Origin of the sequence: Pedobacter africanus, from assembly GCF_900176535.1 — a bacterium.
Classification (GTDB): domain Bacteria; phylum Bacteroidota; class Bacteroidia; order Sphingobacteriales; family Sphingobacteriaceae; genus Pedobacter; species Pedobacter africanus.
In genome coordinates this window covers 1-230,686 of sequence record NZ_FWXT01000005.1, presented here as the reverse complement: position 1 = coordinate 230,686, position 230,686 = coordinate 1, and the positions used below count along the sequence as shown (strand labels likewise).

The 230,686-nt window shown below is 42.4% G+C and carries 200 protein-coding genes and 5 tRNA genes (1 of these 205 cut by a window edge); 144 read left to right on the top strand and 61 right to left on the bottom strand.

The window, feature by feature from the left end:
- The 3 genes from B9A91_RS23030 to B9A91_RS23020 all read left to right on the top strand — a co-directional run.
- Positions 1 to 712: the 3' portion of a hypothetical protein gene (locus B9A91_RS23030; RefSeq protein ID WP_084241418.1), read on the top strand. It extends 362 nt beyond the left edge of the window; 712 of the gene's 1,074 nt are visible here — the last part of the coding sequence; its start codon lies beyond the left edge, outside the window; the stop codon is at positions 710 to 712.
- Positions 713 to 800: 88 nt separating this feature from the next.
- Positions 801 to 2,435 (top strand): fucose isomerase, encoded by a 1,635-nt coding sequence (locus tag B9A91_RS23025; RefSeq protein WP_084241417.1) that lies wholly within the window; start codon positions 801 to 803, stop codon positions 2,433 to 2,435.
- Positions 2,436 to 2,443: 8 nt separating this feature from the next.
- The gene (locus B9A91_RS23020; protein WP_084241416.1) at positions 2,444 to 3,724 is read left to right on the top strand and encodes a DUF3748 domain-containing protein; all 1,281 of its coding nucleotides are present in this window, start codon (positions 2,444 to 2,446) and stop codon (positions 3,722 to 3,724) included.
- Here B9A91_RS23020 and B9A91_RS23015 read toward each other — a convergent pair.
- The gene (locus tag B9A91_RS23015) at positions 3,710 to 4,183 is read right to left on the bottom strand and encodes a DUF6265 family protein (RefSeq protein ID WP_144009026.1); all 474 of its coding nucleotides are present in this window, start codon (positions 4,181 to 4,183) and stop codon (positions 3,710 to 3,712) included. The two genes, B9A91_RS23020 and B9A91_RS23015, sit on opposite strands and share 15 nt — an antisense overlap.
- A 60-nt stretch (positions 4,184 to 4,243) precedes the next feature.
- Entirely contained in the window at positions 4,244 to 5,065 is an 822-nt protein-coding gene (locus B9A91_RS23010; RefSeq protein WP_084241414.1) for a helix-turn-helix domain-containing protein, read from the bottom strand.
- A gap of 137 nt (positions 5,066 to 5,202) precedes the next feature.
- On the opposite strand from B9A91_RS23010, the gene B9A91_RS23005 reads away from it, so the two are divergent.
- Positions 5,203 to 7,614, top strand: coding sequence for a glycoside hydrolase family 3 N-terminal domain-containing protein (locus tag B9A91_RS23005; protein ID WP_084241413.1), 2,412 nt, complete (start codon positions 5,203 to 5,205; stop codon positions 7,612 to 7,614).
- Positions 7,615 to 7,707: 93 nt separating this feature from the next.
- Here B9A91_RS23005 and B9A91_RS23000 read toward each other — a convergent pair whose 3' ends face one another.
- Genes B9A91_RS23000 through B9A91_RS22990 form a run of 3 tightly spaced genes read right to left on the bottom strand, consistent with a single transcriptional unit; the run spans position 7,708 to position 10,263 of the window.
- A complete protein-coding gene (locus B9A91_RS23000; RefSeq protein WP_084241412.1) occupies positions 7,708 to 8,697 on the bottom strand; it encodes an MlaD family protein in 990 nt (329 codons plus the stop codon).
- A gap of 5 nt (positions 8,698 to 8,702) precedes the next feature.
- Positions 8,703 to 9,473, bottom strand: coding sequence for an ABC transporter ATP-binding protein (locus B9A91_RS22995; protein ID WP_084241411.1), 771 nt, complete (start codon positions 9,471 to 9,473; stop codon positions 8,703 to 8,705).
- A gap of 4 nt (positions 9,474 to 9,477) precedes the next feature.
- On the bottom strand, positions 9,478 to 10,263 hold the full coding sequence (locus tag B9A91_RS22990; protein ID WP_084241496.1) for an MlaE family ABC transporter permease: 786 nt from the start codon (positions 10,261 to 10,263) through the stop codon (positions 9,478 to 9,480).
- A gap of 166 nt (positions 10,264 to 10,429) precedes the next feature.
- Here B9A91_RS22990 and B9A91_RS22985 point away from each other — a divergent pair, with 166 nt between their 5' ends.
- The 3 genes from B9A91_RS22985 to B9A91_RS22975 all read left to right on the top strand — a co-directional run bounded on the left by B9A91_RS22985 (position 10,430) and on the right by B9A91_RS22975 (position 12,206).
- Complete coding sequence (locus B9A91_RS22985) at positions 10,430 to 11,098, top strand: class I SAM-dependent methyltransferase (protein WP_084241410.1); 669 nt, start codon at positions 10,430 to 10,432, stop codon at positions 11,096 to 11,098.
- Positions 11,099 to 11,198: 100 nt separating this feature from the next.
- Positions 11,199 to 11,564 carry a hypothetical protein gene (locus B9A91_RS22980; protein ID WP_084241409.1) on the top strand — a complete coding sequence of 122 codons (366 nt, stop codon included), beginning with the start codon at positions 11,199 to 11,201 and terminating at the stop codon, positions 11,562 to 11,564.
- Between the two features lie 114 nt (positions 11,565 to 11,678).
- Complete coding sequence (locus tag B9A91_RS22975; RefSeq protein WP_084241408.1) at positions 11,679 to 12,206, top strand: ferritin; 528 nt, start codon at positions 11,679 to 11,681, stop codon at positions 12,204 to 12,206.
- A gap of 311 nt (positions 12,207 to 12,517) precedes the next feature.
- Here B9A91_RS22975 and B9A91_RS22970 read toward each other — a convergent pair whose 3' ends face one another.
- Positions 12,518 to 16,591 (bottom strand): hybrid sensor histidine kinase/response regulator transcription factor, encoded by a 4,074-nt coding sequence (locus B9A91_RS22970; protein ID WP_144009025.1) that lies wholly within the window; start codon positions 16,589 to 16,591, stop codon positions 12,518 to 12,520.
- A gap of 177 nt (positions 16,592 to 16,768) precedes the next feature.
- Between B9A91_RS22970 and B9A91_RS22965 the strand changes: the two genes are divergently transcribed.
- The 6 genes from B9A91_RS22965 to B9A91_RS22940 all read left to right on the top strand — a co-directional run bounded on the left by B9A91_RS22965 (position 16,769) and on the right by B9A91_RS22940 (position 29,982).
- Positions 16,769 to 19,840, top strand: coding sequence for a SusC/RagA family TonB-linked outer membrane protein (locus B9A91_RS22965; protein ID WP_084241406.1), 3,072 nt, complete (start codon positions 16,769 to 16,771; stop codon positions 19,838 to 19,840).
- A gap of 4 nt (positions 19,841 to 19,844) precedes the next feature.
- Complete coding sequence (locus B9A91_RS22960; protein ID WP_084241405.1) at positions 19,845 to 21,506, top strand: RagB/SusD family nutrient uptake outer membrane protein; 1,662 nt, start codon at positions 19,845 to 19,847, stop codon at positions 21,504 to 21,506.
- Positions 21,507 to 21,546: 40 nt separating this feature from the next.
- Positions 21,547 to 24,630 (top strand): SusC/RagA family TonB-linked outer membrane protein, encoded by a 3,084-nt coding sequence (locus B9A91_RS22955; RefSeq protein ID WP_084241404.1) that lies wholly within the window; start codon positions 21,547 to 21,549, stop codon positions 24,628 to 24,630.
- A gap of 11 nt (positions 24,631 to 24,641) precedes the next feature.
- Positions 24,642 to 26,381 carry a RagB/SusD family nutrient uptake outer membrane protein gene (locus B9A91_RS22950; RefSeq protein WP_159451771.1) on the top strand — a complete coding sequence of 580 codons (1,740 nt, stop codon included), beginning with the start codon at positions 24,642 to 24,644 and terminating at the stop codon, positions 26,379 to 26,381.
- An 88-nt stretch (positions 26,382 to 26,469) separates the two neighbouring features.
- Entirely contained in the window at positions 26,470 to 27,915 is a 1,446-nt protein-coding gene (locus tag B9A91_RS22945) for a right-handed parallel beta-helix repeat-containing protein (protein WP_159451770.1), read from the top strand.
- Between the two features lie 33 nt (positions 27,916 to 27,948).
- A complete protein-coding gene (locus B9A91_RS22940) occupies positions 27,949 to 29,982 on the top strand; it encodes a glycoside hydrolase family 2 protein (protein WP_144009024.1) in 2,034 nt (677 codons plus the stop codon).
- A 6-nt stretch (positions 29,983 to 29,988) separates the two neighbouring features.
- Here the strand turns inward: B9A91_RS22940 and B9A91_RS22935 are convergent, their stop codons facing one another.
- Positions 29,989 to 30,570, bottom strand: a complete 582-nt coding sequence (locus B9A91_RS22935; protein ID WP_084241400.1) for a thymidine kinase — start codon at positions 30,568 to 30,570, stop codon at positions 29,989 to 29,991.
- A gap of 98 nt (positions 30,571 to 30,668) precedes the next feature.
- On the opposite strand from B9A91_RS22935, the gene B9A91_RS22930 reads away from it, so the two are divergent.
- A complete protein-coding gene (locus B9A91_RS22930) occupies positions 30,669 to 31,682 on the top strand; it encodes a hypothetical protein (RefSeq protein ID WP_084241399.1) in 1,014 nt (337 codons plus the stop codon).
- On the opposite strand, the gene rodA is transcribed toward B9A91_RS22930, so the two are convergent.
- From rodA to purH, 6 genes are all read right to left on the bottom strand, one after another.
- On the bottom strand, positions 31,679 to 32,944 hold the full coding sequence (gene rodA / locus B9A91_RS22925; RefSeq protein ID WP_084241398.1) for a rod shape-determining protein RodA: 1,266 nt from the start codon (positions 32,942 to 32,944) through the stop codon (positions 31,679 to 31,681). The two genes, B9A91_RS22930 and rodA, sit on opposite strands and share 4 nt — an antisense overlap.
- Positions 32,941 to 34,893 (bottom strand): penicillin-binding protein 2, encoded by a 1,953-nt coding sequence (mrdA, locus tag B9A91_RS22920; RefSeq protein WP_084241397.1) that lies wholly within the window; start codon positions 34,891 to 34,893, stop codon positions 32,941 to 32,943. Before mrdA ends, rodA begins: the two co-directional genes overlap by 4 nt.
- Complete coding sequence (locus B9A91_RS22915) at positions 34,893 to 35,408, bottom strand: rod shape-determining protein MreD (protein WP_084241396.1); 516 nt, start codon at positions 35,406 to 35,408, stop codon at positions 34,893 to 34,895. The genes mrdA and B9A91_RS22915 overlap by 1 nt, the downstream gene beginning before the upstream one ends.
- Entirely contained in the window at positions 35,401 to 36,237 is an 837-nt protein-coding gene (gene mreC / locus B9A91_RS22910) for a rod shape-determining protein MreC (protein WP_084241395.1), read from the bottom strand. Before mreC ends, B9A91_RS22915 begins: the two co-directional genes overlap by 8 nt.
- 45 nt (positions 36,238 to 36,282) lie before the next feature.
- Complete coding sequence (locus B9A91_RS22905) at positions 36,283 to 37,305, bottom strand: rod shape-determining protein (RefSeq protein WP_084241394.1); 1,023 nt, start codon at positions 37,303 to 37,305, stop codon at positions 36,283 to 36,285.
- An 85-nt stretch (positions 37,306 to 37,390) separates the two neighbouring features.
- Complete coding sequence (gene purH, locus B9A91_RS22900; RefSeq protein ID WP_084241393.1) at positions 37,391 to 38,917, bottom strand: bifunctional phosphoribosylaminoimidazolecarboxamide formyltransferase/IMP cyclohydrolase; 1,527 nt, start codon at positions 38,915 to 38,917, stop codon at positions 37,391 to 37,393.
- Between the two features lie 100 nt (positions 38,918 to 39,017).
- On the opposite strand from purH, the gene B9A91_RS22895 reads away from it, so the two are divergent.
- The 4 genes from B9A91_RS22895 to B9A91_RS22880 all read left to right on the top strand — a co-directional run bounded on the left by B9A91_RS22895 (position 39,018) and on the right by B9A91_RS22880 (position 45,107).
- Positions 39,018 to 39,902, top strand: coding sequence for a LytTR family DNA-binding domain-containing protein (locus tag B9A91_RS22895; protein ID WP_084241392.1), 885 nt, complete (start codon positions 39,018 to 39,020; stop codon positions 39,900 to 39,902).
- A 93-nt stretch (positions 39,903 to 39,995) separates the two neighbouring features.
- Positions 39,996 to 42,746, top strand: a complete 2,751-nt coding sequence (locus tag B9A91_RS22890) for a TonB-dependent receptor (protein ID WP_084241391.1) — start codon at positions 39,996 to 39,998, stop codon at positions 42,744 to 42,746.
- Between the two features lie 2 nt (positions 42,747 to 42,748).
- The gene (locus B9A91_RS22885) at positions 42,749 to 44,032 is read left to right on the top strand and encodes a parallel beta-helix domain-containing protein (protein ID WP_084241390.1); all 1,284 of its coding nucleotides are present in this window, start codon (positions 42,749 to 42,751) and stop codon (positions 44,030 to 44,032) included.
- A 10-nt stretch (positions 44,033 to 44,042) separates the two neighbouring features.
- Positions 44,043 to 45,107, top strand: a complete 1,065-nt coding sequence (locus tag B9A91_RS22880; RefSeq protein WP_159451769.1) for an SO2930 family diheme c-type cytochrome — start codon at positions 44,043 to 44,045, stop codon at positions 45,105 to 45,107.
- Between the two features lies 1 nt (position 45,108).
- Here the strand turns inward: B9A91_RS22880 and purN are convergent, their stop codons facing one another.
- Positions 45,109 to 45,687, bottom strand: coding sequence for a phosphoribosylglycinamide formyltransferase (gene purN / locus B9A91_RS22875; RefSeq protein ID WP_084241388.1), 579 nt, complete (start codon positions 45,685 to 45,687; stop codon positions 45,109 to 45,111).
- Positions 45,688 to 45,820: 133 nt separating this feature from the next.
- Between purN and B9A91_RS22870 the strand changes: the two genes are divergently transcribed.
- Together B9A91_RS22870 and B9A91_RS22865 are read left to right on the top strand one after the other, a co-directional pair.
- On the top strand, positions 45,821 to 46,534 hold the full coding sequence (locus tag B9A91_RS22870) for a superoxide dismutase (protein WP_084241387.1): 714 nt from the start codon (positions 45,821 to 45,823) through the stop codon (positions 46,532 to 46,534).
- A gap of 158 nt (positions 46,535 to 46,692) precedes the next feature.
- Positions 46,693 to 47,295: a GIN domain-containing protein gene (locus tag B9A91_RS22865; RefSeq protein WP_084241386.1), complete on the top strand. Its 603-nt coding sequence runs from the start codon at positions 46,693 to 46,695 to the stop codon at positions 47,293 to 47,295.
- A 72-nt stretch (positions 47,296 to 47,367) separates the two neighbouring features.
- Here the strand turns inward: B9A91_RS22865 and B9A91_RS22860 are convergent, their stop codons facing one another.
- Positions 47,368 to 47,718 (bottom strand): VOC family protein, encoded by a 351-nt coding sequence (locus B9A91_RS22860; RefSeq protein WP_084241385.1) that lies wholly within the window; start codon positions 47,716 to 47,718, stop codon positions 47,368 to 47,370.
- A gap of 135 nt (positions 47,719 to 47,853) precedes the next feature.
- On the opposite strand from B9A91_RS22860, the gene rpsT reads away from it, so the two are divergent.
- The 20 genes from rpsT (at position 47,854) to B9A91_RS22760 (ending at position 72,434) form a co-directional block, all read left to right on the top strand.
- Complete coding sequence (rpsT, locus tag B9A91_RS22855; protein WP_012780987.1) at positions 47,854 to 48,108, top strand: 30S ribosomal protein S20; 255 nt, start codon at positions 47,854 to 47,856, stop codon at positions 48,106 to 48,108.
- A 71-nt stretch (positions 48,109 to 48,179) separates the two neighbouring features.
- Positions 48,180 to 48,878, top strand: a complete 699-nt coding sequence (radC, locus tag B9A91_RS22850) for a RadC family protein (protein ID WP_084241384.1) — start codon at positions 48,180 to 48,182, stop codon at positions 48,876 to 48,878.
- Between the two features lie 29 nt (positions 48,879 to 48,907).
- Positions 48,908 to 49,744: an endonuclease/exonuclease/phosphatase family protein gene (locus B9A91_RS22845; RefSeq protein ID WP_235012661.1), complete on the top strand. Its 837-nt coding sequence runs from the start codon at positions 48,908 to 48,910 to the stop codon at positions 49,742 to 49,744.
- A 10-nt stretch (positions 49,745 to 49,754) separates the two neighbouring features.
- Positions 49,755 to 50,495: a prolipoprotein diacylglyceryl transferase gene (locus B9A91_RS22840; protein ID WP_084241382.1), complete on the top strand. Its 741-nt coding sequence runs from the start codon at positions 49,755 to 49,757 to the stop codon at positions 50,493 to 50,495.
- A complete protein-coding gene (locus tag B9A91_RS22835) occupies positions 50,492 to 51,883 on the top strand; it encodes a radical SAM protein (protein ID WP_084241381.1) in 1,392 nt (463 codons plus the stop codon). The genes B9A91_RS22840 and B9A91_RS22835 overlap by 4 nt, the downstream gene beginning before the upstream one ends.
- 28 nt (positions 51,884 to 51,911) lie before the next feature.
- Complete coding sequence (locus B9A91_RS22830; RefSeq protein WP_084241380.1) at positions 51,912 to 52,103, top strand: hypothetical protein; 192 nt, start codon at positions 51,912 to 51,914, stop codon at positions 52,101 to 52,103.
- A gap of 90 nt (positions 52,104 to 52,193) precedes the next feature.
- Positions 52,194 to 54,593, top strand: a complete 2,400-nt coding sequence (gene pheT / locus B9A91_RS22825; protein ID WP_084241379.1) for a phenylalanine--tRNA ligase subunit beta — start codon at positions 52,194 to 52,196, stop codon at positions 54,591 to 54,593.
- A 10-nt stretch (positions 54,594 to 54,603) separates the two neighbouring features.
- Complete coding sequence (locus B9A91_RS22820; RefSeq protein WP_084241378.1) at positions 54,604 to 54,894, top strand: hypothetical protein; 291 nt, start codon at positions 54,604 to 54,606, stop codon at positions 54,892 to 54,894.
- Positions 54,895 to 54,926: 32 nt separating this feature from the next.
- Complete coding sequence (locus B9A91_RS22815) at positions 54,927 to 55,217, top strand: cell division protein ZapA (RefSeq protein ID WP_084241377.1); 291 nt, start codon at positions 54,927 to 54,929, stop codon at positions 55,215 to 55,217.
- A 347-nt stretch (positions 55,218 to 55,564) separates the two neighbouring features.
- Positions 55,565 to 57,118 (top strand): ribonuclease Y, encoded by a 1,554-nt coding sequence (rny, locus tag B9A91_RS22810; RefSeq protein WP_084241376.1) that lies wholly within the window; start codon positions 55,565 to 55,567, stop codon positions 57,116 to 57,118.
- 78 nt (positions 57,119 to 57,196) lie between these two features.
- Positions 57,197 to 57,721, top strand: coding sequence for an Mpo1 family 2-hydroxy fatty acid dioxygenase (locus B9A91_RS22805; protein WP_084241375.1), 525 nt, complete (start codon positions 57,197 to 57,199; stop codon positions 57,719 to 57,721).
- A gap of 112 nt (positions 57,722 to 57,833) precedes the next feature.
- Positions 57,834 to 60,638 carry a TonB-dependent receptor gene (locus B9A91_RS22800; RefSeq protein ID WP_084241374.1) on the top strand — a complete coding sequence of 935 codons (2,805 nt, stop codon included), beginning with the start codon at positions 57,834 to 57,836 and terminating at the stop codon, positions 60,636 to 60,638.
- A 145-nt stretch (positions 60,639 to 60,783) separates the two neighbouring features.
- A complete protein-coding gene (locus B9A91_RS22795; protein WP_159451768.1) occupies positions 60,784 to 62,076 on the top strand; it encodes a T9SS C-terminal target domain-containing protein in 1,293 nt (430 codons plus the stop codon).
- Between the two features lie 376 nt (positions 62,077 to 62,452).
- Positions 62,453 to 64,036, top strand: a complete 1,584-nt coding sequence (locus tag B9A91_RS22790) for a tetratricopeptide repeat protein (RefSeq protein WP_084241372.1) — start codon at positions 62,453 to 62,455, stop codon at positions 64,034 to 64,036.
- A gap of 245 nt (positions 64,037 to 64,281) precedes the next feature.
- Complete coding sequence (locus B9A91_RS22785; RefSeq protein ID WP_084241371.1) at positions 64,282 to 67,050, top strand: TonB-dependent receptor; 2,769 nt, start codon at positions 64,282 to 64,284, stop codon at positions 67,048 to 67,050.
- A 29-nt stretch (positions 67,051 to 67,079) separates the two neighbouring features.
- The gene (locus tag B9A91_RS22780; protein ID WP_084241370.1) at positions 67,080 to 68,333 is read left to right on the top strand and encodes a hypothetical protein; all 1,254 of its coding nucleotides are present in this window, start codon (positions 67,080 to 67,082) and stop codon (positions 68,331 to 68,333) included.
- Positions 68,334 to 68,357: 24 nt separating this feature from the next.
- A complete protein-coding gene (locus B9A91_RS22775; RefSeq protein WP_084241369.1) occupies positions 68,358 to 69,422 on the top strand; it encodes a phytase in 1,065 nt (354 codons plus the stop codon).
- 98 nt (positions 69,423 to 69,520) lie between these two features.
- On the top strand, positions 69,521 to 70,513 hold the full coding sequence (locus B9A91_RS22770; RefSeq protein WP_084241368.1) for an SDR family NAD(P)-dependent oxidoreductase: 993 nt from the start codon (positions 69,521 to 69,523) through the stop codon (positions 70,511 to 70,513).
- The gene (locus B9A91_RS22765) at positions 70,501 to 71,319 is read left to right on the top strand and encodes a helix-turn-helix domain-containing protein (RefSeq protein WP_084241367.1); all 819 of its coding nucleotides are present in this window, start codon (positions 70,501 to 70,503) and stop codon (positions 71,317 to 71,319) included. The genes B9A91_RS22770 and B9A91_RS22765 overlap by 13 nt, the downstream gene beginning before the upstream one ends.
- Before the next feature lie 116 nt (positions 71,320 to 71,435).
- Complete coding sequence (locus B9A91_RS22760; protein ID WP_084241366.1) at positions 71,436 to 72,434, top strand: hypothetical protein; 999 nt, start codon at positions 71,436 to 71,438, stop codon at positions 72,432 to 72,434.
- Between the two features lie 35 nt (positions 72,435 to 72,469).
- On the opposite strand, the gene B9A91_RS22755 is transcribed toward B9A91_RS22760, so the two are convergent.
- Positions 72,470 to 72,934, bottom strand: a complete 465-nt coding sequence (locus B9A91_RS22755; RefSeq protein ID WP_084241365.1) for an NUDIX hydrolase — start codon at positions 72,932 to 72,934, stop codon at positions 72,470 to 72,472.
- A 115-nt stretch (positions 72,935 to 73,049) separates the two neighbouring features.
- Between B9A91_RS22755 and B9A91_RS22750 the strand changes: the two genes are divergently transcribed.
- Complete coding sequence (locus B9A91_RS22750; RefSeq protein ID WP_235012660.1) at positions 73,050 to 73,652, top strand: competence protein CoiA family protein; 603 nt, start codon at positions 73,050 to 73,052, stop codon at positions 73,650 to 73,652.
- A gap of 24 nt (positions 73,653 to 73,676) precedes the next feature.
- On the opposite strand, the gene B9A91_RS22745 is transcribed toward B9A91_RS22750, so the two are convergent.
- Positions 73,677 to 74,426: a DeoR/GlpR family DNA-binding transcription regulator gene (locus B9A91_RS22745; protein WP_084241363.1), complete on the bottom strand. Its 750-nt coding sequence runs from the start codon at positions 74,424 to 74,426 to the stop codon at positions 73,677 to 73,679.
- 340 nt (positions 74,427 to 74,766) lie between these two features.
- Between B9A91_RS22745 and B9A91_RS22740 the strand changes: the two genes are divergently transcribed.
- Genes B9A91_RS22740 through B9A91_RS22695 form a run of 10 tightly spaced genes read left to right on the top strand, consistent with a single transcriptional unit; the run spans position 74,767 to position 90,963 of the window.
- Positions 74,767 to 77,826, top strand: a complete 3,060-nt coding sequence (locus tag B9A91_RS22740) for a SusC/RagA family TonB-linked outer membrane protein (protein WP_235012659.1) — start codon at positions 74,767 to 74,769, stop codon at positions 77,824 to 77,826.
- A 7-nt stretch (positions 77,827 to 77,833) separates the two neighbouring features.
- Complete coding sequence (locus B9A91_RS22735; RefSeq protein ID WP_084241494.1) at positions 77,834 to 79,642, top strand: RagB/SusD family nutrient uptake outer membrane protein; 1,809 nt, start codon at positions 77,834 to 77,836, stop codon at positions 79,640 to 79,642.
- A gap of 33 nt (positions 79,643 to 79,675) precedes the next feature.
- On the top strand, positions 79,676 to 80,878 hold the full coding sequence (locus tag B9A91_RS22730; RefSeq protein ID WP_084241362.1) for a BT_3987 domain-containing protein: 1,203 nt from the start codon (positions 79,676 to 79,678) through the stop codon (positions 80,876 to 80,878).
- Positions 80,879 to 80,898: 20 nt separating this feature from the next.
- Positions 80,899 to 81,966, top strand: coding sequence for a family 43 glycosylhydrolase (locus tag B9A91_RS22725; protein WP_084241361.1), 1,068 nt, complete (start codon positions 80,899 to 80,901; stop codon positions 81,964 to 81,966).
- 45 nt (positions 81,967 to 82,011) lie between these two features.
- Positions 82,012 to 82,830: an N-acetylmuramic acid 6-phosphate etherase gene (locus B9A91_RS22720; protein ID WP_084241360.1), complete on the top strand. Its 819-nt coding sequence runs from the start codon at positions 82,012 to 82,014 to the stop codon at positions 82,828 to 82,830.
- 25 nt (positions 82,831 to 82,855) lie between these two features.
- On the top strand, positions 82,856 to 84,691 hold the full coding sequence (locus B9A91_RS22715; protein WP_235012658.1) for a beta-N-acetylhexosaminidase: 1,836 nt from the start codon (positions 82,856 to 82,858) through the stop codon (positions 84,689 to 84,691).
- Positions 84,692 to 84,706: 15 nt separating this feature from the next.
- Positions 84,707 to 86,359: a hypothetical protein gene (locus tag B9A91_RS22710; protein ID WP_084241358.1), complete on the top strand. Its 1,653-nt coding sequence runs from the start codon at positions 84,707 to 84,709 to the stop codon at positions 86,357 to 86,359.
- A gap of 4 nt (positions 86,360 to 86,363) precedes the next feature.
- Entirely contained in the window at positions 86,364 to 87,635 is a 1,272-nt protein-coding gene (locus B9A91_RS22705) for a sugar MFS transporter (protein ID WP_084241357.1), read from the top strand.
- 33 nt (positions 87,636 to 87,668) lie between these two features.
- Positions 87,669 to 89,909 (top strand): alpha-N-acetylglucosaminidase, encoded by a 2,241-nt coding sequence (locus B9A91_RS22700; protein ID WP_235012657.1) that lies wholly within the window; start codon positions 87,669 to 87,671, stop codon positions 89,907 to 89,909.
- 7 nt (positions 89,910 to 89,916) lie between these two features.
- Positions 89,917 to 90,963 (top strand): glycoside hydrolase family 43 protein, encoded by a 1,047-nt coding sequence (locus tag B9A91_RS22695; protein ID WP_084241356.1) that lies wholly within the window; start codon positions 89,917 to 89,919, stop codon positions 90,961 to 90,963.
- A 2-nt stretch (positions 90,964 to 90,965) separates the two neighbouring features.
- Here B9A91_RS22695 and B9A91_RS22690 read toward each other — a convergent pair whose 3' ends face one another.
- Positions 90,966 to 91,157, bottom strand: coding sequence for a cold-shock protein (locus B9A91_RS22690; RefSeq protein ID WP_084241355.1), 192 nt, complete (start codon positions 91,155 to 91,157; stop codon positions 90,966 to 90,968).
- A 168-nt stretch (positions 91,158 to 91,325) separates the two neighbouring features.
- Here B9A91_RS22690 and B9A91_RS22685 point away from each other — a divergent pair, with 168 nt between their 5' ends.
- From B9A91_RS22685 to B9A91_RS22660, 6 genes are all read left to right on the top strand, one after another.
- Positions 91,326 to 91,859, top strand: coding sequence for an RNA polymerase sigma factor (locus B9A91_RS22685; RefSeq protein ID WP_084241354.1), 534 nt, complete (start codon positions 91,326 to 91,328; stop codon positions 91,857 to 91,859).
- Positions 91,860 to 91,868: 9 nt separating this feature from the next.
- Positions 91,869 to 92,126, top strand: coding sequence for a hypothetical protein (locus tag B9A91_RS22680; protein WP_084241353.1), 258 nt, complete (start codon positions 91,869 to 91,871; stop codon positions 92,124 to 92,126).
- Entirely contained in the window at positions 92,119 to 92,358 is a 240-nt protein-coding gene (locus B9A91_RS22675; RefSeq protein ID WP_084241352.1) for a hypothetical protein, read from the top strand. The genes B9A91_RS22680 and B9A91_RS22675 overlap by 8 nt, the downstream gene beginning before the upstream one ends.
- An 86-nt stretch (positions 92,359 to 92,444) precedes the next feature.
- A complete protein-coding gene (locus B9A91_RS22670; RefSeq protein ID WP_084241351.1) occupies positions 92,445 to 92,675 on the top strand; it encodes a hypothetical protein in 231 nt (76 codons plus the stop codon).
- A gap of 153 nt (positions 92,676 to 92,828) precedes the next feature.
- Positions 92,829 to 93,245, top strand: coding sequence for a Crp/Fnr family transcriptional regulator (locus tag B9A91_RS22665; protein ID WP_084241350.1), 417 nt, complete (start codon positions 92,829 to 92,831; stop codon positions 93,243 to 93,245).
- Between the two features lie 155 nt (positions 93,246 to 93,400).
- The gene (locus B9A91_RS22660) at positions 93,401 to 94,075 is read left to right on the top strand and encodes a type 1 glutamine amidotransferase domain-containing protein (protein WP_235012656.1); all 675 of its coding nucleotides are present in this window, start codon (positions 93,401 to 93,403) and stop codon (positions 94,073 to 94,075) included.
- 26 nt (positions 94,076 to 94,101) lie between these two features.
- Here B9A91_RS22660 and B9A91_RS22655 read toward each other — a convergent pair whose 3' ends face one another.
- Positions 94,102 to 95,637 (bottom strand): hypothetical protein, encoded by a 1,536-nt coding sequence (locus tag B9A91_RS22655; RefSeq protein WP_084241348.1) that lies wholly within the window; start codon positions 95,635 to 95,637, stop codon positions 94,102 to 94,104.
- 344 nt (positions 95,638 to 95,981) lie between these two features.
- Here B9A91_RS22655 and B9A91_RS24180 point away from each other — a divergent pair, with 344 nt between their 5' ends.
- Positions 95,982 to 96,122, top strand: a complete 141-nt coding sequence (locus tag B9A91_RS24180) for a hypothetical protein (protein WP_159451767.1) — start codon at positions 95,982 to 95,984, stop codon at positions 96,120 to 96,122.
- Here the strand turns inward: B9A91_RS24180 and B9A91_RS22650 are convergent.
- A complete protein-coding gene (locus tag B9A91_RS22650; RefSeq protein ID WP_084241347.1) occupies positions 96,119 to 97,870 on the bottom strand; it encodes a lysophospholipid acyltransferase family protein in 1,752 nt (583 codons plus the stop codon). The genes B9A91_RS24180 and B9A91_RS22650 overlap by 4 nt on opposite strands.
- A 170-nt stretch (positions 97,871 to 98,040) precedes the next feature.
- Between B9A91_RS22650 and B9A91_RS22645 the strand changes: the two genes are divergently transcribed.
- The 3 genes from B9A91_RS22645 (at position 98,041) to B9A91_RS22635 (ending at position 100,804) form a co-directional block, all read left to right on the top strand.
- Positions 98,041 to 98,940 (top strand): ComEA family DNA-binding protein, encoded by a 900-nt coding sequence (locus B9A91_RS22645; protein ID WP_084241346.1) that lies wholly within the window; start codon positions 98,041 to 98,043, stop codon positions 98,938 to 98,940.
- A 2-nt stretch (positions 98,941 to 98,942) separates the two neighbouring features.
- On the top strand, positions 98,943 to 99,470 hold the full coding sequence (locus tag B9A91_RS22640) for an adenine phosphoribosyltransferase (RefSeq protein WP_084241345.1): 528 nt from the start codon (positions 98,943 to 98,945) through the stop codon (positions 99,468 to 99,470).
- Between the two features lie 161 nt (positions 99,471 to 99,631).
- Positions 99,632 to 100,804 (top strand): acyl-CoA dehydrogenase, encoded by a 1,173-nt coding sequence (locus tag B9A91_RS22635; RefSeq protein ID WP_084241344.1) that lies wholly within the window; start codon positions 99,632 to 99,634, stop codon positions 100,802 to 100,804.
- A 73-nt stretch (positions 100,805 to 100,877) separates the two neighbouring features.
- Here B9A91_RS22635 and B9A91_RS22630 read toward each other — a convergent pair whose 3' ends face one another.
- Complete coding sequence (locus B9A91_RS22630; protein ID WP_084241343.1) at positions 100,878 to 101,249, bottom strand: hypothetical protein; 372 nt, start codon at positions 101,247 to 101,249, stop codon at positions 100,878 to 100,880.
- A 152-nt stretch (positions 101,250 to 101,401) separates the two neighbouring features.
- Here B9A91_RS22630 and rpsU point away from each other — a divergent pair, with 152 nt between their 5' ends.
- From rpsU to B9A91_RS22540, 18 genes are all read left to right on the top strand, one after another.
- Entirely contained in the window at positions 101,402 to 101,596 is a 195-nt protein-coding gene (gene rpsU, locus B9A91_RS22625; protein WP_012781007.1) for a 30S ribosomal protein S21, read from the top strand.
- Between the two features lie 125 nt (positions 101,597 to 101,721).
- A complete protein-coding gene (locus B9A91_RS22620) occupies positions 101,722 to 102,606 on the top strand; it encodes a tyrosine-type recombinase/integrase (RefSeq protein ID WP_084241342.1) in 885 nt (294 codons plus the stop codon).
- 13 nt (positions 102,607 to 102,619) lie between these two features.
- A complete protein-coding gene (hpf, locus tag B9A91_RS22615) occupies positions 102,620 to 102,967 on the top strand; it encodes a ribosome hibernation-promoting factor, HPF/YfiA family (protein WP_084241341.1) in 348 nt (115 codons plus the stop codon).
- Positions 102,968 to 103,174: 207 nt separating this feature from the next.
- Positions 103,175 to 103,247 (top strand) — tRNA-Thr (locus tag B9A91_RS22610).
- Positions 103,248 to 103,285: 38 nt separating this feature from the next.
- Positions 103,286 to 103,368: transfer RNA gene (locus tag B9A91_RS22605), tRNA-Tyr, on the top strand.
- A 10-nt stretch (positions 103,369 to 103,378) separates the two neighbouring features.
- Positions 103,379 to 103,451 (top strand) — tRNA-Gly (locus tag B9A91_RS22600).
- A gap of 45 nt (positions 103,452 to 103,496) precedes the next feature.
- Positions 103,497 to 103,568 (top strand) — tRNA-Thr (locus tag B9A91_RS22595).
- 121 nt (positions 103,569 to 103,689) lie between these two features.
- A complete protein-coding gene (gene tuf, locus B9A91_RS22590) occupies positions 103,690 to 104,877 on the top strand; it encodes an elongation factor Tu (RefSeq protein ID WP_084241340.1) in 1,188 nt (395 codons plus the stop codon).
- Between the two features lie 110 nt (positions 104,878 to 104,987).
- Positions 104,988 to 105,058: transfer RNA gene (locus B9A91_RS22585), tRNA-Trp, on the top strand.
- Between the two features lie 13 nt (positions 105,059 to 105,071).
- Entirely contained in the window at positions 105,072 to 105,269 is a 198-nt protein-coding gene (gene secE / locus B9A91_RS22580) for a preprotein translocase subunit SecE (protein ID WP_008243140.1), read from the top strand.
- Positions 105,270 to 105,278: 9 nt separating this feature from the next.
- On the top strand, positions 105,279 to 105,821 hold the full coding sequence (nusG, locus tag B9A91_RS22575; RefSeq protein ID WP_012781012.1) for a transcription termination/antitermination protein NusG: 543 nt from the start codon (positions 105,279 to 105,281) through the stop codon (positions 105,819 to 105,821).
- 64 nt (positions 105,822 to 105,885) lie between these two features.
- Entirely contained in the window at positions 105,886 to 106,329 is a 444-nt protein-coding gene (rplK, locus tag B9A91_RS22570; RefSeq protein ID WP_008243137.1) for a 50S ribosomal protein L11, read from the top strand.
- A 23-nt stretch (positions 106,330 to 106,352) separates the two neighbouring features.
- On the top strand, positions 106,353 to 107,051 hold the full coding sequence (gene rplA, locus B9A91_RS22565) for a 50S ribosomal protein L1 (RefSeq protein ID WP_084241339.1): 699 nt from the start codon (positions 106,353 to 106,355) through the stop codon (positions 107,049 to 107,051).
- 2 nt (positions 107,052 to 107,053) lie between these two features.
- Positions 107,054 to 107,575: a 50S ribosomal protein L10 gene (rplJ, locus tag B9A91_RS22560; protein ID WP_084241338.1), complete on the top strand. Its 522-nt coding sequence runs from the start codon at positions 107,054 to 107,056 to the stop codon at positions 107,573 to 107,575.
- A 63-nt stretch (positions 107,576 to 107,638) separates the two neighbouring features.
- Positions 107,639 to 108,016, top strand: coding sequence for a 50S ribosomal protein L7/L12 (rplL, locus tag B9A91_RS22555; RefSeq protein ID WP_084241337.1), 378 nt, complete (start codon positions 107,639 to 107,641; stop codon positions 108,014 to 108,016).
- Positions 108,017 to 108,170: 154 nt separating this feature from the next.
- Positions 108,171 to 111,974, top strand: a complete 3,804-nt coding sequence (rpoB, locus tag B9A91_RS22550; RefSeq protein ID WP_084241336.1) for a DNA-directed RNA polymerase subunit beta — start codon at positions 108,171 to 108,173, stop codon at positions 111,972 to 111,974.
- Between the two features lie 41 nt (positions 111,975 to 112,015).
- A complete protein-coding gene (rpoC, locus tag B9A91_RS22545; protein ID WP_084241335.1) occupies positions 112,016 to 116,302 on the top strand; it encodes a DNA-directed RNA polymerase subunit beta' in 4,287 nt (1,428 codons plus the stop codon).
- 102 nt (positions 116,303 to 116,404) lie between these two features.
- Entirely contained in the window at positions 116,405 to 116,719 is a 315-nt protein-coding gene (locus B9A91_RS22540; protein WP_084241334.1) for a DUF3467 domain-containing protein, read from the top strand.
- Here the strand turns inward: B9A91_RS22540 and miaA are convergent.
- Genes miaA through B9A91_RS22500 form a run of 8 tightly spaced genes read right to left on the bottom strand, consistent with a single transcriptional unit; the run spans position 116,716 to position 123,746 of the window.
- Positions 116,716 to 117,624, bottom strand: coding sequence for a tRNA (adenosine(37)-N6)-dimethylallyltransferase MiaA (miaA, locus tag B9A91_RS22535; RefSeq protein WP_084241333.1), 909 nt, complete (start codon positions 117,622 to 117,624; stop codon positions 116,716 to 116,718). The two genes, B9A91_RS22540 and miaA, sit on opposite strands and share 4 nt — an antisense overlap.
- A gap of 9 nt (positions 117,625 to 117,633) precedes the next feature.
- A complete protein-coding gene (locus tag B9A91_RS22530; RefSeq protein ID WP_084241332.1) occupies positions 117,634 to 118,284 on the bottom strand; it encodes an IS1096 element passenger TnpR family protein in 651 nt (216 codons plus the stop codon).
- Positions 118,285 to 118,341: 57 nt separating this feature from the next.
- On the bottom strand, positions 118,342 to 119,748 hold the full coding sequence (locus B9A91_RS22525) for a CCA tRNA nucleotidyltransferase (RefSeq protein WP_084241331.1): 1,407 nt from the start codon (positions 119,746 to 119,748) through the stop codon (positions 118,342 to 118,344).
- 26 nt (positions 119,749 to 119,774) lie between these two features.
- Positions 119,775 to 120,341: an L-threonylcarbamoyladenylate synthase gene (locus tag B9A91_RS22520; RefSeq protein ID WP_084241330.1), complete on the bottom strand. Its 567-nt coding sequence runs from the start codon at positions 120,339 to 120,341 to the stop codon at positions 119,775 to 119,777.
- 12 nt (positions 120,342 to 120,353) lie between these two features.
- A complete protein-coding gene (locus B9A91_RS22515) occupies positions 120,354 to 121,175 on the bottom strand; it encodes a glycosyltransferase family 2 protein (RefSeq protein ID WP_200815719.1) in 822 nt (273 codons plus the stop codon).
- Entirely contained in the window at positions 121,172 to 121,978 is an 807-nt protein-coding gene (locus B9A91_RS22510) for a glycosyltransferase family 2 protein (protein WP_084241329.1), read from the bottom strand. The genes B9A91_RS22515 and B9A91_RS22510 overlap by 4 nt, the downstream gene beginning before the upstream one ends.
- A gap of 10 nt (positions 121,979 to 121,988) precedes the next feature.
- Positions 121,989 to 122,927, bottom strand: coding sequence for a glycosyltransferase family 2 protein (locus tag B9A91_RS22505; protein ID WP_084241328.1), 939 nt, complete (start codon positions 122,925 to 122,927; stop codon positions 121,989 to 121,991).
- Entirely contained in the window at positions 122,928 to 123,746 is an 819-nt protein-coding gene (locus B9A91_RS22500; protein ID WP_200815718.1) for a 2,3,4,5-tetrahydropyridine-2,6-dicarboxylate N-succinyltransferase, read from the bottom strand. It lies immediately after the preceding gene.
- Between the two features lie 74 nt (positions 123,747 to 123,820).
- Here B9A91_RS22500 and B9A91_RS22495 point away from each other — a divergent pair, with 74 nt between their 5' ends.
- Complete coding sequence (locus tag B9A91_RS22495; RefSeq protein WP_084241326.1) at positions 123,821 to 124,219, top strand: RNA-binding S4 domain-containing protein; 399 nt, start codon at positions 123,821 to 123,823, stop codon at positions 124,217 to 124,219.
- Here the strand turns inward: B9A91_RS22495 and B9A91_RS22490 are convergent.
- From B9A91_RS22490 to B9A91_RS22480, 3 genes are all read right to left on the bottom strand, one after another.
- Positions 124,216 to 124,953, bottom strand: a complete 738-nt coding sequence (locus B9A91_RS22490) for an EcsC family protein (protein WP_084241325.1) — start codon at positions 124,951 to 124,953, stop codon at positions 124,216 to 124,218. The genes B9A91_RS22495 and B9A91_RS22490 overlap by 4 nt on opposite strands.
- A gap of 9 nt (positions 124,954 to 124,962) precedes the next feature.
- Positions 124,963 to 125,445, bottom strand: coding sequence for a nucleoside deaminase (locus tag B9A91_RS22485; RefSeq protein WP_084241324.1), 483 nt, complete (start codon positions 125,443 to 125,445; stop codon positions 124,963 to 124,965).
- A 66-nt stretch (positions 125,446 to 125,511) separates the two neighbouring features.
- Entirely contained in the window at positions 125,512 to 126,108 is a 597-nt protein-coding gene (locus tag B9A91_RS22480) for an OmpH/Skp family outer membrane protein (RefSeq protein WP_084241323.1), read from the bottom strand.
- Positions 126,109 to 126,298: 190 nt separating this feature from the next.
- On the opposite strand from B9A91_RS22480, the gene gyrB reads away from it, so the two are divergent.
- A complete protein-coding gene (gene gyrB, locus B9A91_RS22475; protein WP_084241322.1) occupies positions 126,299 to 128,257 on the top strand; it encodes a DNA topoisomerase (ATP-hydrolyzing) subunit B in 1,959 nt (652 codons plus the stop codon).
- Positions 128,258 to 128,287: 30 nt separating this feature from the next.
- Here the strand turns inward: gyrB and B9A91_RS22470 are convergent, their stop codons facing one another.
- Complete coding sequence (locus B9A91_RS22470) at positions 128,288 to 128,713, bottom strand: retropepsin-like aspartic protease (RefSeq protein ID WP_084241321.1); 426 nt, start codon at positions 128,711 to 128,713, stop codon at positions 128,288 to 128,290.
- Between the two features lie 16 nt (positions 128,714 to 128,729).
- On the bottom strand, positions 128,730 to 129,662 hold the full coding sequence (mdh, locus tag B9A91_RS22465) for a malate dehydrogenase (protein ID WP_084241320.1): 933 nt from the start codon (positions 129,660 to 129,662) through the stop codon (positions 128,730 to 128,732).
- Positions 129,663 to 129,812: 150 nt separating this feature from the next.
- Between mdh and B9A91_RS22460 the strand changes: the two genes are divergently transcribed.
- The 4 genes from B9A91_RS22460 to B9A91_RS22445 all read left to right on the top strand — a co-directional run bounded on the left by B9A91_RS22460 (position 129,813) and on the right by B9A91_RS22445 (position 136,243).
- Positions 129,813 to 130,298 (top strand): lipocalin family protein, encoded by a 486-nt coding sequence (locus B9A91_RS22460; RefSeq protein WP_084241319.1) that lies wholly within the window; start codon positions 129,813 to 129,815, stop codon positions 130,296 to 130,298.
- A gap of 76 nt (positions 130,299 to 130,374) precedes the next feature.
- Positions 130,375 to 134,805, top strand: a complete 4,431-nt coding sequence (gene dnaE, locus B9A91_RS22455) for a DNA polymerase III subunit alpha (protein WP_084241318.1) — start codon at positions 130,375 to 130,377, stop codon at positions 134,803 to 134,805.
- Between the two features lie 134 nt (positions 134,806 to 134,939).
- A complete protein-coding gene (gene trxA / locus B9A91_RS22450; RefSeq protein WP_084241317.1) occupies positions 134,940 to 135,257 on the top strand; it encodes a thioredoxin in 318 nt (105 codons plus the stop codon).
- 32 nt (positions 135,258 to 135,289) lie between these two features.
- Entirely contained in the window at positions 135,290 to 136,243 is a 954-nt protein-coding gene (locus tag B9A91_RS22445; RefSeq protein WP_317043358.1) for a DUF58 domain-containing protein, read from the top strand.
- Here B9A91_RS22445 and B9A91_RS22440 read toward each other — a convergent pair.
- From B9A91_RS22440 to B9A91_RS22415, 6 genes are read right to left on the bottom strand one after another with little or no spacing between them, the layout of a single operon-like run.
- Complete coding sequence (locus B9A91_RS22440; protein WP_084241316.1) at positions 136,240 to 137,430, bottom strand: aspartate aminotransferase family protein; 1,191 nt, start codon at positions 137,428 to 137,430, stop codon at positions 136,240 to 136,242. The two genes, B9A91_RS22445 and B9A91_RS22440, sit on opposite strands and share 4 nt — an antisense overlap.
- Before the next feature lie 16 nt (positions 137,431 to 137,446).
- A complete protein-coding gene (locus B9A91_RS22435; protein ID WP_084241315.1) occupies positions 137,447 to 137,905 on the bottom strand; it encodes a hypothetical protein in 459 nt (152 codons plus the stop codon).
- 10 nt (positions 137,906 to 137,915) lie between these two features.
- A complete protein-coding gene (locus B9A91_RS22430; RefSeq protein ID WP_084241314.1) occupies positions 137,916 to 138,410 on the bottom strand; it encodes a hypothetical protein in 495 nt (164 codons plus the stop codon).
- A gap of 34 nt (positions 138,411 to 138,444) precedes the next feature.
- A complete protein-coding gene (locus tag B9A91_RS22425) occupies positions 138,445 to 139,005 on the bottom strand; it encodes an RNA polymerase sigma factor (protein ID WP_084241313.1) in 561 nt (186 codons plus the stop codon).
- A 17-nt stretch (positions 139,006 to 139,022) separates the two neighbouring features.
- A complete protein-coding gene (locus B9A91_RS22420) occupies positions 139,023 to 139,982 on the bottom strand; it encodes a transketolase family protein (protein WP_084241312.1) in 960 nt (319 codons plus the stop codon).
- A gap of 2 nt (positions 139,983 to 139,984) precedes the next feature.
- On the bottom strand, positions 139,985 to 140,851 hold the full coding sequence (locus B9A91_RS22415; RefSeq protein ID WP_262497631.1) for a transketolase: 867 nt from the start codon (positions 140,849 to 140,851) through the stop codon (positions 139,985 to 139,987).
- A 228-nt stretch (positions 140,852 to 141,079) separates the two neighbouring features.
- On the opposite strand from B9A91_RS22415, the gene B9A91_RS22410 reads away from it, so the two are divergent.
- The 3 genes from B9A91_RS22410 (at position 141,080) to B9A91_RS22400 (ending at position 145,091) form a co-directional block, all read left to right on the top strand.
- Positions 141,080 to 142,366 carry a sugar MFS transporter gene (locus B9A91_RS22410; RefSeq protein ID WP_084241310.1) on the top strand — a complete coding sequence of 429 codons (1,287 nt, stop codon included), beginning with the start codon at positions 141,080 to 141,082 and terminating at the stop codon, positions 142,364 to 142,366.
- Between the two features lie 347 nt (positions 142,367 to 142,713).
- A complete protein-coding gene (locus B9A91_RS22405) occupies positions 142,714 to 144,114 on the top strand; it encodes a response regulator (protein WP_159451766.1) in 1,401 nt (466 codons plus the stop codon).
- An 86-nt stretch (positions 144,115 to 144,200) separates the two neighbouring features.
- Positions 144,201 to 145,091: a DUF4886 domain-containing protein gene (locus B9A91_RS22400; RefSeq protein ID WP_235012655.1), complete on the top strand. Its 891-nt coding sequence runs from the start codon at positions 144,201 to 144,203 to the stop codon at positions 145,089 to 145,091.
- A gap of 212 nt (positions 145,092 to 145,303) precedes the next feature.
- On the opposite strand, the gene bcp is transcribed toward B9A91_RS22400, so the two are convergent.
- From bcp to B9A91_RS22380, 4 genes are all read right to left on the bottom strand, one after another.
- Positions 145,304 to 145,765: a thioredoxin-dependent thiol peroxidase gene (gene bcp / locus B9A91_RS22395; RefSeq protein WP_084241308.1), complete on the bottom strand. Its 462-nt coding sequence runs from the start codon at positions 145,763 to 145,765 to the stop codon at positions 145,304 to 145,306.
- 4 nt (positions 145,766 to 145,769) lie between these two features.
- The gene (locus B9A91_RS22390; RefSeq protein ID WP_084241307.1) at positions 145,770 to 147,494 is read right to left on the bottom strand and encodes a M23 family metallopeptidase; all 1,725 of its coding nucleotides are present in this window, start codon (positions 147,492 to 147,494) and stop codon (positions 145,770 to 145,772) included.
- Positions 147,495 to 147,500: 6 nt separating this feature from the next.
- Positions 147,501 to 148,112: a fumarylacetoacetate hydrolase family protein gene (locus B9A91_RS22385; RefSeq protein ID WP_084241306.1), complete on the bottom strand. Its 612-nt coding sequence runs from the start codon at positions 148,110 to 148,112 to the stop codon at positions 147,501 to 147,503.
- Between the two features lie 100 nt (positions 148,113 to 148,212).
- Positions 148,213 to 148,728: a T9SS type A sorting domain-containing protein gene (locus B9A91_RS22380; RefSeq protein ID WP_235012652.1), complete on the bottom strand. Its 516-nt coding sequence runs from the start codon at positions 148,726 to 148,728 to the stop codon at positions 148,213 to 148,215.
- A gap of 264 nt (positions 148,729 to 148,992) precedes the next feature.
- Between B9A91_RS22380 and B9A91_RS22375 the strand changes: the two genes are divergently transcribed.
- From B9A91_RS22375 to B9A91_RS22355, 5 genes are all read left to right on the top strand, one after another.
- Positions 148,993 to 150,951 carry a KUP/HAK/KT family potassium transporter gene (locus B9A91_RS22375; protein WP_084241304.1) on the top strand — a complete coding sequence of 653 codons (1,959 nt, stop codon included), beginning with the start codon at positions 148,993 to 148,995 and terminating at the stop codon, positions 150,949 to 150,951.
- A 68-nt stretch (positions 150,952 to 151,019) separates the two neighbouring features.
- A complete protein-coding gene (locus B9A91_RS22370; protein WP_084241303.1) occupies positions 151,020 to 151,397 on the top strand; it encodes a hypothetical protein in 378 nt (125 codons plus the stop codon).
- A gap of 50 nt (positions 151,398 to 151,447) precedes the next feature.
- On the top strand, positions 151,448 to 153,667 hold the full coding sequence (locus tag B9A91_RS22365) for a TonB-dependent receptor (RefSeq protein ID WP_084241302.1): 2,220 nt from the start codon (positions 151,448 to 151,450) through the stop codon (positions 153,665 to 153,667).
- A gap of 55 nt (positions 153,668 to 153,722) precedes the next feature.
- Positions 153,723 to 154,634, top strand: coding sequence for a DUF4625 domain-containing protein (locus B9A91_RS22360; protein ID WP_084241489.1), 912 nt, complete (start codon positions 153,723 to 153,725; stop codon positions 154,632 to 154,634).
- Between the two features lie 10 nt (positions 154,635 to 154,644).
- Complete coding sequence (locus tag B9A91_RS22355) at positions 154,645 to 155,118, top strand: DUF4625 domain-containing protein (protein WP_084241301.1); 474 nt, start codon at positions 154,645 to 154,647, stop codon at positions 155,116 to 155,118.
- Between the two features lie 19 nt (positions 155,119 to 155,137).
- On the opposite strand, the gene B9A91_RS22350 is transcribed toward B9A91_RS22355, so the two are convergent.
- The 5 genes from B9A91_RS22350 to yihA all read right to left on the bottom strand — a co-directional run bounded on the left by B9A91_RS22350 (position 155,138) and on the right by yihA (position 161,546).
- Entirely contained in the window at positions 155,138 to 156,067 is a 930-nt protein-coding gene (locus B9A91_RS22350) for a glycosyl transferase (protein ID WP_084241300.1), read from the bottom strand.
- Between the two features lie 241 nt (positions 156,068 to 156,308).
- Positions 156,309 to 158,258, bottom strand: a complete 1,950-nt coding sequence (locus B9A91_RS22345; RefSeq protein ID WP_084241299.1) for an amino acid permease — start codon at positions 158,256 to 158,258, stop codon at positions 156,309 to 156,311.
- Between the two features lie 56 nt (positions 158,259 to 158,314).
- Complete coding sequence (locus B9A91_RS22340; protein ID WP_084241298.1) at positions 158,315 to 160,030, bottom strand: M3 family oligoendopeptidase; 1,716 nt, start codon at positions 160,028 to 160,030, stop codon at positions 158,315 to 158,317.
- A gap of 5 nt (positions 160,031 to 160,035) precedes the next feature.
- Positions 160,036 to 160,902, bottom strand: coding sequence for a UbiA-like polyprenyltransferase (locus tag B9A91_RS22335; RefSeq protein ID WP_084241297.1), 867 nt, complete (start codon positions 160,900 to 160,902; stop codon positions 160,036 to 160,038).
- Positions 160,903 to 160,916: 14 nt separating this feature from the next.
- Positions 160,917 to 161,546: a ribosome biogenesis GTP-binding protein YihA/YsxC gene (gene yihA, locus B9A91_RS22330; protein ID WP_084241296.1), complete on the bottom strand. Its 630-nt coding sequence runs from the start codon at positions 161,544 to 161,546 to the stop codon at positions 160,917 to 160,919.
- A 52-nt stretch (positions 161,547 to 161,598) separates the two neighbouring features.
- On the opposite strand from yihA, the gene ubiE reads away from it, so the two are divergent.
- From ubiE to B9A91_RS22260, 14 genes are all read left to right on the top strand, one after another.
- A complete protein-coding gene (gene ubiE / locus B9A91_RS22325; RefSeq protein ID WP_084241295.1) occupies positions 161,599 to 162,330 on the top strand; it encodes a bifunctional demethylmenaquinone methyltransferase/2-methoxy-6-polyprenyl-1,4-benzoquinol methylase UbiE in 732 nt (243 codons plus the stop codon).
- 10 nt (positions 162,331 to 162,340) lie between these two features.
- Positions 162,341 to 163,069: a type IX secretion/gliding motility protein PorT/SprT gene (porT, locus tag B9A91_RS22320; RefSeq protein ID WP_200815717.1), complete on the top strand. Its 729-nt coding sequence runs from the start codon at positions 162,341 to 162,343 to the stop codon at positions 163,067 to 163,069.
- A 66-nt stretch (positions 163,070 to 163,135) separates the two neighbouring features.
- Positions 163,136 to 163,891: an SDR family NAD(P)-dependent oxidoreductase gene (locus tag B9A91_RS22315; protein ID WP_084241488.1), complete on the top strand. Its 756-nt coding sequence runs from the start codon at positions 163,136 to 163,138 to the stop codon at positions 163,889 to 163,891.
- 11 nt (positions 163,892 to 163,902) lie between these two features.
- Positions 163,903 to 164,349, top strand: a complete 447-nt coding sequence (locus tag B9A91_RS22310) for a GatB/YqeY domain-containing protein (RefSeq protein ID WP_084241293.1) — start codon at positions 163,903 to 163,905, stop codon at positions 164,347 to 164,349.
- Positions 164,350 to 164,457: 108 nt separating this feature from the next.
- Positions 164,458 to 165,222 (top strand): alpha/beta fold hydrolase, encoded by a 765-nt coding sequence (locus B9A91_RS22305; RefSeq protein ID WP_084241292.1) that lies wholly within the window; start codon positions 164,458 to 164,460, stop codon positions 165,220 to 165,222.
- Positions 165,222 to 165,884, top strand: coding sequence for a CBS domain-containing protein (locus B9A91_RS22300; protein ID WP_084241291.1), 663 nt, complete (start codon positions 165,222 to 165,224; stop codon positions 165,882 to 165,884). The genes B9A91_RS22305 and B9A91_RS22300 overlap by 1 nt, the downstream gene beginning before the upstream one ends.
- A 30-nt stretch (positions 165,885 to 165,914) precedes the next feature.
- The gene (locus B9A91_RS22295; protein WP_084241290.1) at positions 165,915 to 166,796 is read left to right on the top strand and encodes an NAD kinase; all 882 of its coding nucleotides are present in this window, start codon (positions 165,915 to 165,917) and stop codon (positions 166,794 to 166,796) included.
- Position 166,797: 1 nt separating this feature from the next.
- A complete protein-coding gene (gene porG / locus B9A91_RS22290) occupies positions 166,798 to 167,595 on the top strand; it encodes a type IX secretion system protein PorG (RefSeq protein WP_084241289.1) in 798 nt (265 codons plus the stop codon).
- A gap of 19 nt (positions 167,596 to 167,614) precedes the next feature.
- Entirely contained in the window at positions 167,615 to 168,355 is a 741-nt protein-coding gene (locus B9A91_RS22285) for an isoprenyl transferase (RefSeq protein WP_084241288.1), read from the top strand.
- A 62-nt stretch (positions 168,356 to 168,417) separates the two neighbouring features.
- Complete coding sequence (gene bamA / locus B9A91_RS22280; RefSeq protein ID WP_084241287.1) at positions 168,418 to 170,985, top strand: outer membrane protein assembly factor BamA; 2,568 nt, start codon at positions 168,418 to 168,420, stop codon at positions 170,983 to 170,985.
- Positions 170,986 to 171,096: 111 nt separating this feature from the next.
- Positions 171,097 to 171,627, top strand: coding sequence for an OmpH/Skp family outer membrane protein (locus B9A91_RS22275; RefSeq protein ID WP_084241286.1), 531 nt, complete (start codon positions 171,097 to 171,099; stop codon positions 171,625 to 171,627).
- Positions 171,628 to 171,669: 42 nt separating this feature from the next.
- Positions 171,670 to 172,227, top strand: a complete 558-nt coding sequence (locus tag B9A91_RS22270; protein WP_084241285.1) for an OmpH/Skp family outer membrane protein — start codon at positions 171,670 to 171,672, stop codon at positions 172,225 to 172,227.
- Positions 172,228 to 172,284: 57 nt separating this feature from the next.
- Positions 172,285 to 173,115, top strand: coding sequence for a glutamate racemase (murI, locus tag B9A91_RS22265; protein WP_084241284.1), 831 nt, complete (start codon positions 172,285 to 172,287; stop codon positions 173,113 to 173,115).
- Between the two features lie 147 nt (positions 173,116 to 173,262).
- On the top strand, positions 173,263 to 175,164 hold the full coding sequence (locus B9A91_RS22260; RefSeq protein ID WP_084241283.1) for an amidophosphoribosyltransferase: 1,902 nt from the start codon (positions 173,263 to 173,265) through the stop codon (positions 175,162 to 175,164).
- Positions 175,165 to 175,225: 61 nt separating this feature from the next.
- Here B9A91_RS22260 and B9A91_RS22255 read toward each other — a convergent pair whose 3' ends face one another.
- Entirely contained in the window at positions 175,226 to 176,956 is a 1,731-nt protein-coding gene (locus B9A91_RS22255; protein WP_084241282.1) for a trypsin-like peptidase domain-containing protein, read from the bottom strand.
- A gap of 101 nt (positions 176,957 to 177,057) precedes the next feature.
- A complete protein-coding gene (locus tag B9A91_RS22250; protein ID WP_084241281.1) occupies positions 177,058 to 177,684 on the bottom strand; it encodes a LysE family translocator in 627 nt (208 codons plus the stop codon).
- Positions 177,685 to 177,823: 139 nt separating this feature from the next.
- Between B9A91_RS22250 and B9A91_RS22245 the strand changes: the two genes are divergently transcribed.
- The 4 genes from B9A91_RS22245 to B9A91_RS22230 are packed head-to-tail and all read left to right on the top strand — an operon-like array spanning position 177,824 to position 182,157.
- Positions 177,824 to 178,279 (top strand): deoxycytidylate deaminase, encoded by a 456-nt coding sequence (locus B9A91_RS22245; protein WP_084241280.1) that lies wholly within the window; start codon positions 177,824 to 177,826, stop codon positions 178,277 to 178,279.
- A gap of 8 nt (positions 178,280 to 178,287) precedes the next feature.
- A complete protein-coding gene (gene guaA, locus B9A91_RS22240; protein ID WP_084241487.1) occupies positions 178,288 to 179,814 on the top strand; it encodes a glutamine-hydrolyzing GMP synthase in 1,527 nt (508 codons plus the stop codon).
- Positions 179,771 to 180,997: an ABC transporter substrate-binding protein gene (locus B9A91_RS22235; protein ID WP_084241279.1), complete on the top strand. Its 1,227-nt coding sequence runs from the start codon at positions 179,771 to 179,773 to the stop codon at positions 180,995 to 180,997. The genes guaA and B9A91_RS22235 overlap by 44 nt, the downstream gene beginning before the upstream one ends.
- Positions 180,994 to 182,157 carry an RsmB/NOP family class I SAM-dependent RNA methyltransferase gene (locus B9A91_RS22230; protein WP_084241278.1) on the top strand — a complete coding sequence of 388 codons (1,164 nt, stop codon included), beginning with the start codon at positions 180,994 to 180,996 and terminating at the stop codon, positions 182,155 to 182,157. Before B9A91_RS22235 ends, B9A91_RS22230 begins: the two co-directional genes overlap by 4 nt.
- Before the next feature lie 3 nt (positions 182,158 to 182,160).
- Here B9A91_RS22230 and B9A91_RS22225 read toward each other — a convergent pair whose 3' ends face one another.
- Positions 182,161 to 182,730: a MarC family protein gene (locus B9A91_RS22225; protein ID WP_084241277.1), complete on the bottom strand. Its 570-nt coding sequence runs from the start codon at positions 182,728 to 182,730 to the stop codon at positions 182,161 to 182,163.
- 160 nt (positions 182,731 to 182,890) lie between these two features.
- Here B9A91_RS22225 and B9A91_RS22220 point away from each other — a divergent pair, with 160 nt between their 5' ends.
- Positions 182,891 to 183,091: a hypothetical protein gene (locus B9A91_RS22220; RefSeq protein WP_159451765.1), complete on the top strand. Its 201-nt coding sequence runs from the start codon at positions 182,891 to 182,893 to the stop codon at positions 183,089 to 183,091.
- 66 nt (positions 183,092 to 183,157) lie between these two features.
- On the opposite strand, the gene B9A91_RS22215 is transcribed toward B9A91_RS22220, so the two are convergent.
- Both B9A91_RS22215 and B9A91_RS22210 read right to left on the bottom strand, forming a co-directional pair.
- Entirely contained in the window at positions 183,158 to 184,855 is a 1,698-nt protein-coding gene (locus B9A91_RS22215; protein WP_084241275.1) for an amino acid permease, read from the bottom strand.
- Between the two features lie 162 nt (positions 184,856 to 185,017).
- The gene (locus tag B9A91_RS22210) at positions 185,018 to 187,315 is read right to left on the bottom strand and encodes a sodium-translocating pyrophosphatase (protein WP_084241274.1); all 2,298 of its coding nucleotides are present in this window, start codon (positions 187,313 to 187,315) and stop codon (positions 185,018 to 185,020) included.
- A 341-nt stretch (positions 187,316 to 187,656) separates the two neighbouring features.
- Between B9A91_RS22210 and B9A91_RS22205 the strand changes: the two genes are divergently transcribed.
- From B9A91_RS22205 to B9A91_RS22170, 8 genes are all read left to right on the top strand, one after another.
- A complete protein-coding gene (locus B9A91_RS22205) occupies positions 187,657 to 189,132 on the top strand; it encodes an APC family permease (protein WP_084241273.1) in 1,476 nt (491 codons plus the stop codon).
- A gap of 88 nt (positions 189,133 to 189,220) precedes the next feature.
- On the top strand, positions 189,221 to 189,532 hold the full coding sequence (locus B9A91_RS22200; protein ID WP_084241272.1) for a hypothetical protein: 312 nt from the start codon (positions 189,221 to 189,223) through the stop codon (positions 189,530 to 189,532).
- Positions 189,533 to 189,605: 73 nt separating this feature from the next.
- Positions 189,606 to 190,142: an RNA polymerase sigma-70 factor gene (locus tag B9A91_RS22195; RefSeq protein ID WP_084241271.1), complete on the top strand. Its 537-nt coding sequence runs from the start codon at positions 189,606 to 189,608 to the stop codon at positions 190,140 to 190,142.
- A gap of 66 nt (positions 190,143 to 190,208) precedes the next feature.
- The gene (locus tag B9A91_RS22190; RefSeq protein ID WP_084241270.1) at positions 190,209 to 191,276 is read left to right on the top strand and encodes a FecR family protein; all 1,068 of its coding nucleotides are present in this window, start codon (positions 190,209 to 190,211) and stop codon (positions 191,274 to 191,276) included.
- A 19-nt stretch (positions 191,277 to 191,295) separates the two neighbouring features.
- Entirely contained in the window at positions 191,296 to 194,610 is a 3,315-nt protein-coding gene (locus B9A91_RS22185) for a SusC/RagA family TonB-linked outer membrane protein (protein WP_084241269.1), read from the top strand.
- Between the two features lie 23 nt (positions 194,611 to 194,633).
- The gene (locus B9A91_RS22180; RefSeq protein ID WP_084241268.1) at positions 194,634 to 196,151 is read left to right on the top strand and encodes a SusD/RagB family nutrient-binding outer membrane lipoprotein; all 1,518 of its coding nucleotides are present in this window, start codon (positions 194,634 to 194,636) and stop codon (positions 196,149 to 196,151) included.
- An 83-nt stretch (positions 196,152 to 196,234) separates the two neighbouring features.
- Positions 196,235 to 196,924, top strand: coding sequence for a ferritin-like domain-containing protein (locus B9A91_RS22175; protein WP_084241267.1), 690 nt, complete (start codon positions 196,235 to 196,237; stop codon positions 196,922 to 196,924).
- An 11-nt stretch (positions 196,925 to 196,935) separates the two neighbouring features.
- The gene (locus B9A91_RS22170) at positions 196,936 to 197,784 is read left to right on the top strand and encodes a ferritin-like domain-containing protein (protein WP_084241266.1); all 849 of its coding nucleotides are present in this window, start codon (positions 196,936 to 196,938) and stop codon (positions 197,782 to 197,784) included.
- Between the two features lie 70 nt (positions 197,785 to 197,854).
- Here B9A91_RS22170 and B9A91_RS22165 read toward each other — a convergent pair whose 3' ends face one another.
- Positions 197,855 to 198,685, bottom strand: coding sequence for an anti-sigma factor (locus B9A91_RS22165; protein WP_084241265.1), 831 nt, complete (start codon positions 198,683 to 198,685; stop codon positions 197,855 to 197,857).
- A gap of 1 nt (position 198,686) precedes the next feature.
- Positions 198,687 to 199,235, bottom strand: coding sequence for an RNA polymerase sigma factor (locus tag B9A91_RS22160; RefSeq protein ID WP_084241264.1), 549 nt, complete (start codon positions 199,233 to 199,235; stop codon positions 198,687 to 198,689).
- Between the two features lie 111 nt (positions 199,236 to 199,346).
- On the opposite strand from B9A91_RS22160, the gene B9A91_RS22155 reads away from it, so the two are divergent.
- The gene (locus tag B9A91_RS22155) at positions 199,347 to 199,895 is read left to right on the top strand and encodes a fasciclin domain-containing protein (protein ID WP_084241263.1); all 549 of its coding nucleotides are present in this window, start codon (positions 199,347 to 199,349) and stop codon (positions 199,893 to 199,895) included.
- 81 nt (positions 199,896 to 199,976) lie between these two features.
- On the opposite strand, the gene B9A91_RS22150 is transcribed toward B9A91_RS22155, so the two are convergent.
- Positions 199,977 to 200,387 (bottom strand): hypothetical protein, encoded by a 411-nt coding sequence (locus B9A91_RS22150; RefSeq protein WP_084241262.1) that lies wholly within the window; start codon positions 200,385 to 200,387, stop codon positions 199,977 to 199,979.
- A 142-nt stretch (positions 200,388 to 200,529) separates the two neighbouring features.
- Between B9A91_RS22150 and B9A91_RS22145 the strand changes: the two genes are divergently transcribed.
- The 9 genes from B9A91_RS22145 (at position 200,530) to B9A91_RS22105 (ending at position 215,006) form a co-directional block, all read left to right on the top strand.
- Entirely contained in the window at positions 200,530 to 202,191 is a 1,662-nt protein-coding gene (locus B9A91_RS22145; RefSeq protein WP_084241261.1) for a trypsin-like peptidase domain-containing protein, read from the top strand.
- A gap of 6 nt (positions 202,192 to 202,197) precedes the next feature.
- Complete coding sequence (locus B9A91_RS22140; protein WP_084241260.1) at positions 202,198 to 204,273, top strand: carboxy terminal-processing peptidase; 2,076 nt, start codon at positions 202,198 to 202,200, stop codon at positions 204,271 to 204,273.
- Positions 204,274 to 204,299: 26 nt separating this feature from the next.
- Complete coding sequence (locus B9A91_RS22135) at positions 204,300 to 204,848, top strand: sigma-70 family RNA polymerase sigma factor (RefSeq protein WP_084241259.1); 549 nt, start codon at positions 204,300 to 204,302, stop codon at positions 204,846 to 204,848.
- Between the two features lie 6 nt (positions 204,849 to 204,854).
- Positions 204,855 to 205,982: a FecR family protein gene (locus tag B9A91_RS22130; RefSeq protein WP_084241258.1), complete on the top strand. Its 1,128-nt coding sequence runs from the start codon at positions 204,855 to 204,857 to the stop codon at positions 205,980 to 205,982.
- Between the two features lie 97 nt (positions 205,983 to 206,079).
- On the top strand, positions 206,080 to 207,219 hold the full coding sequence (locus B9A91_RS22125) for a peroxiredoxin family protein (protein ID WP_084241257.1): 1,140 nt from the start codon (positions 206,080 to 206,082) through the stop codon (positions 207,217 to 207,219).
- Between the two features lie 30 nt (positions 207,220 to 207,249).
- Positions 207,250 to 210,813, top strand: coding sequence for a SusC/RagA family TonB-linked outer membrane protein (locus B9A91_RS22120; protein ID WP_084241256.1), 3,564 nt, complete (start codon positions 207,250 to 207,252; stop codon positions 210,811 to 210,813).
- A gap of 10 nt (positions 210,814 to 210,823) precedes the next feature.
- Positions 210,824 to 212,251 (top strand): RagB/SusD family nutrient uptake outer membrane protein, encoded by a 1,428-nt coding sequence (locus B9A91_RS22115; RefSeq protein ID WP_084241255.1) that lies wholly within the window; start codon positions 210,824 to 210,826, stop codon positions 212,249 to 212,251.
- Between the two features lie 9 nt (positions 212,252 to 212,260).
- Complete coding sequence (locus B9A91_RS22110) at positions 212,261 to 213,085, top strand: hypothetical protein (RefSeq protein ID WP_084241254.1); 825 nt, start codon at positions 212,261 to 212,263, stop codon at positions 213,083 to 213,085.
- A 4-nt stretch (positions 213,086 to 213,089) separates the two neighbouring features.
- A complete protein-coding gene (locus B9A91_RS22105) occupies positions 213,090 to 215,006 on the top strand; it encodes a TlpA disulfide reductase family protein (protein WP_084241253.1) in 1,917 nt (638 codons plus the stop codon).
- On the opposite strand, the gene B9A91_RS22100 is transcribed toward B9A91_RS22105, so the two are convergent.
- The gene (locus tag B9A91_RS22100) at positions 215,003 to 215,464 is read right to left on the bottom strand and encodes an LEA/WHy family protein (protein ID WP_144009023.1); all 462 of its coding nucleotides are present in this window, start codon (positions 215,462 to 215,464) and stop codon (positions 215,003 to 215,005) included. The two genes, B9A91_RS22105 and B9A91_RS22100, sit on opposite strands and share 4 nt — an antisense overlap.
- Before the next feature lie 125 nt (positions 215,465 to 215,589).
- On the opposite strand from B9A91_RS22100, the gene B9A91_RS22095 reads away from it, so the two are divergent.
- The 8 genes from B9A91_RS22095 (at position 215,590) to B9A91_RS22060 (ending at position 223,508) form a co-directional block, all read left to right on the top strand.
- Positions 215,590 to 216,744 carry a TlpA disulfide reductase family protein gene (locus B9A91_RS22095; RefSeq protein ID WP_159451764.1) on the top strand — a complete coding sequence of 385 codons (1,155 nt, stop codon included), beginning with the start codon at positions 215,590 to 215,592 and terminating at the stop codon, positions 216,742 to 216,744.
- Positions 216,744 to 217,511, top strand: a complete 768-nt coding sequence (locus B9A91_RS22090; RefSeq protein ID WP_084241250.1) for a sterol desaturase family protein — start codon at positions 216,744 to 216,746, stop codon at positions 217,509 to 217,511. Before B9A91_RS22095 ends, B9A91_RS22090 begins: the two co-directional genes overlap by 1 nt.
- Positions 217,512 to 217,912: 401 nt before the next feature.
- The gene (locus tag B9A91_RS22085) at positions 217,913 to 218,443 is read left to right on the top strand and encodes an OmpA family protein (RefSeq protein ID WP_084241249.1); all 531 of its coding nucleotides are present in this window, start codon (positions 217,913 to 217,915) and stop codon (positions 218,441 to 218,443) included.
- Between the two features lie 47 nt (positions 218,444 to 218,490).
- A complete protein-coding gene (locus B9A91_RS22080; RefSeq protein ID WP_084241248.1) occupies positions 218,491 to 219,036 on the top strand; it encodes a hypothetical protein in 546 nt (181 codons plus the stop codon).
- 37 nt (positions 219,037 to 219,073) lie between these two features.
- Complete coding sequence (locus B9A91_RS22075) at positions 219,074 to 220,030, top strand: tRNA modification radical SAM protein MnmL/YtqA (RefSeq protein ID WP_084241247.1); 957 nt, start codon at positions 219,074 to 219,076, stop codon at positions 220,028 to 220,030.
- 347 nt (positions 220,031 to 220,377) lie between these two features.
- Entirely contained in the window at positions 220,378 to 221,754 is a 1,377-nt protein-coding gene (locus B9A91_RS22070) for an ammonium transporter (RefSeq protein ID WP_084241246.1), read from the top strand.
- Positions 221,755 to 221,806: 52 nt separating this feature from the next.
- Positions 221,807 to 222,865 carry a porin gene (locus tag B9A91_RS22065; protein WP_084241245.1) on the top strand — a complete coding sequence of 353 codons (1,059 nt, stop codon included), beginning with the start codon at positions 221,807 to 221,809 and terminating at the stop codon, positions 222,863 to 222,865.
- Between the two features lie 61 nt (positions 222,866 to 222,926).
- A complete protein-coding gene (locus tag B9A91_RS22060) occupies positions 222,927 to 223,508 on the top strand; it encodes a DUF4468 domain-containing protein (protein ID WP_084241244.1) in 582 nt (193 codons plus the stop codon).
- Here the strand turns inward: B9A91_RS22060 and B9A91_RS22055 are convergent, their stop codons facing one another.
- Positions 223,509 to 223,982 (bottom strand): ribonuclease H-like YkuK family protein, encoded by a 474-nt coding sequence (locus B9A91_RS22055; protein WP_084241243.1) that lies wholly within the window; start codon positions 223,980 to 223,982, stop codon positions 223,509 to 223,511. It abuts the gene before it with no gap.
- Positions 223,983 to 224,204: 222 nt separating this feature from the next.
- Here B9A91_RS22055 and B9A91_RS22050 point away from each other — a divergent pair, with 222 nt between their 5' ends.
- Genes B9A91_RS22050 through B9A91_RS22040 form a run of 3 tightly spaced genes read left to right on the top strand, consistent with a single transcriptional unit; the run spans position 224,205 to position 226,010 of the window.
- A complete protein-coding gene (locus tag B9A91_RS22050) occupies positions 224,205 to 224,423 on the top strand; it encodes a hypothetical protein (protein ID WP_084241486.1) in 219 nt (72 codons plus the stop codon).
- 26 nt (positions 224,424 to 224,449) lie between these two features.
- Entirely contained in the window at positions 224,450 to 225,757 is a 1,308-nt protein-coding gene (locus B9A91_RS22045) for a DEAD/DEAH box helicase (RefSeq protein ID WP_084241242.1), read from the top strand.
- 1 nt (position 225,758) lies between these two features.
- Positions 225,759 to 226,010: a DUF1456 family protein gene (locus tag B9A91_RS22040; protein WP_084241241.1), complete on the top strand. Its 252-nt coding sequence runs from the start codon at positions 225,759 to 225,761 to the stop codon at positions 226,008 to 226,010.
- Here B9A91_RS22040 and B9A91_RS22035 read toward each other — a convergent pair.
- Positions 226,007 to 226,615, bottom strand: coding sequence for an alpha-ketoglutarate-dependent dioxygenase AlkB family protein (locus tag B9A91_RS22035; RefSeq protein ID WP_084241240.1), 609 nt, complete (start codon positions 226,613 to 226,615; stop codon positions 226,007 to 226,009). The two genes, B9A91_RS22040 and B9A91_RS22035, sit on opposite strands and share 4 nt — an antisense overlap.
- Before the next feature lie 3 nt (positions 226,616 to 226,618).
- Positions 226,619 to 227,332 (bottom strand): 2OG-Fe(II) oxygenase, encoded by a 714-nt coding sequence (locus B9A91_RS22030; RefSeq protein ID WP_200815716.1) that lies wholly within the window; start codon positions 227,330 to 227,332, stop codon positions 226,619 to 226,621.
- A gap of 507 nt (positions 227,333 to 227,839) precedes the next feature.
- On the opposite strand from B9A91_RS22030, the gene B9A91_RS22025 reads away from it, so the two are divergent.
- The 3 genes from B9A91_RS22025 to B9A91_RS24295 all read left to right on the top strand — a co-directional run.
- Positions 227,840 to 228,712, top strand: a complete 873-nt coding sequence (locus B9A91_RS22025; RefSeq protein WP_159451763.1) for a helix-turn-helix domain-containing protein — start codon at positions 227,840 to 227,842, stop codon at positions 228,710 to 228,712.
- A 127-nt stretch (positions 228,713 to 228,839) separates the two neighbouring features.
- Entirely contained in the window at positions 228,840 to 229,349 is a 510-nt protein-coding gene (locus B9A91_RS22020) for a T9SS type B sorting domain-containing protein (RefSeq protein WP_084241238.1), read from the top strand.
- A 16-nt stretch (positions 229,350 to 229,365) separates the two neighbouring features.
- A partial coding sequence (locus tag B9A91_RS24295) for a hypothetical protein (protein ID WP_200815715.1) occupies positions 229,366 to 230,686 on the top strand: 1,321 nt, incomplete at its 3' end.

The following is a 230,686-nucleotide window of genomic DNA, read 5'->3' as shown; positions in this document are numbered from 1 at the left end:
GCAACAATACGGTTTTATGCGCTTGTACTCGCGTACCGAAAGTACGAGTAGCATGATGAAAATGATAGACAGCACTGCTATATATACAGCCACAGTTTATCCGATTCTTTATTGGCATTTTGGCGAAAGCAGAAACTTTAACTGGTTTGTAGCAGATGATTTTATCCATTTTCCTTCGACAACATTGACTTCCCTATTTACCGGTCTGTACTTTATTGTTATTGTGGTTTACCTCCTGAAAGAGGTTTGGCTGTCTTTGAAATGCAGGCGAATAAATCTGCCGCGAAACCTGTTGATATTGGGGACCTTCCTTTCCTGGTACTTCGGAATTGTTTATTTTAACGGTGACATGGCCTTTACCACATTAAATGTGATCTCGCACGGCATTCCCTATATGGCGCTGATCTGGTTTTTTGAGAAGAAAAATTACGGTAAGGAAACGCGCCGGACCGGGCAGTTGCAGCGTATTACGTTTGGTAAATACGGTGTGCTGGTGTTTATGCTAACCATCCTTTTGCTGGCCTATCTGGAAGAAGGCCTATGGGATGGATTTATATGGAAAGAACATACCCATGTGTTTTCTTTGTTTTCTGCTTTGCCTCAGATTGAGGGAAACTTACTTACTTTGCTCATCCCTCTGCTGGCGCTGCCGCAGAGCACACATTATGTGCTTGACGGATTTATATGGCGAAACAAAGACAGGCATACATGATAATATATTATAAAAAGTAGGTAAAAACCTGTAAAGTTTTCAAGGCAATGCTTGTCATATTTGTCTGACCAGGTATAATTCTTCAGATATGACAACATTTAATGAAAAACAGGTTTATCTTGTAAGCAGCGGAGATTTGCGGCTATCGGCCAATCAGAACTGCTGGGCCGCCCAGGAGGAAATGGAACGGCTGTTAACACAGGCCATCGCACGCATGGGCTGGCAGGTAAAAAGGGCCCATGCCTATAATGAAGAGAAAAAACATGGTTTTATAGATTCCCAGCGCATGGGAATCGAAGTGTTTAAGAACATCAATCCTTATGCGCCATTGATTGTTGCTGAAAGCGTTTGGCAGTATACCCATCATGTGCTTGCCGGTTTAACTACCCATAAAGGACCCATTTTAACCGTTGCCAATTGGAGCGGACAATGGCCGGGGCTGGTTGGCATGCTTAATCTTAACGGCTCCCTTACCAAGGCTGGAGTCAATTACAGCAGTTTATGGAGTGAGGATTTTAGTGATGATTTTTTCATCAAGGGTTTAACAGAATGGTTTACCCGGGGTAAGGTTACTCACGATAGGAGCCATGTTAAAAATCTGGATGCGGTATCATTGCCGCCCGAAGATGAGCGCAGGGGAAGGGCATTTGGCCGTAAAATTCGTGGTAACAAAGCAATTATGGGGGTGTTTGACGAAGGCTGTATGGGGATGTTCAATGCCATTGTACCTGATGATCTGTTGCATAAAACCGGCATATTTAAGGAACGATTAAGCCAATCGGCCTTGTATGCCAGGATGAGATTGGTGACCGACAGGGAGGCAGAAGAGGTTCTGAACTGGCTGATACAAAAAGGCATGACTTTTAACTGGGGTACAGACGGGACAATCGAACTGACACCGGGGCAAACACTTGAACAATGTAAAATGTACATTGCTGCAATGCGTATTGCAGATGAATTTGGCTGTGATACTATCGGCATCCAATACCAGCAAGGCTTGAAGGACCTGACAGTAGCGAGTGACCTGGTGGAAGGACTGCTGAACAACCAGGACCGGCCACCGGTATACAATGAAGCCGGAAAGGAATTGTATGCCAATGAGGCTTTGCCACATTTCAACGAAGTGGATGAATGTGCAGGAATTGATGCGCTGTTAACCTATCACCTGTGGAAGGAACTTGGGATGCCGGGAGAAACCACGTTGCATGATATCCGCTGGGGTGCGCATTATAAAGGTGAAGGTATTGATGATTTTGTATGGTTGTTCCTGATCTCAGGAGCAGCACCTCCGGCCCATTTTATAGATGGGTATAGGGGGGCAGCCAGTGACCGGCAGCCTGCTATGTATTTCCGTTTGGGGGGAGGTAGCCTTAAAGGGATCAGTAAACCGGGAAGTTTGGTTTGGAGCCGCATTTATGTAATGGACAATGCTTTACATTGTGATCTGGGCGTGGGCGAGGCTGTATTCCTGCCAAAAGAGGAAACACAGAAGCGTTGGCAGGAGACTACCCCGCAATGGCCGATTATGCATGCTACACTTAAGGGTGTGAGCCGGGACCAGCTAATGGCGCAACACCAGGCCAATCATATACAGGTGGTGTATGCTCCAGACCAGGCCGCTGCACATAAGGCTTGCCGTATTAAGGCAGCAGCATTAGCGGAAATGGGAATTTCTGTGCATTTTTGCGGAGATGTGGACCATGAAGGAAGACAATTTGCATAAGATTATCAATGAAAGAAACCCAGCTTACCTTTTCCCCCAACGGTCATTTTCTAAACAACTTTCAATGCTTTTCATCAGATGGAAAATGGTTGGTTTATGATATCCGCAACGATGATGCCCATATCGGAAAGACTGGCAGTATTGAAATGGTAAACGCAGAAACCGCTGAAGTTAAAGTGCTTTACCGTACACAGAACCAGACCGGGTTTGGACCGGGCGTGGGCGCGGCGGCCTTTTCTCCGGTTGCAAACCGTGTCGTATTTATCCATGGTATAAGGAATGCCAGTGAAGCAAACCCTTATGGTTTTAGCCGCAGGACCGGTGTGGCAATTGATATCAATACCCCTGGCCAAGCTATTTTTATGGATGCCCGTAATGTAAATGCACCTTTTATTAGGGGGGCGCTAAGAGGTGGCACGCATGCACATTCCTGGAGTGGCGACGGACAATGGTTGAGTTTTACTTACAACGATGATGTTGTTGCAAAGCTTGGAGAATTAAGTCCGGAAATTCAGGATCTCAGGACTGTTGGTGTAATGTTCCCTCGTAAGGTACAAGTTAGTGCTGATGAAGATGGGGAACATAACAACGGTGAAATGTATTCGATCATTGTTACAGACGTAAAAGAAAAACCGGCCCCAGGAAGTGACGAAATTGATAAGGCTTTTGACGAATGCTGGGTGGGGAACCAGGGTTACTTGAAAACCAATGGCAATTGGCAGAAAAAGGCTGTTGCTTTTCAGGGAAATATCAAGACTAAAAAAGGAGAAACAAAGACTGAAGTTTTTATCGTTGATTTGCCTGACGAGCTGCCCGAAACCCTGCCCGAGGGGCAATGGCCAGGAATGACAGCATGCCGGTTGCCCGTGCCGGACGGCGTCACTCAAAAACGACTCACCTATACGGAAAAAGGCGTTATTGGTCCGCGCCATTGGCTGCGCTCCAGTCCAGATGGAGCGCAGATCGCTTTTCTTTCAAAAGATGCAGCAGGCTTTATCAACATTTTTACTGTTTCTCCCAATGGCGGCGAGGTAAGGCAACTTAGTTTTCATTCATTTGATATCCAAAGCGGCATTAATTTTAGTCCGGATGGAAGGTGGGTAGCATATATCGCTAAAAATGCAGTGAATATTACTGAAATTGAAACAGGAAGCTCAGAGCAGCTAACGGATTCATCATTGGAAGCTGAAAAACCTGTTGGAACTGTAAACTGGTCTCCAGACGGGAAGCTACTGGCTTATAACCGTTATGTAAACAATTACCTGCAGGTTTTTTTAGGGCGCCTCTGAGCGTACGAAATTATAATCCACGCTTTGTCCGTTCCCGGAGATAACAGCTTTTATATTTTTGCCATTGCGCTGGTAACTTATTTTTTTAGGAAAATCATGCTTCGGGTTCTCGCACGTAAAGCTGTTAGCGCTTAGTGCTGTCAGTTTAAAGTAAACAGGCTGTTTTTCGTCGCCAGCAATCACGGCGCAGTAAATGTCGTTGTCCTTTTCAACAAACGACATATCTTCTACAAAGATGGTTTCTTTTCCCTTCAGCGTTACCCCTTTGCCCGTCAGTTTTAAATCGGAAACTTTAGCCCAGGTCTCGTAGCCGGACTGCCCTGCCTTGGCGTTGGTTCTGATCCATTTTCCCACCAACCACTCCAGCTTTTTAAATTTCTCTTTGTTGCTTTCCTGGGCGTAGCTGGTGTGTACCAGTAAAAATAGTGCCGTAACCAGCAGTAGAGTTCTTGTTTTCATGTTGCTTTTTTCTGCCAAAGATAATTTTCCTGACGGCCTTGGTATTGTACAAAGCCGACCTTACTCTTTGTTGAGAAAAAAATTGGCCATATTTTTCTCTTCAAAAAAATAGGAAGAAGGATCTTCGCCGGTGAAGGCTTTGAAATTACGGATAAAATGAGATTGATCGTAATATCCGGACTGGTAAACGATTTCTGCCCAATTGCTTTTTTTTGATTTGATGAGCTGAAAAATATAATTAAACCGGATGATACGGGCGTAGTATTTTGGAGACAGTCCGATATACTTTTTAAACAGTCGTTCCAGCTGACGTTCTCCAACTCCTGCCGCGGCAGACATTTCGGCTACGGTCACCATCCCGTTCGAGCTAAAGATAAGGTTAAGCGGGCCTTTAAGCGGGTTCTCTGATGCAGCTTTATTGAGCGCAGTAAAATAATTGTCCAAAACCTGTTTAACCTGTTTTTCCTGTTTATTCCTGCCGATATCGCCGAATGCGAGTATGAGTTCTTTTAATTGCCTGAGCTCCGGATTGCTGAAGGAATCCAGATCGACAATTTTATCAAGGTACTGGTCCATGCTCAAACCGAATAGCTGTGTTAAAGCCGCAGGCTTCAACTTAATGGCAACAGAACCTGTGCGCCCGGTATTCTGAAGAAAGAAATAGGTTCTGAGTTGCCCTGCCAGTAAATTCGGCGATTGCAGCTTCCAATCGTGTCCGTTGGTTTTAGCACTGTAAACGTCCCTGTAATTAAAAATGAGCTCGGTAAACCCATCCGGAATGATCTTCTCGATGTTTGGTTCAGGATCATCATTATACATCATCCAGTAACATTCGATGAGCTGGTCTAAATCGGGTTGAGGGGCAATTCTGGTGAAATTCATTTTTAAATTTTGAAATTATAAGATAGACATTTGGGTTCGAATGTTAAAATTATTGAAGCAATGGCCAATTTAAGCGCATTTTTAAGCCCTTATAAAGCCTATTTTAGAGGTCCGGTTCTATATCCGGATTTTCGGGCATGACAATAAACAAATCACTTACATGGATAACGCTCCTGTTCCTGGCTTCTGCTGCTGGTGCACAAACTAAAAATATTTATCATAAGGGCTGGGTAGACTTTAATAAGAACGGCAAAAAAGATGTTTTTGAAGATCCTTCTAAAGCTATTGATATAAGGGTAAAGGATCTGCTGAGCCAGATGAACCTGGATGAGAAAACCTGTCAGACTGCTACCCTGTATGGTTATGGCCGGGTGTTAAAAGATGAAATGCCAACAGCGGAATGGAAAACGAAGATATGGAAAGATGGGATCGCAAATATAGACGAGGAGCTGAACAGCCTGCCTTACAATAAAAAAGCGGTAACCCAATACTCATACCCTTTCAGCAAACACGCCAACGCTATCAATACTGTACAAAAGTGGTTTGTTGAGGAAACGCGGCTCGGCATCCCTGTAGACTTCAGCAATGAAGGCATCCATGGGCTGTGCCATGATCGGGCGACGCCTTTTCCTGCTCCGGTTAACATTGGCAGTACCTGGAACAGAGACCTGGTTTACCGGGCTGGAAGTATAGTGGGGCGTGAAGCAAAAGCATTAGGCTATACCAATATTTACGCTCCCATACTTGATGTAGCACGCGATCAGCGCTGGGGTAGGGTGGTGGAGTGTTATGCAGAAGACCCTTACTTAATTGCCGAACTGGGTAAACAGATGACCCTGGGGATTCAGGACCAGGGGGTAGCTGCCACTTTAAAACACTATGCCGTTTATAGCGTGCCCAAAGGCGGGCGCGACGGGCAGGCGCGTACCGACCCGCATGTGGCGCCAAGGGAAATGCACGAAATGTTTCTTTATCCTTTCAAAAGGGTGATCAGGGAAGCAAAACCAATGGGGGTGATGAGCAGCTATAACGACTGGAACGGTGAGCCTGTAACCGGCAGCTATTATTTCCTGACAGAACTTTTGCGCAAACAGTTCGGGTTTGAGGGCTACGTGGTTTCAGACAGTGAGGCTGTAGAATTTCTATCTGGAAAGCACCATGTGGCGGAGAACTACAAGCAGGCTGTAAAACAGACCATAGAAGCCGGACTAAATGTGCGCACCCATTTTACGCAGCCGGAGAACTTTATACTCCCATTAAGGGAGTTGGTTAAGGAAGGTTCGGTATCCATGAAAACCCTTGACGAGCGAGTAGCTGATGTGCTGCGTGTCAAATTTCGATTGGGGTTGTTTGACGATCCTTATGTAAAAGACCCAGCCGCTTCCGATAAAAAGGTACATACCCCGGTTGATGAAGAATTGGCGGTACGACTGAACAGGGAATCGATGGTATTGCTGAAAAACGATAAAAATCTGTTGCCCTTAAATGTGAAAAACTACAGAAATATCCTGGTAACGGGGCCGCTGGCAACAGAAGTGAATTACACTACCAGCAGATACGGGCCATCCAATAACCCTATAATTTCGGTTCTTGAGGGGATTAAAACTTTTGTGGGTAAAGCAGCAAAAATAGATTATTCAAAAGGCTGTGAGGTGATCGACGCAAAATGGCCTGAAAGCGAGATCATTCCTACGGAACTGACCAGCGAGGAACAAAACCAGATCAACCAGGCGGTGGCAGTGGCAAAGACATCAGACGTTGTTATTGCAGTTGTGGGGGAAACGGATGAGCAGGTAGGAGAGAGCAAATCGCGGACGGGCCTGAATTTGCCAGGCAGACAGTTGCAGCTTTTGCAGGCTTTATATGCTACCGGAAAGCCGGTGGTACTGGTGCTGATCAATGGCAGGCCTTTAACCATCAACTGGGAAAACAGGTTTTTGCCGGCTATTCTGCAGGCCGGTTTCCCCGGGCCATCTTCCGGTAAAGTAGTAGCCGAAACCTTGTTTGGAGAGAACAATCCAGGCGGCAAATTAACGATGACCTATCCAAAATCCATCGGGCAGATTGAATTGAACTTTCCATTTAAACCTGGCTCACAGGCAGGTCAGGGTAAAAACGATGACCCGAATGGCAATGGTAAGACCAGGGTACTTGGTGCACTCTATCCCTTTGGATATGGGTTAAGCTATACTACTTTCGAATTGAGTAATCTTGATCTGAGTGCCACCGAAATCAACAATCAGGCAGATGTCCAGATTAGCGTTACAGTAAAAAACACCGGAACCCGCAAAGGCGACGAAGTGGTACAATTGTACCTGAAAGATATGGTCAGCAGTGTAACTACCTACGAGTCGGTATTAAGGGGCTTTGAAAGAGTAAGTCTGGCTCCAGGGGAAAGCAAAACCCTTAAGTTTACTTTGCACCCGGATGATCTGGCCATCCTCGATAAAAATATGAACTGGACCGTTGAACCAGGAAAGTTTCAGGTCATGATCGGGACATCCTCAGAAGACATTAAACTAAAAAAGGAATTTACCGTGCTTAAATAAGCATCACATTTTCAAACAAAAATTACCTTCTCAGAGGGAGCATCATGCGCTTTTGGCGCCTTAAAAATCAGCTCACGAAGAGAACGGTTATTTTTATTTCTGAGGAGCTGCCGCCGCTGCTTCCGCTTTGGCTTTTTTCTTGAAGAAACCGCGAAGCAGGAAATTGTGCTGCAGCGCTTCCATATTCTCATCCAGTTTCTGGCTGCTGGTTTCCAGGTTCTTCATGATGCCTTTTATTCTATCGGCAGTCTGTTGGTCATTGATCAGCAAGCCTACAGCATTATCTGTCTGGTTAAACTTGGCAGTTGCCTTGTTCAGGTTTTCGGTCATGGCAGATGCAGAAGCTGCTGTCTTTTGAAGTTCATTTACCGATTGCTGTAATTTTGCAAACACAGCAGTATCTGTCATCAGCTTATCTGCCAGTCCGCCTTTGGTATTTAAGGTTTTGGTAAAAGTATTCATTTCGGCTGCCATCCTGTTTGCTGATTCGGTTGTGGTTTTCAGGTTCTCAACAATGGCTTTAAAATTGTTGGCAATCTTTTCATCAGCCAGCAGTGCACCAGCCGTTCCTTTGCCTTCAACCAGGTTTTTTGCCAGCACTTTAAAGTCGGAAGTTACATCTACCAGATTTTTGTTATTTACCTGGAATGTTTTCATGATATCATCTGTAGAAAGCGTATTGGCAACTTGTAACTGGTCCCCATCTTCAACGAAAGGAAATTTAGGGCTACCACCGCTGATCACAACAATCTTGTTCCCGATTAATCCGTCTGAGCTGATACTTGCCGAAGCATTTTTATGAATGTATTTATGGGCGTCCTCTTCAATGTTCATAAATACCTGGACCTGTGAGATGCCGTAAAACTGGATCTTCTTGATCGTTCCGATTTTTACGCCTGAGAACCAAACATTGTTCCCGGCTTTGAGTCCTTGAATATCACTAAAAACAGCATTTACGGTGAAGCTTTTTACAAACGCTTTTCTCTGGCTTCCTAAAGTGAAAACCCCTAAAACGAATATGACCAGACCAAGCAGTATAAAAACTCCTACTGTTATCTGTTTACGGTTGTCTGTTACTTGCATATCTTTTACTGGATAAAATTATAATCGTAAAAAGGTTTAACCCTTTCGTCGCTTGTGTTAAAAACTTCTTCAAATGTTCCAATACGCTGGAACTGTCCGTCTAACAGCATGGCCACCCGGTTGCCAACTGCTTTTGCACAGGTAAGGTCGTGTGTAATAACAATAGAACTGGTATGGAAACGCTCCTGAACCTCGTTGATCAGGCTGTTTATTTCCAGACAGGTAATAGGGTCCAGTCCGGCCGTAGGTTCGTCGTAAAGCATAATTTCTGGTCGCAGGATCAAAGTACGGGCAATCCCGATCCTTTTTCTTTGTCCGCCAGACAATTCGGAGGGCATCTGGTTAATGGTTTGTAGCAGACCTACCGCATCCAGCATTTCTTCAACGGCCAGGTTCACTTCCGATTTGGTAAGTTTTCGCTGGTTCCTTACCAATGGAAATTCCAGGTTCTGCCTTACGGTCATACTGTCGTACAAAGCACTGTTCTGAAAGGAGAAGCCTACTTTTAAGCGTAGAGCAAGCAGTTCTTTATAAGAAATCTGGTCCACATAGCGGTCGAGTACTTTAACCATGCCCTCATCGGGGGTAAGCAAGCCAACAATGATCTTAATCAGTACGGACTTTCCGGTTCCCGATTTGCCAAGCACAACCAGGTTCTCTCCTTTGTACAGATCGAGGTCTACACCCTTTAACACATGATAGTTACCAAAAGATTTATTTAATCCTTTGATCTCTATGACCTTTTCGTTGTGATGAAATGTTGCTGTTTTTCCCATAAGATCAACCCCTGAATAAACCAAAAAACTGAACGGAAACAACCTCTTCAATAAAAATAAGGAACATGGCAATTACTACTGCAGAATTGGCGGCCTTACCTACGCCTTCAGTTCCTTTGGATGAGTTATAGCCCTGGTAACAGCCAACCATACCAATGGTAAAGCCAAAAAGTATGGCCTTGATGGTAGATGCAGTAATATCGAGGAAGGTAATCTGTTCTAAGGAGGACTGAAAGAAAGCCTTTGCGCTTGTACCTTCGCTGAGCGAAACGTTCAGCAAAGCACCCAGCATGCCTACCATTGCCGTATAAAAGGTGAGGATAGGGATGGTGATGGTGGCAGCAAGTACACGTGTGGATACCAGGAACTTAAAAGGGTTGGTGGCCGAAACTTCCATCGCATCTATTTGCTCGGTAACCCGCATGGAACCCAGTTCGGCCCCGATGCTGGAACCCACTTTACCTGCAGCAATCAGGCCCGTAAGCAAAGGGGCCAGTGTTCTGAGCAGCGCGATCCCAACCAGGGAAGGGAGCCATGAAGTTGCTCCGAATTCTGATAAAGAAGGCCGCGATTGCTTGGTAAATACAATTCCGGTAATGAAACCTGTTGTTGAAATCAATAAAGCGGAGCGGTAGCCTATTTCATAACATTGGCGAAACAGTTCTTTTGCCTCGTATGGAGGAAGAAAACCCTCTTTAAAAAAACGGGCTATGAATTTATAAACGTCATATAAGGTTAAAAACATCCGGGCCAATTTGCCCGGTCCTTTAGCTACTTCTTTATTCTCCATGCAATAAGCTCTTGCTTTAAGCCTTACCATCAAACGCTAAGCCAGAATTTTGTAAAGTTAATTTTTGCGGGAGAAAATGAATGTAATTTTATAATTGAGTTTGTTGTTTTTTATTTATTTAGAATGATTATAAAAAGTTTATAAGTTTGTATAAGAACGGAGTAATATGAAAGAACCATTAAGTGAAGAAGTGTTAATGCACATAGCCAGCCAGCTAAGCAAGCCTGAGGGGGCAGACGGACTTGTAACGGCCGAACGCATGGCACATACCAATAACAATATGACCCTTGCGGCAATTGGGGCACTGGCTTTAGCAGAACGGGATGTGGTGCTGGAAATTGGCCCGGGTAATGGCAGTCATGTAAGTCAGCTGATGAGCAAAGCTGCTGATTTGCGTTATTATGGAGCAGATATCTCTGCTACCATGGTTGCTGAGGCGGCTGCCATAAATAAAAAACTGCTGGATACAGGAAAAGTTAGTTTTGAGCTTACTGAAGCCGATAAGTTGAATTTTGGCACTGGTTTTTTTGACAAGATCTTTACTGTAAACACACTTTATTTCTGGGAAGAACCAATGTTGTATGCTGGGGAAGTACTTAGGGTACTAAAAGCTGGAGGTATATTTTGCCTTGCCATTGCTACGGAAGAATTCATGAAAGAGCTGCCTTTTACCAAATACCGGTTTAAACTGTATAATGCCGCTGCAGCTGAAAACCTTTTGCTGGGGGCGGGTTTCTCTATTCTTAACATCAGCGAGCAAAAAGATCTTACCAGCAGCCATACAGGAGAGGTGGTTAACAGGGACATTATTGTGATTACGGCTACAAAGCATTAACGCACAACAGTTAGGCTGGTTAAAAAAAATCAAAAAATCTTTCAGTTGATTTGGAATAAATCTAAATAATAATCACCTTTGTCTCCGTCAAGATTTATCAATGCAAAATTTAACCATTCAGTCATCAGTCGATTTTGTTGAGGTGTTTAGCACTAAAGCTGGTGCTATTTATCAGTCTGACGCAGAGAATTGCTGGTATGTAGACTTTGCCGGCAAGCTGGCCCGTTTTGATTACCGCAACATTCTGAAATTGAAAAAGGCGGTTTATCAAATTGATATTGAAGACCTGCTGCTAAACAATACCAAATCTCCTGATGTAGAGATCCTCTTTATCTGTGCTTGTGATCACTGCTACGTTTTGTCGCTGATGCAGATCATTGAACTAAAGGAGTTGCTGCAGGGTACATTTGTAATGCTTGAACTGAACCATATCATTCAGGACCGCTTGCACCGTATTGTCATCTAAATCTAAGCAGACGTAACTGGACTTAGATTCTTTCCATATTAACCTTATTTTCACTATTTTAAATCCTTAGCCCTATTTTTGTGTTAGAAAATAATACGATTAATATATAGGATTATGAAAGACATCATGCGTGTTAAGTGTTTAATCTCCTCAGATGTAGAAGCACTTATTAACCAGCAAATAAAAAAAGAAGCACATTCATCTGCCATTTACCTTTCTATGGCTTCATGGTGCAACCGTAATGGTTATGATTTTTCTGCAGATTACTTTTTTAAACAGGCAGAAGAAGAAAGAATGCACCAGTTGAAATTCTTTAAATATGTACTCGATATGGGCGGAAATGCAATTTCTCCTGAAATCACAAATGTTAAAGCTGAGTACAATTCTTTCCGCGAGGTTTTTGAAGAAGCCCTTGAGCAGGAGATCAGTGTAACCCAATCCATCAAAAATATAGCGGCCCGTTGCCACAAAGAGCAGGATTTTGTAACACTCGAATTCTTAAACTGGTTCTTTAAAGAGCAAAGAGAAGAGGAATATAAAGCCAGAAGGGCAGTTGAGCTGTTTGACGTGATTGGTGAAGAGGGAACTGGCAGGTGGCAAATAGACAAGCACGTAGGCCAAATCAGCTACAGCGAAGCGTAAACAATATTGTTCCCGGTTCTCCGGTGTTAAGGTTAAGGTACATACTCATGCAACAGGCAAAACAGTATGTACCTTTTTTTGTTTAACACTTATTAAACAGGCCATGTCAAAGAAAAAAGATAAAAAAAAGAAAAAGGACAAAAAGAAAAAGGAATGCTGTGAAAAGTATAAAGAGGGGAAAAGATGCAAAAACTGTCCTAATGGCTAAAGAAATAATCCTTGGGTTTTATACTGTAAATTCTTAAGCATCTCTGGTCTGACTCTGTGATAGCCCTGCATAAAATTCATTATAGTTCAAAATTTTAAAGAAATTATTCTGCGTCCATGTATTGGCTGGGTGTTTTACCAAATTGTTTTTTGAACTCCCTGCTGAAATACTTGCGGTCTGCAAAACCAACCATATAGCCAATTTCATATACGGTGTGTTGTTTTTGCAGCAATAGCTGGGCTGCCCTTTTTAAACGTATCGATTTTGCAAAGTCATTTACAGACATATTGGTGAGCGCCTTGAGCTTTTTGTAGAGGACAGACTGGCTCATACCAATCCCCTCGGCCAGTTGCTCTACGCCGAAATGCTCATTTTCCATGTTCTTTTCAATGATCAGGACGAGCTTTGAGAGGAATTGCTCTTCTACAGGGGCCAGGGCAATTTGCTGAGGTTCAAGGACCAGCTGCCTGCTGAATTTCTGACGCATTACCGCTCTTGCTGTAAGCAGGTTACGGACATTTAGCTGGAGTATTTTTTGGCTGAACGGTTTTGTCAGGTAAACATCTGCCCCGCCCGTAAGGCCGCTGATCTGATCTGTTTCGGCGCTTTTGGCCGTTAACAGGATAACAGGGATATGACTTGTTCTTTCGTCCGATTTCAGTTTGCTGCAAAACGTAAAACCATCCATCTGGGGCATCATTACGTCACTTACAATTAGGTCTGGCACTTCTTCTGTAGCCTTTGTCCAACCTTGTACACCATTTTTAGCGGTAATGATATGGTATTCCTGCTGCAGTGATTCCGTAATCAGTTGTCGTAAGGCAGCATTGTCTTCCACGATTAAAACGGTATAAGCTTTTGTTCTGGCTCTGTCGTCTATTGTTTTTGAAGTGTCGCTAAGTTCGGCTGGTGGTGTAATGCGGCTTTTATTGTTTTCTGTAGATGAATCTTCAGGTTGCAGGTAACCGGTGTTTTTAAAATGCCCATTGCCCAACTGTAGTGTGACTGTAAAATTGGTATAACCCGGCCCCTCGTGTTGGGCAGGTATGCTGTTTACCGCAATGCTGCCCTTGTGAAGTTCTGTTATATGCTTTGAAAGGGCCAGGCCAATTCCATAGCCCGTATTCTGGATGTTATGATCGTCTATCTGGAAAAAATTAGTAAATAGACGATCCAGGTATTCAGGGGCTATGCCTCTTCCTGTGTCTGTAATACTAATAACCACTTTATCAGATAAGGTATTAAAGGCAATGGCAATCCGGCCACAGGGTGGGGTAAATTTAAATGCATTGGAGATCAGGTTAAAAAAGACTTTTTCAAGCTGCTCCTTATCAAAATAAACCACCAGGCTTTCCTGATCATGCGTCAGCGTATAATCGATCTGTTTTTTTTCTGATAGCGCTTCAAAGGAACTATAGATGTTTTTAATGAAATCGACCAGGTCATGGGCAGCAATCCGGAGTTTCAGGTGCCTGGTTTCTGCTTTTCTGAAGTCCATAAGCTCGCTAACCAGTTTCAGAAGTCTGTCGGCATTGCTTTTTACGCTGCTCATTTCTTTATTTAGTTCTGCTGTTTGCCAGCTGCTGTCCAGCATCTTTTCTATCGGAGCCATAATCAGCGTCAGGTGTGTGCGGATTTCATGAGATACATTTGTGAAAAAATTGAGTTTGTTCTGATGAAGCTCTTCATCTTTGATCAGCAACTCCCTCAGGTAGAAGAACCTGGTAATAAAGAACACGATGGCAACCACTAAAATGCTATAGATACAAAATGCCCACCAGGTTTTCCAGAATGGTGGTAGAATTTCGATTTGTATACTTGCAGGCTTACTCCATAGCCCATCATTGTTAGCTCCTTTAACTAAAAGTGTATAATTTCCTGAAGGCAGGTTAGTATAAGATGCGGCCGGAATACTGGTTTCAATCCATTGCGTATTTACGCCCTGCAGTTTGTAAGCATATTTGTTCTTTTTCGATTTGATATAGTTCAGCAAAGCAAACTGTATCGTAAAAATATTCTGATCGTATTTAAGCTGTAGCTTGCTGGTGAAACCCAAATCCTGTTTCAGCAGTCCATCTGAAGTGCCGATTTTTACGGGTTTATTGAAAAGCAGCAGGTCGGTGAACACAACAGGCGCCCTGTAATTATTTTTATTGATCTGATCGGGGAAGAAGTGGGTCAGACCATTATAACCGCCAAAAAAGAATTCCCGGTCTTTACCTTTAAAAAAAGAATAATAATTGAATTCATCGCCCGCAAGACCATCACTAGTAATATAGGTTTGGAAGGTATGTGTTTGCGGATCAAATTTCGAAAGGCCATTTGAGGTGCTGATCCATAGCTGACGCTTGTCATCTTCAATGATGCCCAGCACGTTACTGCTGAGCAGCCCGTCTTTAACCCCATAGGTGCGTGAAAAACTGCATTTTTTCGGATCATACATCTTTAAACCGCCATAATAGAGCCCTATCCAGATATTTCCTCCCTGATCTTCAATAATACAGTTGATGAAGTTGGAATTATTGCTGACACTGTTATTCACTTTGAGTAAACGAAAGGACTGAAGCATTTTAAGGTCTCCTGAAAAAGCATAGAGGCCAGTAGTGGCGGCTATCCAGATGTTCTTTTTAGAATCTTCGAACAGGAACTTGATATTTTTATCTTCAAATATTTTCAGTTTACCTGAAAGGGGCTTAGGCTGTAGTTTGCTATTGGCCTTGTCAAATATTCTTAATCCTGTTTGGCTGCCCACCCAGAACCTTCCGTAGCTATCTTCAAGCAATGCAACAATTTCAGACCTGGTGGTATTGAGGTCGTCCTTATGGGTTAAGAACCTGGTAAATTTTCCGGTTGATTGATTCAACAAATTTAAGCCTCCTCCATGCGTACCCACCCATATATCTCCTGTTTTGTCCTTGTAAACTGCTTTTACAAGGTTGGATCCCAGACTTTCCGGATCATTTGGATTATAGGTATAAGCACCAAAGTGTTTATTGTTCCCGTTGTAGTAGTTTAATCCGCCTCCCTCCGTTCCAATCCATAGTTTGCCATTTCTGTCTTCCGTAATCGCACTTACCACATTATGGTTCAAACCAGGGTGTTGCTCATGATATTGCCAGGTTTTAAAGTTTGTAGGGGCAGCGTAAACTACATTTACCCCGCCATAATATGTCCCAATCCATACTGATCCATTGATGTCCTGGTAAATACTGTATATTGAATTTTGGTTCAGGCTCTTTGGGTTCGCTTTGCGGTGCTGGAAATTCCTGAATTTTCTGGTTTGCGGGTTTAATATGCTAAGTCCTTCCTGGGTGCCGATCCATAGTTCGCCGGAGCGTGTCATGATCATTTTCCGGATGGCATTGTGTGCAGGTCCGTCATTGTTTAACGGCTCATGTTTGAAGGCAGTAAAAGTTTGGGAGTTCCTGTCAAATAAATTTATTCCACCATTTTCGGTTGCAAACCACAGTTTTTTTTGCAGGTCCTCTACTGTTCCGGTAACGGAATTGTCGCTGATGCTGCCTGGGCGATTGTTGTTTACAAATATTTTGATGGCTTCGATGCTTTTTTTGATAGAAAGCAATACCAAGCCATTGTTGGTGCCTATCCAAAGACGATGATCATGATCTTCAAATACACTTAAAATGTCGCTTTTTGCAATATTCAAAGGTAGTCCCAGTTTTTCAGCACCTGAAAAATTATCGGAATTTCGGTCACTAAGAAAAAAGAGCCCCTTGTTGCTGGCAATCCATAGCCGTCCATGACTGTCTTCCTGAATATTTCTTATCAAAATGTAAGGCCTTTCGCCGGTTACCTTTGCCAGTGTAATGCGTTTAAACGTGTTTTTCCTGGGGTCAAATTTATTCAGACCATTGGCTGTGCCCACCCATAATATTCCCTTGGTGTCGTTATACAAAGCCGTTACATAGTCATCGCTAAGTGTGCTTGTATCTGTTGCACTGCTTTTATACAAACTAAACCTGATGCCGTCATATCGGTTTAATCCAAACCTGGAGCCATACCACATAAAGCCGCGGCTGTCCTGAGTAATGGAAAATATAGAATTTTGCGACAAGCCATCTTCGGCCATCAGATGGTTGAAAACAAGTTCTTGTCCTTTACAGTACAATTGTACCAGAATGACCAAGACTGTCAAAATGGTTCGTTTGATGATCACTGGTTAAATTCAGATGGTTAGTTTAGCAACTGAAGATACTGTTTTTTGATATTAAAACAAGATTTTCTCCCCAAATAGCGAGGATTTTCATCCTTCTGTTTTTTTTAATCCAGGCAACTTTACAAAAGCCAAATTAATTTTTGATGCCCAACATCAATAAACTTAACTAAACAAACTATGATGAAATTTTACTTAAAGGTATTGGAACCGCATGCGTACGGGAAGGTCTTGTTTAAGGGACTGCTGTTTGCAATGCTTTTTCCCGTTTCGTCCTTTGCTCAGAACAATAACGGAGGCAAAGGAACAACAGGTGCTGTACAAACATCGGGCGTGCTGAGTGGTATGCTAACAAATATCTACGGAGAACCTCTTTTTGGGGTGCAGATTAAGAGCAAATCTGATGGGGCAGTCGCTACGTCAGACAATAAAGGACAATATTCCTTATTGATTGATTCTGGAGAAGTAGCCGTTTTTTCTTTAAAAGGTTACCTGACCAGAGAGGTGAATGTTTCGGGCGGTAAGCTGGACCTGGTTTTAACAGAAGCAGAAAAACAGCAAAACAGCGTTTACCGTCTGTATGATACCCAAAATAGAGTCTCAAGTATTTTGTCCACAGAAAGTGTGTATACCAGGGATTTGCTCAGTTCACCAGTTACCGCCATTAATAACGCACTGACCGGGAGAATGTCTGGACTAAGTACCCTTCAGTCAACCGGTATACCAGGTCTGGATGCCTCAAACTACTTTTTAAGGGGACAGTCGCCAACGATCCTGATCAATGGCGTACCCAGAGACGTGAGTTCAATAGATCCGGAAGAGATCGAGTCTGTTACCGTCCTGAAAGACGCGCTTGCTACTGCAATGCTGGGCGTTCGTGGATCGGGCGGAGCGATACTGATCACAACAAGAAAAGGTGAGGTTGGTAAACAAAAGATTTCCTTTACTGCACAGCGAGGACTGCAAACACCAATGCGTATGCCTAAACCCTTAAATGCCTTTAATTATGCTACGCTCTATAACGAGGCTTTGGTTAACGATGGAAAAGCACCCGTTTACACTGCCGAAGATTTGGAAGCTTACCGTACCGGTTCCGACCCGATGGGGCATCCGGATGTAAACTGGTATAAAGAGATATTGCGGAATAATGCTCCTTTTACCCGGTACAACCTTCATACTTCGGGTGGAGGAAACAATGCGCGTTACTTTGTAGGTGTGGATTACCTGGATCAGAAGGGGCTTTTAAAGACATCTGACGAGAATACCTACAATACCAATTCAGATTTCAAAAGGTACATCGTACGTACCAATATTGATGTTGACCTGACCAGTAACCTGATGCTCAACCTGAACTTGTTTGGGAGGATTGAAAATGGTACTGCTCCGGGGGGAAGCGGGATTGCCACTTTCAATGGAAGATCGGTAAACCTGGGGATAAATACGATTTTTGCTTCACTGGCCACTACACCTAATGGTGCCTATCCTTTGTTTAATCCAGATGGCTCTTTAGGAGGAAATAAGGACTACCAAAGAAACATTTATGGACAAAGCGTGCGCTCAGGCTATACTTTGAGTTATTCCAGGGAAATGTCAGCAGACCTTTCTTTAAAAAGGGATTTGAAAGATGTGCTCAAGGGTTTGTGGGTAAAAGGTTTTGCCACCTTTAACACCAACCTGGCGGAGGTAACCCCCAGGGGAAAAACATTTGCAGTTTATCAGGGAAAAAATGATCCTTCTGGTATCACTTACCAGCGTTTTGGTACTGATGGAACAATTACAGCGGGTACCAGTACAAATACCTATCAGTACAAAAATTTCTATTCTGAGCTTTCTGCAGGTTACGACCAGTCTTTTGGCGGGCATCACATAAAAGCCTTAGCTACAGCCAACATTCAGTCTATCAGTATTTATAGTGATCTGCCACTAACTTACAAAACCCTTGGCGGAACATTTTCATACGATTACAAAACAAAGTACCTCGCAGAGGTTGTGATGAGCTATAGCGGACTGAACCGCTACCGTGATGGCAAACGTTATGGTTTCTTTCCTGCTGCTGGCTTAGGTTGGAATATGGCAAAGGAAGACTTTATCGCAAATCACGTAAAATGGCTCAATACTTTAAAACTGCGCAGCAGTTATGGCCGGACGGGAAATGCCAATGCGGGTTATTTTGTTTATAACCAGTATTTTGCTGATGGCGATGGTTATTATTTCGGAACCGGATCGGGTACCTTCGTTTTTTCTGTAGGAGAGCAGACCTTAGCTAATCCGAATGTAACCTGGGAAAAAGCGGATAAATTTAACCTAGGAGTTGATCTTGGATTGTTTCAGGACAAACTTACACTGACTGCAGAGTACTATAACAACAAGTTTTTTGATTTACTACAAACCAGGGGGAAAAATACCAGTATTATTGGAAATACCTTTCCCCTGGAAAACATTGGCATAATAAGGTATAAAGGGGTTGATCTGACTGCGGCCTATCGTGATCATGTTAAGAATTTCAATTATTTCATCTCCGGAAATGTAACATCCAACAACAATGTCATTGAGTATAGTGATGAGGTGCTGAGAGCATACGATTGGATGAAAAGAACCGGACAAAGGACAGACCAGACCTTTGGATATATTGCAGAGGGCTTTTATCAGAATGCAGCAGATATTGCAAACAGTCCTAAAACAGAAGGTTATAACCCTGTTCCGGGAGACATTAAATATAGCGATTTGAACAAAGATGGGATCATTAACCAGTTTGATGTAACCGGGTTGAAAAATAAAAGACCGATTATTTATTATGGACTGAATTTTGGTTTTGACTACAAAGGTTTTGATTTCAGTGCTTTGCTGCAAGGTGCACAAAACCGTAGTGTGTATGTAAGCGGTCCTACCCAATGGGAATTTCAGAGTGAAGGGAAAGGGCAGGCCTTTGAACAGCACCTGAACCGCTGGACCCCTGCAACTGCAGCAACAGCTACATATCCCCGTCTTTCAGTTGGAAGCAATCCGAATAACCAGGCCAGCTCTTCTTTCTGGCTGCGCTCGGGCAATTATATGCGGTTAAAAAATATGGAACTGGGCTATTCCTTGCCTTCGCGACTGGCTGCAAAAGTTAGACTGGCATCGATCCGTGTTTTTGTAAACGGAATGAACCTTTACACCTTCTCGGAGACAAAAGATTATGACCCCGAAACCTTTGGCGTTGCCTACCCGGCACAAAGAATCGTTAACGCTGGAATCAACATTAAACTTTAATCCTATGAAACATTTTATATACATCTTCTTGGGCGGACTATTGTGTTTAACCGCATGTAAGAAAAATAATATTGAAGAAGTCCCGCTGGAAAGATGGACCGAGGACCTGATCTTTGATACAACAGATTCATTGGGCAATTATGCCAAGAATTTTCTTAATGATATCTATACTTTACTTCCTACAGGTTACAACCGCATAGGCTCAAATTTTGCAGGATTGTCTACCAATGATATGTTGGATGCCGCTACCGATGATGCCATTTCCTCAAGGGCCTCGAGTAACATAGAGTCTTTTACAAACGGAAGGATCAGCTCTTTCAGTGTGGTAGACGACGCCTGGGACAAAAATTACAGGGGCATCAGAAAAGTAAATATTTTCCTGGCCAATGTTGGAAAGGTACCTTTTCTCAAAACTATGATTACCGAGAAAAACTACTGGATAGCCGAAAGCCGGTTTTTGCGGGCCATGTTTTATTTTGAACTTTTTAAACGCTACGGCGGTGTTCCTCTGCTTGGAGATCGGATACTGACGCTCAATGATGACCTGGCAATTAAAAGAAATACTGCAGAGGAATGCAGTCAGTATATACTTTCTGAACTCGAGGCGGTAAAAGATCAGCTCAGGCCTAATCCGCTTCAGGATGCCGATTTAGGCCGGGTTTCCAAGGCTGCCGCACTTGCACTAAAGTCGCGCCTATTATTGTATCTGGCGAGTCCATTATATAACAGCAACAATGACCCTTCGAAATGGCTTGCGGCGGCGAATGCAGCGAGAGACCTGATGACATTAACGAATACGATTGGATTGGAAAGCGCTTACCTGAATGTATTTACTGCACGCAAGAATAAAGAAGTTATTCTGGCTTTTCAACGTACACCAGATATTTCTGTTGAGCGGAACAATGCACCAATAGGGTATACGGATGCAGTAGCCAGCAACGGCCTGACCAGCCCCACTCAGGAACTGGTAGATGCTTTTGAAATGAAAAACGGAAAAGCAATTACTGATCCGACATCAGGCTATAGTGGGTCAAACCCATACTTTTCGCGTGATCCGCGTTTTTACCATACGATTTTCCACAATGGAATGACTTGGGTAAAACGGGCAGTAGAAACCTTTGAGGGGGGCTTGGATAAACCGGGCGGCATCGTTACACAAACCCGCACCGGTTACTATGCCAGGAAGTTTATGGCCGATTTTTCTAATGCCACAACTTATAGCAACCAGACGCACAACCCCATTATTTTTCGCTTTGCAGAGACCCTGTTAAATTTTGCAGAGGCACAGAATGAATATGCCGGACCAACGGCGGAGGTAAAAAAGGCAATTGAAGATATCAGACAACGGGCAGGGTTGGTCCCTTTTACATTGGCTGCAAATCTTACAAAGGATCAGATGAGAGAAGTGATCCGTCATGAAAGAAGGGTAGAGATGGCTTTTGAAGAGCAACGGTTCTGGGATATCAGAAGATGGAAGATTGCTGAGCAGGTGATGAATGGAAAGCTGCATGGAATAAAAATTATACGTACAGCCCCTGGGGTGTTTACCTATACCCCTATTGAAGCAGCAACAGTAACATTTGATGCAGGAAAAATGTACAGTTATCCGATTCCATACAGTGAGATCACTAAAAACACAAATTTAATCCAAAACCAGGGCTGGTAGACCATTTGGTTCTCTGGAAATAAACTAAACAAACAAGGTTATGCAAAGAATTATATATATCACACTTGCAATGGTTTTCTTCGGGCCGGGCATTTTGCTGGCACAGACCAAAGTGATAAAAGGATTGGTCAGGGAAAGCGGGGGACCGATGCCTGGTGCCACTATTACGGAAAAGGGACTTCCTAACAACGGAGCCCAGACCGGGGCAGATGGGAGGTTTCAGTTGACACTCAAGGGAGGCAGTCAAACCATTATCGTAAGGAGTATAGGTTTTATTTCCCAGGAAGTAAACGTTGCCGGAAAATCGGAAGTAAATGTTACCCTTGCCGTTGATGCCAAAGGACTTGAAGAAGTAATCGTTGTGGGTTTTGGTAAGCAAAAGAAGATTACCAATACCGGGGCAGTGAGTTCCATTAATGCGGCTGAAATCCGGCAAAACCCTACAGCCAGCGTTCAGAATACCCTGGCAGGTAGATTACCAGGCTTCTTTTCTCAGCAGAGAAGCGGCCAGCCGGGAAAAGACGGTGCAGATTTCTTTATTCGCGGGGTGAGTAGTTATACTTCAGGGCAACGGCCCTTGATCATTGTCGATGATATTGAATACAGCTATTCTGACGTTGCCCAGCTAGATCCAAATGAGATTGAAAGCATCTCTATTCTTAAAGATGCATCTACAACTGCGATTTATGGTGTCAAAGGCGCAAACGGAGTAATGGTGATTACCACCAGAAGAGGTGTAGCCGGAGCACCTGTGATCAATTTTAAATCTGAACTCGGATTGCAGCAGAAAACATTTACCCCTAAGTTCCTGGGTTCTTATGAAGCTGCTGTACTTACCAACGATGCCCTGGTGAACAGTGACCAGACCAAGCGTTTTACAGACAGGGACCTTGAACTTTTTAAAGATGGCAGTGATCCATATGGACATCCTGATGTAGACTGGTTTAAGACACTCATGAAGCCAACTTCGCTGATTTCAAGAAACAACCTGGATATTTCTGGCGGCACGGAAAGTGTTAAGTATTTCGTTTCATTAGGCTATTTGTGGCAGAATGGAGCACTGAGAGATTTCAGTAAAAAAAGCGAAGTAAACAATACCCATTACTACAAGCGCTACAATTTCAGGTCAAACCTGGATATTCAGGCCACCAAAACATTAAATTTCAGACTGGATATGACAGGCCGCTTTGGGGAAACCAATGAGCCGATCACAAATAGCCCTAACTCAAATGGATTGATCGGTGAGATCTATAGCTTTAATTTTTTGCCACCTTTTGCCTATGCGGTATACAATCCGGATGGTAGTTATGGAACCAATGCCAGCTTAAGTGGTGTAAACGTGGTAGGAAGGATAGCTACACAGGGCTATACCAGAAGTTTTGACAATGATCTGAACATCACTTTCGGGGGAACACAGAAATTGGAGATGCTTACCCAGGGCTTATCAGCAAAGGCATTGATCTCTTATGCTAGCTCACAGACCAATACCAGGGGATTGTCAAGGACCAGCACAAGCTTTCCAATGTATTACTACAACCAGGAAACAGGGTCCTATACGCCTAAAGATGCCACCATTTACCGGATACCAGCCTATAATCTGAGCCGTTCAGCAGGAGGTGTTTCCAGAACCACCAATATTCAGGCTTCCTTGAATTATGATCACAATTTTGATGACCACCGGGTATATGCATTGGGATTGTACAATAGGAACAGCTATATAGAAAATGACAATAGTAAGGCAGGATCAAGTTTGCCTACCAACTTCAGGGGTGTTACCCTAAGGGCCGGATATGATTATAAGCAAAAGTACTTGCTGGAATTTAATGCAGCCCGAAACGGTACAGATAAATTTGTTGGCAAAAAACGCAATGGCTGGTTCCCGGCAATATCTGCGGGATGGAACATTGCCGAAGAACCCTTTTTTAAAAAGAGCATTCCATTTATCAACCTGTTTAAAGTCCGTGGATCGTATGGTTTAGTTGGCTCCGATAATATTGGTGGTGCGCAATTTGTTTACGATCAGGTTTATACCAACAATGGTAGCTATTCTTTTGGACAGCAGCACAACAGCTATGCCGGGATACTGGAGGGAACCCTTGGCAATGATAATGTGACCTGGGAAAAGGAGAAGAAGGCAGATGTTGGTTTGGATATGAGTATGTTTGAGGGAAAATTTACGGTTACGGTAGATTATTTCAACAACAATAGGTTTGACATTCTGACCAGCCGGGCAAGTGTTCCCCTTATTGTTGGGATTGGTCTTCCTCCTGTTAACCTGGGTAAGGTGAATAACAGGGGCTGGGACGGTGAACTGAACTACAGGGACAACATCAACAACTTCCAGTATTTTGCCCGCGCGACCTTCTCCTACGCCAAAAATAAAATTGTTTTTAGAGATGAGGCAAACCCGAGATATCCCTGGCTGGCAAGAACCGGTCAGCCTGTAGGCCAGGGTTTTGGTTATGTATTTGACGGATATTACCAGGATGCAGATGATATAGCGAACAGTGCCAAACCTACCACAAGCATCAAGCCCGGCGACTTAAAATATAAGGACCTGAACGGAGATGGAATCATTGACGCATTGGATCAACGTCCGGTAGGAAGCCCGAATTTACCAAGTACTACGATGGGCCTAACCCTGGGTTTCAATTATAAAGGTTTTAGTTTCAGTGCTTTGTTGCAAGGGTCGTATGATTATTCCATGTATTTTGCTTCGGAAGCCATTGAGGGCCTAAGCTCTAATTTTCAGCCCATACACAAACAATCCTGGACGCCTGAACTGGGCAATAATGCAAAACTTCCTTTATTGGGAACCAATAGTACCATCAGCCGTGCCAACGTATCTTTATCAGACTTCTGGCTAATAGATGCCAAGTATCTCAGACTTAAAACCATGGAGGTAGGGTACCAGTTGCCGGTTCAGTGGACAAAGGCTATTGGTTTCAAAGGTATCAGGGTATATGCAAACGGTTATAACCTGCTAACCTGGACAAATGTAAATAAGTTCTATCAGGCAGATCCGGAGTCCGTAAATGCATCGGGTGGAATTATCAATACCGGGGCAATTACCGCATATCCTAATCAACGCATCTATAATTTCGGTGCTAACTTTTCATTATAATGAGCAAGACCATGAAAAAAAATATATACTTTATAGTGGCAGTGCTCCTGTTGGGAGTGGGAGCCTGTAAAAAAGGAAGTTTTCTTGACGCCAAACAACCTAGTGACCTGAATGAGGAATCTACTTTTACAGATAGCGTACGAACTATTGCATTCCTCACACGTTCTTACGTGGATGTCGGTTTTAACTTCGACGCCAACCGCTGGGAAGGTGGTGGGCATCCGGTATTAGCAGATGAAGCCATCCCTGTTCGTTTTACGGGGCCACAGAATGATGCGATATTAATGGCCAGCGGAGCACTTTCTGCCTCAAGCACCAATGTTGCCAAGCAGGTTCAGGTTTTAAATAACTGGAAAACGCCATGGGAAAACATAAGAAGGACCAACGTTTTTCTCCTGAATGTTGGACGTAGTCCTTTGAGTGAGCGGTTAAAGAAACAATTAAAGGCGGAAGCCCGCTTCCTCAGGGCCTGGTATTATTTTCAGCTGGTAAAAGTATATGGAGGGGTACCTTTGATAGGGGATGCAACCTATACCGCTACGGATAACATTGATCTGCCCCGCTCTAATTATGGTGACTGTGTAGATTATATTGTAAAGGAGTGCGAAGCGGCGGCAGCCGATCTCCCCTCGTTTAGTGAGCAGCCACAGCAGGACTATGGTCGCATTACCAAAGGAGCTTGTATGGGCCTGAAGTCGAGAATGTTATTGTATGCTGCCAGTCCACTGTTTAACGGAGGCGGGATTGCCAATGACGCAGCGCTTAAGAATATTGCCGGCTATGCTACAGCGGATCCGGAACGCTGGAGCAAGGCCGCGCAGGCAGCAAAAGATATCATCAGTTCAGGCAGCTACACTTTGATGGAGGATAATGTAACGCGGATGGGCTATGGGTTTTACAATGTTTTTCTGAAGCGGTACAATAATGAGTACCTCTTTGCTGCAATGAAGGCTCCAAACAGGGAGTATGAAAATAATTTACTGCCTACTTCCAGAACCGGAAGTGGTAAGTCGAGTGCGCCTACCCAGCAACTGGTGGATGCTTTTGGGATGGAAAATGGATTGCCGATAACTGATCCTGCTTCTGGATACAACGCCAATGATCCTTATGTTAAAAGGGACCCGCGCTTTGGGAACAGCATCATTTACAATGGCTCCAGGTTCTTTCTGGCCAGCAGCAACGCCATGGTTGCCGTAAATACTTTTGTAGGTTCGAGCCCAGACGGACCAGCAGCAACAGGGCCAATCAGTATTCCGGGGTACTATTGGAGAAAGATGATGATTGAAGATGGTTCAGGTAATACTGAGCGCTGCTACCCTTTAATCCGTTATGCTGAAATTCTGCTCAATTATGCGGAAGCATTAAATGAGTACCAGGGTCCCATAGCTGAAGTATACAATACCCTGATACAAGTCAGGAAGCGGGCAGGCATATTGCCGGGATTAAATAGCAATTACGGACTAAAGAGCGGCATTACCAAGGACGAGATGCGTTTGGTTATCCAGAATGAGCGTCGGGTAGAACTCGCACTGGAAGAGCATAGGGTATGGGATGTAAGGAGATGGAAAATTGCGGAAGTAACAGACAATGTAATGTTAAAAGGGATGAAAATCACAAAAACAGGAAATAATTTCAGCTATGAAGTGATTGATATCAAACCTCATGCATTCAGACCGGCATTTTACCTGTTCCCTATCCCTGAGTCTGAGATTGCAAAATCTCCTAAACTGCTACAAAACCCAGGTTGGTAATTACAATTCCCCCTCCGGATATATCGGAGGGGGATGCTAACTTAGCGCAAAATCAAATTAACCTGATTGTTTATATAAAGAAATGGTAATGACAAAAACTATACTGCTTAATTTTTTACTTCTGCTTTGCAGTTTAACAGTACCTGGAACATTAAGTGCAAAATATACTGGCGCAGTGAAATACTACATAGATCAGGAGAATGGAAATGACAACCAAGAAGGGACATCGGAAAAACGGCCATGGAAAACACTGCAAAAAGTGAATGCGCAGGTTTTTAAGCCTGGCGATCAGATCCTTTTTAAACGCGGAGGCAAATGGCAGGGGCAATTGGTGCCCAAAGGTTCGGGAACTAAAGAACAGCCCATTGTTTTTGGGGCTTATGGCAAGGGTGCTTTGCCAGTTATTGCTGCCGAGGGCAAGTTTATTGATGCAGTTTTGATAAAAAATATCAGCCATGTGACTATAGCGTTTTTGGATGTCTCCAATCTTGATACAGGGGTCAAAGAACAAAAAACAGGCCCTACAGGGATTCGTATTCTTTCTGAAGACATCGGTACGATTTCAAATATCCGTATTTCAAATTTGTTCGTGCATGACATTAATGGCGACAACAAAAAAGGCAGTAAAGAGGGCCACGGAATTTTTTGGGATTGCCAGGGGCCTAAAGCAAGTAATATAGAAAATCTGCTTATTGAAAATTGCAGGCTGGAACGTGTAGACCGGAATGGTATCCGCGGAAATGGGACATTCGGCTTCAGGAACAATTGGTTCCCGAACAGGAACCTGACGATCAGGGGCTGTACCCTTTCAGATATCGGTGGAGATGGAATTGTGATCAAGGCTTTTGATGGTGCTTTGGTAGAGCATAATAAACTGTTTTACATCCGAACAAGAGCAAAAGACAATGCAGTAGGGATATGGCCGCACAGCAGCGACAATACGGTAATTCAGTTTAATGAAGTAGCCTATACCCAAAATGACGATTGGTCTAACGATGGTCAGTCGTTTGATATTGACGGCAATTGTAACCATACCATTATTCAGAATAACTACAGTCATGATAACGAAGGTGGATTTATGCTGGTTATTTCTGATGCCATAAATGTAAAAAGCAAGATGACTAAGAATAGCATTATCAGAGATAACCTGAGTGTAAATGACGGCAATAACCGTAAAAGGCTTTTTAATTTCGCAATGGCTTCAGATAGCACGCTGGTTTCAGATAATGTGTTTTATAACAATTCAAAAGATTCTGTTAAGATAGAATTTGTTGATTTGGAATACACTGGCCAGAAAAACGTGCTGTTTGAGCGCAATGTTATCCATTATACCGGGGCCTCATCAGCGGTTTTTAGTAAAACAGCAAAACAGTATGGAAGGCTGAACTGGAAGGATAACACTTTTAATGGTAATATCTCGGGTAGGGAAAACCTGTTAAATGTCATTAATGGCGAGGCCTTGCTCAAAGACAAGGACAGCAAAAAATATCCCTGGTCGCTTTTAAAAAAATTAAAACTTAACAAGTATAAATAGTTGAAGAAACAGACGGAAATACAAAATCATATCATGCAGTATAAAAAAATCATTGCCTTTATTCTTTTAATATCTTGGGCAGTATCCGGATATGGCAGTAATGCCAGACAGATCCTTCCTTTAAATAAGAACTGGCAGTTTTATTTTGCATATAATTTTGAACAAAACATAGAAAAGCAAAAGGTTAACCTGCCCCACACCTGGAATGCCGAAGAAACCCTGAAGGGTATAGCCAATTACAATCGTACCTCGGCTATTTATGAAAACACTCTTACAGTAACCGATGCAATGAAAGGGAAGCGATTATTCCTGTATTTTGAAGGGGCAAACAGTGTGGCCACGATATTGCTGAACAATAAATTCGTAGACGAGCATAAAGGCGGATATACCGGTTTTTGTATTGAAATAACAAAATTTGTGGGTCTGGGAGCAAATGCGCTTACAGTCCAGGTTAGCAATGCCTACCGTTTAGATGTAATCCCCCTGCACGGCGATTTTAATGTCTACGGAGGGATTCACCGTCCGGTTTCTTTGATTGTTACAGACCAGGATTGCATCAGCCTTTTGGATCATGGTTCTTCAGGAGTATACATCAGTCAGCAACAAGTGTCCCCGCAATCCGCCAAAATTAATGTCCTGAGTAAAATGTCTGTTGGAAATCACTCTGGATTGTCATTAAAAACCACAATATATGACCGGGAGAAAAATGTGGTTGCATCATCAGTAGCGAACATTACTGATGCAAATAGCAAGGAGGCGAGGCAGGATATCAGCATTAGCAATCCACGTTTGTGGAACGGGAAAGCCGACCCATACCTTTATACGGTAGAAGTCAGCCTTTTAAAAAATGACCAGTTGATTGATCAGGTGTCGCAGCCCCTGGGACTGCGCTTTTTTCAGGTAGACCCTGATAAAGGTTTCTTTCTGAACGGGAAATACCTGGATCTGTATGGTGCGGGCCGCCATGAAGATCTGGCAGGAAAGGGCTCGGCTTTGAGCGATGCAGATCATGAGAATGACATGGAACTCATCAAAGAACTGGGTGCTACGGCCATGCGTTTAACGCACTACCCTCAAAACAAACATTTTTATGATATGTGTGACCGCAATGGAATTATCCTTTGGTCGGAGATTCCTTTTGTAGGGCCTGGTGGGTATACAGGTACAGGTTATCTAAAAAATAAAGAACTGGAAGCCAATATCAGGACAATGCTTATTGAGCTGATCAGGCAGAATTTCAACCATCCCTCCATTTGTTTCTGGGGGATGTTCAATGAACTAAAACTCAATTATGATGATCCACAGCCTTTTATCAAGGAGTTGAACACTTTGGCTAAACAGGAAGATCCGGGTAGGCTAACTACGCTTGCGTCAAATCTGGAGCCCGAAAAATTTAACGGACTGACGGATCTGATGGGCTGGAACAAATATTACGGCTGGTATGGTGGCAATTTTGATGAAGTGGGGAAATGGGCTGATGATGTACATCGGGTCCTGCCGTTTACCCCGATCTCAGTAAGTGAGTATGGGGCAGGAGCCAGCCCTTTTAAGCACACTGAGGTGCTGACCAAACCTGCCCCGACCGGGCGTTTTCATCCCGAAGAGTGGCAGACTGCTTTCCATGAAAAACACTGGGAAGCACTAAAGCGACGGACATTTGTATGGGGTAAATTTGTCTGGGTGCTAGCTGATTTTGGATCTTCTATCCGCACCGAAGGGGACCGCACTGCCATTAACGACAAGGGGCTGGTGACTTACGACAGAAAAGTCAAAAAGGACGCTTTCTATTTTTATAAAGCCAACTGGAACCCGGAACCTATGCTGTACATTGCAGAGCGGAGGAACAACATCCGGTATAGCAAAACAGCGGCCGTTAAAGTGTTTTGTAATGCGGGAACAGTTAGTTTATGGGTAAATGGCAAGATATATCCGAAGAAGGTACCGAACGATTTGAAAACCATTTTATGGCAAAATATTAAACTGCAGCCAGGTAAAAATACGATCCTGGTGAGGTCTGTAACCAGAGGGAAAGTATTGGAGGATAGTTGCGTCTGGAACCAGATATAACCAGGTTCAGGCCATATCGCCTAAATGAAAACAGTGCCTGCACCTGGGTTCATAGCTGTCTTTTTCGCCCAGCAGTACCCTGCTTTCGCTGGCGGCGGTTCGATAGGAATATACAGCCGGACTGCCGCAGCGTACACAAACTGCATTTACTTTGGTTACCAGTTCGGCAATGGCCATTAAGGCCGGGACCGGGCCAAAAGGCTTGCCCTGAAAGTCCATATCCAGTCCGGCAACAATAACCCTGATTCCCTTTTGTGCAAGTTTGTTACAAACTTCGGGCAGGTTGTCGTCAAAGAACTGAGCTTCATCAATACCTACTACCTGTGTATTGGCACCTAAAAGTAAAATTGCCGATGAACTTTCTACCGGGGTAGACTGGATGGAATTCAGGTCGTGCGAAACCACCGCAGTTTCGTCATATCTGGTGTCTGTTTTTGGTTTAAAGATCTCTACATTCAGTTTGGCGATCTGCGCACGTTTTAAACGCCTTAACAATTCCTCTGTTTTGCCGGAAAACATAGAGCCGCAAATTACTTCAATACTGCCGCAATACTCACCCCGCCTGTAATTTTGTTCGCTGAATAACATGTTGAATAGGATCTTAAAGCCTGCTAATATCAGAATTTTGTAGTACTTTTGAATGGCAAGTTACCAACATAAAACATCAAATCTCCCGTTATTAAGCTATGATGAACCAAGAGGATATTTTTAAGAAAGTAGGTCAGATACTAAATGAGCTTCAGGATCAGTACGATTTTTTGGCGCAAAACCCAGGTCAGCTCAATGAGCTGGAACTGGAACTTTTCCTGGCGAATGCAAACTTTTTATCAGATCACGTTCAGATTGTAAAGAAAATTAATAGCAACAGGCCACAGCGTGCAATAGCAGAACACATTGTAAAGGAGCCAGCCGAGCCAGAAATAACAGTAATTCATGAAGAACCAGCTGCCCGGATGGAAGAACCAGCTGCTGCAGAACCTGCTTTTCAGGATGAATTGTTTAAGCTGGAATCTGAACCTTCAAAACTGGAATTCCTGTTGAATGAAACTCCTGTAATAGACAAGTTTGAATTTGAAGAGCAACCGGTAGAGGCTATTTTTGACAGGCCTTTAAGCGCTGAAGAAGAAGAGATCATTGCCCAAAAACAAAAACTGAGGGATACTCAGCCGGAACCCATTGCAGGTGTGATTGTCGAAGAGCAGAAAACGGAGCCAGTTCTTGCAACAGCACCTGAGCAGGAAAGCATTCCTGAACCAGAGCCGCTGCCAGAACTTGTACCCGATATTGTTGAAGAGAAGACCGTCCAGACTTTTACTTCTGAACCGGTACCAGATAAAATAGAAGCAAAGGTAGTGCTGCCCGAACCAGAAGCCAGTGTAGTAAAGCCAACGTTAAACGACTTGCTGGCAGGTAAAAACAACCTGGCGGGAAGCCTGAACGAGGAGAGCAACAAGGCTGCGATTACAGATCTGAAACAGGCTATTAACCTTAACCAGAAATTGCTATTCATAAAGGATCTTTTTAATGGTTACAACCTTGCTTATGCAGAGGCGATTGAACTGCTTAACAAAATGCCGGATTTTAAAACCGCCGATACATTTTTACAGCACAATTATGCGGTAAAAAATAATTGGGCTGCCAAACAGGGTACTGTTGACCAATTTTATGAACTGCTGAACCAACGTTTTCCGGTTGGCTAAATAAACCCCATCCGGTTCGAGTCCAGCTTCAGGAAGATAAATAACAATACCGTAAAACTCCAGAGTGATGAGCCTCCATAGCTGATGAAGGGCAAAGGAATGCCTATAACCGGTATAATTCCGATGGTCATCCCTATGTTGATGAACACATGGAAAAAGATGATACAGGCTACGCAATAACCGTAAACCCTTGAAAAGGTAGAACGCTGCCGTTCAGCCAGGTTAATGATGCGCAACAGCATAAAAATGTATAAAGCGATTACGGTAAAACAGCCGACAAAGCCCCATTCTTCTCCAATGGTCGAAAAAATAAAGTCAGTACTCTGTTCCGGCACGTATCCGTATTTAGTTTGTGTTCCCTCCATAAAACCACGGCCGGTAAGCTGGCCTGAGCCTATGGCTATTTTGGATTGGTTCACATTATATCCCGCACCTTTAGGGTCGGTCTTTAAGCCAAGGCTCACTTCTATACGTGTGCGCTGCCGTGTGGTCAATACGTTTTCAAATATGGCTTTGGCAATGAACAGGTAACCTATTGCAGCTATGGTAATGACCCCTATGGTGATCATCCTTTGCTGTTTTTTCTTGTTGAAGTAAATAAACAAACCACCCATTGCCAGGATAGCAGAAATCAATATCCAGGGCGGTACAAAAAGGTTGAGGATAAACAAAAATGCCATTCCCCAGAAAATAACCAGTAAATACCCCGGTAAGCCTTCCCGGTAAAGGGGAAACATAAAAGATAGAAACACGAGCATAGAGCCTGCATCCGGCTGAAGCATAATCAGTGCCATTGGCAAGCCAACAATTATCACTGCCATCATTATGGGCTTCAAAGTATTGAGTTTCGGACTGTAAGAACTGATATACCTTGCCAGAAGCAAGGCTGTTCCAAATTTGGCCAGCTCGGAAGGCTGTAAACGAAAAGACCCGATCGGGATCCAAGCCTGGTTACCACCTACATTACGGCCAACTACCAGTACGGCCAGTAAAAGTAGCATCGTTACACCATAGATGATAGGTGAGAAGACACTGAAAAACTTGCCGTCGAGCAATAAAATGGAAAGGCCTAATATCAATCCGGTAATCACAAAGATCAGTTGCTTACCATAGTTACTGGCAAAATTAAAAGTAGTGGATTCCTCAGGGTTAAATACGGTGGCATAAATATTCACGAAACCAATCGTACACAATGCGATGTAAACCAGGATAGTGATCCAGTCTACATTGAAGAAAAACCTGTTGCTTTGCTGATTGCTCATTTGGTAGTAGGAATGGGTTTATTGATCGTTTTATCTTCAGGTTTGATTCCTGTGGAAGGTATTGGCGGAAGAACCTTTACCCCTGAATCGGTACCTTTTGGCTTAGGTTTTACCTTTGGTTTTGGCGGTTCAGGCAATACTACCTGTTTCTTCATCCATTCTACTTGTGCAAGTTTGTTTTTTGGCAATGCACCTTTTAAATATAACTCGGTGATGTAGCTGGCAATAGGTGCGGCATAGGTACTACCATAACCTGCATTCTCTACAATTACGGCAATAGCAATCTTAGGGTTGTCCCTAGGGGCAAAGCCGATAAAAACAGAGTGGTTTTTACCACGTGGATTTTGTACGGTTCCTGTTTTTCCGCACATCATTATCCCCTCAATTCTGGACTGTATGGCTGTTCCCCAGGGCGTATTTACAGCATCCTGCATTCCATCGATTACCGGCTCAAAATGCCGGGCCTCCACATCTACATAGTTCTTTTTGACATATTCTTTTTTGATGACCCTGTTTTTACCGATGGCCTTTACCAGGTGGGGTTTAATGTAATAACCCCTGTTGGCAATAATAGCCATAATATTGGCCATTTGCAAAGGTGTGGCATCCATTTCTCCCTGCCCTATGGCCAGGGAAATTACTGTCCCAAAATTCCAGTATTTGCTGTATTTTTTTGAATAATAAGCGGCATCATAAAGCCTTCCTGCTTTTTCTGAAGGCAGGTCTATCCCCAGTTTATCGCCCAAACCAAATTTTCTGACTTTCTTTTGCCATTCATCGTAAGCCACTTTCTGGTTGGCATACTTACGCTGGGTAATCAGTTGCTGGAAAACGTAACAGGCATAAGTGTTGCAGGATCTGGCCAGCCCTCTGCGCAAGGCAATATTTCCATCAACATGTTCACATTTTACGGTATGGCTCCCTACTTTGAAGTAACCCGGACAATTAAAAGTTGTATTCGGGTCAATTACCCCTTCCTGCAAGCCTAGCAAGGCATCCAAGGGCTTAAAAGAAGAACCTGGTGAGTAGTACCCCTGTATGGGCCGAATGTTAAATGCGCGGTTGGGGTTGCTGAGCAGGGCCATATAATTGTTGCCCTGACTACGGCCCACCATTAAGTTTGGATCATATCCCGGGCTGCTTACAAAGGCAAGTATTTCTCCGCTGGCGGGCTCTATGGCTACAATACTCCCTACTTTGTTCTGCATCAGCTGCTCACCGAGCTTTTGCAGTTTAAGATCTAAAGAAGAGATCAGACGGTCACCCGAAACAGCAGTGGTATCAAACCTACCCTCGGCATAACTGCCTTTAGGTACATTATGGACGTCGTACATCATATTCACCACACCTCTTTCGCCCCTTAGCAAAGTTTCATAAGATTTTTCCACACCAGATTTACCAATATAATCACCCGGACGGTAATATCCTTCCGAGTTTTGGATGTCTTTTGGGGATACCTCCTTGATATAGCCCAAAAAATGTGCAGCTACACTGTCTGGATAGTGACGGATGGTACGGCTTTGTACAAAAAAACCCGGAAAACGCGAAAGCTGTTCTGAAAGCGCAGCATAAGTTTGAATAGAGAGCTGCTTTTCAAAAATGCCTGGCTGGTACCTGGACTGGTTGGAAACCTTTTTGAAGTTCTTTTTAAAAGTAATGGTATCTATACCTATGAGCTGGCAAAGCGCTAAAGTGTCCATATTTTTGACCTGGTTTGGGATGACCATCAGGTCGTACACCGCTTCGTTCTGGGCCAGGGGCTTTTCATTGCGGTCAAAAATTACACCCCTTGCCGGAAAGGTATAGATTTTGCGTAACACATTACTCTCGGCCGAGATGAAATATTTGTCGCTGGCCACCTGTATATAAAACAGGGTGCCTATCAGTATCAGCGCAACTGCAATGAATAAACCCTGTATTACATATTTCCGACCAAACAGATTATCCATTAGCGCATTTTTCTATTATAGAATATAAATTCTATCAATACAACAGTAAATAAGGTGAATATGCCGCTAAAGAAGCACCTGAGCAGGGTATAAGAAAATTCCGTCAGCCGGAATGTTTCCAGAAAGAACAGTACCAGGTGATGGGAAAATGTACACAAAACGGCATATAGAATAAACCACTTAAAACCCATATTTCCTAGAGTAGGCTCCGGCTCGTCGAAACCATCGCGGTTCACCGTTACAGAAATGAACAGTATCCTTACAAACGCCAGCATAACACAGGCTGCGGTGTGTACACCCAGGGTGTCGTAAAAGGCATCGAGTGTTAAGCCTGTAATAAATGCAACCAGGTAGAGCAACAGGTTGGGCATGCCAAAAGGAAGCAGCAGCAGAAACAGGATGTATACAAATGGAGTTGCAATGTTGTAAAAACTCAGGTTCCTTAGCAAAAGGATCTGGATCAATACAAGCACAAACCACCTGATTATATTTATCAATATCAATCTGCTATTCATTGGGCAATTTTGCTTCTAATTCTTTCTGTTCAACGGCATATTTATCAAAAATTACGTACACATATTGTAAGGTACTGAAATCATTGAAAAGTTTAATTTCGAGCGACATAAAATTATCTCCTGTAGCCACTCCGGTATTGGTAACGGTTCCAACAGGAATTCCCGGAGGGAAAGACCCGAATCCTGAAGTTACAATGCTGTCTTTCAGGTTCACTTTAAAATGGTTCGGTACGTCTTTAACATAAGCCTTCCTGTAATCGGCATTGGCAACGCCCCATACCAGTGTACCGATGGCCTTGGTATTTTTAACCACCACACTGATTTTGGCGTCTTTGTGCAACAGGGATCGGATAGTGGCCAAATGTTCAGAAACATCCAGCACATGACCAACTACACCTTTTCCGGGCGATATTACCGACATTCCCGGGGCAATCCCATCTGCGCTTCCTTTGTTGATGGTAATTACATTGTTGCGCAGTGTAATGGAGTTTTTAATTACCCTTGCCGAGAGGTAGGTGTACTGGGGAGCGCCTGAAGTATCTGTAACAGTTGTTTTTTTTGCACTGTCTATACTTTTTAATGTCAGCAATTCGGTTTTTAGTTTCGCATTTTCCTGGGCCAGGCTGTCGTTCACATTCCCAAGATTAATGTACTTCTTTAAAACATTCAGGTTCTGATATACTTCTCCAACAACCTCATTGGTAGAATTGACCATGATACTGCGCTGGTAAGCGTTGTTCTTTACCGTAAGGATAACACCAATAGCGAAAAAAATAATAAAAAGAAAAAATGCGTTATATCTGTTTATGAAAATCCAAAGGTTACGCATTTCGATTTACAATTAGGGAATAAAGTTTGGGCTTTAACCCAAACCTTATTGCATTAAAAATTTATAGCCACCAATGTTCTTTAAGGCGATGCCTGTTCCACGTACTACAGCACGAAGCGGATCTTCGGCCACGTGAACCGGAAGTTTGGTTTTTGCTGCCACACGTTTATCCAGGCCACGAAGCAAAGCTCCGCCACCGGTCAAATAAATTCCGGTCTGGTAGATGTCTGCAGAAAGCTCTGGCGGAGTAATTTCCAGGGCCTTAAGTATGGCCTCTTCAATTTTAGAGATCGATTTATCCAGGCAGTGCGCAATTTCTGTGTAGGAAACTGTGATCTGCTTAGGAACGCCTGTCATGAGGTCCCTGCCCTGAACAGCGAAGTCTGATGGCGGGTCCTGAAGTTCAGGTAAAGCAGCACCTACCTCTATTTTAATTTTCTCAGCGGTACGGTCTCCAATCATGATATTGTGCTGACGACGGATGTAGTTTACAATGTCCGAATCAAAATTGTCACCGGCAACGCGGATAGATTGATCACACACGATACCTGATAAAGCTATTACAGCGATTTCGGTAGTACCACCACCTATATCAATGATCATATTACCCATTGGTTCTTCCACATCAATGCCGATACCTACTGCCGCAGCCATAGGCTCATGGATCAGGTACACTTCTTTGGCACCGGCAATCTCAGCTGAATCTCTTACGGCACGTTTTTCAACTTCGGTAATCCCTGAAGGGATACAGATCACCATTCTTAAGGATGGGAACATCCAGCCTTTACCCCCGTTCAGCATACGGATCATTCCTTTGATCATAGCTTCGGCGGCATTAAAGTCGGCAATTACACCATCTTTAAGCGGTCTTACAGTACGAATATTGTCATGGGTTTTACCTTCCATCTGCATGGCTTGCCTGCCAATTGCGATAATTTTATTTGTCTGCCTGTCAAAAGCAACGATTGAAGGTTCATCAACTACTACTTTGTCGTTATGTATAATCAAGGTGTTTGCTGTGCCTAAGTCGATAGCAACCTCTTGTGTAAACCAATTAAATAAACCCATTTATAGGTGATAGTTAAATATTAAAAATTCTGTGTACTATATAATGTAAAACTACAGCTTTTTATTGTATTCGCAGACAAATAAATTAGTGTTTAAAATGTCTTACCCCTGTGGTCACCATTGCAATTCCTTTTTCATTGGCCATGTTTATAGAATCTGCGTCTTTGATAGAACCGCCTGGCTGTAAAACAGCCGTAATCCCTGCTTCGGCTGCAATTTCCACGCAGTCCGGGAAAGGGAAGAACGCATCTGAAGCCATTACAGATCCTTTAAGGTCAAAACCAAAGGCATCTGCTTTAACGATGGCCTGTTTCAGGGCATCAACCCTGGAGGTCTGGCCTACGCCGCTCGACAGCAGTTGGTTGTTCTTCACAAATACAATGGTATTTGATTTGGTATGTTTTACAATTTTATTGGCAAAATGCAGGTCTTTCAGCTCCTGTGCTGTCGGCGCTTTTTCAGTTACCGGTGTCATTTCCTCAGGGCCTTCAATAACCAGGTCTTTGTCTTGCTCAATTACCCCATTCAACAAGGTTTTAAATTGCTTTTCGCTTAGCGCTACCTCATTGCGCTGTAAAATCACCCTGTTCTTTTTGGCACGGAAAAGCTCAACAGCTTCGGCCTGGTAAGCAGGGGCAATCAGTACTTCAAAAAACAGCTTGTTGATCTCGGCTGCTGTAGCCAGGTCTATCTCTCTGTTGGCAATCAGCACACCGCCAAAGGCCGAAACCGGATCGCAGGCCAATGCCACATTCCAGGCATCAAGAATACTTGGTTTAGAGGCCACACCACAGGCATTGGTATGTTTTAAAATGGCAAAAGTGGGCTCTTCAAACTCGTCTATTAATGCTACTGCGGCGTCTACATCGACCAGGTTGTTGTAAGAAAGCTCTTTGCCGTTAAGTTTGGTGAACATTTCATCCAGGTTGCCATAAAATACACCCTGTTGATGTGGGTTTTCGCCATACCTTAATGTCTGTGAATCGCTGATGCTGTGTTTAAATACATTCAGCGGCTCTTCGGTATTGAAATAATTGAAAATTGCAGTATCATAATGCGATGAGGTGTGGAATGCCTTTTTAGCAAAAGCTTTACGCTGTGCCAGTGTAGTTTCTCCATTCTGGGCCTCCAACTGCTGCTGCAAAGTTGAATAATCATCTTTAGAAGCAAGGATAACTACATCGTTGAAATTTTTGGCCGCAGCCCTGATCAGGGAAATGCCGCCTATGTCAATCTTTTCGATGATCTCCTGCTCGGTGCCACCAGCTTTAACGGTTTCCTCGAAAGGATACAGATCAACAATAACCAGGTCGATCTCCGGGATCTCGTATTGGGCAATTTGTTCCTGGTCGGATGCCAGAGCCCTGCGGTTTAAAATACCGCCAAAAACTTTAGGGTGCAAGGTTTTTACCCGTCCCCCTAAAATAGAAGGATAACCGGTAAGGTCTTCAACAGCTGTAACAGGTATATTCAGGTCTTTAATAAACTGCTCGGTACCTCCTGTAGAGAATAACTGCACACCTTGCTGGGCAAGTAAACGTACCAGGGGTTCCAAACCATCTTTATAATAAACTGAAATTAAGGCGTTTTTGATCTTTATAGATTGACTCATCGGAGAAAAAATTTGAGCCGCAAAATTAAGATTTTTATAGGATAAATTTTTAAGAGAATTTAAAAATTAGTAAATTGATTATTGAATCTAACTAACTCTTATGCCAGGAATTACAACTTTTAAGACCAGCCCGCTTTTTAAGATGATATTGGCGAGCCATTTTTCCTTACTCAACAGCCGCGCAAACAAGATCATATTTATTGGCCTGGTTACCCTGATCAGCCTGCTTTTTATGTATACTTTCGTGCCTTTTAACATCAACAAATGGTATGATGTAGGGAAGCTTGACCTTTTAAAGATTTTCAGCATCTTTTCCCTGGCCGGAACCCTTACACTACTGTTTACACAGTTTGGGTTGCGCAAATGGCTGCGCCTGCAGTACCTTACCTATGCACATTATTTCTTTTTCTTTATTGCTGAAATTATGATCCTGACTTTTGGGGTGCTGGCTTGCGATTGGACCTTAAACCACCACCCCGAACTTTCTTTACGCAATTACCTGGATACCTTTAACTATACCATCCTCATTGCTATCCCTCCGTATGCAATTGCCCTGCTTATTTTATTTGGGGCACAGCAATACAAGCTGGCGCATCACCTGTCCCTGTCGGTAACCGCGCATAAGCCGGTGTCAGATCAGCTGCTGATCAGCGATGAAAACGGGAAACTCATTTTAACCCTGCAGCCCAGTCATGTCCTGTTTTTCAAATCGGAAGACAATTATGTGGATGTCCATTACCTGCTGGGAGGGGAATTGAAAAGAGAACTGGTCCGGACTACACTCAAAAGGATTGAATCCTCCTGCAATTATGCCGGCCTGATCAGGGTACACCGGTCGTACACCATTAACATGACTACGGTTTCTTCGGCCAGAAAAACAAACCGGGGTTATGTTATTCAGTTTGATGCTTTGCCGGACCTGCGCATACCGGTGTCGGCTTCCCATCAAAAACATTTCGAGGCCCGCTCATTCACCCCATTATAGGCCTGGTTCGTCCCAAACACAGTTCAGTCATTGTATCGCAAGGGTTCTGTAATCTATATTGCATTAACCAATTACAAACCAAACTCTAGCGCAATGAAGGTAACCAAACTATTTTTATTGATCCTTTTTCTGATGATATCATCTGGACTGAACGCCCAGATGATCAGAGGAACAATCAGGAGCAGCGCCACACAGGAGGGGCTCTCTGCAGTATCGGTCAAAGTGAAAAATTCGGCCGAAGGAACATATTCGGACGACCGCGGAAGGTTTCAGCTTAGCATCAAAAAGAAATTTCCGATAGTACTGATCGTTTCTTCCATAGGCTTTGAAGCCAGGGAAATTGATGTGAACAGCAGTGCAGGCCCTATAGATATTATGCTTACACCCGGGGCCATACTCGGACAGGAGGTTGTGGTTTCCGCCAGCAGGGTGGTACAGAAAAAGCTGTCATCGCCGGTAACTATCGAGCAGATCAGCAGTAAGGATATCAGTAATTCGCCCCAGTTAAACTATATGGATATGATTCAGGGTCTCAAGGGCGTTGATGTAACAGTGTCGAGTATCGGCTTCACCAGTATTTCTACCCGGGGCTTTAACACCAGTGGTAATACCAATTTTACGCAAATTGTAGATGGAATGGACAACCAGGCACCGGGACTTAATTTTCCCCTGGGGTCCGCCATCAGTTTAACCCAGCTGGATGTAGACAATATAGAGGTGCTGTCGGGGGCTTCTTCGGCTTTATACGGATCCAGGGGTTTAAACGGAACCATGGTCATGACCGGAAAAGACCCTTTTAAATACCAGGGTTTAAGTGTGCTGGTAACGCAGGGTGTTAACCATGTGAAAAACGGGAATACCTACGATCCGGTTGGGGCCTCGCCATATTACGACTGGGCCATTCGTTACGCCACTAAGATCAATGAAAAAATGGCATTTAAAGTAAATGGGCAGTACACACAGGCCAACGACTGGGTGGCAACCGACAGCACCAACAAAAACGGACCGGGAACCCGGTTTACAGACCCCAACTATAACGGTGTGAATTTTTACGGGGGTGCTACCAATGCCGATATTAATCCTTTTCTGCAAGGCGCACTTGCCGGAGATCCTTCGCTTGCCCCGCTGATCGAACCTTTGCTGGCCAAACCCAATTATGTAAGCCGGACAGGATATCCGGAATATGGTTACCTGGACAATAAGGCAAAATTGCTGAAAGTAAATGCGGAATTCAGGTATAAGATCAATCCGAAACTGGAAGCTATTGTTTCGGGTACCTACGGTACGGGCAATATTGTATATACCAACGATACCAGGTACCAGCTTAAAAATTTTAAAGTGGGGCAGTACCGGGCCGAACTGAAAAGCAACAACTGGTTTGTAAGGGGCTACACCACTTCTGAAAACTCGGGAAGGACCATTATTGCAGGGCCGACGTCCCAGTACATCAATGAAGGCTGGAAAACCAGTTACGACGGTGCAACAGGCGGCTGGTACCCCGAGTATACGGGGGCGTTGCTGGAAGCTCTGGCCGGAGGTACAAGCATCGGCGATGCACATTTGGCGGCCAGGGCTTTTGCGGATAAAGGAAGGGCAGAACTGGGCAGTGCCCAATTTAATACACTCAAAGAAAAGGTTTCCAATACACCCATTTCTGAAGGAGGAACATTGTTTCTGGACCGGAGTAAATTGTACAATGCAGAGGCCCAGTATAATTTTGCGGAGCATATAAAGTTTATAAACATCATTGCCGGGGTAAACTGGCGACTATACAGCCTCAACAGTAAGAACACTTTGTTTCCCGATAAAGACAAGCCGATCAATGTAAAGGAATACAGTGCCTATTTGCAACTGGCCAAAAAGCTGGCGGCCGACAGGCTCAGCCTGAGCACTTCCTTCCGCTACGATAAAAACACCTTATTTTCTTCTCCTAAAGTAACCTCAAGGGCTTCGGCCGTATATGAACCGGTTAAAGAAAATTTTATCCGTTTCTCTTATCAGAATGCGTATAGTTTTCCATCCAATATCCAGGCCCTGCAAAACACACTTAATGGATACAACAGCTATTCTTCGGGCGGTTCTTCCTTGCTGCTGAACGATAACTATCAGTTTAACAAGTACCCGCCATACACTCTGGAAAGTGTTTCGGCCTACCAACAGTCCGGCGATGCGAACCAACTCAAAAGGTTTGAATACAATGATATCAAGCCGCAATCTGTAAATGCCTTTGAACTGGGCTATGCTGCGTTGATAGGAAAACGGGTGATGTTTGATGTTCTGGGGTATTTCTCTACCTGGAAAAACTTTATTGGTTATGCCAACGTAGCGAATACCCCCGGCACCAATGATGTCACTGCTTTTAAAGACCACAGTACTTATGTACAATATAATATTGCTTTTAATGGCGGGCAAACGGTGAACACCTACGGTTATGCGGCCAGCGTGAGCGTAGATATGTCCCATAACTTCCTGGCAAAGGTAAATTACTTTTCAGACCACATTAAAAACAAGAACAACAGCCAGATTAACAACTTCAATACGCCAAATTACCACATCAATATGGAATTCGGGAACAGCGGCTTTGGAAAAAAACAGGTCTGGTCGTTCGGTACAACCCTGCGCTATAAACCGGGGTACTTTTATGTGGTGTCCGGCGGACTGGCAGAGGGGCATGTGCCAAGCTCTGCAGTTATCGACGCGCAGGTTAGCTATAAGCTGATTAAAGCACGTTCAGGAATCAGACTGGGTGCTACAAATATTACCAATAAATACTATTCAACAGGTGTGGCAAACCCTAATATCGGGGCCGTTTACTACGTAACCTACGCCTATAATATTCTATAAATATGAAACCATTACATTTAGCTGTTGCCCTGTTCGGTGCAAGCGTACTACTGTTTTCCTGCGGCGGAAACCAAACGGCCCGGCAAGGGAAGTACAATACAGTTCTGACTTTTAAACCTGGTGATGAGCAAAAGATAGCAGAAGCTTTTCTCAGCATAAAGGACAGCACAGAGCTTGTTTTAAAACAGGGGACCTATCAGTTCGATAACCTGAGCATTGCACAGGTAAAGCAGGTCCTCATCAGGGGCGAGGGATACGACAAGACCATTCTTGATTTTAAGGCCCAGAGCCAGGGTGGTGAAGGGATCAGGGTAACGGATGTCAATGGCTTTACTATTGATGGGATGACCATACGTGACTCAAAGGGCGACTTGCTCAAAATCAACAAAAGCCGGAATATTACCATTACCAATCTGCATGCGGTATGGAGCAAGGCCGATTCGACCAGCGGGGGTTATGCCATTTACCCGGTAATGTGTAAAAATGTACTGATTGAAAACTGTTATACGGAAGGCTCTTCGGATGCAGGTATTTACGTAGGTCAAACAGATAGTGCCATCGTAAGGAAATGTCGGGCGGCCAAAAACGTTGCCGGCTGCGAAATTGAAAATACTTCACATGCAGAGGTGTATGACAACGAGTTTTACAACAATACCGCAGGTTTCCTGGTGTTCGACCTGCCTGACCTCTCTAAAAAAGGAGGCTACGTAAAGGCCTATAACAATTACATTCACGACAATAATTTCAGGAATTTTGCCAAAGCCGGCAGCTTTGGTACCTCATGGGGAGTGGGTAATGCGTCACCGGGAAGCGGGATCATTATCCTTGCGGCATCAGACATAGAACTTTATAACAACCGCATCATTAACAACAATTCCTCATCCATTACCATTGCATCGGGTTTTGCTGTAGACGACAAGGCTGCTGAGAAAATAAATGCCAATTATTCACCCATTTCGAAAAATATCAATATCCACAACAACAAGATCGAAATGGGTGCTGCTTTCCCTCAGGCAGCTTATGAGCACCGTATTGGGAAAATCTTGGTAGCTGTTGAACAGCAGCTGAATGCTGCTGATCCGTCAAGGAAAAATAAAAGGATCCCTCTGATCATGTACGATGGCATTTCCAGCAATGTGCTGACCAAAGGTAATGCTGCCAATCCCGATAACATCTGTATCAGGCAGGCCGGAGAAAATGTTTTTGTCAACGCCGATTTTCTCCACATCGGCAAACCTGAAAACTGGAAGCCCAACACCAATATGGTCCCTTTTACATGTAAATAAAATTTTTCTGATGCGCAATACTTTCATTTTAGGATTTATCTTTCTTTTCAGCGTTTCGCTGTCGTTAATTAGTGGCGGGGGCTGCAAAAATAAAAGCAATACTGCTGTTCAGCACAATGTCTTTGAATTTAAAGAGCAGCTATCCGACTATGGTTTCTTTAAGGGACCGCTTAAATTGCTTCAGCCTGTGGAGGGGCTTTTGCCTTATGACATCAGTACTCCGCTGTTTACAGACTATGCGCTTAAAGACCGCTTTATTGTATTGCCCAAAGGGGCAGTGATGCGCTATAAAGATGACGGACTGCCCGATTTCCCTGACTCGACCATCATCATCAAAAATTTCGCCTACACCAATGTAAAACATGAAAAGATCATGATTGAGACCCGGCTCCTGGTTAAAGATCCGGCAAGTAAAAGCTGGAGAGTGATGAATTACCTCTGGAAAAAGGAGCAGACAGATGCAATAAGGCACATTACAGGGGCCAAAATTCCCGTCACCCTCCTGGATAATGAAGGGAATAAGCTGTTCACCAATTATCAGGTACCCAATACCAATGATTGCAAGCGCTGCCATATCAAAGATGACCAGCTGATCCCCATAGGGCCAAAAATCAGGAACCTGAACATAACGCTTGCAGGGCACCAGCTGAACCAGCTTAGCTCCTGGGCTGCGAAAGGTGTATTAAAAGGCTTGCCAGATACCGGCTTGGCACAATTGCCGAACTGGGCGGATGCGAAACGCTTTAGCCTGGAACAGCGTGCAAGGGCTTATCTGGACGTAAATTGTGCGCATTGCCATACCCGCGGAGGGGATGCCTACAACACCGGGTTGTTCCTGGAATATGAACAAAACAATCCAAATCATCTGGGGATAAGAAAGGTGCCGGTTTCTGCCGGTGGGGGCGCTGGGGGCTTAGACTATGATATTATTCCGGGCGATGCAGCACATTCTATCCTGGCCTACCGGATGAACAGTACTGAGCCCGGAACGGCTATGCCTGAACTGGCCAGGACTCTGCCCCATAGAGAAGGTATTCAGCTGATCCGGGACTGGATTAACAGCATGCCCAGGTAAGTTATTTTTTAATTTTTTTTATGATGCTTTCCACAACACGCGGATAGTGCAGGTGTTCCAGTTGCTGACCTTTAAATTTGATCATCTCCAGGTTGTCCGACTTATCGATGCGGTACCTGGCCTGGTAAATGTATTCACCCTCATCGTAGTTTTCATTTACATAGTGAATCGTAATGCCGCCTTCAGGTTCTTTTGCTTCCATCACGGCCAGGTGTACATGGTCGCCATACATGCCTTTGCCACCAAATTTAGGCAAAATTGCGGGGTGGATATTGATAATACGGCCCGGATATTCGGCGATGAGTTTTTTAGGGATAAGCCATAAGAAGCCTGCCAGTACAATCAGGTCAATTTCCAGGTTCTTGAGCATGTCAATAATGCTGTCGCTATGGTAGAATTCCTTTTTGTCAAAAATGTGGGAGGGAATTTCAAAATTGTCTGCACGTTGTAGAACATATGCATCAGGGTTATTCGTCAATACCAAAGCAATCTCTACTTCGGTACTTCTTTTAAAATGCTCCATTAATTTCTGGGCGTTTGATCCTGATCCTGATGCAAATATGGCAATGCGTTTCTTCATATAGAGGTCAAAGATAAAATTTTTGTAAAAATATAGTCACACTCAGCAACAATTTAGGTATATCGTTAGTTATAATAGCGCAATGATTTAGTATTGCATCATTATTCTTTTAATCCCGTAAATACTCCTGATCATGGAAACAAACACCCGCAGAGATTTTATTAAAAATACATTAACCGCATCACTGGCTGTAGCTATGGCCTCGCCACTGGCTGCTGTTGCCGGCACAGAAAACGCAGATGCTGTGGCCTTAAAGTTTACTCAGCTGCCCTTAAAATTTCCTTACAATGCATTTGAGCCTAATATAGATGCGCTGACTATGGAAATTCATTATACCAAACACCATACCGCGTACATCAAGAATGTAAACGATGCTATCGCTGCCGAAAGTATAACTTATGCTACAGAAAAGGATTTTTTTAACAATGCTTCCAGGCTTTCGGCCAAGGCCCGTAACAATGGGGGCGGTGCATGGAACCATAACTTCTTTTTTGAAACCTTGAAGCCGGGAACTTCAGCCGGTCCTCAGGGCAAGCTAAAAGCTGCAATTGAGCGGACCTTTGGCTCTTTGGATAAGTTTAAAGAGCAATTTTCTGCTGCGGCTGCAGCGCGGTTCGGTTCGGGCTGGGCATGGCTGGTAAATGACAATGGTACCTTAAAGATCAGTTCTACCGCCAATCAGGACAATCCTTTATTTGACAATGCCGAAGTAAAAGGTACACCATTGCTTGGATTGGATGTATGGGAGCATGCCTACTACTTAAAATACCAGAATAAACGTGCAGATTATATTGCCAACTGGTGGAATGTGGTAGACTGGGACGTTGTTGGCAGAAGATTTAAGTAGGCGTTCGTCGAAAACGACCTGAATTGGTCGAGAAGTTTAGGGTGTTGGTCGTGGCTATGGCTGAGCTGGTATATTGCTGAAAAAAGGGCTGCAACGTTTTGAAATTGAAGGCGTCTTATCTACAAACAAATAAGACAACAATTTTAAAACATAAGATTATGAAAACCCTTACAAAAACATTATTTGCAACAGTACTGGCAGTAGTACTTTTAGCATCATCATCAGTTAAAGCCCTGGCAGTAAATACAATTCAGTTAGCGGTGCCAGCTACAGGATTCAATAAAATATGGGTTAGCGGAAACGTTAAGGTCTTCTTAACCCAGAGCGATAAAGAAGGCGTGTTTGTGGAGGAGGATTTTAATCCTGCTTTCACATCGGTGATGGGAAAAGGCAATACCTTATATATTAACTCCACAGAAATAGGTTGTGTGGTCATCCGGGTCTCTGTAAAAGATCTGCAAAGAATAGAAGCAGCCGGGAATGCCCAGGTGGTAACCAGCAACAAATTTGACGTGAAGTGCCTCCAGGTGATTTTGAGCCAGAGTGCTTCTGCAAAAGTAAATGCCATTGCGGGTAGTTTGTATACCAATGTACGTGAAGATGCCCGTTTGAAAATGAGCGGGGTAACCGATCAGCATACTGCTGTTGCGACGAATGCAAAAAATGTGCAACTGGATGGGCTTTTAAGTCTAAGCACCAAACGGCCACAGGCAGACATGGAGCTGGGACTGGTTGCAGCACAGCTTACAGCAATAAAATAAAACACAGAGGGATAAGCGACAGGGGAGCAAAAGCGGCAGGTAAAACCTGTCGCTTTTTATTTGTCCCGAAATCTAAATATGGCAGAGGATGTTCAGCAGCTTGCCAAATGGGTCCCGGGTATAAAATCTTTTTACACCCCATGGTTCAACTGCCGGGCCATATTCAATTAGAAATCCGGCCGCTTTTGTGCGGTTTAATGTTTCTTCAAAATCGTCCACTTCAATTGACAGGTCCGGGGTTGGTGTCCCGGAACCACCTTCTGAAGCAAAACTGATCTGGGTATTCATTTTTTGATTTTCAATTCCATAAGTGGCAATCCAGCCATGATCCATCAGGATTTCCAGGCCCAGTACAGTTTTGTAAAAGGCTTCGGCCCTGTTAATGTCCTCAGTATGAATATTTGCAACAATCCGTTTAACCATGAGCTAAAAGTAGGTTATAAAAAATAATTTGCATAATGCTTTTGTAATTTAAAAACATTAATTCTATATTTGCAGTCCGAAAATTAGAACAATAAAAGAGCGGTAGCGCTAAAATAAAAATATTAACAATAAGAAATGGCAAATCATAAGTCTTCACTAAAGAGAATCAGAGCAAACGCTGCTAAACGTTTACGTAACAGGTACCAGGCAAAAACAACGCGTACGTTTATCAAAAGATTGCGTGCTGCAGAAGATAAAAAAACTGGATTGGAATTACTTCCTAAAGTAGTTTCTATGCTGGATCGTTTGGCCAAAAAGAATGTTATACACAAAAACAAAGCGGCTAACAATAAATCTAAGCTGACTAAATTTGTGAATGGCTTAAAATAAACATAGCTTTACAATATTGTAAAAGGGATATGCATAGCATATCCCTTTTTTTGTTTCAATGAATTTATGCTATGAAGGTTTACCAGGAAAAATTGGGCATTAAGCTATGGGCTGAGGCCGACAGGCCCCGAGAAAAACTTTTGCTTAACGGAAGGAGGCACCTTACAGATGCTGAACTGATCGCTGTCCTGATAGGTTCGGGAAATAAGAACGAAACCGCTGTAGACTTGAGTAAGCGTATACTCGCTTCCTGTAAGAATGATCTGGATGCACTGGGTAAGTTATCAGTAAAAGACCTCTCCAGGTTCAGAGGGATAGGCGAAGCAAAGGCAATCAGTATTGTGGCAGCCCTCGAACTGGGCAGGCGCAGAAAGGAAACAGCTGGCGAAGAGGCCATGAAAATTACCACATCAATGGATGTCTATAAAATGCTGCTCCCTGTTTTTGCAGACCTGAATCACGAAGAGTTCTGGATCCTGATGCTAAACCAGGCCCATTATGTAATCGGCAAACAGCTGGTCAGCAAAGGGGGGATGGCAGGCACAGTAGCCGATCCAAAGATCATTTTTAAAACCGCATTGGAGCATAATGCTGCATATATTATCCTGGTCCATAACCACCCCTCTGGAAATCTGAAGCCAAGTGCTGAGGATTTGAGCATAACCAAAAAACTGGTTGCAGCTGGGGAAATGCTCGATTTATATGTGCTGGATCATCTTATTGTAACGAATAAGTTGTTTTTTAGTTTCGGAGATGAGGGCTTAATTTAACATTGAAGCTGTAAATTGGCCTTATGAAGATGATGATGAAACTATGTATGGGCCTGTTGTTGCTGATGACAGCTGTTAAGGCCCAAAGGAAGCCTGCGGATTACCTCAATGTAATGAGTTATAACATTCGCTACAACAATACTACGGATGGAGAAGATGCCTGGCCTAACAGAAAGGACAATGTAAAAGCGCTGGTGAAATTTCATGATGCAGATATTTTGTGTGTACAGGAAGCGCTGGCCTTACAGGCTGATCAGCTGCTGGAAAATACAAATTATGAAATGGTTGGTGTAGGCCGTACAGATGGGAAGCGTGAGGGCGAATTTTCTGCTATTTATTTTGATAAAACAAGATTTGTGAAAAAAGATGGCGGTACTTTCTGGTTGTCGGATACACCTGAAAAACCATCCAGGGGCTGGGATGCGGCCATTGTCAGAATTTGTACCTGGGTACGGCTGTACGACAAATGGAATAAAAAAGAGTTTATGGTTTTTAATACCCATTACGATCATGTGGGGGTGCAGGCCAGAATTGAATCGGCTAAGCTGATCAAAAAGAAGATCCAGGAAATTGCACCCAAATTGCCCGTGGTACTCACCGGCGATTTAAACGTTACGCCAGAAACAGGAGCTGTTGCTACCATCAAAACCTTTTTAAGTGATACCAAAGAAATCTCTATAGAACCTGCTTATGGCCCTGAAGGTACGTTCAACAGTTTTAAATGGAACGCTCCATTAAAGGACAAGATCGATTATATTTTTGTGAACAGAGGCTTTAAGGTGCAAAAGTTCGGCGTGCTGAGTGATAGTAAAAACAGGCGTTACCCCTCAGATCACCTTCCTATCATGGCCCGGTTGTTTTTTTAAAGCACTAGTTTTGAGTTTTCCCGTTCAATTTAAGCTCTTCGGAGAATTATACCACTGGCATTATATTTTTGAGTTGCTGGCCTTCTTTGTTGGTGTACGTTTATACTATTTCCTGAAAAGAGGGATTAAAGATCCGATTTCTGATGAAAACAGGATGTGGATTATGCTTGGGGCAATGCTGGGTGCTTTGGTCGGTTCCAGGGTAGTTGCCATACTGGAAACGCCAGGACAACTTGGACAGCTCAGTTTTTTTATGCTTTACCAGAGTAAAACCATTGCAGGGGGCTTACTTGGCGGCTTGTTTGGGGTAGAGCTTGTTAAAAAGGCAATTGGGGTAAAAATAGCATCGGGCGATATTTATGTAATCCCTATTATAGTTGCGTTGTTCATCGGACGGATCGGCTGTTTCCTGATGGGTATTGATGAACCCGTGTTTGGAAATGCGACTACGTTTTTTATGGGGATGGATCTGGGCGATGGCTTGAAAAGGCATCCGGTAGCCTTGTACGAGATGTTGTATATGGTATTGCTATGTGGTCTTTTTATCGGGCTTAGCAAAAAGGAAATGGTCAATGGTGATCGCTTTAAGCTGTTTATGGTGCTGTATTTTTTATACCGGTTTGCCGTGGAGTTCATCAAACCTTACCATCCCCTTTTTTTAAATTTAAGCAGTATACACTGGGCAGCATTGTTTATATTTCTGTATTATTATAAATTCATCATCCGCACAGCGAAACAATTATGCCCATGAAAACCAGAGATTACATTTACTACGATTATACCAAAAGCCTTTGCCCGGAATGTTTACAGCTTTGCGATGCCAAAATCGTATTTCAGGACGCAAAAGTATTTATGCTGAAAAACTGCAGGGTACATGGCGATAGTAAGGTCATGATAGCCGACGATATTGAATATTACAAGCAGATCAGGAATTACAATAAGCAATCGGAGATGCCCCTGAAGTTTAATACAAAGGTACACTATGGCTGCCCTTACGATTGTGGCCTGTGCACAGATCATGAGCAGCATTCCTGCCTAACCATCATAGAAGTGACAGATCGCTGCAACCTGAGTTGTCCTACCTGTTATGCCATGTCATCCCCAAATTATGGACGGCACCGTACATTGGAGGAAATCAATAAAATGATGGATGTGGTAGTTGCCAATGAAGGCGAGCCGGATGTGGTCCAGCTTTCGGGCGGTGAGCCTACCGTTCATCCGGATTTCTTTAAAATACTTGATCTGGCTAAAACCAAGCCCATCAAACACCTGATGGTAAATACCAACGGCATCAGGCTGGCAAAGGATATTGGCTTTGTAGAAAAGCTCGCTTCTTATATGCCCGATTTTGAAATTTACCTGCAGTTTGACAGTTTTAGCGCTGAGGTGCTGGAAAAACTGAGAGGAGAGGACCTGACAGAGGTAAGAAAGAAGGCTATTGACCACCTTAACCGGTTCAATGTTTCTACAACGCTGGTAGTTACCCTTCAGAAAGGTGTAAATGATCATGAAATTGGTGAAATACTGGATTATGCTTTAAAGCAGAAATGCGTAAGGGGCGTAACTTTTCAGCCTACCCAGGTGGCGGGGAGGAACGACAATTACAATGACCAGCAGGGGAGGATCACACTGACAGAAGTGAGGCGCAAAATCTATGAGCAGTATCCCCTGTTTAAACCGCAGGATCTGATCCCGGTGCCCTGTAACCCTGATGCACTTTGTATGGCCTATGCGTTAAAGCTAGACGAGGAAGTGTTGCCCATGACACACCTCATTAACCCGGAAGACCTGCTCAACAATTCAAAAAATACCATTGTTTTTGAACATGATGAAAAACTGAAAGAACATATGCTCAATTTGTTTAGTACAGGGGTTTCTGTAGATTGTGCCGAAGGGACATTCGGGGAACTGATGTGCTGTCTGCCGCGGGTACAGTCTGACAGTCTGAGTTACAACAATCTGTTCAGGATCATTATCATGAACTTTATGGATCCGCTGGATTTTGACGTAAGGGCCGTAAAAAAATCATGTGTGCATATTGTAAGCGATAAAATGAAACTCATCCCTTTCGAAACCATGAATATTTTTTACAGGGACCATAAAATAGAGGCAATAAGAGAAAAATTAAACCTCAATTAATTTACATTTGTAAACTAAAGCAATAGAGATGGCAGTTTTTTTACTTTACTGGGTCGCTGTAGGCATTCTGCTGCTGATTGGATTTATCCAGCTGATCGTTAAAGCGGTAAACGACCAGCCGCTAAAACCAGCATTAAGATTGCTGATCATCGGCGTAATACTGCTGGTAGTTGGTGCTGGCGCATGCGTGGCAATCCTAAGCAATCTGAGCATTCATTAACGATTTATCTTTTTAGTTTCAGGGTGCGCTTTTTGGGCTTTCCGCTTTCGGCATTAAATAATATCTTTGCGTTTTATTTGAATACGCGACATGAAGATATCATACAATTGGCTTAAACAATTCATTCAAACGGATAAAACACCACAGGAACTTTCGCTGATACTGACGAATATTGGCCTGGAAGTAGAAAGCCTGGAAACAGTACAGGCTGTTGCCGGTGGCCTGGAGGGCTTGGTTATAGGTCATGTATTGAGTTGTGTGCAGCACCCGAATGCAGACCGGTTGCGGGTAACCACTGTTGATGTGGGCGGACCGGAAATTTTACAGGTTGTTTGTGGTGCACCCAACGTGGCACAGGGCCAAAAAGTAGTGGTGGCTACTGTTGGTACTACCGTTTATCCGAATGAAGGCGAGCCGTTTAAGATCAATAAATCAAAGATAAGAGGCGAGGTGTCGGAAGGTATGATCTGTGCTGAAGATGAGATCGGCTTGGGCGTCTCTCATGACGGGATCATGGTTTTGCCTGAAAATGCATTGACAGGTACCATCGCAAAAACTTATTTCAAGCTGGAGGATGACTATCTTTTTGAAATTGGCCTTACCCCCAACCGGGCCGATGCGGCTTCACATTTAGGTGTGGCAAGAGATTTGGCAGCCTATTTCCGCTCGCCATTACAGATGCCTGATGTTTCCGGTTTTAAGGCAGACAATGAGACGCTGAAGATTGAAGTGCAGGTAGAAGATACTGTTGCGGCACCAAGGTACAGCAGTGTAACCATCAGTGGTGTTACGGTTAAGGCCTCGCCAGACTGGTTACAGGATAAGTTAAAAGTTATTGGCATCAGGCCAATAAACAATATTGTAGACATTACCAATTATGTACTGCACGATCTGGGCATTCCCTTGCACGCTTTTGATGCAGACCAGATCAAAGGGGCAAAGGTTATTGTTAAGAAATGTACTGAAGGAACACCTTTTGTAACACTTGATGGTGTTGAGCGTAAGCTTTCGGCCGAAGACCTGATGATCTGTAATACAGAAGAGCCGATGTGTATCGCCGGTGTTTTTGGTGGCAAGAGTTCTGGTATTACCGAAACCACAACAAATGTATTTTTGGAAAGTGCCTATTTTAACGCGGTTTCTGTACGTAAAACGTCGAAAAGACATGGGCTTAAAACAGATGCCTCGTTCAGGTTTGAGCGTGGCACAGATCCAGATATGACGGTTACTGCCTTAAAACGTGCGGCATTGCTGATCAGCGAACTGGCTGGTGGTAAAATTGCTTCCCAGGTTTCAGACATTTATCCGGAGTCGGTTAAGCCTTTTGATGTGGAAGTAAGTTATGCTAATATAAACAGGTTAATTGGTGCAGAAATCCCTTCGGCACAGATCAAAGCAATTGTTGTTGCCTTGGGGATAGCTGTAGACGCTGAAACTGCTGAGGGGCTAAAGCTTAAAGTACCTGCTTTTAAGGTAGATGTAACCCGTGAATGCGACATTACTGAAGAGGTGTTGAGGATTTATGGTTACAACAATATCGAGATCCCAAGTAAAATCAATGCTTCTTTATCTTATAGCACAAAGCCTGATAAAGAACAGACCCAACATGTAATTGCTGATATGCTTACTGCAAATGGCTTTTTAGAGATTTGGTGCAATTCTTTAACCAAGGGGGCTTATTCCAAAAATCCGGAAGAGGCGGTACAGATCCTGAACCCTTTGAGCTCGGACCTGAATGTAATGCGCCAGGAACTGCTGATGCCTGCCCTGGAAAGTGTTGCTTATAACCAGAACAGGAAAACGGCCGACATTAAGTTTTATGAGTTTGGCAAAACCTATCACCTGATTGCAGGTAAATATGTGGAACGCCCTCGCCTGCTGGTATTGCTTTCAGGAGCAAACCAGGCAGAGCAATGGAACCAGAAGCCTGCGCCGGTTAGCTTTTATCATTTAAAGGCAGCTGTTGACGCGGTTATCGGAAGGTTAGGCATTACAGGTTATCAAACTGAGGAAGTACAGGATGGAAATTTCGCTTATGGCCTGAAATACTTCAGGGGCGAGAAGGCTATCGTGACTTTTGGTGCTGCGACAGCGGCTGATAAGAAAAAAGCAGATGTAGATAAGGATGTGTATTATGCAGACTTTGACTGGGCATTGCTGCTGGATATGGTAAGGAAGAATAAAATTGTGAATAAAGATGTTCCGAAATATCCTGCTGTGAGAAGGGACCTGTCTATGCTGGTAGATACTGAAGTTACTTTTGATGCTTTAAAAGCGGTTGCTTTAAAGGCCGAGAAGAAGCTGATCAGGAACATACAGGTGTTTGACGTGTATGTAGGGGATAAGCTGCCGGCGGGTAAAAAATCATATGCACTGAATTTTACGATTCAGGATGAGGAGCAAACCTTAACCGATAAACAGATAGATGCAGTTATGCAAAAAATTATACATAACTTAGCACAAACAGTTAAAGCAGAAATTAGAAAATAAAATATTTTTCATGTCATCAGTTGCAGATCAATTAACCTCCGTATTGCAGAAAACAGCTCGCTTAATAGAGCTTTGTAGTGCATTGCAAGAAGAAAATGACCTGTTAAAGCTGGAAAATGAGTCGGTTAAGGTTGCGCTTGATACTTCAAAAAACAAGAACGCAGACCTTGAAGAGAAGTTGAGGGTTTTAAAGTTGGCGAAGAGTATTGAAGGCACAAGTGAAAAGACACTTGATATAAAGCAAAAAATTAACGAATTTGTGCGTGAAATAGATAAGTGTGTTGTATTGCTTAAAAAATAAGCGGTATCTGAAAAGTGAAACAAAGCTAAGAAATGGGAGAAATCTCGATAAAAATAACTATTTCCGATCGTATCTACCCTTTAAAGGTAAATACCGAGGAAGAAGAAATTGTAAGGCGGGCAGCCAAAATTATTAATGAACGCATAAAAGACTACCAGGAAAATTATGCGGTCAGAGATAAGCAGGATTTGCTTTCTATGGCGGTATTGCACTATGCAACGGCGGTACTGAGGGTAGAGAACAAGGTCCAGAATCAGGACACAGCTGTTGCCGAGAAGGTGGAAGAACTGGATAGTTTATTAAACGATTTTTTTTCAAAATAAGTACGTTCTTTACATAAGTTAAGATTAGCACAAAGACATAGCCGCAGCTAGGTTTTTGAGTTTCACTATTTTTAAAACTTAACACTTCAATATTTATAGGATTGAGAGAGTGTATTTCATCTGCATTCGTGCACCTGAAAATGACTTAAATCCTAATTATAATTAGTTGAGGTTTTTAAAACGAGGGGCTCAAGGATTTAGTTGCGGTTTTTTTTTGAAACTACAGATGACGTGGTTTCAGGATATAGATAAAAGGAATTATAAGTAATCAGATAAGATTAAAGTCCCGGAGGGATTGGTGCTTGCATGAGGATTGTATCTGATTAAACAACAAATAAAAATAGAGAATGGAAATACTAGGATATGTACTGGCCGGCCTTGTGGTTGGTGTTTTAATAGGGAGGTTCCTGCTCAGGAACCTGCTGAAAGCGCAGGAGACTGCTGCACAGACCAAGGTAAAAAAGATGCTCAAGGATGCCGAGAGCAAAGCCGAGATCATGAAGAAAGACAGGTTGCTGGAAGCAAAAGAGAAGTTTTTGCAACTGAAATCTGAGCACGAGCAGGAAGTAAACTCAAAGAACAACCAGATCAACCAGCGCGAGAACTCGCTGAAACAGAAAGAGCAGTCTTTGAACCAGAAACTGGAAAATGCGAGTCGTAAGGAGCAGGAGCTGGATAACCATAAAAAGAACCTGGAAAGGCAGACAGAAATTGCAGTAAAGAAACAGGAAGAAGTTGAGGTGCTGAAAAACCAGCACATTAAACAGCTGGAGACGATTGCCGGCCTAAGTGCTGATGAAGCCCGTGGGCAATTGGTGGAAAGTATGAAGCAGGAAGCCCGTACCCAGGCTATGATTCAGGTAAAGGATATTGTAGACGAAGCAAAACTTACAGCTACCAAAGAAGCTAAAAAAGTGGTTATCCAAACCATACAGCGTACTGCGGTCGAGGCGGCCATCGAAAATACTGTGTCTATTTTCCACATCGAAAGCGACGAGATCAAAGGACGTGTTATTGGACGTGAGGGACGTAACATCCGTGCACTTGAAGCCGCTACAGGTATTGAGATCATTGTTGATGATACACCGGAGGCAATTATCCTGTCAGGCTTTGACCCGGTAAGAAGGGAGATTGCCCGCTTGGCCCTGCATCGTTTGGTAACAGACGGCCGTATACACCCTGCCCGTATTGAAGAGGTTGTTGCCAAAACAAAAAAACAGATAGAGGACGAGATTGTAGAGATCGGGGAGCGTACGGTAATAGACCTTGGTATTCACGGTTTACACCCAGAACTGATCAGAATGGTTGGACGTATGCGCTACCGTTCTTCGTACGGACAAAACTTACTGCAGCACTCGCGCGAGGTAGCCAATTTCTGTGCTACTATGGCGGCAGAACTGGGCCTAAACGCCAAGATGGCCAAACGTGCCGGACTGTTGCACGATATAGGTAAAGTGCCTGACGACAATCCGGAATTACCACACGCTATCCTGGGTATGCAGCTAGCCGAAAAATATAAAGAACATCCAGAAATTTGCAATGCCATTGGCGCCCACCACGATGAGATAGAGATGACTTCTATGATATCGCCAATTATCCAGGCCTGTGATGCGATATCTGGTGCCCGTCCGGGTGCCCGTCGTGAGGTTGTTGAAAGTTATATCAAACGTTTAAAGGAATTGGAAGAGCTGGCGCTTTCTTACCCTGGTGTGGAAAAAACATTTGCCATCCAGGCAGGTAGGGAACTGCGCGTGGTAGTAGAGAGTGAGCGGGTAACCGATCAGCAGGCCGAATTGCTGGCTGCTGACATCTCTAACCGGATACAAACAGAAATGACTTATCCTGGGCAGATTAAGGTGACTGTGATCAGGGAGACGCGTTCTGTTTCATTTGCAAAATAATTAACCTATTATATTTTTGGAAAAGCGATGGGATTACCCGTCGCTTTTTTTTATTTTTACAATTAAACCAATAACGACATGAAGAAGGAGCAAAACAAAGGGGCTGCGGCAAATGCCAAAAGCGAGGTGGATATGCTTTTTGACAAATATGCCGAAAGCCACCAGAACCACACCAATGAGACCATCCACTGGATTTGTGTTCCTTTAATTGTTTTTAGCCTGCTGGGCCTGGTTTGGGCCATTCCCTTTCCGCATCTGGAATTCCTGGGCAGGTACAATGGTTATGTAAACTGGGCCTCGTTTCTGATTGCCTTTTCAGTTTATTATTACTACAGGCTTTCGCCTGTAATGTCGTACCTCATGTTGCTGCTGATCTTTGGAATGTCTATTCTTATTGTGCAGCTGGAAAAAATTGAAGCCGCTGGCGGCCCTGCGTTATGGCTGGTTTGCCTGGTTATTTTTGTACTGGCCTGGATAGGACAATTTATAGGCCATAAGATTGAAGGGAAGAAGCCTTCATTTTTAGAAGATGTTAAGTTCCTGTTAATCGGCCCAATTTGGTTATTGCATTTTATTTGCAAAAAAGTGGGCCTAAGATATTGATCTGAAAGCCATTTAATGATTTCTTAACATTTGGGTAAACGAATGGTAATTTGATGCTAACATATAGCTAACATTGTGGTAATAGCTTTGCTGGAAATTAATATACGGCAAATTGAAATCACAACTACACCTCAAAAAAGCACTATTTACGGTGCTGTTTTTAATTATCGGCGCATCAGCATTTGCGCAAACAGGAAAAATTTCAGGTAAAGTATCGGATAAGAAAACTGGCGAAACACTAATTGGTGTTACAGTTAAGATTAAGGGTACGGCTAAAGGAGCGTCAACTGATGTTGAGGGACGATACATTATCAGTGCATTGGCACAAGGTAAATATACTCTTGAGGCTTCGTACGTAGGTTATGCTACTAAAAACATTACAGATGTTGAAGTTAAGGGTGGAAATTCAACCGTTGTGGATCTGGTAATGGAAGAGGCGGGCTCCCAGAAACTGAACGAGGTAGTAATTACGGCAACAGTAAAACAGGAATCTGTGAATACATTATATAATCGCCAAAGAACAAGCCCTAGTATTTCCGATGGTATTTCTGCCGATCAGATCAGGCGTTCACCAGATAGAAATACATCGGAAGTTTTAAAGCGCGTGAGTGGTACAAGTATTCAGGACAACAAGTTTATTATTGTCCGTGGTTTGAGTGATAGATATAATGCAACATTATTGAATAATGCAATTCTTCCCAGTTCTGAGCCTGATAGAAAAGCATTTTCTTTTGATATCATACCATCAAATATGGTTGATAACATCATTATCAACAAAACAGCTTCACCAGATCTGCCAGGAGATTTTTCCGGAGGTGTGGTACAGGTTTTAACCAAAGATATACCTACAGAGAATTATATTTTTGTATCTGCCGGAACCGGATTTAATTCTCAATCTACTTTTAAAGACTTTCAATTGGGAAAGAAGGATGGAGTTGAAAACTTTGGTTTTGTAGGCAAAGATAGAAATATTCCAGGTGGAATCGTTTCTACAGCTAAATACCAGCAAATGTCAGACTATGAGAAGATTGCCTCCGGGAAACTTTTTCTTAATTCATTTGGTATCAACAACAGTAAGGCAGCGCCTGCACAGGCATATCAGATAAGTACGGGTTTACGAAAAACGTTAAAGAACGATGCCAACATTGGCGCAATTTTATCGCTTAACTATAGGAATAGCGAAAGTCTTACTAAGAGTGAAAGATTTGAATATAATCAGGATAAGACAGAATTTGACTTTAATGATGATGTTTACAAATTTAGCTCCTCTCTTGGTGGATTGGCAAACTTAGCCTATGTTAAAGGCAACAATAAGATTGCTTTTAAAAATATTTATAATATCTCTTTGGACAACTCATATACCCAACGTGAGGGAGCCTTGGTTATTGACAAAATCAAAAGAAAAGGATATTCTTATGATTTGGTTAGTAAATCTTTATTGAACAGTCAATTGGAGGGTGAGCACAAGTTCTCGTGGAAAGAATTTAAATTGAACTGGAACTTAGGTTATTCTTACTCAGATCGTTTGCAGCCTGATTTGAAATCTGTGAACTATGACCAGAAAGAAGGAGAAACAGAGTATCAGGCAGTAGTGCCAAACGGTACTGCATCCAGAACAGATGCAAGCAGGTTTTTTTCAGAGTTATTTGAAGACAGTTATAATGGTGGTTTAAATATAGCATTGCCATTTACTTTTTTAAAGGAAAAAAGCACATTCAAAGCTGGTGTCCTTAAACAGTATAAGGAAAGGGATTTTAGTGCCCGTAAATTCGGTTATATCCGGTCTTTCTCTACAGGAAGCTTCGATCAGAATCTGTTAAAACTACCGGTAAATGAAATCTTTAATCCAAATAACTTAAATAATAATGGCTTTGTACTGGATGAAGGTACTGAGGCGACAGACAAGTATGATGCGACTTCGGATTTGAATGCAGGCTATTTAATGTTAGATGCCAGGTTTGGTAAGAAATTAAGGGCTACATTTGGAGTTAGGGTTGAAGATTCTTACCAACGTATCAATACAGCAGATAACTCTGGAAACAAATTAAAAGTAGAGAACCAATTTACAGATATCCTGCCTTCATTAAATGCAACTTATAGCTTGTCGGATAAAATGAACCTGCGTTTATCGGTTTCAAACACTGTTACGCGTCCTGAATTAAGGGAGTTGTCGAATTTTGGTTTCTTCGATTATATATCTAAGCGTGTATTGATAGGAAATCCTGATTTGAAAAGAAGTCAGAATACCAATATTGACATTAAATATGAGATATTTCCGGGTGCTGGACAGATCATTTCAGTGTCAGGATATTATAAGTACTTTAAAAATCCAATTGAACAAATCGTATCGTCTGGAAGTGTGAAGAACGTAACTTTTCAAAATGCTAACTCAGCTACCACTTATGGTATGGAATTGGAAGTTAGAAAAACGCTTGGATTCATTAACGAGGGGAGCTTTTTACAGAACCTGACAGCGTATACTAACGCAGCTCTGATTTTTTCGACGGTTAATTTAAACAGTTTAATTTCTGAAATCACCAACCGTGCATTGCAGGGGCAATCTCCATATCTGATCAATGCTGGTTTATTGTATAACGATCCTAAGACTAATTTATCCTTCAACCTGTTGTACAATAGAATTGGTGAACGTATTTCAGAAGTTGGTTATCAGGGCTACAATGATATCTATGAAAAAGGAAGAAATATGGTTGATTTTCAGATCTCAAAAAGGGTCTTGAACACCAGGGGAGAACTTAGGTTAAACCTTTCAGACATCTTGAATGAGAAAATCTTATTCTACCAAAACAACGATAACAACAAGACTTATCAAAAAGGAGACAACATCATGAATACTGCGCGCGTAGGTTCCGGTGCAAGTCTGACGTTTACTTACAATTTTGGATTAGATAAAAAATAGAGACTTAACAGTTGCTTAATGTCAAGGTAACCAAATGGTAAAACCATCTTAATGTTGAGGCAATGTTAAGGTGATAATTTTGAGAAATAGAAATTATAGAAGAATGAAAACACAAAAACTATCAATCCTTTTTTTAGCATTTGCAATGGCTTTTGCTTCTTGCAGAAAAACCGATAAGGACGAGACTGAAGTTCCACCAAAGGCTCCTGAAGCAATAACAGGTGAAATAACTACGAACAGGACTTTAACTGCTGATAGGCAATGGATACTTGACGGTACTGTATTTGTAAAAAGTCCGGCTGTTTTAACCATCGAACCTGGCACTATAATCAGGGCTAAAGTTGGATCAAAAGCAGCATTAGTAATTGATAAAGGTGCAAAGATAATGGCGGATGGTACAGCTGCCAAGCCTATCGTTTTTACTTCAGGACGTGACGCCGGTGCCAGAAACCCTGGAGATTGGGGAGGTATCATTTTAGTGGGACGTGCTACTACAAACAGAACAACTCCGGTACAGGTTGAAGGTGGTGTTGCTATAACTTACGGTACTGATAAGATGGATGATGACAACTCAGGTGTACTTAGATATGTACGTATTGAATACGCTGGTATCGGTGTAAACGATAGTGAGATCAATGCTTTGACATTTTATGCTGTAGGCAATAAAACCGTTGTAGAGAACGTACAGACAGTTTATGCAAATGATGATGCTTTTGAATTTTTCGGAGGAACTGTTAACTGTAAAAATTTAATAGCTTACGCTACTGCTGATGATGATTTTGACTTTGACTTTGGTTACAATGGCAGCGTACAATTTGCTGTAGCTATCAGAGATCCTAAATTTGTGGATGCTGCTGATGACGGTAACGGTATTGAGTGTGATAACGATAAAGATGGCACCGATGCTACCCCTATCACACAGCCTAAAATCTCTAACATGACTATTATTGGCCCAAATAATGCAGCCAATACTGCAGCAAGACATGCATATGGAAACCGTTGGAGAAGAAATGCCAAATTTATTTTTAACAACTCAATTGTTCTGGGTTCACAAAAAGGAGGCATAAACATAGAGTCTGACAAATCCGCAACTTCTTACAAAAACGGAGATTCTCAGTTTAAGAATAATATAGTAGCTGCTTATACAGCCAACTTCCTGACCAATGCAGCAACATCTATATTAACTGCTGCTGATATGCAAACAAAAGCTTTGGCAGACGGAAACGTTGTTTTTACAGATGCAAATATAAGTGTTAAGTTGAATAATCCTTTTTCACTAACAGCCCCTAATTTCTTACCTGCTGCCGGATCTCCTGCATTAAGTGGTACCTGGGTAGCAACAACTGGTGCTACAGCAGTAACTTATCGTGGTGCATTTGGAACAACAGATTGGACAAGTGGCTGGGCTAACTGGAATGCTCAGAGTACTGCTTATTAATTGATAAAATAATTTTCCTTAAAGGCCTGTTGTATTTCAGCGGGCCTTTTGTTGTAATATTCCATGAACCTTTTATAAAACCTACTCGTAAACAGGTCATAGATAATTGGCTTAGACATTCGTGCCGGGGTAATTATGAATTTTTAGTAAAAAACTTTTATAGTAATCCATACTTAACAAACCCTTAATATCGCTGCCCTACTTTTGTGGCATAAATATTTGGTTAGTATTTATAAAGTTTAGGTTTAGTTGATAACAAAGAGCCCCGATGGATGTCGTGGCTTTTTGTTTTATAACAGCTTAAATAATTTTAACCTCTACTTAACATTGGGCTTATACCTTTAAGATTTTAATCCATAAGGGTAAAGAATCAGGAATGAGATTTTTATTTGCTGCAATATTATTTCTTATCAATTTGTTTTCAGTGGCTTATGCACTGCAAAAAGATCTGTCTGGCTCTTCCGAAAATGAACAGTTGATCAGGAACAATCCGAATGCCGCATTTGTAAAAATTAAACGCGATTTAAATAAGGCCCTGCAGGAAAATAACCAGAATGCCGCGGCATTGTGTTACCAATACTTGGGTAAGTTGTTTTATTACCAGGCAGCGTATTCACAAGCAGTAAAATACTACTACAAGGCCAATGAGATTTTTAAAAAGAGCGATGACCGTCCTAACCTGGCCAAAAACCTGAATATGGTGGGCGAAGCCTATTACTATGGCAAGCAATATGGAATTGCACTCAGTAAATTTCAGGAAGCGCTGCAAGTGTACACCTCACTACGCAACCACGGTGGCATGGCGGCTTGTTATGGTTTAATTGGGCAGACGCAGGAAAAAAATGGCAGGTATAGCTCAGCTATGAAATACCAGCGGCAGGCACTGGCCGAATACCGAAATAGTAAAGATCAAAGGGGTATTGCTAAGATTTATGAGAACATGGGCAGCATTTATGAAGATAAGCTGCCCATGGATTCCGCATTAAAATATTACCAGCTTGCATTTAAATTAAATGAACATAATGCTGATGACCAGGCGCAAATTGAGATCTTAAACAATATTGGTGATGTTTACCGGAAAACAGGCCGCTATGCGGAAGCACTTGATTATACCAAAAAGGCAAAGGCCATGTCCTTAAAAATGAACGACCAGTACCAGCTGAGTGCGGCCTATCGGGACCTTTCAAAAAACTTCAGCCTAATAAACAGGTATGACAGTGCGTATCAATACAGTGAGCTGGGCAGGAACATCTTTTTAAAGATCTTCACAGAAGACAATAACAAGCAGCTTACACTTTTGCAGACCTTGTTTGAATTACAGCAAAAGGATGATGCAATCCAAAGATTTGAAATCGACAAAAAAACGACACACCTAATCATTATAGCTACAGTATTAATCATTATCCTACTGATTTTACTTGCAGTCAGTATCATCAGCAGGCAACGGCTCAAGCTAAGGAACGAGCAGGAACTGAATGCGCAAAACCAATCGCTGTACGAGGTGCAGAAAAATGCGATAAAGGCCGAACTTGAGCTTAAAAGTAAAGAACTTACCAGCAATACGCTGCATGTGATACAAAGCAACCAGTTCCTGGACGAATTAAAGGCTGAAATACTGAATATGATCAAAGATGACAAGAGAGATCAGAAAAAGCGGCTCCAGCAGATTATTCAAAAGATCAACCAGAGCATCAATCATGACAGGCACTGGAAAGAATTTTCGGGGATGTTTGAACAGATCCATCAGGCTTTTTTCGACAAGCTAAAAAACTATGCCGTTGACCTTACTGCAAATGACCTCCGTTTGGTGGCCCTGATTAAAATGAACCTGAGCTCAAAGGATATGGCAATCATCTTTGGCATTTCACAGGACAGTCTGCGCGTAGCGCGCTACCGGTTAAGGAAAAAACTGGATATCCCGCAAGGAGAAAACCTCAGTTCTTTTATCCAGGCGCTATAACCAAAATGCCCTTTAATATTTTGTTAACATTACGCTAACCGAATGATAATGGCGGTTTTTGTTATTTGTAATTTATTAAAATACAGGTGTTTATGAAATGTATGTTCACGCTGTATCCGCTTTGTATACAGATGCTGTAACGCTGTATACATTTTGTACACGCTGGAAATTTAGATGTGCCTGTACCACTTTGCACTTTTGGGCCATAGTTTAAAAACAACAAACACAAACAAATTATTCAGAAAATGAAGTCAATTTTACAGGTTCTATTTTGCCTGCTGTTAAGCGTTGTTACTGCAAGTGCAACCAGCTTAAAGGGCTACGTTTATGACCAGAAAACCGGTGAAGCACTGGTTGGCGCATCGGTGTACCTGGAACATACATCCAAGGCGGTTTTAACTGGTCTGGACGGTTCTTTTGAAATCAAGCATCCTCCGGCCGGAAGTTTTACCTTAAAGGTTTCTTATGTGATGTACAAGACTTTATCAAAGCAGATCACGATACTTAAGGAAGACAACCCGATGGTTAAGATTTACCTTTCTGCAGCGAAAGACAACGACTTGAGTGAAGTGATCATATCGGGCAAAAATGATGGTGCTACAGAAAAGGCCGCCCGGCGTATCGAACAAAAATCGCTGCAGCTGGTCAATGTAGTTTCGGGCAAGGCAATGGAGGTCTCTCCCGATCTTACGGTAGCTAATGTTGTGCAGCGCATATCAGGAATATCTGTTGAGAGGAGCAGCAGCGGAGACGGTCAGTATGCCATTTTAAGGGGTATGGACAAAAGGTATAATTATACTTTGGTTAACGGGGTGAAAATTCCAAGCCCGGATAACAAGTACCGTTATGTACCTCTGGATATTTTTCCTTCTGAGCTGCTGGAACGACTGGAAGTGTACAAGACGCTAACCCCCAACCAGGAAGGCGATGCCATTGGCGGTGTGGTCAATATGGTTATGAAGGATGCACCCGAGGTGCTGCAGGTTAGTGCAAATCTGGCTGCCGGATACAGTCAGTTACTCATAGACAGGGATTTTATGAGTTTCAATGCCGAGGATATCCGCCATAAATCTCCGTATGAAATATACGGAAAGGACTATAAAGCAACTGTTACAGATTTCCCAAAAGGAATGGTTGATTATACAGCTAAACATCCAGCGCCAAATGTAGTAGGCGGGCTTTCTATCGGAAATCGATATTTCGATAATAAGCTTGGAGTGTTGCTTGCCGGAAGTTACCAGAACAATTACCGCGGGAGCAACAGTACATTTTACAACTCGGCGGTAGTGGCCACTGATAAAACCGGTGCCATCATGAATAAGGATGAGCGGCAATATTCTGAGCGGCAGACCCGTTATGGTGCCCATGCCAAATTAGATTATACATTTAATAAAAACCACAAATTAAGCCTGTACAATGCCTATGTTAACCTTGGTAGTTTCCAGCTCCGGGATTCCAGGTCGGTAGATTTTACCAGTGGATATGAGCCGGAAAAAGGAAATGCCAAGCTCAACTACGCTACACGTACCCGTTTTACCGGTCAGCAGATTTATAACAGCACCCTGCAGGGTAGCCATCAGCTTATCCCTGAAAAATTAAAAGTCCAGTGGTCGGCCGTTTATTCATCTGCCAAGAATGAGGCGCCCGACCAGAATAACATCAATATATTGGGTGTAAGGGAGAATTTTTCAGACCGCCGCACCTTTGCCCCTGCAATCGGGGACGCTTATACACGCCGCTGGGAACGCAACACCGAGGAAGATAAAGCCGGATATCTTGACCTAACCTACAGCACTGCTTTTGGGAATGCCAAGATAGATTTTAGTGCCGGCGGCTTGTACCGTGACAAGCAGCGAAACAGTTTCTATAACCAGTATATTTTTACTTCCAGCAATCCCGATGCTTTATATGGAAAGGATTTCAATAACTATACTGAGATCAGCTGGACCATCAAAAACCCTTCGGGAGCGGTAGACAATACGCTTACTTATGATGCCTCGGAAAAAATGAGTGCTGGATATGGAATGCTGACTTTAAATACCGAAAAACTGCAGCTGATTGGTGGCCTGCGCATAGAACATACCGATCAGGGTTACCGCATGCTTTTCCCGGCCGCAGAACTCCGACCGGTAGGATCGCAGGTATATACCGACTACCTTCCGGGTCTAAACCTGAAGTATAGGGTTACAGGGAAGCAGCAAATCCGTGCTTCCTACTTCCGTTCGTTAAACCGTCCAGGGTTTTATGAGCTCATCCCGGGAGGAGGGTTGATCCAGGATGATTATAAAGAAAAGGGAAACCCCGATTTGAAACGTGCAACTGCCGATAACTATGATCTGCGCTACGAGTTCTTCCCTAACGGAAATGACCAGTGGCTGGTGGGTGTCTTTTACAAAAATATAAAGAACCCTATCGAATATAGCTTTCAGCCAGACCCGGTGCGCCCTCAGGATACCTATTATTTACCGGGGAATTTTGGAAATGCCCGGAATTATGGCCTTGAAGTGGACTACATTAAGTTCATTCATAAGTTTGGGATCAAAGCCAACTATACTTATACGCATTCCAGGATTACGACACCAAAAAGCTCAAGGGTAAGAGATGATCAGGGCGATCTTAAGCCTGTTTTTGTGGATCAGAGCCGTCCCTTATACGGGCAGTCTGAACATATCGCCAATCTTTCCCTGCTTTACAAAGGTGGAAAAAACGGGTTTGATGCTCAGCTGGCAGCCGCTTACACCGGCCCCCGTATCAATACCGTTTCCCAGTTCCTGGACAACGACCTTTGGCAGCAGGGATTCATCCAGATGGACTTCTCTGCAGAGAAGCGGTTCAAAAACAACATCAGTATTTTTATAAAAGGAGGAAACCTGCTGAACACACCTTTAAAGTTATTTATTAAAGGTACAAATCCTAATAATGCAGGTATAGCTACAGAATTTGATGGTAAAACGCTGATCCGTAACGACCATTATGAACAAACCTATTTAATAGGCTTGCGCTATAAAATTTAACCATTAGACCATTCATCATTAAAAAAAATATGAAAGCAAAACAACTTATGATGTGCCTGGCCCTGTTTACGGGCGTATTTGCGGGCTGTGAGAAGGCCAACATTGATGTAGATCCGGACACAGGAAACGGATCGGCCATAGGGGAGGTTTCGGGAATATGGAAAAGAGGAAGCGTGCAGCGCATCACCGGCGACATCATTATCCCTGAAGGGCAGTCGCTCGTGATTGAAGAAGGTGTAACCGTAATTATGGATGCAGCAACAAAACCTGAGATTATTGTTAGGGGTAACCTGTACGCTGAAGGCAGCCAGGCATTTCCGATTAAATTTACCGTTGAGGAAGCCTTACGGACACCGGAAAATAAGTTCGGGCGTTTATGGGGCGGGATTTTGGCTGCCCCAAGCTGTGCCGAACTGTTGTTGAACTACACCATCGTTGAATATGCAGGCGCAACAACTTCAGATGCCTCTACTTCGGTAAAACAAAAGCTATACAAGGGAAAGGCCGGAGAAAACCTGCCCGCTCTTTGGTTTGCCAATGTAAACGGTAAACTGGTGGTAACAAACAGTATTTTTAGAAACCTTCAGGAAGACTGTACATATATTGAAGGCGGGAAGATCATTTTTGCCAATAACCGGTTTTATACTACGGGTGTAACGGGCGGTGAGGCCATTAACTTAAAGTCAGGCTGCCTTGCAGATGTAGCCTATAATCTGGTTTACAGCACCAACACCAATGCGCTAAAATTATCCAATAGTGGCGACAAAAGCCCGCAGACCTACGTAGTTGCCTATAACAATACGCTGATCAATACCGGATGGCGCAGACCTACTGCCAAAGGTGGCTCCATCTGGGTAGAAGCTACGGTTAGAGTGAGTATATTTAATAACCTGTTTGCGAATACCCGCTTTGGCATTAAAAGAGACACAAAAGCACCTGAAGACAGCAGGTCTCTTTTTGGTAACAACCTGTACTATGGCTATGACCAGGTTACCGTTAATCAGTTTCAGCCAAACAACGAAATTGTAGCAGGCAGCAATGACATTATTGGTACTGCTGCGGGAGCTAATGATCCGAAGTTTGTAAACTATCCGCTGGATAACAATGTCAACAGCCCCGATTTTAATACATCCTGGGATTTTCATTTGCTGGCCGGCTCTCCGGCATTAAATAAAGGCAGAACTGGCTTTACCCGCCACCACGCGGCTGGTATTACATTGAATGGAGTTTTGTACCAATCGCCGGAGCCCTCAACCTATATTGGTGCCTTTGGCGCAAACTAATTTTTATATCTTACTACTTTACTGATGAATAAATCCAATACCATATTTTTTTTGAGCCTGCTTACCCTGGTAAGTGCGGGCTGCACACCACAACCAAACAATACAACTGCGGTTAAGCCGCTCTATGTTACCGAGCCTGTACAGTTTGATACAGATGACCCGGCCATATGGGTTAATCCTGAAGATGCTTCCCGCTCGCTGATCATTGGTACAGATAAAGATGAGAATGGCGGCTTGTATGTGTTTGATTTGAAAGGAAAAATCGTAAAAGGCAAGACCATAACCGGCCTTAAAAGACCAAACAACGTAGATGTAGCTTATGGGTTAATGCTTGGAGGTCGAAAAACAGACATTGTTGTAACCACCGAAAGGATGACCCATAAGCTCCGCATTTATTCGTTGCCGGATATGAAAGCGATAGACAATGGCGGAATACCGGTATATGAGGGTGAAACACAGCCTATGTACAGGGACCTGATGGGCATAGCTATGTATACAGATTCTCAAGGCAGGATTTATGCAATCCCCGGGAGAAAAACCGGACCAACCGACGGCACTTATTTGTGGCAGTACCTGCTTGAAGATGATGGCACCGGAAAAATTAAAGCCAGCCTGAAAAGGAAATTTGGGAATTATAGCGGCAAAAAGGAAATAGAATCCATAGCGGTTGACAATGAGCTTGGGTATATTTATTATTCCGATGAGCAGTTTGGGGTGCGTAAGTATTATGCAGATCCATCAAAAGGGAACAAGGAGCTTGCGATATTTGCGAGAGAAGGCTTTAAAGAGGATAATGAGGGCATTAGCATCTATAAAACCACTCCTACTACCGGTTACATTCTGGTATCTGATCAGAGTGCCAACGAATTTAAAGTATACAGCAGGGAAGGTGTTAAAAACGCCGACGATCACCAGTTGATCTGCGCTATTAAGACATCAACCAATCAGAGTGATGGTTCTGACATTTATTCCAAACCGCTTAATGCAGATTTTAAACATGGCATTTTTGTAGCCATGAGCGATGATAAGACCTTTCAGCTGTACCGATGGGAGGATATGGCCGGTAGTTTATTAAAAGTGAACAGATAAGGGTGATTTCTGGCCTTTTAAACAAAGTGAATTCGGTCTTCTGAACAAAGCCAGGTAAAATTATGCGCCCTAATTTTGTATCAACAAAAAGAAATAAAATGATACAGAACAACAACCAGGGAGCATTGCAAAGTCCGCTAGGATCGGGGTTTAATGCCAAATCAACCACTGCTGAAGTAATTAATGGTATTCACCTTAATGGTAAAACAGCTATTGTAACCGGAGGTAATACCGGTATTGGATTGGAAACTGCCCGAACTTTAGCGGCAGCGGGCGCAACGGTTATCGTGCCTGCAAGGGATATGGAGAAGGCACGCAAAAACTTGCAGGGCACTGCAGATGTGGAGATCGCGGAAATGGACCTGATGTTACCGGCATCAATTGATGCATTTGCAGAAAGGTTTCTTGCTTCAGGAAGATCATTAGATCTGTTGATCAACAATGCGGGTATTATGTGGGTGCCGCTACGCAGAGACAGCCGTGGCATAGAATCACAATTGGCCACCAATTATTTAGCACAGTTCCAGCTTACCGCTAAATTGTGGCCCGCCCTTAAAAAAGCAAATGGTGCCAGGGTAGTTAATGTTTCTTCGCAGGGTCATCAATTTGCCCATTTCAATTTTGATGATCCTAATTTTCTGCGTAGGGAATACGACACATTACAAGGTTACGGGCAATCCAAAACAGCTGTTAACCTTTTTTCAATGGAGTTAGACAATCGTGGCCATTCCGCTCAGGTAAGAGCATATTCGGTACATCCTGGTTCTATTGGCGGTACAGAATTGGGAAGAGAGGCACCGCTGGAACTGTTTCAAAAAATGGGTTTCGTAGATGCCGCGGGTAATTTACTGCCTGAGATGGCTGCTTCATTAAAAACAATTCCGCAAGGTGCTGCCACGACAGTTTGGTGTGCAACCAGCCCTTTATTAAACAATATTGGCGGGGTGTATTGTGAAGATGCAGATATTGCTAAATTAGCACCTGAATCGGCTGCTTCGAATGGGGTAAAGCTATATTCCCTCGATGAAAGCGATGCAAAGCGGTTATGGGAACTAAGTGAAAAATTAACAGGCATACAATGGAATATTTAGCAAAGTATATAACTGAAGACATCAAGCTTTCCTGTTATGAGGATAAATTTTTCAAGTCTGATATTATGTTTGACCAACATATGCTGGTGTGGTTCCTTTCGGGCGAAACCAGAATTGTGCAGGCGGCTGCGACCTATGTTTTTGGTAAGGGTGATATTTTCCTGATCCCAAGAAATCAGCTGGCTACCATTATCAACTATCCTAAGGACGGCCAGCCGCATAAAACGGTGGTGATGCACCTGTCTACGGAAAGACTGAAGGATTTTTATGCCAATAAAACTATAGATTCCGGGCGGCTTAAGCCCCCGGGAATCTATAGTTTCAGTAATCATCCTTTGCTGGAAAGCTGCCTGGCCTCGCTCATTCCATATTTTGACATGAAAGATATTCCGGAAGATATTGCTGCCATTAAGATTACGGAAGCCATAAGCATCCTCAGGACATTGGACAGGGGTGTTGATCATGTACTTGGCAATTTTGAAGCGCCAGGAAAGATTAACCTTAGCGATTACATGGAAAAGAATTTTATGTTTAATCTGCCCATGGAGAAGTTTGGTTATCTTACCGGGAGAAGCCTTACTACTTTTAAACGGGATTTTAAGAAAGCCTTTGCCATGACACCACAGCGCTGGTTAACGCAAAAGCGACTGCAGCTGGCCCATTACCAGCTTACAGAAAAGAAAAAAAGACCTTTAGACGTATGCTACGAAGTAGGTTTTGAAAACCTATCCCATTTTTCGTTTGCATTTAAAAAACAATTTGGCTATGCGCCTACCGAGCTGTTAACGCGGCGGCTTGGAAATTAATAGGGGTATAAAAATTGTTATATTTAGATATCAATAAATCCAGTGATACTTTTTAGCACAAAAGTAAATCATTTAAAAACATTTCATTAGGAGATTTTGATTTCTTAATATTAAATATGGAATTTGAACTGATACAAAACCTGGATATTACTGTTAAGGACAATATACAATACCATCGCCTGATGCTTACGCAAAGTGGCACTGTGGCGACGTTTTATTCAGATGATGCAGATGAATGCTATTATCTGGACTGGTATACTGGTTCAGAAGTGGTGCAAACGAAAATCCAGGACTTTACTTACGATGTTTTTGATCCTCCTGCGCTGTTTCAGTGTCAGGGTTATGTTGGGATATTTGCTTCTGCCGGGAATGCATTATGTCTTTTTACGGAAAACAGGAAAAACGAACCTATTCGGATTTCAATTTCTAATGAACTTCCTGTTATTCAATACCCAGGCTTTGATAAGGAATTGACCAATTATGTTTACGCGGGTAGTACCGATTCAGATGTCATTCCATTTCTCTTAAAAGAGGGAGGCTTACTGCCGGTTTATTTTGCCCAGCTGAAGATTGATGTAGCAGAAGGTTCAGCAAAATGGATAAAACTGAATTACTGGGGCGATAGCCAGGAAATTACTGCTTACATGGCTGTATTAGAAAAGCCTGCCAAAAAGCCCTTCACCATTTTACATGCGCTGAATAAAAATGATTGGACCTACATTTTTGGGATCGGAGACAGAGATGGCGGCTATCTTAAATATGGAATGGATTATAGTGACCTTTGTCTTTTGGATGAAGGGGGGAAAGTAAAAGAAAAGATATTCTCTTTGGGCCCCTTGAATAAAGGAGGGAAGAAAGGCGGAAAGGAATGTTTATTTACCTCTTCCGGACACTATGCGATTCTTACTCCGGTTTTTAACGCTGACGATTGGAAAGGCCAACAGAGGATTTTAGATATTGGTCAGCAGCAGCTGCTGGATGTGCAGCTTCCTAAAACTTTAGCTGGCTATCAGATTGTTGATCATAACAACGATTGTTTTCTGCTTATTAATGGGATGAGGAATCAGATCATTACTGATATAAGCGGTATTATTATTGCCAAAAGTTTATCGTAGCGTATTTGCTGGCATGCCTGTTGGAATATGGGATGCTAAATGTTCTTTTTTACAAGGTTGTTGAACTGCACTAAAAGATCCTGCTGTCTTTCATTGATTAATTTTTTTGCTTTTTCAAAATGGTACCAGCCTGCATAATCTATTTCGGAAAAGTCTTGTTTTTTGCCCGATTTTGGAGGCCACTCCAGTTCAAAAGTATTGCTGCGGATTTTTTCGGGCGCTAAATCTCCCTCAACCGCCCAGCAATTTATCTGTTTGCCACCTTTTTGTACAACGGGCTGAAGAGGAATAAAATGGCCCGAAGGACGATAGCCTGTTTCTTCTTCAAATTCCCTGACGGCAGTGTCTAGCGGCTCTTCGTCAGCGTTTGGTTCGCCCTTGGGGATGGTCCAGCTGCCCTCATTTTTATTGACAAAAAAAGGCCCACCAGGATGAACCAGGAAAAACTGGGGCTCTCCAGCCTTCCAACGGTATAACAAGATGCCATAACTTTGTTTCATATGCCTATAAACAAAACGGCCTGCATTCGGTTTTGGAAAATCCTGAAAGATGTTTGATTGCTATTGTTATTAGCGTAAATTTGCAGCTGCAACTAATAACAATAGTATGGATGGTATGCGGGGATTTTTAGGTGAAACGCCCTGGCACAGGGATTGGAAAATGGCTTTCCCGCCAGATTACCGGGAGGTGTGCTTTCGTGACGGCAATTTACAGGAGCAGCATCGTGCAGATGTGTATACCCCTTGTGGAACAACTCTTGAATTCCAGAACTCACCTATCAGTTTGACAGAACTGGAAAGCAGGGAAAGCTATTACCCAAAACTGATATGGGTATTGAACGGAAAAAAATTCAAAGGTTTTCGGATTCTTAAGCATTTGCCCGACGTGGACGATCCAAGGCTTCAGAATTATGAGTTCTGTCATTCAGACCATCTTTCCATGATTAGAAAAGATGATTTGCTGAACACCCGCGGAAAAATCAAGCGCCTGAATTTTCATCATCCTGAATTAAGGGATATTCCTTTAACTGCTCATTATTATTCATTTTGCTGGAAAAACCCTCATAAGGTTTGGTACCAGGCTAGGCGCCCTCTAATCATAGATCTGGGAGGATACTTTTTATACCAGCTAAAGCAGCGCCCTCAGTTATCTGGTGCTTATGCCTATCTGCACATGATTTCGAGAAAAGATTTTTTAGCCCGGTTTATAGACAAATAATCGCCTGAACACCAGGTGGTTTGCTTATAATAATATTAAACTGTCATCTCGGTAATTCGACAGTAAGTGGTGTTCTGGTGATAACTCTGTAATGAGATAATTAATTTGATTGGGTTCGCAAATCCTGATCCTTTGCGCACTGTTAAGTTTCTCAGAAATGCTCAGTACTGCGGTTTTTTTAGAAGACCTGATGATCGCTTTTTTGACCTGAACAATATCCCAATCCATGTCTGTAAGGCCGTCTACCGAAGAAAAGGCATTTGCGCCCAGTAAGCATAAGTCTACTTTAATATCTACCAGCTGGTTAATCACGCTAGCGCCAACATGCAGGTTTGCGTTTTTGTTGAGCTTGCCGCCAATGGTAATGACTTCAAGATTGCTGTGGTCGGATAGGGTGATTGCTACCTGTGGGCTGATCGTAAAAAACGTGGCCTTAAGGTTTTCCGGAATCATTTTAGCCAGTTCCAATATGGTTGTCCCACCTTCGGTAAGCACAACCATGTCATTTTTTATGAGTTTTAGCGTTTTTTCTGCAATCTTCTTCTTCTCGGTTAACGCATATACTTCATTTTGGAGGTTAAAAGGCGCAACAAATGATTTACTGGCAGCCCCGCCATGAACCTTTAAGAGCTTTCCTGTTTCTGCAAGTTCTTTCAGGTCGCGCCTTACCGTGTCATCAGAAATATTTAACAAAGTACTTAAATCAGTAGATAAAACCTTGTTGTGCAGGTTTATCTCTTTCATGATCAGTTTATGTCTTTCTTCTTTTCGCATGTTTTTTGAGTCGTTAGGTAAAAATATAAAATCTGTTCAGAATCTAGAGAATGTTTGATTTTTTGCGGTTTTATATTTTGAATAGATGTTCTGGTAAATTGTTTTATTTTGCATGTTTGGTGCGTTTTTTATAGTTCGAATTTTTGCATTTTGTTTTCTTTCTTCAGCAATGATAATACTTATTATGCTGTTTTTCTGTTTAAAATAGATTGTTTTTTATTTTTTTTAAAAAAAAATTGGATGCTATCTTTTTGCGGTTATATTTGTATTGTAAAACGCAATAAAAACGCAAACTTATATTGTGTGTTTTAACTAACCACCTAACCAACCAAACAACTGTATGCATAAAATTCTAAAATGGATGTTTTTGCTGTTAATGATTACTGAGGCAAAAGCAGAGGGTTTCTCTCCTTACCAGGAAACAGATCCTAAATTAATTAATGGTAAAGTAATCGATGAAAATAAACTGGCATTAATTGGGGTATCGGTAAGAATTAAAGGGGGTACAGGTGGAGCGATAACCAACGCTGATGGTGAATTTTCTTTACCGGTAAAAAACCAGGTGGACTCTATACAGTTTTCTTTCATGGGGTATAAAACCCAAACAATCAGTGCAAGTGTAAAAGGATTTGTAACCATCCAGCTGCTGCCCGATGACAAAAAGGATTTGGATGAAGTAGCGATTGTGGGTTACGGTACACAAAAGAAGGTGTCTGTCACTGGTTCTTTATCAACCATCTCAGTTAAGGAAATGGAGCGGGTTTCTACCCCTTCGCTAACCAATGCAATAGCAGGAAAGTTGCCCGGCATCATTACCCGTCAGGCCAGTGGTGAACCTGGTGGCGATGCTGCCCAGGTATACATCAGGGGCTTGTCAACCTTTGGGAATAACGGGCCTTTGGTATTGATTGATGGTGTAGAGCGTAATATGAACCAGATTAATGCACAGGAGATTGAAAGTTTTACCATTCTTAAAGATGCATCTGCTACTGCTATTTACGGGGTACGCGGAGCAAATGGGGTAATCCTCATCAATACAAAAAGGGGAGAGGGGGGAAAACCAAGAATCACCTATAGGGCTGAAGTAGCCGGGCTTACCGCTTTGCGGCTTCCCGAATATATCAATGGTGGTCAATATGCATCGCTAATGAACGAGGCGCTGGTAAACGCAAACCAATCTCCAAGATGGAGTGATGAAGAACTGAGGAAATTCAGGGATGGATCGGACCCTTATCTTTATCCGGATGCGAACTGGACAGATGCGGTTTTAAAACGAAATACCTGGCAAACCATCAACAACCTGAGTGTCACAGGTGGCTCAGATATCATAAAATATTATACTAATGTAGGCTTTACCTTACAGGACGGCCTTTACCAGCAAGATCCGGAAAATAAGTTCAATACAAATGCGAACATAAAGCGCTATAATTTTAGGAGCAATGTTGATATTAACCTTTCCAAAAGCCTGACGCTGCAGTTGAGCCTTGGTGGGGTTATCCAGAATGGCAATTATCCTGGCTGGGGCATGGCAGATATATTTCAAGCTATGAAAGTCATTTCTCCTATTGCTTACCCGGTAAGGAATCCAGACGGAAGCCCCGGAGGTGCCTCTACCTATGTAGGCTGGAACCCATGGGGAAGGGCAACGCAATCCGGATATCTTACCAGCGACGGGAGTACCCTCCAGAGCACTTTTGGCGCTAAATGGGATTTATCTTCTTTTACTACAAAGGGATTATCTGTAAGGGGGTTATTTGCCTATGACCGTAATAACTCAACCAATAATGCCCGGGCTAAAGCTTTTGAAGTGAAGCGCTATTTGGGGCAGGACCCGATAACCGGAAAAGACCTGTACAGCGCGGCATTCAGAGAAGAGCAGCCACTGGGCTACGCTGTAGGTAACGCGAACACCAGGTCAATGTACACCGAAGTGCAGCTGAATTATGAGCGCAGTTTTGGACTGCATGATGTCACGTCCATGTTATTGTTTAATCAGAACGAAGCTGTTAACCTTACAGCAGGCAGTTCCATATTGAACATTCCACAAAGGCGTCAAGGCCTTGCGGGAAGGGCCACATATGGTTATAACAATCGTTACTTTGCTGAAGTTAATTTTGGCTACAATGGCTCTGAGAATTTTCCTGAAGGGAAACGCTATGGCTTTTTCCCGTCCTTTTCGGCAGGCTGGCTGGTATCCAATGAGAAATTCTGGAAGGTCCCATTTATCAGTATGCTGAAATTGAGGGCTTCACACGGGAAAGTAGGAAATGACCAGATTTCGGGCTCCAGGTTTCTGTTTTTAAGTACCATCAGAACGCAGGGCCAGTCTTATCTTTTCGGGCCGGGTCAGGAAGTGCTTTATGGAATGGAAGAGAATGCCATTGGCAACGAAAATGTAACCTGGGAAACTGCAGACAAGAACAATATTGGTTTAGACCTGGGTTTGTTCAATAATATTGTAAACCTGCAAATAGATGTATTTAATGAAAAACGTATAAATATACTGCTGCAGCGGAAAACTGTACCTGCTGTTGCGGGTTTCTTCCCATGGTCTATTCCTTTTGGAAACCTGGGTGTTGTTAAGAACAAAGGCGTTGATGGCTTGATTGAAGTGAAGCATACCACTTCGCAAGGTTTGTTCTATTCTTTCAGGGGCAATTTCACCTTTGCAAAGAATACCATTGTAGAAAACGACGAGCCCTTGAAACGGTTTCCCTATTTGTCTGAAAAAGGTTTACGCCTGGGACAATCTTTCGCCTTTATTGCTGATGGTTTTTTCCAGTCGCAGGAGGAAATAGAAACCAGTCCGAAACAAACATTTTCGCAGGTGCGCATAGGAGACACAAAATACAAAGATATTAACGGAGATGGGCTGATCGATTCCTTTGACCAGATTCCGGTAGGCTATTCGAGATTGCCGGAAATGACGTTTGGGTTTGGCAGTACGGTCTCGTTCAAAAATTTTGACCTGAGTGTATATTTCACCGGTGCAGCCAGAACAAGTGTGTTTTTGAACGGAACATCTATGTGGCCTTTTTATGATGGGCTTGGTGTAAATAATGTTATGGCAGAATATTACAACAACAGATGGACACCGGGTAATCCCAATGCGCTTTACCCGGCAATTGATGTCGGAAACAATCCCAATAATTTTATCAACTCAACGGTATGGATGAGAAATGGGAATTACCTGAGGTTAAGAAATGCTGAAATTGGATATACACTTGATAAAAGGTTCAGCAACAGGATGGGCATGAAAAGTATCAGGCTTTTTGTAAATGGGATGAACCTGGCTACCTGGGACCACATAAAGATAATGGATCCTGAATCCAACGATGGTACAGGCGCTTATCCTTTGCAACGCTCGATAAATGCGGGTTTACAGATTGATTTTAAATAGAAGCATCATGAAAAAGAATTACATATATATATTGTTGGTCGTATTGACTGTTCCGTCTTTATTTTTCTCTTCCTGTAAAAAGTATTTAGACAAAAGCCCGGAAGAGGATATCACTATTGAAGAGGCCTTTTTACAGCGCAAATATGCTGAGGCCTTCCTGGTAGACATTTATGCCGGTCTGCCGAATGAAATTTATTTCACGGATATGTCGGATATTAATCCCTTCATTGTGGCTTCCGATGAAATGAACATCCCCTGGCCAGAGAAGTTTCCGAAGCTGATGAATAAAGGAAGCTGGAATGCCTTTAATGTGGCTGGGCAAATTTACAAAAACATGTATGAAGGGATCAGGAAAGCTAATATATTCCTCAAATATATTGAGCTTACCCCCCTGTCGGCAGAATTTACACAGGTTACCAAAGACAGGTGGATTGGAGAAGCCAGGTTTTTAAGGGCCTTTTACCATTTTCAACTGATGCGTATTTATGGTCCGGTTCCGGTTATGGATTATGCTGCCGGTGTGAGTGATGATTTTACCAGGATCAAACGCAAACCATTAGACGAATGTGTGGCATTTGTAGTAGCTGAATGTGATAAAGCAATTGGATTCCTGCCGATGAATGTGGTGGAAACCCGCGACATTGGCCGGCCTACTGCAGCCGCTGCGCTTGCCTTAAAAGCCAGGGTGCTGTTGTATAACGCCAGCCCGCTTTGGAATGGCAATCCAGACTATATTTCTGTAGCAGACAAGCAGGGGGTAAAGTTGTTTTCCCAGGCTTATGAGGCCGGAAAATGGAACACTGCGGCAAATGCGGCTAAAGATTGTATTGACAAATGTGAGGCAGCCGGCTATAAACTATTTGAGAATTATCCTGCTGATCCGGTAAAAAACTATCAGCAATTGTTCCTGGAGAATAACAATACAGAGGTTTTGTTTGCACGCAATTCGGGCAGGGATAACTGGATGGAAAAATGTGCCTTTCCTGGCAGCCTTGGAGGATGGAACGGATGGAACCCGACACAAAATCAAATTGATGCTTACAATTTGGCCAATGGGGCGGTGCCCATTGCAGGGTATAACAGTGATGGCTCACCAATTATCAATCCGCAATCCGGGTATGTAGAAACCGGATATGCCGCCACTGGGCATCCTGGTGGGCGCTGGCTGGCAGATACCAGGAACATGTATGTGAACCGCGATCCGCGGTTTTATGCAACCATCAATTTTAACGGGGCCTACTTTATTGACAGAAGGGTACAGTTTTGGAAAACCGGCGCCGACGGGCAGGGAAATGCCGGAAGGGATTACAATACTACCGGCTACCTGCTGAAGAAATTCATTGATCCGGGTGTAAGCATTACCCAGGCCAGGTCTTCTCTGAAAACCTGGATATTTTTCAGGTTGGGAGAGTTTTACCTGAACTACGCAGAAGCATTAAATGAAGCAAGTGGCCCGGTAGCAGAAGTGTATAATGCGGTTAACAGGATCCGCAACCGGGCAGGTATGCCAGGTTTGCCTTCAAATCTTTCTCAGGAAGAGATGAGGACCAGGATACGTAATGAGCGCCGTGTAGAACTTGCCTTCGAGACACATCGGTATTTTGATACCCGTCGCTGGAAAATCGCTGCCCAAACAGATAATGGTCCTATTTACGGAATGAACATAACCGAAGGAACAGCTTTAAAGGATGATAATTTCTTTAGAAGAATGCTGGTAGAAACACGTCTGTTTCAGGCGCCAAAGCACTATCTGTTTCCCATTCCGCAGGATGAAATAGATAAGAATGCAAATATGGTTCAAAATCCTGGCTGGTAATCAAATGATTTATTGAAAAAATTCTATATTCCAATGAAAAAAATATTTCAATTATTGAGCATTGCAATCTTTATGATTGCTGCCGGGTGTAATAAAGAAGTGCTTGTTGATCTTGACGTGCCGGGTGCAGCAGATTACCAGAAACTCTATATGCCGCAGGCCAACCAATACCCTATAGAAAGAAGCCTGAGTATTTCAGATTCAGTATATACGTTCGTATACAGTGCATATTTAGGAGGGAGCCAGAATAACCAGCGTACCATTGAACTGAAATTTGCTGTAGACCCTGCGAACGTAGAAGCATATAACTTAAAGAACGGGACCAGTTATAAGCTTATGCCAGCCGGCAGTTATGAACTGCCCAGTGAGCAGGCAATGATTAAAAAAGGTGAAAAAAGTACCGGGGCTTTGAGCATGAAGATCAGGACCAAGGGGTTTTTATTGCCCTTTCAAACCTACCTGCTCCCATTAAGCATTCAGGAAGCAAGTGCAGCAGTCAATGCCGATCTAAAAACAAGTTATTTTTTGATCACCGGCTCTTACGCTCCGGGAGAGGTGCCCCGTGAAAAAGCCATCAGTCTTGGTGCTTCGGCAGTGGGCAATATCATGTTTGATTTTGATGGTAAGCTGATCAGGAAAACCAACGATGGCAACCTGTTATTGTATCCTTTAAATACAGATGGGACTTTTGGTACAGCAGGGCAAATTGGTCAGGGCTGGAATATATTTAACCTCATCTTTTATTATGGAGGTGACCGTTTGATTGGAAGGTGGGCTTCCGGGGCAGGAGATATTACCCAATATGCCGTAAGCAAAACCGGTGCATTTGGTGCCAGTAAGGGTATAGGCCAGGGCTGGGGAATATTCGCTAAAATTATTCCTTTTAAAGGATTGCTGCTTGGAGTTGACAATGCAGGTAACATGACCATGTACCCACTGGATGCGGCAGGTAATTTTGATTTTGGAAAAATAAAAGTTATTGGTTCGGGCTGGAATGTTTACACCAGGGTTTTTGCTTATAAAAATAGCCTGATTGCTATTGAGGCTAACGGGGATATGTACCAGTTCCCCTTAGCTGAAACAGGAGAATTTGGGCTGAAGAAAAAAATTGGCAGTGGCTGGGATATGTACGGTTCTGTTTTTGCAGCGGGCGATGATGTGCTTGGCCTTGATGGTAACGGAGATCTGTGGCGGTATAAATTTAATCCGGCCGGATTCTGGCCTTTAAAAAAATAATGTTTTAAAAACATTTTTATATGATAAACAACGCAATAGCCTATTCTATATTTATTTTATTACTGTTGGTTTCCTGCGGGAAATCAACGGTAATAAACAAGGAAGAAGAGCCGGAAAAGCCTAAACCAAGCCAGTTTAGCAACCCTGTTTTTGAGCCTATACTTGCTGATCCCAGCATTGTTAAAGCCGCAGACGGGTGGTTTTATGGTTATGGTACGGAAGACGATTGGGGCGATGGGAAGGGCAATAGGCTTGTGCCTGTGCTGAGATCGCTTGATCTTGTTAAATGGAGCGTGGTTGGAAATGCTTTTCCGTCCAAACCCTTGTGGAAAGACCAGAGCGGGATATGGGCCGTTGACGTGGTTATGGTAAACAATCTGTACCACATGTATTATTCTTATTCTCTTTGGGCTGATGCCAACCCAGGTATTGGTTTGGCGGTAGCCAATTCGGCTTCGGGCCCCTTTGTAGATAGGGGGAAACTTTTTTTGAGTGATGAAATTGGCGTGCCCAACACCATAGACCCTTTTTATTTCGCAGAAAATGACAAGAAGTACCTGTTCTTTGGCAGCTACAGCTCATTGACCACCCAGGGTACCTTCGCTGTGGAATTGACAGATAACGGATATGCTTTAAAGGACATCAATAATAAAGTGAAAATTGCTGCCGGCGATTTTGAAGCGGTAATGATCCACAAACGAAATAATTACTATTATTTTTTCGGGTCTAAGGGCAGCTGCTGCAATGGTGCCTCAAGTACTTACAACGTAAGGGTAGCCAGATCAGCATCATTGATGGGGCCATACCTGGACAAAGAGGGCAGGAGTATCACAGAAAGGGGAAACGGGACGCTGCTGATTGCGGGTAGTGACAAATATGCCGGGCCAGGGCATAATTCACGGATAATATCAGATAAAAACGGTGCTGACTGGCTGCTGTACCACGCCATTAGTAAATCCAATCCATTGGTGCCGGGTGGGGCCAGCCGGCGCATGCTGATGCTTGATAAAGTTAACTGGGTTGACGACTGGCCGGTTATAGCAAACGCCGTGCCGGGCAACGCCCTCACAGCAGCCCCGGCATTTTAAGTATTGCGGGCAAAAAATATCGCTGATAAATAAAAATAAACACATATGACACCAATTACAGAACAATCGTCCTTATACGACCAATTAGAAAATAAGTCGGTTGAAGAATTAACGAATTACATTAATCAGGAAGACCAGAAAGTGGCAAAGGCAATAAAGGAAGTTCTTCCGGATGTAAACAGGCTGATTACCGCAATAGTTGATAAATTGAATGCAGGTGGCCGGATGTTTTACCTGGGTGCAGGGAGCGGCGGCCGGTTATCTGTGCTGGATGTAATCGAACTCCCTACAACTTATGGCCTGCCTAAAGGCATTTACAATGCAGTTCTTGCAGGTGGGGTTAACCGCCTGGTCGATGCGCTTGAAGAAAAAGAAGACGATATAAACGAAGGCTGGGATGTCCTGGTGGCATCAGGAATCAATTCGGGCGATATTGTAGTTGGCATTTCAGCAAGTGGCACTACTCCCTTTGTACTGGAAGGTTTAAGAAAATGCAGGTCCCTGAATATTACTACTGGTTGTATTGTCAGCAATCCCTCAACACCTATAGCTGCACAGGCAGATTATCCGGTAGTGGTAATAACAGGGCCAGAGTTTATCACCGGCAGCACAAGAATGAAATGTGGCACTGCCCAGAAAATGTTGTTTGATATGATCTCGACCACAGTAATGATCAGAATTGGGCGAATTGAAGGGAATTCTATGGTAAATGTAAATCCCATTAATGATAAAATCTTAGATCGCGCCGTTAAAATTTTAATGCAAAAAACCGGAATTGCAAACTATAGCGAGGCAAAATCAATACTTCTTGACCATGGAACAGTTAAAAATGCAATGGTAGAACTAGAGAAAAAAATCAATTGATACTTTTAAATTAAATACAGCAATCTTGAAATATATACTGATTTGTTTTTTGTCTTTTGCCCTCAGGACCTATGCCCAGACCATATCTGCTGATGTGGGTATCATCCCTGCGCCGGCCAGTGCAACCCTGAAGAAAGGCAATTTTACAATTGATGCCAAAACCCAGATTATTTATGCAGATGGTAAATCAAAGAAAATTGCAATAGTTTTAAAGGATTATCTGCAGAAAAGTTATGGCCTGAAACTGCCTTTAAGCGGGGTTGTAAATAAGTCTGCCAGGGCCATCGTTTTTACGCATCAGGATAAACCAGGGAAAGAGGCCTACCGGCTGGCAGTTAGTCCTGTACAGGTTAACATATGGGGAGATGAAGCCGGTTTGTTTTACGGCCTGCAAACGTTAATGCAGCTCATCAAAGTGGATGGCTCAACATTAAAACTTCCGTGCGTGGAAATAGATGATAAGCCAAGATATGCCTACCGGGGCATTATGCAGGATGTTGGTTATCACATCTATCCGGTATCTTTTATCAAAAGCCAGATAGAAATGCTGGCGAAATATAAGATGAATGTTTATCACTGGCACCTTACAGAAGACCACGGATGGCGTATTGAAATCAAAAAATACCCTAAGCTTACCTCAGTCGGTGCATACCGGGTAAGTACGCAGATCAGCCATTATACCGATTCCTTAAATGGGCAGGACCACCTTCCTTACGGAGGATTTTATACCCAGGAAGAGATCAAAGAGATCGTAGCATTTGCTGCCGAAAGGCAGGTAACCGTAATTCCGGAAATTGAATTGCCCGGACATTCGCTGGCGGCACTTGCGGCCTATCCTGAACTGGCTTGCGGAGACCATCCCGGACCTTTTAAAGTAGCTGAAAGCTGGGGTATATTTGAAGATGTATATTGCGCAGGTAAAGAAAATACTTTTAAGTTTCTGGAAGATGTGCTTACGGAAGTGATGGCATTGTTTCCCTCGCCGTATATTCATATAGGCGGAGACGAGTGCCCTAAAAAACGCTGGTCGGCCTGCAAATATTGCCAGCAAAGGATAAAGCAGGAGCAGCTGAAAGATGAGTTTGAACTGCAAAGCTATTTTGTAAAGAGGATTGAAAAGTTTGTCAATTCCAAGGGCAGAAAGATCATTGGCTGGGATGAGATATTGGAAGGAGGGCTTGCCCCGAATGCCACGGTTATGGCCTGGCGCAACATAGAAGAAGGTGTAAAAGCTGCGCAGCAAGACCATGACGTGGTGATGTCTCCGATGTCGCATGTTTATTTTGATTTTATCCAGGGCAGAAGGGAGCATGAACCTCTGGCTATCGGCTGGGGCTACAATACCTTATCCAGGGTATATGCCTACAACCCTACGCCAAAGGTGCTGTCCGAAGCACAAAAAAAACACATTATCGGTGTTGAAGCGGCTATCTGGACAGAACATATGGATACCCATCGTAAGGTAGAATACATGCTCTACCCGCGGCTAATGGCACTTGCCGAGGTTGCCTGGACTTTTCCCGAAAAAAAAGACTCCGTTGGTTTTTTTGAGCATCGTTTGCCCAAACACCTGCTTCAACTGGACAAAACTGATAAAATATACCGGGTACCTGGCCCTATCGGCATTGCCGATACCATGCTTATAGGATCTGTATTTAAAATACAGTTGAAAGTGCCTGTAGAAGGGGCAAAGATCTATTATAATTTTGACGGGCAAGATGCCAGGGAAACAGATTATCTCTATGAAAGGCCAATTGATATTATCCTTAGGAAAGGAGAAAAACGGCAATTAAAAACCATTGTCATTACACCATCTGGAAAACGTAGTGCAAATACAAGTACCCTATTTATCCATCCATAACTCCATTAGGTTAGCATGAAAATTCAACATCGTTTCATTTTTATAGGGCTGGTTATTGTCGGCTTTTTTGGCCCGGCAGTTCAGGCGCAGCAAGCGTACTTTTCGGGTACGGCCAAAGCAAGTATAGAACCGGGCAGCTTTCCGTTTTCTGTGGCCCTGGCTGGGTATGGTTATCCGAGAGGCGGGCGGTTTAGTTTAGAGTGGGTAAAAAGAGAAGCTAAAGGAAGATTGAATTTTTCGGCGGGCAATAAGCAAAAATGGACAGGGCATGCGGCGGCTGCCCTGGCAAAGCTGGAAGGAGCAATTAGCCTGGCCAGCTATAAAGGCCGGTTGTTTGCGCTTACAGCAAATAATGAGCTAATGCGCTATGAACCGAAGAACAAAAATGGAAGCTGGATTAAATTTGCAGGATTTAACGGCCTGTCTTACCCTATTCATCTGAAAGCTATTGCCATTAGCGGTGGCAAGCTTTATGGTCTGGATACAAATAACATGGTTTTTGAGGGCCGGCACAAAACCGATGGTAACCTTTCTGTAAGCGCTGTGGCTATTGCCAAAGGAAAGCAAACCATCGTAATTGCCGGCGCAGATGTTTGCGGATTTAACCACAACTTCATTTCAGCCATAAAGCAGGAGATCTTTAGAAAGCACAGGATTGCACCATCAGCAATCATGATCAATGCTTCGCATACGCATTTTGCACCTTCAACGCAAGACTGGACAACCTGGGGGGCACATCAGCTGCCAGATTCTGTTTATTTAAACGGCGTGGTTAGGCCTGCAATTGTTAAGGTTATTGAATGCGCAATCAGAAACATGAAGCCTTCTGTTTTAGCTTTTGGAAGAGGAAAAACTGCAATCGGAAGCAACAGGAGCCTGGAAGGGGCAGCTGTCCCTTACGACAATGATGTGGATGTGCTCAGCATTGAGCGTATCAAAGATCATCATAAAACCATTGTTTTTTTAACAGGATGTCATCCGGTGTTTAAAAATGAAGGAATAGAAGGTTTCACTTTAAGTGCCAATTATCCTGGTATAACAAAGGCTCTTCTCGAAAAAGAAGCAGGTATATCCGATGCTTTGTTTCTTCAGGGCTGCGGCGGAGATATTAACCCGGTAAGTACTGACCATGTAAAAACAGGTAAAGCGCTTGCTGCTGATATCAAAGAAATCTTAAACCGTCCTATGGAGCAATTAACAGGCAGCCTTACCTTTTATCTTGATTCGCTGAATTTTCCTGTAAACAGATGGAGCAATGAACGTATCAGTGCGTTCAGAAAGGAAAACGATAATGGAAAGGGAGATGTAAATGCTGAAAAGGATGTACGCTGGGCAGACCTGATGCTTGATCTTGACAAAAGGAAGCAGATGCCTGTTACTATGCCGGTTTACCTGCAAACCATTAATATTGGTAACTGGAAACTGGTAGGGCTTTCCAGGGAGGCGGTAACAGACTACAGCATCGGCATCAAGAAAATCTGGCCGGAAAAGCTGGTCAGCGTGGCCGGCTATTGTAATGATGTTTCCAGTTACCTGCCTACTTCCAGACATATGCAGGCCGGTACTTACGAAGGACTGGGCTCTTTTTTCTGGTATGGGCAGCCTTCGGTATTTCCTGTTGATGTCTATGAAAAGATCATCGATAAAATAAAGACCCAAAATTATTGATGCCATGATGAATAAAAGCGTACTGAACCCTTTGGTGATTATAGGGACCTTGTTTTTTGTTTTTGGTTTTGTAACCTGGTTAAGTGCCGTACTGATCCCGTATCTGCAGCTTGCCTGTGAACTGAACAGTTTTCAGTCTTACCTGGTAGCATTTGCCTTTTATATTTCCTATTTCCTGATGGGGATCCCGTCTGGCTGGTTGCTGAAGCTAACGGGTTTCAAAAACGGCTTGTCAATAGGGCTGATCCTTGTAGCGGCTGGTTCTTTGTTATTTGTGCCTGCGGCTATAAACAGGTTTTACCCATTGTTTTTATTGGGTTTATTTGTGCAGGGGGCCGGGCTTACCGTACTCCAAACCGCATCAAACCCTTATGTTACCATACTGGGCCCGAAAGAAAGCGCCGCGCGGCGGATCAGTTTTATGGGGATCTGTAATGGCATTGCAGGAGCTTTGGCACCACTTATCCTGGGTGCGGTGATTTTAAATGATGCCGATGCGGTAAAGCATAAATTAAATTCGCTGGATGTTTTTGACAGGATTACAGAATTGGATGCCCTGGCAGCTAAAGTGATTGTTCCTTACCTGGTTATTACAGGTATATTGATCATTCTGGCTGTAATGATCCGTTTCTCTGCACTACCGGAGGTAACCGAAGAGGAAACAGAGGAAGCAACGGAACTGGCGGGGCAACAGGTTAAAACTTCCATCCTCCAGTTCCCGCATCTGCTGCTTGGTGTCCTCATCCTGTTTTTATACACAGGAGTAGAGGTTATTGCCGGAAACAGCATTATTGGATATGGTGCCTTTCAGGGCATTCCGCTATCGGTTTCCAAGTTCTTTACTTCGTTTACACTTATCAGTATGCTTGCCGGTTACCTGATCGGAATAGTGTGTATCCCCAGGTTCTTCAGCCAGGAATCGGCACTTAAAAGCTCGGCGCTGCTCGGTATTTTTTTTGCCGTTTGTGCAATTTTCAGCAATGGAATAATTTCTGTAGTATTTGTTGCCCTGCTTGGCCTTGCCAATTCACTGATGTGGCCATCCATATGGCCATTGGCCATTGCAGGACTGGGGCGCTTTACAAAAACAGGATCTTCCCTGCTGGTGATGGCCATTTCGGGCGCTGCCGTGCTACCTCTGCTGTATGGTTATGTTACCGATCATACGAATCCGCAACGGGCTTACTGGATAGTGGTACCCTGCTATATTGCCATAGGGTATTATGCCATGTGGGGGCATAAAATAGGCAAAAACAAAAAGAAGCCCATTTCTTAAATATTTATACCTGAACACATAAAAGAAAAATATATGAAATTCAAACACAATTTAATGAGTGCTGCTTTTGGGATCATGTTGCTATTTGTGGCAACTATTTCTATGGCTAAGCAAGCAGAGTGGAAGGGGGCTTCATCCTTAAATAAAGAAGCCAGTTACGCTTTAATTAAGCGAATACTTCCGAAATTTCAGGACCGGTTTTTAATTGAATTTGTAGAGAAACAAGATGGTAAAGATGTATTTGAACTGGAAAGCAAAGGGGGAAAGATCGTCCTGAGGGGAAACCATGGGATTTCAGTAGCCAGTGCATTGAATTTCTACCTTAAAAACTATGCACATTGCGACATCAGCTGGAACGGAAATAACCTGAATTTGCTGAGCGAGCTGCCTGTAGTGCCGGCAAAAGTGCGCCATACAACCCCTTATCAGTACAGGCATTATTTTAATTACTGTACCTTCAATTATACCGCTGCATGGTGGGATTGGGAGCGTTGGCAGCAGGAAATAGACTTTATGGCATTGAATGGCATCAATATGCCCCTGGCCATGACCGGTCAGAATGCACTTTGGTACCGGGTTTACAAAAGCATGGGCTTTACTGAAAAAGATATGGATGCTTTTTTCTCGGGGCCGGCATATTTCATGTGGTTTTGGGCCGGTAATTTAGACGGTTGGGGCGGGCCATTACCGCAATCCTGGATGAAGAGCCACGAAGAGCTTCAGAAAAAGATCCTTGCGCGTGAGCGGGAACTGGGAATGACACCAATTCTGCCGGCCTTTACCGGGCATGTGCCCCCGGCATTTAAAGAACGTTTTCCGGCGGCCAAATTGCAGAAAACCAATTGGGAAGGAAGATTTGCGGATACCTATATTCTTGATCCGAAAGACCCGCTGTTCCAGGTTATAGGCCGTAAATTTATAGAAGAACAAACCAAAACTTTTGGAACAGACCATTTGTATGGCGCTGATACCTTTAATGAAATGTACCCCCCAAGCAGCAGCCCGGCTTACCTTGCCGAGTCCAGCGATGCGGTATACAAATCAATGGCAGCTGCCGATCCTGAGGCCATATGGGTTATGCAGGGCTGGACCTTTTGGGATAAAAGGGACTTCTGGAAACCAGAGCAATTGAAAAGCTATCTGAACGCCGTACCAACCGATAAGCTTATTGTTCTCGATCTGTGGAGCGAGGTACAACCCATATGGGATAAAACAGAGGCCTATTATGGTAAACAGTGGATCTGGTGTATGCTGCATAATTTTGGGGGTAAGATCAATATGTTCGGGCACATGGACAAAATCTCCATACAACCATCAGAAACTTTTCACGATCCTAAGGCAGGTAACATGATGGGTATCGGGGTAGTTCCGGAAGGAATCGAGCAAAATCCGGCCATATACGCACTAATGCTGGATAATGTATGGAGAGATAAAGTAATTGATGCAGATGATTGGGTTAAGGATTATGTTCACCGCAGGTACGGGCAAAAAAATGCGGAAGTAGAAAAAGCCTGGAACATTCTGCATTATACGGTTTACAACGCTGATGGGGGGCATGAAAGCATTGTAACCGGCAGGCCAACTTTTAAAAGGAGCACAGACTGGACGGATACAGAAATGCCTTATAAGTTAACTGACCTGGTCCCTGCCTGGGACCACATGATTAAAGCCTCTGCTGATTTTAAAAATGTTGACGGGTTTCAATATGACCTGGTTGATTTAAGCAGGCAGATCATGGCCGATTATGCCAGCATTTTACAACAGGAAATGGCCGCCGCTTATAAAAATAAAAACTATAAGGCATTTCAGCTAAGCAGCAGTAAGTTCCTGGAACTGATCAGGGATATGGACAGGCTGCTGGCTACAAGGAAAGATTTTCTTTTGGGTAAGTGGTTAAATGATGCGAAAAGATGGGGTACAAATGATGCGGAGAAAGCGCTGTATGAGAAAAACGCAAGGAACCTGATTACCCTATGGGGAGATAAAGACGCTTCCCTGCATGAGTATGCCAATAAACAGTGGTCTGGCTTGTTAAACGGTTTTTATTTGCAGAGATGGCAGCAATTTATTAAAGAGGTAGGTATAAAAATGAAAAACAACCAGAAGTTTAGCCAGGAGGTATTCGATGAGAAAATTAAAGCCTGGGAATGGAACTGGGTTAACAGCCGGGAACTGTATGCCGAAAAAGCCCAGGGAGATCCTGTAATGGTTTCAAAAATGATGCACCAGAAATACGCAGCAGGAATAAAGGCAAGCGGTAAAAACAGTAAGTAAGTAGAATATGAGAAGAATATGTTGCCTGCTGCTTGCGTCACTTTTTAGTGTTAACTTTTGCGCTGCGCAAATCAAAAAAAGTACCTTAAAATTTACAAATCCCATTGGAACGGGGGCCGATCCCTGGGTAATACGGCACAGGGGGTATTATTATGTTTGCCAAAGCAATGGCGACATCAATAGCAGGGGTATTTCGGTTCGTAAATCAAGTAAATTGACGGAGTTGGGTAAGCCCGTAACCGTATGGACCACTCCGGCAACAGGATGGAACAGCAGCCAGGTATGGGCACCTGAATTACACTATTTTAATAAAAAATGGTATATCTATTATGCGGCCGGTAAAGCCGGTCCTCCGTATATTCACCAGCGCTCTGGTGTATTGGAATCGGTTACCGATGATCCACAAGGGAAATATATAGACAAAGGCATTTTAAATACAGGAGCAGATAGCCAAGATGAGACTGGTATGATCTGGGCAATAGATGTGAATGTGGGCTATATTGGCAAAAAGCTTTACGCAATATGGTCTGGGTGGGAGCAGAATGCCACTACCGATAAAACATCTCAGCACCTTTATATAGCCGAAATGAGTAATCCATGGACGATCAGCTCTAACCGGGTTAAGCTATCCAGCCCAGACCAGCCATGGGAAACAGGTGGGCCGCTGGATTTAAACGAGGGCCCACAGTTTTTAATGAGAAATGGCCAGGTTTTTATCATTTATTCAACCCGGGAATCCTGGACCCCGGAATACCGGCTTGGGCAGCTACGGCTAAAAGATCCTTCGGGAAACCCACTTGATGCAGGAAACTGGGAAAAAAGCGGCCCGGTGTTTCAAGGTACTGCAAAAGTACTGGGTACCGGGCATGCCAGTTTCACGCAATCGCCAGACGGTAAGGAATGGTGGATATTTTATCATGCCAAAAGAACTAAAAGCCCGGGCTGGGCCAGAGACCTGAGGTTGCAAAAATTTACCTGGGGCGCAGATGGTTGCCCCAATTTTGGCACCCCGGTTCCGGCAGGAGTTCCTTTGTCTGTTCCTTCCGGAGAATAACACTAAAGCTTCCGTACCTTTGCTGCATTTAGTCCTTTCTTACCACTTTCTACTTCGTAAGTTACGCGGTCATGCTGTTTTACGGGTTCGCTTAGTGCTGTAGCATGAAAAAAGATTTCGGGTTCCCCGTTGGCAGGTACAATGAAGCCAAACCCTTTTGACTCCTGATAAAATTTAACTGTTCCTTCTGGCATTGTGTTTATTGTTAATGGTAAAAGATTGATAAATAATTTCCTTGAACAACTCAGGGACGATATTTGTTTTAGCATGGAAAGCCTTAATTAAAAAGCAGCAAGGGTTACTTTTTGGTATGGCTTTTGTATAATATTTTGCCTCTTACCTTAAACAAAATCTGTTGCCTTATGAAAAACCTGACATTGAATGCCGAAATCTGTAAACATCAAAACTGCCTGGAGGCATTTGCATTAAAATTTACAAAGAATATAGAAGATGCCAATGACCTGGTTCAGGATACCATTATCCGCGCCATACGCTATCATGAAATGTACAAAGAGGGTACAAATTTAAGGGGCTGGTTGTACACCATTATGCGCAATACTTTTATCAATCAATATAGAAAAGATGCCAGGCGTGGTGCTGTAGTAGAAACCTCGGCAGATTTATCTTCTTATCAGCTAAGCAATAGTGCCACGAGCAATTTGGGCGAGGGCAAATTTGTAATGGAAGACATTAATAGAGCTTTAGCTAAGCTTGAGCCAGAACATTCCTTGCCTTTTTTAAAATATTTTGAAGGCTATAAATACAACGAAATAGCCGAAGAGCTGAACATTCCGCTGGGTACGGTTAAAACAAGGATACATATAGCAAGGCAACTGTTAAAAGCCCAGTTAAAAGAGCATAGTAAAAGGTTTAGGGTTGCAGCTGGGCAAAATTAATTTACGGTTATGTGTTGTTTTACTATAGATTACCCAAAGCCAAAAGATGAATTGGTTAAGCAGCTAACAAATGCAATTAAAGCGCAGAAAGAAGGTTCTTTTGTAGGAGATACCCACTCCGGACGCTTTTCTTTTTTAGCTAAAGGCTTTACATTGGCCGGAAGTTATGAGATTGAAGCCGACCAGGTGAAGGTGTCAATTGTAAAAAAGCCCTGGCTGCTTTCCTGCAAAAAAATAGAGGCCGAGATCATAAAGTATCTTGGTTAGGATACTGGAAGTGCTGTGTTTGATAAATGCAGTGCTGAACATTAAATGGGAGAACTTACCGGCATCAGCCTTTAGCAATGATAACGACAAGGCCAGCTTTATTATTTACAATCCGGCAAAAGAAGCCATTGTGACTTTTCAAGATGTGGCATTAAGGGTTGACAAGGAAGCAGTTTTACAATTGCCAGCCAATTTGCAAATGATAGGGTGCATGCCTGGATGCATTATGTAAATTCGGAAGGCAATGCTGTTAGTGCAAGTGTTTATGCAGGGGAGATGATGATAATATAGAAGAGCGGTATTCGTTATATTTGTATCATGAGTCTACCTTTACGCATCACCTTTGAAGAAAAGGATTACACCTACATTGTTTTAACAAAAGGAATTACTAAAGAAACTACTTCCGTTCAGGTTAACCTGAATGGGGAACAATATGAACTTGCCCGTAATTTGAAGGGCGAATGGGAGGCTGCAGATGCAACCGTTAGCGACCATCCGGGCTTGCTTAAGGCTATAGGAAGAAATATCAAGCTTAGGTATCGATTATAATTATTTTGAGAGCTCAGATAATTTTGGCACTTTATATGCGTTATTATTTTTGAGAGCGTTAATTTAGATGGCGGGGAATGGTCGGTAGGATCATTCCCCGCTTTTTATGGTATATTTCCGTAACCGTTAGCCATTGGATTAGAAGTTTATAATATGAGCATAGCATTAAGAAAACACATTGAGAAAATTACTCCTTTAACGGATGCCGAGTTTGACTATGTGATTTCTTTGTTTACCAGGAAAAAGATGAAGAAACATCAATTTCTTATACAGGAGGATACTGAAGTATTGAACGACTATTGGGTATGGAGCGGCTTGTTAAAAGCTTATCATACAGATCTGGAGGGAAAAATGCATATCCTTCAATTTGCAATGGAAGATTGGTGGATTTCCGATTATCAGGCGCTTAATAACCAAACACCTGCCACTATTGCGATGGATTGCATAGAAGATAGCGAATTGCTTGTTTTATCGCGTGATAATAAAGAAAAGCTTTGCAATGAATTGCATAAGATTTCTAATTTTTTTCGTCAGAAATCCAGCGCAGGCTATGTAGCCTTGCAGCAGTGAATTCCTTTTTGTTCGCTGGACTTTACCCGAACTTTGGGTAAGCAAATTTGAACAGATAAATAATGAATTTTAAAAAATCACTAAAAATGACTTTGGCGATGTGCGCCATTTTCTTGTCAATGGTAGCAACAGCACAATTTAAAACAACAAATACGATGAAAAAGAAAATTCTGTTTGTGGTAACCAGCCACGATAAAAAAGGAAGTACAGGTGCGCCAACAGGTTATTACCTGGCTGAAGTAAGCCATGCCTGGAAGGTACTGAAAGAAGCCGGCTATGAAATTGATTTTGTTAGTCCAAAAGGAGGAACACCGCCGGTAGATGGCTTCGATCTTACAGACGCAGAAAATAAAGAGTTTTGGGAAGATAAATATTACCAAGGCAAAATTAGCCATAGCCAAAAACCCGCTGAAGTAAAACCGGAAGATTATCTGGCTATTTATTATGCCGGTGGGCATGGCGCTGTCTGGGACCTTCCGGATAATAATGAAATCTCGGCCATTGCAACTAAAATTTACGAAAACAACGGTGTAGTTGCAGCGGTGTGCCATGGCCCCGCAGGTATTGTGAACATCAAATTGAGCAGTGGTAAATACCTTGTAGAAGGTAAAAAAGTGAATGGTTTTACCAATGAGGAAGAAGCTGCTGTTAAGCTGGATAAGGTTGTGCCCTTTTTATTAGAGGATAAACTAATTGAACGAGGTGGTATCTACGAAAAATCAGCCCCATGGCAGGAACATGTGTTAACGGATCAAAGACTGGTTACGGGACAAAATCCACAGTCGGCCCGTGCAGTAGGAAAAGCTGTTTTAGCTTTGCTCGCTAAGTAAAGGATTCCCAATATATTTGGTGGAGACTACCGTATCACCTTTACATCCTTAAACATGAACGGGTTGTCGCTGGTCCGTAATGCTTTCTTGCTGGCAGTTGTAACGTTCTTGAGGATAACCACTTTGGTTTTTACATAAGGGAACTTTTCCTGATAGGTATCGTCTGTCATGTTGGGATTGAAATTTGCAAAAATAGCCGGCCCCTGGTAGTTATCCGGGTGTTTGGAGTCGTCGATCCGGAGATTTTCGATTGTGATCTGTTCCGGCATGTAGCAGGTATAACCGAAATCGTGCTGGCCTGAATAAGAACCGCCAATGAGCGCGGCGCTGACAGCCTTACCGCCTGCAGGCACAAAAACACAGTTGCGGATCAGGATTTCCCCTTGCCAGGTACTGCCGTAATCGGAACGCAGGTTAACAAAGCTGCGACCACGGATGGTAGAGTTTTCGATGGTAAGCAGCCCGCTGCCAATGGCATTTATACCCATATGCCCCAGGGTTGAGTTGCGGATGGTGGCATTGGCTACGCCCTGGTGGGCATCAAAGCGGGAGAAGGTACAATTGTCGTAAAGCAGGTTTTTGCAAAAGTTTGAGCCCAGAATACCCCAATACTTGCTGTCGTCTATACTGTTGGTCTGGCTGCAATTTACAAAGGATATATTAACAGCCCGGTTTACAGAAAGATCGTAAGTGCCTTTTGAGACAGGCTTGCCCGCCGAACCAATGGTGCTGTAGGTTTTGTGGCCGGTTAGGATGGTGTTTTTTACGGTTACATAAGCGCAGTTACCGATGTTGATGAATCCGCCGTATGGCGCACTCTGTTCCCCTTCATCTGTAATGTAGTGCTTCAGCCCTTCAACGAGTACGTGGGAGCGCCTGATTGAAATGCCCCGGCTATAGTAAGCCATGGATTCGGATTTATTGGCAATGGTGGTAAAGGTGCCTCCGGTAATCTTCAGCAGATTTTCGTCGATAGGCAACGCAGTGATATCTGTAATCTGCTTGAAATCCCAGATGATGGGGGCATCCATGTCTACCTTACCGTTTTTGTCGGCAATAAAGATGTCGGTTTGCGGTGAGCCATTGTTTTGGTTTAATCCAAAACGGATATACTGTTTTACATTGGAATTTGTGACAGTAATTAAACAGGGCCGAGGTAAAGCAACTTCAATTTTTTGCTGATTACGCTTAAGTGAGCTAACGTTTTCCAGTTTAAAGGATTTGAGGCCTGAACTTACCGTGAAAACAGGGGCATTACGGTCTTCTACTTCGGTATCATCAATAATGAAGGCGGCTGTGCCGAAATCAGTATCTGTCTGGATAACCGCCGTGCGAGCTTTACCCCCAATATAGTAACGGGCCCCGGCATCTGCTTTAACCTTAAGGCCATGTTGGTTGGCAAAGGCATGTGCGGCTACGATAGCTTCCATGTCATCGCTGGTGCCATCGCCTTTGGCTCCGAAGTCGCTGTAACGGACCAAACCAGTTGCTTTTTTTTGTTGCGCCGGTGCCGGTAAGAAGCAGTTCAAAAAAAGGAATATCGGGAGTATATACTTGATCATAAAAGTTAGAGTTTCCGTACCCGGAATGTAAGGATATTTGCTGACTTACAGAAATTCTTAATTTTATTTAAAGGGCAGATTTTATAATGTTCGCGTAAGATTTTGGGCTGTTGGCGTAAAAGAATTGCAAAATATATGGATTAAATATATGTTTACCTCATAACGGTAGGTTCCCCTATAATAGACTGAAAATGGATGTTTCCAGCTATCCCTTTTACCGTTAATCTTTTTATGCCCCGCAATTCTCGCAATTGCGGGGCATTCTTGACTTGCCAAAGGAGTTTGGAGTTTTTTCAAAACTATTTTGACGGGTGGATGTTAAAGTATTAACTAAATTCCTCATCATGTCTATATATCTAGAATTTCCCGCAATTGAAGATTATCCGGTATATATTCCTTTGGAACACATAACCGCTGTTATTCCTGATTGGTTGGCTAATCTTGTACAAACGTCAGCTCCCGAAGCCGACGAAGCGGATAACTAAAAGTTTTTGCCAATTTTTTCCAGCATTTCTGGTGGAATGCTCTGTGTATCGACAACCAGAAATCCATCAAGGCAATCAGAAAACTTAGGATCAATATTAAAGCAAATGATCTTTGCATTAAGGTTCATGTACTGACGAAGCAATACGGGAATCTTAATGTGTGAGTTTTCGATGTCGGAAATGAGGCTGTCCAGATCTTTTAAAGATTCACTGCTTTCTATCAGCAAATCTTTATCTATTGCAGAAAGATCGGCCTTAAACTTGTTTTTAGGCTTTACGTAATGGGCCAGTTCGTAGTCGAAGTGGTTTTTAGTGATGTAGTCTACAATCAGTGATTTAGAGAACTTGGAGAAGTTGTTGCTGATGCTGACCGGGCCAAACATGTACCTGTATTGGGGATTGTCCAGCAAGTATTTTAAAATGCCTTTCCATAAAAGGAAAAGAGGCAGCGGCTTTTGCTGGTACTCTTTGCGAATCCAGGAACGTCCAAGCTCTATACCTTTACGCAGAACCGGGTAAAAGGGCTCTTTGATCTTAAATAGTTCAGAAAGGTAAAAGCCCCTGCGACCCATGGTATTCAGAATTTCATCGCCTTTGCCAATGCGGTATGCGCCTACAATATTCTGCAGTTCTTTGTCCCATATAAAAAGGTGATGATAGTAGATGTCATAATTATCAAGATCTATTTTTTTATTAGTGCCTTCACCAACTTCACGGAACGTGATTTCCCTTAGGCGGCCAATTTCCCTGAGTACATTCGGAATGGCTGCCGTTGGTGTAATGTACACTTCGTAATTTTTTTCCTGCCATACCCTGAAGCTTTCCAGCTGCTCAACCTCTTCTACAATTAAGTTTCGCTCAGTTTCCTCAATGATGGGTTCGGGTTTCTTTTTGATCTTGAAGAGGTTGATGGGATTGAACAGTTTCCTTTCTTCTTCAAGGCCGGTACCCAATGCATAGGTACGGGCACGTAAAAAGTCGAGGAGCTTATTGGTGTTCTTATGGTAAGATATGTCTTCGATATGAATTGGCTTTCCTATCCTGACTTTTATTTTTAGTCCTTGTTTATTTAAGAACTCTGAAGGCAGTTTTGCTGTACGTAGTGTTGGGTGTATAAAACTGAGGATATTAAATAATACCCCGTTATTGCCATGAAAATAGATAGGTACAACCGGCACTTTAGCCCTGGCAATTAATTTGCCCACTACTGGGTGCCATATCCTGTCTGTAATTTCCTGCTTATCCAGGCTAAAGGTTGAAACTTCCCCGGCAGGAAAGATGCCAATGGGCGTACCACTTTGCAGGAGATCGAATGTGGCCTTTAACCCGCTGATGCTGGAGGTATGCTGGACATTCTCGAAGGGGTTCACGGCCACAAAAAACTCGCTCAGGTTAGGGATCTTTTTCAGGATGAAGTTCACCATCACCTTAGCTTCTGGCCTTACGGTACAGAGTAATTTTACCAGGGCAAGCCCTTCTACGCCGCCATAAGGATGGTTGGCAATGGCTATAAAACCGCCGGTTTTGGGTATGTTTTTAAGGTCGTCCTCATCAAAGTCGATACTTACGCCAATTGTTTCTAATATTTTGTCGACAAATTCAAGGCCGTTAAAGTGTTCATTCTGTGAAAAAACCTTATTGATGTCGTTTAATTTCATCATCTCCATGAGCAGAGCTGCCAAACCCGGTACACCTAACTTATCGATTTTTGTGGCTTTTGCAAACTCTTTGGTAGTTATGATCTTCATTTAAAATTTGATTAATGAATTATAAGTCAACTTCAAAAATAAGACTTATATTCTTAAAGTTAGTTACAAAGAAAATATAAGCATGTATAGCAGACATTAATGGCCTACAGTTAAATAAAAAGCAGCCGGGTTTTGTGGTTCATATCGTTGGTGATGTTTAAATTTAGCTAATGAAGAAATGGCTGGATATTTTTGCCTTCAGCAGGCAGGAGTTTAATGGACTGCTGGTGCTGATCTGTTTGATAGGGGTGGTTATGCTGGTTCCTCCTGTTTATCGTTTAATGAAGCCTGAACCGCAGATTACGGTTGCCGAAAAGAGGGCGCTTTTACAACTGGCAAGGAGGGAAAGGGATAAAATAAACCCTGGACAGAGGTACAAAGTAACAGCTGACCAGCAATGGCAGAAAGAAAAACCTGATCTTTTTATTTTTGACCCAAATAGTATTGGGCAGGCAGAATGGGAAAAACTGGGCTTGTCATTTAAGCAGGCCAGGGCTATTCTAAATTACAGGGCTAAAGGCGGGAGATTTAAACAGGTTGAGGACCTGAAAAAAATGTACACCATAAGCAGGCAAATGTTTGAGCGGCTTGCACCATATGTACGAATAACTAATAAAGCTCCTGATATTGTGTTTAAGCCGTATCCGAAAACCAATTATGTGAAAGCTGAAATGGAGCTTATTGAACTGAATGGAGCGGATACCACGGAGCTTGAAAAGATAAAAGGGATTGGAAGAGTATTTGCAAACCGTATTGTAAAATACAGGGAGCGTATCGGCGGTTTCTGTAAAAAGGAACAGCTAATGGAGGTTTTTGGGCTGGACTCTGTAAAATACCAGGAGATTAAAGGGCAAGTGGCTGTGGATTTGTTGCGACTAAGGAAGATAAATATCAATACGGTAGAGTTTAATGGCCTGAAGAATCATCCCTATATTAGGTATAAGCAGATCAACGCATTGATACAATACAGAAAACAACATGGAAATTATAGTAATATTGCAGACTTATACAAGGTTGCTATTTTAAACCAGGAAACGATAGACCGTTTGGCGCCTTATCTTGAATTTTGAGCATGATTGAATCAAAAATAAAATCGACAGTGCGGGACGTACCCGACTTCCCTAAACAGGGTATCACTTTTAAGGACATAACCCCGATATTAAAGGATCCGGCATTGTGCCAGGAGATTACGGCAGCACTTGCCGGCCGGTTGAAGGGTTTGGATATTGATGTGGTGGCCGGTATAGAAAGCAGGGGCTTTTTATTTGGGCCAGCGCTTGCACAGCTGCTGAATGTACCCTTTGTGCCCATTAGGAAAGCCGGGAAGCTACCCTATAAAACGGTACAGCAATCGTACGATTTGGAATATGGTACGGCTACCATAGAAGTACACGAAGATGCTTTGCTGAAAGGGCAGCATGTACTGATTCATGACGACTTACTAGCAACAGGGGGAACTGTGGTTGCAGCTTCTGAACTGGTAAAGCAACTGGGGGCAGAGGTAGCCGGGTACTCGTTTATTATTGCGCTGGAATTTTTAAACGGAAAGGCCAGATTGACACCTTATTCGGATAATATATTTTCTCTGGCTGCTTATTGACAAAAAAATAATGATTTTTTTTTGAGGGGATTTGATTTGCCTAAAATGACAGGGCAAGGTTAATGAACTAAATACCATTTCGTTCTATTTTTTTGCAGTTTTTTGGCTGGTGATGCTATGGTTTTATTTGTTTATAATTGCCCAAATTCAAACAATAAAATATGCTAGAAATGATGGACGGTCCTGTAGGATACAGCTTTAGTACCTCAGAGAATCAAGAGATGATCAGGAGGATGGTGAGGGATTTTGCCGATAAAAATATCAGGCCAAAATTGATGGAATGGGATGAAGCGCAATATTTTCCTGTTGAAGTTTTTAAGCAACTGGGAGAACTTGGTTTGATGGGCGTGTTGGTGCCGGAAGTTTACGGCGGATCGGGTTTTGGTTACCAGGAATATGTAGATGTAATTGTGGAGGTAGCAAAGGTTTGCGGCTCGGTTGGTCTTTCTGTTGCTGCACACAATTCTTTGTGTACTGGGCACATCCTGGCTTTTGCCAATGAGGAGCAGAAACAGAAATGGTTACCTAAGCTGGCTACAGCAGAATGGATTGGTGCCTGGGGTTTAACTGAGGCAAATACGGGTTCGGATGCCCTGCGTATGATGACCACAGCAGTGCTGGACGGTAATGAATATGTAATTAATGGGGCGAAGAACTGGATTACTCATGGTAAAACCGGAGATGTAGCAGTAGTAATGGTGCGTACAGGTGATAAAGGAGATTCTAAAGGAATTTCTGCTATTGTAGTAGAACGGGGTACGCCTGGTTTTTCGGCGGGTAAAAAAGAGAATAAATTAGGCATGAGGGCCTCGGAAACAACCGAGATGATATTTGATAATTGCAGGGTACCGAAAGAAAACCTGTTGGGTAAAGAGGGAGAAGGCTTTAAACAAGCGATGAAGGTACTCGATGGCGGTAGGATTTCTATTGCAGCTTTATCACTAGGTATTGCCCGGGGGGCTTATGAATCAGCTGTTGCCTATGCCAAGGAAAGACATCAGTTTGGACAGCCCATAGCTAGCTTTCAGGGCATCAGCTTTAAGCTTGCAGATATGGCCACTGAAATTGAGGCTGCAGAACTATTGATCAGGCAGGCCGCCGATCTAAAGAACCGGGGCTTACCTATGAGTAAAGAATCTGCGATGGCCAAGTACTTTGCTTCAGAAGTAGCGGTAAGGTGCGCTACAGAAGCAGTGCAGATTTTTGGCGGCTACGGTTATACCAAAGATTTTCCGGTTGAAAAATTCTATCGTGACAGTAAGCTTTGTACGATAGGGGAAGGCACCTCTGAGATCCAGAAGATCGTGATTGCAAGGGAAGTGCTGAAAAATTAAAGCGAGTTATTCTAACCAATATAAAACTGGTAAGTCCGGCCTGTTGTAAAGACAGCCGGATTTATTGTTTTGGTTACTTTATAGAGATGATGCTATCGACCACAAAAGGGCTGTATCCCCGCCACGGCAAACTGCTGATATATTCTTTATAGTGTAATTCGAAAAATTTGCCACTGTTCAGCATCATTTTCTCGGCTATGGCTTTATCGGCTACTGAGAATTCAAATTCATTGGATTGTAAAGTTCCGGTTTGTTTGGAACGGATACCCGACTGGATCAGTTTACCTTCATAAGTTTTAAATACATAGCCTTTTTTTACAACATAATTTAACTCTCCTGCCTTTACACCTTCACCGAAAACAAAATAATAGCGGTAGAAGATAAAACCGGATAACAGAATGATTACGGTGCCAAGCACAATGAACAATGTTTTTTTAGATTTCATAGCCAGATAAACAGATATTTTATAAAGATATATAAATAATGCAATTGTGGTAAACGCGGATTATTAACTAAATTAAATATATTGTTTTGATTATCAAATGAAAGCTTTATCTTTGCAGTCCTAAAAACAACGAGAGGAGGTATCAATACGTTATGATCATTATTAATATTAAAGACGGCGAATCATTAGATAAGGCGTTAAAACGTTTCAAAAAGAAATTTGAAAAAACCGGAGTGTTAAGAGAATTACGTAGCCGCCAAGCTTATGAGAAAAAATCTGTAGCTCGTCGTACGCAAGTGAAACACGCTATTTATAAGCAAAACATGCAACTTGAAGGAACTATCTAGTTCTGAATGGTTTAAATGATATAAAAACGTCACCGTAATTTGGTGGCGTTTTTTTTTGCTTAAATAGGTGCTTGTTACGTTAATGTTTTGTATATTCACTTAACGAGCATTACTAAAGCATTGCTATGACTGTTGAGCATTTTTTAACCTATCTTCAGCACGAGAAGAGATATTCTTCACATACCCTACAGTCTTACAAAACAGATCTGCTTCAGTTTGGTGATTTTATGCTGAACACCTTTGAGTTGACCTTAACCGAGGTGAAATATGTTCATGTCAGGAATTTCATGGTTGCATTGATGGATGATGGGGTTTCTGAAAATTCTGTAGGAAGAAAGCTATCTACCTTACGCAGCTTTTATAAATACCTGCTCCGTGAAAATGCGGTTGCTATGAATCCTATGGCCCTTGTTAAGGCGCCTAAGGTTCCTAAGCGCCTTCCGGTATTTGTTGATGAGCTGAAGCTTGATGAGCTGCTGGACTCTGAGGTGCTCTTTGATGAAAGTTTTGCTTCACAGCGTGATAAACTGGTTATCGAAACTTTGTTTGGTACCGGAATACGCTTGGCGGAATTGCTGTTGCTAAAAGAAGGTGATGTTAATTTCTATGAATCGACCATCAGGGTGATGGGCAAAAGGAATAAGGAACGGATTATTCCGATAGGAAGGACCTTAGAGGAATTGTTAAAGGATTACATCAAATTGAAAACATTACAAAATTTTGATAACAAAACAGAGTTGTTATTCGTTACTGATAAAGGAGCCGCAGCTTATCCATCATTGATATACCGGATAGTGCAGCGTTATTTGACATATGTATCTACGCAGGACAAGAAAAGTCCGCATGTGCTGCGGCATTCCTATGCCACCAGTTTGTTAAACAGAGGCGCGGATTTGAATGCTATAAAGGAATTGCTGGGGCATGCCAGCCTGGCCGCAACACAGGTTTATACACACAATTCAGTAGAAAGATTAAAAACAATATATAAACAGGCCCATCCAAAGGCGTAAAAAAGGAGGAAACATGAAAATTACAGTTCAATCGATCCATTTCAATGCAGACCAGAAGTTGTTAGATTTTATTCAGAGGAAAGTGGATAAATTAGATCAGTTCTTTGACCAGATTATTAGTGGGGAAGTGTATTTAAAATTAGAAAATGTAGATGATGAGGCAAATAAGATCAGTGAGATCAAACTGATTGTACCAGGGGGTACAATGTTTGCAAAAGAGCAATGTAAATCATTTGAAGAGGCAACAGATTTGGCGATAGAATCCTTAAGAAAGCAAATTACCAAACATAAAGATAAGACGAGAACTAAGCTAAGCGAGCACAAGGTACTTTTGAATGCAGATGAAGTGTCTGATTACTAGATACATATTTCTTAGCTTTTTAATAGGAAATTGGCAGATTTATTTCTGCCAATTTTTTTTTGAAAATAATTTTGTCTAGAATATAAATTCTTGTAGATTTGCATTCCCTTTCAGAGAGGGCGCTGGCCCGGCAAGAAAATGGGAATGTTCTGTGAAAGATTAGTATTGTAGAAAACGTTGCTTAATTGTGGGCAATGCATAATATAAGCCTCCTTAGCTCAGCTGGTAGAGCAACTGACTTGTAATCAGTAGGTCATTGGTTCGATTCCGATAGGAGGCTCTTTTAAACGTGGTGCAGCAATGTGCAGTGCTTAAAAGGGGGAGATACCAGAGTGGCCAAATGGGACAGACTGTAACTCTGTTGTCGCAAGACTTCGAAGGTTCGAATCCTTCTCTCCCCACAATAAAGAAGCGGAAGTAGCTCAGTTGGTAGAGCGATAGCCTTCCAAGCTATAGGTCGCGAGTTCGAACCTCGTCTTCCGCTCAAATGGAAAAAAGCTGGGCAGATTGCAGCGAAGAATAAAAAAAAGCCGAAGTAGCTCAGCGGTAGAGCACTTCCTTGGTAAGGAAGAGGTCGTGGGTTCAAGTCCCATCTTTGGCTCAAAAAAAAGAGATGCTTTGTGAATCTGTTATAGATAGCAGCTGAACAAGGTTTTTCGTGTTGAAATAGTATCAAAACAAAAAAATAAATAAAAAGTTAACCTACTAATAAGTATAAAAACATGGCAAAAGAAAAGTTTGACCGCAGTAAGCCGCACTTAAACATCGGCACAATCGGTCACGTTGACCACGGTAAAACAACCTTAACAGCAGCTATCACTAAAGTGTTATCTGATGCTGGTTTATCTGAGGCGCGTTCATTTGATTCTATTGACTCTGCTCCAGAGGAAAAAGAAAGAGGTATCACTATTAATACAGCACACGTTGAGTATTCAACAGCTAACCGTCACTATGCACACGTTGACTGTCCAGGTCACGCGGATTATGTAAAGAACATGGTTACTGGTGCTGCGCAAATGGATGGAGCTATCATCGTTGTAGCTGCTACTGATGGTCCGATGCCACAAACTCGCGAGCACATCCTATTGGCTCGTCAGGTAGGTGTACCTTCATTGGTTGTATTCATGAACAAAGTGGATATGGTTGATGACCCTGAGCTGTTAGAATTAGTAGAGATGGAAGTTCGTGAATTGTTATCATTCTATGAATTCCCTGGCGATGATATTCCTGTTATTCAAGGTTCAGCTCTTGGTGGCTTGAACGGAGATCCAAAATGGGTTGCTAAAATCATGGAGTTAATGGATGCTGTAGATAGCTACGTGCCAATCCCTCCACGTTTGACAGAGCTTCCATTCTTGATGCCTGTTGAGGACGTATTCTCGATCACTGGTCGTGGTACTGTTGCAACTGGTCGTATTGAGCGTGGTGTAATCAACTCTGGTGATCCTGTTGAGATCCTGGGTATGGGCGCTGAAAACCTGAAATCAACTGTAACAGGTGTTGAGATGTTCCGTAAGATCCTTGATTATGGTGAGGCTGGTGATAACGTAGGTTTATTGTTACGTGGTATTGAGAAAACTGATATCCGTCGTGGTATGGTTATCTGCAAACCAGGTTCTGTAACTCCTCACACTGATTTCAAAGCTGAGATCTATGTATTGTCAAAAGCAGAAGGTGGACGTCACACTCCATTCTTTAACAAATACCGTCCGCAATTCTATTTCCGTACCACAGACGTAACTGGTGAGATTTCACTGGCTGAAGGAACTGAAATGGTAATGCCAGGTGATAACGTTACCATCACTGTGAAGTTGATCAACGCTATTGCAATGGAAAAAGGTCTGCGTTTCGCTATCCGTGAGGGTGGTAGAACAGTAGGTGCCGGTCAGGTAACTGAAATTTTAAAATAGTCAATATCTCCTTCGGGAAATAGAGATCAATAAAGCAAAGTACTTAGGCTTTATGGCCTGAGTACTTTGTTCTAATAAAAGTTCTGATTCTTAAATAGGATTAAATATACACGGGAATAGTTCAATGGTAGAATAGAGGTCTCCAAAACCTTTGATCAGGGTTCGAATCCTTGTTCCCGTGCAAAAAAATAATTATGGCTAAAGTAGTTCAATTTATTAAAGAATCGTATGAGGAAATGACCCAGAAGGTTACCTGGCCTACATGGGGAGAATTACAAAATTCTGCAGTGCTGGTTTTGGTAGCTTCGTTAATTATTGCATTGGTAGTCTTTGCAATGGATAAGGGATCTACTTTTGTATTGGATACTTTTTATAAATCACTTTCTAATTAATATAGCTAGATGGACGGTCAGTTGAAATGGTATGTAGTTAGAGCTGTTAGCGGTAAAGAAAAGAAAGTAAAACAGTATATAGATTCTGAGATTAGCCGTTTAGGATTTTCTCATCTGGTACCTCAGGTATTGATACCGATGGAAAAATACTATCAGATGAAGGACGGGAAAAAGATTGCAAAAGAGCGTAATTTTTATCCTGGTTACGTTTTGATAGAGGCTATTTTAGATGGAGAATTAGAACACATTATTAAAAATATTAATAGTGTGATTGGCTTTTTAGGGGATAAGGGAGGAAACCCGGTACCTATGCGCCAGGCAGAAGTTAACCGTATTTTAGGTAAAGTTGATGAAATGAGCCAACAAGGCGAAACCATGAACGTTGCTTATTATGTTGGAGAGAACGTGAAGGTTATGGATGGACCATTTAATGGTTTTACCGGAGTTATTGAAGAGGTTAACGAAGAGAAAAAGAAATTAAAGGTTATGGTTAAGATTTTTGGCAGGAAAACTCCTCTGGAACTTAACTATATGCAAGTAGAAAAGGAATAAAGATCTTAAATGTTACATGCTTCCAACATTATAACATTGAGTATTACTATTAACAAAACAGAAAATGGCAAAAGAAGTCAGTGCGCTTGTTAAACTACAAATCAAGGGTGGAGCTGCAAATCCATCGCCACCTGTAGGACCTGCATTAGGTGCTAAAGGGGTGAACATTATGGAATTTTGCAAACAATTCAATGCTCGTACCCAAGATAAGCCAGGTAAAGTATTACCAGTTGTAATTACTGTTTATGCTGACAAGTCTTTCGAATTCATCATCAAAACCCCTCCGGTTGCTATCCAGTTAAAGGATGCTACTAAATTGCAGAGCGGTTCTGCTGAGCCCAACCGTAAAAAAGTTGGTTCGGTGACTTGGGATCAGGTTAAGTCAATTGCTGAAGATAAAATGACTGATTTAAATGCATTTACTATCGAATCGGCAATGAGTATGGTTGCCGGTACAGCACGCAGTATGGGAATCACCGTTAGTGGTGATGCACCCTGGACAAATTAATTAACAAAAAACAGTTTACAACAGTGGCTAAATTAACAAAAAATCAAAAAAAGGCACATGCTAAACTAGAATCTGGTAAGATGTATTCTTTAAAGGATGCGGCTGCTTTGGTTAAGGAAATTACTACAACTAAATTTGATGCATCGGTAGATATCGATGTGGCTTTAGGTGTAGACCCGCGTAAAGCGAACCAAATGGTTCGTGGTATCGCTACTTTACCGCACGGTACAGGTAAGACTGTACGTGTTTTAGTTCTTTGTACTCCGGATAAGGAAGAAGAGGCTAAAGCTGCAGGAGCAGATTTCGTTGGTTTAGACGAATATGTAGCCAAGATTGAAGGTGGATGGACTGATGTTGACATTATTATCACTACTCCTGCTTGTATGGCAAAGGTAGGTAAACTGGGCCGTGTTTTAGGTCCACGTAACCTGATGCCAAACCCGAAATCAGGTACTGTAACCAACGAAGTTGGTAAAGCGGTAACTGACGTAAAAGGCGGTAAAATTGATTTTAAAGTTGACAAAACAGGTATCATACACGCTTCAGTAGGAAAAGTATCATTCCCGGCAGAAAAGATATATGAAAATGCATTAGAAGTACTTCAGGTAATTTCTAAGCTGAAACCATCTGCTGCAAAAGGAACTTATTTTAAGAGCATTCATGTTTCTTCTACAATGAGTCCTGGAATTGCAATCGAAACTAAATCAGTAGCGGGGATCTAATTATGAACAGAGAAGAAAAACACGAATTGGTTTCTGCTCTTCAAGTGAAGATGCAGGAGTTTGGCAATTTTTATATTGCTGACACGTCAAGCTTATCTGTTGAGAAAGTAAACAGTATCCGTCGTAAATGTTTTGAAAGCGGGATTGAAATGCAGGTAGCAAAAAATACTTTGATCAGAAAAGCGATCGAAGGATTGGAAGGTGATGCATCAGAGATCTTCGTAGCACTTAAAGGTCAATCGGCCTTATTGTTCTCGACAGTAGGCAATGGTCCGGCTAAGCTGATCAAAGCGTTGAGAAAAGGTTCTGATAAACCAGTGCTGAAAGCAGCTTATATCGATTCAACAGTATTCATTGGCGACAATCAGTTAGATACTTTGATAAGTCTGAAATCAAGAGAAGAACTTATTGGGGATATCATCGGATTGCTACAATCGCCAGCTAAAAATGTTGTATCGGCTCTACAGTCTGGTGGTAACAAAATTGCAGGAATTGTTAAAACTCTTCAGGGAAGAGAAGGTTAAGAACACCTTAAAGTTCATTATTTAATAAATTATTTTTACGTAAATTTTTAAAAATCTATAAAAATGGCAGATTTAAAAGCGTTTGCTGAGCAATTGGTAAACTTAACAGTTAAAGAAGTTAACGAGTTAGCTCAAATCTTAAAAGATGAGTATGGTATCGAACCAGCTGCTGCTGCAGTTGCTGTTGCAGGTCCTGTTGCTGGTGGTGATGCTCCTGCAGCTGAAGAAAAATCTACTTTCGATGTAATCTTGAAAGAAGCTGGTGGTCAGAAATTAGCAGTTGTTAAACTGGTAAAAGACTTAACTGGTTTAGGTTTGAAAGAAGCTAAAGATTTAGTTGATGGTGCACCTAAAGAATTGAAAGCTGGTGTTGCTAAAGACGAAGCTGAAGCTTTGAAAAAACAACTAGAAGAAGCTGGAGCTGTAGTTGAAATTAAGTAATAGCTTAATTTTAATATAACTTAAACATAGACTCCGACTGTATAGTCGGAGTCTATACCTGTTTATAAACATTTCATTTAGTTTGGTTGATGAAATGCATTTAACGGCAAATCAAACAAATAGTTTATTCTTAAAGTAAATTAACTTTAGTCCATTGGCAAATAAAGTCGACCAAAGAGTAAATTTTGCACGTAGTAAACACATCATAGATTACCCGGATTTTCTTGATGTGCAGTTGCAATCATTCAGAGAATTTTTTCAGATAGAGACAACTTCAGACAACCGTCATACAGAGGGTTTGTTTAAGGTATTCGCTGAGAATTTCCCAATCACAGATTCCAGGAACATTTTTGTTCTAGAGTTTCTGGATTATTTTATTGACCCACCACGTTATGATATAGCTGAATGTATCGACCGTGGGTTAACTTATAGTGTTCCATTGAAGGCGAAATTAAAGCTTTCATGTAATGATGCGGAACATGAAGATTTTGAGACCATTATTCAGGATGTGTATTTAGGTACTATACCTTATATGACTCCTAAGGGTACGTTTGTAATTAACGGGGCAGAGCGTGTAATTGTTTCTCAGTTACACAGGTCTCCAGGTGTATTTTTCGGCCAAAGCCGTCACACTAACGGAACCAAACTGTACTCAGCCCGTGTAATTCCTTTCAAAGGTTCATGGATCGAGTTTGCTACAGACGTGAACAACGTGATGTACGCTTACATTGACCGTAAGAAGAAGTTCCCGGTTACTACTTTATTGCGTGCAATCGGATACGATTCTGATAAAGACATCCTGGAATTGTTTGACCTGGCCGATGAGGTTAAGGTAAGCAAATCTGGCTTGAAGAAGTATATCGGACGTAAGCTGGCTGCAAGGGTATTGAGAAAATGGGTTGAAGACTTCGTAGATGAAGATACCGGTGAGGTAGTTTCTATCGATCGTAACGAGGTAATCTTAGACCGGGATACTGTTTTAGAGGACGACCATATTGATATGATTATTGATGCTGGTGTTAAAACTATCATCTTGTCAAAAGATGATGGGGCAAGCCAGGCAGATTATACCATTATATATAATACTTTACAGAAAGATACTTCTAACTCTGAAAAAGAGGCTGTAGAAAACATTTATCGTGCTTTGCGTAATGCGGAACCACCTGATGAAGAAACAGCCAGAGGTATCATTGAGCGTTTGTTCTTCTCGGATAAACGTTATGACTTAGGTGATGTAGGTAGATATCGCATTAACCGTAAGTTAAAAATGGATACACCTGATCATGTGAAAGTTTTAACAAAAGCAGATATTATTGCAATTGTTAAATACCTGATCAAGCTGATCAACTCCAAAGAAGAGGTAGATGATATTGATCACTTGTCGAATCGTCGTGTTCGTACAGTAGGTGAGCAATTGTATGCCCAGTTTGGTGTTGGTTTGGCACGTATGGCCCGTACCATCCGTGAACGTATGAACATTCGCGATAATGAGGTTTTCACTCCGACTGATCTGATCAATGCACGTACTTTATCGTCGGTGATCAATTCATTCTTCGGAACCAACCAGTTATCGCAGTTTATGGACCAGACGAATCCTTTGGCGGAGATTACGCACAAGCGTCGTCTGTCAGCCTTAGGCCCCGGCGGTCTGTCGCGTGAGCGTGCTGGTTTTGAGGTACGTGATGTTCACTATACACATTATGGTCGTTTGTGTACCATTGAAACACCTGAGGGACCAAATATTGGTTTGATTTCTTCTTTGTGTGTTCATGCTAAGATAAACAACCTCGGTTTCATTGAAACCCCATATAAAAAAGTTGACAATGGTGTTGTAGCTGTTGACGAACCGGTTATCTATTTGTCTGCTGAAGATGAAGATGGTAAAACGATTGCGCAGGCCAATGCTGCCTATGATGATAAAGGTAATTTCACTACTTCGCGTGTAAAAGCACGTTATGAGGGTGACTTTCCGGTTATTGAGCCTGAGAAATTAGACTTAATGGACGTGGCGCCTAATCAGATTACATCGATTGCTGCGTCATTGATCCCTTTTCTGGAGCATGATGATGCGAACAGGGCCCTGATGGGATCGAACATGCAACGCCAGGCGGTACCATTGTTACGTCCTGAGGCACCAATTGTTGGTACAGGTTTGGAAGGTCGCGTAGCCCGTGATTCCAGAACACTGATAAACGCTGAGGGTGATGGTGTTGTTGAATATGTAGACGCGAATGAGATTACCATTAAATATGTTAGAAACGACAGTGACCGTTTGGTATCTTTCGAGGGTGACAGTAAGACTTATAAGCTGATCAAATTCAAGAAAACCAACCAGAATACTTGTATTAACCTGAAGCCGATTGTTAAGAAAGGCCAAAAAGTTGTAAAAGGACAGGTACTTTGTGAAGGTTATGCTACTGAAAATGGTGAGTTGGCACTGGGAAGAAACTTAAAGGTTGCTTTCATGCCTTGGCAGGGTTATAACTTTGAGGATGCAATCGTAATCAATGAGCGTATTGTTCGTGAAGATATTTTCACTTCTTTACACATTGAGGAGTTTGAACTTGAAGTGCGTGATACAAAACGTGGTGAAGAGGAATTGACACCAGATATCCCTAACGTTTCGGAAGAAGCTACTAAAGACCTGGACGAGAACGGTATCATTCGTATCGGAGCTGAGGTTAAAGAAGGTGATATCCTTATCGGTAAGATTACACCTAAAGGTGAGTCTGATCCTTCTCCGGAAGAAAAGTTATTACGTGCCATCTTTGGAGATAAAGCAGGAGATGTAAAAGATGCATCGCTGAAAACCCCGCCTTCAATCAGAGGTGTGGTTATTGATACCAAGTTATTCTCTAGAGCTAAGAAAACTACTAAAGCAGAAGAAAAATCTGCAATAGAGAAATTAGACAAGAAATATGAGGTAGCTGTTTTAAACCTGAAAAACGAACTGGTAGACAAATTGTTCCAGATTGTAAATGGTAAAACTTCTCAGGGCGTATACAATGTCTATAAAGAATTGTTGTTCCCTAAAGGAGCTAAGTTTACGCAAAAAAGTTTATCAGATCTTGAATATGCGCACATCAACCCATACAAATGGACAACTGATGACGATAAGAATGATCAGATCAAATTATTGTTACATAACTACGGTATTCGCGTAAACGAAGAATTGGGCGCTTATAAACGCGATAAATTTGCGATCAGTGTTGGGGATGAACTTCCATCAGGCATTGTACAAATGGCTAAGGTTTATGTAGCTAAAAAGCGTAAATTGAAAGTAGGGGATAAAATGGCTGGACGTCACGGTAACAAGGGTATTGTTGCCCGTATTGTACGTGATGAAGACATGCCATTCCTTGATGACGGAACGCCTGTTGATATTGTGTTAAACCCACTGGGTGTACCTTCACGTATGAACCTAGGCCAGATCTACGAGACTGTATTGGCGTGGGCCGGTAAAGAATTGGGTGTGAAATTTGCCACTCCGATTTTTGATGGCGCAAAACATGACGAGGTGGAAGAGTGGATTGCCAAAGCTGGTGTACCTGCTTCTGGAAGAACCTATTTACACAATGGTTTAACGGGTGAGAAATTTGACCAGCCAACAACTGTAGGTATTATTTACATGTTGAAACTTGGTCACATGGTTGACGATAAGATGCACGCCCGTTCAATCGGACCATACTCATTAATTACACAACAGCCATTGGGTGGTAAAGCCCAGTTCGGTGGTCAGCGTTTTGGTGAGATGGAGGTTTGGGCATTGGAGGCATTTGGTGCTGCCAATATCCTGCAAGAGATCTTAACCGTTAAATCGGATGATGTGATCGGCAGGGCCAAAACATATGAGGCGATTGTAAAAGGCGAGAACCTGCCTACGCCTGGTGTACCGGAATCATTTAATGTACTGGTACATGAGTTACGTGGATTAGGTTTAGATATTACGTTAGACTAAGTTGAAGGTTTAAAAACCTTCAACTTTCAAACAAAAGAGCTATGTCTTACAAAAAGGATAATAAATTAAAAAGCAACTTCACCTCGATTACCATTAGCTTGGCATCACCGGAGGCTATTTTGGAGCGTTCCAGTGGTGAGGTGTTGAAACCGGAAACCATCAATTACCGTACTTACAAACCTGAGCGTGATGGTTTGTTTTGCGAACGTATTTTTGGTCCGGTAAAAGATTACGAATGCCATTGCGGTAAATATAAACGTATCCGTTATAAAGGTATTGTTTGTGATCGTTGTGGTGTTGAAGTAACAGAAAAGAAAGTACGCAGAGAGCGCATGGGGCACATCAATCTGGTGGTTCCAGTAGCGCATATCTGGTATTTCCGTTCTTTGCCAAATAAAATTGGCTATCTACTGGGACTACCTACGAAGAGATTAGACCTGATTATTTACTACGAACGTTATGTAGTAATTCAGCCAGGTTTTATGGCCGAAGAAGGTATCCAGTATATGGATTTCTTGACTGAAGAAGAATATCTTGATATTCTGGATAAATTACCTAAGGAAAACCAATACCTGGATGATAAAGATCCAAACAAATTCATCGCCAAAATGGGTGCTGAAGCTTTGGAGGATTTATTGAAACGTATTGATTTAGATACTTTGTCGTACAATTTACGTCACCAGGCTGCAAATGAAACCTCTCAGCAACGTAAAAATGAGGCTTTAAAACGTCTGCAGGTTGTTGAGGCTTTCCGTGGTTCGAAAACCCGTATTGAGAATAATCCAGAGTGGATGATCATTAAGATCGTTCCTGTTATTCCACCTGAATTGCGTCCGTTGGTTCCATTGGAAGGCGGTCGTTTTGCAACTTCAGATTTGAACGATCTGTACCGTCGTGTGATTATCCGTAACAACCGTTTGAAACGTTTGATCGAGATCAAGGCACCGGAAGTAATTTTGCGTAACGAAAAACGTATGCTTCAGGAAGCTGTGGATTCGTTGTTCGATAATTCACGTAAGGTAAATGCGGTAAAAACTGAAGGTAACCGCGCTTTGAAATCCCTTTCAGATATCCTGAAAGGTAAACAAGGTCGTTTCCGTCAGAACTTATTGGGTAAACGGGTTGATTACTCGGCCCGTTCTGTAATTGTTGTAGGTCCTAACCTTAAATTACACGAATGCGGTTTACCTAAAGATATGGCTGCTGAGCTATTCAAGCCGTTTATCATCCGTAAGATGATTGAAAGGGGTATCGTTAAAACGGTAAAATCTGCGAAGAAAATTGTGGACAGAAAGGACCCGTTAGTATGGGATATCCTGGAAAATGTTTTAAAAGGACACCCTGTATTGTTAAACCGTGCACCTACTTTGCACAGATTGGGTATCCAGTCGTTCCAGCCTAAGTTGGTTGAAGGAAAGGCTATCCAGTTGCACCCATTGGTATGTACGGCTTTTAACGCGGATTTTGACGGTGACCAGATGGCGGTTCACCTGCCTTTAGGGCATGCCGCAATTCTGGAAGCGCAGGTGTTGATGCTTGCCGCACACAATATTCTGAACCCTGCAAATGGTACGCCAATTACGGTGCCTTCACAGGATATGGTTTTGGGTCTTTATTACATTACAAAGGGCCGAAGAACTGATGCTTCCCGTGTGGTTAAAGGACAGGATTTCTCTTTCTATTCACCGGAAGAGGTAATTATCGCTTATAATGAGAAACGTATCGATCTTCACGCATTTATTAAAGTTAAGGTAAATGTTAAGCTTGAAGATGGTACGATTGCCAATAAATTGATTGAAACTACGGTAGGACGAGTATTGTTTAACCAAATGGTGCCGGAAGAAGTAGGTTATATCAATGAATTGCTAACCAAGAAATCCCTAAGGGATATTATTGGTGAAGTAGTAAAAATTACCGGTATGGCCCGGGCATCAAAATTTCTGGATGATATCAAGGAATTAGGTTTCCAAATGGCATTCAGAGGTGGTTTATCATTTAACCTGCAGGATGTGAACATACCTGTTGAGAAACATGCTTTATTGGAGCAGGCTTCAGCTGAGGTTGATGAGGTAAGGAATAACTATAACATGGGATTCATTACCAATAACGAGCGTTACAACCAGATCATTGATATCTGGACACGTATTAACAATCGTCTGACCTCATTTGTGATGAACCAGTTATCAAGCGACAATCAAGGTTTCAACTCTGTTTATATGATGTTGGATTCTGGTGCGCGTGGTTCGAAGGAGCAGATTCGTCAGCTTTGCGGTATGCGTGGTTTGATGGCTAAGCCTCAGAAATCTGGTTCAGGTGGTGAGATCATTGAAAACCCGATCTTATCGAACTTTAAAGAGGGCTTATCTGTATTAGAATACTTTATCTCTACACACGGTGCACGTAAAGGTTTGGCAGATACGGCGTTAAAAACTGCTGATGCTGGTTACCTTACCCGTCGTTTACACGATGTGGCTCAGGATATGATTGTCAATTCTGAAGATTGCGGTACTTTAAGGGGTATGTATACGACAGCACTGAAAGATAATGAGGATATTGTTGAACCATTATATGACAGGCTGTTAGGCCGTATTTCCCTACATGACGTGTTTAATCCTCTGGATGGACAGTTATTGGTGGCTGCAGGACAGGATATCGATGAAGATATCGCTAAGGCAATTGAAGAATCTCCGCTTGAAGGTATCGAGATCCGTTCTGTATTGACCTGCGAAAACCAGAGAGGCGTTTGTGCTTTATGTTACGGACGTAACCTGGCTACAGGTAAACGTGTTCAAAAAGGTGAGGCCGTGGGTGTAATTGCTGCACAATCAATTGGTGAGCCGGGAACACAGTTGACATTACGTACATTCCACGTGGGTGGTACTGCATCAAACATTGCTGCAGAATCTCAGATCACAGCTAAATTTGATGGTGTCATCGAATTTGAAAACGTTCGTACTGTTGTTACTAAAACAGAAGAAGGAGATACCAATATTGTACTTGGACGTTCAGGTGAGTTCAAAATTGTTGAGCCCGGAACTGGTAAAGTGATCATGACGAATAACATTCCTTATGGTTCGTTCTTATACGTTGAGGACGGTACTAAAGTTACCAAAGGTGACAGGATTTGTTCGTGGGATCCGTACAACGCGGTTATCATTTCAGAATTTGCAGGTAAAATTGAATTTGATGCAATTGTTGAAGGAGTAACTTATCGTGAGGAGTCGGATGAGCAAACTGGTCACCGCGAGAAAGTAATCATCGATACACGTGATAAGACGAAAAACCCTTCAGTACGTGTTGTAGATAAAAAAGGAGACCTGATCAGGAACTATAACATCCCTGTTGGTGCGCACATTGCAATTGACGAGGGTGATATGGTACAGCCTGGACAAATTCTTGTAAAGATACCTCGTGCAACGGGAAAAACAAGGGACATTACAGGTGGTTTGCCTCGTGTAACTGAGCTTTTCGAGGCACGTAATCCATCTAATCCTGCCGTTGTAACAGAGATTGACGGTGTAGTAACTTTAGGCGGGGTAAAACGTGGTAACCGTGAAATGACCATTGAATCTAAAGATGGTGAGGTTAAGAAATATCTGGTTCCATTGTCTAAACACATTTTGGTGCAGGACAATGACTTTGTAAAAGCAGGTATGCCTTTATCAGATGGTTCAATTTCTCCTGCAGATATCCTGGCAATTAAAGGGCCTGCTGCTGTACAGGAGTACCTTGTGAATGGTATTCAGGAGGTTTACCGCTTACAGGGTGTGAAAATTAACGATAAGCACTTTGAGGTAATCGTACACCAGATGATGCAGAAAGTTCACATCGAGGATCCTGGAGATACCAGTTTCTTAGAGAACAATTCTGTTGACCGTTGGGATTTCATGGTTGAGAATGACGAGATCTATGACAAAAAAGTTGTTGTGGAAGCCGGTGATTCCAATACTGTAAAACCTGGTCAGATCATTTCATTGCGTAAATTGAGAGACGAGAATTCTCAACTGAAACGTAAGGATATGAAACAGATTGAAGTACGTGATGCAAGACCTGCAACTGCAAGTTCAATACTCCAAGGTATTACACGTGCATCATTGGGTACGAAGTCATTCATTTCTGCGGCATCGTTCCAGGAAACTACAAAAGTGCTGAACGAAGCAGCAATTGCTGGTAAGCGTGATAGCATGCTTGGTTTGAAAGAAAACGTTATTGTTGGACATTTGATCCCTTCAGGTACAGGTGTACGTGGATATGAGCGTATTATTGTAGGTTCTCAGGAAGAATATGATAAATTATTAGCTTCAAAACAAGAGGAAGTAGAAGCTTAATAATTGAATATATTTCCTTAAGATCCCCCGGCCATAAGAGGTTCGGGGGATTTTTTTTGAAAAAAAATGCTTAATGCTGTTGCAGTTACCTAAGTTTGTTGTATGGAAGAACAAAACAACGACAACCAATTAAATATTGAGCTTTCAGAGGAAATCGCTGAAGGTGTATTCTCTAACCTGGCAATCATTACACATTCCAATACTGAATTTGTACTTGATTTTATAAGGGTAATGCCGGGTGTGCCAAAAGCAAGGGTAAAATCAAGGATTATTTTGACCCCGGAGCATGCTAAACGATTGGCCGCTGCTATGCAAGATAATATTGAAAAGTATGAAGCAGCTAACGGAAGGATTAAAACCCAGGAAGAACCTCCGGGTTTTCCAATGAATTTTGGCGGCCCTACAGCTCAGGCCTAATTCGTTTTTTGCGAGATATAATTGATGATGGTATTGTCCTGACCAGGTTCGAACCAGGCAATGCTGTCATCTCTTCTAAACCAGGTGAGCTGGCGTTTGGCAAAGCGCCTTGTGTTTTGTTTGATCTGTTCGACAGCATCATCTAAGGTGATGTTGCCATCGAGGTAGGAAAACAGTTCTGAATAGCCGACCGTATTAAGCGCATTGCATTTCCTGTAAGGTTGCATAGCTTTGACTTCTTCCAGAAGACCAGCTTGCATCATGTGGTCTACACGTTGGTTTATGCGGTTATACAGTTCGGCGCGATCCATATTCAAACCTATTTTCAGGATATTAAATGGCCTTACCTTTTTGCTGTTCGTCTGATAGCTGGATAATTTTTTTCCTGTAGAAAGGAAAAATTCCAGTCCGCGTATCATTCTTTGAGGATTGGATTGATCTACTTTATTGTAGTACTCCGGATCGTATTCAATGAGCTGTTGTTTGATGGATTCCAGGCCATCCGCTGCAAGTTGCAGGTTCAGCATTTCCCGGATCTTCAGATCAGTTTCGGGTAAATCATCAAGCCCATTACAAACTGCATCAATATATAAACCTGACCCACCAACCATGATCAGCAGTTTATGCTTTTTAAACAAAACTTCCAGAAGATCAATTGCCTGTAATTCGAAATCTCCAGTACTAAAAAGAGTATCAATACTGTGAGAATTGATAAAGTGATGTGGCGCAGCAGCAAGCTCTTCAACAGAGGGCTTAGCTGTGCCAATCTCGATTTCCTTAAAAAACTGTCTTGAGTCTGCGGATAGAATTTCAGTGTTAAAGTGTTTGGCCAATGAAATGGCCAAGGCAGTTTTTCCTATCGCCGTTGGACCTACAACGACAACTAATGTTTTATCTAATGCCATAACCTGGCATTAATAGTCGTCCTCTTTGTATTCTTCGTCTTCGTAATTTTCGTTATCTGAAAATTCGTCATTTTCCTCAGATTCCTCTTCGGTATCGTCATCAGTTGTTTCTTCTGCATTGATTCCCCTGCCGCCCATAGCTTCAAGTTCTTCAGTATCTTCGGGCACGAAGTCCATTTCATTTAGGAAATCAAATTCAGTAGATGCAGGAGCTGAAGATACAGCAACGGCGCCAAAGTTGTTTTTATCAATGATTTTAGGCGCTTCACCGGTACTTTTTACCAGAAATGGATACTCAATGTTAGGGTCAGTTTCAAGGATGATCTTGATCAGTTCAACATGAAAATCAAAGGGGCGATCAAAATTATAGATGTAGTAGAATTTCTGATGTGGGTCTTCAATGAATTTACTTAGTTTAGAGTTTTCCATCAAAGCCACCCCCCGGTCAATTTTACGCTGAACCGGCAGATAGGCGATTTCATCACCTTTTATCCAGTTATCTGTACTTACAAAAAATGAAGAAGATTTTTCTGGAGAATATCCGGTTGAGCGGTGTACCGCTTTGTGCAAATCTTCAAAGGTTTGAGTGGATTTTATATCTATTTCCCTTACTACTTCATCGAAATCTTCGAAACTTATTCTAAATCTATAAATTGCCATTTGAGCCTATTTTCTAGGTATAAAATTAAAAAATAAAATATACTTTCTATAATTGTGTTAATGCTTTATCGGTTTCAGCCCAAATTCTTTAGCTTTTTCGAGCATAAACTGTAACGCGCTGTCGTAAGTATTGATGATTTCCCCCTCCAGGATTGCCTCCCGGATGGCATTTTTGATCAGGCCAACTTCTCTCCCTGCTGATAATCCGAAAATTTCCATGATATCATTTCCTGTAATGGGAGGTTGCCAGTTCCTGATTTTGTCCCGCTCCTCCACATCTTTGAGTTTTTGTTTAACCAGTTCAAAGTTGTTCCGGTATTTTTTGATCTTGTATTCATTTTTGGTGGTTACATCAGCATTGCAAAGCAGCATTAAACTTTCAATGTCTTCTCCCGCATCAAATAAAAGCCTTCTCACGGCTGAATCGGTAACGAGTTCCTGTGCCAGAACTATTGGACGCAGGTGCAGTTGTACCAGTTTTTGTACGAATTTCATTTTTTCGTTTAGTGGCAATTTGAGCTCTGCAAATATTTTGGGTACCATTCTGGCGCCCTTATCTTCATGCCCATGAAATGTCCATCCATGGCCTTCTTCAAAACGTTTTGTCGCTGGTTTTGCAATATCATGTAAAATTGCAGCCCATCGCAGCCATAGATCGGTAGTGGTTTCGCAAATATTGTCGAGTACCTGCAGGGTGTGATAAAAATTATCTTTATGCCCTTTGCCCTTGATCACATCAACTCCATACAGATTGGCCATTTGTGGGAAAATAAAGTGTAAAAGTCCGGTATCAAAGAGGTATTTAAATCCTATTGAAGGTACTTTTGAAAGGATAATTTTATTGAGTTCATCAGTTATCCTTTCTTTGGAAACAATAGCAATCCGCTCTTTTTGTTTTTTTATTGCATTCAGCGCCTTGTCATCAATCGTAAAATTAAGCTGGGTTGCAAAGCGGATCGCCCGCATCATACGGAGCGGATCATCGGAGAAAGTGAGTTCAGGCTCGAGTGGTGTTCTGATCAGTTTTTCTTTAAGGTCTGCCAGGCCGTTAAAAGGATCAACCAATTGTCCGTAGCTGATTTTATTTAAGGATATGGCCAGCGCATTGATGGTAAAATCCCTCCTGAGCTGATCGTCTTCGATGGTTCCATTTTCAACGATAGGTTTACGGGAATCAGAACGATATGATTCTTTTCTTGCACCTACAAATTCAATTTCAAGGTCCTGGAATTTTAGCATCGCAGTACCAAAATTCTTGAACACTGCGACTTTGCTTTTAAGCTGTCTTCCTACCCGTTCTGCGTATTCGATACCATTTCCGAGTACCACAATGTCGATATCTTTAGAGGGTCTTTCCAGGAAAATATCTCGAACGTAACCGCCAATGACATAGGCTTCGATATGGTTTGAATGCGCAATATCGGCAAGGGCTTTAAAAACAGGATGTTGCAGGTGTTGTTCCATTGATGAGTTTACAAAAGTAGTAAAACTTACCTTCTAATAAAGGAAAATTGACCACCAGGGGCCAATTTCATTATGGTTGACGGCTTTTTATTGGTTTTAAGCCCTTGTTCCCAATCTACAATATGATCGACAGCAGCTTTTACTTCGTCACTGATGTCATCAAAAAAAAGAGGAGTAGGTTGCCCTGATATATTTGCTGAAGTGGAGGTGATCGGTTTTCGGAACCTTTGGATGAGTTGATTGCAAAAATCATGTTTAACAATTCTAATGCCCACACTACCATCCGCATTTATCACATTTTTTGCCAGGTTCTTTGCGTTTGGAAATACCAGGGTTAGTGGATTTTCTGCATATTCGATCAGGTCATAAGCAACATCTGGTATTTCTGTTACATAGCTTTGAAGTTTGGCATCAGTGTCTAAAAGTATAATGAAGCTTTTATCTGATGCACGGCCTTTGATGTCGTTTATTTTGGCAACAGCCTGTTCGTTTGTTGCATCACAGCCTAATCCCCATACGGTATCGGTAGGATAGAGGATGACCCCTCCATTTTTTAAAACAGTCAGTGCTTTTTCGATTTCTTGTTTCAGCATTTTTGTCAGGTCTTATTGTGAATCTATGCTGGATATCCCATGATTGATCCAGGTGTTTTTGTTTTTTATGGTCTGTTCAAGTATTTGGACGTTTTTTTGCAATTTATCCTTACTGTTTTCTTTATGGTAAATATGATAGGCAACACCACCAAATTTAAGGAACCTCTTTTTTATACCGTTATTAATTAACCGCATAGCGAGTTCGAAATCCTCACTGCCCCAGCCTGTAATGTCCTGATTGTATCCATTGATCTGAAGCAGGTCATTTCGCCAGAAAGACATATTGCAGCCTCTTAATGCGTGAAGTTTGTTTTTTTTATATCTGTCTGCCAGTAGCCGCCTTAAAACTGCCGATCTGAAGCTATTGAATATTGTAGCAAATGGCAGGTCGGTATATTTTAACCTGTATTCCTTTTGTGCCAGTAATCTGGTGCTTTTTTGAGGCGAAAGTGACACCCTGCTGCCGCATAAGAAAGTTCCCGGGACAGCAAAATTTAAGTGGTCGTGGATGAAATATTCATTTAGTATAATATCTCCGTCTATCTGAATCAGGTAGTCGTACTTTGCGGCCTTAATCGCTTTATTTCTAATGGCAGCCAATTGAAAGCCTTCATCGGGATGCCAGATGTGTACAATAGGCACCGTTGTTTGCCTGGCAATTCGCTGAACGAGTTCTTTGGTTTCGTTGGTAGAGCCGTCATCAGCGATAATGATTTCATTGGGTAAATGTTGCTGATTAAGTACACTCATTAAACAAAGATCCAAGGCTTCCGGCCAGTTATAAGTAGCAATCATTAGTGAACAACCAGGAAGTGTATCTTTTTTTGATTTCATTTCTGAATGTATTTATCTAATCCGTTATCAGTGGATACAATTTTGTCGGAAAATGCGCGCTCCAATAAACTCCTGTTTTTCGAAGATTTGGCTTTAGAGGCATCTTCATGGTGATAAAGGTGATAGATTATTCCCGCAAATTTAAGGTATAGTTTTGTTTTGCCCGAGTTTAAGAGCCGTAAAGTAAGTTCACTGTCCTCATCGCCCCAACCGCTAAAGTTTTCATTATAGCCGTTAACCAGAAGGAGGTCCTTTTTCCAGAACGACATGTTTGCCCCCCTGGCCCAAAAGATAGGATAACGGTTCCTGTATTTTTTTTGAAGGAGCTTACTCAACCACAGTAAACGGATACCATTTTCTTTCCTTTTAATGTCGGAAACAAGCAGGTTGATTGCTATGGATTTTTGCCGGAGCAATTTTGTCGAAACTTTCTTGCCCAGCATTACCCTGGAGCCCTGAATGAAGCAATCTGCTTTTGAGGCATTTAAATGATCTTCTACAAAATGACGGTGTAGGATTACATCTCCATCAATTTGAATGATATATTCTCCAGTACTTGCTGCAATTGCTTTGTTTCTGATCTTGGCAAGCTGAAATCCATTGTCGGGCTGCCATACGTGTACTATATTTAACAAGCCCTCACTCTGGTACTTTTCTATGAGTAATTTAGTTTGATGGGTAGAACCATCGTCGGCAATGATGACTTCAAAGGGTTTTACGAACTGATTTTTCACACTTTCCAGGCAAAGCTCCAGCGCTTCGGGCCAGTTATAGGTTGAAATGATCAGACTACAGTTATTCATTGCGCAAGTGTTAAGGTTTTGAGTATTTAAAAGAAGCTTTTAACAATGACCATTCGGGGAAAAATCTTTTTTTGTGTCCAAAAATGACCCACCTGTTTTTATGAATGAATTTGAACAGCTTAAAATCAAATTTATGATTAAAAGTATTTACACTTGCAGAGATTTGTTGTATCAGTTCGGCTAAAAAGAGACGAGCGGTAGGTTCCATTTGCCGGATGCCTGAAAACGCCTTAAGTGTGTTCAACAGGTATAACCGATCTTCCTTTTTGCTTTTTTTTCCTTTTTGAAAGTAAGCATTGTTGCGGTGGAGACGGTGTTGTACCAGATATTCAGGAACAGAACTGACGCAGCCATAGCAGGTAGCTACAATGGCTATCCACCAATCGTAATATACATCATCTGGCAGCGGTAAAATATAGCGCACTAGTGTTTTTCGGAACATCATATTGTGTCCTTGTACCTGGTTAAACAAAAACAGACTCGACGTGTTGTTGCCAGAAAAGTGCCTTTCCCAGCGCAGTACGCCAGATTTGGATTTTAGTTTATTACCTAACAGGTGGATAGAAGCACAGTGGCTCAGTACAATGTTGTCTTTTGTGAAGCTCTTGATTAGCTTCTCAATTTTGGTGGGAAGCCAGATGTCATCCTGATCAGATATGGCGATAAAATCTCCTGAGCACAAGGAAATGGCTTTTTCAAAGTTCTTGTTGTAGCCCAGGTTCTTTTCATTCCTGAATATTTTGAACTTTGAAGGGTGTTTAGTGTGCCAGGACTGCAACAACTCAAAGGTTCCGTCTTTAGAGCAATCGTCAACAATTACCAGCTCCAGATTGGTATGGCTCTGGTCGAGTATGGATTGTATTTGTTGATCCAAAAAAACTTCACCATTGTAGGTACACATTGCAATGGATACCAGCACACTATTCTCCCCTTCATTTAAAGTGTTCATTTATACCGCTACATTGTTTTCTCTCAATGCATCATTCAGTGATGTTTTTTTGTCTGTAGATTCTTTTCTCTTGCCAATGATTAACGCACATGGTACCTGGTATTCTCCTGCCGGGAATTTTTTGGCATAAGAACCAGGGATTACCACAGAACGGGCTGGTACAATACCTTTATATTCAACTGGGGTTGGTCCGGTAACATCAATGATTTTTGTTGATGCTGTTAACACTACATTTGCACCTAATACGGCTTCTTTCTCTACTTTTACACCTTCTACTACAATGGCCCTTGATCCAAGGAAACAGTTGTCTTCAATAATTACAGGAGATGCCTGAACGGGTTCCAGTACACCACCGATTCCTACACCACCACTCAAATGAACGTGTTTTCCGATTTGAGCACATGATCCTACTGTAGCCCAGGTATCTACCATTGTGCCTTCATCTACATACGCGCCAATGTTTACATAAGATGGCATCATGATTACGCCTTTTGCCAGGTATGCACCATAACGGGCGCTTGCACCAGGAACTACGCGCACACCCAGGTCCTTATAATTGGTTTTCAGTTTCATTTTGTCGTGAAACACAAAAGGACCTGTTTCAATAACTTTCATTTGTCTGATCGGGAAATAAAGGATCACGGCTTTTTTTATCCATTCATTTACACCCCAGGAGTTTAAAATTGGTTCTGCAACGCGCAACTCTCCTTTGTCCAGCTGCATAATTACAGTTTCTATTGCTTCGCAATGTTCACTATATTCTAATAAAGTTCTGTCTTCCCAAGCGGCCTCTACTAACTTTTTTAATTGTGCTATCATGATTGTTTGTTATTTTTTGACAAAATAAATGAATTTTATCATAATCCTTTAATATTATCTATTTTTGGTACGTTATGACCGAACAGGAAAAACTTAGGATAGATAAATATTTATGGGCCATACGACTATTTAAAACCAGAAGTCTGGCTACTGAGGCTTGTAAAGCCGGGCGTATTAAGTTAAATGGACAGAACGTTAAGCCGTCTGCAGTTGTGAAGCCGGGCGATGTATATCAGGTGTCGAAAGGCATTGAGAAAAAGGTGATTGAAGTGGTTGAACTGCTGTACAACAGGGTGGAGTCTAAGATTGCGGTAACCAAGTATAAAGACATTACCCCGGTTGAGGAAACTCATGCTTTTAAATCGATGTTCCATGCACCAACACTAAGAAGGGACAGGGGGACTGGACGGCCTACCAAAAAAGACAGGCGTGAAACCGATGACCTTCTGGGAGGGATGTTTGAGGAAGATTAAAGGATCAACCGCTGCTGATCGATCAAGCGCATCCTATAGGCCTGCATGGCAGTTTTTCCTAGTTTTTTAATGAGCTGATAGTTGGCAACTGCACCAACTGCAGCACCCACTACCGGAAGCAGCTGAGCCAGCTTGGCCAGGTCTATATAATCTCGGTACTCCTGCTGAAAAGTTTTCCAGTTAAAATTTTCGGGGTTTTCGGGGAGTGTAAGTAATTGTTCTTCCCAGTTTTGAAGGTGAAGAAACACTTTGGTTGTACCTTGTTTGCTCGAAAAAGCCAATTGGAAGATGTACAATAGGTATAACCGTTCCCTGAAATCGGCCACATCAAAACCATATAAAGAAGCAATTTCAAAGAGCATTTTAAACTTAATTCCAATCAGGATCGGGAAATCAGCCATACTCATCAAAAATCCCCCGGCCCCGGTAATGCCACCTTCAGCAGCCCCGGTCTTACAATAGTTGTCTATCTTCTGTTGTACAAGGGATTCCCGATGAAGGATACTCATGCCTTCAGAAGGAATTGGGCTGGTAGTATAAGTTGAGCCATAGAGAACAGTTTTTACCATCGCCTTGATGGCCTCTGTAATGACTTTATGTACCTTGTCGGGAATATAACCGTTTATCTTTTTTTGTACACCAGTAGTCACCTTGTTTAGGAAAGTAGGCTTGCGCATCATTTCCCTTTTCCAGAATTCCAGCTCTATTCGAATTTTCTGGTCATAGCTATTCATAATTCCTATCTAGTAGTCTATGCGCATGGCACTTTGGTCCCATAACTTAAAAGCCTTCTGTGCTTCCATCCTCAGAATTTGTTTAACTGGAAGGCTGCGTTTATGCATTGGTTTGTCCAGCTCGTCATAAATGAATTTGTCATTAAAGCCGATGGCTGCAGCATCCACTTTTGTGTTTCCGTAATAAATGGTGTCAATTTTTGCCCAGTAAATTGCACTTAGGCACATTGGACAGGGTTCGCAACTGGTGTAAATAGTGCAGCCGCTTAAGTCGAAGGTCTTTAGTTTTTTACAGGCCAGTCTTATTGCAGAAACCTCGGCGTGCGCAGTGGGATCATTAGAGGAAGTTACTTTGTTGGCACTTTTAGCAACCACCTTTCCAGCCCTCACCACAACAGCGCCAAACGGGCCGCCAATGCCTTCCAGTACATTCTTTTCGGAAAGCCGGATGGCTATTTCCATAAACTTCTTGTGTTCACTCGTTTCATTCATACTTAAATATACTACAAAAAAAATGCCCCCGATTAAGCGGGGGCATTTTCAATATCATAGCGTGTATTATTTTTTATCAGTTTTATAGGCTTCATTAAGGCCTATAATCACCTCGCTGGTTACATCTAAACTCTCATCAGCAAATAAAATTGCGCTGTTTCCCTTGGCATAGGTAAGTACCATTTTATAACCTTTCTTTTTAGCATATCCTTTCAGGTAATCCGCAACTTTATCGTATAGCTTCTCATTTTCAGCAGCCTGCTCATTTTGAAGGGCTGCACCTGCATTTTGGGTATATGTCTGTAATTCCTGTTGTTTACGAGCCAATCTTTCTTCTGTGGAAGCCCTTTGATCGGCAGGAAGGGTATTAGCTTGTTGCTGATATTGGGCAACTTCGCGCTGGAAGGCCTGTTGTTTGGAGGCAAGGTCTGTTTGTGCCGTTTTAGATTTGGCATCCAGCTTTACTTTGAGGTCTTTGAAATACTGATATTTAGTCAGCAATGAATCAGAGTTTACATATACAATTTTCTCTGTAGCTGCAACTGCTGCAGACTCTGGTGTTTTAGCAGTAGCCCCCTTTTCTTCTTTGTTCTGACAAGAAGCCATAACAGAAACTATGGCAACCGCTGTCGCAATACTGCTTAATTTGAATGTTGTTTTCATCTATTGTAAATTGTTCTATTTGTCAAATGTAACGTTGATTAGGGGCAAATATAAAATTTCAAAATTAGTATCCTAAAGATTATGTTTTTTAGAACGTTTTTCAGCCATTATTTGATCAAATAGTTATCCACATTTGCCTTAAATTGACCATAATTGGTTAAATTTGAATCTTATTGTTTTATAGAAAAATATGAGCGAAGAAAAAGATCCAAAGTCAAATTATTCGGCAGATAATATACAGGTATTGGAAGGTTTGGAAGCGGTGCGTAAGCGCCCTTCTATGTATATAGGAGATACCGGAATTAAAGGTTTGCACCACCTTGTTTATGAGGTTGTAGACAATTCAATCGATGAAGCGCTGGCAGGATATTGTACAGATATCTTTGTAACCATCCACGAAGGAAATTCGATCACTGTTGAGGATAACGGCCGTGGTATCCCTACAGGAATCAACACAAAAGAAGGAAAATCTGCATTGGAAATCGTTATGACGGTACTGCATGCAGGAGGTAAATTTGACAAGGATACCTACAAGGTATCGGGTGGTTTGCACGGTGTGGGGGTGAGCTGCGTAAATGCCTTATCAACCCATGTGAAAACTGTCGTTCACCGGGAGGGAAAAATATTTACCCAGGAGTACGAACGTGGTAAACCTTTGTTTGATGTAAAGGAAATCGGAGTGTCTGATAAAACAGGGACTATACAGACCTTTCAGCCCGATCCGGAGATTTTTACGCAGACTTTAGAGTATCGCTACGATACCCTGGCAGGCAGGCTTAGAGAGTTGGCCTTCCTGAATAAAGGAATTAAGCTGACGCTGACAGATGAACGTGAAGTATTGGATGATGGTTCTTTTCTTTCGGAATTGTTCCATTCAGATGGTGGCCTAAAGGAATTTGTACAGTTTCTTGATGGAACACGCCCTTCGCTGATTCCTGAGCCGATTTATGTTGAAGGTATTAAAAACGGCATTCCGGTGGAACTGGCCCTGCAATACAACGATAGTTATTCCGAGAATGTGCATTCGTATGTAAATAACATCAATACCCATGAGGGGGGAACACACATTGCCGGTTTCAGAAGGGGTTTGACCAGAACATTGAAAGCATACGCCGATAAATCAGGCCTGCTTAAAAACGTCAAGTTTGAGATTACCGGTGATGACTTCCGTGAAGGCTTAACGGCTGTAGTTTCTGTAAAAGTACAGGAGCCTCAGTTTGAAGGACAGACAAAGACAAAGCTCGGGAACTCCGAAGTAATGGGCGCGGTTGATATTGCCGTTGGAGAAGCGCTGGGTATTTATCTTGAGGAGAATCCTAAAGAGGCGAAGATGATCGTTAACAAGGTTATTCTGGCCGCAACAGCACGTGCAGCAGCACGTAAGGCGCGTGAGATGGTTCAGCGTAAGAGTGTAATGGGTGGCTCTGGTTTACCTGGCAAACTGGCCGACTGTTCAGATAGCGATCCGGAAAAATGTGAGCTGTACCTGGTAGAGGGTGACTCCGCGGGAGGTACTGCCAAACAAGGACGGGACCGTAATTTCCAGGCTATTTTACCTTTAAAGGGAAAAATCCTGAACGTTGAGAAAGCAATGGAGCATAAGATCTATGAAAATGATGAAATCAAAAATATGTTCACTGCATTGGGGGTAAGTATTGGTACCGAAGAAGATGATAAGGCCTTAAATTTAACTAAACTGCGTTATCATAAGATCGTGATCATGACGGATGCTGATATCGACGGATCTCACATTACGACTCTTATTCTGACTTTCTTCTTCAGGTATATGAAAGCACTTATTGAAGCGGGCTATGTTTACATTGCAGCACCGCCATTATACCAGGTGAAAAAGGGTAAAGAATTTGAATATTGCTGGAATGATAAACAGCGTGACGCCGCTGTGCAGCGTTTAAAAGGTGCAGGTAAGGAAGAAAGTGTACACATCCAACGTTACAAAGGTTTGGGAGAGATGAATGCTGAACAATTGTGGGATACGACATTAAATCCTGCGACACGTACCCTGATGCAAGCTACGATAGAAAATGCCGCCGAATGCGACCATACTTTCTCTATGTTGATGGGAGATGAGGTTGCTCCACGAAGGGATTTTATAGAAAGAAATGCAAAATATGCTAAGATTGATGCTTAGCCCAAAAAGGCCCCTGTTAAGGGGCCTTTTTTATGTCTTGTAAAGAAATAGTTTCATTTTTCGGTAGTTGATCGTGGCATGATATTTCAGCAGCAGGTCGCCACCAATAATTGCCATGATGGTAGGGTGTCCCAAACCTTCGTAGGCCTGGTTTACCGCATTAAGGTCTAATGCTACAGCTTCGTAGTCCTTTAAAATCAGACTGCCTATTTTAATTTTGGGAATACTGGCCTGCAAAGTACTTGATGTGGTAAAAAGGGTAGTAGCATGTGCTTCTTCTGTATGTTCCAGTCCTTTGATGTTACTTTCGATGAAGGATTTGTCAAAAACGGATCTGGAAGCTCCGGTATCTACAACCGCTAATAACTTTTGTCCAAAAACAACAATTTCCACCAAAAGGTGGAAACCGTCGTCCTGTAAGTTGATCAGGGTAAGGGGAACTGCAATTGTCCTCATTCAAAACTCCCCTACACTAATTCATATCGGTCAATACCGCATTCATATTGCGTACAGCATCTGCGCTTTTGTTGAAAGCCCCCTGTTCAGCCTCGCTTAGTTTAAAGTCAAGTATCTTTTCAGCTCCGTTTTTGCCAATGATGACAGGAACTACCAGCGAGATGTCTTTTTGTCCATATTCTCCATCCAGATAAACGCCGGATGAGATCAATTTCTTTTCATCGCGCACAATACTTTCTACCATTGCCGCAGTGCCAGCCCCAGGTGCGTACCAAGCCGATGTACCAATTAAGCCTGTCAGTGTAGCCCCACCAACCATAGTGGCGGCCACTACCTTGTCTTGCTGCTCCTTGCTTAGCAGCTGGCTAACGGGAATACTGTTCCAGGTCGCATGCTGGATCAGCGGAATCATAGTGGTATCACCGTGTCCGCCAATAACCACAGCGTTCAGATCTGCAGGAGAGCAACCCAGTTCCTGGCTAAGGTAATATTTAAAACGGGAGGAATCCAATGCTCCTCCCATTCCCAGGATACGGTTTTTAGGTAATCCTGATGTTTTTAAGGTTAAATAATTCATGGTGTCCATTGGATTGGAAACCACAATGATGATGGTATCTGGTGAATACTTTAAAATATTTTCTGTAACGCCCTTTACAATATTGGCATTGGTGCCTATAAGTTCTTCACGGGTCATTCCAGGCTTGCGGGGCAGGCCTGAGGTAATCACCACAACTTCAGAACCGGCAGTGGCGGCGTAATCGTTGGTAACACCCTTAATTTTAGTATCGAAGCCCAGTAAAGCGGCTGTCTGCATCATGTCTATTGATTTTCCTTCCGCAAAACCTTCTTTAATGTCCAGCAGAATCAATTCTTCGGCTAATTCTTTTCTGGCAATATTATCTGCACAAGTAGCGCCTACAGCGCCGGCACCTACAACCGTTATCTTCATAAATATTTAATTTTTTATGTATGTTACCTTCTGTTCGAAGTTAGAAAATTACACGAGTTTAAAAAATGCTTTTGAAAACTTTATTCTTCCTTAGGGGTTTTATGATAAAGAATTTACATTTGCCAAAACTAGATCATCGGAGGAAACTTTATGGAAAACCAACCTGTACAAGGGGTAGATATTATGGCATATGCGGGAAAATGGTTTTCCCTGTATTCTATTCCTACTTTTATGGATAAACACTGGAGAGAAACGATTGAAACTTATGTAATTCATCCGGATGGTTATTATGCTGTGTTCACTACTTATAAGGTGATCGGTCAGGAAAAACGTAAATACTTCAGGTCTAAACTTTTTGTGGTCAGAGGCAGCAGAAATGCCAGGTTTAAAGCTCAGTTTGTATGGCCATTTAAAGAAGATTACTGGGTTATAGAGCTTGCAGATGATTATTCGTATGTTGTGGTTGGTCATCCTAAGCACAAATATCTTTTTATTATGGCACGTAAACCGGAAATGGATAAAGCCTTGTTAAATGAGTTGATTGAACGTTGTGCAAAAAAAGGTTACCCTACAGCTAAACTGGTTTCCCAGGAACATAAGGCGGTGCAGCCCACACCAGAGAAAGAACACGCTTAAACCTATATTCATTTTTACAATATAAATTCAATTGGCAAACTTATAACGCAGGTAAAATCTGTATTTTTGTACAGCTATGTATTTAATATTCGATACCGAAACCACAGGTTTACCCCGCAATTGGAACGCACCAATCACTGATACAGACAATTGGCCACGGTGTATCCAGATTGCCTGGCAATTACATGATGAACTGGGTAACCTGATTGAAAACCAGGACTACCTGGTGAAGCCAGATGGTTTTAATATTCCATACGATGCCGAAAGGATTCACGGTATTTCAACTGAACTTGCAGAAGAACAGGGCATAGAACTTGCAGAGGTTTTAGAGAAATTTAACATTGCATTGTCCAAAGCAAAGTTTATTGTTGGACAAAACATTGGCTTTGATGTGAACATCATGGGCTGCGAGTTTTTCCGGATGGGCGTAGAAAGCCCAATGGCCCAGATGCCTGTTTTGGATACCTGTACTGAAACTACCGCTGAGTTATTGAAGCTGCCAGGCGGAAGGGGAGGAAAGTTTAAACTCCCAACTTTAACTGAGCTGCACCAATACCTGTTTGGCGAGCCTTTTGCCGAAGCACACAATGCAACTGCTGATGTTGAAGCGACTACCCGTTGCTTTTTACAGCTGATAAAAATAGATGCTTTCCGTCCGGAACAGCTGCAGGCGGGCCCGGATTACCTTAACCGCTTCAAACAAAATACACCCCAGGTATTTGAACGCGTTGGTTTAAATCACATCAACCTGAAGGCTGCTTCAGATGAAATCAGAAGGCGTTTGCAGCAAACAGAAGCCCCTAAAGTGTCTAAAACTACACTTGAGGAGAATAAACGTGAACTGGCTGCTGCAAGTTTTGCGCATTTACACAACCATACCCAATTTTCTGTACTGCAATCTACTATCAATATTCCCGCACTCATTAAAGCTACGGCAGCCCATAAAATGCCGGCAGTGGCAATGACAGATCATGCGAACATGATGGGGGCATTTCACTTTGTAAACCAGGTACTGAATCATAACAAAGGGGTAGAGGCCAGAAACGCTGAAGCCATTGAAAAAGGGGAAGTTGCCGAAGAGCAGATCATTAAGCCAATAGTAGGCTGTGAGTTTTTTGTGTGCGAGAACCATGAAGACAAAAGCAGAAAAGATAACGGTTACCAGGTGGTATTTCTGGCAAAAAATAAAAATGGTTACCACAACCTGGCCAAAATGTCGTCTATTGCCTATACCAAGGGATTTTATTATATCCCAAGGATAGACAAGGCCATTGTTGAACAGTATAAGGAAGATATTATCGTTTTGTCAGGTAACTTATACGGAGAGATTTCCAGTAAATTGCTAAACCTGGGCGAAAAACAGGCCGAAGAGGCCCTGATTTGGTGGAAAGAACAATTTGGTACTGATTTTTACATTGAACTCATGCGCCATAACCAAGAAGATGAGGACATTGTGAATACTTCTTTGGTTACCCTTGCAAAAAGACATGATGTAAAACTTATTGCAACCAACAACACCTATTACATCAATAAAAAAGACGCCAATGCACATGATATTTTATTGTGCGTAAAGGACGGTGAAAAACAGGCCACTCCTATAGGTCGCGGACGTGGGTTCCGTTTTGGCCTGCCGAACCAGGAGTATTATTTCAAATCGCAGGAGGAAATGAAGAACCTCTTTGCAGATTTGCCGGAGGCGATTGTAAACATCCAGCAAATAATCGATAAAATAGAAATCTATAAACTTGCCAGGGAAGTACTTTTACCTAAGTTCGACATTCCCGAAGAGTTTCTGGTGAAGGAGGACGAAGAGGACGGTGGTAAGCGGGGCGAGAACAAATTCCTTGCCCATCTTACTTATGTGGGTGCTAAAAAGCGGTATGGCGAAATTACGGATGATATTAAAGAGCGGTTGGATTTTGAGTTGCAGACCATTGAGAAAACCGGGTATCCGGGGTATTTTCTAATTGTTCAGGATTTTATAGCCGAGGCCAGGAACCTGGATGTTTCGGTTGGACCTGGAAGGGGTTCGGCTGCAGGTTCGGCTGTGGCCTACTGTCTTGGGATTACCAATATAGACCCGATTAAATATGATCTGCTTTTTGAGCGTTTCCTGAATCCTGACCGGGTATCCATGCCCGATATTGACATCGATTTTGACGATGAAGGCCGGGGACGTGTAATGGATTATGTAATTAAGAAGTATGGATCCAACCAGGTAGCCCAGATCATTACTTATGGTACAATGGCTGCAAAGTCATCTGTAAAGGATACGGCCAGGGTGCTTGATCTGCCGCTTTTTGAGGCAGAAAAGATCGCTAAGCTCATTCCAAACATGAAGTTGGCCAAGATCTTTAACCTTGATGAGAAAAGCCTTAAAGAGGCGCTTCGTGCCGATGAATATGAAAAGGTAGTAGAACTCAAAAATCTGGCTGTAGCTAAAGATCTGGGAGCTAAAACGATTGAGCAGGCGCAGGTTCTGGAAGGGTCTCTGAGGAATACCGGGATTCACGCCTGTGGGGTAATCATTACGCCAAGCGACATTACCAATTTTGTTCCGGTAGCTACAGCAAAAGATTCTGATCTCTACGTTACGCAATTTGACAACTCGGTGGTAGAAAGTGCCGGGTTGTTGAAAATGGACTTTTTAGGGCTTAAAACATTAACCCTAATTAAGGACACAGTTAAGCTGGTGAAATCCAGGCATGGAATTGTGCTTGACCCGGACAATTTCCCTATTGATGATGAAAAGACTTATGAGCTTTTCCAGAGAGGTGAAACCATCGGTATTTTCCAGTACGAGAGTACGGGTATGCAAAAATACATGAAAGAGTTGAAGCCAACTGTATTTGGGGATTTGATTGCCATGAACGCCTTATACCGTCCGGGACCGCTGGAGTACATCCCAAGTTTTGTTCGCAGGAAAAATGGTGAGGAAGAGATCAAGTACGATCTGGATGCCTGTGAGGAGTATTTAAAAGAGACCTACGGAATTACCGTTTACCAGGAGCAGGTGATGCTCCTGTCGCAGAAGCTTGCTGGGTTTACCAAGGGCGAGGCCGACGTGTTGCGTAAGGCAATGGGTAAAAAACAAAAGGACGTGCTGGATAAGATGAAGCCTAAATTTGTGAAACAGGCGGCAGCGAAAGGTCACGATGCAACAGTGCTGGAGAAAATATGGAAAGACTGGGAGGCTTTTGCTTCTTATGCTTTCAACAAATCACACTCTACCTGTTATGCATGGATCGCCTATCAGACAGCCTATTTGAAAGCCCATTATCCGGCAGAATATATGGCCGCAGTATTGTCTAACAATATGAACGATATCAAACAGGTAGCCTTTTTTATGGAAGAGTGCAAGCAAATGGGTGTTCAGGTATTGGGCCCTGATGTAAATGAGTCTGGTATTAAATTTTCAGTAAATGTTCAGGGCGAAGTCAGGTTTGGTTTATCAGGTATCAAAGGGGTGGGAGATAAGGCTGTAGAAAGTATCATAGATGAGCGGAACGAGAACGGCGTTTACAAAGATCTTTACGATTTTGCCAGGAGATCCAATACCAGGACAGTAAATAAAAAGGCCTATGAGAGTTTTGTATATAGCGGGGCTTTTGATGCTTTTGGCAATCATCGTGCACAATATTTTTTTGTAGGGGTTAATGACAAGATGAACGGCATAGAAAAAGTGATCAAATATGCCAACGACTTTCAGAACAATGAATCTTCTTCACAGTCCTCGCTTTTTGGCGGATCGGTGGCGGACCTGATTCTGGAACCTGCACTTCCCGTGGCTCCGGAATGGAGTCTGATTGACAGATTGAAATATGAGAAGGATGCCATAGGGATTTTCCTATCCGGACACCCGCTCGACAATTATAGATTGGAATTAAAAGAATTCTGCCAGCATAAGGTAAAACATCTTGCCCTTGTGAATAAGGTTAGGACTGGCGATACCAATGAAGAGGTTCTGGCCGAATTTGAAAGTATTAAAAATAGGGAACTTGTTATCGGCGGACTTGTAGTGGTTGCTGCCCAGCGAATGACAAAAACAGGTAAGCCTTTCGGTACCATGGTTTTTGAAGATTACGAAGATACCAGTGAGCTGGCTTTATTTGGTGATGATTTCATCAAATTTAAGCAATTTCTTACTGACGGCTATTTTCTCCAGATCAGAGGACGGGTTGGAGAGCGGTTCAGAAAAGAAGGGGATTGGGAGTTTAAGATCACCTCCATCAACCTGCTGTCGGAATTAAGAGATAAACTGGCAAAAAGCGTAACCATACAAGTGCCAATAGAGCAGGTTAACGACGATTTTATGAACAAGGTATTAGCCATTCTGGAAAACAATAAAGCGAGTACGGAACAACAAAACTGTCAATTGCTTTTTGATGTATACGACAGGGAACAGAATGTAATGGTTAAGCTGCCTTCAAAATCTCTCAGGATCAATCCTACGAATGATTTCCTGGCGCAGTTAAATGCATTAAATGTAATGACTAAGTTGAACTAATGTCATAATGGCACTAGCCGACTTGATGGCATTACAATTGATAATATATTTGTAGTCTGCAAGAGTTTTATAAAATAAACCAGATCTTACTCGGGCAAGCTAATTAAGAGAAATAACATTTAAAAAATATAATTATGGCTTTAGAAATCACAGATGCTAACTTCGAGGAAGTTGTATTAAAATCAGATAAACCCGTTTTGGTTGACTTTTGGGCAGAATGGTGCGGTCCATGTCGTATGGTAGGTCCGGTAGTAGACGAAATCTCAAAAGAATACGAAGGAAAGGCGCTTGTAGGAAAAGTTAATGTTGATAACAACCCTCAAATTTCTACTCAGTTTGGTATCCGTAACATCCCGGCTTTATTGTACTTTAAAAATGGTGAAGTTGTAGATAAACAAGTGGGCGCAGTTCCTAAATCTGTACTGTCACAGAAATTAGACAAGCAATTGTAAGAAAATATCGTAAATACGAATAAAAAGCGTTCATGATTAATGGACGCTTTTTTTATATTTACACTATGCAGTCGCCCCTTGATGAACAAAGCTTACATTTTAACGGCAACCTTGAACTACTTGCCCGGCAGGTAGTCGAAGGGTTCATTACCGGATTGCATAAAAGCCCTTTTCATGGTTTTTCTGTTGAGTTTGCTGAGCACAGGCTCTACAATACTGGCGATAATGTTAAGAATATAGACTGGAAGTTGTACGCAAAAACAGACAAACTCTTTAGTAAGCGTTACGAAGAAGAAACTAATTTGCGTTGCCAGTTTGTTGTAGACATATCCTCGTCGATGTATTTTCCACTGAAGGAATACAATAAACTTAACTTTGCTGTACAGGCGGTGGCTTCGCTTATTTTTTTGTTAAAAAGGCAACGAGATGCATTTGGCCTGAGTCTTTTTACAGATCATCTTTTGTTAAATACACCCGCCAAATCAACTACTGCACATCAGAAATATTTGTTTTCAAGACTTGAACAAATTCTGAAGGCCGAACAAATGAACATCAGAACCAATCTGGAACAGGCCCTGCACCAGGTAGCCGAGCTCATTCATAAGCGATCGATGGTTGTTGTTTTTAGCGATATGTTGAGTACTGTGCATGAGGAGCAGCGCATTGATGGGTTATTTGCTGCCCTTCAGCATCTCAAATTCAATAAGCACGAAGTCATCCTCTTTAACGTAACTGACAAAGCCCGGGAAGTAGATTTCAGGTTTGAAAACCGTCCTTATCAGTTTGTAGACATGGAAACAGGTGCAGTCTTAAAAACACATACCTCGAAAGTGAAAGATGCTTACCTTTCAAGAATGCAGGTATACCGGCAGGCGATAGCACTAAAATGTACACAATATAAAATTGATATGATCGATGCAGATATTGCTGAGGGTTTTCATCCTATATTGCAGGCCTACCTGATCAAGCGGCAGAAGATGAATTAAACAGTTATTTTATCTGCATTTTTCAGAATGATGTTGCAGGCCCACTCAATTTCTTTCTCGGTAATGATCAGCGGCGGTGCTATACGCATGGCATTACTGCAATGTAAAAACCAATCGCTGATCAGCCCATCTGCAATACAGGCATCAATTATTTTTTTGTTTTGCTCAAAGCTCTCAAATGCTATCGCCATCATTAGGCCCTTTCCCCGAACAGCTTTGATTGCCGGGTGTACCAATAATTTCTTGAACAATTCACCTTTGGCAGTAACTCCGGAAACTATATCCTCGTTTAAAATGGCCTGCAATGTGGCCAATCCGGCTGCACAGCTAACCGGGTGCCCACCAAATGTAGTAATATGCCCTAATATTGGGTTTGTAGCCAGCGAAAGCATAATTTCTTTAGCGCTAATGAAGGCACCTATAGGCATTCCGCCCCCAATTCCCTTTGCGAGCAGCAATATATCAGGAACTATATCAAAATGCTCAAAACCAAACATTTTTCCGGTACGCCCAAAACCGCATTGTATTTCGTCGAGTACCAGTAAGGTTCCTGTTTCCGTACATTTCTCTCTTAAAGCTTTGAACCAGGCTTGACTCGCTACTCTTACGCCTGCTTCTCCCTGTATGGTTTCCACAAACACAGCAGCAGTATGTTTGGTTATTAAATCAAGATCTTCGGGACTATCGTAACCGATGAACTTAACACCTGGCAGCAGGGGTCTGTAGGCTTGTTTAAATTCTTCATTTCCCATCAGGCTAAGTGCACCCTGGGTACTGCCGTGATAAGAATGATGGCAGGAAATGATTTCAGAACGACCAGTATAACGCTTCGCGAGTTTCATTGCCCCTTCAACCGCTTCGGCACCGGAGTTTACAAAATAGGTACAGTTTAAGTTTTCGGGCAAAATATCTGAAAGTGCTTTAGCAAAGTTTACCTGGGGGCTTTGCACAAATTCTCCATATACCATAATGTGCATATAGCTGGCTGCCTGTTCCTGTACCGCGTGTACAACTGACGGGTGGCAATGACCCACATTGCTTACCCCAATACCTGCAATCAGGTCCATGTATTTTTTACCCTTGGCATCATACAAATACATGCCCTGGGCTTTGTTAAATTCTAAAAGAAGAGGTTCTAAGGTTGTCTGGGCGTTGTGTTGCAGAAATAACTGGCGTTGTGTAAGCATGCCCAAAAATACAAAATTAATTTGGCTGCGGTCTGGCGTTGTTAAATCTGTACTTGACCAGGATCTCTTTTTTAAAGGCCTCCTGCGCACGGTAAAATTTGCCTACTATTTTAATTGGCAAACTGGATTTGAGCCTATAATAATATTTACGTTCCAGGTTAAGCTCTCTTTGTTTGATACTGAAGCTATTTTCAATTAAATTCTGTATCTCGGTATCCGACAATTCTTCTATTTCAGCAATCTTTCTGTAATTGATCATTTTCTGCATGCGCTCTTTGCGCAACGCAGTCTGTTCCTTTTGCCAGTTGTTGTATATCGGCCAGAAGATTTTCGCTTCATCCGCTGAGAGGTCAAGTTTCTGGGTCAAAAAGCCAATTTTATAGGCTTCAATCTCATCATTCATCCGCTCGGTATACTTTTGTGCCATAACCAGCGCAGGAAACATAAACAAAAGCGTAACCAAAAGTTGTTTCATGAGTGTATATTTAAAATGCCGATGCAATGTCATTCTGAGAATAATTATTAAGTATATAGTTTTCCAGTTCCACATTTGAATGTTTTGGGTCCCTGGCCTTCAGGCCATGGTCTTCAATGTGGTCAATAATCACCTGTTCATCTATATCATAGAGCAGCAGTTCTGTGGCCAGATCATTGTGAGCAATGTTTTTGCTGCTTTGCTGGTCCTGATAAAAGTAAAGACCTGCAGCGCTAACTATGAGGAAACAGGCCGCTGAAGCATATTTCAAAAGACTTGAACGCCATAGACGTAGCACTTTAGCCTGCGGTTTTTTCTCCTTTACTGTTTTATCCAGAATTTGAAGCTGTAGTTTTTCAAAATAGCCTTCAGGAACGGTGTAACCCTCAGTTGCTGCCAGCATCCTTATTTTTTCAGCCCGGATCCTGGCATCAATAGCGTCATTAAGCGTATTGAAGTAATTTTCCGGAACACTGAACCCATTATTTTCTAAATTATCTTCCATCACAAGTATATTGATACATTATAAGCCAAAAGGTTTAAAAGTTAATGTTTTCATTTAGCATAAAAGCTTCAATTTTTTTTACCGCTATATGAAATGATGCCTTTAGTGCCCCAACACTGGTGCCTGTAATTTCCGAGATTTCCTCGTATTTCAGGTCGTCATAATACTTCATGTTAAATATGAGACGCTGTTTTTCAGGCAGGGTAAGTATGGCTTGCTGAAGTTTAAGCTGCACCTTGTCGCCATTAAAATGAGAAGAAGCTATAAGTGTCTCCGACAATTCGGCAGATACTTCCTCGAGTGGTGTGTTGTTTCTCTGCTTCTTCTTATTCAGAAAAGTAATACATTCATTGGTAGCAATACGGTAAATCCAGGTGTAAAGCTGGGCATCACTGCGAAATTTATCGAGGTTTTTCCAAACCTTAACAAAGGTATCCTGAACCAGGTCGTCAGCATCGTCGTGATCAATTACAAGTCGCCTGACGTGCCAGTATATTTTTTGCTGGTATTTGGCAAGAAGCAGGTTAAAGCCTTCATCGCGGGTTTTTGCCGCTGAGAATTTCTCCAATATCTCTGAATCTTCAACCTGCTTCATGGGTTATAACCTGCTTTTTACTGCTTAGCTCTTTTGATTACTTTTTGAACTGCCTCTACAATATTTACAGTGTCTAAGCCGTATTTTGTCATCAGCTGATCAGGTGTGCCGCTCTCACCAAAGCTGTCATTTACCGCAACAAATTCCTGTGGAGCCGGGAATTCGGTTGAAAGCAGGCGTGCCACACTTTCTCCCAGTCCGCCATATTTATTGTGCTCTTCGCAGGTAACTACACAGCCGGTTTTTTTAACAGATTTCAGTACTGCCTCTTCATCCAGTGGCTTAATGGTGTGGATGTTGATGATTTCAGCATCAATACCCAGTTCGGCAAGCTGTTCACCTGCCTCAATAGCTTTCCATACCATATGTCCGGTAGCGATAATGGTTACATCTTTACCTTCGTTTACCATCCAAGCTTTACCTATCTCAAATTTTTGGTCAGGATCGGTAAAGACAGGGATTACAGGACGTCCAAAACGTAGGTAAACAGGTCCATGGTGTTCTGCAATCGCTATTGTTGCGGCTTTGGTCTGGTTATAATCGCAGGTATTGATTACCGTCATGCCAGGCAACATTTTCATTAGGCCTATGTCTTCCAGGATCTGGTGTGTAGCTCCATCTTCACCCAGGGTTAAACCCGCGTGAGAAGCACAGATTTTAACATTTTTGTCTGAATAAGCAACAGACTGACGGATCTGGTCGTAAACCCTTCCTGTGGAAAAATTGGCAAAAGTTCCGGTAAAAGGGATTTTCCCTCCAATGGTCAAACCAGCTGCTATACCTATCATATTGGCTTCTGCAATCCCGATCTGGAAAAAACGTTCAGGAAATTCCTTGATAAAGGCATCCATTTTTAAGGAGCCCACCAGATCGGCACAAAGCGCTACCACCTCGGGGTTTCTTTTTCCTGCTTCAAGCAATCCGGCCCCAAAGCCAGAACGTGTATCTTTTTTTTCTGTGTATGTATACTTTTTCATGCTTAGTAATCTTTAAGGGTGCTACTCAATTGGGCTAAAGCTGCGGCAAGCTGCTCATCATTTGGGGCTACACCATGCCATTTGTGCGATCCCATCATGAAATCAACCCCATAGCCCATTTGCGTGCTCATCAAATTCAGAACGGGTTTGCCTTTGCCGGAAAGCGATTTTGCATAATGCAGGGCCTTAACAATAGCATCCATATCGTTACCGTCGGAGTTGATCACATGCCAGCCAAAAGCTTCAAATTTAGCCTGAAGGTTTTCTAGCGACAATACTTTTTCAGTTGGCCCGTCTATCTGTTGTCCGTTATAATCAACAGATGCAATGAGGTTATCCACTTTATTGAAAGGCGCATACATAATGGCTTCCCAGTTCTGGCCTTCCTGTAATTCACCATCTCCAAGTAATACAAATACATGAGCATGATCTTTATTTAATTTTTTTGCTTGTGCAGCGCCAATGGCTACCGACAAGCCTTGGCCCAATGAACCAGAAGCAACCCTTATACCAGGCAGGCCCTCGTGTGTAGTAGGGTGCCCTTGCAGCCTTGAATTCAGTTTTCTGAAGGTAGCAAGCTCGGCTATGTCGAAATAACCAGACCTGGCCAAAACGCTATAAAAAACCGGTGAGATGTGTCCGTTCGAAAGGAAAAATAAATCTTCGCCTTTTCCATCCATTTTAAAATCAGTAGAGTGGTTCATGATTTCAAAATACAATGCAGTCATAAAATCTGCACAGCCCAAAGATCCGCCCGGGTGACCAGACTGGCAGGCATGTACCATTCTCACAATATCCCGTCTTACCTGAGCGGCGATATCTTCTAATTCACTAATTGTATGTTTCATTAATTGGGGTTGTTGATTAATACAGCAAAGGTAATTAAAAATACTTTGGGGCTAAGTGATTTAGGCCTAAACTTCGCTGGCTCCATGAAAAAATTGCTGATTGTTTTTAATTCACCTTTTTTACTCAAACGTTTGCGTAAAAAAAGTTAATTAAGCCGGTTATTCCATGAAATTTTATATTTTTAGAGCCAGAAGTTTTTAAAATACTTAAAAAAGTAAAATACACAAAATTAAAACTAAACCCGAACCATGAATTCAACTCAACCCCAAAGCAGAACGGCGATATTCCCAATGGTGATATGTTGTGCACTGTTTTTTATCCTAGGCTTTGTAACCTGGGCTAACGGCTCCCTTATTCCATTTGCTAAAAAAGCATTCGATCTGGAAACCGATCTACAGGCATATTTAGTAACCTTCGCCTCTTATATTGCTTATTTTTTCCTGGCGATACCAAGTTCATGGATCCTTAAAAAAATAGGGTTCCACAATGGTCTGGTGTGGAGTTTGGTGATTTTGGCCATAGGGTCTTTGTTGTTCATCCCTGCTGCAGAAAAAAGCAGTTATGGACTTTTCTTAACAGCAATTTTTGTACAGGGCTCGGGTATGGCTCTTTTGCAGACTGCAGTAAATCCTTATTTAAGCATCATCGGGCCAATTGACAGTGCAGCACAACGCATATCAATTGCCGGGTTCTGTAACAAAACAGCCGGTATGGTGGCGCCAATTGTATTGAGTACATTACTTTTGAAAGGAGCAAATGCAGCCGAGGCGCGATTGGCGCAGGCAGCGTCTGAAGCTGAGAAGCAAACCATTTTAGATGAATTGTTAAGACAACTTCATGCACCATACATTGCATTGGCAGTTGTGCTGGCCTTATTTGCAATAGTGCTTAAGTTTGTTAAACTTCCGGAAGTAAATATGGAAGAAGAAGAAGTTTCAGAAAACTCAGCGGCTAATGTTAAAAAAACAATTTTCAGCTATCCGCATTTGTTTTTAGGTGCCCTTGCGATTTTCTTTTGTGTGGCAGTTGAAGTAATGGCTGGAGATATCATTGGAACTTATGCCCGCGAACTGGGAACAGTTCCGCATGTATTCAGAGATAACGCTACCGCATTTACTTTAGGCTTTATGCTTGTAGGTTATTTAATCGGTATCATCACTATCCCAAGATTTATCAGTCAGCAAGCTGCGCTCAGAATCTGTACTTCGGTGGGTATTGTGTTTACTGCGCTTTCTGTGTTTACATCTGGCGTAATTTCTTTCTGGTTTGTTGCTTTGTTAGGTCTGGCGAACTCTTTAATGTGGCCTGCTATTTTTCCACTGGGCATTAAAGGTTTGGGTAAATTTACCAAAACAGGTTCTGCAATTATGATCATGGGTATTGCCGGGGGGGCAATATGGCCGTTGGTGTATGGGTTTATGAAAGATAAATTACACATCGACTTCCAACATGCTTTCTTGTATGCCATGTTACCAGCCTACCTGTATATTGTTTACTTTGCTTCAGCGGGGCACAAAGTGGGCAAAAGTCACTAAAAATATCTTAAATTATTTCAGACCGGTATAATTTTCATGAATTGTACCGGTTTTGCTTTTATGGGCTGTTTTGCACTTGAACAAAATGAACAGCTTGTGAAACCATGTATTTTGCTGTAAAAGGTTACTTTTACCTATCGTGTAAAATACAGGGAGTTTTAACATTTTTATTAACGAGCTTGTCTATGTTCATTTCCGGTTTATCAGGGAGGTTGAATGATGTGTCCATATCAAGGAAGTTACATGTCACAATTGGTTTTGTAATTTTGTTGGTCGCATTGCAAATCTGTACACTCTATTTCCAGATTCCATCTTTGCTCGTTGTCCTTTTTTCATTGGTAACGGGCATGTTATGTCTGGTTCTTGCGCTATCTATAAGGAAGAGCATTAAAAGTACCATTTCGGAGATCGTTACCGGCGCAGGGCAGGTTAAAGCTGGATTGCTCAAAACAAGGATGGATACCCGTTCGACCCATGAACTGGCCATTCTGATGTGGACATTTAATGAACTGGTCAATGTCCAGGAACAGCAGACTGCTGAAATAGAGCGCATCAGTTTAAGCCTTAAACAAGAACAGGAGCGGGCAGCACATTACGAAAAGGTAAAGCAGCATTTCCTGGTTAACATGAGCCACGAAATCCGTACGCCAATGAATGCTGTGCTTGGCTTTGCAAGGCATCTTCAGGAGTCCTTAACCAATAAGGAACAACTCGAATCAATTAAAATGATTATCAAATCAGGCGATCATCTGCTGGTTACTTTAAATGATATTCTTGATTTTGCGAATATAGAAACCGGGGAGATCAGTTTTGTCTGTCTTCCTTTTAATTTAAGAGATACCATCCAGTCCATCTGCATGCTCATGGAGTCCAATGCCAGGCTAAAGCAAATCGGATTGAGCTATACCATACATCCTAATATACCGGATTCCATTTACGGCGATTCCGTTAGGCTCACTCAAATTTTGCTGAGCCTTACCTCCAACGCCATTAAATTTACTGAAAGTGGCGGAGTATCTATCTCGGCAAAAGCCGTATCCAATCATGATGACCATATTGTGATCGAATTTAAGGTGAAAGACACAGGTATTGGTATACCGGCAGACAAGCATGAAAAGATCTTTAACCCTTTTGAACAGGGGACCAATCACATGAAACGGAAATTTGGAGGGACGGGAATTGGATTAAGTATCGTAAAACATCTGATTGCCTTACAAGAGGGAACCATACAGCTGGTAAGCGCGCCTAATGAAGGTTCTGAGTTTTGTTTCAGGCTATCGTTCCTTAAAGATCATGCCGGTAAAGATTGGGAGCGGTCTGCTCATAATGAATTGTGCATTGTTTCAGAATCGGAGACGGGAAAGGGTGTGAGCGTACTGATCGTAGAAGACAATGCCATTAATCAGCTGCTGGTTCTTAAACTGCTGCAGAAGCGTGGATACCAGACTACAGTTGCAGAAAATGGCAAGATAGCACTGCATAAATACAAAAATGAAGATTTTGATATTATCCTGATGGATCTCCAGATGCCTGAAATGGATGGTTACGAAACCACCATTCACATCCGGAATATGAAGCGTGGTAAAAAAGAAGTTCCGATACTTGCCATGACTGCCCACACCATAAAAGGTGAAAGGGAGAAATGCCTGGCTATTGGCATGAACGACTATATGTCCAAGCCTTTTCATGCCAATGAATTGTACGAAAAGATACAAACGTTGGTAGCAAAAAAGGAAACCCTGGCTTAACGCCTTATCCCTAACTAGGTTTTTTCAATCTTATTGAGTAATATTAGCCTGTATAACAGTATAAAATTATAATGACAAAAATGAAAATGTTAATTAGAATAAATTTGGTGGCCGTATTTGTTCTTGTGATGTGCTCGCAGCTTAATGCTCAGCAGGCTGGCAAGACTTTGAGGGTATTGATGATCGGCAATAGTTTCTCACAGAATGCCTCACGCTATTTGCCTCAAATGGCAGAAGAGGCTCATATTCATCTTGTTTTAGGTAGAGCAGAAATGGGGGGGTGCTCTTTAAAGCGCCATTGGGATTCCGTTTTGGTCAATAACCTGGACACCAACAGGGGCAAAGCTTACAAAGGTAAATCCTTGCGGCAGCTGTTGTCATCGCAAAAATGGGATATTGTTACCATGCAGCAATATTCTTTATTATCTGGCGATGAAGCAAGCTATCAGCCTTTCGCTAAAAATATCTACGATCTGGTTAAAAGTTACCAGCCCGACGCCAGAATATATGTCCATCAGACATGGGCCTACCGCGCAGATGCGGTAAACTGGGGGATGATAGATGGAGAGAAGCGGGCAAAAGACAATAAGGAAATGTGGCAAAAATCAAGAGCTGCCTATCACCATCTGGCAAAGGACCTAGGTAATTTGCCCGTTATACCATCCGGCGACGCTTTTTTTCAGGTCGCTACCGATGGCAAATGGGGATTTAAAAAAGATACTTCATTTAATTATGCCAATCCGGTATATCCAGCTTTGCCCTCACAGAAAAACTCCATAAATGTTGGTTACCGCTGGGAAAAAGACAAGAAGTTGCAGTTTGATCCCAACCATGCAAATGAGGCAGGCTGCTACCTGGCAGGTTTGGTTTGGTACAACCACCTGTTTGAGAGAAATCCAACGCAGCTCAAGTTCAAGCCTGACGCTGTATCTGATGAATTTGCAGGATTTCTGAAAGAAGTAGCGTTCAAAAATTAAATACAGCTTTCTATTTGCCGTTTATGCCTGAGTAGCTTAATCGTATCTATTGTGTTGGGTGTATCACTTAAGCTTTATTTCAGTTTCATTTCAACTTAACTTCAGTTCCTGTTCAGTTACAACTGAACAGGAACTTTGTTTAAACTGAGATAGAGGGGGGATAGAAATTTATAAGATTATCAGCTGGATAGGAAAGCCGTTACAAACAACGGTTATTTTGCCAACTCCAATACCTGTGCGGTAGAATTTTTGGTATCTACTTTGGTAATGATATGGGCAATGGTGCCGTTCTCGTCAATTACAAAAGTTGTCCGGTTGGTACCCATGTACTTCTTGCCATACATGTTTTTTTCTCCCCAAACACCATAGGCCTCCACTATTTTCTTGTCGGTATCTGCAAGTAAAGTGAAAGGCAGGTTATGTTTATCTGCAAACTTTTTGTGCGATTTTTCATCATCTACACTTACGCCCAGAACTACGTAGCCCTTGGCGGTCAATCCCTGATAGTTATCCCTGAAATCGCAGGCCTCAGCGGTACATCCGGGTGTGTCATCTTTCGGGTAGAAATAAAGTACAACCTTCTTGCCGGCAAATTGGTCAAGGGATACCGTATTCCCATACTGGTCTTTTACTTTAAAGCCCGGTGCTTTTTGCCCTTCTTTTAATTCACTCATGATGTTATTTATAAAAAGTTATGCTGTAATTTTTATTGTTGTCTTTCATATCAGTAACAATTATTTCAAGGGCATGTTTGCCCGGTGTTGTTTTGTCATCAAAGGTATGCCATAAAGAGGCCGATTTGGTATCGAATTCCATTAAAATCCATCTTCCATCAATGTAGCCGTTAAAACTTTTGATTCCAGACAGGTTATCCCGTATCTTAAAAGACATTTTACTGACGCCAGCCATACTTTTGCCCTCGGCTATGTTTACCGGTGTAATTGTAGGAGGAATGGTGTCTACCGCAATAAAATAGCTGCCAAAAGTACGTGGCTTAGCTTTCACATAGCCATTTTCAAAATAACCTCCCTGCGACGAGCGGCCGGTATTGACAATGAGTGCCTTGTCTTTATATTTGTTTAAACTGCTGTCGGCCTTTATCCAAAGCTCAAAGCCGGCGTGCAGTGGCGTAAGGTTGTTGTGAATCTGGTGAACTGCCGAGTAAGCATTTACCGCCGGTTTTGGTAATTTTTTATAAATGAAATTCAGGTCATTATATAGGGTTCCTTTGGGTATAATGACCTTTATTTCATCATTGTTGAACTCATTCTGATTGGCATAGGAATAGTTCAGTGTACCTGCAGGAGCATCAGGGCTGTTAATTGTTGCGCCGGCATCGGCCTGTACGTTAAATGCAAGGGTACTCTTGTTACCTTTGCCATCTGTAACGGTATATTTTAGCTGATGCTTAGCTCCGTCTGTAAATTCTATTCTTCCATTGTTTACCAGGTTGCTATAAATTTTAAGGGGATTGCCGGGGTCTACAAAGCTTTTCTGTATACTTCTTTTGGTATTGAGGTAGGTAGGATAGTCGATATGCGAATTGATAGCCCTGCTGTTGTCGAAAGAAAACTTTTCGAGTGCAGATACGTAAACCAACCGGCCATCCAGTTCAAGTTCTATGGAATAAACACCATTTGTGCCTGATGCCCCATTGTGTTTGTCCGTAGTGATGATGCCAAAGCCGACTTCACCACCAAGGTTAATGGTGTTTACTTTATTTAAGTGGTAAGTTCCAGCGGCACCAATAACCTGGAAATACTGTTTTGGGGTAAATTCGTTGAATGGTTTTTTGTTGAGGCGATAAACATACATGGAATAGATAACCGGAGGGATGTTGTCGGGGATTTCCAATCCGAACAGCTGAGGATTGATAGTCGCCTCTGTTTTGGTGTCCCTGATCTCGAAATGCAGGTGCGGACCACCAGAGCTGCCCGAATTTCCGCTATAGGCAATGACATCACCTTTGCGGACAGGAATCTGCAGGGAATTGGGGAATTCATCTATTTCATAGGATTTTTTTTGGTATTGGATAGCTTTTACCTGTTGCGCTATTTTAGGGCCAAAGCGCTGCAAATGACCATAAACAGAGGTGTAACCATTTGGATGATTGATGTACAAAGCCAATCCAAAACCACTATTTTGTACACGAAGCCGTGAAATATAACCATCAGCAATGGCATACACGGGGTAGCCTTCGCGCTGGTTGGTGCGGTAATCCATTCCTGAATGGAAATGATTGGCGCGGAGCTCGCCAAATGATCCTGCAAGGGCGGGTGGAACAATATCTAAGGGTGGCCGAAAATCTACAAGGGGGTATTTGTTATTGCTGAACAGTTGCTGTGCCCGAAGGCCAATTGTTTGCAGGGCAAGAAATGCCAGGAGTATACATATTCTGTTCATTTAGCCTTATTTTATATCAAAATCCAATAATTGTTGTCCTTCCAGCCAGGCTTCCAGCTTGTCGCCCTGGTTGACTTTTCCAACGCCTGCCGGTGTGCCGGTAAATATAAGATCGCCCTTTTTAAGGGTGATATACTGAGACACGAAAGCAAGGATTTTTTCGAACGAGAACAACAGGTTCGCGGTATTGCCTTTTTGCCTGATGCTGTTATTGACTTTTAATTCAAACTGGAGTTTGTAGATGTCTTCAAATTGTGTTTTAGGAATGAAATCGCTGACGGCAGCCGAATGATCAAATGCTTTTGCCAGTTCCCATGGCAGTCCTTTGGTTTTATGGGCAGTTTGAATGTCTCTTGCGGTGAAATCTATACCCAGACCAAGTTCTTCGTAATACTTATGGGCAAATTTTTCGGAGATGTGCTTGCCCTCTTTGCAGATTTTTAAGACGAGTTCAAGCTCGTAATGGATGTCTGAGGAAAACTCCGGGATGTAAAAAGGCTTGTTGTCTTTTAACAACGCAGTATCTGGCTTTAAAAATATGACCGGTTGATCGGGAACAGGGTTATTTAGTTCTTTGGCGTGCTCGGCGTAGTTGCGTCCAATGGCAATTATCTTCATGCGGGATTGGTATTTTTGAAATAGCTAACAAGGATTAAGCCATCATAAGCTTAATGGTTCAAAAATACTAAAGAATTAAGTGGGGAACAATGATAGTTGCCTACAAAACTGAAATTCGTTTAACTACAGTTTCTGAACCGGACATTATTTTAAGGAAATATATTCCGGCATTTAAGCGGTTGGGTATGGTGTAGCTTTTGGTTTGCTCGCCAGCTGCTATGCGCTCGTTAGAAAGTGTAACCACTTCATTGCCGAGTAAATCCATGATCTTAACAGAAAGGTTTGATTCCCTGTCCATTTTTAGGATCAGGTTAATCTGGTCGTCAACAGGATTAGGGTATACTTTTAACACTGAAAGGACTTTTTCCTGTTTTGCGCTGTTTAAGCTTTTGCTGTTAGAGATAATGTCGTTGTATTGAATATATCCGAAGTTATATTTTGGTTTGTAGGTAGGGATATTAGCTTTGATCTGTGGGGTTTTATTGATCTTTTTTGCCCTGATACCTGTAGCCGAACTATCTACTTTCTGGCCGAAAACACTCACACTGCACAAAATACTCATGCATATGATGCAGGAAATATTAAGGAGGCGTGTGACTTTTCGTTGTATCTTCATGTTTGGTAGCCAAAAATATAAATAATAAAATTAAAAAGTCAATGATTTTACTTACTATTTTCAGATTTAACAATATTTAACATGTTTAACCGTTTAATACCCCTTGCGGTTTTTTAAGTGATCAAAATTCTTCTTGAATATTAATGGATTGAATTATATTTATTTACTGTACTTTTGCGCTCTGATTTATATTAAATCTGTAATGTTTTTAAGAACAAACACACAATGGTTTTGTTAAATAGTATCAAATTATATTATTAAATAGTGTCAAGTCATAAAAATTTTAACACGCTCTCCGCCGGCGGATTACTGGTAAGTTTAGGAATAGTATATGGCGATATTGGTACCTCTCCCCTCTACACCCTTAAAGCCATTTTTAATGCAGTAGTAAAGGCCCCGAACCCGCAGGTAATTACACCTGATATTGTACTTGGGGCTTTGTCTTGTATCATCTGGACATTGACCCTGCAAACCACCATAAAATATGTTGCCATTACACTGAGGGCCGATAACAAAGGTGAGGGTGGTATCTTTTCACTTTATTCACTGGTACGAAAAAATGCAAAGTGGCTGGTTATCCCCGCAGTAGTGGGGGGCTGTGCTTTACTTGCCGATGGGATCATTACCCCCAGTATTACCGTAACTTCTGCCATTGAAGGTTTACAATTGAAATTTCCTACTGTAAGCGTAATACCTATAGTTCTTGCCATTATTACAGGGCTGTTTGTGATTCAGCAATTTGGCACCAATATGGTTGGTAAACTTTTTGGGCCTATTATGTTCCTGTGGTTTGGCGCGCTGGGCCTGCTGGGTTTGTTGTTCGTGGTGCAGGACTTCAGTATATTTAAGGCATTGAGCCCACATTATGCTTTTGAATTGCTGGTAAATAACCCCAAGGCACTGCTTATTCTTGGTGGTGTGTTTTTATGTACTACCGGGGCCGAAGCTTTATATTCAGACATGGGGCATTGCGGGCGGTCCAATATCAGGATCAGCTGGATATTTGTAAAAGCGATGCTAATCCTGAACTACCTTGGACAAGGGGTCTGGATTTTACATCACGGTAATTATGATCCCAGCCTGAATCCTTTCTTTGAAATTGTGCCTGCTTCTTACCTGCTTTTTATGGTTGCGCTGGCAACTGTAGCTGCTGTAATTGCCAGTCAGGCTATGATCACAGGTTCCTTTACGCTTATTTCTGAGGCGGTAAGATTGAATTTATGGCCAAAAGTAAGGATCAATTATCCAAGTAACCAAAAAGGGCAGATTTACGTTCCATCTATCAACTGGATCCTTTGGGCTGGTTGTATCGTTATTGTCCTGATCTTTAAAAATTCGGGTGCAATGGAGGGAGCTTACGGTTTGGCAATCAACCTTACCTTCCTTTCAACCACTATTCTGATTGCGGCTTACATGAAGCGCAAAAAGGTACCAGTTTACGTTATTGGAATATTTTTGGCTATTTATGTGGCTTTGGAGATGACATTCCTGGTAGGTAACATGGCTAAATTTCTGCATGGGGGATGGGTTACGGTTCTGATCGGCTCGGCTTTGTTTACGGTAATGTGGAGCTGGTATGTAGCCCGGAAGATCAAAAACAGGTTTGTTAAATATGTTGAAATAGAAGATTATTATCAGATCATTAACGAATTGAGTGAAGATACTTCTGTGCCAAAATACTCTTCTCAATTGGTATATCTGACCAGTGCCAATTTCAAAACAGAAATAGAGTCGAAGATCATTTACTCTATTATACAGAAAGAACCTAAACGAGCCGATATTTACTGGCTGGTACACGTTGATGTGGTGGATGAACCATTTACAAGGGACTATAAGGTCGAGTTCCTGATTCCAGGTAAGCTGATCCGTATCGATTTCAAATTGGGCTTCAGGGTAGAGCAAAGGGTAAATCTATTGTACAGAAAAGTGATTGAGGAACTGGTAAAGAATGGAGAAGTAGACATTACCAGTCAGTATACCTCGCTGAACAAGCATAAAATTGCCGGTGACTTTAGATTTGTCCTTTTGGAAAAACATTTGTCTAAATTCTCTAACCTGAGTCTTTATGAGCGAACCATTATGGATTACTATTTTATCCTTAAACGTTTAAGCCTTTCAGAAGAACGAAGTTTCGGACTGGATTCGAGCTATGTGGATGTCGAAAAGGTGCCCCTGATATTTGTTACCCCTGACGACATTGAGCTGAACAGATTGCCTGTTTAATTTAATTTCTAAAAAAAATAACAGAAAGCTGAAAAGTTTAAAATAATTAATGCAACTTTGATGCATCTGTGAAGAGGCAAGGAAACAAAGTTGTAGATAAACTAAACAAGACAGGCGCTGTTTTTTTGGTATGCCTGCTGCTTTCGATTGTTTTGGTTCAGGGTTTCCATTTGCACCCTGAACAGGTAAAATGTGAACATTCCGGAACAAAGCAAAAAGAAGAACAGCATTGCTTTCAGGCTGAAAAATGCAAGATCTGCGACTACCTTATCCATAAAAAAGGAAAGGAACTTTGCCCGGATACCACCTTCCTCCAGGCATTGCTTTTACCATTACCCCTCAGGGTATTAGGGTATCTGCATGCAGGTACTTACAAATTTATCCTGCAGGGTTTTACAAACAAAGGGCCACCCCACAGGCTTCCTTTTAAACTCATCGTTTTGTAAGGGCACTGTCTGCAGTGCGGATACCATGCTATTTTCTAAATTTTCTGGGAATGAAACTTATTTTATACACGGTGCTGGTCATTTGCCTGGCTAGTGCCGCCTATGCACAAAAAATTAAGCAGCAGGTTCAGCCTGCTGGAACTGATTCTGTTCGGCTTCCGGTAAGGCAGCTGCTTGAAGTGAAAATTAAAGATGACCGTATGCAATTAAAAAAGCAGGAGGAATCGCTCAATATTGAGGTAGTAAATGCTGAGTTTATCCAGCGTAACCTGGGCGGCAGCCTGATGAAGACGTTGGAACGTTTACCAGGCATCAAGACCATCGGTATAGGCTCTGGGCAGTCGAAGCCCTTAATCCGGGGAATGGGCTTTAACCGCGTGGTGGTGCTGGATAAAGGTATAAAACATGAAGGACAGCAGTGGGGGGCAGATCATGGACTGGAAATTGATCAGTTTGCTGCGGAAGAAGTTGAATTGATCAAAGGGGCAGCTTCTTTTATTTATGGATCAGACGCCATTGGCGGTGCCATTGAAGTAAAACCAGCGCAGATACCCGCTCCAAATTCCCTGGGCGGCTCGGTAGATCTGATCGGTAAAACAAATAACAAGCTTTATGGCAGTTCAGTAAATTTGTACAGACGCACTTCAAACTGGTTTGCCAGCTCACGTTTTACCTACCAGAATTATGGAGATTATAAGGTTCCTGTTGATCGGGTTTATGTGTACGACTATGCGGTAAAGCTGTATCGTTACCATTTGAGAAATACTGCCGGCAGAGAAAACAATATCCACCTGGATGCCGGTTATGCCGGCAATAAATTCCGCTCTGTTTTTTACTTGAGCAATACTTTTAACAAGAGCGGATTTTTTGCCAATGCACATGGGCTGGAGCCCCGTAAGGTTGATGTGGAACTGCACGATGCATCAGGCAGGGACATACTTATGCCCAGTCAGAAAGTAAATCATTTAAAACTGGTTAACCGTAGTGCGTATACCTTGTCCAATCACAAACTGGAAATGGAACTCGGTTATCAGCGAAACTTCCGGCAGGAATTTAACCAGTATGTGAACCATGGATATATGCCACCTGTTTATCCGGAAAATATGGTTATCCCCCCGAACCTGGAAAGGGAGTTTGACAAACGAGTATATACCGCGAACCTTCGCGATCACATTTCCATCGGCAAACATTTCATCACGGCAGGGCTAAACAGTGAGCATCAGGACAATGGTATTGATGGCTGGACTTTCCTTGTTCCTTCCTTTAAACAAACTACGGCAGGTGTGTTTGTTTATGATAAGTGGAAGCTAGGTAAGAAGGTGTTTTTGCATGGAGCAGCGAGGTACGATTACGGCAGGTTACGCATGTTTAAATATACGGATTGGTTTAGCTCTGACATTCCAAATGGCAGTGGAGCAATAGCACAAAACCTGGTACGTGCCCATAACATGAACCGGAGCTTTAATAGCTTTGTGTGGTCGCTGGGCCTTAATTACAATACTGAAAAGTTTGTCCTGAAAGCGAATGCCGGTAAGAGCTTCAGGATGCCAATAGCTAAAGAACTAAGCGCAAATGGGATAAATTACCATTATTTTAGCTACGAACGTGGCGATCCTTCTCTGTCGGCCGAGCAATCCTACCAGGCCGATGTCACATTTGGTTGGAAGCAAGCCAAATGGTCCGTACAAATCAGCCCCTTTTATAACTATTTTCCTAACTATATCTACCTGAACCCTACCGCTAACCATGATTACTATTATGGGGCCGGCAACCAGATATTTCAGTATGCACAAAGCAAGGTGATGCGCTATGGTACAGAAGTGGGGTTAAAGTATGCTTTATTGAATAGTTTAAGTGCAGAATTGCTTGGTGAATACTTGTATGCCAGACAACTTTCTGGTGATAAGAGAGGGTACACACTGCCATTTTCGCCCCCGGCATCGGTACTCATTAACCTTACCTATACGCCCTTTCTTAAAGAAGGATTTAAAGACACCTATTTATCGGTAGACTATCGGTTAACTGCAGGACAAAATAATATTGTGCCGCCTGAAAAGAAAACGCCTGGTTATCAGGTTGTCAATGTGCAGGCAGGAACAAAAATACGCCTTTACGGGCGGTCCTTGCAGGTCAGCTTACAAGCCCAGAACCTGCTGAATGTGAAATACCTGAACCATACCAGTTTTTACAGGCTGATTGAACTTCCCGAAGCCGGTCAAAACATCGTCCTTTCCCTGAAAATTCCATTCAGTCTGAAGGCAAATCCATAAGATCTAAAATTTAATTACGCAGCATTATCAATTGATATTTAAAAAACAAATGAATATGAAAACATTTAAAACTATACTGGCATTTTTATTATTTGCCGGCACATTTACATCCTGTAAGAAAGATAAACCAGTTGAACCGGTAAAAGCCATGCCTGCCGCTACAAACATAGAGATTGGCTCAGGTAACAAGCAGGCACTTAGAGGAAGGGATTTTCATTTTAATGCAGATGTGACAGCTGCTGGCAGGATAAAAGATGTTCAGGTAAAGATATTGCAGAAAAGCGGAGTACAGTATAGCACTGTCTGGAAATTTGAACTGAACTGGGCAGAATACAGCGGCATAAAAAATACGAATGTGCACAAGCATTTTACCATTCCTTTAGAAGCTCCCGAAGGCAAATATGATTTCTACTTTATTGTTCTGGACGAAAACGGTACGAAACTTGAAATTAAAGAGGATCTGGACATTATTGATCCGGCAAACCTACCTGTAGACCCTAAAATTGGGCGCGATATCATTTCACGTAATGGAACTATGATTTATTACATGGGAACATGGGTTGAAGAGCTGACCTTTAAAAGAGGAGATGAATTAAAGGCAAATGTACAGGTTCGTGAAACCAAAGGAGATGGGGTCCTTTATTCTGTACTGATCAAAAGAACAGCCAATCATTTTCCGGAGACAGTTGACCATCTGGATTTGAGCAAAGCCATTGTCATTACTAAGGTGGAGCATAAAAATCTGCCTGCGGCATCAAAAATATCATCATTAAAAAAGATAAATGATGTATGGGGAGGCCAGGATATTGTCATTGGGACCGACAAAGACAATAATGAACCCGCTGCAAACTTTATAAGTGGCATTAACGCATGGGAAACAGGTAACTACAACTGGGTGGTATTGTATAAAAATACCACCTATAACGTAAATGTCTACAAAACCATTCCGATAACCATTAATTACTAAAACTTAGACGATGAAACATTATAAAACGATATTTTTAGCTTTAAGCAGTGCAGCTTTACTTTTTGGCTGCAGCAAGGATGAAGCTACTGTTGATACCGCATACCCAACGATAGATTTATCGGTTGGAGATGCATTTCCTAAGCAATGCAGCATATTGCAGCGCGGGGAAAAATACATATTTAAAGCATATCTTAATGACAATGTGCAGCTGGGCGCCCTAAGTGTGGATATTCATCACAATTTCGATCAGCACACGCACAGTACCGAGGTTAATAACTGTGGTTTAGATCCTGTAAAAAAGCCTGTAAAGCCATTTTTGCTCATTCAAAGTTTTCCAATTCCTACCGGACTAAAAACCTATCAGACCAATGCGGAAATAACGGTACCAGCAGATGTTGATCCTGGTGATTATCATTTTATGATCAGGTTAACCGATAAAGAGGGCTGGCAAACCATTAAAGGGCTGAGTATAAAGATTCGCTAAATTTGAATACAAAAGGGGCTTAACGGGCCAGAAGTTTTGCCCCTAAATCTCTAACATTCCGGAAAGACCTGGAGAGCCAGCTTTTTTGCGGAAAAGTTATAGAAGACAGGTATTTCAGGAAAAGCGAAAAGGCCTGGAACGCTGCCTCATTGTGTACAATGGGAACTTCGACAGCAATTGGGGATTGGGACAGTTCTACATCAAAGACAGTACTGGTGCCACAATGTACACCACTGGCATCATGACCGATATTTTTTACCAGGGACTGAGCAGGGTAGAGTGTCAGTTTTCCTGCAAGGAACATACTGGCGTGCCACCTGATGTCCCACTCTTTTGTATTCCCTATGGCCTGCTGTTTTAAGGCGTTGAAGTAGGGGTAAGTGTTATTAAAATCGAATTCCTTTTGAAGACCCCGCTTTTCGAGTTGCTCCAATAAGCTCGATCCATCCCTTTCAAACAGATCCCAAGCCCTTTTCCATGTGGCCCATCCCCAGCAGTCGGCCCCTTTGAGGAAAAAAGCGGATTCCATTTTTTGCTGAATGGGCAACAGGTAGCCATGTATGGATGCCACATCGTCTTTGCATTCATAAAAGTCGAGTGCGTCATTCATGTACTTCAAAAACCAGGGCGAAGTAACCAGGTCATCTTCAATAACAATGGCCTTGCCATGTTTACTGATCACTTCGGTTACGCCTTGCATGATGTTCTCATCTACACCTAGGTTGGTTTCACGAAGGCAGATATGAACCGCTTTAAAACCGGCAATGGAATTCAGGTACTTTCTGACAATTGCAACTTCAGAAGCGGCTTCGGCATGCCTTGCTGCATCTGCGAAGATATATAGCTCGCTATCCTGCGACAAGTGGTTTTCTTTTAATGCCGTGACTACCTGCTGTGTATGCTGCAGGCGATTGTATACAAACAAGGCAATTGGCGCAGTATGCCGCATTGGATATAAATTAATTTGTCATCAAAAATAGTGAATAATGAAAAATTTTTACGTTTTATTATAAAATATAAGAATATATCTATATATTAGATCGGTAATTTGTTTTTGAATTACAAATGCTCGTCGTTAATTGTTTTGAAAAATATTGAGCATGATTGAGTTGCCCTCCTAATTATCCCTATAATTGTTTGGTCGGACGACCAACAATAAAGGCTCCTCCCCGGAGCCTTCTTTGTATGGCCTAATTTTCTTTCACGTTCAACTTGCTGTTTTTGTAGCCGTATAAAAAATATACTACCAAGCCGACCACAAGCCAGATTCCGAAGCCAATCCAGTTAGAAATACCCAGTTCACACATCATGTACAGGCAACTGATCAGCCCCAATACCGGAATAAGCGACAGGTTTTTGGTGACACAAAACCAGGTAATGCCCACACTGATCAGTAAAAATATCCACATTGGAATTTTATGCCTGAAAAGGTTCCAGCCGGTTTCATATTTCTTTTCGGGGCTGATTGCAGATTTATCAATAAAGTTTTGATACTCCTGTTCGTTCAGTTTATTCAGGTACGCTTCCGCATCTATATTATGGCCAATCAGATTTATTTTTGCCTGTTCCGCTTTAATCTCTTCTTTAATAAGCCGTCTTTCTGCCTCGTTTAAAGAAGTGATGATTTTTACTGTACCATTGATTACAGGTTGGTTAAATAGAAAAGCTGTAGTTTCCTTTTTATAAAGCGTAAATCCCATAACCAGCATGCCGATAAACAACAATGGTACGATGTATTTTGAATTGACATAAGGAATTTTGAACTTCCCCCTTTTTACCTCAGGTTTATTCTGTAAAACCAATACGCCTGCACAAACCAACACAAAGGCGAACAGCGTACCAATTGAACAGAGGTCGGTCACTATGGTCAGGTTCATAAACAAAGATGGTACGGCAACTACAAATCCGACTACTACAGTTGCAAAAGAAGGGGTTTTATATTTTGGATGTATTTTAGAGAACGATTTGGGCAGCAGGCCATCACGGCTCATGCTCATCCAAATTCTTGGCTGTCCCATCTGGAATACCAGTAGTACGCTTGCCATAGCAAATACGGCGCTTACCGCTATAATCCCGCTCATCAGTTTCAAGTCTATCTGATCAAATACAAAGGCAAGCGGATCCCCTACTGCAAGTAGTTTGTAATTGACTATGCCCGTAAGCACCAGGGCAATGGCTACATACAATATTGTACAGATAACTATGGCCCACATCATTCCCCTGGGCAGGTCGCGTTGAGGATGTCTACATTCTTCGGCCGTAGTTGAAATGGCATCAAAGCCGATGTAGGCAAAAAATACAGCTGACACACCCTTTAATACCCCCGATACACCATTGGGTGCAAATGGATTCCAGTTGCTGGTATCTACATAAAAAATACCTACGGAAAGCACCAGTAAAATAACGGCAAGTTTTACAACCACCATTGCGTTGCTGGCATTCCTGGATTCTTTCATGCCCCGGTAAACAAGCCAGGTGATGAATATAATGATAGCCAGGGCAGGTAAATCTGCTACCAGATGAAAGCTGCCAATTCTGGGGGCGGTTGACCAGGCGTTGTTTGCTAACCTGGTAGCATCATCTAGGTCAGCAAAGTTTTTTCCCGCACTGATCAGTGCTTCAGCATGTTTATGACCATTATAAGCGGTCAGATAATCCATCGTCATCCAATCGGGTAAATGGATCCCTTTTATATTCAGCGCAGGAATCTGTATGGAGGAGAGGAGCCCGGTAAAATAATCGGACCAGGATATGGCAACTGTGATATTTCCAATGGCATATTCCATGATGAGCGACCAGCCGATGATCCAGGCTACCAGTTCGCCAAAGGCTACGTATGAATAGGTGTAAGCGCTTCCGGAAACCGGGACCATAGAAGCAAATTCTGCATAGGCAAAGGCTGCAAAACTACAGGCAACAGCCGTAAATATAAACAGGAATATCACTGCAGGGCCACCATCGGCACTGGCTTTTCCAATGGTACTGAAAATCCCTGCTCCAATAATGGCTGCAATACCAAATGCGGTGAGGTCCCTTACACCAAGTGTTTTGTGAAGAGCGGTCGAATGCTCACCGTATCCTTTTTCGGCATCGGCCAATATTTTGTCAATAGACTTTTTCCTGAACAGTTTTTCAAGCATAAATTAGTTTTGTCAGTTAGTTTGGTATATCCAAACTTATAAATTTAGTTTGTAAACTATCCTAATTTCTGCAATTCATCTTTTACAAAAGATGCAAGTTGTTCAATATAGCCTAAGCTAAAGTCGAATTTGATACCAGCAGTTTCATAAATTTCATGGATTGGCCTGGTATAACCCAAAGAAAGGGCCTCCAAATATTGTTGCAACGCTTTGGTTGGGTTTTCTTTATAATTTTTCCAGATGGCTATTGCGCCTAACTGTGCAATGGCGTATTCAATGTAATAGAAGGGCACTTCAAAAAGGTGAAGTTGCTTTTGCCAGGTATTGCCAAATTCTTTTTCCTGTCCCTCCCAGTTTGCAAACCCAGCACCAAAACGGGTATAAATCTGTTTAAAGGCTTCCTCCCGGTCGGCAGAATTGTGCCCCGGATTGGTATAGATCCAATGCTGAAACTGGTCAATAACCGCTACCCATGGCAGGGTTTTAAGTACATCAACCAGTTGTTCTTTTTTTGCGCGGACCAGCTCTTCTTTATTGTCAAAATAAATCTCCCAGTTGTCCATAGAAATCAGTTCCATGCTCATGGAGGCCAGTTCGGCTACTTCTGACGGACAGTGCTTAAAGTCGTTCAACTCCAGACCTGCGGTAAGAAAAGTATGTACAGCGTGTCCTCCCTCGTGTACCATAGTGGTTAAGTCGCGGAAGGAGTTGGCAGAGTTCATGAAAATGAATGGAGCCCCGGTTTCGGCAAGTGGGTAATTGTACCCACCTGGTGCTTTGCCTTTTCTGCTCTCTACATCAAAAAGGTTATTTGCTTTCATGATCGAAAGCATTTGCCCTAATTTCGGATCAATGGCGTTAAAACAATCGATGCTCTTATTCACCAGTTCCTCACCATTTTTAAAAGGCTTTAGCGGTGCCTTTCCGCTGGTGCTCACCTCCATATCCCAAGGTTTCAACACGGGGATATTCAAAAGTTCAGCTCTTTTCTCGGCCTGCTCTTTAAGGATCGGAACAATCAGTTTCTCTATGGCTTCATGAAATTGGTAGCAGTCTTGCGGCGTATAGTCGAAACGGCCCAAAGCCTGGAACATGTAGTCGCGGTAGTTTTCAAAGCCTGCATTTAAGGCTACCTGATGCCTCAAAACAATCAGTTCATCGAAAAGCATATTCAACTCATCTTTATCTACCAGACGACGTTGCTGTATCGTTTCCCAGGCTTGCTGCCTTACTGTCCTGTCTGTTTCCTTAATGAAGTTGGCAGCCTGTTCAAGTGTGTATTCCTGGCCATTAATGGTAACACTCATGGCTCCGGTAATACCCTGGTATTTTTGCTGGGTAACCTGCAGTTTGGTCAGCAGTTCCACATTTTCGTCGCGATAAATTTCCAGGGCTTTCCGTATTGCCCGAATATAGACAAAGTATTTCTGCTGGTCTAGTTCATCAATAAATGGGCTGTCGTTAAATTTCTGATTCAGCTGGTTTGCTACCGGTGCAATTTTAGGCTCTATTTCTGTTGCAAAGTACTGAAAATCTTTAACCAGGTTTTCATTGGCAGTATCACAACTCATTCTGATGTACCGCCATGCAAAGTCTTCTTCCAGGGCGGCCTCAAGTTCGCTTTTGTCTTTCAGCCACTGTTCCAGTCCGACCACATTGTCAATCGGGCGAGCAAGCAGTTCATTAAAAACCGGTTCCAGGTTCTCCCATTTAATTTCCAGGTTCTGAGGGATGTAAACTCTTTTTTTCTTTGGTATGGTCAGATTGATCATTGGATCTAAAAATTAAAATTGGTTCTTAAAAAGGCATCAATTAAAAAGCAGGCAGCAAAAATTACGGAGGCAATCCCGTTGGTTGTTGCAAAAGCCCTGTTTACCTTACTGATGTCGGTCGGTTTTACCAATAAATGCTGGTAAATTAACATGCAGCAAAAAAATGCAACACCAATGTAATACACCCAGCTGAAACTGATAAAAAATACCGGAAGTATAACGCATAATGCAGACAAAACGTGCAGGAACACAGAAAGATTCAATGCATTTTTTATGCCGAGGGCTGCGGGTATGGAATGCAGTTTTTCTTTTTTATCGAAATCTTCGTCCTGTAATGCATAAATGATGTCGAAGCCACTGACCCAGAAAAGTACTGCAAATGAATATAATACAGGCACAATGTCAAAGATACCAGTTACTGCAATATACGCCCCGATAGGAGCGAGCGACAGGCCAAGGCCTAAAACCAGGTGGCATAACGCCGTAAACCTTTTGGTATAGCTATAAAAAAGCACAACAAACAGGGCTATCGGCGATAGGTACAAACACAGCTTGTTGATAAAAGCAGTTGTAATGATGAAGAGGATGCAATTAACGACCACAAACAAGAGAGCTTCATTCGCAGATACCTTTCCGGCGGGGATATCACGCATTTGCGTACGGGGGTTTCTGGCATCAATGTGCCGGTCTAAATATCGGTTAAAAGCCATGGCTGCGTTGCGGGCAAATACCATACAAAGTAAAACCATAACCAGTTTTAACCAGTTAAAAGGGTTGTCGGTGGTGGTTACGCCTAAAAAAAAACCAATCAATGCAAATGGCAGGGCAAATATAGAATGGGCAAACAAGACCAATGAGAAATATTTCTTCATGCGAATTATAAAATTTAAGGATTGATCCCGGGATTCAGATGAGGCATTACAAAATCTTGGTTCACCTGCTCAATGAAAGCCAGTACCTTTTCTTTTCCAAGCGCTTTTTCTGCAGAAGTTATAAAATAAGGAGGGATTTCTTCAAACCACCCGCTTAATGCTTTTTTGAACGAGGAGACATTCTGATCTGTTTTTACCGCTGATTGTTTGTCTGCCTTGGTAAAGATCAGCGCAAAAGGAACTTGTATTTCACCCAGCCAGCAGCAAAACTCAAGGTCTATCTTTTGCGGATCCAGCCGGCTGTCTATCAATACAAAAACGCATTGCAGGCTTTCCCTTTTTGTAATATAGTTGCGGATAAATTTTTCCCATTTTTCCCTGCTGCTTTTAGATACTTTAGCATACCCATAGCCCGGCAAATCTACAATATACCATTTTTCATTGATCAGGAAATGATTAATAAGCTGCGTTTTACCTGGTTTTTGCGAAGTTTTGGCCAATCCGTGCTGGTTTACGAGCATATTGATCAAAGAAGATTTTCCTACATTTGAACGGCCAATGAATGCGTATTCTGGCATATTGGCAATGGGTAGGGCAGAGACCTTGGTATTACTACAAATAAATGATGCCGATTTTATAATCATTTGACAAAGGTAGAAAAATAGAATTCAACAATACTTATCTTTGCCACTTACCATGAACGAAAATATTACACCCTACCAATCTCAAAACGCGACAAAGAAGGAGCAAGTGGCCTCTATGTTTAATAAAATATCCGGGAGATATGATTTTTTTAATCACTTCCTTTCTTTGGGCATTGATATCTTGTGGAGAAAAAGAGCAATAAGAGAGCTGAAGTCTGTTAAGCCAAGGGTTATGCTGGATGTGGCTACAGGTACAGGCGATTTTGCCTTTGAGGCCATCAATATCCTCGGGCCTGAAAAGATCATTGGAGTGGATATTTCTGAAGGTATGCTGGATGTGGCTCGGAAAAAAATAGCTGAACGTAACCTGCAACATATTTTTTCAGTTCAGATGGGTGATTCCGAAGGTTTGCAATTTGCTGACAACCATTTTGACGCCATAACGGTGGCATTTGGGGTAAGGAATTACCAGAACCTGGAAAAAGGACTCGCCGATATGTACAGGGTGCTGAAACCTGGTGGTAAAATTGTGATCCTTGAGTTTTCAAAGCCAAGGACATTTCCGGTAAAACAAGCTTATAATTTTTACTTTAACCAGGTCACACCAATGATCGGCAGAATGTTTTCGAAGGATAACTGTGCTTATAGTTATCTGCCTGAATCTGTGGCTGCATTTCCGGATGGTGCAGATTTTATCCGGTTGATGGATAAAGTTGGGTTCAAGAGAAATAAGGATATTCGTCTTACTTTTGGAATAAGTGCGATTTATACCGGTATAAAATAAATATGGCCTGATGAAGCTTAGACTATACTTGCTGCTTGGATTTTTGTTAGCTGTATGCACAGTTAGAGCTCAGAATTGGGGTGGTGGTGTAGATGACAATGAACTGCATTTTGGTTTTACCTTTCAATACATTTCTTCAGAATTTAAGATTTTAAAAAAGCCAGACTGGCGGGAACCGTTTACCGATCCCGATAGTGGAATGCCAGTGTCGGGATCTCTGAAATCTTTATCTTCTAAATCTTCCCCCGGATTTGGTATAGGTTTCGTTGTGAACAAGCGGATTATTGAAAACGCGGATATGCGTTTTACACCAAGCCTTATTTTTAACGACCGACTAGCCTATTATAGCTTTGAAGGTGTAGCTGAGTCTCTGGAGAAAAAGGTGCAGGCGACCATGATAGATCTTCCGCTGAGCCTTAAAATTAAATCTGACAGGAGAAACAATTTTAGGGCCTATATAATTGGCGGTGCTAAATATTCGATGGACATTGCTTCAAAAAAAAGGACCAATGATGCGCCTAATGCGCCAATGGAAAAGTTTTTAAAAAATAAGAAGAACTTTTTGTCATACGAAGCTGGGTTTGGTTTCGATCTTTATTTTGAGTATTTCAAAATGTCGCCGGAGATTAAGCTGTCTTATTCTTTCAATGATGTTTTAAAAAATGACCCCAGTCCCTTTTCTGCCCCTATTGATAAATTGATGTTGCGTCATGTTACTTTCAGTTTATTTTTTGAGTAACGTGCCAAATAAAAAATTAATAGCTTTGCCTGTTAAGATAACCCATTGATAAAAAAACTTATTCAGATGAAAACGGCATTAATTACCGGGGCTACCTCGGGTATAGGAGCAGCCTGTGCACATTTATTTGCTGCCCAGGGTTACAATCTAATTTTGGTTGCAAGAAGGGAACAGCTGTTGCTGGAAAACGCAAAGCATCTTGAAGACAAATACGCAATTGAAACAAAAAGGATTGTGGCTGATGTGCGGGACTTTGAGCATTTATCTTACGTATTGGAGACCCTACCTGCGCAATGGAAAAAAGTTGATGTTTTGATCAACAACGCCGGGCTTAGCCAGGGACTGGAACCTATACATAAAGGGAGCATTGCTGATTGGGACACCATGATCGACACAAACATCAAAGGTTTGTTGTATGCTACAAAAATCGTTTCCAACTGGATGGTAACCGAAAAGAAAGGGCACATCATCAACATCGGATCTATTGCCGGAAAAGAGGTTTACCCGAATGGGAATGTTTATTGTGCAACCAAGCATGCTGTAGATGCGTTGAGTAAGAGTATGAGGATTGACCTGCTTACGCAAGGGATAAAGGTTACAGCCATTCATCCGGGTATGGTAGAAACCGAATTCTCTAAAGTACGGTTTAAAGGAGATGAGGGGCGGGCAAAAAAAGTATATGATGGCCTGGAGCCTTTGATCGCAAATGATATTGCTGAGGCTATCTGGTTTGTGGTAAGCAGACCGGCCCATGTGAACATTAACGATATGCTCATTATGCCTGCTGCCCAGGCAACGGGTACAATAATAGACAGAAAATAAAATTGAAAGACATGATATCAAATACCATAGATCAGGAAATAAAACAGGCCATGTTGGCCAAAGATCAGGCAAAATTAAGGGGTTTAAGGGCTATAAAGGCAGCTTTACTACTTGCGAAAACAGAAAAAGGCCCATCTGAGGAGATCACTGAAGAAGCAGAATTGAAGCTGTTACAGAAGTTGATCAAACAGAGGAAAGAATCGGCTGATATTTATAAGCAGCAGGGAAGGGAAGACCTGAGCAGCATTGAGGAGGAAGAGATCGCAGTAATCAGTGCTTTTTTACCTAAACAATTGAACGAAGCTGAAATTGAGCAGATCATTATAAAGGTTATACAGCTTTCAGGTGCTGCTTCTGTAAAAGATATGGGTAAGGTAATGGGACTTGCCAACAAAGAGCTGGCAGGTAAGGCCGATGGAAAACTAATTGCGGAGATCGTAAAAAGGCAATTGGCATAAATTGTGCTGCAAATTAAAGAATTGCAAAATTTCGATAAATTAATAGATTAAATTACCTTAAATTAATTTTACTCTACTAACTTAGTAGCAATAATACAAAACACTTATATGACATACGAAGTAATAGACGAAGGCGGGTTTAAGTATATAGAGGCCGGAAAAGGTGAAACCCTGGTATTACTTCATGGTTTGATGGGAGAATTGAGTAACTGGGAGCCTGTTATTGACCGTTTTAAAGATAGTTACCACGTTCTTGTACCTATTTTGCCAATTTATGAGCTCCCAATTCTGACTTTGGGTGTAAGAAGTTTGTCTAAATACCTTAATAAATTTTTAAAGCATAAGAAAATTAACCAAGCTGTATTGGTGGGTAATTCTCTGGGCGGACATGTTGGCCTCGTATTTACCATTGCACATCAGGAAAATGTAAAGGCCCTTGTACTCACAGGAAGCTCCGGTTTGTATGAGAATGCTTTTGGAGGTTCGTTTCCTAAAAGGGAGAGTTACGAATACATCCGTGAAAAAGTAGCATTTACGTTTTACGATCCTGCAACAGCTACAAAGGAGCTGGTTGATGAAGTTTATAAAACGGTAAATGAGCGGTCTAGGGTAATCCGTATCCTGGCCCTGGCAAAATCGGCCATACGTCATAACATGGCCAAAGATCTTTCAAGGATTACAATTCCTGTTTCTTTAATTTGGGGAATGCAGGATAAAGTAACCCCACCAGATGTAGCCGAAGAGTTTCATGAGCTTTTGCCTAATTCTGAGCTAAACTGGGTGGATAAATGCGGACATGCCCCTATGATGGAGCGTCCGGAGATATTTAATGAATACCTGGATAAATTTTTAAACAGAATTTTACTTAAATAATGCTGGCATCTGAACTCATATCAAACTCAATCCCCCCTTTAAAGACCTCTGATTCGGTTCAAAAGTCTTTGGAAAGGATGACTGAGTTCAAGCTATCGCACCTCCCCATCGTAAATGAAACCCAGTTTTTGGGTTTGCTTGCAGAGGACGAACTGATCGAAGTAAGGGACGGAACAGTAGCTATCGGAAGCCTTTCGCTCTCGCTTTTAAATCCTTTTGTTTATGAAGATGCCCATGTTTACGATATCATCAGGGTGTTAAACCAATTGAACCTTTCTGTGGTTCCTGTACTGGATTATAAGAAAAACTACCTGGGGCTCATTTCCATTAATAACCTGCTGGCTTATGCATCTGATATTTTTGCAGTTAAAGAGCCTGGAGGAATTATTGTGCTGGAGATCAGCAACAGGAATAATTCTTTAGCCCATATGGCACAGATTGTAGAAGCTGATAATGCGCAGGTACTGTCTTCCTATGTGCAATCCTTTCCGGATTCAACAAAACTTGAAGTTACCCTTAAGATCAATAAAACAGAATTGTCTGGAATCATTAATGCTTTTGAACGCTATAATTATCAGGTTAAGGCAGTGTTTAACAGCACCAAGGCTGATGATGGCACCGAAGACAGGTTCAATTCGTTTATGAATTATTTAAATGTATAGGTTTATACATCCTAAAAAACAAAAAACTTAATGAAGATTGCAATTTACGGTAGAGAGTTTAACAACAGTGTACTGCCTTATGTTCAGGAAGTTTTTAATGTGCTTGACCAATATAAAACACCCGTTCTTGTTTATAAGAAATACCTGGATTTTATCAGGGACAAGGTGAAATTACCCGATCATATCGAGGTTTTTACAGCTCATACCGAACTGCAGGGGCAAACAGATGTGCTGATCAGCTTGGGGGGCGATGGTACCTTGCTGGATACATTGGCCCTGATCCGTGACTCCGGGATACCTGTAATCGGTATTAATTTTGGCAGGCTCGGCTTTCTGGCTAGTATCAATAAAGATGAAATTAAAACTGCAATTGAAGCTTTAAAGAATAAGGAATATGCGCTGGACAAAAGGACTTTGCTTAGCCTGGAGTCTAGTTACAGCTTATTTGGAGAAGAGAATTTTGCCCTGAATGACATTACTATACACAGAAGAGACAATTCTGCCATGATGATCATTCATGCTTATATGAATAACGAATTTGTGAACTCTTACTGGGCCGATGGTTTAATCATTGCAACGCCAACCGGCTCAACCGCATATTCTTTAAGTTGTGGCGGCCCTATCATTTTTCCAAGTTCCCAGAACTTTGTCATCACGCCTATCGCACCGCATAACCTGAATGTACGGCCGGTAATTATTCCCGATGATGTGTCTTTAAGGTTTGAAGTGGAGGCCAGAAGCGCCAAATTCCTGGTGTCTTGTGATTCCAGGACCGAGACAGTAGACCGCTCGGTAAAAATTACTTTAAATAAAGCAGCTTTTCATGTAAATTTAATCAGGCTTAACAATGAAAGTTATCTGACAACATTAAGAAATAAATTACTCTGGGGTATAGATACCCGGAATTATTAATATGCGTTATCTCCGGTCTTTTGCATGCCTTTTGGGCTTTTTTTTCGGAATTACTGCGAATGCACAGACCTTCGAAATTGGTTTAATGGGCGGAGGGGCCGGTTATATTGGGGACCTCAATCAGACAAAACCGCTTAAAATAAGCGGGATGTCGGCAGGTGCTTTCGCAAAACTCAACCTAGACGCCTATTGGGGTGTTGGGCTTCATTATACTTACGGGAAGATCAGGGCCAATGATGCGGTTTCCGAAAATGAGGATTTCAGGAACCGGAACATTAACTTTAAAACTGCGCTGAACGAAGTGAGTTTACAGGTAGACTTTAATTTTCTGAATTATTTTGCCGGCGGTGGGACTAAAAAATTTACACCCTATATCTTTACCGGAATAGGGGGGGTATTTTATAAACCTAAGGCCATTTATAATGATACCGAATACAATTTGAGGTATTATCAGACTGAGGGCCAGACTGAAGCTTACCGGAATTATACCATGACGATACCCTATGGTGTCGGTATTAAATTACAGTTGAAAGATAACTGGGGGCTGTTTTCTCAAATTGGTTACCGTACCGCTTATTCCGACTATCTGGACGATGTAAGCGGGGTATATCCGGCTGCGAGTGCATGGCCAAACGATGACGCTCTTGCACTCCGGCAGCAATTATCAAACCCCTCATTAGTACCAAATTATGGTGCTCCAGGTACCCAAAGGGGCGATTTTAGAAAAAGAGATACATATATGTTTGTAGGTATTGGCATATCTTATACCTTTGTGTCCCAAAAATGTTATACATTTTAAGCATATTTGCGGAAAGTAAATGGGATTTAAAGAACAAATAGACATGACACGCCTGCCTGAGCACATTGCCATTATCATGGATGGGAATGGCAGATGGGCAAAAAATCAAGGTAAATTCAGGGTTTTTGGTCACGAGAGCGGTGTACTGTCTGTAAAAGATATTGTTGAAGGCTGCGTTGAAATTGGTATTAAATACTTAACGGTATATGCTTTTTCTACAGAAAACTGGAACAGGCCTGTAGATGAAGTGAATGCATTGATGGAACTTTTGATTACCACCATCAACCAGGAAACGGAAACACTTACTAAGAATAACATCAGGCTGAATGCTATTGGCGATATCGCCTCACTACCTCAGAAGTGTATTGATGATCTGAAGAGTGCCATGGACAAGACAGCTGATAATACGCATTGTACATTAACGCTGGCCTTAAGTTATAGCGCAAAATGGGAAATTTTAGAAGCTGCAAAAAAGCTGGCCAGGCAGGTCAAAGAGGGGCAGATTAACATAGAAGATATTGATGAATCACATTTTTCAGCACAGCTGACGACGATAAATATGCCAGATCCGGAATTGATGATCAGGACCAGCGGCGAGCACAGAATCAGTAATTTTTTATTGTGGCAAATGGCTTACACCGAATTGTATTTTACTGACAAACTGTGGCCAGACTTTAGGCGTGAAGACCTTTTTGAGGCTATTGTAGACTACCAAAAACGCGAGCGCCGCTTCGGTAAAATTAGCGAACAACTGAACTAATTTTACTTTTAACACTTTTTAACATGTGTTTAAATTAACTTAGCATCGATTTTAGATTGTAAATGAAAAGAATATACCAACTTATATTACTGCTATTGATTGGCTTACCAACAATGGCACAGATCACCCGTCCTCAGACCAACCCTGCAACTCCTTCCTTAAAAGTTAAGGGACTGGATCTGGATTATTTCAATCCTAAAGAGTATATCATAGGTGGTACCACTTTAACAGGGACACAGTATCTGGATAAAGAAGTCATCATCACGCTCTCGAAGTTGATTCCGGGCGAAAGGGTAATACTTCCGGGTGAGGCTACCGCCAATGCAATCAAAAATCTTTGGGCCCAGGGACTTTTCGACGATGTCCAGTTGGATATTGTGAAAATAGTGGAAGATACCGTTTATTTTGACATTGAAGTGGTAGAGCGCCCGAGGCTGAGTTCTTTTGAATTTACAGGCGTAAGCAAATCGCAGAAGACTGATATTCTTGAAAAACTAGGGGAGAAGGCAGGTAAAGCTATCATTAATGATAACCTATACAACAGCACAACGGCTACGATTAAAAAGTTTTTATTGGAAAAAGGGTACTTCTTTACCAGTGTGGATTATAAAACCAAGCCTGATCCCAGCCAGGACAATAGTGTGATATTACAGGTAGCTGTAAATAAAGGTAGAAAGGTAAAAGTTCATGAAATCAATTTTACCGGAAATAAGGATTTCTCTTCAGCCAAATTGCGCAAGTTTTTAAAGAAAACCAAGCAGCAGGCTTTTTATAAAGTATTTGGATCGGGAAAATTCAATAAGGAAAAATACGACGAAGATAAAACCAAGCTGATCGCAAAAATGCATGACAAGGGTTATCGGGATGCGGTAATTTTAAAGGACAGCGTTTATCGGTATAGCGATAAGGCGGTAGGTATTAAAATAGATCTCTTTGAAGGGCCTAAATATTACTTCGGCGACATCAGCTGGGTAGGTAATGCCAAGTATACTACAGAATTCCTGCAAAGAGCCTTGGGGATTGAAAAAGGTGAGGTTTTTAGTGAAGAAAAACTAGAGAAAAAATTAAGGGGCAGTGCCAACGGAGACGATGTGTCGAGTATTTACCTGAACGATGGTTACCTGACCTTTAATGTAGATCCGGTTCAGACCAAGATCGCAGGAGATACCGTTCAGCTGGAAATGAGAATTTATGAAGGGCCGCAGTATACCAATAACCGGATCATTATTAAAGGAAACACCATTACTAATGACCGTGTGGTAAGACGTGAAATCCGTACCAAACCCGGGGAGAAATTTTCCAAAGACCTATTGATCCGTACTGTTCGTGAAATTGGACAACTGGGCAACTTTGATGAGTCGAAAACCAATCCTGTGCCTAAGCCAAACCCTGCGGATGGAACGGTGGATATCGAATATACAGTAGAAGAAAAACCTTCTGACCAGATCGAACTTTCTGGTGGTTTTGGCGGTGGTAACATCATCGGTACGCTGGGTTTAACTTTCAACAATTTCTCATTAAGGAACCTGTTTAATTTAAGTGCCTACAAACCTTTGCCAAAGGGCGATGGACAAAAACTGAGCTTGCGTGGCCAAACCAACGGTAAATACTATCAGTCTTACAGTTTCTCATTCTCTGAGCCATGGTTGGGGGGTAAAAAACCAATTAGCTTTGGAATAAGCGCATTTACTTCTCTGCAATCTAATGGTGGAAGAAGCTATTACGGTACAATCAATGAAACTGATAGCCGCTATTCAAAAATCCGCCTAAATGGTGTGACCGTGAGTTTGGGAAGAAGATTAAATTTTCCGGATAATTACTTCCAGTTAACCCACGCAATCAATGCACAGCAATATATACTGAACAATTACGGTGGGTTTTTATTCAGTACCGGTACTTCGTACAACTTTAACTTAACACAGGAACTGAGCCGGGATTCAAGGGACTCCCCGATCTTCCCTACAGGTGGTTCTTACTTTAAGTTCACGATACAGGCAACACCGCCATATTCGTTGCTGAATAATGTAAACTATGCTACCGCATCAGATAAGCAGCGCTATAAGTTTACAGAGTACCATAAATGGAAGTTTGAATCGCAATGGTTCCAGAAGGTTGCAGGCAAGTTTGTATTTAAGGCACAGGCGCAGTTTGGTTTCCTGGGTTCGTATAACTCAGCAGTTGGCCAATCGGCTTTCGAAAGATTTAAACTGGGTGGTGATGGTATGCAGGGATTTGATTTCCTTCAGGGGTCTGAATTGATCGCCATGCGTGGATATGCCAATAACTCTGTAATCCCGGTAGGTTCAAGAGCTGAGATTGCACAGCAATCCGGTAGCCCTATCTTTACCAAATATGTAATGGAATTGAGGTACCCGGTAATTGCAAGTCAGCAGGCAACGGCATTTTTAACAGCATTTGCAGAGGGAGGTAATACCTGGAATAAGTTTGCTGATTTTAATCCGTTTAATGTAAGGCGCTCAGCAGGTTTTGGCGCAAAAATATTTTTACCGATATTTGGATTGTTAGGAATAGATTGGGGTTATGGATTTGATAAAATTCCAGGTTCACCAGATGCCAACAAAGGGCAGTTCCACTTTAGTATAGCCCAACAGCTTGGCGGGTTTAATTAATAGCGTATAAACGAACTAAGATAAGCCTGTTAAGTAATTCTTAATAAGCTTGTCTTAGTTTTTTGAACTTATAGAGCATAGCATCATAACATTAAAAAAATAAAGAAACCGATGAAAAAATATATTTTAATTTGCATCTTGCTGTTTATAGGCAGCGGGGCATTTGCACAGAAATTTGCATATGTGGATACAGAATATATCCTGAAACATTTACCTGATTACAAATCGTCCTTAAATCAGCTGAATGTTTTGTCGCAGCAATGGCAAAAACAAGTAGATAACAACTTTACTGAAATTGATAAAATGTATAAAGCCTATCAGGCAGATCAGGTGTTGCTGACTGAAGATATGCGTAAAAGGAGGGAAAACGATATTATAGAAAAGGAGAAACAGGCAAAAGAATTTCAGCGTAAAATTTTTGGTCCGGAAGGAGAGTTGTTCCAGGCGCGTACCAAATTGCTTAGCCCTATTCAAAACAGCGTAACAAAAGCTGTTGCCGAAGTGGCTAAAACAAAACTGCTTGATTTTATTTTCGATAAAAGCAGTGAAGCTACCATGATGATCTATGCAAGCAGCGGTTATGATGTGAGTGATGAGGTTATTAAAAGATTAGGCTACAAGCCACAGTCAGCGATTAAATAAATATATTAACATAAATTAGAAACAATTATTAAAAAAAATAGAATGAGAAAGTTAATTACCGCATTATTTTTAGGAGCAGGATTCTTATTTACTGCTAATATGGCTAATGCACAACAAAAACTGGCACACCTAAACTCCCAGCTGATTATTGAGGCCATGCCAGAGGTTAAAACTGCACGTACCACATTAGAGGCTTTTCAAAAGACTAAACAGGCAGATATTGAGAAAATGATAGCAGAGTATCAAGGAAAGCTGAAAGCGGCCCAGGATAAAGAAAAAACACTTAGTGAAGCAAACAAGGAAGCAGTTGGTAAAGAACTGCAGACTATGGGAGCAGAGCTTCAGGACCTTGAAAAACGCATTACTGATGCGAGAACAAAAGCACAACAGGAACTGGAGACTAAAAATCAGGAGTTATTTAACCCTATTCAGGTAAAAGCGGATGCTGCCATTAAAGCCGTTTCTAAAGAAAAAGGTTTTGCGTATGTATTTGATACTGCAAACCAGGCATTAATTTACTGGGATGGTGGTGAAGATATCACTGCTGCTGTAAAAGCTAAATTAGGTATTGCTGCAACAGCTGCCGCGCCTAAAAAATAAGAATAAAAAATATTTAAATTGCGGGACCATGCGATAGCGCTTGGTCCCCTTTTTATTATGGAGAATAAGCAATCTATAGGTATTTTTGATTCAGGCTATGGTGGCCTTACCGTATTTAAGTCGATAGCTCGAAAGTTACCGCAATACAATTACATTTATCTGGGCGATAACGCCCGTACGCCATATGGTGACCATTCTTTTGAAACCATTTATCAATATACTTTGGAATGCGTGGAATGGTTGTTTGCCCAGGGTTGTCCTTTGGTCATCCTGGCTTGTAACACAGCATCTGCAAAAGCGTTGCGTTCCATTCAGCAAAATATCCTTCCCTTTAAATATCCAGATCGGAGGGTATTGGGCGTGATCAGGCCAACAGCAGAGATAGTGGGTGGTTTTACGAAAACTAAAAGAATAGGAATAATGGGAACGCGGGGTACCGTGAATTCTGAATCTTACCTGATGGAAATCAATAAGTTTTTTCCGGAGATAACCATTTCCCAGCAAAGCTGCCCGATGTGGGTCCCGCTGATCGAGAACGATGAACACCTGAACCCAGGGGCAGATTACTTCGTTGCGAAATATGTTAACCAGTTAATGCAGAAAGACGACCAGATTGATTGTATCGTCTTGGCCTGTACGCATTATCCCTTGCTTGTCCCCAAGATAAAAAAGATACTCCCCGATGGAGTTGAGCTGCTGGCGCAAGATGATATTGTAGCCAACAGTCTCTCTTTATATCTGGAAAATCACCCTGAAATAGCATCCAGGATTGACAAAGGCAATGCAACCAGCTTTTTTACTTCGGGCGACGCTGCTGCTTTTGATGCGCATGCCTCTATCTTTTTTGGTGCAGCGGTTGTTTCGAATCACGTAAATCTTAAACCTTAATGTTAACAGAATTCAGTTTAGGTGAGGCAGATTAACTTATAATTTGATGTTCAAACGTCAATTATAATCTAAAAATAAACTTTCTATTTCTTTCTAGGTTCTGATTATTATTAACGGTAAATTTGCGGCTCAAAACAATACACACGAATGAGTGACTCGATAAAACACGAATGCGGAATTGCCTTTATCCGCCTTTTAAAACCGCTCTCATACTACCAGGAAAAATACGGGACTGCACTTTACGGGTTAAACAAGCTTTACCTTTTAATGGAAAAGCAACACAACCGTGGACAGGACGGTGCCGGTATTGCCACGATTAAATTAGATGTTAAGCCTGGTAACCGTTACATCAGCAGGTACCGTTCCATGGCACAAAATGCAGTGGCCGATATCTTTGGTTATGTACAAAACAAATTTGTAGATATCCAGAATGAGACACCTGAACTGATGCAGGATGCAGAGTGGTTAAAGCAGAATGTAAGTTTTATCGGTGAAGTTTTGTTGGGCCATTTAAGGTATGGCACACATGGTAAGAATAGTATAGAGAATTGTCACCCGTTTTTACGGCAAAACAATTGGATGACCAGGAATCTTGTAATTGCCGGTAATTTCAACATGACCAATGTGGATGAATTACTGGAGCAGTTATATGAACTTGGACAGCATCCTAAAGAAAAAGCCGATACGGTAACTGTATTGGAAAAGATCGGTCATTTCCTTGATGATGAAAACCAGGAGCTTTTTGATGCCTATAAAAAAGAAGGACTGGATAATGTGGCCATCACCCAAAAAATTTCACAGAATCTGGATATTGCTAAAATTTTAAAACGTTCAGCTAAAAACTGGGATGGTGGGTATACGATATCCGGAATTGTTGGTAATGGTGATGCTTTCATTCTCCGTGATCCTTCTGGTATCCGTCCGGCCTATTATTATGCTGATGATGAGATTGTAGTTGCAGCTTCGGAGAGACCGGCTATACAAACTGCATTTAACATTCAGTTCAAGAATGTAAAAGAAATTGAACCTGGTCATGCGCTGATCGTTAAAAAGGACGGTACGGTAAGTCAGGAAGTGTTCAGGGAACCTCAGGAAAAAAGAGCTTGTTCATTTGAACGGATCTACTTTTCAAGAGGAAGCGACGCTGAAATCTACAAAGAAAGAAAACACCTTGGAGCTTTATTGTGCAGGCAGATTTTAGATGCAGTAAGTGCGGACTTAAAGAATACTGTTTTTTCTTTTATTCCAAATACTGCTGAAGTTTCTTTTTACGGAATGGTTGATGGCTTGCATGCCCATATCAGGGAAGTACAGAAAGAAATCTTGCTACACCGGAAAGACACCTTAAGTGATGAGGAGCTTAACGAACTGCTTTCGATGCGCCCGAGAGTGGAAAAACTGGCCATTAAAGATGTTAAGCTGAGAACTTTTATTACCCAGGACGCGGATAGGAGCGATATGGTAGCACACGTTTATGATACCACTTACGGTGTTATTAAAAACCATACCGATACTCTTGTTGCTGTAGATGACTCTATCGTTAGAGGAACAACCCTTAAGCAAAGTATAATTAAGATTATTGACAGGCTGCACCCTAAGAAGATCATTATCGTTTCTTCTGCACCACAAATCCGTTACCCTGATTGTTATGGTATCGATATGTCTAAAATGGGACAGTTTGTTGCATTTGAAGCTGCTATACAATTGTTAAAAGAACGTGGAATGGATAATGTAATTGAAGAGGTTTATCAGAAATGTAAGGCTTCTTTGTTGCTACCTAAAGAAGAGATTGTAAATCATGTTAAAGACATTTACAGACCTTTCACACAGGAAGAAATTTCAGCACAGATCACCAAGATCATTACACCGGCAAACACCGTAGCAGAGGTTCAGGTGATCTACCAGACACTGGATAATCTACATGTAGCCTGCCCTAATCATAGTGGAGACTGGTATTTCTCTGGAAATTACCCCACTGCTGGAGGGAATAAAGTGGTAAACAAAGCTTTTGTGAACTGGAAAGAGGGAAATAACCAGAGAGCGTATTAATAGCGTGCCTTAATCAAAACACGCAATAAAAAAGAGCAGGGCTATTTAGCCCTGCTCTTTTTTATTGCCAGTTGGGCGCGTCAAAGGTGGTGTAGTTGAGCATGGCCTGTTCCTTCATTTCAGTTAGCGACTGTTTAACAAATTTCTGAATTATAGCGGCTGGAATCGCCAGGCTGCTGGTGCGGCTCAATCTTGCTATATTGACGCCATAAAACCTTCCGTCTATGCCATAAAGAGGGCCACCACATTCTGAAGGCTTTAATTTTCCGTCATGTATTAAGACACTGCCAAAGTCAGTACGCCGTTCGCTGCGACCATCTGTAAAACGATAGGCAATGTGTCTTTCTGCCATTCTTCTTGGCTTTAATGCAATTCTTTTGAAGAAAGGTACACCTGCTCTGGACAGCTGGAGGTTAACGGTATCGTTGGGCTTATAGGCAGCCATCTCTTTACTCAGGTCTTCGGCCTTCAGGATGGGTTTGCCATTAAACGACAACACTTCATCGCCAGTTTCCAATGCAGCGGTACTTGCCGGGCTTCTGGGCTGGATATTGACAATAACTACTTTTCCGTCTTTTAGATCGGTACCAATACCAATAAACGCAGGATTCGGTCCTTTAGCTATACTGATTGGAGTGTTGCCGAGTATACTTACCAGAACTCGATTGCCTGGTTGCGGAGAAGTTAGTAATTTACCCAGGTCGGTAGCAACCACTGAATCTATTGCTATAGTTCCCAATGCAATTCCATCTTTTAATTTATGATCAACCTGCAGCAGTACCAGATCGTTAGCTTCATCTCTGCGGATTACTTTTGCAGGTGTGCTTTTTGCAACCGACAGTTCAAGGATTGGATTGTCTCCGACCATTGAACTTTTGCTCAATAAAAAACTTTTGTTTTTTAAAGCTGTTTCGGGAAGAAACCCATCGGGTTTGACCAATGTTCCCAGAATTTGTAATTCAGTACCACCTGAAGTACTCTTCAATTTGAAACTCGTTTTGTTTAAGCGTTCGTTCAGCTTTTCAGAGATAACATTAAGCTGTGTAATTTCAGGTAAATCTTTCAGTTCTCGGGCTTGCGGATCTTCGGGAACTATTGTTGCTTCCGGGCGCTCGGCATAGCTTGCCGGTTTGGTCAGCGCATTCCAGTATTTACGGTATAAATCCACAGGGATCTCAAAGTTGTCGTCTAAAGACAGGTCTATTTTGCTATGGAGCCCAATGACACGTCCTTTCATATCGAATACAGGTCCCCCGGAATCTCCAGGTTCCATCAGGCAGGTTGAGCGGATAAAACCCTCTTTGGTTTCAGTTTCTGCAATATAGCCAAGTCGGATGGTAGGTGTTTTAGCACCCACTGTACCCGGATAGGCGATGCTGACACAGGGCATATCTTTTTTTAATGAGGATGACCAGCCCATCGGGGTGTAAGGCCAGCTACCTTTATCTTTGATTTTCAGCATAGCTGCATCGTTCCTGGGGATTCTTCCCAATCCTACCGCCTTAAATTTTTTGCCATCAGGAAAGGTAATCTCATACAAGTCCCCGGGTTTAACCGCGTGTGCTGCAGAAAGGACATGACCAGTCGTATCAATTACTACCCCGCTAAAGGAACCTCCTTTGGGCCTGTTTGACACAGAATCGTAAGGGGTAATGTACACTGATGCGTCATAGGCTCGCTGCACAACCTGGCGGATATCCTTTTCCAGCTTTTTAAAGTCAAAATTCCCTGTTTGAGCAAATATCTGTAAGGTAAACAGCAGGGAAAGGAATAAAAATGATAACTTCTTCATACAAGTTTTTTATAATCACACCTTTTTTAAGGCCAAAGTTTAGTTAAAACAATTGACCATAGCATCAGGCTTAAGTTTAAACCTGCTTCGTAATATTTTGATTACCTGTAATATTTAATCAGTACTTCAACAAACAGCCGGATTGCAAACAGCAGGATCACCGCCCCGGCTATTCTGTTTAAATTCTGAATGGTTTTTTCTTTGATCCTGTACCTCAGCTTTGCAGCATAATAGGTTTTTACACAGTCTACAGATAATTGAGTGGCCATCGCAATAATGAAAAAGACAATCTTCTCTGTAATTTCGTAATGCAGGTGCACGGATACAATACCACCCACCATAATCCAGAACATAAGGGTAGAAGGAGATAAAAGGCACATGAAAAATCCCTTAATAATATAGCCCCTCTTTCTTACTTTCAGATCCTCCGATATATCGTAGCTTACTTTCACTTTTTTGATGAGGTAATAAAGGCCGATGCCGAATAAAAAAAGTCCTCCGATGATACCGATGTACTGATTGTATTTAGAATTGTAGTCTACAAACTGAGAACTGAAGATGGTTAGGCTGATGAATATGATGTCACTTAGAATTACACCTATGGCTAGAGAGAATCCAGCCTTGAATCCTTTTTCAATGCTGGTTTTAATCATTGAAAAGAACACTGGTCCTGTTAAAAAAGAAAATAAAATACCCGCACCAATCCCTTGTAATATTGCTTCAAACATTCACCTAATGTATAATATTGTGCTAATATGCAACTTTAAACATAAAATGTGTCCATTTTTTTACTCTAATTTATGTGCATCTTTGCTGGGAAATAACGCTTTTGATACGTTTAAAGTATTGGAAGTTTAAGGAACAAGCATGACAACAAAACCAAGTTTTAACGATATTTTTATGAATTTAGCAGGCGACCTTGCCGGGCGTTCACATTGTGTGCGTGCGCATGTAGGTGCCGTGCTGACTAAAGATACCAGGATCATTTCCATAGGTTACAATGGACCCCCTGCCGGAACCCACAATTGCGATGAGGATTGGCCCGAAGCTGGTTGTGCCCGCGATTCGCGCGGCAGCTGTTCGTTAGCTTTGCATGCCGAAGAGAATGCTATCCTATATGGTATAAAGAACGGCTCTAAAATTGAAGGGGCTACACTATATACCACATTATCGCCTTGCATAGCCTGCGCGCGCCTGATCTTGTCTTCCGGCATCAGAATGGTTTATTACCGCGACTCCTACGCGGAGTATAAAGGCCTGTCAAGTGATGAAGGAGTGGATTTTTTGAAGAGATTTGGTGTGGAAGTGATTAAGTATGCTTAACTTTGGCCATGCTAGAAAAAATCATTATTCTCGATTTTGGATCCCAATATACACAGTTAATTGCCCGTCGGGTACGCGAGTTAAACGTTTATTGCGAAATTCATCCATTTAACAACATTCCTGAGCTGGGTTCAGAAGTTAAAGGTATCATCCTTTCAGGCAGCCCTTATTCTGTGCGCCAGGAAGATGCGCCACAGATAGATCTTAAAAAGTTTGGTAACCTGCCTGTATTGGGCGTATGTTACGGAGCTCAGTATATCGCACAGCATTCAGGTGGCGAGGTACAGCCTTCTTCAACACGTGAATATGGCCGTGCAAATCTGAATTTTGTTGCTACAACAAACAAGCTGTTAAAAAATATAGCCCCTGGTTCCCAGGTTTGGATGTCGCATGGTGATACCATTACGAAAATACCTGCAAACTTTGAACTGATTGCAAGTACGGACAGTGTAAAGGTAGCTGCCTATCAGGTAAAAGATACGGATACCTATGGTATACAGTTTCACCCTGAAGTTACACACAGTACAGATGGCAAGCAGCTTTTGGAGAATTTCCTGGTAGATATCTGCGGATGTAAGCAGGAGTGGACCCCTTATGCTTTTGTAGAAACAACCATTGCCGACCTGAAAGCAAAATTGGGGAACGATAAAGTTGTACTTGCACTTTCGGGTGGTGTAGATTCCAGTGTTGCTGCATTGCTATTGCATAAAGCTATTGGTACAAACCTGCACTGCATTTTTGTAGATAACGGCCTGTTGAGGAAAAATGAGTACGAAGCTGTACTTGAACAATACAAACACCTGGGTTTAAACATTAAAGGTGTTGATGCCAAAGAACGTTTCCTTAGCCAGCTTGCAGGGGTTTCTGATCCGGAGCTTAAGCGTAAAGCTATAGGGCGGGTATTTATCGAAGTGTTTGATGATGAGGCTCACCAGGTACAAGATGTAAAATGGCTGGCGCAGGGTACCATTTACCCTGATATCATCGAATCTGTTTCGGTAAAAGGGCCATCAGCTACCATTAAGTCGCACCATAATGTGGGCGGCTTGCCTGATTTTATGAAATTACAAGTTGTTGAGCCTTTGAACACTTTATTTAAAGATGAAGTAAGAAGAGTTGGAACTTCTTTAGGCTTAGAGCATTTTATCATTGGCCGCCACCCTTTTCCAGGACCGGGTCTGGCTATCAGGATTCTTGGAGAAGTGACTGCAGAGAAGGTCGCCATCCTTCAGGAAGCCGACGCCATTTATATCAACAATTTAAAAGAAGCCGGTTTATACGATAAAGTATGGCAGGCTGGTGCAATTTTCCTTCCGGTTCAATCTGTAGGGGTAATGGGTGATGAACGCACTTACGAGAATGCGATTGCCCTTCGCGCCGTTGAATCTGTTGACGGGATGACTGCCGATTGGTGCCATCTGCCTTATAACGTACTCGCAAAAATTTCTAATGAAATAATTAACAAAGTAAAAGGAATTAACCGCGTTGTATATGACATTAGTTCAAAACCACCTGCGACAATTGAGTGGGAATAGATATTGGTTTCTTATTCTTGCGGCATTGTTTCTGGCTGCCTGTTCACCAAAAATAAAACCTGTCACCCAGAAGCCGGAAGTTCCTAAAGAAGTAGCGAAAACAGAAAAAACTGCTGTGAAGTTTGAGCAGGCAAGTATTTCGCTACTTGTTCCTTTCCGGTTAAATGAGATCAAACTTAAAACCGCGACTAAAGCCGATGTAGAAAAGGCTGCAATGGCCATTGACTTTTACCAGGGCTTTAAGCTTGGGATAGATTCTGCAGCAGCAACAGGACAAAATTTTAAGTTAAAAGTTTTTGATACTCAGGATAACAATACGCAGATAGCGGAGCTGATAGACAATGGTGGCTTATTGGGCAGCAACCTGATCGTAGGGCCGGTATTTCCGGATGGACTGAAATACATTACCAATTATTCCATCTCAAGAAATATTCTGGTGGTTAACCCGCTTTCAGCGGCACATCCGGATGAGTTTGGAAACCCCAACCTGATTTCAATAGTAAATAACGTTGATCTACATGCAGAAAAGATTGGGAATTACATCTCTAAAAGCTATAATCCTGCAAATACAGTCGTGGTGCTTATCAATCCAAAAAGTGCCAGTGATGAAGTGATGGCGAAACCCTTGAGGACTTACTTCGCTGTTAAAGGAAAAGCCTTCACCTTTCAGGAATACGCCTCTGTCTTTAGCCTGGAGCCTAAAATCACAAAAGGACGGAATTATGTAATTATGGTAAGCTCATCTGATCGCAAATTTGTGGTTCCTACATTGGACAAACTGATGAAAATGAAAAAGGCAGGTTTTAATGCAACGCTTTTCGGGCATCCCGACTGGATGAAGCAAAATTACAATATCGACCAGCTGCAGGCTTTCAATACCATCATTTCTTCTTCCTATAAGGTTGATTACAGCAGGCCTGAAGTGAATACATTTATCAGAAAATACAGGGCGCTCTTCAATTTTGAACCGGGCGAGTATTCGTTTAAAGGGTTCGATGTGGGCTTTTACTTCGGCAAATTACTTTCTGCGCATGGGCCTGAGTACCAGAAGTATCTGACCAAGGACAAATACAGAGGTTTACAGAATTCTTTTCGTTTTGAATATGCTGAAAGACGTGGTTATATCAATACCAGTTTAATGCTGTTGCGGTACAAAAATTTTGCTTTAAATGTGATAGAATGAAGGTAGAACACCAGCTAAGGGCATTTGATCAGATCTTTAAAAGTTATGATGGTTCACAACCACTGCACCGCTTTCTGTTCGTTTATTTTAAGCGCAACAAACAGATGGGTTCCTCAGACAGACGCTGGGCCAGCAGGTATATTTACAATTTCTTCAGATTGGGAAAGGCACTGATCAAAGCTGATTATACCCTTCGGCTTGCGATAGCCGATTTTTTATGCAGTCAAACAGGCAGTTTAGTTATAGAACGCTTTCTGCCGGCTTTAATGGAAGATGTTGAACGTTCTGTTACCGAAAAGCTGAGATTGGTTCAGCAGCATTTCACTGAGTTTGACCTGAAAGATGTTTTTAGCTTTTATGAGAATATTTCTGAAGCTATAGAACTACACGACTTTTATATTTCTTTTTTTACACAACCTGATCTGTTTCTCAGAGTAAATGCGGGGCAGATGCAGAAATTAACCGGTGTACTAAAGCAAGAGGGAATACCGGCAGAAGAATTGGGGGACAACACGCTGGCATTACCAAATGGTACTAAACTCGACAAGGCACTGGCCAATTGTAAAAATTATCAGGTGCAGGATCTTTCTTCGCAGAAAACCGGCGCATTCTTTCAGCCCCGGCCCTGGGACAAGTGGTGGGATTGCTGTGCAGCATCGGGTGGTAAATCACTGCTTTTGTTCGACCTGGAACCCAAAGTAGAGTTGCTCGTTAGCGATGTGAGGGAGAGTAGCCTGCAGAACCTGGAGGAACGTTTTCAGGAAGCGAGGTTAAAAAAATACCAAAAGAAAGTGTTGGACCTCGTTCAAAATAATGATCCGGATCTGCACCATTATGAATTTGACGGTATAATCTTCGATGCACCTTGTTCAGGATCCGGAACCTGGGGCAGAACTCCTGAAATGCTGTATTATTTTAGTGCGCATAAAATCGATTACTTTGCCAGATTGCAAAAAAGCATTGCTACAAATGTGGTTAAATACCTCAAATCAGGAAAACCATTGGTTTACATTACCTGCTCTGTATTTAAGCAGGAAAATGAGGAAGTGGTAAGCTGGTTGCAGGAAAACCTGCCGCTAAAGCTCGAACAAATGGAGGTGATAAAGGGTTATCACAATAAGGCCGACACCATGTTCGTAGCCAGGTTAACTAAGCTGTAGAATTTATAAGCCTGTATTGTTCCGGAACAGCTTAATGGCGATAGCCAGAAGTATAATTCCAAAAGCTTTCCTCAGTACATTCAGTCCCGATTTACCAAATAACTTTTCCAGGCGTTCCGTGTTCTTTAACACAAAATATACAAATATCATATTGATGATAATGCCAACAATAATATTTTGGGTGGCATACTCTGTTTTTAAAGAAAGTAGGGTTGTCATTGTTCCTGCCCCTGCAATCAATGGGAAAGCGAGGGGCACTATAGATACTGTTTCCGGCGCATCCCCCTCTTTAAATATAGTTAAGCCAAGTACCATCTCCATGGCAATAAAAAAGATCACCATGGAACCTGCAATGGCGAAAGAGGCAACATCCAGCCCGATTACTTTCAGCAACGTTTCTCCGGCAAATAAAAAGATGATCATCAATACAGCGGCCACAATGGTTGCCTTCTCCGATTGAATGTGACCAGCCTTTTTCCGGAGTTCTATTACAATAGGAATAGCACCCAGGATATCAATGATAGCAAAGAGTACCATCGTGGTCGAGAGAATTTGGCTGAAATTGAATTCCATAACATTTAGATGTTTATTTTACAAAGTACGAAAAAAACCTAAGAGTTTTACCGGCAATTTTGTGTTGTTCACCGGAGATTTTACCGCTCCTGGCACGATGTGCTTTCTACATTCACACTTACACCGCATCTTTATACTATTAATTTGATAAACGATGAATATGCTAGTCTTTAAAACCTCAGTACAAAAACGGATAGACCTGATCTCTGTAAAACCAGTTTTAAACCTGTTGTTTGGAAAAAAGAACTGGCTGTTCACATTTGAAGATAAATTGCTTAAGGTAGCTTCTACAGTGCCTTGTGCAGATATTGTAGAATTTATCCTGGCAGAAAATGGTGTGGAATGTGTAGAGCTGACTTAATAAGTATTATGGTTATTTCATAAAAAGCCCTGTAAGGAAAATTTACAGGGCTTTTTTTTATTGCAATTACTTTGCTTTTACACGCGCAGCTGTGGCTGCTTTAAATACATAAAGAATAAAATGTGCTGCTGCAAAAACCAATGAGAAGTAATACAAACCTGTATCGGCTCCATCAGTAATGTGGTGGTGGATGATGGCCACCCCGATTAAAAGGCCGGTTAAAGCAACTCCTATCCACGAAATTGTGCGGGTACTTTTCATTAAGGTAACCTGGTTATTGTCGGACAGTAAACTGTTCTTCATGCCATAGAACAGATAGACATCAAAGCCGATAATCATCCAAACCAATAGACGTACCCAGGTATCCAATGGCAGGAACACCATCATACCCAAACAAACGGCAACACCCAATATTGGGATTAAGGGAACCATAGGTACTTTAAATGCCCTTGGCAAATCGGGCATCCTTTTTCTCAGAATTACCACACCAATACATACCAGGATAAACGCGAGTAAGGTACCAATACTGGTCATCTCGCCAACTACAGTAGCTGGTACAAAGGCTGCAAACAGACTCACAAATACCATGAATAGTAAATTGCTTTTTGCAGGTGTACTATATTTTGGGTGTACGCTTGAAAATACTTTAGGGAGCAATCCATCTTTACTCATGGAGAAAAATACCCTCGACTGGCCCAGTAGCATCACCAGGATTACAGAGGCGTAACCGCCTAAAATTGCAAATATAATTGCTTTGTTTAACCATGGATAAGCTGGTGTAACCACACCAGAGGCATCTTTTGCACCCATATTGTCGATAGCTACTGCAACCGGTGCAATACCATCCTGACCTTTAAACATATCGTAGTTGGCAACCCCAGTCATAACATGCGCAAAAAGAATATACAATATAGTGCATATAAACAGGGAAACAAGGATGCCTATTGGCATATCTTTTTTAGGATTTTTAGCTTCCTGTGCTGCAGTTGAAACAGCGTCAAAACCTATGTAGGCAAAAAATACAATTCCGGCCGCCCTGATGACGCCTCCCCATCCATGCGTAAATACACTCTCGTGGCCTGGTTTATCACCAGGAATAAAATAAGGTTGATAATTTTCCGCGTTTATATATTTCCATCCCAAAAAGATGAAGATAAATACAATCACTACTTTCACGGCAACAATAAGCCCGTTTACAAAAGCTGATTCACTCGTTCCTCGGATGAGGATGAAGGACATCACGATAATGATAAAAACTGCGGGCAGGTTAAACATACCCGAAACCACGGTGCCATCCAGAAGGGTTGCGTGTTCAAAAGGTGACATGGTCACCTGCGCGGGGAGATGTATATCGTAATAGCCGAGGAACTTCACCAGGTATCTGCTCCAGCTTATGGAAACGGTTGCAGCACCCAGGGCATATTCAAGCACCAGGTCCCAGCCAATTATCCAGGCTACAAATTCGCCCATAGTAGCGTAAGAGTAGGTGTAAGCACTGCCAGCCACCGGTATCATAGACGCAAACTCAGCATAGCACAAGCCCGCGAAAGCACAACCTATGGCTGCGATAATGAATGAAATGGTGATGGCGGGACCGGCATTATTGGCGGCTGCGGATCCGGTTATGGAAAATAACCCCGCTCCAATAATAGCGCCAATACCCAGGGCTACCAGGTTTACCGGGCCAAGTGTTCTTTTTAGCGTTCCCTCACCGCTCTCAGCTGCTTCCTTGGTGAGTAAGTCAATCGACTTTCTAAAATTCATAATTTGTGGTTTAGTTTAATAAGTTAGTTTTTTATGCCGTTTAATATTTTAAAGTTTTTATGATTGTCATTTGCATATCATAATCCTGCCAAACCTAAAGAAAATATATCTAAAAATAAAAGGGATTCTTTTTAGAAATCCCTTTTATTAGTAACAATGATATTATTGGTGTGTGGTTGCGTTGCCCTTAACACTTTTAATGGCCAGCGTGGCTGCAGCCACTTTAATTGAACTGCCCGGCTTAGCCATAATTTCGACCTTTTCTTTAACCCTGGCCTGTTCTGTTGAAACCCCAACCGCGATGTATGGTGCAATGACCAGTGAAACAATAGACATCAGTTTAATCAGAATATTCATTGAAGGACCGGAGGTGTCTTTAAACGGATCTCCAACGGTATCTCCTGTTACGGAAGCCTTATGCGGTTCCGATTTTTTATAATGCATCTCGCCATTGATCTCTACACCTTTCTCAAATGATTTTTTTGCGTTGTCCCATGCACCTCCGGCGTTCGACTGGAAAATTCCCATCAATACGCCCGATACGGTAACTCCGGCCAGCAAACCACCCAATATCTCGGCTGAGCTTACGGTAGGAAATACACCTTTAAAGCCAAATCCGACAATGATCGGAACCAAAAGTGCGATGGCACCCGGCAACATCATTTCCCGGATAGAAGCTTTGGTAGAGATGGCTACACATTTTTCGTATTCAGGTTTTGCTTTGTATTCCATAATGCCGGGAATTTCGCGGAACTGACGACGAACTTCCTGAACCATATCCATTGCTGCTTTACCAACTGCTGCAATACATAGGGCCGAGAAAATGAAGGGGATCATGGCACCTACAAACAGACCGGCCAGTACCGGAGCTTTGTAAATGTCGATGGCCGATATACCGGCAACACCAACAAAGGCAGCGAATAAGGCCAGTGATGTTAATGCTGCAGAAGCGATCGCAAAGCCCTTCCCTGTAGCTGCAGTGGTGTTACCTACCGCATCCAGGTTATCTGTACGTTCACGCACTTCGGGCGGCAGTTGGCTCATTTCAGCAATCCCACCTGCATTATCGGCAATAGGCCCAAAAGCATCAATGGCCAATTGCATGGCAGTAGTGGCCATCATGCCGGCGGCCGCAATGGCTACGCCATACAAACCTGCAAAAGCATATGAGCAAATGATCCCTGCAGCAAGCACCAGGATCGGGGCAACCGTAGATTTCATCCCTACAGACAAACCACCAATAATATTGGTAGCGTGGCCTGTGCCAGACTGCTGAATAATTGAATTAACCGGACCTTTACCCATTGCGGTATAATATTCGGTAATGATACTCATCAAAGTACCTACCACTAAACCTACTATGATAGCGTAAAATACATCCAGACTGGTAAAATTAACCCCACGCAAATGTAAATGTTCAGGCAGCATGGCTGTAACCACAAAATAAGAAGCAATGGCAGTGATGACTATGGACCCCCAGTTACCTAAATTTAGGGCAGTCTGCACATTGGAGTCTTCACCTTTAATGCGCACAAACCAGGTCCCTATAATAGAGAACAGGATTCCAAGCCCGCAGATCACCATCGGTAATAATACCGGCGAAAAACCGTTCAGGTTATCAACAGCAATGCCATTTAATTTGTCAACTACAATTTCCTGTCCCAATACCATGGTTGCCAGGATGGTTGCTACATAAGAACCGAATAAATCGGCGCCCATACCTGCAACGTCACCTACATTATCACCCACGTTATCTGCTATAGTTGCAGGATTACGTACATCATCTTCTGGGATACCTGCTTCAACCTTACCAACAAGATCGGCCCCCACATCGGCGGCTTTGGTATAAATACCCCCGCCCACACGTGCAAACAGCGCAATAGACTCTGCACCCAGCGAGAAGCCGGTAAGTACTTCAATGGCTGTTTTCATTTCAACGCTATTGGCCGAAACCACATTAAACATTTGCAGAAAAACAATAAACAAACCGCCCAAACCTAATATTGCCAGGCCGGCAACGCCCAGGCCCATTACTGTACCACCAGTAAACGATACCTTTAAAGCCTGCTTTAAACTGGTTCTGGCAGCCTGTGTAGTACGGACATTTGCTTTGGTGGCGGCTTTCATGCCGATATATCCTGCAGTGGCAGAAAATACTGCACCAATGATAAATGCTACGGAAATGATCCAGCTTGAATGTAAGGCTACACCATTTACTTCGTGTATGGTACCCGAGTAGGCAAGTAAAGCTGCTGTAAATACAACAAAAATGCTCAATACCCTCCATTCGGCTTTTAGAAAGGCCATGGCCCCATCAGCAATATAGCCGGCCAGCTCCTGCATGTTCTTGTCTCCTGCGTCCTGTTTGTTTACCCATGCACTCTTGATGGCCATCACCAGGATGCCAACCAGGCCCATAGCAGGGATCACATAAATTAAATTGTTTTGTAAAAACTCCATACTTTAATTCTTCTCGTTTAGGTTGTTTAAATTGTTTGTTTGTTTGGTTTTCCGGTTGTGTTTACGTTACTCAGCAACATGTTTAGTCCAACAGGCTAAAACAAAAATAACTGAGTAAACGTAATTAACAAATTTTTAATCAATTGATTGCAATCCTTTTTTGAAAATATAAGGTATTGTGCTTTTTTGCCCATTTAATACCGCTTTTAATTTTTTAATTATTTGCATTTTACTGCACAACAATGTTTTTTAAATATATTAGCATTAGCAAGTGAGTGTTTACTAACCAGAATTAAACTGTAAACACCCTTTAAAACCAAACCAACCAATCAAACAAACAAATGGACAAAGAAAACCAGGATGGTTCCTTTAAAAGAGAGCTCGGACTGCTAGACGGGACGATGCTAGTTGTGGGCTCTATGATCGGCTCGGGTATATTTATTGTAAGTGCCGATATTGTACGCAATGTGGGCAGCGCTGGATGGCTGATAGCCGTATGGGTAATAACCGGGCTTATGACCATGACTGCTGCCATAAGCTATGGAGAATTGAGCGGGATGTACCCTAAGGCCGGCGGCCAGTATGTTTATCTTAAAGAGTCTTACAACAAGCTAATTGCTTTTTTATATGGCTGGAGTTTTTTTGCCGTCATACAAACCGGTACTATAGCTGCTGTAGGCGTTGCTTTCTCTAAATTTGCAGCTTATCTGATTCCAGCCTTGAGTGAAGACAATAAGCTGTTACAGATACAAACCGGGCTGGATGCCTGCAACAATCCAACCTATTTTTCAGTAAGTTCTGCACAAATTATGTCTATCGCCATTATTGCGTTGCTTACTTATTCCAATACCCGGGGTGTAAAAGGTGGTAAATGGATTCAGAATATCTTTACTTCCACTAAATTACTTGCTCTTTTTGGACTAATCATAGCGGGTTTCGTTATGTTTAAACCTGAAGTATGGAGTGCCAACTGGACCAACGCATGGATGGCCACAAAAGCTTCACTGGTAGACTCCTGTAATGTTGCAGCGGGCTTTAGTGTCACACCAATTGCGGGAGCAGCCTTACTTGGGGGGATTGCGGCCGCTATGGTAGGTTCTGTTTTTAGCAGTGATGCCTGGAACAATGTGACCTTTATCGCAGGTGAAATGAAGAACCCAAAAAAGAATATAGGGCTTAGCCTTTTCCTGGGGACACTTATTGTTACAGTTATTTATGTATCGGCTAACCTGGTTTATCTTGCTGTATTGCCCATGGATGAAATTGCTCATGCAGCAAAAGACCGAGTTGCGGTAACAGCATCTACCGCTATCTTTGGGGGCATCGGAACTGCATTGATTGCGGTAATGATTATGGTCTCTACTTTTGGTTGTAATAATGGCCTTATACTGGCCGGATCAAGGGTGTATTATACGATGGCGCAGGATGGTTTGTTCTTTAAAAATGCAGGAAAGCTAAATAAACATGGTGTACCTCAATGGGCACTTTGGGCACAATTCCTGGTCACAGCTGTTCTTTGCCTTAGTGGTAAATATGGCGACCTGCTAGATATGGTTTCTTTTGTAGTTGTTATATTTTATGTACTTACAATAGGAGGTATTTTTATCCTCAGGAAAAGATTACCTAATGCTGAACGCCCGTACAAGGCATTTGGATATCCACTATTGCCAGCCTTATATATTATCCTGGGCATTAGCTTTTGTCTGTTATTAATCTGGTTTAAACCACAATTTACCTGGCCGGGACTGATTGTTGTATTGATCGGGATTCCGATATATTATTTTACTAACAGAAAGAACAGCTTTTCTGATAAGTAGAATGGATTATTGACTCTGGAATGTCAAACATTTAGGGAATAATATTTATCTTTGCTAAAAATTATAGTATTTTCTGAGATTTTAGCAGATGACAGTAACTGTACTCCCAATTATAGAACCCGATATCAAGCCAGCCGCTCCCCTGGCAAAAGTAATGAATGAAAGACTTACCCGATTTGCAAAAGAGCTTCAGGATGTACATTTGAAAGGTCTGGAATCCGTAGAACCTTTGTTTGATGATGTCGTAATCTATATCAGTTATAACAGTAAATACAGCATCCGTTGGATGATCGTAAATGATGTGCCGCCGGCTATTGAGGCTGAAGTAGCCGAGCAATGCGGACGGCTAGGGTATATCAAATGGAAAGCCTCTGCCTTCGGAATGATAGAAAGACCCTAGCAGCTACAAGGTAAATTCCCGTTATTAACTGCTTCGTTTTTTATTGCGTTAGGAATTGTATATATTTCATTTAATGAACGAAATCCTTTCCATTAAGAACGGCAATGTAAAGTCCTTTGAACAGGCCTATCACCAGTGGAGCGACCAGATATATGCCTTTGTATTCCGGCAATGTCGGTCTGAGGAAATCGCGGATGAGGTCTTGCAGCAGGTTTTTGTACGCCTTTGGGAAAAAAGGGCTGGCCTTTCTGAAGAATACCCACTTCATGTGCTCCTTTTCAGAATGTCCAGGACCATCTTTATAGACGAATTGAGAAAGCAAGCCCGGGCGCGCCGCTATCTTGACGAGCTGCGGCAAAAGAAGGGCAGGGATTTTATGGAAGATAATTTTGAGGATAAGGAAACCCTGCAATTGGTCAGTAAAGCCATTGAAAGTATGCCCCCGATCCGAAAACAGGTGTTCCTGATGAGCCGTGCAGAGCACCTTTCCCATCAGCAGATCGCTGAAAAGCTGGGCATCTCTTCAAAAACTGTCGAGAACCACATTGGTCTTGCACTAAGGTACCTTCGTCGTTTTACCTTGTTGATGGCATTACTTACCCTTTATTAAATATGCTGTAAAAAAAAATAAAAATCCCATTGGGGGATAGCCTGCTCACAAACGTATTGTCGGTATATGATGATTGACAATACACTTATAGAAAGGTTTTTCCGTAATCAATGTACCGAGGAGGAAGCCCTCAGGGTAGTAGAATATTTAGAGGCGCATCCACATAAGCTGGAAGAATTGCTTCCTGTGGAATTAACGGGCCAGCTAGAAGAACCGTTTTTATTACCAGCTGCTAAAAAACAACAACTGCTGGAAGCTATCCTGGAACAAACAGTGCCCCAAAAAAGCAATTCTTCTTTACGCTTAGGTCTTTTGGTTGCAGCTTCTTTGCTGTTGGTCATGAGCCTGTTATGGTGGATGGGCAGAAGTGAAGATCAGCATGTCCCATTGCAAGGCCGGGAAGCCGCCACAGCCTTTACGCTGGTTAAAATCAATTATGGCAAAGAAGAAATGACGTTGCACATCGCCGATGGTTCTGTGATTTATTTAAAGCCGGGCGGAGAAATCCGCTACCTGGAGCAGCTCAGTAAAAAAAGCAGGGATTTTAAATTGAAGGGAACGGCAAGATTTAAGGTGGCCCAGGATAAGTTACGTCCTTTCAATGTATATGCAGGCGGCACGGTAACGACTGCAGTGGGTACAGATTTTACGGTTTCATCGCCAGAGGGTGAAGGCCGGGTAAGCGTACTGTTGCACAGTGGAAAGGTTGTAGTGGGGCCCGAAAGCAGTATAAGCACTGCGCGCATGAAGAGGACCTATCTGCTACCCGGAAATAAACTGCTGATCGATAAAATAAATTTCGGACTTACCCTGATTAAAAATGCAGAACAGCCTTCCTTACCGCTTAAAAATATAGAACCGAAGGGACAAACCCTGCTTAGTGCAACCGAGGTATCTTTTAGGAACCAGTCGCTCAGCAAGATCTTTAATGTGCTGCAAAGCGATTTTTCTGCAGATATCCGGTTTGACAAGGCCCAGGTAAAAGGCATGTATTTTACCGGTACGTTTAAAAGGAACGAACAAATGGTTCCATTTATTCTGAATGAAATTGCACTATTGAACCACTTAAATATAGAAAAGAGGGATAGCACTTATATCCTGACACTGCAATCCAATAAACAATCAACCAATTAATTCACCTAACAAACAAACTATGGATCAATTTTTATTAAAAACCAGGCATGTTTTTCACAGCATCGCACTGTGCTGTTGTTTTTTGCTTTTAGGCAACGGCAAGGCACTTGCACAAACGGGGGCAACAGCAACAGGCGTTGTAAAGGATGCCCAGGGCGTTCAGCTTCCCGGGGTTTCTGTGAGAATAGAAAACAAGACTACCAAATTCAGTGTAGGTACCAGCACCAACAACCAGGGTATGTTCTCTATAGGTGGTATACCTGCTGGTAACAATTATACGATTACCTTTACTTCAATCGGGTACAAACCAAAGGTGATGGAAGGCTATACCATCAGCCTTACCGATAAAATATCCATCGCTGTAGTGCTGGAAGAAAACGCTGCGGCTTTAGGGGAGGTTGTAGTTACGGCACTGGGTATAAAACGCAACAAAAGGGCACTCGGTTATAGCATGGCCGAACTGAAAGGAAATGAGCTTACCCAGGGTGCAGAGGCTAACGTGGCCAATACGCTGTCCGGAAAAGTTTCGGGTGTGCAGGTAAGCCGGGCAGCTTCCGGATCAGGGGGTTCATCCAAAGTGATCATCAGGGGCAACAACTCTCTGATTGGTAACAGCCAGCCTTTATATGTGGTAGATGGGGTGCCAATTGATAACCAGAACATCGGTTCGGCTTCCAGTACAGGTGGTACGGATTACGGAGATGGTATTTCCAATATTAACCCGGATGATATCCAAACCATTTCAGTACTAAAGGGACCGAATGCGGCTGCTTTATACGGACAGCGCGGAAGTAATGGCGTAATTTTAATTACCACCAAATCAGGTGCGGCAGGCAAGGGGATGAACATTCAGTTCAATACTGATTTTTCACTAGGGAACGCCCTTGTTTCTCCTGATTTCCAAAATGAGTATGCCCAAGGGCTGAACGGCAATTTTACCCATTTAAGAAGGGCCGACGGAACCATCATTACCATGGCCCAGGCCATCGCAGGCAACATTCAGGGAACACCAAAGATGAGTGCCGGTCGCGACAGGCTAACCCGATCCAGTTGGGGACCAAAAATGGAAGGTCAGGCCTACGAAGACCAATGGGGCAACCTGCTGTCTCTTACACCACAGCCAGATACCTATACCGCATTTTTTCAGACTGAAAAACAGTTTACTAATAACATCAGCGTGGAAGGTGGTAACGAAAAGGTAAATTACAGGTTGTCTTATGCCAATACCTATATCAACGGTTACGTGCCTACCAACGTGATCAACCGGAACAATTTTAACCTGCGCACCCAGGCTAAAATTACCGATAAATTTAACTTGGATGCCAAGCTCAACTACATTATGCAGGATGGCACAAACCGGCCTACCTTGTCTGATGCATCTGATAATCCTGCCTACCTGCTGATCAGCCAGCCAAGGAGTATCCCTATGGATATCATTGAACAATACAAATGGACCGCAAATGATGTGGCCAAACAACTGGGTTATACCAATATCTTTGCCGGTCTGGAAAAAACATATGCCACCAACAGTTCAACGGCCAACCCTTACTGGACCATTAGGGAAACCAGGAATACCGACAGGAGAGACCGTGTCATCGGCTTGCTCAGACTGTCGTACGATTTTGCACCCTGGTTAAAGCTTACCGCTACAGGAGGTACGGATTTTTATACCGACCAGCGCCTGCGCTACCGCGCAGTAAATACTTATCAGAGCCTGAACCGCAAGGGTGACATGAGCGAAACGGTGATTCGTGTGCGGGAAGATAATTATGACGCCCTGCTAAACAGTAATTTTAAACTGGAAAACGGGTTAGGTTTCACCCTTAACGTGGGGGGCAGTCACCTGAGCCGCTACCTGCGCCAAACCGGTAACTCAGGAAGTCAGTTTATTGTGCCAGACCTCTACGTGATCAACAATACACTTACAAATTCCTATATTTTTGGTTTAACCGAGTCAGAGATCAATTCCGTGTACAGCTCCGGGCAGGTTTCCTATAAAGACTACCTGTTTCTTGACCTGTCTGCACGTAACGACTGGTCTTCCACATTGTCAAAAGAGAACAACTCGTTTTTCTACCCTTCTGTAAGCGCCAGCTTTATTGCTTCTGAAGCGCTTAAGTTTAAAAGCAACATACTTAGTTACCTTAAGTTAAGGGGGTCATGGGCACAGGCCGGCAGCTCGGGGAACCCATACCAGTTAACTGGTACCTATAGTTTAAGTCAGTTTACACACGGGGGTGTTCCGTTGGGTTCATTTACCACCATTATTCCGGATAAGAACCTGACCAATGAGCTGACTACTTCCATTGAATTTGGTGCAGACCTTGAATTCTGGTCGGGCCGGGCCGGTTTAAGCTTTACGGCATATCAGGCTTCTACCAAAGATCAAATCCTGGATGTCCCGATATCACCATCAAGTTTGTTTACGGTAATGCGGATTAATGCAGGCGAAATCCGCAACCGCGGTATAGAGCTGTCGTTAAATGCTACACCAATTAAAACGGAGTCGGGTTTTACCTGGAAAACAACCTTCAACTACAACAAAAACGCGAACAAGGTGATGTCGCTTTACCCCGGTGTAGAAACCTTTTTACTGGGGTCTGACCGCGGTATCAATGTCGTTGCAGAAGTAGGTAAGCCTTTTGGACAACTGATAGGTACCCAGTTTGCCTGGTTAAAAGACGAGAACGGAAACCGCTTGATAGACCCAAACACCGGCTTGCCCTTAACCACAACCAGCAGGGTACAGGAAACCATTGGTAATGCGCAACCAGACTGGCTGGGAGGATTTTCCAACTCGTTCAGCTATAAAGGTTTGACGTTAAACGCGTTGATAGATATCCGCCAGGGCGGCATGATTTTCTCCCAGAGTAATCGCGAAGAGATCATTTACGGAACAACGAAGAAAACTTTAGCGGGAAGGGATGGCTCTTACCTGGCAACGGGTGTGGTAGCCGTAAAAAATGCTGATGGTAGCTGGAGCGGAACGGGCGTAGCCAACACCAAAACGGTAAAGGCTCAGGACTACTGGAATGTAGTTGCCAGCGATAAGGAAGTAATGGTGTCCGAAGAGATGCTGAATGATGGCAGTTATATCGCCATGCGGGAGCTGAGCCTGCGTTATCAGCTTCCGGCCAGATTCTTACCGGGCAAAAAGATCAGGAATGCTTCGGTTGGCGTGTATGGGCGTAACCTGTTTTACTTCCAGCGTAAAACGGATGGCTTCTCACCAGAATCGGCCTCTTTTAATACCTCCAATTCTTCTATTGGTATCGAGTCTACCTCTTTGCCTATGCTCAGAAACATTGGATTTAACCTGAGTATAGGACTTTAACCTGACCATTAGCATTAGAAATTATGAAAACAAAAAATATCATCAAAACAAGCTTATATAGTTTAGCCATAGTTGTTGGTTTAGGTTCCTGTACCAAAGACTTTGAAAAGCTAAACACACCACCAACTTCAATTACCACTATTGATCCATCCCTGTTGTTCTCCAGAGTATTAAAAGACGGTACTTTTGCCGAAGGGGGTGAGCTGCCCAACAATAAATTTGGTTCCTGGGTACAGCATTGGGCCGGCGCGGCGGTGGTACCCGTATCAAGATATATCGAATCTTCGGAAGATTTAATATGGGAACAACACTACAGCATGATCCGCGACCTGAGGCAGATTCGTCTGGAGCTGGCGGGTAAGGAAAACGATGCTTCAGGAAGAACAAAATTGGCCATAGCGCGGATCTACGAGATCAGCATCTGGCAGCGCCTTACCGATCTTTTCGGAGATATTCCTTATTCTGAAGTTTCAAAAGACGCAACTGCCATCAATGTTACACCGGCATTTGATACACAGGAAAGCATATACGCCTCGCTAATTGCCGATCTTGATGCTGCGATGAACAACCTGAATGATGCCGACGAAAACTATGGCACGGCAGATTTCTTTTATAAAGGTTCAACCGCCATCAATTCCTGGCGCAAATATGCCAATTCTCTAAAGCTCCGCTTAGGCTTAAGGCTGCGTTATGCAAATCCTACCCTGGCCAGGGCAACGGTGGAATCGGCAATGGGTAAACCTGCTCTGCTGTTCAGTTCAAATACAGACAATGCCGCGGTGCCAACTTTTAGTGATGCACAAACTACAAATGCCAATCCTATGCTGCAGCAGTTTCTTACCGGCAGTTCAGATCTGAGGTATCTTGCAGCTGCACTGGTAACCAAGCTAAAAACCTATAATGATCCACGTTTGCCTTTGCTGGCACAACTAACGGTAAACAATGTGAATGCCGGACAGCCAGATTATGTAGGTCTGGGTGTGGCGTTAACAGATGCACAATTGTCGCAGGTCATCAGGAATAACTATTCAACCGCTTCGCTGAGCACTTGGTTTAGCCGTACTTTTGCACCTATTCCGGCTTATTCCCTTACCTATGCAGAGGTTTGCTTTTTTAAGGCCGAAGCTGCATTGCTGGGATGGGGTGCACAAACCACAGCTGCTGAAGGTTTCTTTAAAGCTGGGGTGGCGGCCGCTTTGCAACTGCCACCATATAACATCAATTCCATTCCTCCGGCATATGATAGCGCTGTACTTTCTTTCACTGGGCTTAACGATGCACAGAAACTGGACAGGATCATGACCCAGAAATGGATACATCTTTTCGGCAGAAATTATGAAGCTTTTGCAGAATGGAGAAGGAACGGCTTGCCAGCGCTAACCCCTGGTAGTAACCTGGGCTCTACCAATGGACAGATTCCGCGCAGGGCGATTTACTCTACCCGTGAGTCACAGCTGAATACCAGTAACTACAATGCAGCTGTTGGCCGTTTATCCAACGGCGATTCTTTCCTGTCGAAAGTCTGGTGGGATAAACGTTAAAGCGAAAAACCGGGTGGGTGTTTCTCTCGTAAGTATCATCAAATGGGGCCTTTGGTCTCAGGAAAACTTAAAACCCAACAATTATGAAAAACTTACAAGAGATTTTTAACGCCCCGCTGCAGCGCCGTTCCTTTTTGCAATATGCAGGGGCCGGCGCTGCCGGTATGGCATTGGTAGCCGTTGGCTGCAAAAAAGACAGGCACAACAATGTTCCTGATGGTGTTTTACTGGATTTTAAAGATGATTTTGGTGTACTGAACTATGCTTATGCCCTGGAGCAACTAGAAGCAGCTTTTTATATCCAGGTGGCTTCGGCGCCGCCATCAGGCTTTAGCGCCGCCGAAAAAGCCTATTTTCAGGACATTCAGTTCCATGAAATTGCCCACCGTGAATATTTCAAAAAAGCCTTGGGTACTGCGGCAATAGGCAACCTGGAGGTAGACTTTTCGAGTATTAACTTTACCGACCGTGCAAGTGTGCTGGGGGCGGCTATGGCCTTTGAGGATTTGGGAGTTGCAGCTTATAATGGTGCTGGTGTACGTCTGAAGGATACAAACTTCTTGCTGGCCGCCGGGAAAATTGTTTCTGTTGAAGCTCGTCACGCTTCCTATGTGCGCGACCTGGTATCTTATGGAAGTTTTGCAGACCTTACCACACTGACCGCACTTGGTGCCAACAATGCCGGTGGACTGGACGCAGCCTTAAGCCCTGATAAAGTGTTGCCTATTGCAGGTAAATATGTGAAAACCAAAATCAATCTCATTAACCTTTAAAACCAGAAAACATGAATATTGTAAATATATTAGAAGAGATAGAAAAAGTTGATGGTGAAATCTATGAGCGATTGAACCCAAGACGTGCTGCCATGAAGGATTTTTTCAACATGAGCAAAAAAATAACCCTGGCGGCTATGCCTTTGGCAATGGGTGCCCTGTTTCAGAAAGCATATGGGCAAACCGCGCCAGCTACAGTAAACGAGGTGCTGAATTTTGCTTTAACACTGGAATACCTGGAATACCATTTTTATAACCACGCAGTGGTTGCGGCCCCTGGGCTTATTCCGGTCGGTACTCCTGCCGTTGGTGCAATCACCACAATCCGCGATCACGAGAAAGCGCACGTGGATTTATTAAAAGGTGCATTAGGTGCTGCTGCACGGCCAGCATTGGCTTATACTGATTTTGATTTTACCGGAAAAGGAACTTTTCCGGATGTATACACTAACTATCAAACCTTCCTTGCAGTAGCACAAGCCTTCGAAGATACGGGTGTAAGGGCCTATAAAGGACAAGCAGGCGTACTTAAGGGAAATGCTGTACTTACTACCGCGCTTCAGATTCACTCAGTCGAAGCACGTCATGCCGCTCATATCCGCTTCATGCGTTCAGGAGGACTGAATGGCGGTGGTGCAGCTATCAAGCCATGGATCAGCCTGGGCACAGGGGGCGGTGCAAACGACACGGGTATACCTCAGGTTGATGCGGTATATGCCGGAGAAGATCTGGATGTACAGACAGGAGTGACCATTACTGGAATTGCTAACGGTGTAACAAAAGCTAAGGCAGTAGAATCTTTTGATGAACCATTGACTTCCGCACAGGTATTGGCCATTGCAGGCTTGTTTATCAAATAAAAATAGAGTTAGTTAGATAGGGTTACCCCGCAGGTTCAAGCACTTGCGGGGTTTTTATTTTTACAGCATATTAAATTGAAACGCCGCCCATTACCACCATCTTATCCATAGTAGGGGCTGGGCTTCCGCCACGTTTTTCCAGGGTTACGGCAAAAGCCTGTGCAGATGCAATTTCTTTCATCTGCAGCAATATGTGCGTGCTATCGGCCTTTACATCAAATACACCCAAATCAACCGGCTTGCCATTCACCAATGCCCAAAGCTGGTACTGGTGAGTCTTGTCGTTTGCAGGAAGGCCCATTTTTGAATTGTCAACCATCACATGCTTGCCGCTTACATGCCAGTATACCACCATTTTTGCTGAAGGGTCCATCTTGGTTCCTGCAAGTTTTACAATTTTCCAGTCAGGATCATTTGGCATATCTGCAATTTTTTGCAAGTCGTTATTGGTTTGCCTCATGTGGCTTACCGTGGTGGTAAATTGTTCTTTTTCAAGGCTCAGGCTGGCAATCTGATCTTTGGCGTCACCCAGCTGATGGTGGGTTTTGTACAGCATAACGCCACTCACCACAAGTAAAGAGGCACAGGTAGCAAGCGCAACGCGTAATGTCCTTATCTTTGATTCGTAAGGTGCATAGTTAATCGGAGTGGGGAGAATAATCTCTTTTACAGGTTCCTGGGTTATCTGGCTTAATATTTTATTTTTCAAACCTGCGGAAGGTTCTAAGGCCTGCTGCTGCGCATATTGTTCCATAGCAATTTCAATGGCTTCCAGTTCCTGTTTTATTTCAGGGTACTTTATTGCCATTGCTTCTACTTCGGCCTGTTCCTGTGCATTTAACTGCCCCAGAACGTAAAGCTCAAGTATGCCCGATTCCATATATGCTTTTAACTCTTCCAATTTAATTAAAGTGCTTTCTTAACTCCATTATAGCCATCCTGATACGCGTTTTAACAGTACCCAAAGGCAAATTTAACTCTTTTGCTGCTTCCAGGTGCGTATACCCTTTAAAATACACCATATTTAACACAGTGTTCAACTCTGGTTTAAGTTTAGTAACCATTTCTTTTACCCCAAAGGCATCTGCATTAAAAGTAACTTCATTTTGCCCGTCAATAGCATCTACGTTATTATCGAGCTCAAGGTTTTTATTTGAATTTCTGAAATCTTTGGAACGCAGTTTATCAATTGCCAGATTACGTGCAATGTTCATCATCCATGTAAACAGACGGCCTTTGCTGCTGTCGTAGCTGCCTGCAGAATTCCATATTTTTATAAAAGTTTCCTGTAATACATCCTCAGCAAGTTCTGTTTGCGGAATCAGTCTTGAAATCACCCCAAACAGTGCGGCCGAATACATATCATACAAAGCCTGTATGGCTATAGTATCCTGACCTTTCAGTTTACTAATCAGCTCTTCTTCAGAAAGGGAGATTTTTTTCGCAGTCATCGATTAGGTCAAATATACAGAATAGGGGTGAATAAGAAATAAATCTTCAAAAGAAATCCAGTGGAAAAGATAATCCGTATCTCTTTTAAACACTAACAACAAAAAAGAAGTATGAAAAGATTTATTTTATCTGTAATTGCTCTGGTAGTCCTGGCATTTACAACTCAGGTTTACGCACAGAAAAATCCTATGGTTGGCGGTGCAGCCATGTATACCAGCAAGGATATTGTTGACAATGCAGTAAATTCAAAGGACCATACTACGCTGGTTGCGGCTGTTAAAGCCGCGGGACTGGTTAGTACTTTGAAAGGCGAGGGGCCTTTTACCGTATTTGCGCCTACAAATGCTGCCTTCGATAAGCTTCCTGCCGGAACTGTTGCGACCCTGCTGAAACCTGAAAGCAAAGATATGCTGGTTAAAATTCTGACCTATCATGTTGTAGCTGGGAAAATGGACAGCAAAACAATTGCTGCCGCAATTAAAAAGGGAAAAGGAAAAGCAGAGTTAACTACAGTAAGCGGGGGTAAATTATGGGCATGGATGAAAGGTAACAAACTGGTATTGAAAGATCAAAAAGGTGGAATGAGTACTGTAACCATTGCAGATGTAATGCAGAAAAACGGTGTGATCCATGTTATTGATACTGTGTTGATGCCTTGATTTAAGTAGGTTATCAATTTTGGAAAAACTCAAAAGGTTCAGAAGCATCATTCTGAACCTTTTGAGTTTTGGTAAGGGACATTAATTGCGATAATAGTTAATTAACATCACCCCGTCTCCATAGGCATCCAGGGTAAAATCGGCTGTTTTTAAAGTGGTGCCTTCTTTGCTCAGTACAGATATGGTATATTTTGCACCAGGCGTCCCCTCACTAATACTGGCCGAAAAGCCTACACCCGAAACATTTTTATGGATGCTTACCGTCTTCTGCCATGGTGGTGTTACCAGTTCTTCGTAGATGGTTTCGTCTGGCACTTCCGTCATATTCGGATCGGTAAGTGTAGGCGTATACTGCACCTGTACTTTTACCGTGCCGGGGCCGGTTAGTTTATAGGTGTACTCAGTGCCGGGGCCGTCATTTTTCTCTTTGGAGCAGCTGAAAAGTACCGTGGTAGCAAAAAGAGAAAATAGGATAAGGATGTTTAGTTTCATAAGTAATTTTTGTAAATGTAAATTCAACATCCGGGCAAATACCATACCATGACGGATTATTGGCTAATGTTGATTTTTTTTTCTTATAGGCTTCACCCTTTTTTGATTCCTGTTCGCCTTTATCTGAAACCACCTAAACTATATGAATAGATTATTATTTTTACTTGCTGCGCTGGCAATTTGTTGCAGGGCAGGTGCACAAACTGGCCATGTTGAGCTCGGAAAACTAGGACCGGACATACAAAAAGTTGTCCGCCAGGCTTACCAGGCTTCCGTATCGATTGCAGTTTACGATGCCACCAAAGGTGCATCCGGCGACGGAATATTTAGCGGCGTTGTAGTTGATACCGCCGGGCATGTGTTATCTGTTGCACATGCGGTTAAACCCGGAACTTTGTATCAGCTCACTTTTCCGGATGGAAAAAAGAAACTGGCGAGAGGCCTGGGTCGAATTGCTTCCAATGATGCAGCGATGTTAAAAATCATTGAAAAAGGGACCTGGCCCTATGCTCCTATGGGATGGTCGGCTTCGTTAAGGCAATACATGCCCTGCGTCAGTATCTCTTATCCGGGTACAGTAGCAGCCAAAACCCCAACCATAAGGTTTGGATATATAGCGGAGCCCGAAGCAAGAGGTGCCTACTTACGTACAACCTGTTTAATGGAACCGGGCGATTCCGGAGGGCCTGTATTTGATATGAAGGGAAGGGTAATTGGCCTGCACAGCAGGATTGACATGTCGTTAGATGCTAATTTTGAGGTGCCCATAGATTTATATAGAATATACTGGAACGCACTTACCAAAACCGAAAACTATGCGTCTTTACCAATTCAAGGCCCGCTCTCCATCGATCCGCAGACGGGAGAATTGAAAATCCTTCCGGGAATAGAACAACTCAATGTTGGATTGAAAAAGAGATTAAACGACAGAATGTCCAGAACCATCTTTAAAATAAAAAGTCCTTACAAAAGCAAGGGTATACAGGCTACGGTATTGGGCACGCTGATAGATATGAATTTAAAAGACAAAAGCTTCCTGGTTAGTAAAAGCGCTATGGTGGGTTCTGTTGCTAAAGTAGAGTTGGGCCCGGGTAATACTGTACCGGCAAAAGTGGTTAGCCGTGATATTGCAAACGACCTTGTACTGTTGCAGATTGATCAGAAGCTGAAAGGAGGGGTAAATCTAAATGCTATGGCAGATACAATACTTTTTGCTGATCTGGGCAAACTCCTGACTTCGCCGCAACCTGAGGGTGGTTCACTGATGAGCGTAATTGGTAATGTCCTTATCGATATCCCTAAAGCACCTAGTATAGCTTATATAGGCCTTACGGCTAAGTCAGTAGAGGGGAAAATGGTGATTACCAGCCTGGCGATGGGTGGACCGGCCAGTAGCTCTTCGCTGTGCGTTGGAGATGAATTGCTGAGTGTGAACGGAAAAACAATAATTAATGAAGAGGACCTGAATAACGAGATTGATAGTTACATTACAAATGACACCGCAATCTTAAAACTTTCAAGGGCTGGGGTTGCATTTGAAAAACGTGTACCGGTTAAGATAAGACCGCAATCGGAAATGCATATGGCTGCTAAGTTTGCAGACGGCCGGAGCGTGCGGTTTTCTGGCTTTGAAAAGGTAATAATTCACGATGGCAGGTTAAAACCAGTGGAATGCGGAGGGCCATTGTATGGGGTTGATGGAGAGTTCTACGGCATTAACATAGCCCGTTTTAGTCGCACCAGCAGCCTGGCTATCGCCGCTCCTGTTGTCCGTAAATTCATTGAGGATTCCTTAGCCAAATAAACTTTTATGAAGAATAAAAATTACCTTAATATACTGCGGGGTGTGGCCGGTTCGGCAATAATTTGCGCAGGTGCTTTGCAGTCCCTGAAGGCCCAGGCACAAGAATTCAGCGCTGCTGATATACAGAAAGCCACCGTACTTGCCGTTGTAAAAAATCTCAAAGAGAGTCATGTGCGCCCCAAAGCCATTGACGATAATTTCTCGAAAATTGTCTGGAAAAAATATCTCGAAAGCCTTGATCCGAATAAGGAAGTATTTTTGAAAAGTGATTTCGAAACACTGAGAAGCTATGAACTTAATGTAGATAATGAACTGAACGAAGGATCGCTTGCTTTTTTTAACGCGGCTTTTGAAATTTATCAAAACCGGCTAAATGCCGCTGCAGCAGGTTACCGTAAAGTCCTGGCAGTACCTTTTGATTTTACAAAGCCCGGATCTGTGCAGTTAAATGGCAAATTAAGGGATTACGCAGTAAACCAGGCTGAATTGGATCGGATTTGGGCACAACGGGCCAAATACCTTATATTGAAAAAAATGATGGACCTGGATAAAACGCGGATGAATAGTCCTGCTCTCGAAAAAGAAGCCAGGGCTAAGGTAGACCGTTGGCTAGCCAATACCTTTAAGAACTTAACGGGCCCTTCGGCACAAAGTGAAAGATTTAGCCAATTTTTAAATACTATTACGCTTGAGGTAGAACCGCATACTGTATATTTTCCGCCCATACAAGTGAAAACAATGAATGTGCGGTCTTCCAGGCGCTTTTTTGGTATTGGAGTTGAGTTGCAGGATAAAGAAGGCGACATTTATATCAGGTCTGTAAGACCGGGAGGTATGGCCAGGAGGAGCGGGCAGGTTGATGTGGATGATCGTATTGTTAGCGTAAGCAATGCCACAGGGCAAATGATAGATGTTGTTGGGATGCCTATTTTAGAGGTTAGTGAGATGGTTAGGGGTGATAAAGATACCAATGTTTCACTAGGTTTGTTAAAAGCAAACGGACAACAGAAAACGGTAACCTTAAAACGTGGTGAAGTTAATGAAAATGAGAGCCGGGCCAGGAGTGCAGTTATCCAGAAAAACGGCAAAAAAATAGGCTACATGTATTTAAGTGAGTTTTATGTTGATGCGACCGACGCTAAAGGCGTGCATGCTGCTATTGATGTGCAAACCGAACTTTTGAAACTGAAAGATGCAAAGGTAAGTGGCATCGTTTTCGATCTGCGCAATAATCCTGGTGGCTCTCTGGATGAAGTGGTGGACATTGCCGGGTTTTTTCTAGGACCGGGGCCAAAAGTTCAGGTAAAAGAAATCAATGCACTGTATACCCCTACAACCACAGCTAAGGCTTTATACAATGGGCCACTCGTTGTGATGATTAACGAAAACAGTGCTTCGGCCTCAGAGATATTTGCGGCAGCAATACAGGACCATAGGCGAGGACTGGTTATAGGTGCCCCGGCAAGCTTTGGAAAGGGCACGGCACAACCAACTATTCCAATGGGTAAAATGGGCAATAAGGCCAAAGGCATACCTAATGTAAGCTATGGCTCGTTAAGGATCAGCCAATACCAGTTTTACAGGGTAACCGGTGCTTCAACCCAATTAAGAGGAGTGAGTTCGGACGTGGTACTGCCCGGAAAACTGGCTTACCTGGAAAGCAGGGAGAAGCATAGGGACTCGGCACTGCCCTGGGACAGTATTGCACCGGCAAATTACAAGCCTGTTAATAATGCTAATGCCTGGAGCAAAATGAAAAAAGTGGGTCGCGAAGTAGGGTTACAATTAAATACCTTTAAAATTATAGATGAAAATAGTAAATTGCTGGCAGAACAGCAGTTGAAGCCTTTTAGTTTGAAGCCAGCAGAATTTGTAAAGCAGCAGCAAACTTTACAGGAATATATCCGGAAAATTGACGAGACAGCAAGGCTGCCCGAAGCAAAAAGATTAAAGGTAATTGCCACCCCTGGGTATGAAGGTGCAGAAAAGGAATGGTATGGCAAATGGACAGAGGAGCTTTCGGCAGATATATATATAGACAAGACGCTGGATTTAATAACCAAGTTAATAATGCTCAAATAAACCGAATACGATAAACCTTAAGGCCAATGGCAGAGCTTTTAAAAATTGAAGCGCTCTTTAAAGAACATTATTCCTTTTTATGTGCCGTGGCATACAGGGTAGTAGAAGACGAGGATGTGGCCAAAGATATTGTTCAGAATTTTTTTCTGTACTGTCTGGATAAAGTTTTGACCATAACACTGCATGCCAGCTTTAAGAGCTATGCTTTCAGAGCGGTTAGAAATGCGGCACTCAGTCATACGAAAAAAGCCAGAAGGGTTGACTATAATGATGAGCTGCTGCTGCAGGCGGCAGCTCATCTGGCCAGCCAGCAGGAACAGGATACCCAGGAACTGGAAAGTAAGCGTGATCAGGAACTATGGGCCATCATAGGGCAGATGCCCGAGAAAAGAAGAATGGTGTTTTTGCTGAGCAACAGGGAAGGTCTGAAATATACCGAGATTGCCGCCCAGCTGGATATTTCTGTAAACACGGTGAAAACACACATTAAACTGTCCTACGAATTTTTGCGGCGCGAATGCCAGTCGCTCATCAGGACAATCATTATAATTGGCATATGGTTAGGATTTTATTAACAGGATATGGAACAGGAAGAAAAAATAAACTGGGATAAGCTGTTAAAGCATCTGGAAGGTCGGGATGATCTTCATAGGGACGAAGAATTGAATCAGGAGGAGCTGGAAGTGCTGCTGCTGGCAGAAGAAATAAATATGAGGATAAAAGAAGAAGACCCGAGGCTCAGGTTTCCGGTTCAGGAAGGCTGGGAAGAGCTGAAGCAGCGGTACGAAGAAAAAACAATTCGGGCAAAACGCTTTAAGCTGTATAGGGCAATTGCCATAGCTGCAGTGTTGTTGCTGGTGCTGGCACCGGCCTTGTGGTTATTTTTAAGTCAGAAAGACACTGCATCGCCTTTGGCAGGCAACCAGGTACAGCTTACACTGGCAAATGGCCAAACTGTTGAACTCGACTCCAGTCAGTCTGCTGTTTTAAAAACGGAAGGTGCAGCTTTAAATGGTACGAAACTGGTATACAAACGCGAGACTGAGTTGCCTGAAGACGGCCGGAAACCAAATATCAATGTCCTTTCCGTGCCAAAGGGTAAATACACTCGACTTGAGCTAAGTGATGGTACCATGGTATGGCTAAACGCCGGGTCCAGGCTCAGTTATCCCGTACCTTTTGCTCCAGACAATAGAGAGGTCACATTGGAAGGGGAAGCTTATTTTGATGTAAGCCATAATGTTGCAAGACCTTTTGTGGTGCACCTGAAAGATCTGGATGTTAAGGTTTTGGGTACCGCATTCAGTATCAGTACCTTTGGTCATAAGGTGCATACAGCGCTGGAGCGTGGTAAGGTAAGCTTACAGGCTGGCAACCAGTCATTAGCCCTTTTTCCTGGTGAATTGGGTGTCTATATCCCCGAAAGCGGGTCGTTAACCAAATCGGAAGCAGACCTGCGTCTGTATGTGGCCTGGAAGGATCTGGATATTTATTTTAATGACAATACACTCGAAGAGATCACTTCCCGTTTAGAACGTGAGTATAACGTTAGTTTTGTTTTTGAACAGGAAAGCCTAAAAAAACTGCATTTTACCGTTGATATGCCAAAAAATGCTGGTTTGGATAAGATTTTGAACAACATCAAATTCAGTAGCGGCCAGGTTGATTTCGTAAATAAAGGGGAACTGATTAAAGTTAAGCAGCGTTAGTTATTTTCTGAATAACTGGAAAGGGTGAAAATAATTTAAAATTGTTTTCACCCTTTTTGTTAAGCACGTCGCCTTTACTTTAAACAACCTAAACAATATGAAGAAATTTAAGTTGCCTTTATTAGGCCTAACAATGATGGCGCTAAGCGCTGCAGCACAGGAAAAATTGGAGATTACAGCTAAAATGCCAGAATTGGTTAATGGGGAGCGGGTTTTACTATGGAACGTTTTTTCGAATGCTCAAGACTCTACGATTGTAAAAGACAATTCCTTTTCTCTCACCGTAAATGTTGAAAATGGCGGAAGTACTTATATTCTGCAGGCTGGGATCGATCCGGAAAAAAACGGACTTGGTATGTTTATGTTAATGCAACCGGGCAAGATGCACATCGAAGGCGGCAATGGCACTGGGTTTAAAGGTGCAACTTTTACCGGGGATGCTTTTGTGACAGATTGGGTGGAAATGGAAAAAAGTATGCAACCGACCCATGATCTGATGAATCAGATGCAGGATATGATTGCCGATTTAAATGAGGCCACTAAGCTGGGCGATAAGGAAGCCGCAAAAAAATTGGCAGAGGAAGTTCAGGTACTGGGTAAGAAGGTGGCAGCCAATGGAAAGCAATACATGGATTCACATTTAGGATCAGCGGCTTCTGCTTATATCATGAACGCATTGATGCCGGATGTAATGACATCTATGGAAAAAATTAGCTACCTAAGCAAATTTACCGGAAGGGCCTACAATAACCACCTGGCCAAATCTATGCTGAATAATCTTACAGGTACGGAAACGCAATGGATAGGGAAGCCTGCTCCTGATTTTTCACAACCTGACGTGACAGGTAAGGTGGTAAACCTGAAGGACTTTAAAGGTAAATATGTGCTGGTGGATTTCTGGGCCAGCTGGTGTGGCCCATGCAGGGCAGATGCTCCGGAACTGAAAGAAGTACATGAAAAAATGAAAGACAAAAATATTAGTTTTGTCAGCATTTCTTTAGACAGTGATAAAAGCAAATGGCAGCAGGCATTGGCTGAAGAAAATATGACCTGGCAGCAGCTGTCTGACCTAAAAGGTGACCAGAATGCGGCGAGTCTGGCTTATAAAGTTAAAGGCATTCCAGCTAAATTTTTGATTGATCCGAACGGGATAATTATTGGCGCCGGATTCAGGGAGGTTAAGATTGGACCGAAAGAAAAAATACTGGAAAAATCTCTGAACGAGTTGATGAAATAATTGATATTTATTACCACCTAAACCAAACATATGAACCATTTTTATCGGACAATCCTGGCGATTTGCTGCCTTGTGTTCCTTGCTTTTCGACCGCCTGCTGTAGCCCAGCAAAAGAAGGAAGATAAGGTAACCATTAACATCCGTAACGGTACGCTCGAGGAGATCATTCAAGCTGTAAGGAAGCAGACCGCTGTAAAGATTGTGTATAATCAGGAAGTCCTCAGAAAAAATACAACTAGGCTCAGTTTCACGGCAAAAGATGAGCCGCTTAAAGTCCTGATGAAGCGCCTCCTGAAAGGCTCATCACTTATTTTTGTGATGCAGGATGACGTTATGGTAATTGCCCCCAGGGAAGAAGGGGATGAGGATGCAAAGATCAATAATACCATTAAGGGTATTGTGAAGGATGAAAAAGGGAACCCGCTGATGCTGGTTACTGTGAATGTATCAGGTACTCCGATGAACATCATTACAAATAATGAGGGAAAATTCAGCATAGTTGTGGAAGAAGGAAAAACCCTTACTTTTTCTTCGGTGGGATATTTGAGGAGAACAATTAAGCCCATGCCAGGTGAAACTATGGCAGTTACCCTTCAGGCTGAGTTAAACGAAATGGAAGAAGTAGTAGTTACCGGATATCAGGAAATTAGCAAGCGATTGTCTGCAAGTTCTACGGTAACTTTAAAAGGGGCGGACATAAAGGAGGCCGGTTCTACAAACATAGTTAGCATGCTGCAGGGAAAGGTAGCAGGACTATCGGTAGTAAAGAATTCCGGAAGTCCCAATGCTATTCCTTCTATGCGAATGCGTGGGACTTCTACATTGATTGGGAATGCAAATCCAATCATAGTAGTAGATGGCATCGTTCGTGAAAACCCTAGTAGTCTGAATCCTGATAACCTTTTGGGCCCAAATCCGGATGCACGGGACCTATATCTGATGAAAGAGGGTATTTTGGGTAAGGGTAGCCTGACAGGAAACAGTATAACCGGTTTAAACATCAACGATGTGGAGAGTATTAACTTTCTAAAAGATGCATCCGCTACTGCTATTTATGGTACCAGGGCAGCAAACGGGGTAATTGTTATTACTACAAAAAAAGGAAAAGGTGGCAGGCTTGAGATGAATTACAGTAGTAGTTACGGCACTTCATTAAGACCAGGCTACGGCCAGCTCGAGCTGATGAATTCGCAGCAGCGGGTAAGGTTTTCCCGTGAGATGTTTGAAGACGGTTATGTCTATAAAAATTTACCGGTAAAAATGGGCTACGAAGGTGCGCTTATGGACCTGCTAAATAAAAAAATTACCGAAGCAGAATTTCAAAAAGAAGTAGCCGACCTGGAAAAAATGAATACTGACTGGTTCAGGTTGCTGTTTCGTAATAGTTTTAACCTGGGGCAACATGTAAGTTTCTCGGGTGGGGGCGAAAAAACCAGTTATTATGCGTCTGTAGCTTATAATGAAAATAAGGGTGCGGCCAAACTCGATAACCTGAAAGAAGGAAGCGCCTCTGTGACCATGAGTTCTGAGCTAAGTAGAAAGTTAAAGGTAGGCTTAAACCTGAGTGGCAGTCAAAGAGGTTCAACAGGATATTTTGGGGTGAATCCGCTTGATTACGCACTGTCTACCAGCCGGACGATTTCTGCCGGACTGGTATATCCCGTGGCGTTCGACATACTTCCTGGCATTTCAGGTGACCCACTTGACTACAATTTTCAAAACGAAGCCAACCAAACCGGCAACCAGATTAAAGATACCAAATTGAATGTATCAGTAGACCTCAGTTACCTGCTAATGCGGGGTCTTAAGTTAACCTCGCTGGCGGGCGGCTCAGTGGCCAGTCTGAATTCTGAGCAATATGCTACAGAACTGAGCTATAATGTGGCTAGCAGAAGAGGTTACAATTATGGTTCGGTAGCTCCGGGAAGTATCGAAGAGCAATCTTCTATTTTACCTTTCGGAGGTATTTATTTACCATCCACTTCCTCCATGTACAATTATACGTTTCGTAACATGGCCGAATTTAACCGCAGCATTTTTACTGAAAACCATCAGGTTAATATCGTGGCAGGTCACGAGATGAGGTCGGTACGTGAAAGTGGTCTCAATAACCTGATTCCTGGATATTTTCGTGACAGGGGCGAGAGTTTTTCTGTCCTCAACAACTCTTTAGCCTTGCTTAGTCCAAAAAAAACAAACACGCTGAACAATTCCATGTCGCTTTTTGGTACGGCAACCTATAGCTACGCTGGCAAATATATTCTCAACGGAAACATCAGAACAGATGCATCCAACCGTTTCGGACAGTATGCCAACCAGCGATTTTTGCCGGTTTGGAGCCTGGCAGGGCGTTGGAACCTGAGTTCGGAAAAATGGCTGCAAAACAACAGATTTGTGAACGATTTGAATATAAAAGCTTCTTATGGGTTTCAGGGAAATGTAATTACCAGTGTAGGCCCGGAGCTCATTCTGTACGTGCCCGAAGGGGCTGCTGCATTCAATTCTGCTGCCAATGAATTTCTGTTAGGCATCAAATCTATGCCTTATCCGGATTTGAGGTGGGAAAAGACAAAGAGTATAAATATTGAATTCGGCGGAAGCCTGTTCAATTCCTTCGTTAATTTTAATCTGGGTTATTACCGGAAATCGACTACTGATGCCATAGTGTCCAAGTTTATTCCTGTTGAATATGGCATAGACCGCATGCTGGTAAACGGCGGAAACATTCGGAATTATGGCTACGAAATGGACCTTGGTTTTAATCTTGTACGCAAGAGAGATCTGAATTGGAGGCTTTCTGTAAATGGAAGCAGAAATATCAACCAACTACAGAAGGGAACGATAGATAATGTAAGCATTAACTTGTATGATTATTTTAATGGGACTGCGTTGGTAGAGGGCAAACCGATTAATACCATATACGTATTCTCCTTTAAAGGGCTGGATCCGAAAACCGGGGTACCCTTATTTTATGGAGTGGACGATGAGGAAAAAGATCCAGAGGCTACATTTGTTGATCATTTAAAGCCTGCGGGTTCTAGAGATGCTAAAATCAGTGGGGGCTTAAACACCAATGTAAGCTATAAGGCATTTTCACTGACTATGAACTTCAGTTATAAAATTGGGTCGGTAAAAATGAAGAACCCGGTTTATAATAGTTCAGATGTTTATATTCCAATGCCCGAGGCGAACATGCCTGCTATTCTGGAACAGAGGTGGCGCAAACCAGGGGATGAGGCTTTTACCAATATTCCTGCTTTTCCTAAAAATACAGGCATAAGCGGTGGGGGATATGCAATATCGCCATCGGGTAACACTAATATGAACCGTTATGAAATGTATAATTACTCAGATGTAAATGTTGTTTCGGGAACCTTCCTTAGGTGCAATAATCTTGATTTTTCTTATCGTATTGCAGATGGTCTTACCAGGCGTTTGAAACTAAAACGGGCTTCCGTTTCGGTATCGGCATCCAATCTGTTTGTTCTTGCAGATAAAAGACTGAAAGGGCAGGACCCGGAGATTGAAGGTGTAGGTACAACGGCCTTGCCGATTACGAAAATTTTTACGCTGGGTTTAAATGTGACTTTTTAAAAGCTAAATAATGAAAAAAATTATACTAACCTCGTTGCTTTTTTCAATTGTCTTGTTGGTTTCATCCTGCAAAAAGTTTCTTGAAGAGCAATCGCAAACTGATATCATTCCAAAAACAGCCGCTGCACTCAACGAGCTCTTGATTGGCGCTGCTTACAATAACAACGGACGGCCTGCTTATGATGTATCATTGCGACTGGTAGACGACAATATAATTCAGAATGCCTACATTGATTTAGGTGTTCGAGGTAATGCCTACACGTGGCAGCCGCAAACTGGGGATGCCCCTGAGCTGGCAGCTGGCGCCAGTATGTGGTCTATATTTTACCCGATGCTGATGACTTGCAATACTGTTCTGGAATATGTGCCCAAAGTAAGTGGTACGGTAGCTGAAAAAGAAAATGTTGAAGGGCAGGCCCACCTGCTGCGTGCTTATTACTATTTTATGTTGGTTAATTTTTACGCCAGGCCTTATGCTGACCGGCTGTCCAACCCGGACCAGGATCTGGGTGTCCCTTTGATGTTGAACTCGGGTTTATCTTTCGAAGGTAAACCGCGCAATACCGTAGCGGAAGTGTATAGTCAGGTACTGGCTGATCTGGATAAGGGGATCGAGCTGATGGAACGGAGCGGGAGAAACGACAATACTTATCGGATTAACCATGTTGCCGGTTATCTGCTGGCCTCACGTGTGCATCTGCATATGGGCAACTGGCAAAAGGCAATAGACGCCGCTACAAATGTACTCAGCCGTAAATCAGATCTGATGGATTTGGGGTCATGGGGAGTAGTGAACCAAAACACCAAACCTGTTGTTGACAGACTGAACGTGGAAAGTATCTGGGTATTCGGTGTCCCGGATGGTGTTGCAGTTCAGGACGGAACAGAGAATGGCAACTACCGTCTGTCGGATGAACTACTTTCCTTGTTTGAAACAGGGGATTTGAGGAGTAGCATTTACATCAGGAACAAAAAATCAATAAAAAGGCCCATGGTCAATATTGCCAAAGTTGGGCAGGCTTTTAGGGTTTCGGAAGCTTTACTGAACCGTGCAGAGGCATATGCCCAGCTAAACAAGCTTGGGCAAACAACGAATGCCCAGCTGGCGATTAACGATCTGAATACTTTGAGAAAGAAAAGGTTTAGCACTGCAAGTTACCAAGACCTGAACAGTTCCGGAGCTGATGAACTTCTGCAAAAATGTGCTTTAGAGAAACGCAAAGAGTTTTTTGATGAGGAGAGTCACCGCTGGTTTGATCTGAGACGTTCCGGTATGCCTGCCATCCGTCATTTATATTATGAAAGTAGTGTAAAGACCGCTATCTATACACTTAACGATCATGACGCTGCTTATGTGTTCCAGATTCCACGGATCGCATTAGACAAAAATCCAAACCTGGTACCTAACCCAGAGCCGGCTATTCGTACCGGACAATAATGAACCACTATGAAAATAAATAATTTTTTTTACCCGTTATTGGTATTATTCCTGGCTATAAGTTGTAAAAAAGAAACTACAATACAGCCCGACGAAATAAAACCTTTCTACACGCTGCCACAGGGGAACCACCCCTATGATCATGTGATTGTAGATTTTTACCATACTTATGGCTGTTATATTCTCTATAAGTTCAGCGAGACGGACTTCAGGTGGAATATCGCCAACAATATCCCCTACGAGGCTGATCAGGGTGATGAGAATTATATTGCCGCTTCTATCGATGCGCTGGATCAGTATCTATTTAAATTCTATTCTGCTGATTTTTTGAAAAAGGCATTGCCTTATAAAATTATCTTGTCTGCCAAAATCAGTGAAATTGGGGACCCACAGAAAACGCCGGTAAGCAGTGTAAGTACTTCCAGTCACTTTGCCTTTGGGCATGCCGGGAGTAGTCTGGTCAGTATGACCGCTCAGGAATTGAAGTTGATGAAAGGAAGCCTGAATAAGGAGTTTTGGACCCAGGCCATCATCTTCAATAAGATTATCCTTCCGCCAGCTTTTGTGGCCGCTACCAACTATGATAATGTGATGAGTTTCAATAAAAAGAACTTTGGGGTTTTCATGAGCCCCGATATATTTAGTCAAACCCTGCAGGGGGATTTTCTGGAATACATCAACATTATTGCCACAACGACGAAAGAAGAATTGGAGCGGACTTTATTTTTACCGGTGAACGATCCTAACGGGAAATATAAACTGAAATATAATGCAGTTATTGATTATTACAAGCAGGCATATGGGATTGATTTGCAGGCTATAGCTAAAGGGTAAAATAATGAAAAAAATGATAGGTTTAATGTTGCTGGCAGTTCCTTTTACAGGGATCTGCCAGCAACAAAAATATAAAATTATGGGCTTGCTGACCGGAGTGATGCCTAAAGCTAAGGTCTACCTGGTTTACAAAAGGGGAAATAACTTCATAACGGATTCCAGCCAGGTAAGAGCAGGTGCGTTTACATTTTCTGGTGTGTGTAAGGAACCTCAGTTTGCTACGCTACTGCTAGGGCACCAGGGAAGATTTGAGCCCTCCGGTCAAATAGATGCGCAATGGGTATATTTGGAACAAGGCATTGTCAGGATTGAAGGGAAAGATTCACTGGTTAGGGCCAGGGTATGGGGCACACCATTGAATACTGACAACCAGGAAAAACTCAGACTGATCAGCGCAATAAAAAGCAAAACGAACATAGAAGAAGCCAGGCTCATGGCAGATTTTGTAGAAAAACACCCTGCCTCACGGGTCAGCCTGGACTGGATGGCAGACATTGGCGGACGGAATGAATTTGTTATTAACAGTTATTCAAAGTTATCGGAGTCTCTTAAGCAGACAGATGCAGGAAAAGAACTTGGTCTTGCAGTAAAAACTAGCGTGTCTATACGAGTGGGCAAACCTGCCCCGGATTTTGCACTGCCCGATCAAGATGGTCGTCTGATCCGGCTCTCTGATTTCCGGGGAAAGTATGTATTGCTTGATTTTTGGGCCAGCTGGTGCAAGCCCTGTAGGGCTTTACAGCCAAAATTGAAAGCGATTTATGATGCTTTGAACCCTACAGGTAAATTTGTGATCCTTGCGGTTTCATTGGATAAGGACAAAACCGCATGGTTGAAAGCGATAAAGGAAGATGATGTACCCTGGTTACAGATTGCTGATCCAGGTAAGCCCCTAAACCAGGCAGCAGTTTTGTATGACGTAACTATGATTCCCGCAAGTTTCTTAATCGGGCCTGATGGTACGATCCTGAATGCAGAACAGAAAGCGAGTATCATGAGAGATAAAATACTGCCCCCCGATGTAAAGGGTGATGATGCAGCCGATGTCGGATCTTTGTCGGATCTTAACTATAACCATATGTTGAGCGCCCTGGAAAAGGAGAAGTTAAGTGCAGCAGGCTTTAAAGAAGATTTTGAAAAGTTAAATGATATTCTGGAAACAGACATTGGTGAGCGTGCACTGGCAAATGATATAGGTAAACTGGATATTCAAAAAGACAGTCTTGCCTTGCGTGAAATGCTATCTACCAGAGGTGTAGCATTGAATAAACAAAAACTTAAAATGAAACAGGCTTTCATTGCCGCACATCCCGACTCATTTGTAAGCCTGCACCAGTTGCATCAGCTTGATTATATGTATTCGGCAGATAGTTATGCTGCGGCTTACAACGCCCTGTCAGCAAGGTTAAAAAACACAACCTTGGGGGCGGCCATAAGGCAGCGGATAGAACGGTTGAAAATTACCCCAACAGGAATGAAGGCAATTGATTTTATCCGCAAAGACCAGCATGGAAAAACAGTAAAGCTGAGCGACTACCATGGTAAACTGGTACTCCTCGATTTCTGGGGAAGCTGGTGTGTGCCCTGCAGACAAACGCATCCTCATTTAAAGGAACTGTATAGCCAATACAAATCTAAGGGGCTGGAAATCGTTGCTGTGGCCAACGAAAAGAATAAGGATCTGGAAAAAGCAAAACAAGCCTGGCTTACTGCAATAAAGAAAGATGACATCAATTGGGTACACGTATTAAATGACGAGGGAACGGGAGGGCCTGATATTGTTAGTGCCTATGGGATTACCGGTTATCCTACCAAGCTGTTGCTAGACCGTGACGGGAAAATTCTGATGAGGGTTTCAACAGGACTGAACGATGAAATGGATGTTCTGATTAAAAAGCTGTTAGATAAAGAAGCCCTTTAAAAGGGCTTCATAATAAGGTTGATGTCGTGTTTGCCTTTATAGCTGATGTCCATTGTTTTGCCGATTCCCAATACACTGCCTTTAAACTTTCCTGTGATGGTAACGATTGTGCCATCTAGCCTTAGGCCATGGGCAGAAAGGTACGGCATATCTATTTTCAAGTATGCCGGTACTTTAAATTCTGAATGGGCAGGAACGAAAAATGAAGTGTCTATTTTGGCCTTTCCCAGTTTTAGTGTATCCAGGTAAATTGTTGCTTCACCCCCTTTAAAGGTAAAACCAATATTATTTTGATTATAGCAGACAGCCCTGGTACGAATAGTAGGGTGGCTGCCTTCCCATTTCAGGACTTCAACATCAAGCTTTTCAGGCATGCGGAATTCCGGCTTTTTGAAAGGTGTACAGCTTACCAATACGGCAGTAAGCATAAGGGTTAAGTTTAGTTTGTTGAACATCATGTTTTTGGTTTTTTGCAGTAAAGGCATTTAAAAACTTAAAAAGGGTGAAAAAAAAAATTCTAATTTTCTTTCACCCTTTTTTTATGCCTCTTCGCCTATCTACTAAACCAAAACCTAAACATAAAATGAAAAAAGTTCTATTACTGTTATGCATGCTGCCATTTGTAGGGTTTGCTCAGCAAAACTTTACGCTAAGTGGTAAGTTAAAACCACAGTCTGTTCCTTCCAAAGCGTTCCTTTACTATACTTTAAATAATAAGTCCATGATTGATTCAGTTGATATCAAGAATGGTGGATTTACTTTTAAAGGCAGCATTACTGAGCCAGTACAAGCCTTCATTAAGCTTAAAAAGAAGATTACCGTACCAGTAAAGCCGGGTAAGCGCCCAGAAACAGATTTGCTGTCTTTTATGCTGGAACCAGGTACGCTTAGCATCGTTTCCAAGACAGATTCTGTTAAATCTGCTGTAGTAAGCGGCACTGAAATTGCCGATGCAATGCTGAAAGTTTATGCTTCGAGAGATTTGATAAATGCAAGGGCCAAGGCCTTTTTGGTCCCATTTTATGCCGCTACTGACCAACAAAAGAAGGATCAGGCCTTTGTTGAACCCTTTCAGAAGAAAATGGAGGAGTTCAAAGCCGAGATGGATAACATTCCTCCTGATTTTATACGCAACAATCCTGATTGTTATTTTAGCCTGATATTATTCAAACAATATGTATTTAATGCTGCGGACCCCACTGGTTCGGAAGCTGTGTTTGCTGGCTTATCTCCCCGGTTGAAAGCAAGTTCCCTGGGACAGCAATTTCAGCAACAAATAACAAGCTGGAAGGTGCTGGGCATAGGCCAGCAAGCTCATGACTTTAGTCAGAATGATGTAGATGGTAAACCTGTTAAATTGTCTGACTTTAAAGGGAAATATGTGCTGTTAGATTTTTGGGCATCATGGTGTGCACCATGTAGATCAGAAAACCCTTGGGTTAAACACATGTACGAAAGGTATAAAAACAAGAATTTTACGGTCTTAGGCGTGTCGTTAGACAATCCAGGGCAGCGGGAAGCCTGGCTGAAAGCGATCAAAGATGACAAACTGACCTGGACAAATGTTTCAGACCTGAACGGATTTAACAACGAAGTCGCCAAAATGTACTTTGTACAAGGTATCCCCACCAATTTCCTGATCGGTCCCGACGGAAAGATACTCGCCAGGAACTTGAGAGGGTCAGAGCTTACCAGGAAACTGGTGGAAGTACTGGGTGAAATTACTCCTGGTAAGTAATGAGAGAAGGGATAATAGAAAAGGTAATTGTGATGCTCAGCATCTCAACTATCCGGTATTTTGTAGTAGCAGGAATTGCTTTTGCTTTATGCTACTGGCTGTTTGCCAAAAAAATACACAAAGCAAAAATCCAAAAGAACAACGCGCCACGTGCCAGTTTTATACGCGACATCCTTCATTCCCTGCAAACAACAATAATCCATGTGGTTATTGCCTACCTGGTTCTTTTTACACCTTTTAAAGTACACACCCTGGTATACGATAAAATAAATGATTATTCTTTATGGTGGTTCTGTTTAAGTTTGCCGGTTTGTCTGATCATACACGATACTTATTTTTACTGGATGCACCGGCTGATGCATCATAAAGCCTTGTTTAATCGTGTGCACCTGCTGCACCATAAATCCAACAATCCTTCCCCCTGGACATCCTATTCTTTCCATTTTTTTGAAGCCTGGATTGAGGGCGGCGTTTTGCTGGCCATTGTGTTTCTGATTCCCGTGCATGGCATCATGATCGAAATGTTTGTGCTTTCGGCATTTATTATTAACGTATATGGGCATTTGGGCTATGAGATTGCACCCAAATGGTTCAGGCATACCTGGTTATTTGAAGTATTCAATACTTCTGTGCATCACAATCTGCATCATCATAAGTTTAGGGGTAATTATGGCTTATATTTTCGGATATGGGACCGTTTGCTCAAAACAGAGCATCCCGATTATGTAAAGGAATACGACAGGTTACAGTCAAGCAGGAGCGCGTAACATAATGTTACCATTCAGAATTGTGATAAAAAAAGAAAGCGGGAATAAACCTGTGATGGTTATCCCCGCTTAAAATTAACGCTCTCACTGCTAATATACGAATAATAGATTATTCATATCAACAAAAAATAAATATTTTTTGTTCATTGCTGAACAATTGTACATGTCATACAATCGCAATGAACGAAATGAATCTTTGTGCTAAAGGATTAATTCAGGAGTTTTGCAGGAGATTAACCAGCTGAACTGAATTATGAACCTCTCAAAACCACAGATGACTTTGTTTTTTACCACAGCCTATATATTAATCGGGTTGCTCATCCTGATCCTGATATGGCAGCTTGTTTAAGCTGGATGTAACATCTTTGGCACTAATTGCGTAAAATCTGCGTTTTTATGGAATGAAACATTTAAGAACCACATTTTTGCTGGCCGCTATTGGCCTGTTTACAATTTCTGCGCAATCCTGTAAAACAAAGAAGGCAATTGCCAAGCCAACTCCCCCTGCTGAGAAACCTGCTCCGCCGGTTGAAGAGAAAAAGCCTGAGCCAGCTCCTGCACCTAAACCTGCACCAGCCCCCGTTGAAGAAAAGCCAAATTATAACTTCGATAAGGTATATTTTGAATTTGATTCCGGAGTACTGAAAACAGAATCATTTGCCGTATTGGATAAAATTGCAGCAGAAATGAAAAAAGATGCTAATGTTAAGTTTATTTTAAATGGTCATTCTTCTGTTGAGGGCTCTGCAGAGCATAACATGTCCTTATCGATAGATAGGGCCAATTCAGTGAAATCGTACCTGGTTAATGCCGGGGTAAATGCAGCAAACCTGTCTATCAAAGGCTTTGGTGCTACAGCGCCTGCAGCTTCAAATGATGATGAGGCAGGTAGAATTCAAAACAGAAGGGTCGAATTTAAAATCAATCCTTAGTTTGCAGGTTGCTTTTTGTGGCCGTACCTTTGCATTTTAACTACGTTATGCCTTTAAAATATCTGATTGCCGCTCTGTTTGCTTTCTTTTGCACTTTTGTAAAAGCCCAGGATGTTACAGATTGTGAAAAACTGCTGGACACAGAACCTTATTTTGTACGGCATAAAGGAACAGATAAGGATAGCCTTTTACAAAAAGACATCAGGATACTGAAACACTGCGGCAATTTTGAAAGCATAGACAGCGTATTTTTGAAAGGGCCTATGCTCGGTGCATTGATGTTGGATCAGGTAAGGATAGGTAAACCCGCCACTTATCGTACGCTTATAGAATATTTTGCTGCTTTTAAAAAAACGCTGGCCTACAAAGACTTTGTAAAAGGTCTCGTGCTTTATAAAGAGATGGCCGCAAAAAAGGTTAACCTGGACAATTGGGATGCTGATAAGGAGTTGTTTGTGCGTATGGGCTTTACAGCGGGCGATCTGGAAGATTTTAAAGGGTTTTTAGCAGGTGTCGCATCAGAAAACCTGACTTATAAAGCTGCGCTTACCCGGTACATGAGCGAGATTGAAGCGATGCGGGTAGATAAATAAATATAAAAGCCGTATTTTTGCAGAAAAAGAACAGCAATTGGGAACTCCGGTAGATTTAGGCATAAAGGGATATAATAATTACGGTACACACCTTAAAGACAAATATAAGGGCCAGCGTGTATTTAAAGTGATTGTGGATGGTGGTTTTACCTGCCCAAACCGTGATGGCAGTAAAGGCTACGGTGGTTGTACCTATTGTAATGTAGATTCTTTTACTCCTGAACTTTCACGTAAGCTGCCTACTATCCGCGAACAGCTGGAGCAAGGTATGGAGCGCGGAAAGAACTTTTATAAGGCAGATAAGTTTATCGTTTACTTTCAGCCCAATACCAATACCTATGCGCCGGTCCATTATTTAAAGATGATGTATGACGAGGCCCTTTCTATCAACACCGAAGATGTTGTTGGTTTTGCTGTGGGTACCAGGCCCGATTGCATTGATGCAGAAAAAGTGGCTTTGCTGGAAAGTTATACCGACAGGTTTGATGTAGATCTGGAAATGGGGATGGAATCTATTTACGATGAAACTTTAAACCAGATCAACAGGGGTTGCAGTCACGATGAATTTGTCAAGGCTGTTAAACTGCTCGATAATACCAAACTCGATTTGTGTGTACATACTATTTTTGGCTTTCCCTGGGAAACAGAAGAAATGATGCTGGCCTATATTCATGAAATCAATCGTTTTCCTCAAATAAAATTTGTTAAGTTTCATCACCTCCACATTGTTGAAGGCTCAATAATGGGTGTTAAATACAAAAAACAGCCTTTCAAACTCTTCTCTCTTGAAGAATATACCAATTTACTCTGCAAATTGATCCCTTTACTGCGTCCTGATATCGTAATTCAGCGTTTGTTCGGCATATCTGACTGGGATTTACTGATTGCGCCCAACTGGGGGATGAATAAATCATCCATTCAAACTTATATAGATAAGGAAATCGAAAAGCGCGGTGTGATACAGGGGAGTGCCTACGTGCCTGCAGCGGTATAAGTTTTAAATAATTCCATAATCTTATTTTAGGCAGGTTTATTCCTGCCTTTTTTGTTTTTAATCTGTTTTTATCAGGTAAATCTGATTTTTTTTGAATTTTTCATCTCGTTTTGTGTCATTTTTATTTTTTTATCAAAAAATAGCGGTGTTTTTAGTGTAAATATTAGAAATGTTTAAAAAATGATTTTAATAATTGATAATTTATCATGTTTTTAATCAATTTTTAATGAAAATTACAACGTTTTCGTGAAAAACTGTTGTTTTAAAATGTTGTTTGTTAGAATTTATTACTAGTTTTATAAAAAAATCAAATAAACTAATAATTATAACAAGTAAAATCTAACATTATGGCAAAAGTTTTATTTAAACAGTGGGGGCCATTTGCAGTTTTGATGGGAATTGCAATTCTTGCCCTATTTATTCCTCTTCTTCCTAACTTTGATGAAGGGAAATACAGCGGACCAGATATCGCATTCGTATTGATTGCTTCGGCTTTAGTGTTTTTAATGACCCCTGGCCTGGCATTTTTCTATGGTGGTATGGTTCATCGTAAAAATATCCTTTCTACCATGATAAAAAGTGTGGTAGCTGCAGGTGTGATCTCAGTACTTTGGGTAGTAGTTAGTTTTAGTCTTGCTTTTGGAGATAGTATTGGTGGTTTAATTGGTAACCCTAAAACTTTCTTCTTTTTTCAGGGTGTGAATTCAAGTCCTTCATGGAGCCTGGCAGCAACAATTCCACTGTCTTTGTTTGCAGTGTTCCAGCTAATGTTCGCTATCATTACTCCGGGTCTGGTAGTGGGAGCCGTTGCTGAGCGTATCCGCTTCACTTCTTATATCTTATTTATTGTGTTGTTCTCTCTGCTGGTATATTCTCCGCTGGCCCACTGGACATGGCATCCGGAAGGATTGCTTTTTAAAATGGGTGTGCTTGATTTTGCAGGTGGAACTGTAGTTCACATCTCGGCAGGTATGGCCGCTTTGGCCGGCGCAATGGTGCTTAAAAGAAGAAAAAGTCATATGGAACACCAGGAAGTGCCGCCAGCAAATATTCCTTATGTATTAATTGGTACGGGGTTACTATGGTTTGGATGGTTTGGTTTTAATGCGGGCTCTGCATTAGGCGCCAACAGTTTGGCTGTCTCTGCTTTCATTACCACTAATATTGCTGCGGGTGCCGCAGGTTTATCATGGATGTTCTTTGATGTTTCCAGAGGTAAAAAACCTTCAGTACTGGGTTTTTGTATTGGTGCAGTAGTTGGTCTTGTAGCCATCACCCCTGGTGCAGGATTTGTGAGCATCCCTTCCGCAATATTTATAGGTGTAATTGCAGCAGTTATTTCTAACCTGGCTGTTTCCTGGAAACAAAGAACTTCACTAGACGATACACTGGATGTATTTCCTTGCCACGGTGTAGGTGGTATTGTTGGGATGCTGCTAACCGGAGTATTTGCTACCAAAACTGTTAATGGTGCAGGTGTAGATGGTCTGCTATATGGCAACCCTTCATTTTTCATCACCCAGTTAAAAGGTGTGGTAATCACTGTAGTGTTCAGCTTTGTAATGTCATTTGTGATATTCAAACTGATTAACCTGGTTCAGCCAATTCGCGTAACATCAGAAGAAGAAGAAGAAGGTTTGGATGCAACTCAGCACAACGAAAAATATACTCAGGGTACACTGATCGTTGCTTCAACAGGTCAGGAAATTGAAAATACCTTTTAATCAAAATACTTAACCATCTAAATTCTCAACCTCAACCTCAAACCAAACTATTATGAAATTAAGATCCGTATTAACAGTAGCCGCATTATCAATAACATCTGTATCTTTTGCTCAGGAAACGGCTGAAGCGCCACTTCAGATTTCCGGGTCGGTAGATACCTATTTCAAATACGATTTTGCCAAAATACCAAATATTGCCACCAGCTTTGCCAGCGAGCAAAACTCAATATCGCTGGGAATGATTGATCTTGCCCTGAAAAAAACAACAGGGAAAGCATCATTTGTTGGAGAACTTTCTTTTGGGCCGCGCGGGCAGTCTCAATCTATTCCCAATGCAGACGGAACTTATAGTGAGGGAACCAACAGCTTTCATATTCAGAATTTATACGCATCGTATGCTTTTACCGATAAATTCACTATGACGGCTGGTTTTATGGGTACTTTCATTGGTTATGAAGTGATTGCCCCTACCGGTAACTTCAACTATTCAACTTCTTACCTATTTAGCTGTGGCCCATTCCAGAATGCAGGTATCAAAGGTTCATACGCTTTTACCGATAAAGTAAGTTTAATGGTTGGTTTGTTTAACGATTGGAATGTTTATCAAGATTTTAACGGGGTATCTCATATTGGTGCACAGCTTACTGTTTCTCCTGTTAAAGGCTGGACTGCTTATCTGAATGTGTTGTCGGGCAAATCAGTAGGTGCTGTAGGTACCGGAACAATTCTGGACCTCACTACCTCGTACCAGGTAACAGAGAAAGTTAAAATAGGATTGAATGCTGCCGATTACAGCATAGATAATGACGGTGGCGGTTATACAGGCGGGGCGCTTTACCTGCAGAATGCTTTTACACCTGCTGTTTCGTTAGGTTTAAGGGGTGAGTATTTTAGCACTAAAGACAAAGTGAACGGCGCTGCAAATTTAAATGTGGTGCCGGGCGAATCTGTTGCTGCAATAACGTTGTCTGGAAATATCAAATCAGGCGGATTAACTTTTATTCCGGAAGTAAGGTTTGACAACGGTACTGCCGAAATGTTTGCAAAAAGCAATTTAACAGCTACAAAAAGTGCTTCACAATTCTCGCTTGCAGTAGTATACGCATTTTAGTCTCAATTACGTTTATCTTTAAGCCATCGGAATGTTTCCGGTGGCTTTTTAAATTTATATCATGAAACTTTTAACCTCAATTGCGCTGATGTTGTTTACGGTTGTTGCTTATGGGCAGGACAGGCCCCTGGCAAATGACGAAAACGGTAAGCTCATCTATTACGAAGTTCAGGAGTTAAAGAGTGTTCCTAAAGATTCTTTAATGGCAAGGGCCGAAGGGTTTTTAAGATCAGCAAAAACGTTAAAAGTTTCTGTTTCCAAAACTGATTCGTTAATCCAGGCTTCCGGAAAGATGATCATCAACAAAACAGCATTGGTTTTAAGCCGTCCATCCGGAGAAGTCCTTTATCGTTTCAATGCCGAAACCCGTGATGGCAAGTACCGTTTCTGGTTAACGGATTTTGAATTCATTCCTTATCAGAGAGACCGCTATGGCAATTTTGTACCCGCTACCAGTATAGGTATACCACTGGAAAGAAAGCCGGGTAAGCTGAATGCTGCTGAATGGGCAAGTTATATCAAGGCCATAACCAAAGAAGCAAATATACTCGCGGCTAAATTTAAAGATGCTATGGCCAACAAGGCCATTACCCAGCCGCCGGTAGCTAAGGCTGTGCCGGTTATTTCTACCAAAAAATGGTAATTAGTGTACCATCTTGTCTGCGCAGGTAGAACTTGCGAAAGCCTCGGGTTTAGCTTTAAAAATGAACCCCATGCTTAGAATGTATCCCATGGCCTCATTTAGCGCCTTGTTGGATTTGAACATTGGGTTGGTATTAATGTCTGCATGCACTTCCAGGTCTACATGGTACAGGTCCAGCAGGTCGCAGATAGCATAGGCTGTTTCAATAGATTTCTGTACTTCTACCAGCATTCGTTCCTTAATACTCATTTTTTGCGCTGTTTTTTCCTGGTGGATGTACATAAAGCCTCCATGATGTTCCCGCAATAAAACAATTACCGTAGCAAAATCAGTAAGGGGGCCCTTTACCTGCGAATCTGTACCGATGCAAACTTTTAACCGGTAACCATTGTCGCTTTCTCTGATAATGGCATTTTCTACTTCTTCAATGATAGACGAGTGAATGATCTCGCCGCTAAATTTCTTCCAGGTCATACGTTATTGGTGTTATCGTTATAAACAACCCGTATTCAGGTTTCCTAAAAATAAGGGGATAAAATTGAAAATGTGTTAATTTCTGATTGTTTAATTGTTAACAATTGTCTAGTTGTCAACAGTTTAATATTGGGTTTAAACTCTTTTAATGATGTGTTGTTATACTAACAGATGAAGGCCTTCGTTAATAAAAACATAAGGCTAACTATAAATATAAGCATTATGAAAACAGAACTGTTAAACGAATTTTATTTGCTGCAGCAAAGCAGGGCATCGGTTGATTATAGCGAAATGATAGAAGAGCGGGTTTACACACCTTTGAAGGGTGTAAATAAGAAAATGACTACGTGGATTGCAGAAAGAGGCCATATGTTAATGAAGCTTGATTTGAAACTGAACAGCTCGCTGAAGCACTTAAGAAAGAAGTATCTGAAATTTTAATGCGCTAATTCCACTATCTTTGCGCCATGACGGTAGAAAAGATACTGGAGAAATTAAAAATTGCCTCACTCAACCCTATGCAGCTAAATACCCTGGCTGCTGCAAAAAATGGGAGTGATCTTGTTTTATTGGCCCCTACAGGCTCTGGTAAAACCCTGGGCTTTCTGTTACCGGTAGTACATGGATTAAACCCCAACCTAACAGGGGTACAGGCTTTAATTCTTGTGCCATCACGAGAGTTGGCATTGCAGATAGAAACTGTATTCAAACAAATGGGAACCGGTTTCAAAATTAACTGTTGCTACGGCGGCCATCCGGTAAAAACAGAACGAAATAATTTTGAGCAGCCACCTGCTGTGCTCGTTGGCACGCCAGGCAGGATTGCGTATCACCTTCGTCATGATAATTTTGATGAATCTGCTGTCACTACATTGGTGCTAGATGAATTTGACAAGGCCCTGGAGTTTGGCTTTCAGGAAGACATGTCCTATATCATCAGGAAATTACTTTCTCTAAAACAACGGATCCTGACTTCGGCAACAGCAATGGCTGAAATACCTGATTTCACAGGTATAGCAAATCCTGTTGAGATCAACTTTTTAAAGGATGTGACAGCAGTGCCAGATTTACAGCTGAAAAAGGTACTTACCACCGCTGCAGATAAGCTGGATACCTTGTTGCAACTGATCTGTAAGATCGGTGATAAAAGAACCCTTATTTTTTGTAACCACAGGGAAACGGTAGACCGGATCAGCGATCTGCTGATAGACCAGGACCTGGCACACGATATATTTCATGGCGGTATGGAACAGGATGAACGGGAAAGGGCTTTGCTGAAATTCAGGAATGGCAGCATTAAGATCCTGATCACTACAGATCTGGCCTCCAGGGGATTGGATATACCCGAGGTGGAATCCATTGTTCATTACCAGTTGCCCTACACCGAGGATGCTTTTCTGCACCGTAACGGCCGTACAGCGAGGATGAATGCCAGTGGGAATGCTTACCTTGTTATTGCTGATGATGAAAAATATCCTTTTTTGAAAGCAGATATCGAAACAGAAAAGCTGGAAGGCAACTTTGCTTTGCCCCGGGATAGTGAATGGCAGACTTTATACATTGCAGCAGGCAAAAAGGATAAGGTAAACAAAATAGATATTGTTGGTCTGCTGCTAAAAAAGGGCGGTCTGCAAAAAGATGAAGTGGGGTTGATAGAGGTGAAGGACCAGGTTTCTTACGTGGCGATAAAAAGGAAGCTTGTTAGCCGGGTTTTAAGCTTGCTGGCAAATGAGAGAATAAAGAACAAAAAGGTAAAAATAGAAATAGCGATGTAATATGAGCAATAATGATATTTTTAAAAAGCTGCGGGTGGCTTTGTCACTTACTAATGATGACATTATAAAAATAATGGGACTGGTAAATTTTAAGGTAAGTAAAAGTGAGCTTGGGGATATTTTCAGAAACAGCGACCATCCTAATTTCAAACCTTGCGGTGACCAGATCCTTCGTAACTTCTTAAATGGGCTGGTGATCTACAAACGCGGCCCCAGACCACCTAAGCAGGAACAACCTAAGCGGGATGGTTAGGTAACTATAGTCCGGAATGTAAGGTTTACCCGGGGCTTATGGACCAGTTTGGTAGGGGGAAGCCTATGCAGCCAATTGGTTTGAGTGGCATCTTTCATTACCAGTAAACTGCCATGCCCCAGAATCAGCGAAATATTTTCCTTAGTCTGCTTATGCTTAAATGAGAATTTCCGTTCTGCCCCGAAGCTTAGGGAACCGATTGCCCCGTTCTTTTTCAGGTCTTTTTCTCCATCGCTATGCCAGGCCATACCTTCATCACCGGTATGGTATAAATTGAGCAGGCAGGAGTTAAAGCTTTCACCTGTTTTTTCTTCTGCTATAGCTTTAAGTTCCAATAGTTCAGCTGTCCAGGGCAATGCCCTTTTTGTAGTGTTGGAATAAGTATATTCAAATTCCTGGTCGCCATACCAGGCCACTTTGCGTTTGGTAAAAATGTGTTTGCCCAGAATAATAGCTTCATCATTTTTCCATTCAATATTATTTAGCAAAGCATTCAGGTAACGATTGGCCCGATCTGCGGGCATGAGTTTGCCATAGTAAAGCACTGTACCCTCATAGGGCAACAGGTTTTGGGAATCTGTAAATTCTGTATTAAATAAATCCATCTTTTAACTCAACGCGTCATGAAAAATGATGCCTAAAGTATGCCTTTGCCCACTATGTAGCTCGCTTACCCCATGCTTCATGTTTACCCTGTAATAACCTTTACTTCCTTTTACAGGCCTAAAGTTAGTGGTAAATAACAACATATCTCCTTTTTTAGGCACAAGTACAATCGCTTTTGATTGTGCTCTTGGAATTTGTTCGGTAATTACAAATTCGCCTCCTGTAAAATCTTCATCAGGTTCGTTCAGGAACAGTACCAGTTGTATAGGAAAATAAATATCACCATATAAATCCTGATGCAGGGTATTGAAACCTCCTTTGCCATATTTCAGCATCAATATGGTGGGTTTGGTTTGTCCCGCATTATGGCATTGCTGTTTCAGCTCCGCATGTGCCAGGGGGAAAGTCGTAGCTATGTTTAGCACCTCCATCCATTTATTGGCTACCTTTGCCAGGTAAGGATATACTGTTTCCCTGATGTCGGTAATAAGCCGGGGCAACGGATACCGGAAGTATTTGTATTCGCCAATCCCAAACCTGTAACGTTCCATTACCACCGTTTTACGGTATATGTCCTCTGCCATGTACAGCCCTCTAAGCGCTTCACATTGTGATGCCTCCAATACATCTTCAACAATAGAAAAGCCTTTGGTATGGAGATCTTCAGCGACCTCATCCCAGTTTTTTGCGTGCAGCTGTTTAATGATATCTTCCATCTTTAAATGATTTAGTACAAATATGGGAGGATAGGGAAGGTGCGAAAACCCGTTTCTTGCGTATTTCTATCAACTTTCAATAGTTTAGGTTATTGACATTTCATAAAAATTAAAGCCTGTTACTCAATGAACTTGATTTCTTCATACGGAAATATAGTGGCTATATAATGAAAAACCTATATCTTTCCACTTTGTATGGGGTTTTTAAACTTTCTGACTAGTATAGTCTGCTTTTTTCTGTTCCTGTTCTCATTTAACCTGTTTTTCGCTAAACGGGGTAACAGGACCTTAAATTGTTTACTAGGAGTTATATTTTTTTCCAGATTTGGGCAGATATTGGTTTTGCTATTGGTTCATTCCGAACAGCAAGCCTGTTTTTCTTTCTTTCATCAGTTGTTTACGCCGCTTTATTTTGCAGCTCCGGCATGTTTTTTTCTGTATATAAAACACTTCATAAGTGATCATAAACGCTTGTCTGTCTGTGAGTGGCTGCATTTTATTCCCGCCGTGTTATTTACCATCCACGTATTGCCCATTGGAATGGGGCCGGTTATTAACTGGGATGCTATTTGGAAGCAGATCTCAAACAATAAACAGCTCTTCATTACAGAAAGAAGCGGGCTTCTGCCTGCTTACTTTTATTACATTGGAAGGCCTTTGCTGGTGGTAGGGTACCTGGCTACAGCCTGGTTTGTGGTGCTCCGATCCGAAAAACTAAAAGCTGTAAAGGACGAGGATCCAGGCAAGCGCTGGATTTTGATTTTGATAAGGGCAGCCACTTTTTTCCAGCTTATCAGCTTTGTTCCTTTGATTTCCGGTGATGTACAACGCACGCATCCCAATTCCGTATATGTAATTATTGGCTGCCTGGTCATGCTGTGTGTTCTGGTATTTGTGCTTCACCGGCCCGAAATATTTTACCGTTATTTATTTGTGCCGGCCGACAGTGGCTTAGCCGCACTGAAGGATATCAAAGCGGAACAACCCGAACAGGATACTGTTCTATTCAGCGCTACAAAAAAGACTATCTTATTGCCTACAGAACTGTCTTCCGAATATGCCAGGATGATGCAAGCCTTTATGGAAAACAATAAGCCTTATCTGACAGCCGATTTCCAGATTGTAGATTTGGCGACTGCAGTTGATATACCTGTCCACCATTGCTCTTTTGTGGTGAACAATGTAATGGATAAGAACTTTCGGGATTGGATAAACGGGTATCGTGTGCGTTTTTTTATGCAGCAATATCTACTTAAATCTGAGAAGATGACCATCGAAGCCATTGCCTATGAATCTGGCTTTAAAAGCCAGGGCACATTTTATAATGCCTTTAAAAAGGAAACTGGAGTGATGCCCAAAGCCTATTTTCTGCAAAAATAAGTGACATAATATGGTGGTATTTCCTCCAACTATTCAATAGTTAGAGGAAGTTGGATCAGTATTTTAACTATTAGTATAATATTCCGAATAGCTTTGGACGAAACTGTTTTTAAGCAATTTTCATCTTATGAGATATTCGCTACTCTTTTTATTTACACTGTTTGTAGCCGGCAACAGCCAGGCGCAAAACACCACTCAGGCTGTTATCAACGCTGCAGGAAATACCTTTACGCAAAACACAGGGACTATATTTGAATGGAGTGTAGGGGAAATAGCGCTTGTAGAAACCATGGTAACCAGGTATGCAATTATTACAAATGGTGTGTTGCAACCGGTTTTGCCCAGCCAGTTTATTACCGAAGGCTTTATAGTAAAGGCTACCAATATTCTTTCACCTAACGGGGACGGGAAAAATGACACCTGGGAAATCAAGGATCTAGATAGGTATCCGGACAACGAGGTAATCGTGTTTGATCGGGCGGGTCGTGTTGTATTTAAAACCAAAAATTATCAGAACGACTGGACGGGTAATTTCTCCGGGGTTCCACTTGCCGAAGGCACTTACTACTATACTATTAAACTTAAAAAAGGTGGCAAGATTGGTCAGGTTAAAGGATTTATCACCATTATAAACTAATATTCATTTCATTCATATGGTTAAATTTTACTTAACACGTTTTTTAGTGCTCTTTGCACTGATTTGTTTAAGCGGCACACTGGTTTTTGCCCAGCAGCTTCCGCAGATCAATTACCAGGGAGTAGCCCGAAAAGCTGACGGCAGCCCGATTATGGAGCAATCCATTGCGCTCAGGTTAACTATCAGGGATGGCGGGGCAGCCGGAGCGAGTGTTTATTCAGAAACAAGGCAACGTACTACCAATAAATTTGGTTTATTTAACGTAGTGATCGGTAGTACAGGGGCACTTTCGCAAAGCGGAAATATGGCGACTGTTAACTGGTCTACCGGCAATAAATTTCTCCAGGTAGAAATTGATCCAGCCGGAGGAGGCAGTTTTATTGACATGGGCACTTCGCAGCTTCAATCTGTTCCTTATGCCATTTATGCCAGTACTGCAGCTCCGGGCGGTGCTGCTGGAGGGGACCTCGGTGGGATTTATCCTAACCCTACAGTAGCTAAACTTCAGGGCTCGCCTGTAAGTACCGCCGTGCCGCTTAACGGGCAGATCCTGAAATGGAATGGTACGGCATGGCAGCCAAGTGATGTCGCCGCTACGATCGGTAAAGCAGATGCGGCAACCGATGGGTATTTAAGCAAAGCCGACTGGCTTGTTTTTAATGGTAAGGCTAGCGTTACATATGTTGATGCTGCTATGTCGATAAATTCAACTGCTTTAACAACAGAGAAAAATCGTGCAACAGCGGCTGAGGGTATATTAACCACTGGCTTAGCAAATGAAGTTACCCGTGCAACAACAGCTGAGGCTGCGCTGACTATAGCGATGGCAACCAAAGAAGCTGCTGCAAATAAAAGTACTGATATTGCTGATGATGCGGCTTCTGATACCAAATATCCAACTGTAAAGGCGGTAAAGACGTATGTTGATGGGAATTCGTCGGCAACCTCAACCGCTTTGGCGTTAAAAGCACCTTTAGCCTCGCCTACATTTACGGGTACAGTGTCTGGTATTACCAAAGCCATGGTTGGTTTGGGCAATGCAGACAATACTGCCGATGCGGATAAGCCAGTTTCAACTGCAACACAAGCTGCGTTAGATTTGAAGGGCAGCGCTACTGACCTGGCATTAAAAGCACCTTTGGCCTCGCCAGCGTTAACAGGCATCCCCTTGGCACCAACAGCAACCGCAGGTACTTCAACTACCCAAATTGCGACAACAGAATTTGTTGGTACTGCACTGGCTACATCAGGTACAACGACATCAACTGCTTTAGCATTAAAAGCAAATCTTGCTTCACCAACATTTACGGGTACAGTGTCTGGTATTACCAAAGCCA

Coding starts and splice junctions, on each gene's coding strand:
- B9A91_RS23025 (WP_084241417.1), top strand. CDS start 801: ATGACAACATTTAATGAAAAACAGGTTTATCTTGTAAGCAGCGGAGAT.
- B9A91_RS23020 (WP_084241416.1), top strand. CDS start 2,444: ATGAAAGAAACCCAGCTTACCTTTTCCCCCAACGGTCATTTTCTAAAC.
- B9A91_RS23015 (WP_144009026.1), bottom strand. CDS start 4,183: ATGAAAACAAGAACTCTACTGCTGGTTACGGCACTATTTTTACTGGTA.
- B9A91_RS23010 (WP_084241414.1), bottom strand. CDS start 5,065: ATGAATTTCACCAGAATTGCCCCTCAACCCGATTTAGACCAGCTCATC.
- B9A91_RS23005 (WP_084241413.1), top strand. CDS start 5,203: ATGACAATAAACAAATCACTTACATGGATAACGCTCCTGTTCCTGGCT.
- B9A91_RS23000 (WP_084241412.1), bottom strand. CDS start 8,697: ATGCAAGTAACAGACAACCGTAAACAGATAACAGTAGGAGTTTTTATA.
- B9A91_RS22995 (WP_084241411.1), bottom strand. CDS start 9,473: ATGGGAAAAACAGCAACATTTCATCACAACGAAAAGGTCATAGAGATC.
- B9A91_RS22990 (WP_084241496.1), bottom strand. CDS start 10,263: ATGGAGAATAAAGAAGTAGCTAAAGGACCGGGCAAATTGGCCCGGATG.
- B9A91_RS22985 (WP_084241410.1), top strand. CDS start 10,430: ATGAAAGAACCATTAAGTGAAGAAGTGTTAATGCACATAGCCAGCCAG.
- B9A91_RS22980 (WP_084241409.1), top strand. CDS start 11,199: ATGCAAAATTTAACCATTCAGTCATCAGTCGATTTTGTTGAGGTGTTT.
- B9A91_RS22975 (WP_084241408.1), top strand. CDS start 11,679: ATGAAAGACATCATGCGTGTTAAGTGTTTAATCTCCTCAGATGTAGAA.
- B9A91_RS22965 (WP_084241406.1), top strand. CDS start 16,769: ATGATGAAATTTTACTTAAAGGTATTGGAACCGCATGCGTACGGGAAG.
- B9A91_RS22960 (WP_084241405.1), top strand. CDS start 19,845: ATGAAACATTTTATATACATCTTCTTGGGCGGACTATTGTGTTTAACC.
- B9A91_RS22955 (WP_084241404.1), top strand. CDS start 21,547: ATGCAAAGAATTATATATATCACACTTGCAATGGTTTTCTTCGGGCCG.
- B9A91_RS22950 (WP_159451771.1), top strand. CDS start 24,642: ATGAAAAAAAATATATACTTTATAGTGGCAGTGCTCCTGTTGGGAGTG.
- B9A91_RS22945 (WP_159451770.1), top strand. CDS start 26,470: ATGACAAAAACTATACTGCTTAATTTTTTACTTCTGCTTTGCAGTTTA.
- B9A91_RS22940 (WP_144009024.1), top strand. CDS start 27,949: ATGCAGTATAAAAAAATCATTGCCTTTATTCTTTTAATATCTTGGGCA.
- B9A91_RS22935 (WP_084241400.1), bottom strand. CDS start 30,570: ATGTTATTCAGCGAACAAAATTACAGGCGGGGTGAGTATTGCGGCAGT.
- B9A91_RS22930 (WP_084241399.1), top strand. CDS start 30,669: ATGATGAACCAAGAGGATATTTTTAAGAAAGTAGGTCAGATACTAAAT.
- rodA (WP_084241398.1), bottom strand. CDS start 32,944: ATGAGCAATCAGCAAAGCAACAGGTTTTTCTTCAATGTAGACTGGATC.
- mrdA (WP_084241397.1), bottom strand. CDS start 34,893: ATGGATAATCTGTTTGGTCGGAAATATGTAATACAGGGTTTATTCATT.
- B9A91_RS22915 (WP_084241396.1), bottom strand. CDS start 35,408: ATGAATAGCAGATTGATATTGATAAATATAATCAGGTGGTTTGTGCTT.
- mreC (WP_084241395.1), bottom strand. CDS start 36,237: ATGCGTAACCTTTGGATTTTCATAAACAGATATAACGCATTTTTTCTT.
- B9A91_RS22905 (WP_084241394.1), bottom strand. CDS start 37,305: ATGGGTTTATTTAATTGGTTTACACAAGAGGTTGCTATCGACTTAGGC.
- purH (WP_084241393.1), bottom strand. CDS start 38,917: ATGAGTCAATCTATAAAGATCAAAAACGCCTTAATTTCAGTTTATTAT.
- B9A91_RS22895 (WP_084241392.1), top strand. CDS start 39,018: ATGCCAGGAATTACAACTTTTAAGACCAGCCCGCTTTTTAAGATGATA.
- B9A91_RS22890 (WP_084241391.1), top strand. CDS start 39,996: ATGAAGGTAACCAAACTATTTTTATTGATCCTTTTTCTGATGATATCA.
- B9A91_RS22885 (WP_084241390.1), top strand. CDS start 42,749: ATGAAACCATTACATTTAGCTGTTGCCCTGTTCGGTGCAAGCGTACTA.
- B9A91_RS22880 (WP_159451769.1), top strand. CDS start 44,043: ATGCGCAATACTTTCATTTTAGGATTTATCTTTCTTTTCAGCGTTTCG.
- purN (WP_084241388.1), bottom strand. CDS start 45,687: ATGAAGAAACGCATTGCCATATTTGCATCAGGATCAGGATCAAACGCC.
- B9A91_RS22870 (WP_084241387.1), top strand. CDS start 45,821: ATGGAAACAAACACCCGCAGAGATTTTATTAAAAATACATTAACCGCA.
- B9A91_RS22865 (WP_084241386.1), top strand. CDS start 46,693: ATGAAAACCCTTACAAAAACATTATTTGCAACAGTACTGGCAGTAGTA.
- B9A91_RS22860 (WP_084241385.1), bottom strand. CDS start 47,718: ATGGTTAAACGGATTGTTGCAAATATTCATACTGAGGACATTAACAGG.
- rpsT (WP_012780987.1), top strand. CDS start 47,854: ATGGCAAATCATAAGTCTTCACTAAAGAGAATCAGAGCAAACGCTGCT.
- radC (WP_084241384.1), top strand. CDS start 48,180: ATGAAGGTTTACCAGGAAAAATTGGGCATTAAGCTATGGGCTGAGGCC.
- B9A91_RS22845 (WP_235012661.1), top strand. CDS start 48,908: ATGATGATGAAACTATGTATGGGCCTGTTGTTGCTGATGACAGCTGTT.
- B9A91_RS22835 (WP_084241381.1), top strand. CDS start 50,492: ATGAAAACCAGAGATTACATTTACTACGATTATACCAAAAGCCTTTGC.
- B9A91_RS22830 (WP_084241380.1), top strand. CDS start 51,912: ATGGCAGTTTTTTTACTTTACTGGGTCGCTGTAGGCATTCTGCTGCTG.
- pheT (WP_084241379.1), top strand. CDS start 52,194: ATGAAGATATCATACAATTGGCTTAAACAATTCATTCAAACGGATAAA.
- B9A91_RS22820 (WP_084241378.1), top strand. CDS start 54,604: ATGTCATCAGTTGCAGATCAATTAACCTCCGTATTGCAGAAAACAGCT.
- B9A91_RS22815 (WP_084241377.1), top strand. CDS start 54,927: ATGGGAGAAATCTCGATAAAAATAACTATTTCCGATCGTATCTACCCT.
- rny (WP_084241376.1), top strand. CDS start 55,565: ATGGAAATACTAGGATATGTACTGGCCGGCCTTGTGGTTGGTGTTTTA.
- B9A91_RS22805 (WP_084241375.1), top strand. CDS start 57,197: ATGAAGAAGGAGCAAAACAAAGGGGCTGCGGCAAATGCCAAAAGCGAG.
- B9A91_RS22795 (WP_159451768.1), top strand. CDS start 60,784: ATGGCTTTTGCTTCTTGCAGAAAAACCGATAAGGACGAGACTGAAGTT.
- B9A91_RS22790 (WP_084241372.1), top strand. CDS start 62,453: ATGAGATTTTTATTTGCTGCAATATTATTTCTTATCAATTTGTTTTCA.
- B9A91_RS22785 (WP_084241371.1), top strand. CDS start 64,282: ATGAAGTCAATTTTACAGGTTCTATTTTGCCTGCTGTTAAGCGTTGTT.
- B9A91_RS22780 (WP_084241370.1), top strand. CDS start 67,080: ATGAAAGCAAAACAACTTATGATGTGCCTGGCCCTGTTTACGGGCGTA.
- B9A91_RS22775 (WP_084241369.1), top strand. CDS start 68,358: ATGAATAAATCCAATACCATATTTTTTTTGAGCCTGCTTACCCTGGTA.
- B9A91_RS22770 (WP_084241368.1), top strand. CDS start 69,521: ATGATACAGAACAACAACCAGGGAGCATTGCAAAGTCCGCTAGGATCG.
- B9A91_RS22765 (WP_084241367.1), top strand. CDS start 70,501: ATGGAATATTTAGCAAAGTATATAACTGAAGACATCAAGCTTTCCTGT.
- B9A91_RS22760 (WP_084241366.1), top strand. CDS start 71,436: ATGGAATTTGAACTGATACAAAACCTGGATATTACTGTTAAGGACAAT.
- B9A91_RS22755 (WP_084241365.1), bottom strand. CDS start 72,934: ATGAAACAAAGTTATGGCATCTTGTTATACCGTTGGAAGGCTGGAGAG.
- B9A91_RS22750 (WP_235012660.1), top strand. CDS start 73,050: ATGCGGGGATTTTTAGGTGAAACGCCCTGGCACAGGGATTGGAAAATG.
- B9A91_RS22745 (WP_084241363.1), bottom strand. CDS start 74,426: ATGCGAAAAGAAGAAAGACATAAACTGATCATGAAAGAGATAAACCTG.
- B9A91_RS22740 (WP_235012659.1), top strand. CDS start 74,767: ATGCATAAAATTCTAAAATGGATGTTTTTGCTGTTAATGATTACTGAG.
- B9A91_RS22735 (WP_084241494.1), top strand. CDS start 77,834: ATGAAAAAGAATTACATATATATATTGTTGGTCGTATTGACTGTTCCG.
- B9A91_RS22730 (WP_084241362.1), top strand. CDS start 79,676: ATGAAAAAAATATTTCAATTATTGAGCATTGCAATCTTTATGATTGCT.
- B9A91_RS22725 (WP_084241361.1), top strand. CDS start 80,899: ATGATAAACAACGCAATAGCCTATTCTATATTTATTTTATTACTGTTG.
- B9A91_RS22720 (WP_084241360.1), top strand. CDS start 82,012: ATGACACCAATTACAGAACAATCGTCCTTATACGACCAATTAGAAAAT.
- B9A91_RS22710 (WP_084241358.1), top strand. CDS start 84,707: ATGAAAATTCAACATCGTTTCATTTTTATAGGGCTGGTTATTGTCGGC.
- B9A91_RS22705 (WP_084241357.1), top strand. CDS start 86,364: ATGATGAATAAAAGCGTACTGAACCCTTTGGTGATTATAGGGACCTTG.
- B9A91_RS22700 (WP_235012657.1), top strand. CDS start 87,669: ATGAAATTCAAACACAATTTAATGAGTGCTGCTTTTGGGATCATGTTG.
- B9A91_RS22695 (WP_084241356.1), top strand. CDS start 89,917: ATGAGAAGAATATGTTGCCTGCTGCTTGCGTCACTTTTTAGTGTTAAC.
- B9A91_RS22690 (WP_084241355.1), bottom strand. CDS start 91,157: ATGCCAGAAGGAACAGTTAAATTTTATCAGGAGTCAAAAGGGTTTGGC.
- B9A91_RS22685 (WP_084241354.1), top strand. CDS start 91,326: ATGAAAAACCTGACATTGAATGCCGAAATCTGTAAACATCAAAACTGC.
- B9A91_RS22680 (WP_084241353.1), top strand. CDS start 91,869: ATGTGTTGTTTTACTATAGATTACCCAAAGCCAAAAGATGAATTGGTT.
- B9A91_RS22670 (WP_084241351.1), top strand. CDS start 92,445: ATGAGTCTACCTTTACGCATCACCTTTGAAGAAAAGGATTACACCTAC.
- B9A91_RS22665 (WP_084241350.1), top strand. CDS start 92,829: ATGAGCATAGCATTAAGAAAACACATTGAGAAAATTACTCCTTTAACG.
- B9A91_RS22660 (WP_235012656.1), top strand. CDS start 93,401: ATGAAAAAGAAAATTCTGTTTGTGGTAACCAGCCACGATAAAAAAGGA.
- B9A91_RS22655 (WP_084241348.1), bottom strand. CDS start 95,637: ATGATCAAGTATATACTCCCGATATTCCTTTTTTTGAACTGCTTCTTA.
- B9A91_RS24180 (WP_159451767.1), top strand. CDS start 95,982: ATGTCTATATATCTAGAATTTCCCGCAATTGAAGATTATCCGGTATAT.
- B9A91_RS22650 (WP_084241347.1), bottom strand. CDS start 97,870: ATGAAGATCATAACTACCAAAGAGTTTGCAAAAGCCACAAAAATCGAT.
- B9A91_RS22645 (WP_084241346.1), top strand. CDS start 98,041: ATGAAGAAATGGCTGGATATTTTTGCCTTCAGCAGGCAGGAGTTTAAT.
- B9A91_RS22640 (WP_084241345.1), top strand. CDS start 98,943: ATGATTGAATCAAAAATAAAATCGACAGTGCGGGACGTACCCGACTTC.
- B9A91_RS22635 (WP_084241344.1), top strand. CDS start 99,632: ATGCTAGAAATGATGGACGGTCCTGTAGGATACAGCTTTAGTACCTCA.
- B9A91_RS22630 (WP_084241343.1), bottom strand. CDS start 101,249: ATGAAATCTAAAAAAACATTGTTCATTGTGCTTGGCACCGTAATCATT.
- rpsU (WP_012781007.1), top strand. CDS start 101,402: ATGATCATTATTAATATTAAAGACGGCGAATCATTAGATAAGGCGTTA.
- B9A91_RS22620 (WP_084241342.1), top strand. CDS start 101,722: ATGACTGTTGAGCATTTTTTAACCTATCTTCAGCACGAGAAGAGATAT.
- hpf (WP_084241341.1), top strand. CDS start 102,620: ATGAAAATTACAGTTCAATCGATCCATTTCAATGCAGACCAGAAGTTG.
- tuf (WP_084241340.1), top strand. CDS start 103,690: ATGGCAAAAGAAAAGTTTGACCGCAGTAAGCCGCACTTAAACATCGGC.
- secE (WP_008243140.1), top strand. CDS start 105,072: ATGGCTAAAGTAGTTCAATTTATTAAAGAATCGTATGAGGAAATGACC.
- nusG (WP_012781012.1), top strand. CDS start 105,279: ATGGACGGTCAGTTGAAATGGTATGTAGTTAGAGCTGTTAGCGGTAAA.
- rplK (WP_008243137.1), top strand. CDS start 105,886: ATGGCAAAAGAAGTCAGTGCGCTTGTTAAACTACAAATCAAGGGTGGA.
- rplJ (WP_084241338.1), top strand. CDS start 107,054: ATGAACAGAGAAGAAAAACACGAATTGGTTTCTGCTCTTCAAGTGAAG.
- rplL (WP_084241337.1), top strand. CDS start 107,639: ATGGCAGATTTAAAAGCGTTTGCTGAGCAATTGGTAAACTTAACAGTT.
- rpoC (WP_084241335.1), top strand. CDS start 112,016: ATGTCTTACAAAAAGGATAATAAATTAAAAAGCAACTTCACCTCGATT.
- B9A91_RS22540 (WP_084241334.1), top strand. CDS start 116,405: ATGGAAGAACAAAACAACGACAACCAATTAAATATTGAGCTTTCAGAG.
- miaA (WP_084241333.1), bottom strand. CDS start 117,624: ATGGCATTAGATAAAACATTAGTTGTCGTTGTAGGTCCAACGGCGATA.
- B9A91_RS22530 (WP_084241332.1), bottom strand. CDS start 118,284: ATGGCAATTTATAGATTTAGAATAAGTTTCGAAGATTTCGATGAAGTA.
- B9A91_RS22525 (WP_084241331.1), bottom strand. CDS start 119,748: ATGGAACAACACCTGCAACATCCTGTTTTTAAAGCCCTTGCCGATATT.
- B9A91_RS22520 (WP_084241330.1), bottom strand. CDS start 120,341: ATGCTGAAACAAGAAATCGAAAAAGCACTGACTGTTTTAAAAAATGGA.
- B9A91_RS22515 (WP_200815719.1), bottom strand. CDS start 121,175: ATGAAATCAAAAAAAGATACACTTCCTGGTTGTTCACTAATGATTGCT.
- B9A91_RS22510 (WP_084241329.1), bottom strand. CDS start 121,978: ATGAATAACTGTAGTCTGATCATTTCAACCTATAACTGGCCCGAAGCG.
- B9A91_RS22505 (WP_084241328.1), bottom strand. CDS start 122,927: ATGAACACTTTAAATGAAGGGGAGAATAGTGTGCTGGTATCCATTGCA.
- B9A91_RS22500 (WP_200815718.1), bottom strand. CDS start 123,746: ATGATAGCACAATTAAAAAAGTTAGTAGAGGCCGCTTGGGAAGACAGA.
- B9A91_RS22495 (WP_084241326.1), top strand. CDS start 123,821: ATGACCGAACAGGAAAAACTTAGGATAGATAAATATTTATGGGCCATA.
- B9A91_RS22490 (WP_084241325.1), bottom strand. CDS start 124,953: ATGAATAGCTATGACCAGAAAATTCGAATAGAGCTGGAATTCTGGAAA.
- B9A91_RS22485 (WP_084241324.1), bottom strand. CDS start 125,445: ATGAATGAAACGAGTGAACACAAGAAGTTTATGGAAATAGCCATCCGG.
- B9A91_RS22480 (WP_084241323.1), bottom strand. CDS start 126,108: ATGAAAACAACATTCAAATTAAGCAGTATTGCGACAGCGGTTGCCATA.
- gyrB (WP_084241322.1), top strand. CDS start 126,299: ATGAGCGAAGAAAAAGATCCAAAGTCAAATTATTCGGCAGATAATATA.
- B9A91_RS22470 (WP_084241321.1), bottom strand. CDS start 128,713: ATGAGGACAATTGCAGTTCCCCTTACCCTGATCAACTTACAGGACGAC.
- mdh (WP_084241320.1), bottom strand. CDS start 129,662: ATGAAGATAACGGTTGTAGGTGCCGGCGCTGTAGGCGCTACTTGTGCA.
- B9A91_RS22460 (WP_084241319.1), top strand. CDS start 129,813: ATGGAAAACCAACCTGTACAAGGGGTAGATATTATGGCATATGCGGGA.
- dnaE (WP_084241318.1), top strand. CDS start 130,375: ATGTATTTAATATTCGATACCGAAACCACAGGTTTACCCCGCAATTGG.
- trxA (WP_084241317.1), top strand. CDS start 134,940: ATGGCTTTAGAAATCACAGATGCTAACTTCGAGGAAGTTGTATTAAAA.
- B9A91_RS22445 (WP_317043358.1), top strand. CDS start 135,290: ATGATTAATGGACGCTTTTTTTATATTTACACTATGCAGTCGCCCCTT.
- B9A91_RS22440 (WP_084241316.1), bottom strand. CDS start 137,430: ATGCTTACACAACGCCAGTTATTTCTGCAACACAACGCCCAGACAACC.
- B9A91_RS22435 (WP_084241315.1), bottom strand. CDS start 137,905: ATGAAACAACTTTTGGTTACGCTTTTGTTTATGTTTCCTGCGCTGGTT.
- B9A91_RS22430 (WP_084241314.1), bottom strand. CDS start 138,410: ATGGAAGATAATTTAGAAAATAATGGGTTCAGTGTTCCGGAAAATTAC.
- B9A91_RS22425 (WP_084241313.1), bottom strand. CDS start 139,005: ATGAAGCAGGTTGAAGATTCAGAGATATTGGAGAAATTCTCAGCGGCA.
- B9A91_RS22420 (WP_084241312.1), bottom strand. CDS start 139,982: ATGAAAAAGTATACATACACAGAAAAAAAAGATACACGTTCTGGCTTT.
- B9A91_RS22410 (WP_084241310.1), top strand. CDS start 141,080: ATGAATTCAACTCAACCCCAAAGCAGAACGGCGATATTCCCAATGGTG.
- B9A91_RS22405 (WP_159451766.1), top strand. CDS start 142,714: ATGTTATGTCTGGTTCTTGCGCTATCTATAAGGAAGAGCATTAAAAGT.
- B9A91_RS22400 (WP_235012655.1), top strand. CDS start 144,201: ATGTTAATTAGAATAAATTTGGTGGCCGTATTTGTTCTTGTGATGTGC.
- bcp (WP_084241308.1), bottom strand. CDS start 145,765: ATGAGTGAATTAAAAGAAGGGCAAAAAGCACCGGGCTTTAAAGTAAAA.
- B9A91_RS22390 (WP_084241307.1), bottom strand. CDS start 147,494: ATGAACAGAATATGTATACTCCTGGCATTTCTTGCCCTGCAAACAATT.
- B9A91_RS22385 (WP_084241306.1), bottom strand. CDS start 148,112: ATGAAGATAATTGCCATTGGACGCAACTACGCCGAGCACGCCAAAGAA.
- B9A91_RS22380 (WP_235012652.1), bottom strand. CDS start 148,728: ATGAAGATACAACGAAAAGTCACACGCCTCCTTAATATTTCCTGCATC.
- B9A91_RS22365 (WP_084241302.1), top strand. CDS start 151,448: ATGAAACTTATTTTATACACGGTGCTGGTCATTTGCCTGGCTAGTGCC.
- B9A91_RS22360 (WP_084241489.1), top strand. CDS start 153,723: ATGAAAACATTTAAAACTATACTGGCATTTTTATTATTTGCCGGCACA.
- B9A91_RS22355 (WP_084241301.1), top strand. CDS start 154,645: ATGAAACATTATAAAACGATATTTTTAGCTTTAAGCAGTGCAGCTTTA.
- B9A91_RS22350 (WP_084241300.1), bottom strand. CDS start 156,067: ATGCGGCATACTGCGCCAATTGCCTTGTTTGTATACAATCGCCTGCAG.
- B9A91_RS22345 (WP_084241299.1), bottom strand. CDS start 158,258: ATGCTTGAAAAACTGTTCAGGAAAAAGTCTATTGACAAAATATTGGCC.
- B9A91_RS22340 (WP_084241298.1), bottom strand. CDS start 160,030: ATGATCAATCTGACCATACCAAAGAAAAAAAGAGTTTACATCCCTCAG.
- B9A91_RS22335 (WP_084241297.1), bottom strand. CDS start 160,902: ATGAAGAAATATTTCTCATTGGTCTTGTTTGCCCATTCTATATTTGCC.
- yihA (WP_084241296.1), bottom strand. CDS start 161,546: ATGATTATAAAATCGGCATCATTTATTTGTAGTAATACCAAGGTCTCT.
- ubiE (WP_084241295.1), top strand. CDS start 161,599: ATGAACGAAAATATTACACCCTACCAATCTCAAAACGCGACAAAGAAG.
- porT (WP_200815717.1), top strand. CDS start 162,341: ATGAAGCTTAGACTATACTTGCTGCTTGGATTTTTGTTAGCTGTATGC.
- B9A91_RS22315 (WP_084241488.1), top strand. CDS start 163,136: ATGAAAACGGCATTAATTACCGGGGCTACCTCGGGTATAGGAGCAGCC.
- B9A91_RS22310 (WP_084241293.1), top strand. CDS start 163,903: ATGATATCAAATACCATAGATCAGGAAATAAAACAGGCCATGTTGGCC.
- B9A91_RS22305 (WP_084241292.1), top strand. CDS start 164,458: ATGACATACGAAGTAATAGACGAAGGCGGGTTTAAGTATATAGAGGCC.
- B9A91_RS22300 (WP_084241291.1), top strand. CDS start 165,222: ATGCTGGCATCTGAACTCATATCAAACTCAATCCCCCCTTTAAAGACC.
- B9A91_RS22295 (WP_084241290.1), top strand. CDS start 165,915: ATGAAGATTGCAATTTACGGTAGAGAGTTTAACAACAGTGTACTGCCT.
- porG (WP_084241289.1), top strand. CDS start 166,798: ATGCGTTATCTCCGGTCTTTTGCATGCCTTTTGGGCTTTTTTTTCGGA.
- B9A91_RS22285 (WP_084241288.1), top strand. CDS start 167,615: ATGGGATTTAAAGAACAAATAGACATGACACGCCTGCCTGAGCACATT.
- bamA (WP_084241287.1), top strand. CDS start 168,418: ATGAAAAGAATATACCAACTTATATTACTGCTATTGATTGGCTTACCA.
- B9A91_RS22275 (WP_084241286.1), top strand. CDS start 171,097: ATGAAAAAATATATTTTAATTTGCATCTTGCTGTTTATAGGCAGCGGG.
- B9A91_RS22270 (WP_084241285.1), top strand. CDS start 171,670: ATGAGAAAGTTAATTACCGCATTATTTTTAGGAGCAGGATTCTTATTT.
- murI (WP_084241284.1), top strand. CDS start 172,285: ATGGAGAATAAGCAATCTATAGGTATTTTTGATTCAGGCTATGGTGGC.
- B9A91_RS22260 (WP_084241283.1), top strand. CDS start 173,263: ATGAGTGACTCGATAAAACACGAATGCGGAATTGCCTTTATCCGCCTT.
- B9A91_RS22255 (WP_084241282.1), bottom strand. CDS start 176,956: ATGAAGAAGTTATCATTTTTATTCCTTTCCCTGCTGTTTACCTTACAG.
- B9A91_RS22250 (WP_084241281.1), bottom strand. CDS start 177,684: ATGTTTGAAGCAATATTACAAGGGATTGGTGCGGGTATTTTATTTTCT.
- B9A91_RS22245 (WP_084241280.1), top strand. CDS start 177,824: ATGACAACAAAACCAAGTTTTAACGATATTTTTATGAATTTAGCAGGC.
- guaA (WP_084241487.1), top strand. CDS start 178,288: ATGCTAGAAAAAATCATTATTCTCGATTTTGGATCCCAATATACACAG.
- B9A91_RS22235 (WP_084241279.1), top strand. CDS start 179,771: ATGACATTAGTTCAAAACCACCTGCGACAATTGAGTGGGAATAGATAT.
- B9A91_RS22230 (WP_084241278.1), top strand. CDS start 180,994: ATGAAGGTAGAACACCAGCTAAGGGCATTTGATCAGATCTTTAAAAGT.
- B9A91_RS22225 (WP_084241277.1), bottom strand. CDS start 182,730: ATGGAATTCAATTTCAGCCAAATTCTCTCGACCACGATGGTACTCTTT.
- B9A91_RS22220 (WP_159451765.1), top strand. CDS start 182,891: ATGCTAGTCTTTAAAACCTCAGTACAAAAACGGATAGACCTGATCTCT.
- B9A91_RS22215 (WP_084241275.1), bottom strand. CDS start 184,855: ATGAATTTTAGAAAGTCGATTGACTTACTCACCAAGGAAGCAGCTGAG.
- B9A91_RS22210 (WP_084241274.1), bottom strand. CDS start 187,315: ATGGAGTTTTTACAAAACAATTTAATTTATGTGATCCCTGCTATGGGC.
- B9A91_RS22205 (WP_084241273.1), top strand. CDS start 187,657: ATGGACAAAGAAAACCAGGATGGTTCCTTTAAAAGAGAGCTCGGACTG.
- B9A91_RS22200 (WP_084241272.1), top strand. CDS start 189,221: ATGACAGTAACTGTACTCCCAATTATAGAACCCGATATCAAGCCAGCC.
- B9A91_RS22195 (WP_084241271.1), top strand. CDS start 189,606: ATGAACGAAATCCTTTCCATTAAGAACGGCAATGTAAAGTCCTTTGAA.
- B9A91_RS22190 (WP_084241270.1), top strand. CDS start 190,209: ATGATGATTGACAATACACTTATAGAAAGGTTTTTCCGTAATCAATGT.
- B9A91_RS22185 (WP_084241269.1), top strand. CDS start 191,296: ATGGATCAATTTTTATTAAAAACCAGGCATGTTTTTCACAGCATCGCA.
- B9A91_RS22180 (WP_084241268.1), top strand. CDS start 194,634: ATGAAAACAAAAAATATCATCAAAACAAGCTTATATAGTTTAGCCATA.
- B9A91_RS22175 (WP_084241267.1), top strand. CDS start 196,235: ATGAAAAACTTACAAGAGATTTTTAACGCCCCGCTGCAGCGCCGTTCC.
- B9A91_RS22170 (WP_084241266.1), top strand. CDS start 196,936: ATGAATATTGTAAATATATTAGAAGAGATAGAAAAAGTTGATGGTGAA.
- B9A91_RS22160 (WP_084241264.1), bottom strand. CDS start 199,235: ATGACTGCGAAAAAAATCTCCCTTTCTGAAGAAGAGCTGATTAGTAAA.
- B9A91_RS22155 (WP_084241263.1), top strand. CDS start 199,347: ATGAAAAGATTTATTTTATCTGTAATTGCTCTGGTAGTCCTGGCATTT.
- B9A91_RS22150 (WP_084241262.1), bottom strand. CDS start 200,387: ATGAAACTAAACATCCTTATCCTATTTTCTCTTTTTGCTACCACGGTA.
- B9A91_RS22145 (WP_084241261.1), top strand. CDS start 200,530: ATGAATAGATTATTATTTTTACTTGCTGCGCTGGCAATTTGTTGCAGG.
- B9A91_RS22140 (WP_084241260.1), top strand. CDS start 202,198: ATGAAGAATAAAAATTACCTTAATATACTGCGGGGTGTGGCCGGTTCG.
- B9A91_RS22135 (WP_084241259.1), top strand. CDS start 204,300: ATGGCAGAGCTTTTAAAAATTGAAGCGCTCTTTAAAGAACATTATTCC.
- B9A91_RS22130 (WP_084241258.1), top strand. CDS start 204,855: ATGGAACAGGAAGAAAAAATAAACTGGGATAAGCTGTTAAAGCATCTG.
- B9A91_RS22125 (WP_084241257.1), top strand. CDS start 206,080: ATGAAGAAATTTAAGTTGCCTTTATTAGGCCTAACAATGATGGCGCTA.
- B9A91_RS22120 (WP_084241256.1), top strand. CDS start 207,250: ATGAACCATTTTTATCGGACAATCCTGGCGATTTGCTGCCTTGTGTTC.
- B9A91_RS22115 (WP_084241255.1), top strand. CDS start 210,824: ATGAAAAAAATTATACTAACCTCGTTGCTTTTTTCAATTGTCTTGTTG.
- B9A91_RS22110 (WP_084241254.1), top strand. CDS start 212,261: ATGAAAATAAATAATTTTTTTTACCCGTTATTGGTATTATTCCTGGCT.
- B9A91_RS22105 (WP_084241253.1), top strand. CDS start 213,090: ATGAAAAAAATGATAGGTTTAATGTTGCTGGCAGTTCCTTTTACAGGG.
- B9A91_RS22100 (WP_144009023.1), bottom strand. CDS start 215,464: ATGATGTTCAACAAACTAAACTTAACCCTTATGCTTACTGCCGTATTG.
- B9A91_RS22095 (WP_159451764.1), top strand. CDS start 215,590: ATGAAAAAAGTTCTATTACTGTTATGCATGCTGCCATTTGTAGGGTTT.
- B9A91_RS22090 (WP_084241250.1), top strand. CDS start 216,744: ATGAGAGAAGGGATAATAGAAAAGGTAATTGTGATGCTCAGCATCTCA.
- B9A91_RS22085 (WP_084241249.1), top strand. CDS start 217,913: ATGAAACATTTAAGAACCACATTTTTGCTGGCCGCTATTGGCCTGTTT.
- B9A91_RS22080 (WP_084241248.1), top strand. CDS start 218,491: ATGCCTTTAAAATATCTGATTGCCGCTCTGTTTGCTTTCTTTTGCACT.
- B9A91_RS22070 (WP_084241246.1), top strand. CDS start 220,378: ATGGCAAAAGTTTTATTTAAACAGTGGGGGCCATTTGCAGTTTTGATG.
- B9A91_RS22065 (WP_084241245.1), top strand. CDS start 221,807: ATGAAATTAAGATCCGTATTAACAGTAGCCGCATTATCAATAACATCT.
- B9A91_RS22060 (WP_084241244.1), top strand. CDS start 222,927: ATGAAACTTTTAACCTCAATTGCGCTGATGTTGTTTACGGTTGTTGCT.
- B9A91_RS22055 (WP_084241243.1), bottom strand. CDS start 223,982: ATGACCTGGAAGAAATTTAGCGGCGAGATCATTCACTCGTCTATCATT.
- B9A91_RS22050 (WP_084241486.1), top strand. CDS start 224,205: ATGAAAACAGAACTGTTAAACGAATTTTATTTGCTGCAGCAAAGCAGG.
- B9A91_RS22045 (WP_084241242.1), top strand. CDS start 224,450: ATGACGGTAGAAAAGATACTGGAGAAATTAAAAATTGCCTCACTCAAC.
- B9A91_RS22040 (WP_084241241.1), top strand. CDS start 225,759: ATGAGCAATAATGATATTTTTAAAAAGCTGCGGGTGGCTTTGTCACTT.
- B9A91_RS22035 (WP_084241240.1), bottom strand. CDS start 226,615: ATGGATTTATTTAATACAGAATTTACAGATTCCCAAAACCTGTTGCCC.
- B9A91_RS22030 (WP_200815716.1), bottom strand. CDS start 227,332: ATGGAAGATATCATTAAACAGCTGCACGCAAAAAACTGGGATGAGGTC.
- B9A91_RS22020 (WP_084241238.1), top strand. CDS start 228,840: ATGAGATATTCGCTACTCTTTTTATTTACACTGTTTGTAGCCGGCAAC.